The sequence below is a fragment of the Cupriavidus sp. OTU4054 genome (genome assembly GCF_038440175.1).
Classification (GTDB): domain Bacteria; phylum Pseudomonadota; class Gammaproteobacteria; order Burkholderiales; family Burkholderiaceae; genus Cupriavidus; species Cupriavidus pauculus_D.
Map to the genome: position 1 here is coordinate 1 of NZ_JASATF010000002.1, position 224446 is coordinate 224446.

Annotated in this window: 212 protein-coding genes and 2 pseudogenes (1 of these 214 cut by a window edge); 94 read left to right on the plus strand and 120 right to left on the minus strand. The window is 65.5% G+C overall.

What is annotated here, in order from left to right:
- Positions 1 to 43: 43 nt before the first annotated feature.
- A pseudogene (locus AAHB16_RS02825) lies at positions 44 to 205 on the minus strand (altronate dehydratase); the annotation flags it as partial.
- A 28-nt stretch (positions 206 to 233) separates the two neighbouring features.
- Positions 234 to 1259: a tripartite tricarboxylate transporter substrate binding protein gene (locus AAHB16_RS02830; protein ID WP_342050023.1), complete on the minus strand. Its 1026-nt coding sequence runs from the start codon at positions 1257 to 1259 to the stop codon at positions 234 to 236.
- A gap of 149 nt (positions 1260 to 1408) precedes the next feature.
- Here AAHB16_RS02830 and AAHB16_RS02835 point away from each other — a divergent pair, with 149 nt between their 5' ends.
- Entirely contained in the window at positions 1409 to 2392 is a 984-nt protein-coding gene (locus AAHB16_RS02835; protein WP_150374290.1) for a LysR substrate-binding domain-containing protein, read from the plus strand.
- A gap of 9 nt (positions 2393 to 2401) precedes the next feature.
- Here AAHB16_RS02835 and AAHB16_RS02840 read toward each other — a convergent pair whose 3' ends face one another.
- From AAHB16_RS02840 to AAHB16_RS02855, 4 genes are all read right to left on the minus strand, one after another.
- Entirely contained in the window at positions 2402 to 2821 is a 420-nt protein-coding gene (locus tag AAHB16_RS02840; RefSeq protein ID WP_342050024.1) for a putative quinol monooxygenase, read from the minus strand.
- 2 nt (positions 2822 to 2823) lie between these two features.
- Positions 2824 to 3234: a putative quinol monooxygenase gene (locus tag AAHB16_RS02845; protein WP_342050025.1), complete on the minus strand. Its 411-nt coding sequence runs from the start codon at positions 3232 to 3234 to the stop codon at positions 2824 to 2826.
- Positions 3235 to 3353: 119 nt separating this feature from the next.
- Positions 3354 to 5108: a biosynthetic-type acetolactate synthase large subunit gene (ilvB, locus tag AAHB16_RS02850; RefSeq protein ID WP_446718058.1), complete on the minus strand. Its 1755-nt coding sequence runs from the start codon at positions 5106 to 5108 to the stop codon at positions 3354 to 3356.
- 117 nt (positions 5109 to 5225) lie between these two features.
- Entirely contained in the window at positions 5226 to 6152 is a 927-nt protein-coding gene (locus AAHB16_RS02855; protein ID WP_150374294.1) for a LysR family transcriptional regulator, read from the minus strand.
- Between the two features lie 112 nt (positions 6153 to 6264).
- Here AAHB16_RS02855 and AAHB16_RS02860 point away from each other — a divergent pair, with 112 nt between their 5' ends.
- Positions 6265 to 7461, plus strand: a complete 1197-nt coding sequence (locus tag AAHB16_RS02860) for a M20 aminoacylase family protein (RefSeq protein ID WP_446718063.1) — start codon at positions 6265 to 6267, stop codon at positions 7459 to 7461.
- Between the two features lie 26 nt (positions 7462 to 7487).
- Positions 7488 to 8813 (plus strand): MFS transporter, encoded by a 1326-nt coding sequence (locus AAHB16_RS02865; protein WP_342050028.1) that lies wholly within the window; start codon positions 7488 to 7490, stop codon positions 8811 to 8813.
- On the opposite strand, the gene rclC is transcribed toward AAHB16_RS02865, so the two are convergent.
- Positions 8758 to 9333, minus strand: a complete 576-nt coding sequence (gene rclC, locus AAHB16_RS02870) for a reactive chlorine resistance membrane protein RclC (protein ID WP_150374297.1) — start codon at positions 9331 to 9333, stop codon at positions 8758 to 8760. The genes AAHB16_RS02865 and rclC overlap by 56 nt on opposite strands.
- A 211-nt stretch (positions 9334 to 9544) precedes the next feature.
- On the opposite strand from rclC, the gene AAHB16_RS02875 reads away from it, so the two are divergent.
- The 4 genes from AAHB16_RS02875 to AAHB16_RS02890 are packed head-to-tail and all read left to right on the plus strand — an operon-like array spanning position 9545 to position 13366.
- Positions 9545 to 10339, plus strand: a complete 795-nt coding sequence (locus AAHB16_RS02875) for a type 1 glutamine amidotransferase domain-containing protein (protein ID WP_150374298.1) — start codon at positions 9545 to 9547, stop codon at positions 10337 to 10339.
- A gap of 33 nt (positions 10340 to 10372) precedes the next feature.
- Positions 10373 to 10675 (plus strand): putative quinol monooxygenase, encoded by a 303-nt coding sequence (locus AAHB16_RS02880; protein WP_150374299.1) that lies wholly within the window; start codon positions 10373 to 10375, stop codon positions 10673 to 10675.
- Positions 10672 to 11283 (plus strand): glutathione S-transferase family protein, encoded by a 612-nt coding sequence (locus AAHB16_RS02885; RefSeq protein ID WP_150374300.1) that lies wholly within the window; start codon positions 10672 to 10674, stop codon positions 11281 to 11283. The genes AAHB16_RS02880 and AAHB16_RS02885 overlap by 4 nt, the downstream gene beginning before the upstream one ends.
- A 1-nt stretch (position 11284) precedes the next feature.
- Positions 11285 to 13366: a 2Fe-2S iron-sulfur cluster-binding protein gene (locus AAHB16_RS02890; RefSeq protein WP_342050029.1), complete on the plus strand. Its 2082-nt coding sequence runs from the start codon at positions 11285 to 11287 to the stop codon at positions 13364 to 13366.
- 6 nt (positions 13367 to 13372) lie between these two features.
- Here AAHB16_RS02890 and AAHB16_RS02895 read toward each other — a convergent pair whose 3' ends face one another.
- Entirely contained in the window at positions 13373 to 14161 is a 789-nt protein-coding gene (locus tag AAHB16_RS02895) for an IclR family transcriptional regulator (RefSeq protein WP_150374302.1), read from the minus strand.
- A gap of 179 nt (positions 14162 to 14340) precedes the next feature.
- Between AAHB16_RS02895 and AAHB16_RS02900 the strand changes: the two genes are divergently transcribed.
- The 5 genes from AAHB16_RS02900 to AAHB16_RS02920 all read left to right on the plus strand — a co-directional run bounded on the left by AAHB16_RS02900 (position 14341) and on the right by AAHB16_RS02920 (position 19321).
- Complete coding sequence (locus AAHB16_RS02900) at positions 14341 to 15111, plus strand: ABC transporter substrate-binding protein (RefSeq protein ID WP_150374303.1); 771 nt, start codon at positions 14341 to 14343, stop codon at positions 15109 to 15111.
- A 4-nt stretch (positions 15112 to 15115) separates the two neighbouring features.
- Positions 15116 to 15787, plus strand: coding sequence for an amino acid ABC transporter permease (locus AAHB16_RS02905; RefSeq protein WP_150374304.1), 672 nt, complete (start codon positions 15116 to 15118; stop codon positions 15785 to 15787).
- On the plus strand, positions 15784 to 16551 hold the full coding sequence (locus AAHB16_RS02910) for an amino acid ABC transporter ATP-binding protein (protein WP_342050030.1): 768 nt from the start codon (positions 15784 to 15786) through the stop codon (positions 16549 to 16551). Before AAHB16_RS02905 ends, AAHB16_RS02910 begins: the two co-directional genes overlap by 4 nt.
- Positions 16552 to 16565: 14 nt before the next feature.
- A complete protein-coding gene (locus AAHB16_RS02915) occupies positions 16566 to 17882 on the plus strand; it encodes an NAD(P)/FAD-dependent oxidoreductase (RefSeq protein ID WP_342050255.1) in 1317 nt (438 codons plus the stop codon).
- A gap of 122 nt (positions 17883 to 18004) precedes the next feature.
- Positions 18005 to 19321, plus strand: a complete 1317-nt coding sequence (locus tag AAHB16_RS02920) for a phospholipase D-like domain-containing protein (RefSeq protein ID WP_342050031.1) — start codon at positions 18005 to 18007, stop codon at positions 19319 to 19321.
- Here the strand turns inward: AAHB16_RS02920 and AAHB16_RS02925 are convergent.
- Positions 19239 to 20183 carry a YihY/virulence factor BrkB family protein gene (locus tag AAHB16_RS02925; protein ID WP_342050032.1) on the minus strand — a complete coding sequence of 315 codons (945 nt, stop codon included), beginning with the start codon at positions 20181 to 20183 and terminating at the stop codon, positions 19239 to 19241. The two genes, AAHB16_RS02920 and AAHB16_RS02925, sit on opposite strands and share 83 nt — an antisense overlap.
- Before the next feature lie 116 nt (positions 20184 to 20299).
- Entirely contained in the window at positions 20300 to 20662 is a 363-nt protein-coding gene (locus AAHB16_RS02930) for a DUF4279 domain-containing protein (RefSeq protein ID WP_342050033.1), read from the minus strand.
- Positions 20663 to 21086: 424 nt separating this feature from the next.
- Here AAHB16_RS02930 and AAHB16_RS02935 point away from each other — a divergent pair, with 424 nt between their 5' ends.
- The 7 genes from AAHB16_RS02935 to AAHB16_RS02965 all read left to right on the plus strand — a co-directional run bounded on the left by AAHB16_RS02935 (position 21087) and on the right by AAHB16_RS02965 (position 28115).
- Complete coding sequence (locus tag AAHB16_RS02935) at positions 21087 to 21857, plus strand: ABC transporter ATP-binding protein (protein WP_150374309.1); 771 nt, start codon at positions 21087 to 21089, stop codon at positions 21855 to 21857.
- 25 nt (positions 21858 to 21882) lie between these two features.
- Positions 21883 to 22752 (plus strand): ABC transporter permease, encoded by an 870-nt coding sequence (locus tag AAHB16_RS02940; protein ID WP_342050034.1) that lies wholly within the window; start codon positions 21883 to 21885, stop codon positions 22750 to 22752.
- Positions 22753 to 22799: 47 nt separating this feature from the next.
- Complete coding sequence (locus AAHB16_RS02945) at positions 22800 to 23795, plus strand: ABC transporter substrate-binding protein (protein ID WP_223851694.1); 996 nt, start codon at positions 22800 to 22802, stop codon at positions 23793 to 23795.
- A gap of 39 nt (positions 23796 to 23834) precedes the next feature.
- A complete protein-coding gene (locus AAHB16_RS02950; protein ID WP_150374310.1) occupies positions 23835 to 24875 on the plus strand; it encodes a carbon-nitrogen hydrolase family protein in 1041 nt (346 codons plus the stop codon).
- A gap of 91 nt (positions 24876 to 24966) precedes the next feature.
- Positions 24967 to 25983: an ABC transporter substrate-binding protein gene (locus tag AAHB16_RS02955; RefSeq protein ID WP_342050035.1), complete on the plus strand. Its 1017-nt coding sequence runs from the start codon at positions 24967 to 24969 to the stop codon at positions 25981 to 25983.
- The gene (locus tag AAHB16_RS02960; RefSeq protein ID WP_342050036.1) at positions 25980 to 27080 is read left to right on the plus strand and encodes an enolase C-terminal domain-like protein; all 1101 of its coding nucleotides are present in this window, start codon (positions 25980 to 25982) and stop codon (positions 27078 to 27080) included. The genes AAHB16_RS02955 and AAHB16_RS02960 overlap by 4 nt, the downstream gene beginning before the upstream one ends.
- 57 nt (positions 27081 to 27137) lie before the next feature.
- Positions 27138 to 28115, plus strand: coding sequence for a bile acid:sodium symporter family protein (locus AAHB16_RS02965; RefSeq protein WP_150374313.1), 978 nt, complete (start codon positions 27138 to 27140; stop codon positions 28113 to 28115).
- Positions 28116 to 28129: 14 nt separating this feature from the next.
- Here AAHB16_RS02965 and AAHB16_RS02970 read toward each other — a convergent pair whose 3' ends face one another.
- The 3 genes from AAHB16_RS02970 to AAHB16_RS02980 all read right to left on the minus strand — a co-directional run bounded on the left by AAHB16_RS02970 (position 28130) and on the right by AAHB16_RS02980 (position 30158).
- Positions 28130 to 29077: a LysR substrate-binding domain-containing protein gene (locus tag AAHB16_RS02970; RefSeq protein WP_150374314.1), complete on the minus strand. Its 948-nt coding sequence runs from the start codon at positions 29075 to 29077 to the stop codon at positions 28130 to 28132.
- Between the two features lie 88 nt (positions 29078 to 29165).
- Entirely contained in the window at positions 29166 to 29369 is a 204-nt protein-coding gene (locus AAHB16_RS02975; protein WP_109582846.1) for a cold-shock protein, read from the minus strand.
- 150 nt (positions 29370 to 29519) lie between these two features.
- Positions 29520 to 30158 (minus strand): uracil-DNA glycosylase family protein, encoded by a 639-nt coding sequence (locus AAHB16_RS02980; RefSeq protein WP_446718059.1) that lies wholly within the window; start codon positions 30156 to 30158, stop codon positions 29520 to 29522.
- A 128-nt stretch (positions 30159 to 30286) separates the two neighbouring features.
- Here AAHB16_RS02980 and AAHB16_RS02985 point away from each other — a divergent pair, with 128 nt between their 5' ends.
- Positions 30287 to 30739, plus strand: a complete 453-nt coding sequence (locus AAHB16_RS02985) for a cupin domain-containing protein (protein WP_150374316.1) — start codon at positions 30287 to 30289, stop codon at positions 30737 to 30739.
- Positions 30740 to 30905: 166 nt separating this feature from the next.
- Positions 30906 to 32093: a cysteine desulfurase family protein gene (locus AAHB16_RS02990; protein WP_342050037.1), complete on the plus strand. Its 1188-nt coding sequence runs from the start codon at positions 30906 to 30908 to the stop codon at positions 32091 to 32093.
- 131 nt (positions 32094 to 32224) lie between these two features.
- Here AAHB16_RS02990 and AAHB16_RS02995 read toward each other — a convergent pair whose 3' ends face one another.
- On the minus strand, positions 32225 to 32527 hold the full coding sequence (locus AAHB16_RS02995; RefSeq protein WP_342050038.1) for a hypothetical protein: 303 nt from the start codon (positions 32525 to 32527) through the stop codon (positions 32225 to 32227).
- On the opposite strand from AAHB16_RS02995, the gene AAHB16_RS03000 reads away from it, so the two are divergent.
- From AAHB16_RS03000 to AAHB16_RS03015, 4 genes are read left to right on the plus strand one after another with little or no spacing between them, the layout of a single operon-like run.
- Positions 32526 to 34907 carry an ATP-binding protein gene (locus AAHB16_RS03000; protein ID WP_342050039.1) on the plus strand — a complete coding sequence of 794 codons (2382 nt, stop codon included), beginning with the start codon at positions 32526 to 32528 and terminating at the stop codon, positions 34905 to 34907. The genes AAHB16_RS02995 and AAHB16_RS03000 overlap by 2 nt on opposite strands.
- A gap of 27 nt (positions 34908 to 34934) precedes the next feature.
- Positions 34935 to 35666 (plus strand): methyl-accepting chemotaxis protein, encoded by a 732-nt coding sequence (locus AAHB16_RS03005; protein WP_342050040.1) that lies wholly within the window; start codon positions 34935 to 34937, stop codon positions 35664 to 35666.
- Complete coding sequence (locus AAHB16_RS03010) at positions 35651 to 36274, plus strand: hypothetical protein (RefSeq protein ID WP_342050256.1); 624 nt, start codon at positions 35651 to 35653, stop codon at positions 36272 to 36274. Before AAHB16_RS03005 ends, AAHB16_RS03010 begins: the two co-directional genes overlap by 16 nt.
- Positions 36275 to 36293: 19 nt before the next feature.
- The gene (locus AAHB16_RS03015) at positions 36294 to 36659 is read left to right on the plus strand and encodes a response regulator (RefSeq protein WP_150374320.1); all 366 of its coding nucleotides are present in this window, start codon (positions 36294 to 36296) and stop codon (positions 36657 to 36659) included.
- Between the two features lie 10 nt (positions 36660 to 36669).
- Here AAHB16_RS03015 and AAHB16_RS03020 read toward each other — a convergent pair whose 3' ends face one another.
- Positions 36670 to 37908 carry an aminotransferase class V-fold PLP-dependent enzyme gene (locus AAHB16_RS03020; protein WP_342050041.1) on the minus strand — a complete coding sequence of 413 codons (1239 nt, stop codon included), beginning with the start codon at positions 37906 to 37908 and terminating at the stop codon, positions 36670 to 36672.
- 229 nt (positions 37909 to 38137) lie between these two features.
- Between AAHB16_RS03020 and AAHB16_RS03025 the strand changes: the two genes are divergently transcribed.
- The 6 genes from AAHB16_RS03025 to AAHB16_RS03050 all read left to right on the plus strand — a co-directional run bounded on the left by AAHB16_RS03025 (position 38138) and on the right by AAHB16_RS03050 (position 45280).
- The gene (locus tag AAHB16_RS03025; protein WP_342050257.1) at positions 38138 to 39706 is read left to right on the plus strand and encodes a methyl-accepting chemotaxis protein; all 1569 of its coding nucleotides are present in this window, start codon (positions 38138 to 38140) and stop codon (positions 39704 to 39706) included.
- A gap of 58 nt (positions 39707 to 39764) precedes the next feature.
- Positions 39765 to 39998, plus strand: coding sequence for a DUF2945 domain-containing protein (locus AAHB16_RS03030; RefSeq protein WP_150374322.1), 234 nt, complete (start codon positions 39765 to 39767; stop codon positions 39996 to 39998).
- A 78-nt stretch (positions 39999 to 40076) separates the two neighbouring features.
- Positions 40077 to 41309, plus strand: coding sequence for a putative DNA modification/repair radical SAM protein (locus AAHB16_RS03035; protein WP_150374323.1), 1233 nt, complete (start codon positions 40077 to 40079; stop codon positions 41307 to 41309).
- Between the two features lie 2 nt (positions 41310 to 41311).
- Positions 41312 to 42862, plus strand: coding sequence for a UdgX family uracil-DNA binding protein (locus AAHB16_RS03040; RefSeq protein WP_342050042.1), 1551 nt, complete (start codon positions 41312 to 41314; stop codon positions 42860 to 42862).
- 116 nt (positions 42863 to 42978) lie between these two features.
- Positions 42979 to 44355 (plus strand): aldehyde dehydrogenase family protein, encoded by a 1377-nt coding sequence (locus tag AAHB16_RS03045; protein WP_150374325.1) that lies wholly within the window; start codon positions 42979 to 42981, stop codon positions 44353 to 44355.
- Between the two features lie 31 nt (positions 44356 to 44386).
- Positions 44387 to 45280 (plus strand): glycine betaine ABC transporter substrate-binding protein, encoded by an 894-nt coding sequence (locus tag AAHB16_RS03050; protein ID WP_342050043.1) that lies wholly within the window; start codon positions 44387 to 44389, stop codon positions 45278 to 45280.
- Between the two features lie 14 nt (positions 45281 to 45294).
- On the opposite strand, the gene AAHB16_RS03055 is transcribed toward AAHB16_RS03050, so the two are convergent.
- The 8 genes from AAHB16_RS03055 to AAHB16_RS03090 are packed head-to-tail and all read right to left on the minus strand — an operon-like array spanning position 45295 to position 54651.
- Positions 45295 to 46239, minus strand: a complete 945-nt coding sequence (locus tag AAHB16_RS03055) for a LysR family transcriptional regulator (RefSeq protein WP_150374327.1) — start codon at positions 46237 to 46239, stop codon at positions 45295 to 45297.
- Between the two features lie 18 nt (positions 46240 to 46257).
- Positions 46258 to 47274, minus strand: a complete 1017-nt coding sequence (locus tag AAHB16_RS03060; RefSeq protein WP_342050044.1) for a branched-chain amino acid ABC transporter permease — start codon at positions 47272 to 47274, stop codon at positions 46258 to 46260.
- Between the two features lie 20 nt (positions 47275 to 47294).
- Entirely contained in the window at positions 47295 to 48179 is an 885-nt protein-coding gene (locus tag AAHB16_RS03065) for a branched-chain amino acid ABC transporter permease (protein WP_342050045.1), read from the minus strand.
- Positions 48180 to 48184: 5 nt separating this feature from the next.
- Positions 48185 to 48913 (minus strand): ABC transporter ATP-binding protein, encoded by a 729-nt coding sequence (locus tag AAHB16_RS03070; RefSeq protein WP_342050046.1) that lies wholly within the window; start codon positions 48911 to 48913, stop codon positions 48185 to 48187.
- A gap of 1 nt (position 48914) precedes the next feature.
- Entirely contained in the window at positions 48915 to 49691 is a 777-nt protein-coding gene (locus AAHB16_RS03075) for an ABC transporter ATP-binding protein (RefSeq protein WP_150374331.1), read from the minus strand.
- 24 nt (positions 49692 to 49715) lie between these two features.
- Positions 49716 to 50960 carry an ABC transporter substrate-binding protein gene (locus AAHB16_RS03080; RefSeq protein WP_223851695.1) on the minus strand — a complete coding sequence of 415 codons (1245 nt, stop codon included), beginning with the start codon at positions 50958 to 50960 and terminating at the stop codon, positions 49716 to 49718.
- Between the two features lie 32 nt (positions 50961 to 50992).
- Positions 50993 to 52627: a hydantoinase B/oxoprolinase family protein gene (locus AAHB16_RS03085; RefSeq protein ID WP_342050047.1), complete on the minus strand. Its 1635-nt coding sequence runs from the start codon at positions 52625 to 52627 to the stop codon at positions 50993 to 50995.
- A gap of 2 nt (positions 52628 to 52629) precedes the next feature.
- Positions 52630 to 54651: a hydantoinase/oxoprolinase family protein gene (locus AAHB16_RS03090; protein ID WP_342050048.1), complete on the minus strand. Its 2022-nt coding sequence runs from the start codon at positions 54649 to 54651 to the stop codon at positions 52630 to 52632.
- 245 nt (positions 54652 to 54896) lie between these two features.
- Between AAHB16_RS03090 and AAHB16_RS03095 the strand changes: the two genes are divergently transcribed.
- A complete protein-coding gene (locus AAHB16_RS03095; protein WP_342050049.1) occupies positions 54897 to 55679 on the plus strand; it encodes an IclR family transcriptional regulator in 783 nt (260 codons plus the stop codon).
- Between the two features lie 6 nt (positions 55680 to 55685).
- On the opposite strand, the gene AAHB16_RS03100 is transcribed toward AAHB16_RS03095, so the two are convergent.
- The 3 genes from AAHB16_RS03100 to AAHB16_RS03110 all read right to left on the minus strand — a co-directional run bounded on the left by AAHB16_RS03100 (position 55686) and on the right by AAHB16_RS03110 (position 59561).
- Positions 55686 to 56816, minus strand: coding sequence for an oxidoreductase (locus tag AAHB16_RS03100; protein WP_342050050.1), 1131 nt, complete (start codon positions 56814 to 56816; stop codon positions 55686 to 55688).
- A gap of 29 nt (positions 56817 to 56845) precedes the next feature.
- Positions 56846 to 58345: an ATP-binding protein gene (locus tag AAHB16_RS03105; RefSeq protein WP_342050051.1), complete on the minus strand. Its 1500-nt coding sequence runs from the start codon at positions 58343 to 58345 to the stop codon at positions 56846 to 56848.
- A gap of 196 nt (positions 58346 to 58541) precedes the next feature.
- Positions 58542 to 59561 carry an aldo/keto reductase gene (locus AAHB16_RS03110; protein WP_150374337.1) on the minus strand — a complete coding sequence of 340 codons (1020 nt, stop codon included), beginning with the start codon at positions 59559 to 59561 and terminating at the stop codon, positions 58542 to 58544.
- Between the two features lie 214 nt (positions 59562 to 59775).
- Here AAHB16_RS03110 and AAHB16_RS03115 point away from each other — a divergent pair, with 214 nt between their 5' ends.
- Positions 59776 to 60519: a response regulator transcription factor gene (locus AAHB16_RS03115; protein ID WP_317889554.1), complete on the plus strand. Its 744-nt coding sequence runs from the start codon at positions 59776 to 59778 to the stop codon at positions 60517 to 60519.
- On the opposite strand, the gene AAHB16_RS03120 is transcribed toward AAHB16_RS03115, so the two are convergent.
- Positions 60465 to 60893, minus strand: coding sequence for an SRPBCC family protein (locus AAHB16_RS03120; protein ID WP_342050052.1), 429 nt, complete (start codon positions 60891 to 60893; stop codon positions 60465 to 60467). The genes AAHB16_RS03115 and AAHB16_RS03120 overlap by 55 nt on opposite strands.
- Positions 60894 to 60975: 82 nt before the next feature.
- Complete coding sequence (locus AAHB16_RS03125; protein WP_342050053.1) at positions 60976 to 63882, minus strand: ATP-binding protein; 2907 nt, start codon at positions 63880 to 63882, stop codon at positions 60976 to 60978.
- A gap of 138 nt (positions 63883 to 64020) precedes the next feature.
- On the opposite strand from AAHB16_RS03125, the gene AAHB16_RS03130 reads away from it, so the two are divergent.
- Positions 64021 to 64932, plus strand: a complete 912-nt coding sequence (locus tag AAHB16_RS03130; RefSeq protein WP_342050054.1) for a VOC family protein — start codon at positions 64021 to 64023, stop codon at positions 64930 to 64932.
- 11 nt (positions 64933 to 64943) lie between these two features.
- Here AAHB16_RS03130 and AAHB16_RS03135 read toward each other — a convergent pair whose 3' ends face one another.
- The 5 genes from AAHB16_RS03135 to AAHB16_RS03155 all read right to left on the minus strand — a co-directional run bounded on the left by AAHB16_RS03135 (position 64944) and on the right by AAHB16_RS03155 (position 72406).
- A complete protein-coding gene (locus tag AAHB16_RS03135) occupies positions 64944 to 66647 on the minus strand; it encodes a hypothetical protein (protein WP_342050055.1) in 1704 nt (567 codons plus the stop codon).
- A 185-nt stretch (positions 66648 to 66832) separates the two neighbouring features.
- On the minus strand, positions 66833 to 68380 hold the full coding sequence (locus AAHB16_RS03140) for a DHA2 family efflux MFS transporter permease subunit (RefSeq protein ID WP_150374342.1): 1548 nt from the start codon (positions 68378 to 68380) through the stop codon (positions 66833 to 66835).
- Positions 68381 to 68403: 23 nt separating this feature from the next.
- Entirely contained in the window at positions 68404 to 69624 is a 1221-nt protein-coding gene (locus AAHB16_RS03145) for an HlyD family efflux transporter periplasmic adaptor subunit (protein ID WP_342050056.1), read from the minus strand.
- Positions 69621 to 71120 carry an efflux transporter outer membrane subunit gene (locus tag AAHB16_RS03150; protein ID WP_446718064.1) on the minus strand — a complete coding sequence of 500 codons (1500 nt, stop codon included), beginning with the start codon at positions 71118 to 71120 and terminating at the stop codon, positions 69621 to 69623. Before AAHB16_RS03150 ends, AAHB16_RS03145 begins: the two co-directional genes overlap by 4 nt.
- 422 nt (positions 71121 to 71542) lie before the next feature.
- Positions 71543 to 72406, minus strand: coding sequence for an IclR family transcriptional regulator (locus tag AAHB16_RS03155; protein WP_150374345.1), 864 nt, complete (start codon positions 72404 to 72406; stop codon positions 71543 to 71545).
- Positions 72407 to 72542: 136 nt separating this feature from the next.
- Here AAHB16_RS03155 and AAHB16_RS03160 point away from each other — a divergent pair, with 136 nt between their 5' ends.
- From AAHB16_RS03160 to AAHB16_RS03180, 5 genes are all read left to right on the plus strand, one after another.
- Entirely contained in the window at positions 72543 to 73331 is a 789-nt protein-coding gene (locus AAHB16_RS03160) for an enoyl-CoA hydratase/isomerase family protein (RefSeq protein ID WP_150374346.1), read from the plus strand.
- Positions 73332 to 73353: 22 nt separating this feature from the next.
- The gene (locus AAHB16_RS03165) at positions 73354 to 74541 is read left to right on the plus strand and encodes a CaiB/BaiF CoA transferase family protein (RefSeq protein WP_342050057.1); all 1188 of its coding nucleotides are present in this window, start codon (positions 73354 to 73356) and stop codon (positions 74539 to 74541) included.
- 13 nt (positions 74542 to 74554) lie between these two features.
- Positions 74555 to 75727 carry an acyl-CoA dehydrogenase family protein gene (locus tag AAHB16_RS03170; protein WP_342050058.1) on the plus strand — a complete coding sequence of 391 codons (1173 nt, stop codon included), beginning with the start codon at positions 74555 to 74557 and terminating at the stop codon, positions 75725 to 75727.
- A gap of 70 nt (positions 75728 to 75797) precedes the next feature.
- Positions 75798 to 76796, plus strand: a complete 999-nt coding sequence (locus AAHB16_RS03175; protein ID WP_446718060.1) for a Bug family tripartite tricarboxylate transporter substrate binding protein — start codon at positions 75798 to 75800, stop codon at positions 76794 to 76796.
- A 15-nt stretch (positions 76797 to 76811) separates the two neighbouring features.
- Positions 76812 to 77660 (plus strand): SDR family oxidoreductase, encoded by an 849-nt coding sequence (locus AAHB16_RS03180; RefSeq protein WP_342050059.1) that lies wholly within the window; start codon positions 76812 to 76814, stop codon positions 77658 to 77660.
- Here AAHB16_RS03180 and AAHB16_RS03185 read toward each other — a convergent pair whose 3' ends face one another.
- The 9 genes from AAHB16_RS03185 to AAHB16_RS03225 are packed head-to-tail and all read right to left on the minus strand — an operon-like array spanning position 77661 to position 86735.
- On the minus strand, positions 77661 to 79355 hold the full coding sequence (locus tag AAHB16_RS03185; RefSeq protein ID WP_342050060.1) for a GMC family oxidoreductase: 1695 nt from the start codon (positions 79353 to 79355) through the stop codon (positions 77661 to 77663).
- Positions 79339 to 79623 (minus strand): YciI family protein, encoded by a 285-nt coding sequence (locus AAHB16_RS03190; RefSeq protein WP_150374352.1) that lies wholly within the window; start codon positions 79621 to 79623, stop codon positions 79339 to 79341. Before AAHB16_RS03190 ends, AAHB16_RS03185 begins: the two co-directional genes overlap by 17 nt.
- Before the next feature lie 8 nt (positions 79624 to 79631).
- On the minus strand, positions 79632 to 79934 hold the full coding sequence (locus AAHB16_RS03195; protein ID WP_263364822.1) for a Dabb family protein: 303 nt from the start codon (positions 79932 to 79934) through the stop codon (positions 79632 to 79634).
- The gene (locus AAHB16_RS03200; RefSeq protein WP_150374353.1) at positions 79931 to 80806 is read right to left on the minus strand and encodes an intradiol ring-cleavage dioxygenase; all 876 of its coding nucleotides are present in this window, start codon (positions 80804 to 80806) and stop codon (positions 79931 to 79933) included. The genes AAHB16_RS03195 and AAHB16_RS03200 overlap by 4 nt, the downstream gene beginning before the upstream one ends.
- A gap of 31 nt (positions 80807 to 80837) precedes the next feature.
- Positions 80838 to 81803, minus strand: a complete 966-nt coding sequence (locus AAHB16_RS03205) for a sugar ABC transporter substrate-binding protein (protein WP_150374354.1) — start codon at positions 81801 to 81803, stop codon at positions 80838 to 80840.
- A 33-nt stretch (positions 81804 to 81836) separates the two neighbouring features.
- On the minus strand, positions 81837 to 82817 hold the full coding sequence (locus tag AAHB16_RS03210; RefSeq protein ID WP_342050061.1) for an ABC transporter permease: 981 nt from the start codon (positions 82815 to 82817) through the stop codon (positions 81837 to 81839).
- Complete coding sequence (locus tag AAHB16_RS03215) at positions 82814 to 83842, minus strand: ABC transporter permease (RefSeq protein WP_342050062.1); 1029 nt, start codon at positions 83840 to 83842, stop codon at positions 82814 to 82816. Before AAHB16_RS03215 ends, AAHB16_RS03210 begins: the two co-directional genes overlap by 4 nt.
- A gap of 1 nt (position 83843) precedes the next feature.
- Positions 83844 to 85376, minus strand: coding sequence for a sugar ABC transporter ATP-binding protein (locus tag AAHB16_RS03220; protein WP_150374356.1), 1533 nt, complete (start codon positions 85374 to 85376; stop codon positions 83844 to 83846).
- Positions 85377 to 85385: 9 nt separating this feature from the next.
- Entirely contained in the window at positions 85386 to 86735 is a 1350-nt protein-coding gene (locus AAHB16_RS03225; protein ID WP_342050063.1) for an amidohydrolase family protein, read from the minus strand.
- 138 nt (positions 86736 to 86873) lie between these two features.
- On the opposite strand from AAHB16_RS03225, the gene AAHB16_RS03230 reads away from it, so the two are divergent.
- On the plus strand, positions 86874 to 87800 hold the full coding sequence (locus tag AAHB16_RS03230; protein ID WP_342050064.1) for a LysR family transcriptional regulator: 927 nt from the start codon (positions 86874 to 86876) through the stop codon (positions 87798 to 87800).
- Positions 87801 to 87816: 16 nt separating this feature from the next.
- Here the strand turns inward: AAHB16_RS03230 and AAHB16_RS03235 are convergent, their stop codons facing one another.
- Both AAHB16_RS03235 and AAHB16_RS03240 read right to left on the minus strand, forming a co-directional pair.
- On the minus strand, positions 87817 to 88686 hold the full coding sequence (locus AAHB16_RS03235; protein ID WP_342050065.1) for an NAD(P)-dependent oxidoreductase: 870 nt from the start codon (positions 88684 to 88686) through the stop codon (positions 87817 to 87819).
- A gap of 23 nt (positions 88687 to 88709) precedes the next feature.
- Entirely contained in the window at positions 88710 to 89774 is a 1065-nt protein-coding gene (locus AAHB16_RS03240) for a maleylacetate reductase (protein WP_342050066.1), read from the minus strand.
- 197 nt (positions 89775 to 89971) lie between these two features.
- Between AAHB16_RS03240 and tehA the strand changes: the two genes are divergently transcribed.
- Both tehA and AAHB16_RS03250 read left to right on the plus strand, forming a co-directional pair.
- On the plus strand, positions 89972 to 90961 hold the full coding sequence (gene tehA / locus AAHB16_RS03245; RefSeq protein WP_342050067.1) for a dicarboxylate transporter/tellurite-resistance protein TehA: 990 nt from the start codon (positions 89972 to 89974) through the stop codon (positions 90959 to 90961).
- 127 nt (positions 90962 to 91088) lie between these two features.
- Positions 91089 to 92249: an AI-2E family transporter gene (locus AAHB16_RS03250; RefSeq protein ID WP_150374362.1), complete on the plus strand. Its 1161-nt coding sequence runs from the start codon at positions 91089 to 91091 to the stop codon at positions 92247 to 92249.
- 46 nt (positions 92250 to 92295) lie between these two features.
- Here AAHB16_RS03250 and AAHB16_RS03255 read toward each other — a convergent pair whose 3' ends face one another.
- A complete protein-coding gene (locus tag AAHB16_RS03255) occupies positions 92296 to 93201 on the minus strand; it encodes a LysR family transcriptional regulator (protein ID WP_150374363.1) in 906 nt (301 codons plus the stop codon).
- Positions 93202 to 93363: 162 nt separating this feature from the next.
- On the opposite strand from AAHB16_RS03255, the gene AAHB16_RS03260 reads away from it, so the two are divergent.
- Genes AAHB16_RS03260 through AAHB16_RS03270 form a run of 3 tightly spaced genes read left to right on the plus strand, consistent with a single transcriptional unit; the run spans position 93364 to position 96825 of the window.
- Positions 93364 to 94689 (plus strand): amidohydrolase family protein, encoded by a 1326-nt coding sequence (locus tag AAHB16_RS03260; protein ID WP_342050068.1) that lies wholly within the window; start codon positions 93364 to 93366, stop codon positions 94687 to 94689.
- A gap of 23 nt (positions 94690 to 94712) precedes the next feature.
- A complete protein-coding gene (locus tag AAHB16_RS03265; RefSeq protein ID WP_342050069.1) occupies positions 94713 to 96026 on the plus strand; it encodes an MFS transporter in 1314 nt (437 codons plus the stop codon).
- A 28-nt stretch (positions 96027 to 96054) separates the two neighbouring features.
- Entirely contained in the window at positions 96055 to 96825 is a 771-nt protein-coding gene (locus AAHB16_RS03270; protein ID WP_342050070.1) for an SDR family NAD(P)-dependent oxidoreductase, read from the plus strand.
- Positions 96826 to 96853: 28 nt separating this feature from the next.
- On the opposite strand, the gene AAHB16_RS03275 is transcribed toward AAHB16_RS03270, so the two are convergent.
- Positions 96854 to 97879: an extracellular catalytic domain type 2 short-chain-length polyhydroxyalkanoate depolymerase gene (locus AAHB16_RS03275; protein ID WP_342050071.1), complete on the minus strand. Its 1026-nt coding sequence runs from the start codon at positions 97877 to 97879 to the stop codon at positions 96854 to 96856.
- A 753-nt stretch (positions 97880 to 98632) separates the two neighbouring features.
- On the opposite strand from AAHB16_RS03275, the gene AAHB16_RS03280 reads away from it, so the two are divergent.
- The 9 genes from AAHB16_RS03280 (at position 98633) to AAHB16_RS03320 (ending at position 106819) form a co-directional block, all read left to right on the plus strand.
- Positions 98633 to 99073, plus strand: a complete 441-nt coding sequence (locus AAHB16_RS03280) for a hypothetical protein (protein WP_342050072.1) — start codon at positions 98633 to 98635, stop codon at positions 99071 to 99073.
- Entirely contained in the window at positions 99051 to 99350 is a 300-nt protein-coding gene (locus AAHB16_RS03285; RefSeq protein ID WP_342050073.1) for a hypothetical protein, read from the plus strand. Before AAHB16_RS03280 ends, AAHB16_RS03285 begins: the two co-directional genes overlap by 23 nt.
- Positions 99351 to 99491: 141 nt before the next feature.
- Positions 99492 to 100457 (plus strand): Bug family tripartite tricarboxylate transporter substrate binding protein, encoded by a 966-nt coding sequence (locus AAHB16_RS03290; protein ID WP_342050074.1) that lies wholly within the window; start codon positions 99492 to 99494, stop codon positions 100455 to 100457.
- A gap of 40 nt (positions 100458 to 100497) precedes the next feature.
- Entirely contained in the window at positions 100498 to 101454 is a 957-nt protein-coding gene (locus AAHB16_RS03295) for an NAD(P)H-dependent flavin oxidoreductase (protein ID WP_342050075.1), read from the plus strand.
- Between the two features lie 5 nt (positions 101455 to 101459).
- Complete coding sequence (locus AAHB16_RS03300; RefSeq protein WP_342050076.1) at positions 101460 to 102191, plus strand: enoyl-CoA hydratase/isomerase family protein; 732 nt, start codon at positions 101460 to 101462, stop codon at positions 102189 to 102191.
- 6 nt (positions 102192 to 102197) lie between these two features.
- The gene (locus AAHB16_RS03305) at positions 102198 to 103409 is read left to right on the plus strand and encodes a CaiB/BaiF CoA transferase family protein (RefSeq protein ID WP_342050077.1); all 1212 of its coding nucleotides are present in this window, start codon (positions 102198 to 102200) and stop codon (positions 103407 to 103409) included.
- Positions 103410 to 103421: 12 nt separating this feature from the next.
- Complete coding sequence (locus AAHB16_RS03310) at positions 103422 to 104216, plus strand: enoyl-CoA hydratase/isomerase family protein (RefSeq protein ID WP_342050078.1); 795 nt, start codon at positions 103422 to 103424, stop codon at positions 104214 to 104216.
- A complete protein-coding gene (locus tag AAHB16_RS03315; protein ID WP_342050079.1) occupies positions 104213 to 105826 on the plus strand; it encodes an AMP-binding protein in 1614 nt (537 codons plus the stop codon). The genes AAHB16_RS03310 and AAHB16_RS03315 overlap by 4 nt, the downstream gene beginning before the upstream one ends.
- 12 nt (positions 105827 to 105838) lie before the next feature.
- Positions 105839 to 106819 carry a hydroxymethylglutaryl-CoA lyase gene (locus tag AAHB16_RS03320; RefSeq protein ID WP_342050080.1) on the plus strand — a complete coding sequence of 327 codons (981 nt, stop codon included), beginning with the start codon at positions 105839 to 105841 and terminating at the stop codon, positions 106817 to 106819.
- Here AAHB16_RS03320 and AAHB16_RS03325 read toward each other — a convergent pair.
- Positions 106805 to 107503 carry a MarR family winged helix-turn-helix transcriptional regulator gene (locus AAHB16_RS03325; RefSeq protein ID WP_342050081.1) on the minus strand — a complete coding sequence of 233 codons (699 nt, stop codon included), beginning with the start codon at positions 107501 to 107503 and terminating at the stop codon, positions 106805 to 106807. The genes AAHB16_RS03320 and AAHB16_RS03325 overlap by 15 nt on opposite strands.
- A gap of 148 nt (positions 107504 to 107651) precedes the next feature.
- On the opposite strand from AAHB16_RS03325, the gene AAHB16_RS03330 reads away from it, so the two are divergent.
- Positions 107652 to 108791, plus strand: coding sequence for a porin (locus AAHB16_RS03330; RefSeq protein WP_342050082.1), 1140 nt, complete (start codon positions 107652 to 107654; stop codon positions 108789 to 108791).
- A gap of 17 nt (positions 108792 to 108808) precedes the next feature.
- On the opposite strand, the gene AAHB16_RS03335 is transcribed toward AAHB16_RS03330, so the two are convergent.
- Genes AAHB16_RS03335 through AAHB16_RS03345 form a run of 3 tightly spaced genes read right to left on the minus strand, consistent with a single transcriptional unit; the run spans position 108809 to position 111408 of the window.
- Positions 108809 to 108943, minus strand: a complete 135-nt coding sequence (locus AAHB16_RS03335) for a DUF2474 domain-containing protein (protein WP_342050083.1) — start codon at positions 108941 to 108943, stop codon at positions 108809 to 108811.
- A 14-nt stretch (positions 108944 to 108957) separates the two neighbouring features.
- Positions 108958 to 109965, minus strand: a complete 1008-nt coding sequence (cydB, locus tag AAHB16_RS03340; RefSeq protein ID WP_342050084.1) for a cytochrome d ubiquinol oxidase subunit II — start codon at positions 109963 to 109965, stop codon at positions 108958 to 108960.
- A gap of 3 nt (positions 109966 to 109968) precedes the next feature.
- Positions 109969 to 111408: a cytochrome ubiquinol oxidase subunit I gene (locus AAHB16_RS03345; RefSeq protein ID WP_342050085.1), complete on the minus strand. Its 1440-nt coding sequence runs from the start codon at positions 111406 to 111408 to the stop codon at positions 109969 to 109971.
- 242 nt (positions 111409 to 111650) lie between these two features.
- Here AAHB16_RS03345 and AAHB16_RS03350 point away from each other — a divergent pair, with 242 nt between their 5' ends.
- The 4 genes from AAHB16_RS03350 to AAHB16_RS03365 all read left to right on the plus strand — a co-directional run bounded on the left by AAHB16_RS03350 (position 111651) and on the right by AAHB16_RS03365 (position 116501).
- On the plus strand, positions 111651 to 112106 hold the full coding sequence (locus AAHB16_RS03350) for a (2Fe-2S)-binding protein (protein WP_150374389.1): 456 nt from the start codon (positions 111651 to 111653) through the stop codon (positions 112104 to 112106).
- Between the two features lies 1 nt (position 112107).
- On the plus strand, positions 112108 to 114354 hold the full coding sequence (locus AAHB16_RS03355) for a xanthine dehydrogenase family protein molybdopterin-binding subunit (RefSeq protein WP_342050086.1): 2247 nt from the start codon (positions 112108 to 112110) through the stop codon (positions 114352 to 114354).
- Between the two features lie 125 nt (positions 114355 to 114479).
- A complete protein-coding gene (locus AAHB16_RS03360; RefSeq protein ID WP_342050259.1) occupies positions 114480 to 115727 on the plus strand; it encodes a c-type cytochrome in 1248 nt (415 codons plus the stop codon).
- 207 nt (positions 115728 to 115934) lie between these two features.
- Positions 115935 to 116501, plus strand: coding sequence for a hypothetical protein (locus AAHB16_RS03365; protein ID WP_342050087.1), 567 nt, complete (start codon positions 115935 to 115937; stop codon positions 116499 to 116501).
- Here AAHB16_RS03365 and AAHB16_RS03370 read toward each other — a convergent pair.
- From AAHB16_RS03370 to AAHB16_RS03400, 7 genes are all read right to left on the minus strand, one after another.
- A complete protein-coding gene (locus AAHB16_RS03370; protein ID WP_342050088.1) occupies positions 116489 to 117424 on the minus strand; it encodes a LysR substrate-binding domain-containing protein in 936 nt (311 codons plus the stop codon). The two genes, AAHB16_RS03365 and AAHB16_RS03370, sit on opposite strands and share 13 nt — an antisense overlap.
- Before the next feature lie 84 nt (positions 117425 to 117508).
- Positions 117509 to 118591 (minus strand): Ldh family oxidoreductase, encoded by a 1083-nt coding sequence (locus AAHB16_RS03375; RefSeq protein ID WP_342050089.1) that lies wholly within the window; start codon positions 118589 to 118591, stop codon positions 117509 to 117511.
- A 25-nt stretch (positions 118592 to 118616) separates the two neighbouring features.
- On the minus strand, positions 118617 to 119615 hold the full coding sequence (locus AAHB16_RS03380; protein ID WP_150374395.1) for a Bug family tripartite tricarboxylate transporter substrate binding protein: 999 nt from the start codon (positions 119613 to 119615) through the stop codon (positions 118617 to 118619).
- Positions 119616 to 119735: 120 nt separating this feature from the next.
- Positions 119736 to 121958: a xanthine dehydrogenase family protein molybdopterin-binding subunit gene (locus AAHB16_RS03385; protein ID WP_342050090.1), complete on the minus strand. Its 2223-nt coding sequence runs from the start codon at positions 121956 to 121958 to the stop codon at positions 119736 to 119738.
- Positions 121955 to 122956, minus strand: a complete 1002-nt coding sequence (locus AAHB16_RS03390) for an FAD binding domain-containing protein (protein WP_342050091.1) — start codon at positions 122954 to 122956, stop codon at positions 121955 to 121957. The genes AAHB16_RS03385 and AAHB16_RS03390 overlap by 4 nt, the downstream gene beginning before the upstream one ends.
- The gene (locus AAHB16_RS03395) at positions 122956 to 123483 is read right to left on the minus strand and encodes a (2Fe-2S)-binding protein (protein ID WP_342050092.1); all 528 of its coding nucleotides are present in this window, start codon (positions 123481 to 123483) and stop codon (positions 122956 to 122958) included. Before AAHB16_RS03395 ends, AAHB16_RS03390 begins: the two co-directional genes overlap by 1 nt.
- A 310-nt stretch (positions 123484 to 123793) precedes the next feature.
- Positions 123794 to 125140, minus strand: a complete 1347-nt coding sequence (locus AAHB16_RS03400; protein WP_342050093.1) for an MFS transporter — start codon at positions 125138 to 125140, stop codon at positions 123794 to 123796.
- Positions 125141 to 125446: 306 nt separating this feature from the next.
- Here AAHB16_RS03400 and AAHB16_RS03405 point away from each other — a divergent pair, with 306 nt between their 5' ends.
- From AAHB16_RS03405 to AAHB16_RS03415, 3 genes are all read left to right on the plus strand, one after another.
- On the plus strand, positions 125447 to 126484 hold the full coding sequence (locus AAHB16_RS03405; protein ID WP_411859866.1) for a LacI family DNA-binding transcriptional regulator: 1038 nt from the start codon (positions 125447 to 125449) through the stop codon (positions 126482 to 126484).
- A gap of 152 nt (positions 126485 to 126636) precedes the next feature.
- On the plus strand, positions 126637 to 128418 hold the full coding sequence (locus AAHB16_RS03410; protein ID WP_150374401.1) for an IlvD/Edd family dehydratase: 1782 nt from the start codon (positions 126637 to 126639) through the stop codon (positions 128416 to 128418).
- Between the two features lie 40 nt (positions 128419 to 128458).
- Positions 128459 to 129643 carry a fumarylacetoacetate hydrolase family protein gene (locus AAHB16_RS03415; RefSeq protein WP_342050094.1) on the plus strand — a complete coding sequence of 395 codons (1185 nt, stop codon included), beginning with the start codon at positions 128459 to 128461 and terminating at the stop codon, positions 129641 to 129643.
- A gap of 10 nt (positions 129644 to 129653) precedes the next feature.
- Here the strand turns inward: AAHB16_RS03415 and AAHB16_RS03420 are convergent, their stop codons facing one another.
- From AAHB16_RS03420 to AAHB16_RS03440, 5 genes are read right to left on the minus strand one after another with little or no spacing between them, the layout of a single operon-like run.
- Positions 129654 to 131879 (minus strand): xanthine dehydrogenase family protein molybdopterin-binding subunit, encoded by a 2226-nt coding sequence (locus AAHB16_RS03420; RefSeq protein ID WP_342050095.1) that lies wholly within the window; start codon positions 131877 to 131879, stop codon positions 129654 to 129656.
- A gap of 13 nt (positions 131880 to 131892) precedes the next feature.
- Positions 131893 to 132351 (minus strand): (2Fe-2S)-binding protein, encoded by a 459-nt coding sequence (locus tag AAHB16_RS03425; protein ID WP_342050096.1) that lies wholly within the window; start codon positions 132349 to 132351, stop codon positions 131893 to 131895.
- Entirely contained in the window at positions 132348 to 133547 is a 1200-nt protein-coding gene (locus AAHB16_RS03430; protein ID WP_342050097.1) for an MFS transporter, read from the minus strand. Before AAHB16_RS03430 ends, AAHB16_RS03425 begins: the two co-directional genes overlap by 4 nt.
- Before the next feature lies 1 nt (position 133548).
- Complete coding sequence (locus AAHB16_RS03435; protein WP_342050098.1) at positions 133549 to 134307, minus strand: SDR family oxidoreductase; 759 nt, start codon at positions 134305 to 134307, stop codon at positions 133549 to 133551.
- Positions 134308 to 134340: 33 nt separating this feature from the next.
- Positions 134341 to 135150 carry an SDR family NAD(P)-dependent oxidoreductase gene (locus AAHB16_RS03440; protein ID WP_150374407.1) on the minus strand — a complete coding sequence of 270 codons (810 nt, stop codon included), beginning with the start codon at positions 135148 to 135150 and terminating at the stop codon, positions 134341 to 134343.
- A 211-nt stretch (positions 135151 to 135361) separates the two neighbouring features.
- On the opposite strand from AAHB16_RS03440, the gene AAHB16_RS03445 reads away from it, so the two are divergent.
- Positions 135362 to 136324 carry a GlxA family transcriptional regulator gene (locus AAHB16_RS03445; RefSeq protein ID WP_342050099.1) on the plus strand — a complete coding sequence of 321 codons (963 nt, stop codon included), beginning with the start codon at positions 135362 to 135364 and terminating at the stop codon, positions 136322 to 136324.
- Between the two features lie 81 nt (positions 136325 to 136405).
- On the plus strand, positions 136406 to 137212 hold the full coding sequence (locus AAHB16_RS03450) for an alpha/beta fold hydrolase (RefSeq protein WP_150374409.1): 807 nt from the start codon (positions 136406 to 136408) through the stop codon (positions 137210 to 137212).
- A gap of 10 nt (positions 137213 to 137222) precedes the next feature.
- Here the strand turns inward: AAHB16_RS03450 and AAHB16_RS03455 are convergent, their stop codons facing one another.
- A complete protein-coding gene (locus AAHB16_RS03455; RefSeq protein WP_342050100.1) occupies positions 137223 to 137969 on the minus strand; it encodes a GntR family transcriptional regulator in 747 nt (248 codons plus the stop codon).
- A 113-nt stretch (positions 137970 to 138082) separates the two neighbouring features.
- Between AAHB16_RS03455 and pcaB the strand changes: the two genes are divergently transcribed.
- The 3 genes from pcaB to AAHB16_RS03470 are packed head-to-tail and all read left to right on the plus strand — an operon-like array spanning position 138083 to position 141912.
- Complete coding sequence (gene pcaB, locus AAHB16_RS03460) at positions 138083 to 139456, plus strand: 3-carboxy-cis,cis-muconate cycloisomerase (RefSeq protein ID WP_342050101.1); 1374 nt, start codon at positions 138083 to 138085, stop codon at positions 139454 to 139456.
- Positions 139457 to 139487: 31 nt separating this feature from the next.
- Positions 139488 to 140885, plus strand: a complete 1398-nt coding sequence (locus AAHB16_RS03465; protein WP_150374412.1) for a cation:dicarboxylate symporter family transporter — start codon at positions 139488 to 139490, stop codon at positions 140883 to 140885.
- Positions 140886 to 140925: 40 nt separating this feature from the next.
- The gene (locus AAHB16_RS03470; RefSeq protein WP_342050102.1) at positions 140926 to 141912 is read left to right on the plus strand and encodes a tripartite tricarboxylate transporter substrate binding protein BugD; all 987 of its coding nucleotides are present in this window, start codon (positions 140926 to 140928) and stop codon (positions 141910 to 141912) included.
- Between the two features lie 7 nt (positions 141913 to 141919).
- On the opposite strand, the gene AAHB16_RS03475 is transcribed toward AAHB16_RS03470, so the two are convergent.
- Complete coding sequence (locus AAHB16_RS03475) at positions 141920 to 142669, minus strand: GAF domain-containing protein (protein ID WP_342050103.1); 750 nt, start codon at positions 142667 to 142669, stop codon at positions 141920 to 141922.
- 168 nt (positions 142670 to 142837) lie between these two features.
- Between AAHB16_RS03475 and AAHB16_RS03480 the strand changes: the two genes are divergently transcribed.
- Positions 142838 to 144382 (plus strand): GMC family oxidoreductase, encoded by a 1545-nt coding sequence (locus AAHB16_RS03480; RefSeq protein ID WP_150374415.1) that lies wholly within the window; start codon positions 142838 to 142840, stop codon positions 144380 to 144382.
- Here AAHB16_RS03480 and AAHB16_RS03485 read toward each other — a convergent pair.
- The gene (locus AAHB16_RS03485; protein WP_342050104.1) at positions 144379 to 144843 is read right to left on the minus strand and encodes a DoxX family protein; all 465 of its coding nucleotides are present in this window, start codon (positions 144841 to 144843) and stop codon (positions 144379 to 144381) included. The genes AAHB16_RS03480 and AAHB16_RS03485 overlap by 4 nt on opposite strands.
- A 251-nt stretch (positions 144844 to 145094) precedes the next feature.
- On the opposite strand from AAHB16_RS03485, the gene AAHB16_RS03490 reads away from it, so the two are divergent.
- Positions 145095 to 146069, plus strand: coding sequence for an alpha/beta fold hydrolase (locus AAHB16_RS03490; RefSeq protein ID WP_342050105.1), 975 nt, complete (start codon positions 145095 to 145097; stop codon positions 146067 to 146069).
- Positions 146070 to 146081: 12 nt separating this feature from the next.
- Here the strand turns inward: AAHB16_RS03490 and msrA are convergent, their stop codons facing one another.
- From msrA to msrB, 3 genes are read right to left on the minus strand one after another with little or no spacing between them, the layout of a single operon-like run.
- Positions 146082 to 146825 (minus strand): peptide-methionine (S)-S-oxide reductase MsrA, encoded by a 744-nt coding sequence (gene msrA / locus AAHB16_RS03495; RefSeq protein WP_342050106.1) that lies wholly within the window; start codon positions 146823 to 146825, stop codon positions 146082 to 146084.
- 28 nt (positions 146826 to 146853) lie between these two features.
- Entirely contained in the window at positions 146854 to 148653 is a 1800-nt protein-coding gene (locus AAHB16_RS03500; RefSeq protein WP_342050107.1) for a cytochrome c biogenesis protein DipZ, read from the minus strand.
- A gap of 14 nt (positions 148654 to 148667) precedes the next feature.
- Positions 148668 to 149198: a peptide-methionine (R)-S-oxide reductase MsrB gene (gene msrB / locus AAHB16_RS03505; protein WP_150374419.1), complete on the minus strand. Its 531-nt coding sequence runs from the start codon at positions 149196 to 149198 to the stop codon at positions 148668 to 148670.
- Between the two features lie 119 nt (positions 149199 to 149317).
- On the opposite strand from msrB, the gene AAHB16_RS03510 reads away from it, so the two are divergent.
- Both AAHB16_RS03510 and AAHB16_RS03515 read left to right on the plus strand, forming a co-directional pair.
- On the plus strand, positions 149318 to 150058 hold the full coding sequence (locus AAHB16_RS03510; protein WP_150374420.1) for a response regulator transcription factor: 741 nt from the start codon (positions 149318 to 149320) through the stop codon (positions 150056 to 150058).
- Entirely contained in the window at positions 150055 to 151506 is a 1452-nt protein-coding gene (locus AAHB16_RS03515) for a sensor histidine kinase (protein WP_150374421.1), read from the plus strand. The genes AAHB16_RS03510 and AAHB16_RS03515 overlap by 4 nt, the downstream gene beginning before the upstream one ends.
- A 13-nt stretch (positions 151507 to 151519) precedes the next feature.
- Here the strand turns inward: AAHB16_RS03515 and AAHB16_RS03520 are convergent, their stop codons facing one another.
- The 6 genes from AAHB16_RS03520 to AAHB16_RS03545 all read right to left on the minus strand — a co-directional run bounded on the left by AAHB16_RS03520 (position 151520) and on the right by AAHB16_RS03545 (position 157184).
- Positions 151520 to 152674, minus strand: a complete 1155-nt coding sequence (locus AAHB16_RS03520) for a hypothetical protein (protein WP_342050108.1) — start codon at positions 152672 to 152674, stop codon at positions 151520 to 151522.
- Positions 152675 to 152773: 99 nt separating this feature from the next.
- Positions 152774 to 153502: a GntR family transcriptional regulator gene (locus tag AAHB16_RS03525; RefSeq protein ID WP_223851701.1), complete on the minus strand. Its 729-nt coding sequence runs from the start codon at positions 153500 to 153502 to the stop codon at positions 152774 to 152776.
- 96 nt (positions 153503 to 153598) lie between these two features.
- Positions 153599 to 154162: a fumarate hydratase C-terminal domain-containing protein gene (locus tag AAHB16_RS03530; protein ID WP_342050109.1), complete on the minus strand. Its 564-nt coding sequence runs from the start codon at positions 154160 to 154162 to the stop codon at positions 153599 to 153601.
- Between the two features lie 11 nt (positions 154163 to 154173).
- Positions 154174 to 155016, minus strand: a complete 843-nt coding sequence (locus tag AAHB16_RS03535) for a fumarate hydratase (RefSeq protein WP_150374424.1) — start codon at positions 155014 to 155016, stop codon at positions 154174 to 154176.
- A gap of 5 nt (positions 155017 to 155021) precedes the next feature.
- Entirely contained in the window at positions 155022 to 156191 is a 1170-nt protein-coding gene (locus AAHB16_RS03540) for a mandelate racemase/muconate lactonizing enzyme family protein (RefSeq protein ID WP_342050110.1), read from the minus strand.
- Positions 156192 to 156200: 9 nt separating this feature from the next.
- Positions 156201 to 157184 (minus strand): Bug family tripartite tricarboxylate transporter substrate binding protein, encoded by a 984-nt coding sequence (locus AAHB16_RS03545; RefSeq protein WP_342050111.1) that lies wholly within the window; start codon positions 157182 to 157184, stop codon positions 156201 to 156203.
- 241 nt (positions 157185 to 157425) lie between these two features.
- Between AAHB16_RS03545 and AAHB16_RS03550 the strand changes: the two genes are divergently transcribed.
- Together AAHB16_RS03550 and AAHB16_RS03555 are read left to right on the plus strand one after the other, a co-directional pair.
- Positions 157426 to 158361 carry a Dyp-type peroxidase gene (locus tag AAHB16_RS03550; RefSeq protein WP_342050112.1) on the plus strand — a complete coding sequence of 312 codons (936 nt, stop codon included), beginning with the start codon at positions 157426 to 157428 and terminating at the stop codon, positions 158359 to 158361.
- Positions 158362 to 158594: 233 nt separating this feature from the next.
- A pseudogene (locus AAHB16_RS03555) lies at positions 158595 to 159098 on the plus strand (ISNCY family transposase); the annotation flags it as partial.
- A gap of 285 nt (positions 159099 to 159383) precedes the next feature.
- Here the strand turns inward: AAHB16_RS03555 and AAHB16_RS03560 are convergent.
- Positions 159384 to 159662, minus strand: a complete 279-nt coding sequence (locus AAHB16_RS03560) for a T6SS immunity protein Tdi1 domain-containing protein (RefSeq protein WP_342050113.1) — start codon at positions 159660 to 159662, stop codon at positions 159384 to 159386.
- Positions 159663 to 160214: 552 nt separating this feature from the next.
- The gene (locus AAHB16_RS03565) at positions 160215 to 160607 is read right to left on the minus strand and encodes a hypothetical protein (protein ID WP_146208467.1); all 393 of its coding nucleotides are present in this window, start codon (positions 160605 to 160607) and stop codon (positions 160215 to 160217) included.
- 389 nt (positions 160608 to 160996) lie between these two features.
- Between AAHB16_RS03565 and AAHB16_RS03570 the strand changes: the two genes are divergently transcribed.
- The 9 genes from AAHB16_RS03570 (at position 160997) to AAHB16_RS03610 (ending at position 168626) form a co-directional block, all read left to right on the plus strand.
- The gene (locus AAHB16_RS03570) at positions 160997 to 162256 is read left to right on the plus strand and encodes a hypothetical protein (protein WP_150374428.1); all 1260 of its coding nucleotides are present in this window, start codon (positions 160997 to 160999) and stop codon (positions 162254 to 162256) included.
- A gap of 272 nt (positions 162257 to 162528) precedes the next feature.
- Positions 162529 to 163215: an AbiV family abortive infection protein gene (locus AAHB16_RS03575; RefSeq protein ID WP_150374429.1), complete on the plus strand. Its 687-nt coding sequence runs from the start codon at positions 162529 to 162531 to the stop codon at positions 163213 to 163215.
- A 592-nt stretch (positions 163216 to 163807) separates the two neighbouring features.
- The gene (locus AAHB16_RS03580; RefSeq protein ID WP_223851703.1) at positions 163808 to 164185 is read left to right on the plus strand and encodes a DUF2513 domain-containing protein; all 378 of its coding nucleotides are present in this window, start codon (positions 163808 to 163810) and stop codon (positions 164183 to 164185) included.
- A 23-nt stretch (positions 164186 to 164208) separates the two neighbouring features.
- Entirely contained in the window at positions 164209 to 164901 is a 693-nt protein-coding gene (locus tag AAHB16_RS03585; RefSeq protein ID WP_150374430.1) for a hypothetical protein, read from the plus strand.
- Between the two features lie 316 nt (positions 164902 to 165217).
- Complete coding sequence (locus AAHB16_RS03590; RefSeq protein WP_342050114.1) at positions 165218 to 165616, plus strand: hypothetical protein; 399 nt, start codon at positions 165218 to 165220, stop codon at positions 165614 to 165616.
- Between the two features lie 133 nt (positions 165617 to 165749).
- Positions 165750 to 166148 (plus strand): Imm39 family immunity protein, encoded by a 399-nt coding sequence (locus tag AAHB16_RS03595; protein WP_342050115.1) that lies wholly within the window; start codon positions 165750 to 165752, stop codon positions 166146 to 166148.
- Between the two features lie 79 nt (positions 166149 to 166227).
- Positions 166228 to 166572 (plus strand): hypothetical protein, encoded by a 345-nt coding sequence (locus AAHB16_RS03600; RefSeq protein WP_342050116.1) that lies wholly within the window; start codon positions 166228 to 166230, stop codon positions 166570 to 166572.
- A 379-nt stretch (positions 166573 to 166951) separates the two neighbouring features.
- Complete coding sequence (locus AAHB16_RS03605; protein ID WP_342050117.1) at positions 166952 to 167578, plus strand: tyrosine-type recombinase/integrase; 627 nt, start codon at positions 166952 to 166954, stop codon at positions 167576 to 167578.
- Positions 167579 to 168116: 538 nt separating this feature from the next.
- Positions 168117 to 168626, plus strand: a complete 510-nt coding sequence (locus AAHB16_RS03610) for a hypothetical protein (protein ID WP_150374431.1) — start codon at positions 168117 to 168119, stop codon at positions 168624 to 168626.
- Between the two features lie 146 nt (positions 168627 to 168772).
- Here AAHB16_RS03610 and AAHB16_RS03615 read toward each other — a convergent pair whose 3' ends face one another.
- Positions 168773 to 169096, minus strand: a complete 324-nt coding sequence (locus AAHB16_RS03615; RefSeq protein WP_150374432.1) for a hypothetical protein — start codon at positions 169094 to 169096, stop codon at positions 168773 to 168775.
- A 224-nt stretch (positions 169097 to 169320) separates the two neighbouring features.
- Between AAHB16_RS03615 and AAHB16_RS03620 the strand changes: the two genes are divergently transcribed.
- A complete protein-coding gene (locus AAHB16_RS03620) occupies positions 169321 to 169722 on the plus strand; it encodes a CPBP family glutamic-type intramembrane protease (protein WP_150374433.1) in 402 nt (133 codons plus the stop codon).
- An 833-nt stretch (positions 169723 to 170555) separates the two neighbouring features.
- Here the strand turns inward: AAHB16_RS03620 and AAHB16_RS03625 are convergent.
- From AAHB16_RS03625 to AAHB16_RS03655, 7 genes are all read right to left on the minus strand, one after another.
- Entirely contained in the window at positions 170556 to 171551 is a 996-nt protein-coding gene (locus AAHB16_RS03625; RefSeq protein ID WP_342050118.1) for a Bug family tripartite tricarboxylate transporter substrate binding protein, read from the minus strand.
- 23 nt (positions 171552 to 171574) lie between these two features.
- Positions 171575 to 172420, minus strand: coding sequence for an amidohydrolase family protein (locus AAHB16_RS03630; protein ID WP_342050119.1), 846 nt, complete (start codon positions 172418 to 172420; stop codon positions 171575 to 171577).
- Positions 172417 to 173340: an SMP-30/gluconolactonase/LRE family protein gene (locus tag AAHB16_RS03635; protein ID WP_342050120.1), complete on the minus strand. Its 924-nt coding sequence runs from the start codon at positions 173338 to 173340 to the stop codon at positions 172417 to 172419. Before AAHB16_RS03635 ends, AAHB16_RS03630 begins: the two co-directional genes overlap by 4 nt.
- Before the next feature lie 11 nt (positions 173341 to 173351).
- Positions 173352 to 174299, minus strand: a complete 948-nt coding sequence (locus AAHB16_RS03640) for a Bug family tripartite tricarboxylate transporter substrate binding protein (RefSeq protein WP_150377273.1) — start codon at positions 174297 to 174299, stop codon at positions 173352 to 173354.
- Positions 174300 to 174407: 108 nt separating this feature from the next.
- Positions 174408 to 175352 carry a hydroxyacid dehydrogenase gene (locus tag AAHB16_RS03645; RefSeq protein WP_342050121.1) on the minus strand — a complete coding sequence of 315 codons (945 nt, stop codon included), beginning with the start codon at positions 175350 to 175352 and terminating at the stop codon, positions 174408 to 174410.
- Positions 175349 to 176047, minus strand: a complete 699-nt coding sequence (locus AAHB16_RS03650) for an RraA family protein (protein WP_150374437.1) — start codon at positions 176045 to 176047, stop codon at positions 175349 to 175351. The genes AAHB16_RS03645 and AAHB16_RS03650 overlap by 4 nt, the downstream gene beginning before the upstream one ends.
- Before the next feature lie 36 nt (positions 176048 to 176083).
- Positions 176084 to 177052 (minus strand): tripartite tricarboxylate transporter substrate binding protein, encoded by a 969-nt coding sequence (locus tag AAHB16_RS03655; protein ID WP_342050122.1) that lies wholly within the window; start codon positions 177050 to 177052, stop codon positions 176084 to 176086.
- Between the two features lie 166 nt (positions 177053 to 177218).
- Here AAHB16_RS03655 and AAHB16_RS03660 point away from each other — a divergent pair, with 166 nt between their 5' ends.
- The 4 genes from AAHB16_RS03660 (at position 177219) to AAHB16_RS03675 (ending at position 180853) form a co-directional block, all read left to right on the plus strand.
- A complete protein-coding gene (locus AAHB16_RS03660) occupies positions 177219 to 177956 on the plus strand; it encodes an IclR family transcriptional regulator (protein ID WP_150374439.1) in 738 nt (245 codons plus the stop codon).
- Positions 177957 to 178054: 98 nt separating this feature from the next.
- Entirely contained in the window at positions 178055 to 179044 is a 990-nt protein-coding gene (locus AAHB16_RS03665; protein WP_223851705.1) for a Bug family tripartite tricarboxylate transporter substrate binding protein, read from the plus strand.
- Between the two features lie 2 nt (positions 179045 to 179046).
- Entirely contained in the window at positions 179047 to 180081 is a 1035-nt protein-coding gene (locus AAHB16_RS03670) for an amidohydrolase family protein (protein WP_342050123.1), read from the plus strand.
- Positions 180082 to 180103: 22 nt separating this feature from the next.
- Complete coding sequence (locus AAHB16_RS03675; protein WP_342050124.1) at positions 180104 to 180853, plus strand: IclR family transcriptional regulator; 750 nt, start codon at positions 180104 to 180106, stop codon at positions 180851 to 180853.
- On the opposite strand, the gene AAHB16_RS03680 is transcribed toward AAHB16_RS03675, so the two are convergent.
- Entirely contained in the window at positions 180828 to 182114 is a 1287-nt protein-coding gene (locus AAHB16_RS03680; protein ID WP_342050125.1) for a lactonase family protein, read from the minus strand. The two genes, AAHB16_RS03675 and AAHB16_RS03680, sit on opposite strands and share 26 nt — an antisense overlap.
- Before the next feature lie 85 nt (positions 182115 to 182199).
- Between AAHB16_RS03680 and AAHB16_RS03685 the strand changes: the two genes are divergently transcribed.
- Both AAHB16_RS03685 and AAHB16_RS03690 read left to right on the plus strand, forming a co-directional pair.
- A complete protein-coding gene (locus AAHB16_RS03685; RefSeq protein WP_342050260.1) occupies positions 182200 to 183159 on the plus strand; it encodes a Bug family tripartite tricarboxylate transporter substrate binding protein in 960 nt (319 codons plus the stop codon).
- Between the two features lie 74 nt (positions 183160 to 183233).
- Entirely contained in the window at positions 183234 to 184205 is a 972-nt protein-coding gene (locus AAHB16_RS03690; protein ID WP_191002352.1) for a tripartite tricarboxylate transporter substrate binding protein, read from the plus strand.
- 21 nt (positions 184206 to 184226) lie between these two features.
- On the opposite strand, the gene AAHB16_RS03695 is transcribed toward AAHB16_RS03690, so the two are convergent.
- From AAHB16_RS03695 to AAHB16_RS03705, 3 genes are all read right to left on the minus strand, one after another.
- Positions 184227 to 185099 (minus strand): amidohydrolase family protein, encoded by an 873-nt coding sequence (locus tag AAHB16_RS03695; RefSeq protein WP_342050126.1) that lies wholly within the window; start codon positions 185097 to 185099, stop codon positions 184227 to 184229.
- Positions 185100 to 185129: 30 nt separating this feature from the next.
- A complete protein-coding gene (locus AAHB16_RS03700; protein WP_150377276.1) occupies positions 185130 to 186344 on the minus strand; it encodes an alpha-hydroxy acid oxidase in 1215 nt (404 codons plus the stop codon).
- Between the two features lie 122 nt (positions 186345 to 186466).
- On the minus strand, positions 186467 to 187162 hold the full coding sequence (locus AAHB16_RS03705; RefSeq protein ID WP_223851706.1) for an IclR family transcriptional regulator: 696 nt from the start codon (positions 187160 to 187162) through the stop codon (positions 186467 to 186469).
- A 238-nt stretch (positions 187163 to 187400) separates the two neighbouring features.
- On the opposite strand from AAHB16_RS03705, the gene AAHB16_RS03710 reads away from it, so the two are divergent.
- Positions 187401 to 187676, plus strand: a complete 276-nt coding sequence (locus AAHB16_RS03710) for a type II toxin-antitoxin system RelE/ParE family toxin (RefSeq protein WP_342050127.1) — start codon at positions 187401 to 187403, stop codon at positions 187674 to 187676.
- Between the two features lie 149 nt (positions 187677 to 187825).
- Here the strand turns inward: AAHB16_RS03710 and AAHB16_RS03715 are convergent, their stop codons facing one another.
- The 5 genes from AAHB16_RS03715 to AAHB16_RS03735 form a co-directional block, all read right to left on the minus strand.
- The gene (locus tag AAHB16_RS03715) at positions 187826 to 188383 is read right to left on the minus strand and encodes a hypothetical protein (RefSeq protein ID WP_150374447.1); all 558 of its coding nucleotides are present in this window, start codon (positions 188381 to 188383) and stop codon (positions 187826 to 187828) included.
- 127 nt (positions 188384 to 188510) lie between these two features.
- Positions 188511 to 189146 carry a GNAT family N-acetyltransferase gene (locus tag AAHB16_RS03720; RefSeq protein WP_342050128.1) on the minus strand — a complete coding sequence of 212 codons (636 nt, stop codon included), beginning with the start codon at positions 189144 to 189146 and terminating at the stop codon, positions 188511 to 188513.
- Complete coding sequence (locus AAHB16_RS03725; RefSeq protein WP_342050129.1) at positions 189112 to 189900, minus strand: HAD-IIB family hydrolase; 789 nt, start codon at positions 189898 to 189900, stop codon at positions 189112 to 189114. The genes AAHB16_RS03720 and AAHB16_RS03725 overlap by 35 nt, the downstream gene beginning before the upstream one ends.
- A 65-nt stretch (positions 189901 to 189965) precedes the next feature.
- Positions 189966 to 190280, minus strand: coding sequence for a glutathione S-transferase C-terminal domain-containing protein (locus AAHB16_RS03730; RefSeq protein WP_342050130.1), 315 nt, complete (start codon positions 190278 to 190280; stop codon positions 189966 to 189968).
- A 131-nt stretch (positions 190281 to 190411) separates the two neighbouring features.
- A complete protein-coding gene (locus AAHB16_RS03735; protein ID WP_342050131.1) occupies positions 190412 to 190927 on the minus strand; it encodes a hypothetical protein in 516 nt (171 codons plus the stop codon).
- A gap of 190 nt (positions 190928 to 191117) precedes the next feature.
- Here AAHB16_RS03735 and mgtA point away from each other — a divergent pair, with 190 nt between their 5' ends.
- A complete protein-coding gene (mgtA, locus tag AAHB16_RS03740) occupies positions 191118 to 193793 on the plus strand; it encodes a magnesium-translocating P-type ATPase (protein WP_342050132.1) in 2676 nt (891 codons plus the stop codon).
- A gap of 15 nt (positions 193794 to 193808) precedes the next feature.
- On the opposite strand, the gene AAHB16_RS03745 is transcribed toward mgtA, so the two are convergent.
- The 13 genes from AAHB16_RS03745 to AAHB16_RS03805 form a co-directional block, all read right to left on the minus strand.
- The gene (locus tag AAHB16_RS03745) at positions 193809 to 195194 is read right to left on the minus strand and encodes an MBL fold metallo-hydrolase (protein WP_342050261.1); all 1386 of its coding nucleotides are present in this window, start codon (positions 195192 to 195194) and stop codon (positions 193809 to 193811) included.
- Between the two features lie 29 nt (positions 195195 to 195223).
- Positions 195224 to 196060, minus strand: a complete 837-nt coding sequence (locus AAHB16_RS03750; protein ID WP_150374454.1) for a universal stress protein — start codon at positions 196058 to 196060, stop codon at positions 195224 to 195226.
- 118 nt (positions 196061 to 196178) lie between these two features.
- Positions 196179 to 197252, minus strand: a complete 1074-nt coding sequence (locus tag AAHB16_RS03755; RefSeq protein ID WP_342050133.1) for an NAD(P)-dependent alcohol dehydrogenase — start codon at positions 197250 to 197252, stop codon at positions 196179 to 196181.
- Between the two features lie 14 nt (positions 197253 to 197266).
- A complete protein-coding gene (locus tag AAHB16_RS03760; RefSeq protein WP_342050134.1) occupies positions 197267 to 199018 on the minus strand; it encodes a PHA/PHB synthase family protein in 1752 nt (583 codons plus the stop codon).
- Positions 199015 to 199761, minus strand: coding sequence for an acetoacetyl-CoA reductase (gene phbB, locus AAHB16_RS03765; RefSeq protein ID WP_115952078.1), 747 nt, complete (start codon positions 199759 to 199761; stop codon positions 199015 to 199017). The genes AAHB16_RS03760 and phbB overlap by 4 nt, the downstream gene beginning before the upstream one ends.
- A complete protein-coding gene (locus AAHB16_RS03770; RefSeq protein WP_342050135.1) occupies positions 199758 to 202433 on the minus strand; it encodes a bifunctional acetate--CoA ligase family protein/GNAT family N-acetyltransferase in 2676 nt (891 codons plus the stop codon). The genes phbB and AAHB16_RS03770 overlap by 4 nt, the downstream gene beginning before the upstream one ends.
- A gap of 158 nt (positions 202434 to 202591) precedes the next feature.
- Positions 202592 to 203233 carry a helix-turn-helix domain-containing protein gene (locus AAHB16_RS03775; protein ID WP_317889555.1) on the minus strand — a complete coding sequence of 214 codons (642 nt, stop codon included), beginning with the start codon at positions 203231 to 203233 and terminating at the stop codon, positions 202592 to 202594.
- 263 nt (positions 203234 to 203496) lie between these two features.
- Positions 203497 to 204522 (minus strand): zinc-dependent alcohol dehydrogenase family protein, encoded by a 1026-nt coding sequence (locus AAHB16_RS03780; RefSeq protein ID WP_342050262.1) that lies wholly within the window; start codon positions 204520 to 204522, stop codon positions 203497 to 203499.
- Between the two features lie 253 nt (positions 204523 to 204775).
- The gene (locus AAHB16_RS03785) at positions 204776 to 205174 is read right to left on the minus strand and encodes a hypothetical protein (RefSeq protein WP_342050136.1); all 399 of its coding nucleotides are present in this window, start codon (positions 205172 to 205174) and stop codon (positions 204776 to 204778) included.
- A complete protein-coding gene (locus tag AAHB16_RS03790) occupies positions 205161 to 205391 on the minus strand; it encodes a hypothetical protein (protein ID WP_342050137.1) in 231 nt (76 codons plus the stop codon). The genes AAHB16_RS03785 and AAHB16_RS03790 overlap by 14 nt, the downstream gene beginning before the upstream one ends.
- A gap of 41 nt (positions 205392 to 205432) precedes the next feature.
- Positions 205433 to 207673, minus strand: coding sequence for a TonB-dependent siderophore receptor (locus tag AAHB16_RS03795; RefSeq protein ID WP_342050138.1), 2241 nt, complete (start codon positions 207671 to 207673; stop codon positions 205433 to 205435).
- Between the two features lie 120 nt (positions 207674 to 207793).
- Positions 207794 to 208645 carry an AraC family transcriptional regulator gene (locus AAHB16_RS03800; protein ID WP_342050139.1) on the minus strand — a complete coding sequence of 284 codons (852 nt, stop codon included), beginning with the start codon at positions 208643 to 208645 and terminating at the stop codon, positions 207794 to 207796.
- A 508-nt stretch (positions 208646 to 209153) separates the two neighbouring features.
- Positions 209154 to 210005, minus strand: coding sequence for a universal stress protein (locus tag AAHB16_RS03805; protein WP_115952068.1), 852 nt, complete (start codon positions 210003 to 210005; stop codon positions 209154 to 209156).
- A gap of 175 nt (positions 210006 to 210180) precedes the next feature.
- Between AAHB16_RS03805 and AAHB16_RS03810 the strand changes: the two genes are divergently transcribed.
- Positions 210181 to 210666, plus strand: a complete 486-nt coding sequence (locus AAHB16_RS03810) for a universal stress protein (RefSeq protein ID WP_150374461.1) — start codon at positions 210181 to 210183, stop codon at positions 210664 to 210666.
- On the opposite strand, the gene AAHB16_RS03815 is transcribed toward AAHB16_RS03810, so the two are convergent.
- From AAHB16_RS03815 to AAHB16_RS03830, 4 genes are all read right to left on the minus strand, one after another.
- Positions 210663 to 211310 carry a response regulator gene (locus AAHB16_RS03815; RefSeq protein WP_150374462.1) on the minus strand — a complete coding sequence of 216 codons (648 nt, stop codon included), beginning with the start codon at positions 211308 to 211310 and terminating at the stop codon, positions 210663 to 210665. The genes AAHB16_RS03810 and AAHB16_RS03815 overlap by 4 nt on opposite strands.
- 17 nt (positions 211311 to 211327) lie before the next feature.
- A complete protein-coding gene (locus AAHB16_RS03820) occupies positions 211328 to 212455 on the minus strand; it encodes a PAS domain-containing sensor histidine kinase (protein ID WP_150374463.1) in 1128 nt (375 codons plus the stop codon).
- A gap of 110 nt (positions 212456 to 212565) precedes the next feature.
- On the minus strand, positions 212566 to 213276 hold the full coding sequence (locus tag AAHB16_RS03825) for a glycosyltransferase (protein WP_150374464.1): 711 nt from the start codon (positions 213274 to 213276) through the stop codon (positions 212566 to 212568).
- Positions 213277 to 213491: 215 nt separating this feature from the next.
- Positions 213492 to 214391 carry a LysR family transcriptional regulator gene (locus AAHB16_RS03830; RefSeq protein ID WP_342050140.1) on the minus strand — a complete coding sequence of 300 codons (900 nt, stop codon included), beginning with the start codon at positions 214389 to 214391 and terminating at the stop codon, positions 213492 to 213494.
- An 87-nt stretch (positions 214392 to 214478) separates the two neighbouring features.
- Between AAHB16_RS03830 and AAHB16_RS03835 the strand changes: the two genes are divergently transcribed.
- Positions 214479 to 215306, plus strand: coding sequence for a substrate-binding domain-containing protein (locus tag AAHB16_RS03835; protein WP_342050141.1), 828 nt, complete (start codon positions 214479 to 214481; stop codon positions 215304 to 215306).
- 173 nt (positions 215307 to 215479) lie between these two features.
- Here the strand turns inward: AAHB16_RS03835 and AAHB16_RS03840 are convergent, their stop codons facing one another.
- The 6 genes from AAHB16_RS03840 to AAHB16_RS03865 all read right to left on the minus strand — a co-directional run bounded on the left by AAHB16_RS03840 (position 215480) and on the right by AAHB16_RS03865 (position 219832).
- Complete coding sequence (locus AAHB16_RS03840) at positions 215480 to 215782, minus strand: putative quinol monooxygenase (RefSeq protein WP_342050142.1); 303 nt, start codon at positions 215780 to 215782, stop codon at positions 215480 to 215482.
- A 116-nt stretch (positions 215783 to 215898) separates the two neighbouring features.
- Positions 215899 to 217092, minus strand: coding sequence for a chromate transporter (locus AAHB16_RS03845; RefSeq protein ID WP_342050143.1), 1194 nt, complete (start codon positions 217090 to 217092; stop codon positions 215899 to 215901).
- A gap of 1 nt (position 217093) precedes the next feature.
- On the minus strand, positions 217094 to 218068 hold the full coding sequence (locus AAHB16_RS03850; protein ID WP_342050144.1) for a chromate resistance protein ChrB domain-containing protein: 975 nt from the start codon (positions 218066 to 218068) through the stop codon (positions 217094 to 217096).
- 113 nt (positions 218069 to 218181) lie between these two features.
- Complete coding sequence (locus tag AAHB16_RS03855; protein ID WP_342050145.1) at positions 218182 to 218319, minus strand: hypothetical protein; 138 nt, start codon at positions 218317 to 218319, stop codon at positions 218182 to 218184.
- The gene (locus AAHB16_RS03860; protein ID WP_342050146.1) at positions 218291 to 219013 is read right to left on the minus strand and encodes a hypothetical protein; all 723 of its coding nucleotides are present in this window, start codon (positions 219011 to 219013) and stop codon (positions 218291 to 218293) included. Before AAHB16_RS03860 ends, AAHB16_RS03855 begins: the two co-directional genes overlap by 29 nt.
- 66 nt (positions 219014 to 219079) lie before the next feature.
- Positions 219080 to 219832, minus strand: a complete 753-nt coding sequence (locus AAHB16_RS03865) for an SDR family oxidoreductase (RefSeq protein ID WP_342050147.1) — start codon at positions 219830 to 219832, stop codon at positions 219080 to 219082.
- 129 nt (positions 219833 to 219961) lie between these two features.
- Here AAHB16_RS03865 and AAHB16_RS03870 point away from each other — a divergent pair, with 129 nt between their 5' ends.
- Positions 219962 to 220885: a LysR family transcriptional regulator gene (locus AAHB16_RS03870; protein ID WP_342050148.1), complete on the plus strand. Its 924-nt coding sequence runs from the start codon at positions 219962 to 219964 to the stop codon at positions 220883 to 220885.
- Between the two features lie 27 nt (positions 220886 to 220912).
- On the opposite strand, the gene AAHB16_RS03875 is transcribed toward AAHB16_RS03870, so the two are convergent.
- From AAHB16_RS03875 to AAHB16_RS03890, 4 genes are all read right to left on the minus strand, one after another.
- Positions 220913 to 221848, minus strand: a complete 936-nt coding sequence (locus tag AAHB16_RS03875; RefSeq protein WP_342050149.1) for a LysR family transcriptional regulator — start codon at positions 221846 to 221848, stop codon at positions 220913 to 220915.
- Between the two features lie 105 nt (positions 221849 to 221953).
- Positions 221954 to 222622, minus strand: a complete 669-nt coding sequence (locus tag AAHB16_RS03880; protein WP_342050150.1) for a redoxin domain-containing protein — start codon at positions 222620 to 222622, stop codon at positions 221954 to 221956.
- 22 nt (positions 222623 to 222644) lie between these two features.
- Positions 222645 to 223784: an alkene reductase gene (locus tag AAHB16_RS03885; protein WP_342050263.1), complete on the minus strand. Its 1140-nt coding sequence runs from the start codon at positions 223782 to 223784 to the stop codon at positions 222645 to 222647.
- A 138-nt stretch (positions 223785 to 223922) separates the two neighbouring features.
- A protein-coding gene (locus AAHB16_RS03890) for a LysR substrate-binding domain-containing protein (RefSeq protein WP_342050151.1) crosses the window boundary here: on the minus strand, positions 223923 to 224446 show its 3' portion. Its footprint extends 400 nt past the window's final position; only the last 524 of its 924 coding nucleotides appear in the window; the start codon falls outside the window, past its right edge; its stop codon occupies positions 223923 to 223925.

Genomic DNA, 224446 nt, shown 5'->3' on the forward strand with positions numbered 1-224446 from the left:
CGCGACCCGCCCCGCCGATCAGGGTAGCTTACTCGCGACCGTGTTCGCCGCGCGCAAGCGCGCGCGCGGCAATCTTGTGGCCGGCGGGCACCTGCGCGCGCATGCGCACGCCCAGGGCCTCGAGGTGCTGGCCCAGCGTGAGGTCGCCACGGGCGATCAGCACGTTGTCGTTGGCATGCAGGCGGATGACGGGGTCTTGGGTCACGGTGGGTAATGGAATCGGGAATGGCGGATCAGCTCTGCGCGAGCATTTCCTTGAGTTTGAGGCGCTGGATCAGCTGCGTTTCCTGCTCGTAGACCTCGCCCACGTACTTGCGATAGTCGGGACCGTCGAGGTACATGATCGGTGCATCGAGACGCGCGGCCACGGTCTTGAACTCCGGGCTCGCCACCGCCGCGCGGAATGCCTCGCGCAGCGTCTTCTCGACATCCGGCGGCAGGCCCTTCGGCGCGCCGATGCCGTTGGGGGCCTCCACCACGACGTTGTAGCCGAGCTCCTTGAGCGTCGGCGCGTTGCTGAAACGCGGCGTGCGTTGCTCGCCCCAGGTCGCCAGCAGGCGCATCTTGCCGGCCTCGACGTGCGGCGCCCACGAGCTGGAGTCGGCAAGCAGGTCCACCTGACTGGCCAGCACGTCCTGCAACGCGGCGGAACCGCCCTTGTAGGCAATGGCGTTGAACCTGACGCCGGCCGCCAGTGCGAACTGTTCCATGCCGACGTGCGTGGCGCCGCCGATGCCCGCGTGCGCATAGGTGACGCGGCCCGGATGCGCCTTGGCTTCCGCCACCACATCGGCGAGCGTCTTGAAGCGCGAATTGTCCGGCACCGCGATGCCGAAGGTCTGGCCCGACGTGCGCGCGAGGTAGGTCAGTTCCTTGCGCGGGTCCAGTTGCAGCATGCCCAGTTGCGAAAAGCGCGCGACCGAGATCGGGATCTGGCCGATGGTGTAGCCGTCGGGCGTGGCGCGGGCCAGTGCCTTCGTGCCGATCATGCCCGATGCGCCCGCGCGGTTCTCGACGACGATCGACTGCCTGAGGATGCCCGAAGCCACCTGGCAGAGCGCGCGCATCGACTGGTCGGCGGTGCCGCCGACGGGCCACGGGCAGATAAACGTGATGGGTCGCTCGGGATACCCGGCGGCGGCGCGGGCGATGCGCGGGGCGAGCAGGCTGGCCGTGCCGGTGGCGGCAGCAGCGGTGGCGGCGGCGCTGCCCAGCAGCAGACGGCGGCGCATAAGGCTCGCGGGAAGGCGATCGGTCATGGGGAAGGTCTCCTTGTTCTTGTCGCCGCCGGTTCATGCCGGAGCGATCGTGCTGCGATTGTGGCCGGGCGAGGCATAACCATCCAATCAAAAATTGGCATGGCTTCATAACCTTTTCGTTACGTACCTTTGCGGGTAGACTCGCCGGCATGGCCCATATCGACCGCGCGTTCCGCTCCAATATCAAGCTGCGCCACCTGCAACTGCTGGTGGCGCTGGACGAGTTCCGGCATCTCGGCCGCACGGCCGAATTCCTTTCCGTGAGCCAGCCCGCGATTTCCAAGGTGCTGGCGGAAGTCGAGAAGATGCTCGGCATGACGCTGTTCACGCGGTCCACGCGCGGCACGGAACCGACGCCGGCTGGCGAAGCGCTGGTGCGCTTCGCGCGCTCGGTGCTCGCGCAGTACGACGTGACGCGCGACGAAATCGAGGCGGTGGCCAGCGGCGCGGCGGGCCGCGTGCGCGTGGGATCGATGGGCGCGGCGCTGCCGGTCCTTCTGGCCCACGCGGTGGCGCGGCTCAAGCAGCAGTCGCCGCGCGCGACGGTGCTGATCGAGGAGGGCGATCTCACGCATCTGCTGCCGCGCCTGCGGTTGTCGGAGCTCGACGTCGTGGTCGGCCGGCTCGAGCCTGCCTATGCGGCACCGGACCTCATCACGGAAGCGCTATACGAGGAACCGATGGTGGCGATCGTCGCGGCCGGGCATCCGCTGTCGCGCAAGGCGCGGCCAGACTGGGGCGACCTGTCGCGGCATCCGCTGGTTCTGCCGCCACCGTGGGCGTCGCTGCGCGTAAAGATCGAGCAGGCGTTCGTGCGGCATGGGCAGGACCTGCCCGCGGACCTGACCGAAACGTCGTCCTACTTCGCGGTGACGGCGTTCGTCTCGCAACGGCAGGCGGTGGGATTCGTCGCGCGTTCGGTCGGGCAGCAGATGCAGGCCGAGGGGCGCTTTCATGTATTGCCGATGCCCGTGGAGCTGGCGTTGCCGCCGATCGGCCTGATGATGCTGCGCGACCGGCGTCCCGCGCCGGGTGCGACGGCGTTGATGGCATGCCTGCGCGAGGAGGCGCGCGAGATTGCGCGCGCGGGCAAGTCGTCCCCCAGACCGCGGCGCGCGCGCACTACCGCGTGAAGCGTGGCATCACGGACGCGGTCCCAGAATCTGCAGCTTTGTCACCTTGACCGGCCCCTCGGCAAGTTCGGCGAGTCTGGCGAACCACGCCTTGACGTAAGGCGTCTCGTTATGGGCATTGAAGTCCTGCTCGTTCGCGAACACCTCGTAGAACACGAAGTGCCCGGGACGCGCGCGGTCCTCCTGCAGAAAATAGACGAGGTTCTTCGGATCGCCGCGCACGCCATCGACGAGCGGCCGGGTGATGGTCCGCAGCTCGTCGGCACGGCCGGGCCTGGCCTGGATCTCGGCCACCACGGAGAAGGCGCCGGCGGGCACGCGTGCGTAATCGACGGCGCCGGTACCGTCGTGCGCGAATGCATGGGCGGCACACAGGAATGCCGCCGCGGCGAGCAGCGTCGTCGCAATGCGTTGAGAGGTGGGCTGCATGGTCAGTAGGCCTTGAGCCGGGTGACGGTAATGCCGTTGACGGTGAGCGCCGGCAGCCGCTGCAGCCACTGCTGCACGTACACGGCCTTTACGTGCTCCTGAAACGCGCTCTCGTCGCGGAACACCTCGTAGAACACGAAGCGTCCGGGCGCATCGAGCTGCTCATGCAGGACGTAGGTGATCACGCCGGGCTCGGCGCGCGTGGCGGCGATCAGCGGCACGGTGGCCGCGCGGAGGTCGCCCTCCTTGCCGGGTTTGGCCTGCACGGTGGCGACGGTAACGAGGTGTCCCTCGGCACGCGTCCCTTTTTCCGCCGTGACTGGCGGCGAGGACGGGGATAACGCGGATGACGCGCAGGCGCCGAGCAGCAAGGCGCCCGCGAGCGGAAGAAACGATCGGCGAATGCGAAACACGGTGTGAGTCCCCTGTCCGTTGTGCGATGTACGCCCTCAACGTTAGTGCGGAGACTCACCCGGCATCGAGTTAAATGTGGTGAAGACGAGTGAAGCGCGCCGGTCGCCCCGGTCACGTTCTATCCGTCGATATCCCCCAGCATGATCGCGTCGAGCCCGGCGCCCGACCGCACCATCGGCCAGACCTTCTCGCCGCCATCCACCTGAAAGTCCACGAACACGGTGCGGTCCTTGAGGCGAAGCGCTTCGCGAATCGCCGGTTCCACGTCGGCCTCGCGCTCCACGCGCAGGCCAACGTGCCCATAGGCGCGCGCAAGAATCGTGAAGTCCGGCAGCGCGTGCATATACGACTCGGAGTAGCGCTGGCCGTAGTCCACATGCTGCAGTTGGCGGACCATCCCGAGGTAGCCGTTGTTGAGCGTGAAGATCTTCACCGGCAGGTTGTGCTGGGTGCAGGTGGACAGTTCCTGGATGCACATCTGGATCGATCCATCGCCGGTGATCACGCACACGTCGCTGTCCGGAAACGCGCGCTTGACGCCCATCGCATAAGGCAGGCCCACGCCCATCGTGCCGAGCCCGCCCGAGTTGATCCACTTGCGCGGCGACTGGAAGCGGTAATGCTGGGCGGCCCACATCTGATGCTGGCCCACGTCCGAGCAGATATAGGCGTTGTCGCCGGCAATCTCGCTGAGCTTCTCGATCACGTACTGCGGCTTGATGACGATGCCGTCGCGCTGGTAATCGAGGCAGCGCTGCGCGCGCCAGTCGGCCACGGAACGCCACCATCCCTCGCGCGCCGACGCGGGCACCGCCGGCTGCTCGCGCAGTGCGGCGTTCAGCTTCTGCAGCACGCGCCGCGCATCGCCGACGATCGGCACCGTTGGCTTTACGCGCTTGCCGATGCTCGCGGGATCGATATCGATATGGATGATCTGCCGCGGCACCGCGCAGAACGCATCCACCTTGCCGATCACGCGATCGTCGAAGCGCGCGCCGACGGCGATCAACACGTCGCACTCCTGCATCGCGCGGTTGGCCTCGTACGTGCCATGCATGCCGGGCATGCCGAGATAGCGCGGCTCGGTGGCCGGCACGAGGCCAAGCGCCATCAGCGTGGTCGTGATGGGCGCATCGACAAGCCGCGCGAGCTCGGCGACTTCGGAGCCCGCATCGGCCATCAACGCGCCGCCACCGACGTAAACATAGGGGCGCTGCGCATTGCGCAATGCCTGCACGGCCTGACGGATCTGGCCGTCATGCCCCTCGAGCTGCGGGCGATACGAACGGATATCGATGCGCTCGGGCCACTGGAACGTGCCCTCGGCCAGCGCGACGTCCTTCGGAATATCGACGAGCACCGGACCGGGCCGGCCCGTGCGTGCGATATGGAACGCCTTGCGCAGCGTGAGCGCCAGGTCGTTCACGTCGCGCACGAGGAAGTTGTGCTTGACCACGGGGCGCGTGATGCCGACCGCGTCGCACTCCTGAAAGGCGTCCTCGCCGATCATGCTCGTCGGCACGTTGCCGGAGATCACGACCATCGGGATCGAATCGAAGTACGCGGTGGCAATGCCCGTCACCGCATTGGTCACGCCCGGTCCGGACGTGACGAGCGCCACGCCGACCTTGCCCGTCGCGCGCGCATAACCATCGGCCGCATGCACGGCGGCCTGCTCGTGCCGCGTGAGCAAATGGCGCGGCGCCTCGTGTGCGGCCAGCGCGTCATAGATCGGCAGTACGGCGCCGCCCGGGTACCCCCAGATCTCCGCTACGCCTTCCCGCCGTAGTGCTTCCACGACCATCTCCGCCCCACGCATGGTGACGGCAGGGGCGGCGGCTTTGGCACGAAATTCGGCGATTGGCATGTTCACTGGAAATGCTCCGTTGGCTTGGGGGTTGGACAACGGATGCAGTCTAGGAGCAGATGCCCGGTACGTTCTGCCGAATCTACGCGTATTCGCGGGCGTGGCAGTGCAATGTTCCGTGGTTCAGGGATTTCGCGGCAGTAACTGCGGCATGCCTCGTGCCTGGGCGACGCACTGCCTCGTCAGCGCGATCAGCCGCTGCGCGATGGGCGAGCGATTGTCGCGCCGCCAGACGAGTTCGAGCGGCAGTTGCAGATCGAGGTCGTCGAGCTTGAGAAACCGCACGGACGCACTGGCGTGCGCGGCCGCCTGCTCGGGCAGGATCGCGCAGCCCATGCCGGCGGTGACGAGCGTCAGCAGCGAGTTGTTGTCCGTGCCTTCCATGACCACCTTCGGCATAAACCCCGCGCCGTGGAAATGCGCGATCAGCCGGTCGTGGTAGTAGGCCGTGACGCTGCGCGGAATCCAGAGGAAATCGCGCCCATTGAGGTCCGCGAGCCGGCGCGGCGGCTTGTCGGTCCACTGCGGTTCGTTGGGGACCGCCAGCGCCAGTTGCTGCGTGGAGATCAGCATGCCGTCGAGCGCGGGGTCGTCCATGGGACGGAAGTAGAGGAACCCGGCATCGAGTTCGCCCGAGCGGATCAGATCGACCTGCGGCCCCGAGATGACCTGCCTGACCGATACCGAGACATCGGGCGACTGCTCGCGAAACTGCCGCAGGATTTCGGCAACCACGGGTAATAGCTGGTGCAGGATCGTCAGGCCGATGGCCAGATTGCCAAGTCTGCCGCTCGCGGCCTCGACCGCGCGCTGTCTGGCCGCATCGAGGTCTTCGAGGGCCCGGGTCGTGTCGTACAGGAACTGCGCACCTGCCGCGGTGAGCGTCATGCCGCGCGACTGGCGTTCGAACAGCGTGACGCCGAGTTCTTCCTCCAGCCGCTGCAACTGCTTGGTCAGCGCCGGCTGCGCCAGGCCGTGCGCGCGTGCCGCCTTGTTGATCGACCCCTCGCGCGCGACGCTCGCGAAATACCGTAACTGCCGCAGCTCCATGGTTATTCCCGATAGTTATTACTTCGATCGCTTAAATATATATTCGGGAATAGCATGATTTCAAGCGTTTGCCTTTCCGCACATTCTTTGCCGCATCGAATCGCGTAAGGAAATAACGGAAATGTCGATCGTCAACAGTATCGAGGCCCGCCTGCCGGCATTGCGCCAGCTTCGGCAGACATTGCATGCGCATCCGGAGCTCGGTTTCGCCGAGCATCGCACCGGGGACCTGATCGCCGCCGAGCTCGAGCGGCTCGGCATTGCCTGCCACCGCGGCATTGGCAAGACCGGCCTCGTCGGCGTGATCGAGGGAAAGCGGCGGACGAGCGGGCGCGCGATCGGCCTGCGTGCCGACATGGACGCGCTGCCGCTGCACGAGCAGACGGCGTTGCCCTATGCCTCGTGCTGTCCCGGCCGGATGCATGCGTGCGGCCACGACGGGCACGTGACGATGCTGCTCGCGGCCGCTGGTTACCTGAGCGAAACGCGCGCGTTCGACGGCACGGTCTACCTCGTGTTCCAGCCCGGCGAAGAGGGTTACGCGGGCGCGCGGGAAATGGTCAACGACGGGCTGTTCGACCGCTTTCCGGTCGAGCAGGTCTACGCGCTGCACAACTGGCCCATGCTGCCGCTGGGCACGCTGTCGATCGCGCCCGGGCCGGCCATGGCAGCGACCGACCGCCTCGAAATCGAGATCTTCGGCGTGGGTGGGCATGGCGGTGTGTCGCCCCACAAGTGCGTGGACCCGGTGCTGGTTGCAGGGCACGTGATCACGGCGGTGCAGAGCATCGTCAGCCGCAATGTGCCGGCCCTCGATGCGGCGGTCATCAGCCTGTGCGCGATCCAGGGCGGGCAGATGGACGGCTTTGCGGTGATCCCCGACTCGGTGAAGATCGTCGGCACCGCGCGCTCGCTGACCGCCGAGATGCAGACGCTGCTCGAGCGCCGTCTGCATGAGGTGGTGCAGGGTGTGGCCTCGGCGTTCGGCGCGCGCGCGTCGGTCACGTACGAGCGGCTGTTCCCGATGACCGTCAACGATGCGGAGGCCGCGGCCTTCGCGACCGACGTGGCCGTCGAACTGTTCGGCCGCGAACAGGTCGTCGCGCGTCCGCAGCCGAGCCTCGGCGGCGAGGATTTCGCGTTCATGCTGCAGCGGCGTCCGGGTGCCTATGTGCACTTCGGCACGGGCTCGCCCGCAGGCGGCGACCACGGCCTGCACAGCCCCCATTTCGACTTCAACGATGCCGCCATCCCGCTGGGCGGCGCCTATCTCGCGCGGCTCGCCGAGCGCGCGCTTCCGGTGGCATAGCGCCACGCAACGCAGGAACCCTCACCATGTCCAAGTCCCCAACGCACCAGATCGCGGCCGCGGTCATCGGCAATGCCCTCGAGTGGTATGACTTCATCGTCTACGGGTTTATGACGGCGGTCATCTCCGCCGTGTTCTTTCCGGCGGAAAACGCGTATGCGTCGTTATTGCTGACCACGGCGAGTTTCGGTATCGGCTTTGTGCTTCGGCCCATTGGCGGCATCCTGATCGGTGCATATGCGGACCGCAAGGGCCGGCGCGCCGCGCTGCAACTGATCATCTTCCTGATGACGGTGGCCACGGCGATGATCGCGTTCGCGCCGCCTTATGCGGCCATCGGCGTGGCCAGTTCCGTGATGATCATCGTCGCGCGCATGCTGCAGGGGCTGGCGACCGGCGGCGAGTTCGCCAGCGCCACGGCATTCCTCGTGGAGATGGCGCCGCGCAACCGGCGCGGACTATATGGGTCGTGGCAGATGTTCGGGCAGGGGCTGGCCATGCTGCTGGGCGCGGGCGTCGCCGCGCTCGTCACGGGTTGGCTCCCGCGCGAGAGCCTGCATGCCTGGGGCTGGCGCGTTCCCTTTATCGTCGGCCTGCTGATTGCGCCGATCGGCATCTGGATTCGTCACCATCTGAGCGAGACCGTGGCGGTCTCACGCGATGACGATGCAGGCGTGGGACATGGGGTGGGACATGGGGTGGGACAGACGCTGGTGCAGCATCGCCGTGGACTGCTGGCCAGCTTTCTGCTGACCACGTCGGCGACCATCTCGTTCTACGTGCTCGTGATCTATCTGCCGACCTATGCGAGCAAGACGCTCGGCCTCGCGCTGGAGAGCGCATTCATCGCGCAGTGCATCGGCATCGTGGCGATGATCGTGGCCATCCCGTTGTTCGGGGCGCTGTCCGATCGCGTCGGCCGCCAGGTCGTGCTGCGCACCGCGCTCATCCTCTCGGTACTGCTGCTGTATCCGTGCTTTCAATGGCTGATTGCCGACCCGGACTTCTCGCGCTTCATGTGGATGCAGATCGTGCTGTGCGGCATCTTCGGCGCGTTCCTCGGGCCGTTCTCGTCGGCGGTGGCGGAGCAGTTCCCGAGGCGCATCCGTTCCACCGGCATGGCCGTGAGCTACAACGTGGCGGTCATGATCTTCGGCGGCTTCGCGCAGTTCATCCTGACCTGGCTGCTGCATGTCACCGGCTCCCCGATGACCCCCGCGTTCTACCTGCTGTTCGGCGCATGCGCGGGGTTGATCGGGAGCTTCATCATGGTGGCGACAGGGCCGGCGGCGAACCTCACTTACGCGCAAAATCCTGCTGCAGCACCCGCCGTGCGGAGTCGGCAATCATGACCACCGCGCCGGACAGCATCAGCACGTCCTTGAGCACGAGCCGGCCGGCCCCCGAGAGGTAGGGGAAGCCGTACTGGGCATCGCCGAGGTTGGCGACCCAGGCTTCCGGCGTGGTGATCAGGAAGGACAGCGTGACCACCGGTGTCAGGAACGCGAGGATCGAGCCGACGAGGCCGAGCCGATTCGAGAACAGGTACGACAGTACCAGCAGGCCGATTGCGATTTCCACGATGCCCAGACCGGTGGAGAACGAATAGGTGTGGTTGGCCACCTGCCATGCCCGCTGCACGAGGTCAAGCTGGCCCTCGTGCGTCAGGTGGGCGTGATAGGCCTCGGGGTGCGCGTAGAAGAACGACATAAAGGGGCTGTTGGCGACGAATGGCGTAATGCTGTCCGCCTCGTACGGCACGAACTTCAGGGCGCCGATCCAGAGGAAGACGATCGCCACGCCGAAGCGGATCATCGGGACGCCGAGGCGGTCCAGCCGGCTGGCGATGGTGAGGAGATTGCGTGCGTTCATGATGGTGACTCCTTGCTGAGACGGGAAGCGCGATGTGCGCTGGCTTGTCTCCATGCTATGCAGCCGCCGTGTGACGAGGACGACCGATCGGCTCAGGTTTTGTCTCGATCGTCTCAGTCTTCACCACGATTAACATCCGGACGCCGATCCCTTGAATAGGATGGAAGCGACGCGCGGCGTGGGGCTTCGCTATTCGCAGAAGGAGGTCGCAGTGAGCAAAGGCAAAGTGTTGATCGTTGGCTCGAATGCCAACCGGGTCGAGATACAGGGCGGCGGCTGGGGGGCAACCGGCCAGTATCTGAATGAAACCGTCGTGCCGGCCATGGCCATTATCGAGGCCGGCTACGAGGTGGTGCTCAGCACGCCGAACGGCACCAAGATGACGCTCGATGCGGCGTCGGACGCCCCGGCGCACTTCGGGGGCGACGAAGCTGCTTACAAGCGCGCGCGCCAGTTCTGGGACAGCGACCCGGTCATGACGAACGTGCGCACGCTCAAGTCCGTGATCGACGAGGGGCTCGACAACTACGCCGGCGTGTTCATCCCGGGCGGCCAGGCTCCCGTCGTCGATCTGATGCAGGACGCGGAGCTGCGGACGATCCTGCAGCACTTCCACGAGAAGTCCAAGCCGACCGCCATGCTGTGCCACGGCCCGATCTCGGCCGCGGCCGCGATGCCGCACGCGCGCGAGTTTCGCGCGGCACTGATCGCCGGCGACCCGCAGAAGGCAAAGGAGTGGGCCAAGGGGTGGCCGTACGCGGGCTACAAGATGACCGTGTTCTCCGCTACCGAGGAGAAGTACGTCGAGGAGAATATCCTGCACGCCAAGATCTACTTCGACATGCCTTACGCGTTGAAGACGGCCGGCGGCGAGGTCATCATCGAGCCGAAGGACTTCGCGCCGCACGTGGTCGAGGACCGCGAGCTCATCACGGGGCAGAATCCCGCATCGGATCACCCGATTGCGGCAAAGTTCGTGGCCGCGCTCGATCGCGCCACGGCCTGATTGCAAAAAAGCACGAACATCTGGAGGCCGACCATGGCGCATCTCAAGATCATGGCTATTCTGACTGCCAAGGACGGCAAGTCCGAGGATCTGATGGCATTGCTCGCGGCCATGGTCGCACCGTCCCGCGCCGAGCCCGGCAACCTGCGCTGGGACATCTGGCGTGATGTGTCGGATTCGAATCGCTTCGTGCTCGACGAACTCTATGCGGATGCCGCCGCGGTCGATCATCACCGCGCCACGCCGCATTTCCAGCACTACCTGTCGCGCGTCAACGATCTGGCGACGCGCGTCGCGGTAGTCGCCGAGCCTGTGCAGGTAGGGGGAACGCCATGAAGCTTTACTACCACCCGCTGTCCGGGCATTCGCATCGTGCCCGGCTCTATCTGTCCCTGATCGGGGAGCCATTCGAGCTCGTCGAGGTGGATCTGCCGTCCGGCGAGCACAAGAAGCCGGCCTTTCTCAAGCTCAATCCGCTCGGACAGGTGCCGGTGCTCGTCGATGGCGACACCGTCGTGCCCGATTCCAACGCGATCCTGATCTACGCAAGCAAACGGTTCGGCAAGACCGACTGGCTGCCGCAGACGCCTGCCGGCGCCGCGGCCGTCGAGCGCTGGCTGTCGATCGCGGCGGGCGACCTCGCATTCGGCGCCGCGGCCGCGCGGCTCGTCACGGTGTTTTCGGCCAAGCTCGATGCGGAGGCCGCCATCAAACGCGCGCACGGGCTGCTCCAGCGCATGGAGGACGTGCTGGCGGACCGCCCGTGGCTGGCCGGAGACAGCCCGACCATCGCCGATGTCGCGTTGTACAGCTATACCGCGCGCGCGCCGGAAGGGTTCGTCGATCTGAACGCCTATCCGAACGTACTGGCGTGGCTCGCGCGCATCGAGGCGCTGCCCGGTTTCGTGGAATTCCAGCGCACGCCGGTCGGCCTGGCCGCCTGATATGGCGCAGATGCCGTGGCACGCCGGGGAACTGGCACTGCAGGCACGCGTGGGCGTGCTCGCGAAGATGGACGACGTCGGGCGCCGCTTCGTGCGCGACTACATGCCGGACGAGCATCGCGACTTCTTCGCGCAGTTGCCGTTCATCGTGCTGGGCACGGTGGCGCCCGACGGGCGCGTCTGGGCCACGCTGCGCGCGGGTCCGCCGGGGTTCCTCGCATCGCCCGAATCGCACCGGCTCGACCTTGCCATCGCGCGCGAGCCGGCGGATCCGGCCGATGCCGGGCTCGCGGACGGCGATGCAATCGGGCTGCTCGGCATGGATCTGTCCAACCGGCGGCGCAATCGCATGAACGGCGTGCTGCGTCTGTCTTCCGATGGCAGCGCGCGTGCCGCGCATATCGACGTCGTGCACAGCTTTGGCAACTGTCCGCGTTATATCCAGCTGCGCACGCTGCGATACGTGCGCGAGGCGCTGCTACCCACGGCCGTGGCTCCACAGGCACTCGATGGACTCGATGACCGTGCGCGCGCGTTGATCGCCAGCGCCGATGCATTCTTCGTCGCCTCGTACGTGGATCTGCCGAACGCGGAGGGCGAAGGAACGACGCGTCAGGTCGATGTCTCCCATCGCGGCGGCAAGCCCGGCTTCGTGCGGCTGGATGCCGACGGCGGCATGACGATTCCCGACTTCGCGGGCAACCTGTTCTTCAACACGCTCGGCAACTTCCTTTCGAATCCGCTCGCGGGCGTCACGTTCGCCGATTTCGATACCGGCGAACTGCTGCAGATGAGCGGCCGCGCCGAGGTCATCGTCGATTCGCCCGAGATCGCGGCGTTCCAGGGCGCCGAGCGGCTCTGGCGTTTCATGCCCGAGCGCATCGTGCGCCGCGACGATGCCTTGCCCATCCGCTGGTCGTCCGTCGCCGATGGCGTGTCGCCGAGCTCGCAACTGACGGGCGACTGGGAGCAGGCCGCTAACCGGCTGCGCGCGGCCGCGATGAAGTGCCAGTGGCGGCCGTTTCGCGTGACGCGCATCGTCGATGAGAGCAGCGTCGTGCGCTCGTTCCATCTGGAGCCCGCCGACGGGGCGGGACGCATCGCGCATTGCGCGGGGCAGTTCCTGCCGATTCGCGTGACGCCGCCCGGCCACACGCAACCGCTGATCCGCACCTACACGCTGTCGGTCGCGCCATCGGACCCGGCGTACCGCATCAGCGTCAAGCGCGAGGGTGTGGTCTCGCAATACCTGCACGACACGCTCGCGGTGGGGGATACGCTCGAGACGCGCGCACCCGCTGGCGGCTTCACGATCGATGCGCTCGAGCGGCGGCCGGCCGTGCTGATGGCCGCGGGCATCGGGGTGACGCCGATGCTCGCGATGCTCCGGCATATCGTCTACGAGGGACAGCGCAAGCAGCGCGTGCGACCGACGTGGTTCTTCCACGCCGCGCGTACGCTCGCCGAGCGCGCCTTCAGCGACGAACTGGCGGCGCTCGCGGCACAGGGCAATGGGGCGATCCGCGTCGTGCGCGTACTTGGCCATCCGGACGGCGCGATCGTTGCGCAGGACTACGACGTTGCGGGCCGTATCGGCATGGACGTGCTGCGCGCGCATCTGCCGTTCGACGACTACGACTTCTATCTGTGTGGGCCATCGCCGTTCATGCAGGGGCTCTACGATGGGCTGCGGTGTCTCAATATCGCCGATGCGCGGATTCATGCCGAGGCATTCGGCGTATCGTCGCTGACGCGCAAGCCCGATGCCGCGATGGCCCCGCATGCGTCGGCGACATCGGCCGCGCGGCCCGCGACCGGATCGGTGCCCGTCCTGTTCACGGCATCGGCCAAGGAAGCGCGCTGGAACCCCGGCGACGGCTCGCTGCTGGAACTGGCCGAGCAGCGCGGCCTCTCGCCGGAGTTCGGCTGCCGCAACGGCAATTGCGGCACCTGCCTCGCGCATCTCGAACGCGGCGCCGTGGCCTATCTGCATCGGCCCGAGTACACACCCGGCGAGGGCGAGGTGCTGATCTGCTGCGCCGTGCCCGCGGAAGGCAGCACGGGGCTGAGCCTCGCGCTGTAGCGACGGTCAGCCCAGCGCGCGGACGGAGCTGCTGATGGCCCGCGCGCTCTGCAGCAGGGGCGGCCCCAGGCGCCGCTCGGTATCCTCGACGCTCCAGCGCGCGGTGGGGGCCACCACGTGGATCGCCCCGAGCGGCCGGCCCTTGCCGCCGACGATCGGCGAGGCGATGGTCATGTCGCCGAGAAACAGTTCTTCCGAATTCATCGCATAGCCGCGCACACGCGCCTTCTGCAGCTCGGCCATGACGGCATCGACGGACGTCAGCGTGAACGAGGTATGCGCCACGCGCGCCGACTGCTCGACGATCTCGCGCGCCTCGCCTTCCGGCAGCGCGCTCAGGTAGGCCCGGCCAGAGGCGGTGCAGTACATCGGGATGCGGCTGCCGATGGGCATATGCACGGGCACGAAATGCGCGCTGACGAAGCGCGCGAGGTAGACCATCTCGTCGCCATCGGGCTCCGTGAGGCAGGTCGTCTCGGCGGTGACCTTCGTCAGTTCGGAGAGGAACGGGTTGGCGACGTCGATCAGCGGATCCGCCGCCAGGTAGTTGTACCCGACCTTCATCACCTGCAGCGTCAGCTGGTAGCGCCGCGTCTGCGGATGCTTGCGCAGATACCCCAGTTGCTCGAGCGTGAAGACCATCCGCTGCGCCGAGCTCTTGTTGATGCCCGCCACCTCGGCGATCTCCGCGATGGTCATCGTGCGGCGCGACGCGCTGAACGCGGCCAGCACCGCCAGACCCTTTTCGAGCGACTGGTTGAAGAGCTGGCTGACTTCCGATTGAGAGGTTGACATCACATTGAGCTGTTTGCGGAGACATCGAAGAATCGCATATCGATTCATATGATGCAACTAATGGTTTTCGAGAATTAAAAGTCGATGGAAGTTCATCGACTATTGGCATGCAGGTTGCATAGCTCGCAGCACCGCGCTTCAAGGCGCGTCCTTCAGAACCCTTGCCAAGGAGTGTTCGCATGTCCATCGTCAATCGCGCCCGTCGCCACGCACTGCTTCTGTGCCTCGCCGGCACCGTTTCCTCTCTCGCATGGGCCCAAGGCAGTGCACCGGCCACCTTCAACGTCGGCGCCACCGCCACGGGCGTGCCGTTCACCTTCCTCGACGTCAAGACCAATACCATCCAGGGGATGATGGTCGATACGGTCACGGCGGTGGGCAAGGCCGGCGGCTTCCAGGTGAACGTGCAGCAGACCGCGTTCGCGGCGCTGATTCCCTCGCTGACCTCGAACAAGATCGACATCATCTCGGCGGCCATGCTGAAGACGCCCGCGCGCGAGCAGGTGGTGTCGTTCAGCGATCCGGTCTATTCGTATGGCGAAGGCCTGATGGTCAAGGCCGACGATGCCAGGGCCTACACCTCGCTCGACGACCTCAAGGGCGAGGTCGTCGGCGCGCAGGTTGGCACGGTGTTCCTCGACATGCTCAACAAGAAGGGCATCTTCAAGGAAGTGCGCAGCTACGATTCCATCGCCGACATGTCGCGCGATCTGTCGCTGGGCCGCATCAAGGCGGGCCTCGGCGATCAGCCGCTCATCGCCTATCAGATTCGCCAGAACGCGTTTCCGGGCGTGAAGCTCGTCGGCAGCTACAAGTCCGTCAACGTGGGCGACGTCTGCCTCGTCGTGCGCAAGGGCGATACCGAGACGCTGGCCCGCGTGAACAAGGCCATCGCGGCGATCAAGGCCGACGGCACGCTGGCGAAGATCGTCCAGAAGTGGGGCATGTAAGAGGATGGTAGTCGCGACCTTCCTCGAGAACGCGCGCGAGTTCCTGCCCATCCTGCTCAAGGGGGCGGTGGTCACGGTGGAGGTTACCGTGCTGTCGTTCCTGCTGAGCAGCGTGCTGGGGCTGGGCCTCGCGCTGATGAAACTGTCTCCGGTGCGCGCGCTGTCGGTCACCGGCTCGACGATCGTCAACGTGATTCGCGGGCTGCCGATCATCGTGCAGCTGTTCTATATCTACTTCGTGCTGCCCGATGCCGGCATTCATCTGACCGCGTTCCAGGCCGGCGTGATCGGCCTCGGCATCGCGTACTCGGCGTATCAGGCCGAGAACTTCCGCGCGGGAATCGAGGCCGTGGATCCCGGCCAGCGCGAGGCCGCGCAGGCCATGGGCATGCGCGGGCCGCTGATCCTGCGGCGGGTCATCCTGCCGCAGGCGTTCCGCATCGCGTTGCCGCCCTATGGCAATACGCTCGTCATGATGCTCAAGGACTCGTCGCTGGTGTCGACGATCACGGTGGCGGAGATGACGCGTGCCGGCCAGCTCATCGCGTCGTCGACATTCCAGAACATGACCGTCTACACGCTCGTGGCGTTGCTTTACCTGTTGATGAGCCTGCCGCTCGTGTACGCGCTGCGCCGCGTGGAACACCGCTTTGGCGCGGGAAGGAAGCGACCATGATCGATATCCAGAACCTTCAGAAGCGATTTGGCGACCATCAGGTGCTGCACGGCGTGGATCTCCACGTGGACAAGGGCGAGGTGGTATGCCTGATCGGCCCGTCGGGATCGGGCAAATCGACGGTCCTGCGCTGCATCAACGGCCTGGAGTCGTACGAGGGCGGCGAGATCCGCGCGTTCGGCGAGCGCGTGGACCGCGAGGGCCGCGACATTCACCGGCTGCGCAGCCGCATGGGCATGGTGTTCCAGCGCTTCAACCTGTTTCCGCATCGCACGGTGCTCGAGAACGTGATGGAAGGCCCCGTCTACGTGCGTGGCGAGCCGAAGGATGCCGCCCGCGCGCGCTCGATGGCGTTGCTCGACAAGGTAGGGCTGGCGGCGAAGGCGGACGCGCATCCGGCGCAGCTGTCGGGCGGCCAGCAGCAGCGCGTGGCTATCGCGCGCGCGCTGGCGATGCAGCCCGAAGCGATGCTGTTCGATGAACCGACGTCGGCACTGGACCCCGAACTCGTGGGCGATGTGCTCGAGGTCATGCGCAACCTTGCGAAGGAAGGCATGACGATGATCGTGGTGACGCACGAAATGGGTTTTGCGCGCGAGGTAGCGGATCGTGTCTGCTTTCTCCATGGCGGAAAGATCGTCGAGGAAGGACCCGCCGCGCAGGTGCTGGGCGCGCCGCGGCAGGCGCGCACGCAGGATTTCCTGCGGCGCGTATTGCAGAAGCCCGCGGGCGTTGCCAACGAGGCGTCGGGAGATGTCGCGTGACGACCGAGAATGCCATGAGCGGCCGCGCGCTGCCGCCGTCGCTGTGGGCCGCCACCGCGATCGATGCACCGCATACGCCGGCACTGACCGAATCCACGCGCGCCGATGTGCTGGTGATCGGCGCCGGCTTTACGGGGCTCTCCACGGCGCTGCATCTCGCGGAGCAGGGTGTGTCCGTCCGCGTCGTCGATAGCCATCAGCCCGGCTGGGGTGCGTCGGGCCGCAACGGCGGCCAGGTCAACCCGACGCTCAAGTACGATCCCGACGAGCTCGTGAAGAAGCTCGGCGCCGCGCGCGCGGAACCGCTGATCGCAGCGATCTCGGGCTCGGCGGATCTCGTATTCGACCTCATCGCGCGGCACGGTATCGATTGTCAGCCGGTCCGCGCGGGCTGGCTGCAGCTTGGGTATACCCAAAAGGCCGTGGACGGCATGCATGCGCGCGCGCGGCAGTGGGCGCGGCGCGGCGTCAATGTGGAGATGCTCGACCGCGATGCCGTGGCGCGGCGCGTCGGGACCGACGCGTTCGCGGGCGGCTGGCTCGACGGGCGTGCCGGTGCCATCCAGCCGTTGTCGTACACGCGTGGGCTGGCGGCGGCGGCGCAGCGCGCGGGCGCATCGATCCACGGCGACAGCGCTGTGGTCTCGCTTACGCGCGCGGCCTCGCAAGGGAAGGCCCGTTGGCAGGCGACGCTGGGCACGGGCGCGACGGTGGAGGCGGAGCATGTCGTCATCGCCACCAATGGCTATACGGGACCGCTATGGCCGGGCCTGTCGAGCACGATGCTCACGGCCAACAGCTTTATCGTGGCCACGCGCCGGCTGACGTCCGCCGCGGCCGATGCCATCCTCGAGCGGGGCGAAACCGCGTCGACGTCGCAGCGGCTGCTGCTGTACTTCCGCAAGGACAACGAGGGGCGGCTGCTGATGGGCGGGCGGGGCTTCTTCGCCGATCCGCGCGGGCCGGAGGATTTCGCGCATCTGGAACGCTCGCTGGAGCTGCTGTTCCCGCAGCTCGGTCCGCTCGACTATGCGTACCGCTGGAGCGGCCGCATCGCGGTCACGCGCGATTTCATGCCGCATGTCCATGAGCCGGCACCGGGCGTGACCGTGGCCGTGGGATGCAATGGACGCGGTATTGCGTTGTGCACGAGCTTTGGCAAGCATATCGCCGAACGGCTCGTGGGCGCGGGGATGGGCGCAGGCAGAAGCGCCGGCGACGCGTTCCCTTATCCGATCTCGCCGATCGTGCCGATTCCGATGCATGGGCTCCAGCGCTTCTATGTCGCGGCCGGCGTGGCCTGGTACAGCCTGCTGGATCGGTTCGGCTGAACGTTCTGGTGCAGCGCGGCATGGATGGAACGTCCGGGCGAGCCTGTAGGAGGGCCGCCGATGGCGTTCCGGGCGGCGGGCTGGGATGATGGGCGCCTCAGTCTCGCGTGAGCGATGGGCCCATGACCAAGTTCCTCCGTTACCAGTCCGGACGCGCCCCGCGCACGGCCATCTCGTTCGTCGCCCTCGTGGCGCTCGTGGTGTTGTCCGCCATCTGTGGGGCCATCGTCTGGAATATCGCGGGCGACGACCGGCATATCGAGCGGCGCATCGATCGGGTCTACAGCCTCGACGATCCGCAGTTCGCGCACGAACTCGGCGTGCTGCTCGGGCCGCCGGTGGTGGACGGCAATCGCTACCGCGTGCTGCGCAATGGCGACGAGATCTTTCCGGCGATGCTCGGTGCGATCCGGCAGGCGAAGAAGACCATCAACTTCGAGTCCTACATCTACTGGTCCGGCGATATCGGCATGGCATTCGCCGACGCGCTGAGCGAACGGGCGCGGGCGGGGGTCAAGGTGCAGGTGCTGCTCGATGCCGTGGGCAGTTCCAAGATCGAGCGATCGGTCCTGGAGACGATGAAGCGCGCGGGCGTCGATGTCCGGTTGTACCATCCGGTGCGGTGGTACACGCTGAGCAAGCTCAACAACCGCACGCACCGCAAGTTGCTGATCGTCGACGGCGTCATCGGCTATACGGGCGGCGTCGGCATTGCGCCCGAATGGACCGGCAACGCGCAGGACCCCGACCACTGGCGCGACACGCATTTCGAGGTGGAAGGCCCCGTGGTTGGGCAGATGCAGTCCGTGTTCGTCGATAACTGGATCAAGGTGGCGGGCCGCGTTTCGCACGGGCCCGAGTACTTCCCGATGCCGAAGCCGGCCGGCGAGGGTCGCGCGCAGATATTCAGCAGTTCCCCCACGGGCGGCAGCGAGAGCATGGCGCTGATGTATCAGCTGGCCATCACCGCCGCCAAGACCTCCATCGATCTGTCGGCCGCCTACTTCGTGCCGGACAAGGTCACCGAGTATGCGTTGCTGGAGGCCATCAAACGCGGGGTCCGCGTGCGCATCATCGTCCCCGGCGAGTACATCGACTCGGAAACCGTGCGCGCCGCGTCGCGCCAGCGCTGGGGCGGGCTGCTGCAAGCGGGTGCCCTGATCGCCGAATACCAGCCCACGATGTACCACTGCAAGGTCATGATCGTGGACGGCTTGCTGGTGTCGGTGGGCTCGACGAACTTCGACAACCGCTCGTTCCGGCTCAACGACGAAGCCACGCTGAATATCCTGGACGCGAAATTCGCGGCGGAGCAGACGGCCATCTTCGAGGACGACCTGAAGCGCTCCGCGCCGATTAGCTACGAGGCGTGGAAGCACCGCCCGCTGCGGCAGAAGATCGCGGATGCGCTGTCGTCGCTGATGGGGGCGCAGCTTTGAGCGACCCATACCGGTTCGCATACAGCCACGTGAACTCGGCGCCGAGCAGGAAGATCTGCGCGGAGTAGTAGACCCAGACGAGCACGATCACCAGCGAGCCGGCCGCCCCGTAGCCGGTGGCGACGCCGGTCTTGCCGATATAGAGGCCGATCAGCACCTTGCCGATGGTGAAGAGCCCGGCGGTCACCAGGGCGCCGAGCCAGACGTCCAGCCAACGGACGTTGGCGTGCGGCATGATCTTGTAGATCATGGCAAAGACGACCGTGGTCAGGCTGAAGCTCAGCAGCATATCGACGCCATGCGCCACGGCTTCCACTTCGCCCAGCGGCGTCCATGCGCGGCCCAGCGCGGAGACCGCCGCGCTGGCGACGAGGGAGACGATCAGCAGGAACCCGATACCGAGCACCATGCCGAACGAGAGCACACGCGTGCGCAGCAGTTCGACGATGCCGGATGCCTTCTTGCGTTCGGGCACGCGCCAGATGCGATCGAGCGCATCCTGCAGCTCGGCAAAGACCGTGGTGGCGCCGATGAACAGCGTGACCGCCCCGACGATCGCGGTGACCGTGCCGGCGCCCGGACGGTTCAGCGATACGAGCATCGCCTCGATGGCCGCCGCGCCATCGGTGCCGACGAGTCCGCCGAGTTGCTGCACCACGGCACCTCTCGCCGCGTCCGCGCCAAACACGAGACCGGCCACGCTAATGACGATGAGCAGCAGCGGCGCGACGGAGAAGATCGTGTAGTAGGCCAGTGCGGCGCCCATGCTGGGCGCATAGTCGTCGAGCCATGCGGAGACCGTGTCCCTGAGCAGAAGGAAGAAGTTTCTCGAATGCGAAAGTCCGATGCGCCAATTTTGCATGATGAGGGGGCGCCCGGCGCGCATGCGCGGTTCCGGAGGCGCCATACGAATCGATGCACAGGCAGGGCGCAATATCGATGCCAGCCGTCATTCGGTCTTTTCGCGCGGCCACGCGACTAGGCGCGGATGCAGACGGAAATCGACAGGTCGATGCCGAGCTCGCCAAGGCGCTTCAGCAGCCTTGCGTCCACGGTCTCGCTCGTGGTGCCGGCCGAGTACCAGACCACCGACAACTCGATCTCGCCGCCGTCCTTCCTCAGTTGCCGGAACGACTGCCGATGGGGCGTGAGGTCGCGGCATATCGATGCCACGGCCTCCTGAAGCTCCATGCCATGAAAGTCGAACGGTACGACGCAGTAGCCGTGGCCCGGACCATGACTCATCGGTACCTCGCACGGCCGAAGGTTCGCCGTGCGGCATAGCGCCGCGAGATCGGCATCGCGGCTGTAGAGCCGCAGCGATGCTTCGAACGTTCTCAACCCTGTTCTCCCGACGCGCGTTGATCGCATGTTGATCGCACGCTCATGTCGCTGCATGTCGCGGCATGTCGCTGCATGCCGCCGCGTGCGAACCGTGTGGCCAAGCTTAGCAACTCGCCCCGCGCGCAGCAATTTTCCTCGTCGCCGAAGCTGCCCTGCGTTAGTGCGCGCGGGTCGTCGATCGCTGCCCAACTTCGGCGCAGGGCGCGATAGTCCTCGCCATCGCGAAGGCGCACGAGGCGAGGCGGCACATGGCGGCACGCCCGCATGCACGATGGCAATGCCGCTCCCCACATTGATGCATTCTCAACGCGACCCCCTGCACATTGAGAAAAATTGCATCGTCGTGTTCACGTCTTTCAATTTGCGCGCAGGCATCTCTCCGCAATGATGAGGCCATACGCAACTCACGAAGGCGCCATCCATGAACACGCTACTGAGCCTCAAGGGCATCAAGAAATCGTTCCAGTCGAAGGGCCGGTCCGTCGATGTACTCGGCGGCCTGACGTTCGACGTCAACGAACAGGACTTCGTCAGCATCATCGGCCCGAGCGGCTGCGGCAAGACCACGGTGTTCAACATCATCGCGGGACTCATCGATCCGGACACGGGCGAGATCAGCTATCGCGGCCAGCAGGTGACCGGACTGCGCGGCAAGGTCGGCTACATGATGCAGCGCGACCTGCTGTTCCCCTGGCGCACGGTGCTCGAGAACGTGATGCTCGCGCCCGAACTGCAGAAGCTGCCGCTGCGCGAGGCGCGCGAGAACGCCATGGAGTACCTGAACACGTTCGGCCTCGCCGGTTTCGACAAGGCATACCCGAAGACGCTGTCGGGCGGCATGCGGCAGCGTGTGGCGCTGATCCGCACGCTGATCTCGGACCCCGACGTGCTGCTGCTCGACGAACCGTTCTCGGCGCTCGACTACCAGACGCGCCTGTATCTGGAGAGCGTGCTGCTGGACGCCGTGGACACGTTCAAGAAGACGGTCATCCTCGTCACGCATGACATCGACGAAGCGGTTGCGCTGTCGAAGCGCGTGGTCGTGCTGGCCGGCAAGCCGTCGCACGTGAAGCACGTCTACGACATCGACATCAACGAGAAGTCGCCGATCGGCGCGCGCAGCCACGCGAACTTCTCCGGCTACTTCCACCAGCTGTGCGCGGAACTGGATATCCAGACGCGCAAGCACTGATCACCCATCCATCGAGGACACCATCATGAGTCGCGTCATGACCAGCACGAGCCCGGGAGCCACGGCCGCCACCGCCCCCGCTCCGCGCAAGAACACCAAGACCCGCAGCCGTTTCGATAACCCGTGGGGCCGCTCGCTACTGCAACTGCTGATCGCGGCGCTCGTGCTGCGGGCGTGGCAGTTCGGCGTCGATGCCGGATGGATCTCCGCCTTCATGGTCGGATCGCCGGCCGAAATCTGGAAGTCCCTCGTGCGTGGCGCCGCCGACGGGCAACTGTGGACGGACAGCTACTACACGCTGTTCGAAGCGATCCTGGGCTTCGCCATCGGCACCGTGGCGGGGTCGGCTCTCGGCCTCGCGCTCTGGTACTCGCCGTTCGTCGCGCGCCTGACCGAGCCGTTCATCATCGCCATCAACAGCATCCCGAAGATCGCCTTCGGCCCGATCGTGATCCTGTGGTTCGGCACGGGGCTGATCTCCAAGGTCGCGCTGGCGGTCTCGCTCACGTCGATCGTCGCGCTGATCGCCGCGTATCAGGCGGCCAAGAACGCCGATCTCGATTTCCAGACGCTGCTCGTCACGCTGGGTGCCGACAAGAAGGAGATCTTCTTCAAGGTCATCGTGCCCTCGTCGCTGCCCGCGATCATCGCCACCTTCCACATCAATATCGGCTTCGGTCTCGTCGGCGCCGTGGTGGGCGAGTTCATCTCGTCGGAACACGGGCTCGGCCACATGATCTTCACCGCCTCGGGGCTGTACGACCTCAATACCGTCTGGGCCGGCCTGTTCATGCTGATGGTGATCGGCTTCAGCCTCTATTTCGTCGTGGACTACGTCGAACGCAAGCTGCTGCCGTGGAAGGAAGACACGCATCAGGCCACGCTCAACGTCTAAAGCAGCGTCTAACGCAGCGTTTGACATCAAATCATCGGGATCTCATCGTGAAACTATCGTTCAAGTCTATCGCGGTCGCCATCGGCTGCGCCACGGCGCTCGTCGCCGCCATGCCCGCCGCTGCCCAGGCGCCGGCGCCGAAGAAGGTGGTGGTATCGCAACTGTTCCAGTCGGTGATGTTCCTGCCGCTGTACGTCGCGCTCGACCAGGGGTTCTTCGACAAGCAGGGTCTCTCCGTCACCAAGCAGACCGCGGGCTCGCCCAATGCCGCGCTGTCGGCCGTGATCTCGGGCAGCGCGGACTTTTCGCTGCACGGCCCGGAGTGGACGGCCATCGCCGCGTCGAAAGGGGCGGACGTCCAGGTGGTCGCCGGCATCGTCAACCGCGCCGCGGTCTGGATTGCCGCCTCGCCGAAGCTCGACTACCGCGGCCCGAAGGACTTCGCGGGGCAGACGGTATCGACGGGGATGATGCCCATCGCCAGCACGTCGCTGTTCAACAAGCTGCTCAACGACAGCGAGATCGATCCCGCCGCCGCGAAGATCACGATCAAGCAGGTGCAGGCCGGTGCCGAACTCGGGCCGCTGCTGGCCGGCCAGGCCACTGTGGGTGTGTTCTACCAGCCCGCGCTGGAACAGGCCGTCGCCCGCGGCTTCAAGGTCGTGCACAGTTTTCCGAAGCAGTACGGACCGTATCTGCTCTCGGGCATCACCGCGCGCAAGACCGTGGACCCCGATACCGCCGAGCGCTTCGTCGCGGCGCTGGAACTCGCCATGCGCTTCATGTCGAGCCATCCGGCCGAGTCCGTCGCCATCGCCAGGAAGGAATTTCCGTCGGTAGAGCCGCAGGTCGTCGAGGCCGCGGTCAAGCGCATGCTCGACGAACAGGTCTACGCGACCACGGTCGCGATCTCGCCCGATGCACTGCGCGTCGCCATGGCCACGCAGATCGCGCTGGGCAACCTTAAGAGCCAGCCCGTCTACGACACGTTGATCGCGCGGTCGGTGATCGACCGTGCCATTACCCGCGCCGGCGCCCGCTGACGCTCCCGCTTCAACCACAACACCGAGAAGACAACTCCTATGAAGACCTATCCGAAGTTCAAGGCCGCCGCGTGCCATATCTCGTCCGTTTTCTTCGATCAGGACGCCTGCACCGACAAGGCCTGCGACTGGATCGCCGAGGCGGCCCGCAATGGCGCCGAACTGATCGTGTTCCCCGAGGCATTCATCTCCGCGTTCCCCGTCTGGGCGGGCGTCTGGGCGCCCGTGGACACGCACGAGTTCTTCGCGAAGTTCGCGGCATCGTCCATCACGATCGACGGCCCCGAGATGGCGCGCATCCGCCGCACCGCGCGCGAACACGGCGTGTTCGTGTCCATCGGCATCAATGAGGCCACGACGAACAGCGTGGGCTGCGTCTGGGACACCAACGTGCTGATCGGCGACGACGGCAGCATCCTCAACCGCCATCGCAAGCTCATGCCCACGCATTTCGAGAAGCTCGTGTGGACGATGGGCGACGGCAGCGGCCTGCGTGTGGTGGACACCCGCCTGGGCCGGCTGGGCGCGCTGATCTGTGGGGAGAACACCAATGCGCTGGCGCGCTTCGCGCTGATGTCGCAGGGGGAGAACGTGCATATCTCGAGCTTCTCGCCGCGCTTTCCGACGCATCCGGCGGGCCAGCCCGCGTATGACCTCGAAGCCTCGATCCGGCTGCGCGCCGGTGCCCATGCGTTCGAGGGCAAGCTGTTCAATATCGTCTCGTCGAGCTACCTGCAGCCCGACGTCATCGACATGCTGTCGCGCGGCAACGCGGCCGTGCATCGCAATATCGACGAGGCCTCGCGCAGCGTGTCGATGATCCTCGGTCCGGACGGCGCGCCCATCAGCGAGGTGATCCGCGACGAGGAAGGTATCGCCTATGCGGACATCGACGTCGCGAAGTGCGTGGTGCCGAAGCAGTTCCAGGACGTGGTCGGGTACTACAACCGCTTCGACGTCTTCTCGTTCGGCGTGAACCGCAACGCCCACAGCCCCGCCACGTTCAACAACGGCCCGGTGGAACCAGAGTACGGCGAGCCGCAGTGGAAGGGCGTGCCCGAACTCGAGATCGCCGGCTGAGCGCGATACCGCTCACGCCCCGACGGCCCGGCCTTGCAATGGCCGGGCCTTTCTGCCCGCACCTCACCCCGCGCCAACGCGTACCCATCCCATGCCGACCCCATCGATATCCCCGCCCATCGCCCGCCCACGGCGATTTTCCCTGCGCGGTCTCCTGCAATGCGCCGCGGCGCTGCTGATCGTCACGACGGCGCCCGCCGCGCTGGCGGACAGCAAGAAGGTCGTGCTCTCGCAGCTGTTCCAGTCGATCCAGCTGCTGCCCGTCTACGTGGCCATCGACGGCGGCTTCTTCGACAAGGAAGGCCTCGCCGTCACCAAGCAGACCGCCGGATCGGCCAATGCGGCGCTCTCCGCGCTGCTTTCCGGGACCGCCGATTTCTCGCTGCACGGGCCCGAGTGGAGCGCCATCGCGGCGGAGAAGGGCGCATCGGTGCAGGTCATCGCGAGCGTGGTCAGCCGCCCGTCGTTCTGGATCGCGGCCGCGCCCGATGCAAAGTTCGACACGGTGGGCGACCTCAGGGGGCAGACCGTGGCCACCGGGATGATGCCGACCACGAGCACGTCGATGTTCATGAAGCTGCTCAAGCAGAATGGACTCAAGGCCGGTGGCGACGTCAAGGTGACGCAGGTGCAGATCGGCTCCGAGCCGGGGCCGCTGCTGGCCGGGCAGACGAAATTCGCGGTGCTGTACCAGCCGGGGCTCGACCAGGCCGTGGCGCAGGGCATGAAGGTCGTCTACAGTTTTTCGAGCATGGCCGATGCGTACACCGTGGCGGCGATCAGCACGCGCCGCGACGTCGATCCCGATACCGCGGCGCGATTCGTCAAGGGGATCCAGGCCGCGCTCGTCTATATGCAGCGCGATGTGCCCGGTACCGTGGCCATCGCGCGGCGCCAGTTCCCGACGCTGGACCCGGCCGTGGTGGAGGCCGCGGTCAGGCGCATGGTCAGCGAGCGCATCTATTCCACCTCGGTCGATATCTCGCCGGAGGCCTTCAGGAACTCGATGGCGACGCAGGTCGAGCTCGGCAACCTCAAGAGCATGCCTGCATACGACACCATCGTTTCGCGCCGCTATATCCGCGCGGCGCTCGGAGACAAACCATGACCGAAAGACACAGCGTGCCGACGCTCGGCATCTCGCAGGTACGCCGGGCCATCGTGCCGTTCGAGCAGCCGCTGAGCACCGCGAGCGGCATGATGCAGGCCGCGCCGCTGGTGATCCTCGATATCCCCACCAGTGCCGGCGTCACGGGCCATGCCTATCTGTTCTGCTATACGCCGACGGTACTGGAAGCCGCGGCGCGACTGACGCACGACGTCACCAAGGCGCTGGCCGGGCAGCCGCTGGCACCGTACCAGGCGATGCAGAAGCTGCGCAGCCAGTTCAAGCTGCTGGGCACGGCGGGGCTGCTGGACATGGTGCTGTCGGCCATCGACATGGCGCTCTGGGACGCCTGGAGCCAGTTTCTCGGCCAGCCGCTTGCGGCCTTGCTCGGTGCCGACCTGACGCAGCCGCGCGAGATACCGGTCTATGCGAGCTTCGGCATGGAGAACGCTGACACGACGCGCCGCAATATCGAGCAGGCGCTCGGCGATGGGCACCGCCATATCAAGATCAAGATCGGACATCCGACGCTCGGCGCCGACCTGACCGTCGTGGAGGCGGCGCTGGAGACCATGCAGGGCAGGGCGTCGCTGCTGATCGATTACAACCAGGGCCTGACCGTGGCCGAGGCGCTCGTCCGGTGCAAGGCGCTCGACGCCTATGGCCTGACGTGGATCGAGGAGCCGACGAACTTCGACGACTTCGCGGGCCACGCGGAGATCGCGCGCCATGTCACCACCCCGATCCAGGCTGGCGAGAACCTCTGGGGGCCGACGCAGGTCGCCGCGAGTCTCGCGGCCGGCGCGTCGGACCTCATGATGCCCGACCTCGGCAAGGTCGGTGGCGTGTCGGGCTGGCTGCAGGCCAGCGCGGTCTGCGCGGCGCGACGGGTGCCGGTGTCGAACCATTTCTACCAGGAGACCAGCGCGCATCTGATGCTCGTGACGCCGGGCGCCCATCTGCTCGAGTACTTCCGGATGGCGGACCCGATTCTCGAACATCCGCTGCAGGTGAGCGAGGGGCGCGCGCGGGTTGCCGATCTGCCGGGCAGCGGCGTGGCATGGAGGGAGGATCGCCTGAAGCCGTTTCTGTTCTGACCGCCACCCCGGCCGCCTTCTCGTCTCCACCCTCAGCCATCTTCCGCAGTTCGCTTTATGTCCGCTTCCCGTTCGTTGTTCCTCCCCGACCGCTTCACGCTGATGCTGGTCGGGGCGCTTGTGCTCGCCCGTCTGTTTCCCGCCAGCGGCACCGCCGGCATCGTCGTCCAGCACCTCACCACGGCCGGCGTGGCCGCGATGTTCTTCCTGCATGGCGCGCGCCTGTCGCGTGACGCCATCCTGTCCGGCATCGGCCACTGGCGTCTGCATGGCATGGTGCTCGGCAGCACCTTCCTGCTGTTTCCGCTGCTCGGGCTGGTGTTCCAGCCGCTGCTTGCCCGATGGGTAGGGCCCGCGCTCTACGTTGGCGTGCTCTACATGTGCCTGCTGCCGTCCACGGTGCAATCGTCGATCGCGATGGTGTCGATGGCGCGCGGCAATATCCCGGCAGCGGTTTGCAGCGCGTCGGCTTCGACACTGCTCGGTATCGTCGTCACGCCGCTGCTCGTCGGCCTGCTGATGGCGCGTCCGGACGCGACCACGGCTGCCAGCAGCGTCGATGCGATCGGCCGCATCACGCTGCAACTGTTCGTGCCGTTCGCGGCCGGTCATCTGCTGCGCCCGTGGATCGGCACGTTCGTCACCGGCAACGCGCGCCTGCTCAAGGTGGTCGATCAGGGTTCGGTGCTGCTCGTGGTGTACGCCGCGTTCAGCGCGGCCGTGGTGGAGGGGCTCTGGCGGCAGGTCAGCTGGAACGAGCTCGCGGGGCTGATGGTCATCGATGCCGTGCTGCTGGCCGTGGCGCTGTCGCTGACGGTATGGTCCGCGCGCCGGCTCGGCTTCAGCAAGGAGGACGAGATCACGATCATGTTCTGCGGCTCGAAGAAGAGCCTGGCCAGCGGCGCGCCGATGGCGAACATCCTGTTTGCCGGCAGCGCGGTGGGCGTGATCCTGCTGCCCGTGATGCTGTTCCACCAGATCCAGCTGATGGTCTGCGCGGTGCTGGCCCAGCGCTACGCGCGCCGGCTCTCGTAGCGGGCTTCCGCGCGTCAGGCGACCGAGGCGCGCCGGACCGGCTTTCTCGGGAGCCTGTAGCGGCTCGACGGGTCGTACAGGGCGTCCTCGAGCCATCGGATGAACGTCTCCACCTCGGGGCGCTGGTACGACTCGGGCGCGCACGTCGCATAGTAGGCGTAATAGGGCGCCGCCATGATGCTCGGGAACAGCACGGCCAGCGTCCCGTTCTCGAGGTGCTCTCCGACCATGCTCGGCCGCACCAGTGCGATGCCGGCCTGATGGGCCGCGGCGTCCGCGAACAGGCCGACGTCGGAGAACGAGAAGTGGCTTTCCGGCTCCGACCAGTCGAGCCGGGCCGCCTGGAACCATGGCCGCCAGGGATCGATCGAGCAGCGCAGCAGGTACTCGGGACGCAGGTCGGAAACCTTCTTGAACGGACCGTGCCGGCGCGCGAACTCGGGATGGCAAACCGCCACGACCTTCTCGTCGAGCACCTTCACGACATTGCGGCCCGGATAGTTGCCGTCGCCAAACCGAAAATCGATATCGGCGGGCTCGGCCTTTGCGCCGATCAGCGGCACCGACAGCTGGATATCGACCTCGATCGACGGGAACTGCTCGCGAATCTGCTCGAGGCGCGGAATCAGCATGCGCGCGGCAAAGGTGGGCGGGGAACTGAGCCGGAGTTTCTGCTTGGGCCTGGCGGCACGGCCGCGCGTGGAAAAGTAGCTGAGCGCATAGAGCGCGCCGCGGACCGTTTCCAGATACGACTGCCCGTCGGGCGTCAGCACGATATTGCCGTTGACCTTGGTGAACAGGGTCAGGTTGGTGAAGTCCTCGAGCTGGCGGATGCGATGGCTGACCGCGCTCGGCGTGATATTGAGTTCCTTCGCGACGAGCACGCCGCTTTCAAGCCGCGCGCGGGCCTCGAAGGCCAGCAGGCAGTGGATCGGGGGCAGGCGGGAGGAGATGGCGGACATGGCGGGCGGACATGGGGGGCGAACACTGAGATCCCATAAAAAAAACCCCGCAGTGCGGGGTTTTTTTCACCATCAGGCGAGCAGCAGCTTAGATCGCTTCGATCTTCGTTGCAGCCGGGCCCTTTTGGCCAACGCCAGCGACGTAGCGAACCTTCTGGCCTTCGGCGAGCGACTTGAAGCCGCTGCCCTGGATCTCGGAGAAGTGCGCGAACAGGTCGTTACCACCTGCGTCCGGGGTGATGAAGCCGAAGCCCTTTGCGTCGTTGAACCACTTAACGGTACCGGTTTCCATGTTGGATTCCTTAAAGAGAGAGTTCTCGGGCAGCAGAAACGCCACCGAGGCATGACGATCAAGGAAGCAACATTGAAAGCAACAACTTGAGATCCTGCGAGGGCTGTTTATACAGAGGGTTGCTGTGCACGTCAATGACTTTCTTTCAAGTCAAGCCAGGCGGCGGCGTACGGCGGCACGCAACGCGGGCAGCAATTCGGCCTCGAACCAAGGCTGCTGGCGCATCCAGAGCACCACGCGCCATGACGGATGCGGCAGCGGAAACACATTCGGTCCGAACCGGCGGAAGTCGGCAATGCGCTCGGTCATCGAGCATTTGGACTGCGGCAGATACCTTGCCTGCGCATAGGTCCCCACGAGCAGCGTCAGGCGATCCTGCGGCAGGCAGTCCAGCACGCGTGCGTGCCACAACGGCGCACATTCCCGCCGCGGGGGCAGGTCGCCGCTGCCGCCCTTGCCCGGATAGCAGAACCCCATGGGCATCAGCGCGATGCGCGAGGCGTCGTAGAACGTGTCCTTGCCGATGCCGAGCCAGTCGCGCAGGCGATCGCCGCTGGCGTCGTCGAACGGCACGCCGCTCGCATGCACGCGGGAGCCGGGCGCCTGGCCGACGATGAGGATGCGCGAGGTGGCGCTGAACTGGACGATCGGGCGTGGCCCGGCCTGCAGGTGCGCGGCGCAATGCGTGCAGGCGGCGATATCGCGCTGCAGGGCGTGCGTTGCCGGGGGCCTGTCGGGGAGCTTATGGAGGAGCTTATCGGGGAGCGGGAGGGTTTCTGGGTCTGGCACGGCGCCATTCTACGCATCCGCGGTTGCCGATTCGCACGCCCGCGTCAGGAGGGCGCAGGGCACACACGCTCCAAGTGCGCCATACGCCCTTATGATGCCTTTCGTCCCATCTTTCTCCCATGCCCGTCATGTCCACACCTCTCCTTCGCGCCACGCTGGTGGCTGCCGCCATGTGCCTCGCCGGCATGGCGCACGCGGAAGTCGTCAAGCCCATCAAAACCACCCGCACGGAAGTTCGCGGCGCGATCTTCAAGGGGCCGAACGCAAAGAAGGAGCCGGGCGAGAACGGCACGGCGGCCATCGATGCCGTCACGTCCACGTCGCGGGATGGCGCGTTCCAGACCGGCATGTACAAGTCGGGCCCGATGCGCGAGGAAATCGCGGAGGCCCCGGGGTTTCCGTACGAGGAGTTCCTGTACTTTCTCTCCGGCAGCGTCAAGCTGACCTCGTCGGACGGCTCGTCGATGATCGTTCACGCGGGAGAATCGGTAACGATTCCCAAGGGCTGGAGCGGTGTTTTCGAGACCAAGGGCTACACGAAGATCTACGTGGTCTACGACCCTGCCGCAGTGAAGAAATAGGCCAGGAAGAAATAGGCCAGGAAAAATATTCCTCTTATCGAGCGACCGATAGCATAAGTTTTCATGCGGGTCGCCATCGCTGGCAGATCTTGGAACGCCGTTCCAGACGCTGCGTCGTAGCATGGTCGTTCTACTTTGGAACTCCCTCTTGGAACGATCGGCAACAATGAGCACCGACACCCAGCGCTACTTCGATTACGCCGCGACCACCCCCGCGGACACCCGCGTCATGGACGCAATGTTCGGCTGCATGGGCGCCGCCGGTGTCTTCGGCAACCCGGCGTCGAGCTCTCACACGGCGGGGCTCAAGGCGAAGCACCTCGTCGAGCAGGCCCGTGCCCAGGTGGCGGCGCTCATTGGCGCGGCGGCTTCGGAGATCGTCTGGACGTCCGGCGCCACCGAGTCCAACAACCTGGCGCTCAAGGGGTTCTTCGATCGCGAGCAGCACCGCCGTCATCTGGTGACCAGCAAGCTCGAGCACAAGGCGATTCTCGATACGGCGTCCCATCTCGAACGGCTTGGCGTCGCCGTGAGCTATCTTGCGCCGGACGCGTCAGGCGAGATCTCGCTGGCCGCCGTCGAAGCCGCGCTCACCGATACCACGGGACTCGTGTCGCTGATGATGGTGAACAACGAAATTGGCACGCTGACCAACATTGCCGAGATTTCCCGCGTGGTGCACGCCGCTGGCGCCTTGCTGCACGTGGATGCCGCGCAGGCCGCGGGCAAGGTCGAGATCGACGTCAAGGCAATGGGCATCGATCTGTTGTCGATGTCGGCACACAAGTTCTATGGCCCGAAGGGTATCGGCGCGCTCTACGTGAGCCGCGAGGTGGCGCCGCGTGTCGCCTGCCAGATGCACGGCGGTGGCCACGAGCAGGGCCTGCGGTCCGGCACGTTGCCCACGCACCAGATCGTCGGCATGGGCACGGCTAGCGAACTCGCGCGCACGGAGATGGCGGCCGACAACCAGCGTATCGCGCAACTGAGCGCGCGCCTGCTCGATGGTGTACGGGCTTCGGGTGTCGTCACGCGAAACGCGGGCAACGCGCCGTGCATTCCGCATACGCTCAGCCTGACGGTGGCGTTGGCCGGCTTCTTCCCGTTCATGCTGGCCGGGGACCTCGCTGTGTCGTCCACGTCCGCCTGCAATTCGGCGGCGGGCACGCCGTCGCATGTGTTGACGGGTATCGGGCTGGCAGCCGACGCCGCGGAGCGCACGGTGCGGCTGAGTCTCGGCCGCTTTACGACGGAGGCCGACGTGGAGATTGCCATCCAGAGTTTCCAGCGGGCCATTGCACAATGCCGGCCTGTCGCGACCGAGCGTTTGAAGGCAGCGGAGCCTTTGGCCTGATAAGGTCATTCCGACAAGGCCATTCCGACGCAACCCACAAAAAAAAACCCGCCGGGGAGCGGCGGGGAGCAGGGGGTGATTCGGGGGGTGATTCAGGATGGGTCAGATCCTGAGATCCAATGTAGTCCCCGCTAGCAGGCCGCGATGTCGGTGTCTGTCTGATAACGCACGCTCAATACTTTTGTCAGATTTAAGCAAAGCTGGAACTCTTGGTAAAAAATTCCAATCGCCCGGTCCAGCATGTCGTGCATCGGAATTTTCTGCACCCTAAGCGCCCCCACGTTCGAGGGGATGGCGGTTTCATGACATGTCATCGCGGGGTCATGAGTCCGTTCGCATAATCCAGGTAAATCGATTCGCTGCCTCGCATAGAACGAGGCGGATTGCCTTCGCCTGAAGGGTTTGACATTCGTATTGCCGGGGAGCTTTGCCATGACCATTCGTCAGCGCATCGTGCTGCTGATCGTCCTGATGTGTCTGGCGTTGACCGCCATTGGCGGTTACGCCGTCCTGCAGACACGTGCCAGTGCATCCGAAGTGAAACGCGTGACCGAGGGCGTCGTGCCCAGCGCGCTGGCGTCCGCCGACGTGGTGTCGCTGGTCAAGGACGTGCAGCTGGCCACCATGGCGCTCGTCTACGCGCCCGACGCCAACCTGTTGGGCCAGGCGCAGGAAGACCTGAAGACCCGGCAGGCGGCGCTGCGCGAGGCGCTGGCCCGGCAGTCGGCCAATGCCGCGACCCATGCGCAGAAGGGGTTGATGACGCAGGCCGGCGAAAGCCTCGCCAATTATTTCGACGCCATTCGCGAAACCGCGGAGATGAAGGCCGCGGGCCGAGACGAGATCGCGCAGGCCTTCCTGTTCGCCAACGTCGCGCGGTATCGCGACGAGATGGAAAAGATCGTCGATACGCTGCGCGTGGAGAAGAATCGCGAGAAGGACGATGCGATTGCCTCGCTCAACGGCCAGCTGGACAGCGCCGCCGGCACCATCGGCCTGGTCAGCGCGGCGGCCGTGCTGCTGCTGTCGCTGGTCGGCTGGCTGCTCCACCGCCAGATCGCGCGGCCGCTCACGCGCATGCAGACCACGATGAGCGAGATTGCGGCGAGCCAGGATTTTACGCGCCGCATCGAAGTCGGTCGCATGGACGAGATTGGCCATTCGATCGCCGCGTTCAACCAGATGATCGAGCGGATCCAGGAGAGCGCGTCGCAGTTGCGACAGAAGACCACCGATATCCAGGCGATCCTGCAGAACATGCAGCAGGGCATCCTGACCGTGGTCGATGGCGGCATCGTGCACCCCGAGTATTCGGCGTACCTCGAACAGATCTTCGACACGCGCGACATTGCCGGCCGCAACGTCATGGAACTGGTCTTCGCCGATGCCGGGCTCGGCGCCGACGCGCTGTCGCAGACCGAAGCCGCCATCGACGCGTGCCTCGGCCAGGACGGCATCAACTTCGTATTCAACGAGCACCTGCTGCCGACCGAGGTCGAGAAGCGCATGGCCGACGGGGAGGTCAAGGTGCTCGACCTGAGCTGGTCCGCCATTACCGACGATGCCGATACGATCGTCCGCCTGATGCTATGCGTGCGCGACGTGACGCAACTGCGCGAACTGGCCGCCGAGGCCAGCGAGCAGCGACGCAGCCTCGAGATGATCGGCGAGATTCTCGCGGTGGGCGAAGAGAAGTTCCATCGCTTTATGGAGACCGCGCACGGCTTCGTCCACGAGAACGAGCACATCATCCGCCAGTCAACGGAAGCCGACGACGCCGCCATTGCCGCACTGTTCCGCAATATGCATACGATCAAGGGCAATGCGCGCACCTACAAGCTCCTGCATCTGACGGACGTCGTGCACGAGGCCGAGCAGCGGCTGGAGCTGCTGCGCAGCCTAGAGCGCGAGGCCAATGCGTGGAACCCCGATGCGCTGCTCAGCGACGTGGCGCGCGTGCGCGACACACTGGCGCGCTATCGCGAGATCAACGAGGACAAGCTCGGCCGCAAGCGCGCACGCGGTGGCGCGCCCGAGCGGAACGTGGCGCCTCAGGACGATACCGCGGGCCATGTGCGCGAGAGCCTGCGCCTGCTGGAAGGCGTACGGACCGATAGCCTTGCCGAACTGGTGTCGATGCGCGCGGCCGTGCACCGCATCCTGCGCGTGCTCGACGCCTCGAGCCTCGGCGAGGTACTGGCGCCGGTGGTGGAAGCCTTGCCGTCCCTGGCCGCCGAGCTCGGCAAGGCGGCGCCGGAGGTCATCATCCAGGACAACGGCTACCGGCTGCGCGCGGAAGTCGCGGGGATGCTCGAGAACGTATTCACGCATCTGCTGCGCAACGCGATCGACCATGGCATCGAGCCCGTGCAGGCGCGCATGGCGGCCGGCAAGCCCGTGGCGGGCCGGATTCGCATCGACGCGGGCGTCGATGGCCAGACGCTCCAGATCACCGTGGCCGACGACGGCCGCGGCCTCGCGCTGGCCCGGATCCGCGCGACCGCCGCCGAACGGGGCTGGGTCGCGGACGACGCGGTGCTGAGCGACGAAGCCATCGCGCAGTTCATCTTCCATCCCGGATTCTCCACGGCCGAGTCGATCACGACGGTCTCCGGACGCGGCGTGGGCATGGATGCGGTGCGCGAATTCCTGAGCCGCTCGGGCGGCACCATCGAACTGCGCTTTACCGATAACCATGCGGGCGCGTCGTTCCGGCAGTTCCAGACCGTGGTGAGCCTGCCGGGGAAGTTTGCCGTGGATAGCGTGGCCGCGCTGGCGGAGGCGCCTGCGTCGATGACACTGCAGGCGCCCTGATTCACGGTGACGGAAGGAGTACGCGGTATGGTCGAGTTTGGAATGGGCGCGCTGACCGGGGCGGCAGCCATCGCGGCGGTAGCGGGCATGGCGTGGCGCGCTCGCGCGCGGACCGCGGCAACGCACGCGAGAATCGAGCGGGACGGCGCGGTGACACTGCTGGAGCAGGCCAACGCCACGCTGCGGGGCGAGCTCGATGTCTGCGAGCAGGACCTGCAGACGCTGCATGCGGAACTGGAGCGCGTGGAAGCGGCGGCCGCGGAACAGGCGGCGCTGCTGGCCCAACGCGATGCCGAGCTGGCGGAAAGCCGGCGGCAGCAGGCCGACGCACAGGAACAGGCGCAGCGCATTGCCGGGGAAATCCAGCGGCTGCGCGGGCTCGCGCATACGTTCGAGCGGTGGCACGAGCAGATGATCTCGCTGATGGCCCGCAACCAGTCGATGCACGCGCAGAACATGGAACTGTCGTCGATCGTCCGGCACGTGGTCATCGTTTCGCTCAACGCGTCCATCGAAGCCGCCCGCGCCGGCGCGGCGGGCCGTGGCTTCGGCGTGGTGGCCGGCGAGGTGCGCGCGCTGGCGGCCCGCTCCGAGGCGCTGTCGAAGAGCTATGGCGACAGCCTGCATCAGAGCGATCTGACGACGACGGCGACGTTCCAGGATATCCAGGCCGGCGGCAAGATGGTCACGGCCTCGCTGGCCAGCGTTGCGATGCTGGCCGAGCGGCTCGAGGAGGCTTGCCAGTGCAAGGCGGCATGATCGGGACGCAGGCACGGCAAAGCCTCGAACACGTGCTCGAGCGCGCGGTGCGCTCGCGCCTCGTATTGCAGCCCGGCGACACCTGCACGATCGACCGCGTGACGATACCCGCCGCCGACAGCGATGGGCGCGTCGATGGGCGCGTCGAGGGCCGCATCGATGGCAGTGTCGATGGCAACGACCCGGTCGTGGCGCTCACGATCTCCGCCATGGGCTTCCGCTACATGCTGTTCCTGCGCTTCCGCAACGATGCGGCCACGGCGGCCTACTACGCGCGGGACAACGCGGGCGAACTGCGGGACACGCTGCTGGAGCTCGGCAACCTGTGCTGCGGCGCGATCAACCAGGAACTGGTCCGGCATTTCCCCGACCTCGGGATGTCCACGCCCTATGCACTGGGTGGCCATAGCCTGCGCCATATCGATAGCCTGAAGCCCGACTACCGCGCGGACGTGTGCGTCGCCATCGCGGACGGCGTGGTCATCGATGCGACGACATGCCTGTTCACGCGCGTGCCCATCGATTTCCATATCGATGCAGGCGCCGAGGAAGCGACGAGCAACGCGACGAGCAACGCGACGAGCGACGGCGAACTCGAACTGTTCTGATTTTTAGCAGGAGAATACCTTGGCAAAGATTCTGGTAGTGGACGATTCGAGCGCCGTGCGCGACGAAGTGGCGGGCTTTCTGCGCGGCAGCGGACTCGACGTGCAGATTGCCGTGGACGGCAAGGATGGCCTGTCGCGGCTCAAGGCGGACCCCGGCATCCGCCTGATCATCAGCGACGTCAACATGCCCAATATGGACGGCCTGACGATGGTCGAGAAGATCCGCGGCGAGCTCGGCAACAAGAGCGTGAACGTGGTGATGCTGACCACGGAAAGCAGCCCCGCGATGAAGGATCGGGGCAAGGCGGCCGGCGTGAAGGGCTGGATCGTCAAGCCCTTCAAGGGCGCCGCCGTGCTGGAAGGGCTGAAGAAGCTGGCCGTGTAAGTCGGCGAGGTTACTGGCGCCGGTACTGCGCCAGCGCCGCGGCCAGCGCGGCAATCTCGTCGTCGCTCGTGTAGTAATGCGGCGTCAGCCGCAACAGCGCGCGCGCATCGGGCGATCGAAAGGCCCACGGCGTGTGCTGGAGCCCAACGGCCGCCGTGTGGATCTCCTGCGCGCGCAGCGCATCGCTCAGTGCCTCGGCGCCCGGCAGGTACGCGGGCAATGCATAGGTGATCAGCGCGCTGTTATCGGCATCGGCCGCCTCGCGCGGCAGCCAGCCGCAGGCGGCTTCAATGGCCGTCACGATACGGCCACGCACCTGAGCGATGGTTCCCGCGATGCGATCGAGCCCGACTGCCTGCGCGTAATCGCTGGCCGCCCGAAACGCGAGCTTGAGCCCCGGATGCATTTCGCTCGGTTCGAAGCGGATCGCGCCTTCCCGCACATGCATGTCGTCCGCGGACCAGTACGCACCCCGGACATCGAGCCCATCGGGCAGATCGAGCAGCCGCAGCGCGCGCTCGGAATAATGCGCGGCCGCCATGCCGCGCGGACCGCGCAGCCATTTGCGGGGCGGAAACAGCAGTACGTCGGCGCCGCTGGCGCGTACGTCGAAGGGACGCTGGCCGATCAGGTGACTGGCATCGAGCAAGAACAGCCCATCGCGCGCATGCACGAGTTCGCCGATGCCATCGAGCGGCAACACGGTGCCGAACGTTGCCGACACGGCAGGCAGCGAGACCACGGGCATCGCGCCGGGCGCCATATCGCGCAGTGCCTGCCGCACCTGTTCCAGCAACGGCGTATCGGCATCGGCCGGCAGCACGGTCAGCGCGATTCGCCCCTTGCGCAGGGCCACGCGCAGATACGCGGCATTGGCTGCGTACTCGGACGCGGCACTGATCACGTGCACCGGACGGGAGGACTGCAATGCGCCGCTGAGCGCCGTCGCCCATGCCGCGCTGGCCGAAGGCGCAAGCGCAATGGAGTGGGCCGGAACGCCGAGCAGGCGCCCGATGCTCGCATGCACGTCCCCGAGGGTCTCCGCATGCTCGGCCAGCGCGCGATGCGGCCCCACGGCACGCTCGCGCCCGATCCAGCCCGACAATGCGTCGAGCACCGCAGCCGGCGCCAGACTCGCCGAACCGTTATTGAAATGCGCCGTGGCGCCGTGCGCCGGCGTCTCGCGCCGAATGCGTGCCAGCGCCTCGTGATCGAGCGCGCGCCATGTCGGATGTCCCGGTATTTCCATGCATTCCCCTGCGGAAACCGGCGCGTTCGCGCCGTGCATCGCGCATGGTACATGAGCCGAAAAAGTGGTGCAGAGGACGTGGTGCAGAGCGGTTACGCGAAGATTCCCCTTCGGGTTTAACGAGCGCTGCCGATATACGGGCAGCGCTGGCACGACTGGCGTCCACAGGTCCGTCAGAGACCTCGCAGTGCACTCGTCAAACAAGCTAGAGAACGGGGAGTTCTTCATGATGTTCAGCAAATCCTGGACCGTCCGGGGCAAGCTGCGCGCGAGTTATGGCGCGCTGGTGGCCATTGTCCTGATCGTGTCGGCACTGTCGATCTATGCGCTCGGCGACGCCAATCGCCGCTTTGCCGGATTTATCGACGGCATCAACGGCCGGGCGCTGCTTGCGCACGACATCCGCACGGCCGTCGATCGACGTGCCATCGCGGCGCGCAATCTCGTGCTGGTCACTACCGACGCGGACCGCAAGCTCGAGTACGCCGAAGTCCAGCGCGCCCACGAGGAAGTCATGCACAAGCTGGAAACGCTGCAGTCGCGCATTGCGAGCGCGCCGGACGCGAGCGACACCGCGCGCAGGCTGGTGGCGGATATCGCGCGCGTGGAGTCGCGCTATGGGCCCGTCGCGCTCGATATCGTGCGTCTGGCGATGGCCGGCGAGCGCGAGCAGGCCGTCACCAAGATCAACGTCGAATGCCGGCCGCTGCTGGCCGCGCTGGTACAGGCAACGGACGCCTACCAGCAATACACGGCTGGCCGCGCCGAACAGAGCGTGAGCGACGCCGAAGCGCGCGCCGTGACCCTGCGCAACACGGTGCTGGGCATCAGCCTCCTCGCGCTGGCGGCGGCCATCGGATTCGGGCTGCTGATCACGCGCGGGCTGCTGCGCGCGCTCGGTGCCGAACCGTCGGTCCTGAGCGCGGCGACGCAACGCGTGGCGTCGGGCGACCTGAGCCCGATCGACGGTGCGGACGCCGCCTACGCAGGCAGCGTGCTGGCGTCCATGGGCGTGATGCAGAACGGGCTGGTGCACCTCATCGGCAAGGTCCGCCATGCGTCCGACGCGATTGCTTCCGGTTCGGCCGAGATCGCCTCCGGCACCGACGACCTGTCGTCGCGCACCACGCAGCAGGCCGCATCGCTCGAAGAAACCGCGGCGAGCATGGAAGAGCTGACCACCACGGTGCGCCAGACGGCCGAGCACGCGACGCGCGCCAACGATCTGGCGTCCGATGCCTCCGATGTGGCGCGGCGCGGCGGCGGCCACGTCGGTAACGTGGTGCGCACGATGCACGATATCAACGAGAGCTCGGCGCGCATCGAGGACATCGTCGGGATCATCGAGGGCATTGCGTTCCAGACCAATATCCTCGCGCTCAATGCGGCCGTGGAAGCCGCGCGTGCCGGGGAGCAGGGGCGTGGCTTCGCGGTGGTGGCGGGCGAGGTCCGGACGCTGGCGCAGCGTTCCTCGACGGCGGCCAAGGAGATCAAGACGCTGATCCATGCGTCGCTGGAAAAGATCCGCAATGGGTCGGGCGTAGCGGAAGAAGCGGGCAAGACCATGTCCGAGGTCATGCACGCGGTGGAGCGCGTGACGCAGATCATCGCCAAGATCACGAGCGCGGCCGGCGAGCAGAGCCGTGGCATCGGCCAGATCAATCAGGCGATCGTGCAGATGGACGAGGTGACGCAGCGCAACGCCGCGCTCGTGGAGCAGGCGGCTGCCGCTTCGCGCTCGCTCGAAGACCAGGGGCGCGAACTCGATCGCGCGGTGGCGTACTTCCGGGCGGCGTGATCGGGCAAGGCACGGTCCTTGCGCGCCCCGGTGTATCGATCATCCACCGGAGCGCGGCATGACCAAGGTATCGAAGGGCGTCTCGAAGGGCGTCTCGAAGGGGGACAAGGTCCGTTGGCAGACCTCGCAAGGCCCCACCGAAGGCACGGTCACCCGCAAGGTGACCGCTACCGCCAAGGCCGGCGGCCATACGGCCAAGGCCACGCCGGCCGACCCGCAATATGAGGTAAAGAGCGCACGCAGCGGGAAAAAAGCGATTCACAAGGCGGATGCGCTGAAGAAGATCGGCTGAGTCCGGTGCACGCACCTTGCATGTCGGAGGCAGATGCGTAGAATACTGTATATCCATACAGTATCGGCGCCCGCCCCCATGGAACTGCTCACCAAACTCGAGATTCTGGCGGATGCCGCCAAGTACGACGCCTCCTGCGCCAGCAGTGGTGCGCCCAGGCGCGACTCGCGCGGGCGAGAGGGGCTGGGTGCCAGCACGGGCGCCGGCATCTGCCACAGCTTTACGCCGGATGGCCGCTGCGTCTCGCTGCTCAAGATCCTGCTGACCAATTTCTGCCAGTACGATTGCCAATATTGCGTGAACCGGCGGTCCAGCAATGTGCCCCGGGCGCGGTTTCTGCCGAGCGAGGTCGTGGACCTGACGCTCGATTTTTACCGCCGCAACTATATCGACGGGCTGTTCCTGAGCTCGGGCATCATCCGCAGCGCCGACTACACGATGGAGCAGCTGGTCGAGGTGGCGCGATCGCTGCGCGAGGACCATCGGTTCCGCGGCTATATCCACCTGAAGACGATTCCGGATGCCGATCCGAAACTGATCGACGCGGCCGGACGTCATGCGGACCGGCTCAGCGTCAACATCGAATTGCCGACCGACGGCGGCCTGCAGCGGCTGGCGCCCGAGAAGAGCGTGCATACGATCAAGCGCGCGATGGGGACCATCCGGCTGGCGCAGGAAGAGGCCGAGCACGAAAAGCGGGCGCCGCATCATGCGCCAGCCAAGGCGCCGGCCGGACAGAGCACGCAGATGATCGTCGGCGCCGATGACGCCGATGACCGCACGATTCTCCAGACCGCGCAGACGCTCTATGGCGCGTACAAGCTCAAGCGCGTCTATTACTCGGCGTTCAGCCCGATCCCCGACAGTCCCGGCGGGTTGCCGGCCAAGGCGCCCCCGCTGTTGCGCGAGCATCGGCTCTATCAGGCGGACTTTCTGTTGCGCGGCTACGGGTTCGGCGCGGAGGAGCTGTTCCAGAACGATGGCGACCTGCCGCTCGATATCGATCCCAAGCTGGCCTGGGCGCTGGCACACCGCGAGTCGTTTCCCGTCGATCTGAATCGCGCGCCGCAGCGGATGATTGCGCGTGTGCCGGGCATCGGCATGCGCAATGCCAAACGGATCGCCGAGTTGCGGCGGTTGCGCGCGGTGCGGTACCAGGACCTCGTGCGGCTGCGGTGTGCGATGGATACGGTCAAGCCGTTCGTCGTCGTGCAGGACTATCGGCCCGCGCTCGCGGATCCGACGTCCGAGCAACTGCGGCGCGCCTTGTCACCGCTGCAGCCGATGCAGCAGCAACTCGCCTTGTTATGAGCATGGCCGCGCGCACGCTTACCGTCGAGTGCGCGGTCGGCGGCGGTTATGCCGCGTGGCGCGAGCAGGCATTGCGCGCGCTGGCCGCGCAGTGGGCGCCGGAAACGGTGACATGGCTCGAACGCGGCCCGGGGCGGGCGACGGCGATGGAGCAACTGGCGCTGGACGCCGCACCCGTCCCGGATGCATTCCCCGAGGCCGCTGCATCGCCGGCACTTGCATCGCCGTCACCTCCCCAGGTCCGCATTTCCAAAGCGCTTTCCCAGTTGCTGCGCGACGCCGCGCGATTCCGCTCGCCCGAACGCTGGGCATTCCTCTACCGCGTGCTCTGGCGCTGGCAGCAGGGCGACCGCGCCGTCGCCTCCGCCGCCGACGAGGACGGCGCGCGCCTGCATGCCATGGCGAAATCGGTCCGCCGCGCGATGCACGACATGATCGCCTACGTGCGCTTTCGCGAATGCGGCGGGCCGCCGCCCGGCCCCGAGGCCGACGCCATCGCCGCCGGCGAAGTGGCCGGCGATCTGCCGCAGTTCGTCGCATGGTACGAACCGGACCACGACGTGCTCGAAGAAGCGGCCGAGCATTTTGCCAAACGCATGGGCACGGCATCGTGGTGGATCGGCACGCCGCAGGGCGCGGCGCTCTGGAACGGCCAGACGATGCAGTTGTCGGCGGCACCGGACGACGCCGATGCGTCCGGCGCGGCGGCATTGCACAACGCCGCCGCCGGCGACCGCGCCGAACCGCTATGGCTCGCGTACTACCGCAGCACGTTCAATCCGGCGCGCATCAACGAGGGCGCGCTGCACCAGCACATGCCGGTGCGCTTCTGGAAAGGCCTGCCCGAAGGCGCGCTGATTCCCGGCATGGTCGCCGAAGCGCGCAATGGCGCGCGCCGCGTGGCGCAGGCAGGCACCGTGGGCGCGATGCGCGGCAAGCAGGTGGCCGTGGAGGCCGAACAGGCGTTGCCGCAGCGCGCGGCCCCGACGTCGCTCGACCAATGCCGCCGCTGCGAACTCTGGCAGCACGCGACGCAGGCGGTCGCGGGCCACGGCCCGGACGCCGCGCGCATCATGCTCGTGGGCGAGCAGCCCGGCGATCAGGAAGATCTGGCCGGACGGCCGTTCGTGGGTCCCGCCGGCAAGGTGCTGAACGATGCGATGCGCCGCGCCGGCGTGGCACCGGACACGGTCTTCATGACCAATGCGGTCAAACATTTCAAATGGATCGCAAGCGGAAAGCGGCGCCTGCACAAGACCCCCGCGCAACGCGAGGTGGAGGCCTGCGCCCACTGGCTGGAACAGGAGCGCGCGACGGTGCGGCCCATGGTCATCGTCACGCTCGGTGCCACGGCCCTGCGCGCGATCCTCGGGCACAAGGCCGAGTTGCGCGATTATCTGGACACCCCCGTTCGTACCGACGACGGCACGTGGCTCGTCGCGACATGGCATCCGTCGTACGCGTTGCGCGCGCGCGAACCGGGCGCGCCGCAGAAGATCGCGGCTGCCATCGAAGCGGCCATGGCCTGCGCGAGACGGCTCGCCGACAGCTAAGAAGATTCGTGCACACGCAAGCGTCGTCGGCGTTACATTTTCACAGCGTTTAACCACGCACTATCGTGCGGACTGCTAGTTTCCAGGGTGATCACCGATGAACGAGGAGTCCTGCCATGATCGAAGTTGTCCAGGCGTTCGACCGCAAGCCGATTGCCGATATCGAGAGCGACGACGCCGCGGCGCTGGAGCGCAAGCTCGTCACGGCCCGGCGGCTGTTCCGCGACCGGTCCACATGGATTCCCGTTCATGAGCGCATGGCCATCCTGCAACGGCTGGCCGCGCTCATGGAGGCCGAACGCGATGCGCTCGGCATGCAGATCGCGCGCGAGGGCGGCAAGCCGCTGACCGATGCGCTGATCGAGACCGATCGCGCGATCGATGGCGTGCGCAATGGCATCGACGTGCTGCGCACGAAGGCCGGGCGTGAGATTCCGATGGGCCTTACGCGCGCGAGCGACGCGCGGCGCGCGTTCACGATCGTCGAGCCGATCGGCGTCGTGGCGGCCATCTCGGCATTCAATCATCCGCTGAATCTCGTCGTGCACCAGATCGTGCCGGCCATCGTCGCGGGCTGTCCGGTCATCATCAAGCCCGCGGGGCCGACGCCGCTGTCCTGCCTGCGGTTCGCCGAACTCGTGCGGGAGGCGGGATTGCCCGATGGCTGGTGCCAGACCTTCGTGCCTGAATCGACCGACCTCGCCGAGAAGCTCGTCACCGATCCGCGCACGGCATTCCTGAGCTTTATCGGCTCCGCGCGCGTGGGCTGGCATCTGCGTTCGAAGCTCGCGCCGGGCGCGCGCTGCGCGCTCGAGCACGGCGGCGTGGCACCGGCCATCATCGACCGCTCCGCCGATCTCGACAAGATCGTCGAGCCGCTGGTCAAGGGCGGGTACTACCACGCGGGGCAGGTCTGCGTTTCCACGCAGCGCATCTACGTGCATGCCGATCTTGCCGACGCGTTCACCGAGCGCTTTGCCGCGCGCGTGGCGCAACTGAAGGTGGGCGATCCCACGCTGGCGGAAACGGAAGTGGGGCCGCTGATCTCGCCGAAGGAGGCCGCGCGCGTGCAGAGCTGGATCGACGAGGCCGTGACCGGCGGCGCGCGGCTGATCGGCGGCGGCCGTCTGAGCGACACCACGCTCAAGCCGTCGGTGCTGGTCGAACCGCCGCGCGATGCCAAGGTCTCCACGCTGGAAGTCTTCGGTCCGCTTACCTGCATCTATCGCTACACCGATATCGACGAGGCGATCGAATCGGCCAATTCGCTGCCGGTCGCATTCCAGGCGAGCGTGTTCACCGAGAACCTGCGCGTGGCGCTCGACGCGGCGGAGCGCCTCGATGCCTCGGCGGTCATGATCAACGACCACACCGCGTTCCGTACGGACTGGATGCCCTTTGCGGGCCGCCGCGAATCGGGTTACGGCATCGGCGGCATTCCGTGGACCGTCGATGAGATGACCGAAGAGAAGATGATCGTCTTCAAGTCATGACCCATTTTTTACCACCCTCGGAGAGGAATCGATGTTGAAGCATGTCGTGCGAACGCTGGCCGCGGTGGCCGTGAGCCTGGGAATGGTGGGAGTCGCGGGAGTCGTGACACCTGCCCGCGCGCAGAGTGCGCCCCCCGTGACGATGGGCCAGATCAACCTGACCTTCTACGTCGCCACCGGCGCGGTGGTGCAGGCCGTGCTCGAAGATCTGGGCCACAAGGTCACCGTGTCCGAAGGCAATCACCCGACCATCTACGACCGTCTTGGCAAGGGGGAGGTCGATATGCTCGTCGCCTCGTGGCTGCCGAATGCGCATGGCAAGCTGCAGGCGCCGCTCGCCAGCCAGCTTGTCGAGGCGACCACGCTCTACGAGGGCGCGAAGCTCTACTGGGCCGTGCCCGCGCATGTGCCCGAATCGGCGGTGCGTTCGGTGGATGACCTGCGCAAGCCCGACGTGGCCGCGCGCATGGACAAGGACATCATCGGCGTCGGGCCCGGGTCGGGATTGATGGTGGGTTCCGGCGAGATCATGAAGCGCTACGGGCTCGAAGCGGCCGGCTACAAGCTCGGCATCGCGCCGGCGCCGGAATGGGCCAGGCGCCTCGCCGACGCGACCGCATCGGGCAAGTGGATGGTCATGCCGCTCTGGCAGCCGCAGTACCTGAACGCGGTATATCCGGTGCGCGCGCTCGAGGAACCGCAGGGCGTGTTCGGTACCGATCGGGCGGTGGTGGTGGTACGCAAGGCGATATGGGAGACATGGCCCGCGCGCACGCGCACGGTGCTGTCGCGCGTGCAGCTGGGCATTCCCGTCGTGACCGAGCTCGAACGGCAGATCGTCGTGGACAAGAAGCCGTCGGCGCAGGTCGCGCGCGACTGGATGCGCGCGAACCCCGACATCGTCAAGGCATGGTTCGCGCAGTAATGCGGGGCTAGTCTTCAGGCGGCGCTGGCAATGGCCGCCTCGAGCGCCTCGGTGGCCGCGGCCCTGGCGCTGCTTACATCGAGCAGCGTCTTGCGGAACGACTCCACGAGCGGGCGCAGATTCACACGATGCCATGCCGCCCACAGCGGCGTGCGATATGCGAACCACGGCAGTTCGTGCAGCACCACGCCATCGGGCGCCTGGTGACGCAGGCTCTGCTGGATCGTCGTCACCCCGAGCCCGGCCGCCACGAGTCCCAGCGCGGCCAGCGGCTCCGTCGCTTCCATCTTGATCGTCGGCGTAAAGCCGGCCCGCGCGCACGCGGCGATGAACGTATCGTGGCGCAGCACGCTTTCCTTGTGCATCACGCCGATCCACTCCTGCGCGGCCAGGTCGTCGGGCGTGAACTGCGTGGCGTTGGCGAGCGGATGCGAGGCGGGCAGCACGAGCAGCATCGGATCGTTGAGCACCTGCGCCGCGTCGAGATCGGGATCGTCGGCCGGAGGGGGCTCGCAGACCAGCGCGATATCGAGGCTGCGCTGGCGCAGGCCTTCGAGTTGCGCGGCCGATTGCTGGTTGTAGAGCGCGATATGCACGGCGGGGCGCGTCTCGCGCAGCTGCCGCAACGCATTGGGCAGCACGCCCGAATGCATCGCGTACTCGAGGTAGCCGATGCACAGGCCGCCTTCGTCGCCGCTGCCGAGCCGTCGCGCGAGCGATTCAAGCCGGCTGGCGTGCGTGAGGAACGCGCGCGCCTCGGCAAGAAACACCCGGCCATCGCGCGTGAGGCGAATGCGTTGCTGCGCGCGCTCGAACAGCACGAGGCCGAGTTTTTCCTCGAGCTGGGCGATCTGCCGGCTCAGCGGAGACTGGGAAATATGCAGCCGTTCGGCGGCACGGCCGACGTGCTCGTCCTCGGCGACCGCCACGAAATAGTGCAGTTGGCGGATATCCAGCATGCGGGTACTCCTGATGTTTCAAGTCTCCTGCATTTTGTCCCGAGCCGCGACGCGCCGCAACTGCATGGCGCGCTTCGTACGCGCGATGGGCGCCAGTGCGCAGATCAGGCCACCGCGCAGGAACATCACCGTGCCCACGAACAACAGTCCGCTGACGATCGTGACCGATTCGCCGAGCGCGTTGAGTGCAGGAATGCCGGTCAGCGATGCGAGCGAGGCGCCGATATCGCCGATGCGCGTCTCCAGCGTGACGATGACGAGCGCACCGAGCACGGGGCCCCAGCGCGTGCCGATGCCGCCCAGCAGCGCCATCAGGATCACGGTGCCCGACATCGACCAGTGCACGTCGGTCAGCGTCTCGAAACCGAGCACGAGCACCTTGAGCGAGCCGGCAAGCCCGGAGATCGCGGCCGACAGCACGAACGCGAGCAGCTTGAAGCGGTCCGCGTCATAGCCGAGCGAGACGGCGCGCGGCTCATGCTCCTTGATCGCGGCCAGCACGGACCCGAACGGCGAGGCGACGATACGGCCGAGCAGCACGAATGCGGCGGCGACGATCGCCACGACCACGTAATAGAGCACGCGATCGTCCTCCAGCGACAGCAGGCCGAACAGGTTGCCGCGCGGCACACCCTGCAGGCCGTCCTCGCCCCCCGTGAACGGCGCCTGCAGGCAGGCGAAGTACAGCATCTGCGCGAGGGCGAGCGTGATCATCGAGAAGTAGATGCCCTGGCGGCGAATGGCCAGCGCACCCATGCCCGCGCCGAGTAACGCACCGGTCAGCGTGCCCACGAGCAGGGCCAGCTCGGGCGTGATGCCCCAGTGCTTGAGCGCATGGCCCGCGATATAGCCGGCGCCGCCGAAGAGTGCCGCGTGGCCGAACGACAGCAGGCCCGCGTAGCCGATTAGCAGGTTGAACGCGCAGGCGAACAGCGCGAAGCACAGCACCTTCAGCACGAACAGCGGATAGACGCCCGCAAATGGCGCGACGAGGATGACGACGAGAACGAGCAGGGGGAGTATTTTCTTGTCCACGGCAGGAATCCTCAGGGGTTCTATTTGTCTTTGCCGAACAGGCCGGCGGGACGAATCAGCAGCACGATGGCCATGATCGCGAACACGACCGTGGCGGAGGCCTCGGGATAGAACACCTTGGTCAGGCCCTCGATGACGCCGAGGCCCAGGCCCGTGAGAATCGAGCCCATGATCGAACCCATGCCGCCGATCACGACCACCGCGAACACGACGATGATCAGGTTCTGGCCCATGAGCGGCGAGATCTGGATGACGGGCGCCGCGAGCACGCCCGCGAACGCGGCCAGCGCCACGCCGAAGCCATACGTCAGCGTGACCATGAGCGGCACGTTGATGCCGAACGCCTCGACCATCTTCGGGTTTTCGGTGCCGGCACGCAGATAGGCGCCGAGCTTGGTCTTCTCGATCACGTACCACGTGGCGATACAGACGACGAGCGAGGCCACCACGACCCAGCCGCGATAGTTCGGCAGGATCATGAAGCCGAGGTCGGTCGCGCCCTGCAGCGCTTCTGGCGGCGAGTACGGCAGGCCCGACACGCCGTAGATGGAGCGGAGCACGCCCTCGATCACGAGCGTGATGCCGAGCGTCAGCAGCAGGCCGTAGATGTGATCGAGCTTGTAGATCCACCGCAGCATGGTCTTCTCGATGATCACGCCGAGCGCGCCGACAACGAGCGGCGAGAGTGCGAGCATCACCCAGTAGTTGAGGCCCGCATACTCCATGCCGGCCCACGCGAGCACGGCGCCGAGCATGAACAGCGCACCGTGCGCGAAATTGATCACGTTGAGCAGGCCGAAGATCACGGCCAGCCCCAGACTCAGCATCGCGTAGAACGCGCCATTGACGAGGCCCAGCAGCAGCTGGGACAGCAGCGCCGGCAGCGGATAGCCGAAGATATCCATCGTGTTCAGACTCCCAGCAATTCGTTGAGGACGGGCATCTTCTTCTGGAGCTCGTTGGCCGCGAAGCGTTCGACGATGTTGCCGTGTTCCATGACGTAGAAGCGGTCCGCGAGCGGCGCGGCGAAGCGGAAGTTCTGCTCCACCATCACCACCGTGTAGCCCTTCTTCTTGAGCGTGAGGATCATGCGCGCGAGCGCCTGCACGATGACGGGCGCCAGCCCTTCCGAGATCTCGTCGAGCAGCAGCAGGTTCGCGCCCGTGCGCAGGATGCGGCCGACGGCCAGCATCTGCTGCTCGCCGCCCGAGAGGCGTGTGCCCTGACTCTGCCGGCGTTCGGCGAGGTTCGGGAACATCTCGTAGATCTCGGCCTCGCTCATGGCCTCCTTCATGCCCGCCCGTTGGTGCTTCAGTGGGGGTGGCAGCCGCAGGTTCTCTTCGCACGAGAGGCTCGAGAAGATGGCCCGCTCTTCCGGGCAGTAGCCGATGCCGTAGTGCGCGATCTTGTGCGTGGGCAGGCCGATGGTCTCGTGCCCGTTCACCTGGATCGAGCCCTTGCGCGTGCCCGTGAGGCCCATGATCGCGCGCAGCGTCGTGGTGCGGCCCGCGCCGTTGCGGCCCAGCAGCGTGACCACTTCACCGTGGTTCACGGTGAGGTTCACGCCGTGCAGGATGTGCGATTCGCCATACCAGGCGTGCAGGCCCTCGATCTCGAGGGCAGGGATGGTGGATGTCATCTCAGTGCGCCCCCTGCAGTTCGGCATCGACGGTGCCCATGTACGCTTCCATCACGCGCGGGTCCTTCGACACCTCCGCGTACGAACCTTCGGCGAGAATCGCGCCACGCTGCAGGACGGTGATCTTGTCGGCGATCGACGAGACCACGTTCATGTTGTGCTCGACCATCAGGATCGTGCGGCCCGCGGAGACCTTCCTGATCAACTGCGTCACGCGGTCCACATCCTCGTGGCCCATGCCCTGCGTGGGCTCGTCCAGCAGCATGAGTTCCGGTTCCATCGCGAGCGTGGTGGCGATCTCGAGCGCGCGCTTGCGGCCGTACGGCAGGTTCACCGTGACGGTCTCCGCGAACTCGGTCAGGCCGACCTGCTCCAGCAGCGCCATCGCGCGATCGTTCAGCACGTCGAGCGAACGCTCGCTGCGCCAGAACTGGAACGCGGTGCCGAGCTGGCGTTGCAGACCGATGCGAACGTTTTCCCGCACCGTGAGGTGCGGGAAAACGGCCGAGATCTGAAACGAGCGGATCACGCCGCGGCGCGCGATCTGCGCGGGCTTGTCGCGCGTGATGTCGATACCGTTGAACAGGATCGTGCCCGTCGTCGGTTCGAGGAACTTCGTCAGCAGGTTGAAACATGTGGTCTTGCCGGCCCCGTTGGGGCCGATCAAGGCATGAATCGAACCACGCTTCACGCGCAGGTTCACGTCGCTGACCGCGGTAAAACCCTTGAACGTCTTGGTCAGCGCGTGCGTCTCGAGTATCAGATCGTCTGGAGTCATGCCGTGTACGAGCCTGGGGCCGGGCTACTTCGAGGCGTTCTTGAAGACCCGGCACTGGCTGTTGCCGACCGGCAGGAATACGTCGTCGCCGGGCAGCGTTTTCTCCAGTGCGTACAGATCCCACGGCCCCTTCGACTCCTCGGGGTTCTTCACGCGGAAGTAGTAGTAGTCATGCACCATGCGGCCGTCGGGGCGTAGCTTGGGATTGCGTACCACGTCGTCCTGGATGGGAAGCTGGTGCATGGTGCGGATGGCCACCTGGGCGTCATCGGACTTGCTGGATGCCACGGCCTTCAGGTAGTGCAGCACGGACGAGTAGACACCGGCGTGCGTCAGCGACGGCGGTCCCTTCTTGTAGATGTCCATGAAGCGCTTGCTGAAGCGGCGCGTGCCGTCGTCGATGTCCCAGTAGAAGCTCTCCGGAAAGCGCAGCCCCTTGGCCTGGTCGAGACCGATGCCCTTGATCTCGTAGACCGTCGGGAAGAACGCCGCCTGCATCTTCTTGGCGCCGAGCTTGAACTGGCTCGCGGTCTTGATGGCATTGGCCGAGTCCGCGCCCGAGTTGACGTACGCGATCACGTCCGCGTTGGACTGCTGCGCGGCGATGATCTGCGACGACATGTCGCTGCTGTTGAGCGGGTGCTTGGTCTCGCCGACGGTCTGCGCGCCAAGCGCCTCCAGCTGCTTGCGCGCCTCGGCGGCCGCCGCGTTGCCGTACGCGTAGTCCACCGTGATGAAGTACCAGCGTTGCTTCGCCTGCGCGATGCCCTTGATGGCCGCGGCGGTCTGCGAGTAGGTGTCCCACATCCACTGCACGACGTACTCGGGCTGGCAGTCCTCGTTGGTAATGCGCACGGGACCGCCGGCGAACAGCGCGGCCTTCTTCTTCTGCACGGCCAGGCTCTCCATGGCGAGCGCCACCGCGGAGTTGACCATGTCAGCGTAGGCATCCACCTTGTTGACGTCGGCCCACTCGCGGGCCTTGGCCAGCGCGATATCGGTCTTGTTCTGATGGTCGGCGGTCAGCAGCTCGATCTTCAGTCCCTTGCACTCTCTGGCGAGACAGTCATCGATGGCCATCTGGGCGGCCACGACCGACCCCTGGCCGGAGAACTGCGAGAACGCGCCCGACATGTCGGTCAGCAGACCGATGCGGACCACGCCGTCGGAGATCTCGGCCTGCGCGCCAGCGGCGCCAAGCAGCAGCGCCGACGCCGCGATCGACTTCACAAACGATTGGGACAGCACACCACTGAAACGATGCTTCATGATTTCTATTCCCCCAAAGAGTGCCGCACGGTCTAGCGCGCGCTGGCTACCATGCCATCACAGATATCGGCTTCCACCAGTTCCGGGGTGCGCTCGCTCGCATCGCCGTAACCGCCCCCGCCGCCCATGAACACCTTGACACGGTCGCCCTTGTTCAGCGTGACCATCGACTTCGACGCCAGGCGTTCGGTGACGCCGTTGCGCGTGATTTCGCAATAGCCGCGCTTGCCTTCCTCGCCGCCGAAGAGCCCGCGTGGTGCATAACGGTGACGGTCCGCGTAGATTGCAAATACCACGCCATCCTTGAGCACCGAGTATTCGCGGCTGAAACCGGCACCGCCACGGTGCTTGCCCGTGCCGAAGGAGTCCGCTTCCAGCGCGTAACGCTCCAGACGGAAGAAGTCGTACTCCATGTCGAGCGCTTCCGCTGGCGTGTTCGCGCAATTGGAGAGCGGCGAGTCCACCGCATCGCAACCGTCGCCGTGCTGCGAGCCACCGTAGCCGCCGCCGAAGATTTCAAGATAGACGCTGTAGCTCTCGTCGCGCTGGATGGAGAAGCATGCGGCGGTCAGCGTGTCGAAGCCCGTGGCGATGACCTTCTCGGGCACCACCGTGGACAGCGCGCGCATGACGGCGTTGTAGATCCGGTAGTTGGCCTCCAGGCGCGCGCGCACCGGCGACGGCGGCGCCGGGTTCAGGATCGACCCGTACGGCGCCGAGATGCGGACCGCGCGCAGAATGCCGTCGTTAAACGGGATATCCGGCGAGGTGAGGATCGACTTGACCACCGTGACCGCGGCGGACACCGTGCACGAGTACGGCGAGTTGAGGTTGCGGCGTACCTGCGGGCTGCTGCCGTCGAAGTCGATGTCGATCGAGTCGCCGGCCACGGTGACCTTGGCCTTGATCAGCAGCGGTTCGTCGCTGACACCGTCGTCGTCGATCACATCTTCGCCGTAGTACACGCCATCGGGCACCTGCTGGATGGCGGCGCGGAAGCGGCGCTCCGAGTAGTTGACCATTTCGGCCATGACTTCGGTGACCGTCGCTTCGCCGTACTTGTCGCAGAGCTGCGTGACGCGCGCATTGGCAATGGCATTGGCCGCGAACATCGCGTTCATGTCGCCGATGGTCAGGTCCGGCACGCGGATATTGGCGCGCACGAGCTGCTCGAACGGACCGCCGTCCCAGTCCTTGCTCTTCGACCACTTGGTCAGCGGCAGGCGCAGGCCTTCCTGATAGATGTCGCTGGCACCGGGGTCCAGGCCCGGGGCGCCGCCGCCAAAATCGATCTGGTGCGCCACGCTGGCCGCGAAGCCGATGAGCTTTCCGCTGTAGAAGATCGGGCAGAAGATATAGACGTCGGGCAAGTGCTGGCCACCCGAGTACGGATCGTTCGTGATCATGAAGTCGTCCGGCGTGATCGTCTCCGCCGGATGCTTCTTGAGCAGCGCCTTCAGCGTCATGCCGATGGGACCCAGCTGGATGGGAATCAGCTCGGCCTGGGCGACGATGTCGCCATGCACGTTGGCAATCGCGGCGGAGCCGTCGCTGGCCTCGCGCAGGATGGTGGTATACGCGGAGCGAATCAGCTTGACGCCCATCTCGCGGGCGGCCGCGAGCATGCTCTGGCTGATGATCGCGTTGTCGAACGGATTGACCGGCATGCTCAGGCCTCCTTGGAGAGAATCAGGTTGGATTGCGAATCGACGGCGGCTTTCCAGCCGGCGGGCACGAGCACCGTCGTGGTGTAGTCCTCGAGCACGGCGGGGCCCTGCACCGACTGGTTGGTCGTGGCGAGGCCCGTCACGGTGCGGCGCGCGCACGGTGCCCAGGCGTTGCCGTCGTACAGCGCCGGTTCGCCCGCGGCGGCCGTGGCGCTGCCCGTGTTCTGCGAGGTGGCGGCCAGCGGCGGTGCGGCGAGCGTGGCGCCTACGCGCAGCGCGACCACTTCCATCGGGCGGCCCGACTTGTCGCTATGGAAATAGATACGGTGATGCGCGTCGATGAACGCGGCCTCGAGGCCGGCGCGGTCGAGTTTCGCCAGCGCGTCGGCGTCCAGCTCCAGCGGCACTTCGAAGGCCTGGCCCACGTAACGCATCTCGAGCGTGTAGCCGAACGTCAGCGGCTGGTCGAACGACATACGCTGGAACTGCGCCTCGAGGTCCTGCTTCATCGCGGCAAAGCGCGTGCGGAGCTCGCCGCAGGTGTCGTCGCTGACCTGCACGCGGTGCGTCGTCGTCTCGTACTTGATGAAGTCGGAGGCGAGCAGGCCGTGGGCCGAGGTCACGCCGGGGTTCGGCGGTGCCACCACGGTGTCGATACCGAGTTCCTCGGCGATCTGCGCGGCCTGCATCGGACCGGCGCCACCGAACGGCACGAGCACGTAGTCGCGCGGGTCGCGGCCGCGCTCGGTCGAGACCAGCTGGATCGCGCGGACGATGTTTGCATTGGACAGGCGCACGGCGTTATAGGCCACGGCTTCCACGGGCAGCTTGAAGTGCGCGGCCAGCGCATCGAATGCGCGGTGCGCGGCGGCCACGTCGAGCGACATCTGGCCGCCGAGGAACGCTTCCGGCCGCACGGTGCCGAGCACGACGTGCGCATCGGTGATCGTCGGCAGCGTGCCGCCCTTGCCGTAGCAGGCTGGGCCAGGCTGCGCGCCGGCGCTTTCCGGGCCCACGCGCAGCATGCCGCCGTCGTCGATCCAGATCAGGCTGCCGCCACCGGCGCCCACCGACACGATATCGAGTACGGGCGTGCGCACGGGCAGGCCGTCGATCTCGGTTTCCGGAGCCAGCGTCGGCTTGCCGTCCTGCACGAGGCACACGTCGGAGCTTGTGCCGCCCATGTCGAACGTGATGATATTGCGGTGGCCGGAACGCACGACCTGGCGCACCGCGCCGACCACGCCGGCGGCGGGGCCGGAGAAGAGGGCGCTGATCGCGTTCTCGCGCATGGCCTCGGCCGGCAGGCGGCCGCCGTTGGACTGCATGACCGAGAAGCGGCCGCGGAACCCTTCGCGCGTCAGCGTCTCCGTCAGGCGGCCCAGGTAGCCCGCGATGACGGGCTGCACGAAGGCCGACAGCGTGGCCGTGCTGGCGCGTTCGTATTCGCGGAATTCGCAGGCGACCTGGTGCGAGCAGGTCACGACGATGCCCGGCAGCGCGTCGCGGATCAGCTGCGCGAGGCGCAGCTCATGATCGGGGTTGCGGTAGGCGTTGAGCAGGCAGATGGCCACCGCGTCGTAGGCGCCGGCTTCGAGCAGCGGCAGCACCTCGAGGCGGAAGCGGCGCTCGTCGAGGGCGCGCTCGACGGAGCCATCGGTCAGGATGCGTTCGTGCGCTTCGAAGCAGGCACGGCGTGGCAGCGGCGGCGCGGGCTTCTTGTAGAACAGGTCATAGATCTGACGGCGATCGTGACGCTGCAAGAAGAGAATGTCGCGGAATCCCTCGGTGGCGACGAACGCCACCTTGCCGCCCTTGCGTTCGAGGACGGCATTCGTCGCCACGGTGGAGCCGTGCGCGAAGTCCTCGATCTGCGAAAAGTCGATGCCCGCGGCGCGCAACGCATTGACGACGCCGATGTCCGGCGACGAAGGCGTGCTGGGCACCTTGATGACACGAACCTGGCCGCCGCTATGGGCGACGAGATCCGTGAACGTTCCTCCCACTTCCACTCCGACTTTCATTGCGTTTCCTCATTCCTTTCGGATCGATTGACGGTGCGAACGGTCGCCGTTGTCTTGGTGCGACTTTGGTGCGGATAACGGCGCCGTTCTGGTGCGCTTGCACAAAAAAGTGCGTCACGTTAATCGCTATGCGATATACTGTGTCTGTGCAGCGATTACGGAAAGTCTACGAAGAAGTCGGCGTTCGGTAAACGCTTATGTGCGTTCGCATATCGATTAATTTGTTACGGAAAAAGGGTTGCCACATGGACAGCGATCAGAAGGATTCGCCGATGTTCAACCAGTCGGTCGAGAAGGGCCTCGCCGTGCTGGCGGCCTTTGGCGCCCGCAACCGGCATATGAGCCTGGGGCAGATCGCGGAAACGGTCGGCATTACGCGTAGTTCCGCGCAGCGCATCGTGTTCACGCTGGAGGCGCTGGGCTACGTCACCAAGGACCCGCATACGCGGCGCTATGAGCTGGCGAACAAGGTCATGGAGATCGGCTGCAACTACGTCGCCTCCAATACGCTGATCGACAGCGCCAATCCGTTCCTGTCCGCGATGAACAGCAACTGCGACGAGACGGTGTCGCTTACCGAGCCGTGCGGGCTCAACATGGTCTACGTGGCCTCGTTTACGAGCCGCAAGCCGATCGTCGCGCATCAGGCCATCGGTAGCCGCATGCCGATGTATTGCACGGCGGCGGGGCGCGCCTATCTGGCGGGACTGCCCGATGCGGAGATCCACGCGCTGCTGCGCGATATGGATATCAAGCCGCTGACGTCGCACACGAACCTCGATCGCGAGCAGATCTTCAAGGCGGTCGTCGAAGGCCGGGCGCGTGGTTACTCGATCAACTTCGAGGAGTACTACATCGGACATCTCAATGTTGGCGCGCCCGTCTACAACAAGGACGGACGCGCGGTGGCGGCCGTGCATGTCGTGGCGCCGGGAAGCCGATGGACCGCCGACGAAGTGCTGGGCAAGCTCGGGCCGATGGTGCGCGAATGCGCGGGCGCCATCACGAATGCCGTGCGCGCCCACTGACGCGCGTCATTCCCACTCGTGCGGCATGGCGCGCGGGCGCCATTGCGCCCACGGCGCGCCAGGCGAGGGCATCGTCTCGCCGGGCGCCGGGCCGCACAACCGTAACGCGGCATGCCGCGGCCACTGCGGATTCTCGATGATCGCGTGGCCGATCGCGATCACGTCCGCATCGCCATTGCACACGATCGCCTCGGCCTGCTCGAAGCCCATGATCCAGCCCGCCGCGATGACGGGCACGCCTGTCTCGTGGCGAAGCGCGCGCGCGAACGGCACCTGATAGCCGGGGGCCGCCGGGATGCCTGCATCGTCGAGCAGTCCGCCTCCGGCGATATGGATCGCATCGCAGCCATGCCGCGCGAGTTCGTGGGCGAATGCCGTGGCCTGTGCGAGATCCCAGCCGCCGTCGAGCCAGTCCGTCGCGGGCATGCGTACCGTGACCGTGCATCGCTCCGCCGACATCACGCACACTTCGTCGCGAATCGCATCCAGTACTTCGAGCGGAAAGCGCATGCGGTTGGCAAGCGAGCCGCCGTATTCGTCGGTGCGCTGATTGGAGAGCGGCGACAGGAACTGGTGAAGCAGGTGGCCGCTGGCCGCCTGCAGCTGGATCGCATCGATACCGATGTTCGCGGCGCGCCGCGCGGCGGCCGTAAAGCCGTCGCGTATACGCTTGATGTCGCGGCGGTCGAGCGCGCGCGGAGAGATATCGCCCTGTCGGCGGGCCAGTGCCGACGGGGCGCGGGTCTGCCAGCCGTGCCCGTCCCCGGGCGGCATCTGCGCGCCGCCGCGTGACGGCACTTCCACCGAGGCGCGGCGCCCGGCATGGCTCAGCTGCACCGCGAGCGGCATGTCCGACCAGCGACGGATGCTTTCGATCGTCAGGCCCATCGCGGCTTCGTTCTGCACGTTCCAGAGGCCGACGTCGGCATGGCTCGTGCGGCCCTCGGGCAGCACGGCGGTGGTCTCGATCGTCAGCAAGGCCGCGCCCGACAGCGCGAGCTGACCCAGCTGGATCAGGTGCCAGTCGTTCATGCATCCATCCTCGGCCGCATACTGGCATATGGGCGCGATCGCGATGCGGTTGGCAAGATCGAGTGTGCCGATACGCACAGGCTCGAACAGGACGGGGCGAAGCACGGCGCCTCCTCCGGCCCTCTCACGCACTGCTAGGACGGCAGCGGGCTCGCCATCAGCCGCTGCAGGCCCGGCAACAGCGGCGGTGCGATCGCGAGCACGGGTTGCGCGGCGGCGATCGTCTCGTTCATGCGGGTCGCCTCGGCGAGCCGCATCGCCGCATAGGTGCGCATCGTGTCCAGCAGCCGCAGCCGCGTCCGACCGTCCACCGTATTGACGGCGACCAGCGACTTGTCGATCAGGTCGCCGATCGATTCCGCAGCCTCCGCGGTGGTGCACAGGTCATCCGCCGCGACCGCTACCGCCGCGTCGAGCGAGAACTCGCCCGTGAATACGCTCAGCCGGTACAACACCATTCGGTCCCGCGCCGGCAGCAGGTTGCAGCTCCAGTCGAGCATCGCCTCCACCGTCCGGTGCCGCGGCGCCGCGTCGCGCCGGCCCCGCCAGCGCAGCGCAAGCTGGTTGCCGAGCAGGTCCGCCACGCCCTGGATGCCGTACCGCCCAACCCGGCTGGCCACGAGTTCGATGGCGAGCGGGTTACCGTCGAGCCGCCGGCAGATGCCCGCGACCACCGCCGCGTGCTCGTTGCTCAGCGGCGGATGATGTCCGCCTTCCTGGGCGCGTTCCATGAACAGCTGCACCGCCGGCCACGCGAGTGCCTGCCGTGCCGTCAGTCGCCCCGTATGCGGCGGCGACCCCAGCGGGCGCAGCAGATAGACCGACTCGCCATGCACGCGCAAGGCTTCGCGGCTCGTAACGAGCAGGCGGGTATGGGGCGCGTGCGCGACCAGCTGTTCGACCAGCGATGCCACCGATTCGATCAGATGCTCGCAGTTGTCGAGGACGATCAGCATCCGCCGCTCGGCCAGGAACGCCAGCAATTCGTCTAGCCGATTGACGTCTAGCCGATTGCCCCCCGTCACATGCAACCCCACCGCTGCGATCACATGATCGAGCACGAGCACGCCATGCTCGACCATGCCGAGATCGACGAAGCACGTCGCGTCCGCGTACTGATGCATCGCATGCGCGACGAGCACGGACAGCGTGGTCTTTCCCACACCGCCGGGCCCCACGACCGTGACGAAGCCACGGCTGGCAATCATGTCGGAAAGCTCGACGATCTGCTCGCCGCGGCCGAGCGCGCGCTCGAGCGGCGGCGGAAGCGGGCGCGGCACGCCGACGCGCCGGAGGGGCGACAGCGATTTCTCGGCGGCAAAGCATTGCAAGGGCGCGACAAAGCAGTAACCCCGCCCCGCGATACTCGCGATATAGCGCACCCCTTCGCTGCCGCAACCGAGCTTGCGCCGCAGATTGGCCATCTGCACGCGCACGTTGGAATCCTCGACGACCAGATCCGGCCAGGCAATTGCCATCAGGTCCCGGTGCGACAGGACATCGCCGGCGCGATCGACCATCGCGACGAGCATGTCGAACGCGCGACTACCCAGCTGGACGTCCGTGCCGTCGCGTTGCAGCACACGTGCCTGCGGGTAGAGTCGATAGGGCCCGAATACGAAAATGTCGCTCATGATGGGAGTCTCTCGCGACCGTGAGTCGGCTGAGGGCGAGGCGGCTTCGTGTGACGAGTGCATGTAATCCGTTTTACCGGACCGGTCGCTCGTCTGCGGTTAAGTCGGGTAAATCGAGGTAAATCCTTCTCGATGTCTCCGCCTCTGGCCCGCTGTTCCCGCCGCCTCGCGCACTTGCTGCGCGGATCGGAGCCAATCAGCCGCGATCGATCGGCAGCGGCGCGTTCGCGGCGACCAGCCGCTCCGCGCGCAGTTCGCGCCAGAAGTCGGCCGGAATGACCTCGGCCAGCGCGGCCACGTCCTCGGCGATGCGTTCGGGCTTGCTGGCACCGGGGATCACCGCGGCGACCGCCGGATTGGCCAGCGCGAACTGCAGCGCGGCGGCCTTCACGCTCACGCCGTGGCGCTGGGCGACGGACTTGATGCGTTCCACCTTGGCGATGATGTCGGCCGGCGCCTTCTGGTATTCGAAGTGCGCGCCACCCGCCAGGATGCCCGAGCTGTACGGACCGCCGACGACGATCTCGGTCTGGCGCTCGGCCGCCTTGGGCATCACGCGCTGCAGCGCCCGTTCGTGGTCGAGCAGCGAGTAGCGGCCCGCGAGCAGGAAGCCGTCGGGCTGTGCCTCGCCCAGATCGAGCGTCAGTTCGATGGGCTCGACCTTGTTCACGCCGAGGCCCCAGCCCTTGATGACGCCTTCGTCGCGCAGACGGGTCAGCGCGCGGAACGCACCCTTGCGCGCGGCTTCGAAGTACGAGAGCCATTCGTCGCCATAGAAATCCTGTGCAATATCGTGAATCCAGACGATATCGAGCCGATCGGTCTTCATGCGCTCGAGGCTGTCCTCGATCGACCGCAGCGTGGCGTCTGCCGAGTAGTCGTTGACGATCTTGTTCGGGCGGCCCGCGGCGAATACGCCGCTCTTCTCGCCCAGCGAGCGCGCGCTGGCATCCTCTACCTCGTCGAGGATGATGCGGCCGACCTTCGTGCTGAGCACGTACTCGTCGCGCTTGTACTGATCGAGCACTTCGCCCAGGCGAATCTCGGCGAGGCCGGCGCCGTAGAACGGTGCCGTATCGAAGTAACGGACGCCCTGGTTCCAGGCCGCCTCGACGGTGGCTTTCGCCTCTGCCTCGGGAATGGCGCGGAACATGTTGCCCAGCGGGGCGGTGCCGAAGCCGAGCACGTGGCCGGCCAGTGTGTCGCGGATGCTCATGATGATCTCGTTTCTCGAAAAGAAGTGGATGAAGGGCAGTCTAGGTGGCGGACTTAAGCCTGTCCAAGACGGAATGTGGATGAGTTGAGTCGCCTTCGGTCTCAACCACATTCCTGTTGCGCCCACTTCACGACGATTAACCCCGCATTCACGCATCGCCCCGCGGTATCGGCCTAGTATGGCCGTATCGATGGAATAGACAGAGGGGTCCCCCGTGAAAAGTCCAGCCTTGGCGAGCCATCCTTCCCTCGACGTCATGTCCATCGACGATGCGACCGTGCTGATCGTCGATGACGATGCGGGCGTGCGCATCGCGCTGTCGAACCTGCTGCGGTCGGTCGGCTTGCGGTACCAGCTGTTCGCGTCCGCCGAGGAAGCCCTGGCCGTGACGCCGCCCGAAAGCCCCGCCTGCATGGTCCTGGACGTTCGCCTGCGGGGCCTCAGCGGCCTGTCGCTGCAGACGAAGCTCGCGCGCACGGAACGCGCGCTGCCGATCGTCTTCATCTCTGGCTACGCGGACTTCACGATGGGCGTTGCCGCGATGAAGGAGGGCGCCATCGATTTCATCGCCAAGCCGTTTCGCGACCAGGACCTGCTCGACGCGGTCTATCGTGGCCTCGATGTCGATCGCGAGCGCTATCGGTCGATCTGTCATACGGCGAGCCTCCGCGCGCGATTCGATTCGCTGACGCCGCGCGAGCGCGAGGTCATGGTCCTGGCGACGCACGGGCTGCTCAACAAGCAGGTAGCCGAGCGCATCGGCATCAGCGAGGCGACGGTCAAGATGCATCGCAGCCAGGCCATGCGCAAGATGCAGGCGGCATCGTTCGCGGAGCTCGTGCGCATGGTCGATCTTCTCGATATCGGTGTGCCAGAGCCGGTCGAAGAAGAGCGCGAGGTGGTTCAGGAGCGCTTTGCCGCGTACGCGTCGGCCAGCGCCTTCAGGCCGTCTTCGTAGATGCCGAGGAACAGCTGCGAAGCCTCCTCGTTGCCGACGCCCGGGGCCGGCGTGAATTGCCCCGACCATTCGACGCGGCAGGCGTGGCCGCCGTCGCGTTCCACCACGCGCAGCGTGGACAGATAGCCGGTCACCGGAAACGGCGCCTCGAGAATCGCATAGCTGTAGCTGCGCCCGGCCTCGTCGAACGACATCAGCCGCTCGACGATCGGATCGCCGTTCGGGTTGGCGAGCCGGCGCACGCGGCCGCCGTCGTCGAGTTCGCTCTTGGGGATATAGGGCAGCCAGTCGGGCAGCGAATCGAATCCGCCGATCAGGCCCCATACCTCGCCGGGCGGCACCGCGAGATCGATACTGGCAGATGCCTGCGCCATGGCGGTTCTCCGATAAAAGTGAAAGGGGTCGGTGCCTCTGACACTTTTGCACGTTCGGCGCGCGGGCGTGCGTTAAGGCTGGTTAAACGTGGTGAAGGTGCATGGTCGCCAGCAATGCGCGCGCGGCGAGGTAGTCCGCGGTACGAAAGCCCTCGGTGAACTTTGCCTGCACGGGCGCGAGCAGCGCAAGCGCCTCCGCCGCGCGATTCCGGGCGGCCAATAGCTTTGCGAGATCGAAGGCGGCGCGCAATTCCCACGACAAGGCACGTTGGTGGCGCGCAAGATCCACGGCCTGCCGAAGATGCGCGGCCGCCGCCTCGAGATCGCCATCGCCCTCGCGGATCAGCCCGCCCTTGATGCGCAGGAGCTCCGGCAGGCACCAGCGTTCGCCGGTGCGCGCGGACCACGACAGCGCCTCGTCGATCGCGGCATGGGCTTCCGTGAACTGCCCGGCCGCGCCCATGCCGTCGGCCAGCACGCCCAGATAGGCAGGATAGCGTAGCCGGAAGCCGCTGCTCTCGAGCGCATCGAGTCCCCCGCGCATGACGCAAATCCCCGTGAAATCGTGCTGGCGCAGGCGCAGCATGCCGTCGACGACGGTAGACAAGGCGTTCCAGAACGTGACGGGCTGGCGCGCGAGATGCTGCGCCAGCATGGCATGCGCGTGCCGCGCGGTCTCGATATCGCCGACGAGCAGCGCGATCGGGCACACGGCATTGACCAGCGCGTTGGAGACGGACAGCGCATGGTGCGTGCCGCGCGCGTCGTCGAGGGCGCGGCGCGCGGACGCCATCGCCTGGTCGGGAAAGCCCTGCAGCCACTGCACACTGGACAGCGTACCGAGCGCGGCGGCGCGCTGGTCGAGCTGGAAGCGTGCAATATGCGAGCGATGCACGGGCGACACGTACTGGCCGAGCATGCGGTCCAGATAGCGTCGCGCCTGATCCTGTTCGCCAAGATAGCGCAGCGCCGTGGCGCTCATGCGATCGATGCTGAGCTGCGCGGCGCGATCTCCCTGGCCGGCGGCCACCTCGCGGAACCGCGCGGCCAGGTCCAGCGCGATGCGATGTTCGCCGACGTACGTGTGATAGACCGACAGTCCCCACAACGCGCGCAACTGGTATTCGCCATCGCTAAGCTGCTCCGCGAGCGCGAGCGCGCGGCTCCAGACGCGGCCGGTCTGCACGGTCGGGCCCTGCGCATAGAGCAGTGCCGCGCCCAGTGCCGCATTGAGCTTCATTTCGTCGCGGCGGTCCTGCGTGCCGTCGCTGGCCCGCTCGGCCGCGACGGCCAGCGCGCCCTCGGCGGCCTGCCGGCATTCCTCGAACAGCGCCAGATGCATCCACAGCGGAATGGCCGCCACCGTGAGCGAAATGCCGAGCTCGACATCTCCGGCAGGGGAGAACGCCCAGCGCAGCGCCGCGCGCACGTCGTCGATCTTGCCGCCGTAATCCGCCAGCCATGCGGCAGTGGGGCGCGCTTCCCATTCCGCCGCGGCGCGGGTAAGCAGGTCGCGATGATGCTCCGCATGCCGGCGCACGCAATGTGCGTACTCGCCGAGCGCGATCAGCTTGTGCTGGCCGTAGGCCCGCGTGGTGTCGAGCAGGCGGTAGTACACGAAATGGCCCGTCACATCGGCCACGAGCAGGGACTTGGCGACGAGGTTCGCCATGGCTTCGACGACTTCGGCGGGCTCGCTATCGAGTGCCCCGAGCGCGGCAGCCGTTTCGCGCGTAAAGGGGCCGATGCAGACCGAAAGGCGCCGCAGCAGCGTCTGCTCGCGGACCGGCAGGTATTCGTAGCTCCAGTCGAGCGCGGCGGCCAGCGTGCGATGGCGCGGCAGCGTGCCGCGGCGGTCCTGGTACAGCAGCCGCAGCCGGTCCTCGAGCAGGATCGACAGGTCGTGGATGCTGAACGCGTCCAGGCGCGTGGCCGCCAGTTCGATGGCCAGCGCGATGCCGTCGAGCTTGCGGCAGATCTCGGCGACGACCGGCGCATCGGCATCGCGCAGTTCGAATCCATCCACGCATTCGGCTGCGCGTTCGACGAACAGCTGCACGGCGGGAGACGCCAGCGCTTCCCTGGCCGTGAGCGTCGCCGAGTCCGGCGGCAGGTCGAGCGGCGCCAGGCGGTAGATGACCTCGCCGCGCACACGCAGCGATTCGCGGCTCGTGGCCAGGATGCGTACGTCGGGCGCGCCCGAGACGATCTGCTCGGCGAACGCCGCGGCGGCATCGATCACATGTTCGCAGCTGTCGAGCACGATGAGCATGGGCCGCTCGCGCAGGCAGGCGACAACGGCGGGCAGCGCATCGCTGCCCTGTACCGAAAGACCGAGCGCGGCCGCGATGGTGCCGCCCACGAAGTGGCTGTCGGACAACGGCGCGAGGTCGACGAATCGAACCTCGGACGGCACTTCGCGCGCGCTGCCGGCAATGACGGCGTCCGCCACGGCGAGCGCGACCGTGGTCTTGCCGATCCCGCCCGGGCCCACGACGGTGACGAACCGCCGCTCCCGCAGTTGTGACAGCAGCGTGTCGATAGCGTCGCCGCGACCGATGACGCGCGTCGTCAGCGCGGGCAGGTTGTGCGGCGGTGACGCGAGTTCCGCCGGTTGCAACGAGGAGGTCGTGGAGGACACGGGCGCCACGAAGCGATAACCGCGGCCGATCACGGTCGCGATATAGCGCTGCCCCGGCTGGCCGTCGCCCAGCGCGCGCCGCAGCGCTGCCATGTGGACCTTGAGATTGCTGTCCTCGACGACCGTGTTCGGCCACGCGCGCGCCATGAGCTCTGCCTTGCTGACGAGATCGCCGGGCCGTTCGACCAGCGCCGCCAGAATCTCGAGCGCGCGCCCGCCGATGCGGACCGGGGTCTCCCCGTCGAGCAACAGCTGCCGGCCCGGAATCAGGCGAAAGCGTCCGAACCCGAACCCATTGCCGTCCGCGTTGGCCGAACCTTCTGGAGGAGTCGTCTGCGCTTCAGTCACCTTGTCTCTTCAAACCGAAGAAGCCGCGATGATAGCGGATACCTCACCCGCTTTGGGGTTCACCGGATTTGACTACGCTTAACGAGAAGTCCACTGCCGTAGCCGATAGCATCGATTTCTACCAATGTGGGAGAAAACATGTCTGAGGATAATATCGATCGCAGCGACAAGCTCGTCAACGACGCGGCGCGCGCGCTGCCCAACGTCGGACGGCGCGATCTGCTGATGGCCGCGGGCCTCGCTTCCGTGGGCGGCATTGCGGGCGCGCTGGCGGCAGCCCCGACGACGGCCATGGCACAGTCGTTTCCATCGGCACCATCGGCACCATCGGCATCACGCGCGGGTGCCGGGGCGTCCCTCGGCGCCCGGCTGCGCGGTGTCCAGCACTTCGGGCTGACGGTCCAGAACATGGATCGCGCGTTCGAGTTCTACACCCAGGTGCTCGGCGGCACCGAGATCCTGCGCGATGGCAATTTCAGCGGGGAGAAGATCCAGAACACGCTGCTGCTGACCGAGGAGATCCGCGCGCGGCAGGAGCACGTGAATCCGCGCGCGATCGGCGTGCCCGATCTTCGCAGCGGTGCCCAGCGGCTGGATGTGCGGTTCGTCCAGTTCGACAACGTGGTGCTGGAGCTGTTGCAGTATCGCGACCGCGATCAGCCGCAGGGGACCGGCGATAGCTATGCGCCGCCGCACAACCTGACGAGCCCGGCGTACCCGCGCTCGATGCACATCTGCTTCTATATTCGCGACGATGTGGATTTCAACCAGTTCGTGCACGACCTGGAAGCCGAGTCCGCGCGCCGTGGCATGACCAATGTGAAGGCCAACCGCATCGTAACCGCGCGGACCGATCAGGAGCGCCTCGCGCTGCCCGTCGATACCAATACGAATCGCATCACGGAAGGGCCGTCCGACGGCTGGTCGCTGATCTACTGCAAGGGCCCCGAGGGCGAACAGCTCGAGTTCGTGCAGGTACTCGGTCGCGCCAAGCAGGCGTTCGGCAGCGCGTACGAGACGCGCCGCCGCGCGGTGGGCGATCGGACCTGATCGCCACGCGCCTACGCGTGGCCCGCGTCGTCGGGGTCCGTGACCTCGACGATGCGGGCCGGTTCTTGCGTCGGCGCCTCGGCTAGCGCATGAGCCGGCGCCGCCATGATCGCTTCGCCGATCTCCGCGAGCTGCCGGCCCGCGCCGTCGCGGTCGCCGCGGCTCAATAGCCGGAACACCAGCGATACCGCATCGGCCATCGTGGTCCCGAGCGGCGTCGCCACCGTCGTATTCGCGATCGACAGACCCGTGATGAACTTGCCCCACGCCTTGTCGTCCTTCGCGATGGGATCGTTGAGCGCGGCATTCGTGCCATAGCAGAACGCCATCACGCCGCTGAAGCCGACCCACTGCGAGAACGCATCGTGCGATTCCTGCACGCTCGCCCCCGGGTTGCGGAGGATGGCGCCCATATGGAACATCGTGAATGCATAGTCGATCAGCAGATCGACGAGCGGGATGGTTTCCAGCTTCGGCTTGATGCCGGCGCCCGTGACGGGGATGATCGGCGCGAACAGGACCGCCGCGCTGATCCCGAACATGATGCCCTTGCCGACCTTGTCCTCGTTGCGGCTGGCCCGCGCGGCCGGCTGCGGGACGCCCGCGAGCCGCAGCATATCGTTCTCGAGGTTCTGCAATCCGCCGAGGATATGGCTGACGTGTCCGTCGGCGGTGTTGGTGAGCCGCTGGCCGCTCGCCTTGAAGTCGGCGCGCGCACGTTGCAGTGCGCCATATTGCGCCGCCGTGCCCGTGGCCATGTCCCCCAGAAATGCGCGCGATTCCGGCGACAACTGGGCCGTGAACGCGCCGAGCGAGCCCGGCGTGGCGGCACCGTGACGATAGCGGTCGATCTGCGCTTTCGCGGCATTCGCGCCGTAGAAGGCCGCCATGAGCGCCACAAAGCCCGCCACGCCCACGACGAGGTTGTAGGCAAGGTTCTCGGACACGGCCTCCGCCTGCTTCGTCGGGACGATATTCGCGATCAGCAGTACGGCCTGCAGGCTGTTGGCAAGGTCGCGATTGAGCACGTGCTGCCCGACGACACGGCCGTTGGCCGTCGGGTTCATGAACAGCCCCGCCGCGATCAGCCATGTCTTGCACAGCGAGGCGACGATCAGCGCCACGCCGTTGCGTTGCTGTTCGTGCGACAGCAATGGCAGCAGCAACGGCAATGGCGTCAGCGCCAGCCGTGTCGCCACGAGGCCGATGCTGGCGGCCTTGCTCTTATCCTCGGTCAGGCCGTTCAGCGCGGCCTCGATGCTGGCGATATCGCGCAGCAGCCGGTTGCGGGCGGGAGCGGGGAGGTCGTACCGGTATCCGCCTTCGGTGCCCTGGCCCTCGAGAATCTCGTCGCGAATCGTGTTCAGGTGCTCGCGTAGCTGCACGGCAAGCGCGGCGCCATCGTCACCGCCGGTGCCGCCGATCTGTGTCCGGAATGCGCGATCCTGGCGCGGCGCGAGCGCGTTGACGATATCGACCTGATGGAACTTCTCCACGGCATAGTCCTTGAGCGCACGCGCGATCGGGCGGCGGCCTTCGTTTACCGGGACAGTGCGCGCGGGCGTGGCCGATGCCAGTTGTGCAGGCACCTGCGCGGAGGCCCGGCGCCGCCGGGATGATGTGGGCGAGGGCGACTGCCGCTCGGGGGGCACGAGACCGGCGTCGGCCTCGTGCGTGGCAAGTTGGGACCGGTCCCGCAGTTCGATGCTTTGCATGGTGTACTACCTCTTGGTTCGGCGATAGGAGCGCCAAGGGTAGGTGTCAGGGCCGGTGCGCGCGGCCGGGCGCACCGAAGCGATCGGTGCCGATGCGAAGCCGGGCTTCGAAGCATTTCGGCTAAGCAAATCCGGTGCTGACGAGCATGCAAGCTACAAAAATGTGCGAGGCGGTGAGCCATGCTTCAGTGGGCTGCTGCCGACATGCCTCCGCCTCCGCGTGCGGGACGTGTGATCCAGATCAGCGGAATGATCACGATCATCGCGATGGCGGCGCCGTAGAAGATATCGTTGAGCGCCATCATCGCGGCCTGCGACTGCACGGTGAGGTCGAACAGCGCATAGCCGGCGTCGTGGCTCAGCCCCAGCGTCGCATGATAGCGATCGAGCTGGCCCGTGAATACCGGGTTGTTGGCGCTGGCCTGCTCGGTCAGCACCTGGTGATGCAGGATGGTCCGGTTGTTCCACAGCACGTTGGCCACGGACGTGCCGACGCCGCCGAAGAACATCCGCGCGAAGGTCGACAGGCCCGCGGCGGCAGGCACCTTCTCGGGCGGCTGGCCCGCGAGGATGATCGTCGTGAGCGGCGCGAAGAACAGCGCCATCGGAATGCCCTGCAGCAGCGTGGGCACGATGATGTGCCACTCGTCGATGCCCACGTAGAAGTTCGTGCGCATGTAGTACACCGCGGCAAAGCCGGCGAACGCGAGCGTGCCGATGACGCGCGCATCGGTCTTCGGCAGGAGCCGGCCCATGATCGGCGCGCCGATCACCGCGAAGAAGCCCAGCGGCGCGGTGGCGAGCCCGGAGTCGAGCGCGCGGTAGCCGAGGTACTCCTGCATCCATTGCGGCAGCAGCACGAGCGTGCCGAAAAAGATGCCATAGGCGATGGAGATGGCCACCGTGCCGCCGAGGAAGTTGCGCTGCCTGAACAGCGTCAGATCGACGATCGGGTTCTTGTCCGTGAGCTCCCATACCACGAACAGCGCGAACGCTATCACCGCGACCACGGTCAGTACCACGATGGTGGTGGACGAGAACCAGTCGAGGTCCTTGCCCTTGTCGAGCATGATCTGGAGCGCGGCTACCCAGATGACCAGCAGCGCGAGCCCCACGGTGTCGATAGGCAGCTTGCGCGCGGGTGTCTCCCGCTTGCGATACAGCGACCAGACCAGCGTGGCCGACAGCAAGCCCACGGGCACGTTGATAAAGAAGATCCACGACCAGCTATAGCTGTCGGTGACCCAGCCGCCGAGCGATGGGCCCACGATCGGGCCCGTGACGACGATCATCGAGAACAACGACAGCGCAAGCGACGCTTTCTGTTTCGGCCACGAACTCAGTAGCAGCGCCTGCGAGAGCGGAATCAGCGGGCCGGCAACCGCGCCCTGCAGCGCCCGCGCCGCCAGCAGCAGCGGCAGCGACGGTGCGATGCCGCAGAGGAAGGACGCCAGCACGAACAGCACGATCGACGTCACGAACAGCTTGACCTGTCCGAAGCGCTGGGTCAGCCAGCCGGTCAGCGGAATGGCGACCGAATTTGCGGCGGCGAAAACGGTGATGACCCATGTCCCTTCATCGACGGACACGCCGAGATTGCCCGAGATGGTCGGAATCGCGACGTTGGCGATGGACGAATCCAGCACGGTCATGAAGCCGGCCAGCCCGATGCCGAGCGAGCCGAGCACCATGCGGGCGCCGGTCAGCGGCGGAAGATCGGTCTGGGCGGTCATCGTACTCTCCGGGCCTGTCGTGCTTAGCGTGCGTTTGCCGCGACGATGCGCGCGATCTCCGCGTCGGCCTCGTCGCCGTACCGCGCGAAGACATCGGTCTGGTCGTCCGCGAACGACGTCGCCATCAGCGCCCTGGTCTGCGCGACGGCCTTCGCATCCTGCGGGCCGGCGGTATCGCGAATATCGATATCGACATTCATCGACAGCCCCACGCGCAGCGGATGGGCGCGCAGTTCCTCCACCGGAATCGCGATGCGGACCGGCAGGCGTTGCACGACCTTGATCCAGTTGCCGGTGGCATTCTGCGCGGGCAGCAACGCGAGCGCCGAGCCGGTGCCGGGGGCGAGGCCGACCACGCGGCCGTGGTAGGTGACCGTGTCGCCGTAGACATCGGCCGTGATGGTCGCAGGCTGGCCCACGCGGATGCTGCGGAGCTGCCATTCCTTGAAATTGGCATCGACCCACGCCTGTTCGAGCGGGACCAGCGACATCAGCGGCGTGCCGGGCGCCACGCGCTGGCCCACCTGCACGTTGCGCTGCGTCACGTAGCCGGTGACGGGCGCGGGCATCGTGGTGCGCGCGTAGGCCAGATAGGCGTCGCGGACGCGCGCGGCGGCGGCCTGCACGTCGGGATGCTGCGCTACGGACGTATCGTCGGTCATCGCGCGGTTCTCGCGCAGGGCCTGCTGCGCGGCGTTCAGTGCGGCGCGGGCCGTGGCCACGGCGTCCTGCGCGTGCGAGATGTCCTCGGTGGAGACCGCGCCGGCCGCGCCCGTGGCCAGCCGGCGCTGAAGGTCGCCCTGCGCGCGTGCAAGGTCGGTCTGCCGCTGCACGACGTCCGCACGGAGCTTGTCGTCGCCGACGAAGACTGCATGCACGCGGCGCACGGTCTGGCCGAGGTCCGCCTCGGCCTTTTGCAGCGCGATACGGGCGTCGGCGGGATCGATGCGTACCAGCGGCTTGCCTTTCTCGACGATCTGCGTGTTGTTGGCATCGACCGCGATGACGGTGCCCGTGATCTGCGGCGTGATCGGCACGATATTGCCGTTGACGTAGGCGTCGTCGGTGTCGATATGGAAGCGCGCCACGCGTTCGTAATAGACGCCGTAACCGATGCCGGCGGCCACGACGACCACGCCGATGACGGAGAGCCAGCGTTTGCGCGCGCGGGTCTTGCCGTCGGGGGCGGGGGCGGCCGCGGGCGGCGGCAGGCTGACGTCGGCGGCGGAGGCAGGTGCGTTCATGGAGCACTCCTGAGAGCTTGGGTATCGTTGTCCGTGTGGCTATCGAAGCCCCCGCCGAGCGCGTGGATCAATGCGATCTGCATGTCGCGACGATCCATCTCGAGGTTCACGACGGCGGTCTCGGCGGCCAGGCGGTTGTCGTCGGCGCGCAGCAGCGTCAGTTGTTCGATCAGGCCCGCGCGATAGCGAATCAGCGCGAGCCGGTAAGCGGTGGTCTGCGCATCGAGGGCCTGCCGCGCATCGACGAGCTGCCTGTCGGCCGCACGGATACGCGCGACCTGGCTCGCCACGTCGGAGAGTGCGTCGATCAACGTGCGGTCGTAGTGGGCGACGGACGCATCGACGTCGGCGTAGTTGCCCTTGAGCTGCGAGCGCAACGCGCCGGCGTCGAAGATCGGCAGGTGAATGGCGGGGCCCGCGATCAGCTGTCGCGACGAGGTCTGCAGGAATCGTCCCCAGCCGAGCGCGCTCAGGCCGGCATCGACCGACAGGTTGATATCGGGGTAGAACTCGGCCTTCGTCACCTTGACGCCGTGCAGCGCGGCATCCACCTGCCAGTACGCGGCGACGATATCGGGACGGCGCGACACGAGGTCGGCGGGCAGGTTGTCGGGCAGGGTCATGACGGGTGTGCCGGTATCGAGGCCAGCGAAGGTCGGCCGCGCGATCCGCTGACCGCGATCCGGTCCCGCGCCAAGCAACGCGGCGAGCTGGTAGCGCACGGCCAGGATCTGGCCATCGAGTCCGCTGACCGTCGATTGCGTGGTCGAGGCCTCGCCATGGGCGGTCTGGCGCTCGACGTCCGTGTCGAGTCCCGCGCGCACGCGGCGTTCGGTCACGTCGCCGATATCCTGCCGGTTGTCCACCTCGCGCGCCTGGATGTCATGCAGCGCGTAGAGGCGCGCGAGCTGGTTGTAGGCGCTGGCGACCGAGGCGGCGAGCGCGATGCGCACGGCCTCGGCTTCCGCTTCCGTCGCTTTTTCCTGCGACACGGCCTGCCGGAATCCTTCGCGCTGCTTGCCCCATAGATCGAGGTCCCACGACGCGTGCGCGAATGCGTTGTTGAGGTTCTGCCACGATCCGCCGTACGGCGGCGGCACGAGCGAGTTGTCCGAGAGCCGCGCGCGCGTCCACGAGTATGAGCCGCTGACATTGGGATATCGCGCGGCATCGGCTTCGCCGACATACGCACGCGCCTTCGCAATGCGCGCCATTGCCGCGTCGATGGTCGGACTGCCGCGCAGCGCTTCGTCGATCAGCGCCGGCAGTTGCGGATCGCCGAACTGTTGCGCCCACGCGAGGGTCGGCCACCGCCCGTGCTCGTCGGGCAGGCTCTGCCTGGCCTCGAACTGCGCGGGCGTCGCGATATGCCGGTCGTCATGGATGCCCGCATAGTTGACGCAACCGGTCAGGTCCGTCACCACGGCCATTGCCACGACCACGAGCAATACGCCCCTGGCGATCCACACCGGCTTACGCTTCCTGAAATCTGGCATGCGCATGACATTCCCCTCCTGCGATATAGCCAGAATGCTAGGGGGCGGGATTGTCGGCGCCTATTGACGCGTGGTGTATCCGGGGTCGACCGATGGTATGAGTGACCCTGCTGCCGGGCGGTGACCCGTACGCGACGAAGGTGTCGGAGGGCGGGGTCTTTGTGACGCGCTCACCGCTCGCGCGGATGGTCGCGTCCCTGCAGATCGGCCAGCGGAGGGTGCTATGGGGAGACCCGCGCGATCCGGCACAGGCGTCCGAGGTCCACGGCCGTTGGCGGCGCGTCGGATATCGCGGGCCTGGGCATGGGACGAGATCGCGCAGCCGGCGGCGGACGCGGGCGATGTCTCTCTTCCTCGAGCAACGCGCGATAGCGCATCGGCAGACGAAGCGTCCCGCAGTGCTAGACCCTAGACCCTAGACCCTAGACCGCGGCCTGCGGCGCGAGCGAGACCGCCGCCAGTTCCATGCGGCCGGCGAGGGCCAGCAGCATGCCGCCGTAGCGGAGGCTGTCCTCGCGGCCATGGCCCGTGCGCTGGGGGTAGCTGATATTCAGGCCATAGACCTGCCCGTCGATCCCCGTGAATGCGGTGCCGACCGCTGCCAGATGACCGTACTGGTAGGGCGCGGCGCAATACCCCTGCCGCTGCGCCTGCGCGATGCGGCGCAGGACGCCGCTCCCTTCGCGTGCCCAGCGCTCGCCCGCGCGGGCCGCGATGCGCGCGAGCAGTTCGTCGCGCACGGCGGGTGCCTGCATGGCCAGCCACGCGAGCCCGATCGTGGCGCTGTCCATGGGCACGCGCGTGCCCGGTGCCACGCGCCGGGTGCGGGAAACGCTGTCGCCGCTATGGCGAATCGATACCACGTAGACCATTTCGGTCTGGTCACCGATGGCCAGGCCGACGTTGACGCGTTCCGCCTCCGCAAGGTCCTGCATGGCCAGCAACGCCTGGCGCGGCACGGGCGTCGATTGCACGAACGCATCGGCGAGGCTCAGGACCACGGGCGCCAGCCGATAGGCGCGCGTGGTCAGGTCGTAGCGCAGAAAGCCCGCGGCGACGAGCGAATGCGTGAGGCGGCTCACGGTCGGCCGCGGCAGGCCCGTGCGCGCCGCGAGTTCCGCATTGCTGAGGAAGGTGGTCCCGGCGCGGAACGCGCGCAGCAGCAGAAGCCCGCGTTCGAGCGTCTGGCTGCCGGCATTGTCGCGCGTGAAGCGGCCGGTGTCCTGCGTGCGGCGTCGGCTGGAGGTGCCTTCGGCCGATGGCGTCGATACGGTGGACGAGCGCATTGCACCAATTTCAATCATTGAAATTGCAGTGTAGGCGCGCGCTGGCCTTTGTTGAATACTGAAAAACCACAAGGCCCGCGCGCTGGATGGAACGCGGGTGTGGCCTTGCATGACGAGACAAGGAGACAACCGCCAAATGACGACCGAAGCCAATGCCATGTCGGACGCCGTGGTTCGCCACGCCACGGAAGCGCACGTCGCGCTGATCGAACTCACACGCCCGCCGCACAATTTCGTCAATGCCGACGTCATGCGCGCGCTCGCCGATGCGTTCGACGACTGCGACGCCGATGACGAGTGCCGCGCGGTCGTGCTCGCCTCGGGCCTGCGCACGTTTTGCGCGGGCGCCGATTTCAGCGGCAGCGAACGCGGCGCGGTCCATGCGGATCCGGCGCCGTTCTATGCGCAGGCACTGCGGCTGTTCCGCAATCGCAAGCCCGTCGTGGCCGCCATTCAGGGACCGGCGGTCGGCGCGGGCCTCGGCATCGCGCTCGCGGCGGACTTCCGCGTGACCTGCCAGGAGGCGCGCTTCTCGGCCAATTTCAATCGGCTCGGCTTCCATCCCGGTTTCGGTCTCAGCGTGACGCTGCCGAGGCTCGTCGGCCAGCAGCATGCGGCGCGACTGTTCTACACCGGCGCCCGCATCGGTGGCGAAGAGGCCGTGGCCATCGGTCTGGCCGACGAACTCGTGCCTGAGGACGAAGTCCGCTTTCGCGCGCTCGCGCTGGCTGGCGAGATCGCGCTTTCCGCGCCGCTCGCGGTCGAAAGCACGCGCCAGACGCTGCGCATGGGGCTCGCCGACCAGATCGTCGCGGTCAACCAGCGCGAACTGGCCGAGCAACGCGTGCAGTTTGCCACCGCGGATTTCCGCGAGGGCGTCGCCGCGATGGCCGAGCGGCGCGAACCCAATTTCCAGCGCCGCTGATCGTACGTCAGGGAGACATCGCATGAAGCAGGACGACAGGGTCGGCCGGCCCGCGCTCGCCGGTCCGCTGGACGGCATTCGCGTGCTGGACCTGACATCGGTGGTACTCGGACCGATGGCCACGCAGATTCTCGGCGACCTCGGCGCCGATGTGATCAAGATCGAGGGGCCGGAGGGCGACCTGATGCGCAGCAACGGCGTATCGCGGCATCCGGGCCTGAGCTCGATTTACCTCGCCCTGAACCGCAACAAGCGCTCGGTCGTGCTGGACCTGAAGACCGAAGACGGCAAGGCCGGCCTGCGCGCGTTGATCGCCGATGCCGATGTGCTCGTGCACAACATGCGCGTCTCGGCCATCGAACGGCTCGGGTTCGGCTACGCGGCCGCCGCCGCGATCAATCCGCGACTGGTCTATTGCGTGGCCACGGGCTTCGGCCAGGACGGTCCCGATCGCGACAAGCCCGCCTTCGACGACATCATCCAGGCGGCCTGCGGCCTCGTGGGGCTGCTCACGCCCGAGGGCGAGCGGCCCGAGTATGTGCCGAGCCTGATCGCCGACAAGACCGTCGGCATGGCCCTCGCCAACGCCGTGCTCGCGGCGCTGCTCCATCGCGAGCGTCGCGGCGAAGGCCAGCAGGTCGAGGTCCCGATGCTCGAGACGATGGCGAGCTTCATCATGGCCGAGCACCTCGGCGGGCTGACCTTCGCGCCGCCCACGGGCGGAGCGGGATACGCGCGGCTGTTGCAGGGCGGCCGCCGTCCCGCGCGCACGCGCGATGGCTGGATTTGCGCGCTGCCTTACACGGACCGCCACTGGCGCGCGTTCTTCGAGTCGGCGGGACGCGGGCATCTGCTCGATCAGTTCGATATTTCGGACCGCGCGCAGCGGAACGCCAATATCCGGATGTTGTACGCGCAGATGGCCGAGATCACCGTGGAACGGACGACGGCCGAATGGCTCGCGCTGTTCGCGGAACTCGATATCCCCGCGACCCCGATCCTCGCGCTCGACGATGTGCCGCAGCACCCGCATCTTCAGGCGGTGGGACTGTTTCAGGAAACGACGCATCCCGCGGCCGGCCCGCTGCGCGAGATGCGTCCCGCCGCGCGGTTCTCGGCCACGCCGCTGTCGTTGCGCCGGCACGCGCCGACGCTGGGCGAGCACACGGAAGAAGTGCTGTCGGCGGCCGGCATCAAGACCGCGCCATAACCACGGAGACCCCATGCAATTCGAGATCGATCACGAACACCGGATGGTGAAGGACCTCGTCGCACGCTTCGTGCGCGAGCACATGATGCCGCTGGAGCCCGCGGTACTCGCACGCGAGGCCGAAGGCGGCCACCTGTCGCTGTTGCCTGCGGAAAAGGCGAAGCTCGACGCGATGTCGCGCGAACTGGGCCTCTGGGGGCTCGACGCGCCCGAATCGATGGGCGGGTCGGACCTCCCCGTGGTCGCGATGGTCGGCGTCAACGAGGAAATGGGCCGCACGATCGTCCCGTACTCGCTGCCGCCCGATACGCCGAACCTGCGCATGCTGCTGGAGGCCGCCAACGCGGCCCAGCGCGAGCGCTATCTGGATCCGTACGCGCGCGGCGAGACCGTGTCCGCGATTGCGATCTCGGAGCCCGGCGCGGGCGGCGATCCCGCGATGATGACCACGCGCGCGGAGCGCGATGGCGATGGATGGGTGCTCAACGGCCGCAAGATCTGGATCAGCCGCGCGGAGCAGGCCGACTGGACCATCGTCATGGCCGTGACGGCGCGTGTTCCGGGCAAGCGGCCAGCGATCTCGGCCTTTATCGTCGAGCGCGGCACGCCCGGGTTCAAGATCGAACGGCGCATCCCGATGATCGGCGGCCACTCTACGTACGAGATCGTGCTCGAGGACTGCCGCGTCGCGGGCAGCCAGTTGCTCGGCGTGGAGGGCGAGGGTTTCGCACCGATGCAGACGCGCCTGTCGTCGCGCCGCGTCCAGATGGCCGCATGGTGCATCGGCCGCGCGCAGCGGGCGCTCGACATGATCTGCGAGTACGCGCCGCAGCGTCGTACATTCGGCAGCACGCTGGCGGAGCGGCAGGCCATCCAGTGGTGGGTCGCCGACGCAGCCACGCGCATCCATGCGTGCCGGCTCATGACGTACGACGCGGCCGCGCGCATCGATGCGGGGCAGCAGGCGCGCACGCAGGTATCGATGATCAAGGTCTTCGCCACGGAAATGGCATGGGACGTGATCGACCGCGCGATGCAGACATTCGGCGCGATGGGCATGACCAAGGAGATGCCGTTGCAGATGATGGCGAACGAGACGCGGCTGATGCGGATTTACGAGGGGCCCTCGGAGGTGCATCGCTGGGTGATTGCGCGCGATCTGCTGGGGCTCAAGCGGCAGCAGTAGGCACCGCTTCCCTCCATGGCGACCGCCGGCACAGGCGGCGCCTTCCCAATCCGACATGGCAGGAGACACCATGCAGACGTTGACCCGCATTTTTCATGCAGTACGCAAGCCAGCCGCGCTGGCACTGGCCCTCATCATGCCGTGGGCGGCCGCGCCGGCCTCGGCGTCCGACGGCGATTATCCGTCGCGGCCCATCCGCTTCGTGGTGCCGTTCCCGCCCGGCAGCGGCACCGATTCCACCGCGCGGATCTTCGCGAAGAAGATCACGGACCTGACCGGGCAGGGCGTGGTCGTCGAGAACAAGCCCGGCGGCAACGGGTTTATCGGCGTGCAGACGGTGCTCGGCGCGCCGGCCGACGGGTATACGGTGTTCGTCGGCAGCAATTCGACGCTCTCCACGAATGCCGCGGCCTTTCGCAAGCTGCCCTACGATCCGATCGAGGATTTCGCACCCGTGTCGCTGCTGACGCGCGGTCCGTGCCTCGTGCTCGTGCCGCAGAACTCGCGCTACACGACGCTCAAGGCACTGATCGATGCCGCGCACGAGAAGCCCGGCGCGCTCAATTACGGATCGGGCTCGGTGTCGTATACGTTGTATAGCGAATGGCTCAACGAGCTGGCCAATATGAAGACCACCAACGTGCCGTACAAGGGCGCGGGCGATGCCATCAACGCCGTGGTCGCGGGCAATGTGGACTTCGCGGTGGTCGATGCATCGGGCGCGATCGAGCTGGCCAAGGCCGGCAAGGCGCGCGCGCTGGCGTATACGGCGCCGCGCCGGACGCCGCTGCTGCCCGACGTGCCGACCTCGGCGGAGGCGGGCGTGCCGGACTTCCAGTGCTTCAACTGGGTGGCCGCGGCGCTGCCGGTCAAGACGCCGCCGGCGGTGGTGCAGCGGGTGATTGCCTTGTTCGCCAAGGCCGGTGCGGCGCCCGAGGTGCAGGACTATTACCGGCAGCAATCGAACCAGTTGATCCTTTCCACGCCCGCGGAACTGCGCAGGTACCAGACCGAGGAGATCGCGCGCTGGAAGCGGCTGATTCAGGTGACCAAGCTCGAACTGCAATAACGAAGGGGGTGTCCGATGTTCGTGTCTGATCTGTTTGCAGGGCGGCGCGTGCTGATTACGGGCGGCGGGACCGGTATCGGCGCGAGCATCGGGCGGCGGCTCGTTTCGCTCGGGGCGCAACTGGTGGTCTGCGGCCGGCGGGAGGCTGTGCTTGGCGAGTTTGCCGAGGACGTTCAGCGCGCATTCGGCGCTACGGTCGAGACCCATGTGTGCGACGTGCGCGATCCCGAGGCCGTGGACCGGATGCTTTCGTCGATCTGGGAGACCGGGCCGCTCGACGCGCTGGTCAACAATGCGGCCGCCAGCTTCATCGCGCGCACGGAGCAGCTCTCGGCCCGCGCGGCGGATGCGATCCTGGGCGTCACGATGCATGGCGCGCTGTATTGCACGCTTGGGGTGGGGCGGCGATGGATCGATGCGCGGCGGGGCGGGACGGTGCTGAGCATCCTGTCGACGTCGGTTCGCACGGGGCGGGCATTCACGGTGCCGTCGGCGATGGCGAAGTCCGCTGTCCAGGCGATGACGCGCAGCCTTGCGGTCGAATGGGGGCCGCATGGCATCCGCACCGTGGGCATCGCACCGGGTCCGTTCCCGACCGCGGGCGCGGGGGCCGGGCTCGACCCGACGGGCAGCCGCGCGGCCGTCGATCCGGCGCGCACGAACCCGCTCGGGCGCGTGGGCGAGCATGGGGAACTGGCCAACCTGGCGGCTTATCTCTTGTCCGATCATGCGGGCTATATCAACGGCGAGGTCATCGCCATCGACGGCGGGCAGCATCTGCGCACGTCGGGGGCCGAAGACCTGCTGCAATGGACCGAGGCCCAGTGGCAACAGGCCTCGGCCCGACGCGGCAGCCGGGGCTGATTACGCCCGCATCCGAATCAGATCCGCCGCCTTCTCCGCAAGCATGATCGTCGGCAGGTTCGTGTTGGCGCTCGGCACGGACGGCATGACCGACGCATCGGCCACGCGCAGGCCATCGATGCCGATCACCCGGCAACGGGCATCGACCACGGCCTGGCGATCGTCTGCCCGCCCCATGCGGCAAGTGGACGTCGGATGGCCCATCGGCGCGACGGCGCCGAGGATCTCCTCGTCGGTCAGTCGCTGCTGGCCGATCCAGCGCCCCGGTTTCAACGCGTTGGCCATCACCCGGCGCGACACCCGTGCCGGCGCATTGAGCGCGAGCTTCGCCCCCACCGCCACGAGCGTGCCCGCGAGGCCCGGCCGGTTGAACTGATTCGCGGCCATCACGGGCGGCAGGATAAACGCGTCGTGATAGCTGCGCCGCATCGCGGGCGAGGCCAACAACGCCTCCACCATCCGCGCGGCCAGCACCATGCGCGGCGCATCGCGTGGGTCGTCGAGCAACCGGAAATCGATCGACGGCGGCGCATCTGCGTCGGGCGACGTCACGCGCACCGATCCACGCGAGTAGGGCGCATACAGGGCCGCGCTCACCATCGCGAGATCGGTGCCAAAACTGCGGGGCCCCACGCGCCCGAGCAACGACAGGATCAGGTCGCCCTCGGGGCAATCCGGCTGCCCGGAAGAATGCCGCACCCCCGCGCAGGCAAACGTGCGCACCGCGGACGACTGCCGCGCATGCCGCGGCAACGTGAGCGCGAATTGCAGATAGGGGTGGTTCTGAAGCTGACGCCCCACACCGGGCAGGTGCCAGCGCGGCACGATGCCCGCCGCACGCAAGGCGTCGCTGTCGCCGATGCCCGACCGCAGCAGGATGGCTGGCGAATGCACGCCGCCCGCGCACAGCACGACTTCATCCGCGTCGAGCCGAATCGCCGCATCGCCCCCGGTCTCGCCCCGCCGGTACGTGACACCAGTCGCCCGCCGAACGCCCGCATCGTCCGAGACCTCCACCCGCAGCACCGTGGCATCCGTCACGATCGTCAGGTTCGGCCGCGCGCGCACCGCGGCCGTCAGATAGCACGACACCCCGGACGAGCGGCGACCGTCGCGCGCCGCATAGGGCATGGCGAAGAAACCGCATCCGGGCCGCTCGTTGATATCGTCGATCGTCGCCAGCCCGCGCGCATGCGCCGCCGCCTCGATCGCACTCGCGATACCGGGCCACTCCGCGCGCGGCGCCCGCCGCACGGCGAACGGCCCATCGCTGCCGGGCCTGCCATCGCGTCCGGCATCACCCTCCGCGCGCTCGAAATAGGGCCGCACATCGTCCCACCCCCAGCCACCCGCGCCGGCATCGACCCAGCGCTCGTAGTCGGACGGCAGCCCGCGCAGCGTCCACATACCGTTGATGCTCGACCCGCCGCCCAGAATGCGCGCCTGCGGATACGGAAACTCGTCGCCACCGACGCGCCGCCGCGCCCGCAGTCCCGGCCAGAAATACGACGGGTTCAGCGACGCGCTCGGAAACGCATCGTCGATATCGGCCGGAATCGCATCGGGCCGCACATCGGCGCCGGCCTCGAGCAGCACCACCGTCGCGGCCGGATCCTCCGACAGCCGCGCGGCCAGCACCGCGCCCGCCGTGCCGCCGCCGACGATCAGATACCGCGTCCTAGCGATTGTCGACACGCTTGTTGAACGGGTGGATATTGACCTGCTGCCAGAGGCCCGCATGCGCGAACGGATCGTTGGCGTTGAACGCCACGACATCCTCCTTGCGGTCGGCCTCGACGAGGAAGAACGAACCGATCATCGTTTCGCCATCGTCGGCCAGCAGCGGGCCGGAGACAAGCGTGCGCAGCGTGGCCTGGGACAGATAGGCCTTGTGCGCTTCGTAGTTGGCCAGCCGCACAGACACCGCGTTGGGCTTGTCCAGCGCGTGGATCACGTAGAACATGGTTTCTCCTAGGGTTGATAGTCGACCTGATACCGGGCAATGCGCAGATCGCCGAGCTCGCGCTTCACGCGCTGGTGTTCGGGGTGCACCGCGTACTGTTCCAGCGCGCCCTGCGAGTCGAACTCGGAGTAGAGCACCACGTCGCAGGCATAGTCGACGCGGCTGGAATCCACACCGATCTCGAGGTGCAGCAGCCCTGGAATCTTGCCGCGCAGGCTCTCGAACGCGGCCTTCAGTTGCGCGACGGCCGACAGCTTGTCGCTCTCGCTCTCGCCGCGCAGGTTCCACATCACGATGTGCTTGACGGTCACGCGATTGCCTCCCTGGTCACCGGATTGAGAATAAAGTCGAAGTCGAGCGTGTAGAACGGCGTCGCCGACTCGCTGCCGTCGGGCGCGCGCCCCGGCCGATGCTCGACCCAGTCCGCGATCAGCGACGAGCGCACGCCGAACACCGCATCGGAGTCGAGATACTGGCACCCCTCGCGGAACACATGCGTGACGAGTGTCTCGTAGCCCGGCGCCGACACCATGAAGTGCAGATGCGCGGGCCGCCACGGATGGCGCCCCATGGCGTCGAGCATGCGCCCGACCGGCCCGTCGTGCGGAATCGGATAGCTTTCCGCGACGATCGACTTGAAGTGGAAGCGGCCCTCGGGATCGGCCAGCAGCGTGCCACGGCCCTGCGCGGGCCCGCCGTCGCGCTGGACGTCGTAGAAGCCCTCGGCGTCCGCCTGCCAGACCTCGAGCTTGGCACCGGGGACGATCTCGCCGGTGATGCTGCGCACCTGGCCGCTCACGAAGCACGGTTCCCCGGCCATGCCGTTGCCGACGTCCGCGCCCAGCGCGTAGTCGGGCGCGTCATCGACGTAGAACGGCCCGAAGACCGTGGCCTCCGTGCAGCCCTGCGGCTTGCGATGATTCTGCGCGGTCACGAGCGTGGACAGGCCGAGCGTGTCCGACAGCAGGATGAACTCCTGCCGCGTCGGCGTGCACGTCTGGCCTACCTCGGTCAGGAACTGGATGCCGGCGGCCCATTCCTCCTCGGTCAGCCGGGTTTCCCGGGCAAACGCGTGGAGATGCTGGACCAGGCTCGTCATGATCTCCTTGAGCCGGCTGTCCTTCATGTCGTGGTTGCGCGCCAGTACCGCCTGGGTAATGGTCTCCTCATTGAGGTTGCGCATGATGGTCGCTCCTGATGAAAGAAAGGGTTGGTTACGCCTTGTCGACGTCTTCCCAGCGCGGGCAGGTACGCTTGTCCGCGGGGATGTCCACCGACTGGTAGTTGGTCTTGTCGATCACGGTGGCCGGCAGCACGATCTCGGTCTTCACCGGCAGGTTGCGCAGCTTGCGGATCGCGGTCATCGTGCCGAGGCAGCCCTGGATAAAGCCGTTGTAGTCGCCCGTGGCGAGCAGCGTGCCTGCCTTGATTGCATCGACCGCCTCCTTGGTGCCGTTGATGCCGGACACCAGCGCCTTGCGGTTGGCGCCCTGCAGCGCTTCGATCGCGCCGATCGCCATGGCGTCGTTGGCCGCGAACACCGCGTCGATCTGCGGGTACGACTGCATCAGGTTCTCCATCACCTGCAGGGCCTGCAGGCGCTGGTAGTTGGCCGGCTGCGAGGCCACGAGCTTGATGTTCGGGAACGCCTTCAGCGCGTCGCGCACGCCGCGCGTGCGGTCGATACTGGTGGCCGAACCCTTCACGCCTTCCAGCAGAATCAGGTTGCCCTTGCCGCCCATCGCCTTGAACAGGTGCGTCGCGGTCTTCAGACCCAGCTCGTAGTCGCTGGCGCCGACGAACGCGACGAAGTTACCCACTTCGCTGCGATCGGTCACGTTCACCACCGGGATATTCGCGGCGTTGATCTTCTTGACGCCGGGGCCCATCGCCTTGTAGTCCACGGGCACGAACACCACCGCATCGGCCTTCTTGATGATCACATCCTCGATCTGGCTCATCTGCTCGGGAATGCTGTCCGGCTTGGTCGGGATGTAGTGCGTGACCTTGGCGTTGAGATCCTTCGCGGCCGCATCGGCGCCCTGGCGCAGCGCCTGAAAATACGGGTTGGTCTGGTTCTTCGTGAACACCGCGATTTTCTCGCCGTCCGCATGCGCGGCGGACATCGCGAGCAGCGACATCGCAAGGGCACCGGTCAGCGTGAGGATATGCTTGGGCATGTCAGTCTCCGTTTTACGTATGGTTGTGTGAAATCAGCGCGTTCCGCTTCTGCGGCGGGACAGCGTGTCGAAGAACACCGCGAGCACGACGATGACGCCCGTGACCAGCGGCTGCCAGTTCGCGCTGATGGTCAGCAGGTTCATGCCGTTGAGCACGAGCGTGAGGATGATCGCGCCGATCAGCGTGCCCGAGACACGGCCGACGCCGCCGAACAGCGAGGTGCCGCCGATCAGCACGGCCGCGATCGCGGGCAGCGTCAGCGCCTCGCCGATATCGCCTTCGGCCGAATTCAGCCGCGCGAGGAAGACGAGGCTTGCGAGTCCGGCCATGGCGCCGCTGATCACGTAGACGAGAATCAGCCGGCGGCTCACCGGCACGCCCGAGAGGCGCGCGGCCACGGGGTTGGCGCCGATGGCGTAGATCTCCTGCCCGAACGTGGTCTTTTGCGCCACGGCGATGCCGACGAACAGGAATGCGAGCATCAGGAACACCGGGATCGGCACGCCCCACAGGTAGCCACTGCCGATGGCGCGGAACTCGGGCGGAAATCCATGGATCGTTTCACCGGCCATGAACCAGTAGGTCAGGCCGTGCAGCACCCACAACATGCCGTAGTTCGCGATAAACGGCGGTATGCGCAGCTTGGCCACGAGCAGGCCATTGGCCAGCCCGATGAGCGTGCCGCAGCCGAGGCCGACGGCCACGCCGAGCAGCGGGGAACCCGTGCCCTTGATCACGCTCGCGGCCAGGCAGGCGGACATCGCCACATTGGCCCCGACGGACAGATCGAGCCCGCCGGTCAGGATCACGAGCGTCAGCCCGGACGCGAGCAGGAACAGCAGGCTTGCCTGCCGCAACACGTTGATCAGGTTGCCGGTGGTGAGGAACGCGTCCGAGGCGACGGCCAGCAGTGCGCAAAGCACGCCGAGCGCGGCCAGCCGGTACACGAGCGATCGCGCATCGGACGACAGGGACAGCGGCGCGGCGCCGCCAGCGGTGGTGGTCGTGGTCATGCGCGCTCCTTCGTGTTCTTGAACGATTCGATCAGCAGCACGAGCAGCACCAGCAGACCGATGGCCGCCACCTGCACCGCGGATGGCACGCCCAGCAGGTTCAGGCCATTGCGCAGCACGCCGACGGCCAGCACGCCGAGCACGGTGCCGGGCAGCCAGCCGTTGCCGCGATCGAACGTGGTACCGCCCACGGCCACCGCGGCAATCGCGTCGAACTCCATGCCCATGGCGGCCGTCGGATGCCCGGCGTTCATGCGCGCGGTCAGCAGCAGCGCGGCAATCCCGGCCATGACGCCGCCGAGCACGTACACGGCAATCAGGTAACGATGGATGCTGACGCCCGCGAACTTCAGCGCCTCGCGGTTGCCGCCGAGTGCGAATACGTAGGTGCCGAAGCGCGTGCGGTAGAGCAGCCAGTGGAACAGCGCATAGCTGGCGGCCGCGATATAGATCGGAATCGGCACGCCGAGCCATTCGCCCGCGTAGAGGTCCGGAATCGCGTCCGAGATGCCGACCACGCTCTGGCCATCGGTCAGCACGAGCGCGAGGCCTTGCGCGGCGCCGAGCGTCCCCAGCGTGGCCACGAACGGCGGAATGCCGAGACCGGTGACCAGGCCGCCGTTGACGAGCCCGAACGCGACGCCGACGCCCAGCGCGGCGAGCAGCGCCAGCGATACCGAGCCCGTGGAGATGTTGACCATGGCCAGCACCACGCCGCACAGCGTCAGTACCGCCCCGATCGACAGATCGAGACCTTCGGTCATGATGATCAGCGTCATCGGCAATGCAATCAGCAGCAGGATGGTCGATTGCGTGCCGACGTTGAGCAGGTTGGCCACGCTGAGGAATCCCGAACCGAATACGCTGAAGGCGGCGATCAGCAATAGCAGCACCCATGCGGCGCCGGGAATGCGGCCCGCAAGGCCGGCGGTGGGCACGAGAGCGGCAGCGCGTGGGGTGGCGGGTGTCAGCGACATGGCATCGGGATGCAGGATGGCTTGTGGAGCAGGGCGGGTATCAGGCATGTCAGGCATCGTTCATCCCCAGTTGCAGAACGCTTTCCTCTGTCATTTGCGTGTAGTCGAGTTCGCCGGCGATCCGGCCCTCGCGCATCACGTACGTGCGATCGCAGACGTTGACGATCTCGGGCAGCTCGGAACTGATCAGCAGCACCGCGGCGCCGTCCTTCACGAGCCCATCGATCAGCGCGAAGATCTCGGCCTTGGCGCCCACGTCGATACCGCGCGTCGGCTCGTCGAAGATGAACAGCTTCGATTCCGCGAGCAGCCATTTGCCGATGACGATCTTCTGCTGGTTGCCGCCCGACAGGTTCTGCGCGAGCTGGTCGCCATTCGGCGTGGCGATGCGCAGCCGTTCGATCTCGCGGCTGGACATCACGTCGGCCTTGCGGCCGCTGTACCAGCGCGCCGGAAACGCGCGGCCCAGGCCGGCCAGCATCAGGTTGTCGCGCACGGTGCGGATCAGCGCGAGGCCCTCGGTCTTGCGGCTCTCGGGGATCAGCGCGGCGCCCAGCGCGCGCGCCTTCTCGGGGCCGCCCGTCATCGGCTTGCCGAAGATGCGGATCTCGCCCTCGCGGATCGCATCGGCGCCAAAGATCGCGCGCGCCACCTCGCTGCGGCCCGACCCGACAAGGCCGGCCAGCCCGACGATTTCACCGGCGCGCACATTCAGGTTGATGCCCTCGATACCGTTGGCGGCACTCACGCCGCGCACCTCCAGCGCGAGGTCGCCGGTGGGCCCGCCGCGCGTGCGCTGATAGGTCATGTCCACCTTGCGGCCGACCATGCGCGCGACCAGCTCGTCGGGCGTGGCATCGCCGGGCAGGTAGCTGCCGACCTTGCGGCCGTCGCGCATCACCGTGATGCGGTCGCCGAGCGCGAAGACCTCGGCCATGCGATGCGAGATATAGATCAGGGAGACGCCGTCGGCCTTCAGGCGGCCGATGACCTCGAACAGCTTTTCCGTTTCGCGGTCGGAGAGCGCCGCGGTCGGCTCGTCGAGCACGAGGATGCGCGCCTTCTGGGACAGCGCCTTCGCAATCTCGATCATCTGCTGCTGCGCCACGCCGAGCTCGTGCACGAGCGTGTGCGTGGACAGATCCATGCCCAGCATGTCGAGCAGCCGGCGGGCCTCCGCATGCATGGCCTTGTGATCGACCGATCCCGGCAGCCAGCCGCGCGGCTCGCGGCCGAGAAAGATGTTCTGCGCGATGTTCAGGTATGGCACCAGCGAGAATTCCTGGAAGATCACGGCGATGCCAAGGCGCATCGTGTCCGAGGGGCTTGCCACGCTCACGGGCTGGCCCTCGTGATAGAACGCGCCGGCATCGGCCACATAGACGCCGCACAGCACCTTCATCAGCGACGATTTGCCCGCGCCATTCTCGCCGAGCAGCATATGGACTTCGCCCGGATAAACCGAGAATGACACGTCGTCGAGCGCCTTGACGCCCGGAAAGGTCTTCGAGATGCCGCGCATCTCGAGTAAGGGCGCGCGCGGCGGCGTGGCCGACGGCGGCGCGTCGCAGATTGCGTTCATGGTCTCCTCCTACTTATGGGTATGGCGCTGCAGCAGCCGTTCGCCCGATGCGCGCAGCGTCGCCAGGGCGGAGGGCAGTCCGTCCGCGAGCAACTGGCCGTTACGCTTGCGGGCAACCCCGCCGACGAACACGCTGTCGATATTGGCGAGGCTCGCCTGCATCACGACCGCGCTGACGGGGTCGTGCACGGGGAACATGTTCATGCGCCGCGCGTCGATCATCACGAGGTCCGCCTGCCTGCCCGGCGCGAGCGAGCCGATGCGGTCGGACATGCCGAGCATCCGCGCGCCTTCCACGGTGATCCATGCCAGCGCGTCGGCACAGCTCACATCGTGCTGGGCGGCAATGCCATCGTGCGCCCGGCGATATGCCGCATGATCGAGCGCGCGCTGCACGCCGAGCGCGATCCGCGCGGTCACGAACATCTCGCCCGACAGGCCGGACTCCAGGTCCACGCCAAGCGACGGCGCCGCGCCGAGCGTGCGCAGGCGCCCCGTGATCGGAAACCCGTGCCCCTGCGTGAGCTCGTTCTCGGGCGTCACCGAGAAGCTCATGCCGGCCGCGACGAAGCGCGCCAGCTGCGCGTCCGTGAGGTTGTTGCCGTGCACGATATTGATCTGGGGCCCGAGCAGGCCGGCGGCTTCCAGGCGGTCCCAGCCTTCGGGCGTGCGGGCCGCGCCGCCGCCCTGATGCATGCTCGCGATCAGGCCAAACTCCTTCGCCAGCGCGAAGTCGTGCAGCGCCACGTCCATGGTCGAGTAATGCGGGCCCAGGATCGCCAGGCCGAGACTCACGCGGGCATCGCCTTGCAGCCGGCGCGCGATGTGCTCGACCTCGGCACGCGGATGGGGCGTTTCCCAGAACGGCGCGACGCCAGGTTTCGGATCGGGCTTGGGCGAACCGTGAAAGAACGCGGCGCGGATGCCGGATGCCTGCAGCGCATCGATGGCGGCGTCGCTATGCGCGGGCGTCGGGTTGTTGTGGCACCAGTCGACGAGCGTCGTCGTGCCGCAATCGAGCTGGTTCCAGGCACCGACGAGCGTGGCGATATGGATGTCCTCGGGCGTGAAGCGCGTGGCCAGTCCCGCATGCATCTGCCGGAAGTACTCGGTCAGCGTCCAGCCTGCCGCGACGCCGCGCAGGGCGGTCTGCCACGTATGCATATGGGCGTTGATAAAGCCGGGCGTGACGATGAATCCTTCGGCATCGATCGCGGGAGCTTCCGCGTCGAGATGCTTGCCGATGGCCGCGATGCGGTCGCCGTCGATCAGCAGATCGCCGGTCGTCACGCCGCACGGGTTGCCAGGTTCGGCCTCCATCGTGACGAGCGTCGCCCCGCGTATGAGCGTTCGCGTCATCGTTCTTGTCTCCTCGTCCGGCATCGTGATCGGCCGGTTGAAAGCAGTCTATACTCCGCCAAATCGAAAAAAAACGATGCCAGAGGAAATCTTTCTTCCGCCTGGCGAGAAAATGGCGGCAAAGGTGGAGACCACATCATGGATCGTTGGACCGAGATCGAATTGTTCGTACAGACGGCCGAACTGGGCAGCCTGACCCGGGCCGCCGAGAATCTCGAAATGTCGAATGCCGCGGCCAGCCGGTATCTGAACTCGCTGGAGCGCCGGTTATCGGCGCGGCTGATCGAGCGCAGCACCAGGCGGCTCTATCTGACGCAGGTCGGGGAACAGTTCTTCCGGCGCTGCAAGGAATTGCTCGCGGAAATGAAGGAGGCGGAGGCGGACGTCAGCGCGAACGTGCTCGAGCCCGGCGGCACGCTGACGGTCACAGCCTCGCTGTCGTTCTCGATGATCCATATCGCGCCGATCCTGCCCGAGTTCACGGCGCGCTATCCGAAGGTCAGCGTCAATATCATTGCCGCCAACCGCTACTACGACATCATGGACAGCGGGATCGACCTCGCGATTCGCACGCGCGAGTTCGAGCCCGATTCGAACCTGACGGTTCGCCGGCTGGCGCAGACGCGGCGGATCCTCGCGGCCTCGCCCAAGTACCTCGACCAGCGCGGCACGCCGCGCACGGTGGAAGACCTCGCCCATCATGCGATGCTGATCTATTCGTATGCCAACCGGCCCAACGAGCTGATCTTTACGCGCGGTGGCGAGGACGATGGGGAAAAACGCGTGATCAATGTCCGCAGCACATTCGAGTCGAACGACGGGCAGGTGCTGCGCGCGGCCGCGCTCAAGGGCATGGGCATTCTCGTGCAGCCCAAGTACATCATCTACGACGATATCGTCGCGGGCCGGCTGGTGCCGGTGCTCGATGAGTGGGATCTACCACGCCTGACCGTGAACATCGCGTTCCAGAACCGCGCGCACCTGCCCGCGCGGATCCGGCTGTTCATCGAGTTTCTGGTCGATAACTTCCGCCGGATGGATTACGAGCGGAAGTGGACCAGCTGAGCGCTGTCCGGCGCGCCTAGTCCGGCAGGCCCGCGGCGCGACCCGCCGATTTGATCACCGCCGCATAGTCGTCCCCGGCAAAGCCCTGCGCCGCGGCACCCTGCAGCATCTGGCCGAGCAGGGCGGTGAGCCCCATCGGCACGCGCAGGTCCGCGCCGGCGTCGAGGATCAGGCCGACGTCCTTGAGCATCTGGTCCACCGTGAACGTCGGCGTGTAGTCGTGCACCGACAGTTGCGCCGACTTTGCCTTGACGATCGGGGACGCCACCGCGCTCGCGCCAATCACGTCCCACATCGCCTGCCAGTCGAGGCCGCCCTTCTTCCCGAGCGTCAGCGCTTCCGCGAGCATGCCCGAGGTCAGCCCGATCAGCAGGTTGATCACGAGCTTCATCAGCCGGGCCTGTTCGCCATCGCCCAGATAGAACTGCGTCGGGCCGAACAGTGCGAGCAGCGGCTGCACGCGTTCGTAGGCGCGCGCGGGGCCGGACACCATCGAGGTCAGCTTGGCCGCCTCGGCCATATGGTTGTTGCCGGACACCGTTACGCGCAGATAGCCGATATCGCGCGCGGCCAGCGTTTCGGCGGCCGCCGCGGAGGCGGCGGGCGAAATCGTGCTGGTATCTATATAGAGGGTGCCCGGCCTGGCAGCGGCCGCGACCTGGCCCGAGACCGCCGCAAAGGCCGCGTCGTGCGGCATCGAACTGAATGTGGCGTCGGCGCCGCCGGCCGCTTCGGCCAGCGAGGCCGCGACGGTCAGGCGCGCGGCGCGGGCCGCGTCGGCCTGCGCGGGGGCGATATCGAATACCACGACGTCGTGGCCGCCATGGGCGAGGTGTCGGGCCATCGGGAGGCCCATCTTGCCGGTGCCAACGAATGCAATCTTCATTTGTCTCGCTCCTGGTTATGTTGTCAGTCGGGTCGCGTCCCGGCGTATGCGGCCTGAATCAGCGCCCGCAGCGGCTCGCGCTCGATCTGGCGCGGATTCCAGTACGGATTCGCGAGCGCGCGTTCCAGTGCGACCTCGATATCGGCCTCGCGCATGCCGATATCGCGCAGGGCAGTGGGCACGCCGTGTCGCGCCGCCATATCGAACAGCCTTCCCGGGACGCCCGCGGCGTCGCCGCCGATGGCGCGGGCAATGCGGGCGATGGCGTCCGGCACCGCCACGGCGTTGTAGGCGAGCGCATGGGGCAGCACGATCGTATGCGTTTCGGCGTGCGGCAGGTCGAAGCTGCCGCCGATCGTGTGGCACAGCTTGTGGTGGAGCGCCATGCCGACATTGCCGAGCACGGTGCCGCAGAGCCATGCCCCGTACAGGCATTGCGCGCGGCCTTCGGCATCGCGCGGATTGGCGACCACGGCGGGGATGCCTGCGAACAGTGCACGGATGCCTTCCTCGGCCATCAGCGACATGACGGGGTTGGCATCGCGCGCGTAGAGCCCTTCCGCCGCGTGGGCGATCGCGTTCAGGCCGCTGGTCACGGTCAGCTGGGCGGGGAGGTCGTACGTCAGTTCGGGGTCGTAGATCACGGTGCGCGCGAGCACGCGAAGGTCGCGGCCCGTGCGCTTCTGACCGCCTTCGGTCAGGCCATAGATCGGGGTCATTTCCGAGCCGGCATAGCTGGTCGGGATGGCGATATAGGGAAGGCCGGTCTCGAGCGCGATGGCCTTGGCGAGCCCGGTCGTGGAACCGCCACCGATGGCCACCATGCAGTCCGCGCCGACCGCGTTGGCACGTTCGACGGCTTGCCGGGCGATGTCGATGGGGACGTGCATGACGGCGCTGGCATGGACGCCGGCACTGCGGGTACCCAGCTGCGCGGCGACGCTTTCGGCCGCATTGGCCTGGTTGGGTGTGCTCAGGACCAGCGCCCGGGTGCAGCCGAGGCGGTCGACTTCCTCACCGACCTGCCGGACGGTACCGGCTCCGAAGACGACGCGTGCCGCGTGGGCTTCGTACGTAAAGCTTTGCATTGTGCGTATCCGTTCTATTTGTCTCCGGCTTAGACCTTATATTTCCTGCCGGTGGAAGGAAACACCGCTTGCGAAAAACAGTCTTCAGCCTGGTGGAAAAATCGGGCAGGCCGGTATTGTCACTATCCGACCGGATAATTGGCATCGTGCCGGTCCGCGCCTAAGCTTGCCGCTGCCCGCCGCCAACATAAGATCGCATGACCACCACCAACACGTCCGTCCCCGTCGCCCCCGCCACCACCGGGTTCGCCATCCCCGCCTCCGCGCTAGGCATCGTCCTCGGCATGTCCGGCCTGGCCAACTGCTGGAAAGTCGCCCATAGCCTCTGGGGCGCGAGCCTGGTCGTCCACGATGCGATTTTCGTCGTCACCACGCTGATCTGGGCGGTTCTGGTCCTGTCGTTCGCCGCCAAGTGGGTCTGGCACCGCGAAGAAGCGCTGAACGAAGCGCGCCACCCGGTGGCCTGCTGCTTTATCGGGCTGATTCCCGTCGCCACGCTGCTGGTTGCCGTCTGGGTCCATGGCTACGTGCCAGCGCTCGGCTCGGCGCTGGTGGTCGTGGGCGCGCTTGGCCAGCTCGGCTTCTCCACATACCGCAGCGGCGGCATGATGCGCGGCGGGCGCAAGCTCGGCGATACCACCGCGGTCATGTACCTGCCGACTGTGGCCGGCAACTTCGTGTCCGCCATTGCCATGAGCGCGCTCGGCTGGACCGATCTTGCCAGGCTGTTCTTCGGCGCGGGTCTGTTCTCGTGGCTGGCGATCGAATCGATTCTCACATACCGCCTCTATCTTGGCGATGAACTCCCGCCCGCCATCCGGCCGACGCTCGGCATCCAGCTGGCCCCGCCCGTGGTGGGGGCCGTCGCCTACCTGTCGGTGACCGGTGGCAGCCTGGACTGGCCGTTCTATGCGATGTTCGGCTATGGCATCCTCCAGTTCCTGTTTCTCGCGCGGCTGGCGGGATGGTTCTCCGCCTCGGGCACCACGCCGGCGTTCTGGGCCTTCAGCTTCGGCGTGACCGCGCTGGGCCTCGCCTGCCTGCGCGCCGCGACGATTGCGCCGAACTCGCTGTTCGCGAGCCTGGCGCTGCCGCTGTTCATTTTCGTCAACGTCTTTATCGGGGCGCTGTTCCTGATGACGCTGCGGCTGCTGTGGCAGGGGCGCCTGTTCCGCCGCACGGCTTGAACACACGGTCAAAACCCTGTCGGACGGGGACCGATGGCGGCCACGCCCCGGAAGCGTGCACAATGCGCAATGCGCGCCGGCTGCCGTCCGGCGCGCCCATCCAAATCCGGTAGCGCAAGGGGTATTCATGGCCGAACCGACGGGCTCCACGGGCCTGCATCACAAGACGTTCCTGTTACTGCTGGCTGCCGTCACGATCGCATTTTTCTGGATCCTGCTGCCGTTCTATGGCGCGGTATTCTGGGGCGCCGTGCTGGCGATCATCTTCGCGCCGCTGCAACGGCGGCTCGTGGCCGCGCTGCATGGGCGGGCCAATATCGCCTCGCTGCTGACGCTGCTTCTGGTCTTGCTGCTGGTGATCCTGCCGCTGACGCTCATCGCGATCTCGCTCGTCAACGAGGGCATGAACCTCTACGAGAGCATCAAATCGGGACAGATCAACTTCGGCGTCTATTTCCAGCGCGCGGTCGATGCGCTGCCGCCTTACTTCCGTGACCTGCTGTCGCGCTTCGACGTGCAGAGCCTGTCCGACCTGCAGCAGAAGCTCAGCGCCAGCGCGATGCAGACCAGCCAGTTCCTGGCCACGCGCGCGCTCAGCATCGGCCAGAACACCGCGCATTTGCTGATCGGCTTCGGCATCATGATGTATCTGCTGTTCTTCCTGCTGCGCGACGGCCCGCAACTGTCGCGGCGCGTGCGCATCGCGGTGCCGCTGAGCGCGTCGCACAAGCAGCATCTGATCAAGAAGTTCACGATGGTCGTGCGCGCGACGGTCAAGGGCAATATCGCGGTGGCGGTCGTGCAGGGCTCGCTCGGGGGCGTGATCTTCGCGATCCTGGGCATCCAGGGCTCGATGCTCTGGGGCGCGATCATGGCGTTCCTGTCGCTGCTGCCCGCGGTCGGCGCGGCGCTGATCTGGCTGCCGGTGGCCGTGTATTTCCTGCTGACCGGCGACCTCGTCAAGGGCTTCGTGCTGATCGGCTTCGGCACACTCGTCATCGGCATGGTCGATAACGTGCTGCGCCCGATTCTGGTGGGCAAGGACACGCAGATGCCGGACTACGTCGTGCTGATCTCGACGCTGGGCGGTATGGCGCTGTTCGGTCTCAACGGGTTCGTGATCGGGCCGCTCGTGGCGGCCCTGTTTATCGCCTGCTGGGATCTGCACAGCATCGGTGAAGGCGCGCCGCCCGAGACGCTGCGCGAGGAAGCGCAGGGCGGGCCCGCGCGGGCGGAGGCGCAGGAAGCTCGCTTGCGCGCCGAAAAAGACCGCGCCACGGCCGACTGAGCGTGCCGGGCGCGCCGAAGTTCACGCCTCTGCGAGGTTGGCGCCCCTAGGTCCGCGCGCATAACTCGAGGCAGAATTCGAGAAATGCCTCCACCGCAGCCGGCGGCAACCGGCGGGACGGCCGCACGATATAGAGCGGAAACGTTTCGCCGGGCCAGTCGGGAAACAGATCCACGAGCGCGCCGCTGGCCATCAGCGGCTCCACGCTGAGCGCCAGCACCTGCGCGATACCCGCGCCGGCAAGGCAGGCGCCGATCAGCGTATCGCCGTCGGACAACGTCAGCCGGCCCTTCGTCTCCACCGTGATGGTTTCCTTGCCGCGCATAAACAGCCATTCGAACGGCTTGCCGCGCTGCGGATCGATAAACTGGATGCAGTCGTGCTCGACCAGCTTGCGCGGCGTCTTCGGCTGGCCGTACTGCCGCAGATAGGCGGGGGATGCCACGGTCAGCACGCGAGTATCCAGCAGCTTGCGCGAGGTCATGCCCGACGAGCGTGGCTGGCCGAAGCGCACCGCCATATCGACACCGGCCGCGACGAGGTCCGATGAGTCGGGCAACGTCACCGTGGTCAGTTCCACTTCCGGATAGCGCTGCGTAAACCTGCCCAGCGCGGACGCCAGCACATGCCGCGCGAATATCGGGTTCAGGCTCACGCGCAGGGCGCCGCGCACGTTCGTGGCCGCGCCCGATACCGCGTTCGCGGCTTCCTCGATGCCCGACAGATGCGGCGCGGCCAGTTCGTAGAGCCGCGCGCCTTCGCTCGTCAGGTGCAGGGCGCGCGTGGTCCGGTCGAGCAGCCGGACGCCGATCCGTTCCTCGAGCCGCGATACGGCGCGGCTCACGCCCGACGCCGAGAGCCCGAGCACGTCGCCCGCCCGGGTAAAACTGCCGCTCTCGACCACCGCGGCCAATACGCTCATCCCCGACAACAGCCTGCCATCGAAGCTCATGGGGTTGCCTCCGTGCGCGGATTCATGACTTTAAGCAAAGATGATTTGAGAGCCCCTATCTTAATCAAAAATCGTCTGGCCCCTAATCTTGGCTCCAACGACGCCGCACCGGTCGTCGCCGACTTGTTCGAAACGCTTTCCAAACCTTCGCTGGAGCCCACCATGCCTCAAATTCAACGCACGCTGTTCAAGGGCGGCACCGTCGTCACGATGGATGCCAATGTTCCCAACCTCGCCGTCGGCGATGTCCTCGTGGAGGACGACCGCATTGCCATGATCGGCGAAGAGATCGTCGCCGCCGACGCGAAGGTCATCGACGCCCGGGGCACGATCGTGATGCCGGGGCTGATCGATGCCCACCATCACGCGTGGCTGGGCGTCATGCGCCGCCTGATGCCGAACGTGGACGACCTGTTTGCCTATATCGACGTCGTGGCGGAGACGCTCGGCGCGCACTACCGCCCGCAGGACATGTACGCGAGCACGCGGCTGACCGCGGTGGCGTCGCTCGACGCCGGCATTACGACGATCATCGATGCGTGCCATAGCTCGCGCAGCCCGCTCCACACCGATGCCGCGCTGGAAGCGTTGGAGGAATCGGGTATTCGCGCCTTGCATATGGTCGGCGCGGCGATGGACAAGCGCGCCTCCAATGCGCATTTGCCGCACGATCTGGCGCGGCTGGCCAAGCGTTGGAACGGTGCCGGCAGCCGCGTGCAGGTGGGCCTGTTCGGCCAGTTCAACCTCGAATGGTGGCAGGCCGCGCGCCGGCTCGACATGCAGATCCTCACCGAATTCATCGGCGATCTGGCCAAGCTTGGGCCTGAGTTCGCGGCACCGGGCGTGCTCGGCGCGCACAACATCTTCAACCACTGCACGCGGCTGCCCGAGGAAACGTGGAAGCTGCTGGCCGGGGCCGGTGTCAACGTGACGATCAATCCGCGGTCCGATGCGCTCTTCGGCTTCGACGACGATCGTTTTGCGTGGCAGCAGGCCGTCGATCATGGACTTAGCCCGGCCATCGGTATCGACCTCGACACCGCGTTCGGCAGCGATCTGTTCGGGGAGATGCATGCACTGTTCGGCCAGCAGCGCTCGGCCATGCGGTATCGGCGTTTCCGCGGAGAGGCCGACGTGCCCGCGCCGATCTCGGTGCAGGCGGTGCTCGAATCCGCCACGGTCAACGGCGCACGGGCGGCGGGGCTCTCGCATGCCATCGGCACGCTGACGCCGGGCAAGCAGGCCGACATCATCATGGTGCGGACCGATGACGTGGCGGTGTTTCCGGTGACCGACGCGGTCGGCACGATCGTGCAGGCGGTCGAGCGGTCGGATGTCGATACGGTGATGGTGGCGGGCAAGTTGCGGAAGCAGGGCGGCACGCTGATCGGTGTCGATGTCGGCAAGCTGCAGGCCGAGGCGGTGGCGTCGCGCGATTATCTGCTGGAGGCCAGCGGCTATCGCACGGCGCTGTTCGCCAGCGCCTGACTGGCGGCTATCGGGAGCGCATCATGTCTATAACGTCCATGGCATCCACACGTAACGAAGCCGCTGGCGCCGACCACGTGGCGACCGGAGCCGCCGGTGGGCCGGCGGGCGTCGGCGGCGAGCCGCGGCCCCTGGCCGAGCAGCGGCCGGCCGGTGCGTCATCTGGTGCGGCGCATCTCGCCCGGCCCTCGCTACCCGTCATCGCCGCGCTATTCGCAGGCTATCTCGCGGTCGGCCTGCCGTTGCCCGTCATGCCCCTGTTCGTCCACGACAAGCTCGGCTTCAGCAACGTGATCGTCGGCCTCGTCATCGGCATCCAGTTCCTGGCCACGGTGCTGACACGCGGCTACGCCGGCGCGGTCACGGACAGGCAGGGCGGCCGGCGTGCCGCGCTGCAGGGCGCCGCGTTCTGCGCCGTCGGCGGCCTGCTGTACGCACTGGCGGCGCTCCCGATGCTCTCGCCCACGGCAAGTCTCGCGACCATCGTGGCAGGCCGGCTCGCCGCGGGTCTCGGCGAAAGCCAGTTCGTGACCGGCTGCGTGTCATGGTCGATCGCCTCGGTCGGCCCGCAGCGCGCGGGCATGTCGATGTCGTGGACCGGCATCGCGATGTTCGCCGCGCTCGCAATCGGCGCGCCCGCCGGCATGGCGCTGTACCAGCAGTGGGGCTTCCAGGCCGCCATGCAGGCCTGCGTCGCCGCACCGGTGACGGCCGCCGTCATCGCATTCGGCGCGAAGGCCTATGTGTCGCCCGGCGGCCAGCGCCTGCCGTTCCACCGCGTGATTGCGCAGATCTGGCGCGAAGGACTGGGTTTGATGCTGCAGGGCGTCGGCCTGGCCGGCCTCACCGCGTTCGCCTCGCTGTATTTCGCGGCGCGTCACTGGGGCCACGCCGGGCTGGTCATGACCGCATTCGGCATCGGCTTTATCTTCGTGCGCCTGGTCTTCGGCCATCTGCCCGACAGGATCGGCGGCTATCGCGTCGCGCTGTATTCGCTCGGCGTCGAAGCCATCGGCCAGATGATGGTATGGGCCGCGACGCATGAAGCGGTGGCACTGGCCGGTGCGCTGGTGACAGGACTCGGCTGCGCGCTGATCTTCCCCGCACTGGGCGTGGAAGCGCTCAAGCGGGTACCGCCCGCGAACCGTGGCAGCGCGATGGGCGCATTCGTCGCGTTCCTCGATATCGCCTACGGCATCTCGGGCCCGCTAGCCGGTGCGATTGCCGCGCAGGCCGGCTATGCGGCCGTCTATATCTTCGGCGCGATCTGCGCGTTGCTGGGTGGCGCACTCGTGCTTGCCGCCAGCCGTCCACCGCGCCAGTCACGCCAATCGTGACTATCCTTTTGTTTTGCAGGAGTTCATCATGTCTCGCATCTTTATCTCCGGCTCGTCCACGGGCCTCGGCCTGATGGCCGCCGAAAAACTGATCGCCGACGGCCACCGCGTCGTGCTCCATGCACGCAATGCGGCGCGCGCCCACGACGCCATGACCGCATTGCCCGCGGCGGAGGCCATCGTTACCGGCGATCTGGAAACCATCGACGGCGCGAAGGACGTTGCCGCCCAGGTCAATGCGCTAGGCCCGTTCGACGCGGTCATCCACAACGCCGCGGTTGGCTACCGCGAGTCGTATCGCGAAACGTCCGACGGCCTGCCACACCTGTTCGCGATCAACACGCTATCGGCCTATATCCTGACCGCGCTGATCGATCGTCCGTCACGGCTCGTCTATCTGAGCTCCGGCATGCATCACGACGCCGACGCCAATCTCGGCGACATCCGCTGGCAACAACGTCGCTGGAATGGCGCTACGGCGTACGCGGAAAGCAAGCTGCACGACACGCTGCTGGCGTTCGCCATCGCCAGGCGCTGGCCCGACGTCCTGTCGAACGCGCTGGAACCGGGTTGGGTCCCGACCCGCATGGGCGGTGCCGGCGCGCCCGACGACATGCAGCAGGCCCATCTGACACAGGCCTGGCTGGCGACCAGCGACGACCCGCGCGCCCGCGTCACCGGTGAGTACTTCTATCACCTCAAGCGCATGACCGCGAACCCGCAGGCGCGAGATCCGGTGCTGCAGCGGCGGCTGCTGGAGACTTGCGCGGAGTTGTCGGGGGTGGACATGCCGGCGTGAGGCACAGCCGCCCTCGTTCATGGCGGCTTTATTGCGGCTTGATGGCGAGCAATCGGTCAACCATCGCGTTGACCGCCCGCATCTGCGCGCCGGATTTCACGGCATAGTCCATGCCGGTATAGCCGAACCAATCCCAGCAGCCTTGCGGGTTGAAGGGCACGGTGGATGCGTTCACCTGCGGATACAGCACGAGGATATCGTTCGTATCGGCCCAGTTGTTGTAATGCGTGCGCGCGTAGAAATCATTGCCCACCACAGCGGCCGATTGCTTGCAGCCGTGGAACGCGACGTGGACCTTGCACGCGGCACCTGTATCGCACGACTTCGGCACATAGAGGAAGCCAGTATCCGCCATGCTGGTCTCGGCCCCCGCGAACTCGCGCTGATCGAACGGCACGATCCTGCCGGTCAGCGTCGTGGCCGGCTGCTGCAACGGGCCGTAGATCTGCTGCAGCAACGCGCCGGCCTGATCGTACGCCTGCCGGTCCACGGTGCAGTGACTGATATAGGGCGACGCATTGTCGGCGCACACGTTACCGAACGCCGGCGTGATAAACGCATGGCCGGCCGCCACGCTGTTCACATATTGCAGGTTCGATGCGGGAACGCCGGCCTCCTTGAAGAACGACACCGTGGCATCGACGGCCTGCTGGTAGACCACGGTGTCTTTCGTGCCGCTGAACACGTAGATATTGGCCTTCTGCAGGTTGGAGAGCGGATCGATCTGCCCCAGCGAAGCAAATCCCGTCGCGGCCGCGACCATCAACGCCGGATTCGGCGGCACGAACGGCACCTGTCCCATGCAGACCGTGGCGTTCAGAATATTCCCAGCCGCACAGTAGTACGGCCCACCGGCCACCACGCCGGCACCGATCACCGAGCCCGAGTAGGCGACCTGATACTGCACGGCCATAAAGGCGCCCGAGGACAGGCCCGATACCGACGTCTTCGTTGGATTGCCACCATAGGCGGGCAGGGCGCTGGCCGCCCGTGCGGCATGGGTGAAGGTCGAGAGTGCAAAGGCGGCAGCGGCAAGCGTGCAAAGGGCTTTCATGGCGTAGCTCCTGTGACGTCGGAAAGGGAGCAAGAATGAAACGCCTTTGCGGTTCAAGCCTTGATTTCAGTCAAGCCTTGGGCGCCGCGGATTTAAGGATTATTCGAGGTCGGCGGACTGATAAATCTAGCTGCTTGAGAGCGGGCCTACCAGGGCAAGATTGGCGACGAAAAATCTCTTATATATCTTCCCCGCTCATGCGAATTTTTCATCTTTTCTCCCACCGCGGGCCACGTTATGCAATGGATGGCTCAGCATTTTTGTCTTTCATAATGGGGCTAGCAAAGATAGAATCAAATAAATGGCAACTATGCTGGCTGCCGGCAAGAAAACGTACAGCATACTTTCACGTTCATCCACCTGAATCGCATGGATAGCCTCCGCCATTCGAGTGGCCGTCGCGCAAGATATTATTAAAAAAGTCTTAATAAATGAAATGCATCATTAAAAACGGAAATCTTAGTGGACTGGCGATTGTGGCGCTCATAATTGTCGGTTTGGTTCTGGTGTATGCCTGTATCTACTGGATAGACAGTTATATGGGGCGATTCGCCGCTTTCACGATCGGTCTTACATGTGTGGCAGCGTCAGGATTTGCTGGGCGAGCCAAAGCACTAGGATTGCGGCCATTTGGTGAGTCATCGTGGCGCCATGCGAAAAAAACCTATAGCAAAGACGATACGAAATCTTCCGTTTAGTCGCCATCCGCGGCCAGTTCACGAACGACCGTCTGGACGACCAAGGAGATACGATATGGAGAGAGATGGAAGCCGCCCTGTTTCTGGATACGAGCTGGCAACACTTCGCAGCCTCCTCTCGAAAAGCGGTGTCCTGCAGCACTCCGTTGTCAGGCAACGATCCTGGATCGTGGGCGAGATTGATGATAAATCGCTCTTTGGTAGCGACGCAGAAAATATCGGGTCCGCATTCCGGGTAGCGGGGATTTCAACATTTCTTGTGGTTAGTGTTACCGAACTGCTTTCGACTCGAAGCACTGTGTTGGCGCATGAATTCATGGCGGACAAGATCGGAATTGAAGCATTTCAAAGCCCAGATTGGTATGCGCTGAATTTGGATGATTGTGTCCTCTTTACGCTGCCAATGACGGGGATAGTTGTTCGCCCTGGCGAAGTGGATACGACTTACATCGCTGGGCCTGAGCCGTTTGTTAATGCAGTACTCGGTCGATGCTAGTTTTACCCCAACGGCGAAAAATGGGGCAGGTAGATTGATTCTCTTTCCAAAAAAAGAAGAACTATATCTTGGCCTGGCAGGCATGATTCTTTTTGCGCTGGGATTTTCGCTGGCCCAAGGTGCAAGCTGGCGGCCGGTCATTGTCGGAGCCCCGGTCTATCTGACATTCTTCCTCGGTCTCACGTACTCCTTCATCAAGGAGATCCGCGCGCAAGGGCGGAAAGAGCGCGGCAAGCCGGAGCCGCCGCCACGGAAGAGTCCGTGGGAAGAAGAGTAGCCTCGTCCTGCTGGCGCGCCCGCCACCCTAGCTGATCCATCCACGTACCCCCCGGTCTTCTGGTCTTCTAATAGTGGACAAACACAACAATATCCAATACAGTGTCCACCAACAACAAGCAGTACAGACCAAGGAGACAAGATGTTGCGCGTGATGAGGGGCATGCTGTGCGTGGCCGCCTTGCTGGCCTTCGGGTCGGCGAAGGCGGCGTTTCCGGAGAAGCCGATCGTTCTGATCGTGCCGTTCGCCGCCGGTGGCCCGGCCGATGTGATGGCGCGGACGCTGGCGAAGTCGATGGGCACGAAGCTCGGGCAGACCATTGTGGTCGAGAACCGCCCCGGCGCCGGGGGCCTCGTGGGCATCTCGGGTGTCACGCGCGCCGCGCCGGACGGCTATACGCTCGGCATGGCCGGCACCGGTGCGATGGTCTATGCGCCGTTTATCTCGCCCAAGATGCCGTTCGACCCGCTCAAGGACGTCACCTACCTGACCACCATGGTCTCGACGCCCAATCTGCTCGTCGTCAGCGCGAACTCCCCCTTCAAGACCGCCGCCGACCTCATGGCCGCCGCGAAGCGCGAGCCGGATAAGTACACCGTCGCCTCCGCCGGCGTGGGTAGCAGCACCCATGTGGTCGGCGCGCTGTTTCAGCGCGAGGCCGGCATCAAGCTGCGTCACGTGCCGTACAAGGGCGGTGCGCCCGCCGTGCAGGACCTGATCGGCGGCCAGGTGGACATGTTTATCGCCGAAGTCCCCGCCGTGGCGCATCTGATCAAGGCCGGCAAGCTGCGCGGCTTGATGGTCACCGACAGCAAGCGGCTGGCCGCGCTGCCCGAGGTGCCGACCGCGGCCGACGTGGGCCTGCCCAAGGTGCTCGCCGCCGGCGCGTACGGCATCGTGGCGCCGCACGGCCTGCCCAACGATATCGCCGCGAAGATCGTGGACGCGGCCACCGCCGCGCTGCGGACGCCCGATGTCGTGGAGAAATTCGCGGAGCAGGGCGGCATCGCGCAGTCCAGCACGCCCGATGCGTATCGCAATCAGGTCAAGGCCGAACAGGGGCGTTGGGGTCCGATCATCAAGGCGGCCGGCATCACCGCGGAATAGCGTCACACGTTTCTACACGGGAATCGAGAGGAACCGATACATGAGCTTCAAGACGCGCATCACCGAACTGCTCGGGATCCGCTACCCCATCATCCAGGCTGGCATGAGCTGGGCCTCCTCCAGTTCCCGCCTCGCCGGCGAGGTATCCAGGGCCGGCGGCCTCGGCGTGATCGCCGCGGGACCGATGCGTCCCGACGACCTGCGTCGCGCGATCCGCGAAGTGCGCGAGATCACCGACGCGCCGTTCGCGGTCAACGTCGCGCTATACAACAAGCGCGCGGCCGAGCATCTGCAGATCGTGCTCGACGAACACGTGCCCGTGCTGATCGCCTCGCAGGGCAGCCCGCGCGAGCATATCGCGCGCTTTCAGGCCGCAGGCGTCAAGTGGCTGCATGTCGTCGCCCACCCCGACCACGCACGCAAGGCCGCCGACGCGGGGGTCGATGGCCTCGTGGTGGTCGGGGGCGAAGCCGGCGGCCACCCGCCGCCGAGCGGCACCAGCACGCTCGTACTCGTGCGCCTGATCGCACGGGCGGTGAACCTGCCGATCGTCGCGGGCGGCGGGATTGCCGACGGCGCGGGTGTCGCGGCCGTACTGTGCCTCGGGGCCGATGCGGCGCAGCTGGGCACGCGCTTCTTGCTGACGCCCGAGGCCTCGCTGCACGATGCCTACAAGGACAAGGTGCTCGGCGCCGGCGTCGGCGACACCACGCTCGTGGGCTGGCGCGGCCTGCCCATCCGCGCCGTGCGTAACGCGTTCACAGCCGAATACGAGGCCGCCGAGCGCGAAGGACAACCGCGTGAAGCGCTCGAGGCGCTGTTCGGCAGCCGCTCGCTGCGCATGGCCGCCGTCGATGGCGACGTGGAACAGGGCAAGGTCGAAGCCGGCCAAAGCGCGGCGCTGATCGACGAACTGGTGCCGGCGGCGACGCTGGTCGAACGCATCGTGGCGGAGACGCGCGAGGCGATGGCGAACATTGCAGGATTATCGAGGTAATCACCATGAACGAACTGCTGATCGAAGACGTGGGTCAGGTCCGCGTGCTGCGCATGAACCGGCCCGAGAAGCGCAATGCGCTCAACAACGCGCTGACCCGCGCGCTCGTCGATGCGCTGGCCGCTGCCGAAGCCGCCGACACCGTGCACGTGGTGGTGCTTACCGGCAACGGCGCCGCATTCTGCGCGGGCGCCGATATCACCGAGTTCAAGGACCTGACGCCCGACCAGATGTCGCGCGTGGAAGAGCGCGCGGAACTCACGATGCAATTGCACCTGAGCGTATCGCGCATGAGCAAGCCCGTTATCGCGGCGATCAACGGCTTCGCAATGGGCGGCGGCGCGGGGCTGGCCATCGCCTGCGATCTCGCCATCGCGGGCCGCTCGGCGCGCCTCGGCTATCCGGAAGTCAAGCACGGGATCGTCGCGGCCATCGTGCTGCCGAACCTCACGCGCCAGATCGGCCGCAAGGCGGCGTTCCACCTCGTGGCGACGGGCGAGACCATCGATGCGGAACGCGCGGTGGAACTGGGCATGGTCAACGCGGTCCACGACGACGCGGTGCTGATGGACGAAGCGATGGCCATGGCCAGCCGGATGGCCGCGGTCAGCCGCGCCGCGATGGCCACCACCAAGAAAACGTTCCACGAGGTCGTCGATCTGCCGCTCGCGCAGGGGCTCGAAGTGGGCCGCGAAGCGAACAAGCGCATGCGCAGTTTCGTGCGGACGGAACGGTAACGCGCCATGGCCAGGCCACTCGAGCACATCACGATCCTCGACCTGTCGCGGGTCCTCGCCTGTCCGTTCGCCTCGATGATTCTCGCCGAGCTCGGCGCGAACGTCATCAAGGTGGAGCAGCCCGGCACCGGGGACGAGACGCGCAGCTTCGAGCCGCGCGTGGAAGGGAAGGACGCCGGCCATCGCGGCAGCGAGAGCGCGTACTACATGGCGTTCAACCGCAGCAAGCAGTCGATTACCGTCAATCTGCGCAGCGAGCAGGGCCAGCAGATCGTGCGCGATCTCGCCGCCGGCGTGGATGTGGTCATCGAGAACTTTCCGGTCGGCACGCTCAAACGGTACGGCCTCGACGCGGACAGGCTGCGCGAGATCAACCCGAAACTGGTCTACCTGTCATGCACAGGGTTCGGCCAGACCGGGCCGTATGCCTCGCGCAAGGGCTACGACACGGTGTTCCAGGCGATGGGCGGCATCATGAGCCTGACCGGCGAGCGCGATGGCGGACCGGTCAAGCCGGGCCTGCCCGTCGCGGATCTGACGTCGGGGCTGTGGGCCGCCATCGCGCTGCTGTCGGCGCTGGAGGGGCGCAGCGCGACGGGGCAGGGGTGCCATATCGATCTGTCCATGTTCGACGCGCAGGTCAGCCTGCTCACGCTGGCGGCCGCGCGCTGGTTCGCGCTGAACGAGGTACCGCCGCGCCTGGGCACCGAGCATCCGGGCCGCGTGCCGTCGGCAAGCTTCCAGGCGGAAGGCGGCCGCTGGCTCCATATCACCGCGAGCGACCAGCACTGGACGCCGTTGTGCGGCGTGCTGGGGATCGATGCATGGGGTGCCGATCCGGCATTGCAGACCAATGCGGGCCGCGTGGAGAACCGCGACGAAGTCATGCGGCATCTGACCAAGGCCATCGCCACGTGGGACCGCGACGCCTTGTGCGATGCGATGGAGGCGGCCGGCGTCCCGGCGGGCCCGATCAACGCGGTGGACGAAGTCCTCGCCGATCCGCACGTGCGGGCGCGCGGCATGGTCGCGCATTTCGATCACCCGGAGATTGGCACGTTTCCGGCCCTGCCCGTGCCGCTGCGGTTCGACGGCTGGGACGACCCCCTCGTCGGCCGGCCACCGCTGCTGGGCGAGCATACGGAAACCGTGCTGCGCGAGCGGCTGGGCATGGACGCGGAACGCGTGCGCGCGCTGCGCGAGGCGAAGGCAATCTGAGCAGGACATATCATGACCGACACCACCTTATCCGCCGCTGAAGCGCCGGCCGTGCTGTATGCCGTCGATGCCGGCATCGCCACCATCACGCTGAACCGGCCCGAAAGCCGCAATGCATTGAACCTAGCCATGTGCGAAGGCCTCCAGCGCGCCGCCGCCACCGCGGCAGCCGACCCCGACGTACGTGTCGTGCTCGTGCGCGGCGCCGGCCCCGCATTCTGCGCGGGCGCGGACCTCAAGGAACGCAAGACGATGGACGAGGCGCAGGTGCTCGCCCGCCGCATGCGCGGCTTCTTCGCGTATGACGCGCTGGAAGCCCTGCCGATGCCCACGATCGCCGTGGTCGAAGGCGCTGCGGCCGGATCGGGCGTGGAGATCACCGCTGCCTGCGACGTTGCCATCGCCACGCCGGATGCCGCGTTCTGGACGCCGGAGGCGCAATGGGGCACCGTGGGCGCGACGCAGCGGCTTGCGCGCATCGTCGGCAAGCGGCTGGCCAAGGACATGATGTTCACGGGCCGCCGGCTGACCGCCGCGGACGCACTGGAAGCGGGCCTCGTCACGCGCATCGTCGCGCGCGACGGTATCGACGCGGAGGTGGCAAGCATGGCCGCCTCCATCGCCAAGGCGCCGCCGCTGGGCATGCGGCTGGCCAAGCGTTGCATCGACCGTGGCATCGAGCTCGGTCCGCGCGGCGCGCTGGCCGAGGAGCTGCTGGCCATCGAAGAGAATCTGTCGCGCTCCGACTGGCGCTCGGGCATCAGCGGATTCAGCCGTACCGGTCAGTCGCAGGGAGGCGAAGCATGAGCTGGGAACCCCGTACCCTGTCCGCCGTGCTGGCATTGCAGGCCAGCCAGCGCGGCACGCAGCGCGCGCTCGTCACGCCCGCCGGCGCGACCATGTGGCGCCAGCTGGAGATCCAGGCCCGTCGCGTGGCCCGCGCGTTGCTCGCACGCGGCATTCGGCGCGGCGACTTCGTCGGGCTGCTGTGCGGCAATGACGATCATTGGGTCGCCAGCTTCTATGGCGCGGCGATGATCGGCGCGGTCACGGTGCCCGTCAACACGCGCTTCAAGGCCGACGAGATCGCCTATTGCCTGCGGCAATCGGATGTGCGGCTGCTGATTCTGGCCGATCGCTTTCTCAAGATCGACTTCATGGCGTACCTCCGCGAGGCCGAGCCCGCCGTCGATCGCGCGCTGCCGGGCCAGTCGCTGCCGCTGCTGGGCCATGTGGTGGCGATCGGCGACGACGTGCCGCGCGCGGGCCTCGGGTGGGAGGCGTTCCTGGCCGATGGCGACGTGGTTTCCGACGACGAACTCGATGCCGCGATGCAGGCCGTGGTTCCCGACGATCTGCTGCTGATCCAGTTCACCTCGGGTACCACCGCGCATCCGAAGGGCGTGATGCTCACGCACGACAATATGCTGCGCAACGCGACCGCGGTAGGCCAGCGCCTCGGCATCGGTCCTGCCGACTGCTATTTCAACTGCCGCCCGTTCTTTCATGTGGCGGGCTCCACGCTGTCGCTGCTATGTGCGCTCTGCGCGGGCGCGAGCATCGCCACGCTGCCCACGTTCGAGGCGGGCGCCGCGCTGCGGATGCTCGATCAGGAGCGCTGCACGTTTATCTCGGGCAACGAGACGCTGTTCCAGCTGCTGATCTCGCACGAGACCTTCGACCGCTCGCGCCTGCATCTGCGCGGCGGCTGGGCCGCGGCAGGTCCCGATACGATGCGGAAGATCATCGACGAGATGGGCATCGCGCGCATTTGCTGGGCCTATGGGCTGTCCGAAGCGTCGCCCAACGTCGTGCTCAACGACTGGCGCGACGACGAAGCATTGCGCGTGGGCGGTTTCGCGCTGCCGCACGACGGGGTGGGCGTGCGCATCGTCGATGACGCCACCGGGGCCGTCTGTGCCACGGACGAGGTGGGCGAGATTCAGGTGAACGGCTGGGGCGTGATGCGCGGCTACTACAAGCAGCCCGAGGCGAATGCCAGGGTGTTTACCGCCGACGGCTGGCTGCGCACCGGCGACCTGGGCGCGCTGCGTGCCGACGGGCGCCTGCGTCTGGTCGGACGGCTCAAGGATGTGTTTCGCGTCGGCGGGGAGAACGTCGCGCCGGCCGAGGTGGAGCAGGTGTTGCTGTCGCATCCGGCCGTCGCGTCGGCACAGGTCGTCGGCGTGCCGGACGCGCGCCTCGGCGAAGTGCCGGCCGCATTTGTCACGCTCAAGCCGGGCATGACGCTCGATGCGGAGGCATTGCTGGGCTGGTGCCAGCCGCGCATGGCCAATTTCCGGACGCCGCGCTATGCCGATGTCGTAGTGGACTTCGAGCGCATCGGCATGACCGCGAGCGGCAAGGTACAGAAGAACAAGCTGCGCGAGCATGCGATCGCGCGCTTTGGACTTTGATTCCAATACCCCATGACAAATGACCCCCATCTCGACAACGTCCCCGATGTCGCCAACGCTGAAGTCGTCCTCTGCGAATGCTTCGCCCGCGACGGACTGCAGCACGAGCCCGACTTCGTGCCGACCGATACCAAGGCCGCGCTGATCGACCGCTTCGCCGCAATCGGGTTTCCGCGCGTGGAAGCCACGTCGTATTCGAACCCCAAGGTCGTGCCGCAGTTCGGTGACGCGACGGCGCTGCTCCGCGCGCTGCCGCGCCGCGACGGCGTCATGTACAAGGCTACCTGCGCCAACGGCCATGCGGTGTCCCGCGCGCTGGCCGACCGCGCGGACGGTATCGGCGCGAACGAGGTGAGCCTGCTCGTCTCGGCCTCGTCCTCGCACTCCGAGCGCAACCTCAAGCGCAGCCGCGACGATCAATGGGAGAACGTTCGCGCGATGGCCGAGGCCGCGCGCGGCAACTTCCGCATGGTCGGCACCATCTCGGTGGCGTTCGGCTGCCCCTTCGAGGGCGCGGTGGACCCGCAGCAGGTGCTACGCGATGTAGGCCGCTTCCGCGATCTCGGCGTGACGCTGGTCACGCTCGGCGATACCACGGGCATGGCTACCCCGCAGACGGTGCGCGCGCTGTTTCGCAAGATGCGGAGGGACTTTCCGGACGTCACGCCGATCGCGCATTTCCACGACACGCGCGCGACGGGGCTCGTCAACTATGTGGCGGCGCTGGAGGCGGGCGTGACCCACTTCGATTGCGCGATGGGCGGCGTGGGCGGCCATCCGGCCAAGGTGCAATACGGCGGCGGCCATACGGGCAATGTCTGCACCGAGGACTGGGTCGCGCTGCTCGATGCGATGGGCGTGCGGACCGGCATCGACCTCGACGGGATGCTCGAGGCCGGGCGCGCGTGCGAGGCCGTGCTTGGCCGTCAGCTCCACAGTCGAGTGCTGCGCAGCGGGTTCAATCCGCTGCGCGCGGCGTTACAGGCTGCCTGATCCGCCCGGCTCGCCCACGAGCCGGTTCAGCCGCGACACCAGCGAGCGGATCTCGGCAAGATCGAGGTCCGTGCCGCCGCCCGTTTCCACCGGCGTGGTGCCGGCCACGGGACCCTGCGGATCGCCTTCGTCATCCTCGTCGGTGGCGTCGCCGGCCGCCGCACGCCGCTCTTCGTCGAGCACATCGCGCGCGCTCGTGGTCAGCACCGCCAGCATTTCCATCAGCATCTTCCTCTGCTCGGGGCTTAGCGGCCGCAGCAGCCGTTCGTTGCGCGCATTCGCGTCGACGATCACCTTGCGATATAGCGCGTCTCCGGCCTTGGTCAGGCTCAGCAGCACCGCGCGCGCATCGGTATCGCTGCGCGCGCTGACGATCAATCCGCGTTCGATCAACGCCGACACGGTACGGCTCGCATAGCTCTTGTCGAGCGCGGCACGGCGCGCGAGCTCCTTCAGCGACAACGGCGCGTACGCGCCCAGCATGCCGATCGACCGCCATTCCAGCAGCGTCAGGCCGAACTTGCGTTGCACGCGCAGCGACGCACTGGCCGCCGAGAGCCCGGCGAGGTTGTGCAGGCGCGAGGAGAGCAGGTCCGTGATGATGCGCGGGGCAGCGACCGGGGCCGGGGCTGCGGCGGTCTTGCTCGCGGACTTGGCGGTCTTCGCGGACTTCGTTGCGCTCATGGGGTACGGCTCCGAATGGTTGTCACTGTCAACGATTCTAACGCCATTGTCGCCGCCGAGACACATGGCTAACCCGAAGCTGCAACCATATAGTTTACTGTGTCCATCATGTGGTTTACATTCGAAACCAATTTACAAGGAGGAGACAATGAAGAAGGTTTCGACGCTGGGCATCGTGCTGACGATGGCGGGGGCCGCGCAGGCGCAATCCCTGATTCCGCAAAGTTCGGTCCAGCTTTACGGGTTGATCGATACGGCCATCGCTTTCCAGACCAACCAGATCGCGGCGACCAACGCCGCGGGCCGCGCCACGCGCAGCGGCAGCGCGGTCGGCATCGTGCCGGGCTTTTTCAACGGTTCGCGCTGGGGCCTGCTCGGTAGCGAGGATCTTGGCGGCGGTACGACGGCGGTGTTCCGGCTGGAGGCCGGCTTCAGTCCCGATACGGGGGTGTCGCTACAGGGCGGCCGCCTGTTCGGCCGCCAGGCATGGGTCGGGCTCAACGCCGACTATGGCCAGATCACGTTCGGCCGCCAGTACAGCGTGCCGTTCGATATCCTGCTGCCGTTCGACACGATCGGCTGGGGCAACACGGGCGCGAGCGATGTCTGGGTGCAGTTGCTGGAAGGCTCGCGCATGGACAACTCGCTCAAGTACCAGCAGAACGTCGGACCGCTCAAGATCGAAGCCGCGTACACATTCGGCGAGTTCGCGGGCGGGGCGTCGGCGGGGTCGATCTACTCGGCGGGCCTGAACTACACGAGCGGCCCGCTCGTGCTCGGCGCGGTGGGCCAGCAGGCGCGCGACCCGAACCGCAACAAGCAGACCAACGCGGGCGTGGGCGCGGCGTACGCGATCGGCCCGGTCACGCTGCACGGCTATTACCTGTACACGCGCCGCGACGGCGCATTCGCCCCGTCGACAAGCCAGGACTTTCTGCCGACGTACGGGACCAATGCGCAGTACTACGCCAATCCGGGCATGACCGGCACGGGCAGCAGCACCGCACCGCGGACCGACCACGTGTTCCAGTTCGGCACCACGTACCAGGCCACGCAGGCATGGGTGCTCAAGGCCGCCGTGATCTACGACGCGGCGCGCGACGTCAACCCCGCGGGCCAGAGCGGCAACAAGCTGTCGGCGTTCCTGATCGGCGACTACTTCTTCTCGAAGCGCACCGATACCTATCTGGCCACGTCCTACAATCGCGTGGGTTCAGCGTTGAGCGGCGCCTATGCGGGCCGCAATGACAGCATCGGCGTGTTCCTCGGCATGCGTCACCGGTTCTGACGATCGGGCCGTCCCCCTCAATGGCTGCGCATGCCGGCCGCTTCCATCAGAAGCCGGATCAGCATGGCGGCCACGCCGAGGCTGGCCACGCCACCGGCCCAGATGGCGATGAGCCAGCCAACCTGCCGCAGGCGAAGTCGAGTGCGTTCCATGGCGAGGGTTCCCGTCAGTGGTAGCCCTCGCCGAGCCTGACCTTGCCGCGGAAGACGTAGTAGGACCAGGTCGTGTAGACGAGGATGAACGGAATCACGAACAGCGCGCCGACCAGCGCGAAGCCCTGGCTTTGCGGTGGCGCGGCCGCGGTCCAGATGGAGATGGACGGCGGAATGATATTGGGCCAGGTGCTGATCGCCAGCCCCGTGTAGCCGAGGAAGATCAGCCCCAGCGTGTAGAGGAACGGCTGCGAATGGACCTCGCCGCGCAGCGACCGCAGCAGCAGCACCGTGCCGAGCACCACGAGGATCGGCACCGGCGAGAACCAGAGCAGGTTCGGGAATGTAAACCAGCGTTCGGAGATCCGCGCGTGGGCCAGCGGCGTCCATATGCTGACGGCGACGATGGATGCGAGCATGATCCAGACCAGCGGCCGGGTCACCTGCACCATGCGCGCGTGCAGTGCGCCTTCCGTCTTCATGATCAGCCACGTCGTGCCCAGCAGCATATAGGCGAGGAGCACGCCGACGCCGCAGAACAGCGGAAACGGCGCGAACCAGCTGAACGCGCCACCGGCATACGCGCCGTCGCGCACGGGCAGGCCGTCGATGAACGCGCCGAGCGCCACGCCCTGGCAGAACGCGGCAACCACGGATCCGCCCGCGAACGCGAGGTCCCAGACCGGCCGCTCGCGATCGTTGGCCTTGAAGCGGAATTCGAACGCCACGCCACGGAAGATCAGGCCCAGCAGCATCAGGATCAGCGGCAGGTACAGCGCGGACAGCAGGACCGAGTAGGCGAGCGGAAACGCGGCAAGCAGGCCCGCGCCGCCGAGCACGAGCCATGTCTCGTTGCCGTCCCAGACCGGCGCCACCGTGTTCATCATTACATCGCGGTCGTGCCGGTCAGGTACGAACGGGAAAAGGATGCCGATACCGAGGTCGAAGCCATCCATCACGACGTACATCATCACGCCGAAGAAAATGATCACGATCCAGATTAGCGAGAGATCGATGCCCATGGGTCAGCTCCCTTTGTGATCGGCGGCGACGACGGCCTGGCCGTCGGGAATCGCGGAGAGGGGGCGCGCGGGCTTCTGGTGCGCGGCGGGTTCCGGCGGCTCGATATCGTAGGCATCGCCTTCGTTCATCTGGGGTCCCTTGCGCACGAGGCGCAGCATGTAGGCCACGCCGACGCCGAACACGAAGAAGTACGTGACGACGAACAGCGCAAGCGAAATCGTGAGTTGCCCGACGCTGTGGGGGGATACCGCGTCCGCGGTGCGCATCAGCCCGTAGACGACCCATGGCTGGCGGCCGATCTCGGTGGTGAACCAGCCGGCCAGCAGGGCGACCAGCCCCGCGGGACCCATCAGCAGCGCCATGCGCAGGAACCCGCGATGCGCGAAGATCCGGTCCCGCCGTCGTAACAGCAGCCCCAGCAGGCCCAGCAGGATCATGAGCATGCCGAGGGAAACCATGACGCGGAACGTCCAGAACAGGATCGTCGCGTTCGGCCGGTCCTGCGGCGGGAAGGCCTTCAGGCCCTTGATCGATCCGTCGAACGTATGGGTCAGGATCAGGCTGCCGAGCCGTGGAATGGCGAGGGCGAAGCGGGTTTCCTCGCGCTCCATGTCGGGCCAGCCGAAGACGAGCAGCGGCAGCGGGCCCGGGGCGTCGGCTTCCCAGTGGCCCTCCACCGCGGCGATCTTCGCGGGCTGGTGCTCGAGCGTGTTCAGCCCGTGCGCGTCGCCGACCACGGCCTGGATCGGCGCGACGATCAGGATCATCCACATCGCCATCGACAGCATCTTGCGGATGGCCGGATTGTCGTTGCCCCGCAGCAGATGCCACGCGGCCGACGAGCCGACGAACAGCGCCGTGGACAGGAACGCGGCAATCACCATATGGGTGAGCCGGTACGGGAACGACGGGTTGAAGATCACGGCCAGCCAGTCGGTCGGCACCACGCGGCCATCGATGATCTCGTACCCCTGCGGCGTGTGCATCCAGCTATTGGACGCCAGGATCCACGTGGAGGAGATCAGCGTGCCGATGCAGACCATGGCCGTGGCAAACATGTGCAGGCCCGGGCCGACCTTCTTCCACCCGAAGAGCATCACGCCCAGAAAGCCGGCTTCGAGGAAGAACGCCGTGAGCACCTCGTAGGCGAGCAGCGGGCCCGTGACCCCGCCCGCGAACTCGGAGAAGAAGCTCCAGTTGGTCCCGAACTGGTAGGCCATGACGATGCCGGAGACCACCCCCATGCCGAAGTTCAGGGCGAAGACCTTCGACCAGAAATGGTAGAGGTCGCGGTAGACCTTGTTGCGGGTGCGCAGCCAGCAGGCCTCCAGCACGGCGAGATAGGCCGCCATGCCGATGGTGATGGCCGGGAAGATGATATGCACCGAGACAGTGAAGGCGAACTGGAACCGCGCGAGATCGAGGGCTTCTATGTTTGGCATCGACGTCTCTTTTCGTGGCTGGGCGTGCGCGTGGGATGACACTTTCGTGCCGAGCATGGTGCGATGCTAGGCGCATGCGCGCGCCTGCGCGAAGTCTCTTTGGTGCGAACGAAACCATACGATGGTTGTGGTGACAACGTATGCACCGGCGCGTATATCGATACTGGGACAGGACGTTCCCACGCGCGCAATGCGCCTCGGGCGCCCCTGGCTTTGCGGTTGAACCTAATGCGGAAACTGACATGGCAAGCCTGAATATCAATGGTGAGACGCGCAATGTCTCGGTCCCCGACGACATGCCGCTGCTTTGGGTACTGCGGGATGTAATGGGGCTGACAGGCACGAAGTTCGGTTGCGGCATTGCGCAATGCGGCGCGTGCACGGTGCAGATCGACGGGGTGGCCACGCGGTCCTGCGTGCTGCCGGTGGCGGCGGTGCAGGGGCGCAAGATCACGACGATCGAGGCCGTGGGCGCGACGCCCGCCGGCCGCAAGATCCAGAATGCCTGGCAGATGCTCGATGTGGTGCAGTGCGGCTACTGCCAGTCGGGACAGGTCGTCGCGGCGGCCGCGCTGCTGACGGCGAACCCGAATCCCTCGGACGAGGATATCGACGCGGCCATGGCGGGGAATATCTGCCGGTGCGGCACCTATGTCCGCATTCGCGCGGCGATCAAGCAGGCTGCCAACGAGGGCTGACATGTCGCCGAACCACAACAACACGTCCCCCGCCTCCCCAGAATCCATCAACCCTTCGCGCCGCACCTTCCTCAAAGCGGGCGTGATGCTGACCGCCGGTGCGGGCGGCGGCCTGCTGCTCGGCTTCAGCCTCCCGGCGACGGGCGGCCCGCCGCTGCGTGCCGGCGTCACGGACGAGCTCGTCAACGTCGCCTCGCCGCAGGGCGTGTTCGCGCCGAACGCGTTTATCCAGATCGGGACGGACGGCCAGGTCACGCTGATCATGCCCAAGGTCGAGATGGGGCAGGGCGTCTATACCGCGATTCCGATGCTGCTGGCCGAGGAACTCGAGGTGCCGCTGTCCCGCGTCGTGCTCGCCCACGCGCCCCCCGACGAGAAGCGCTTCTTCGATCCGCTGCTCGGTGGGCAGCTTACGGGCGGCTCCACCTCCATCCGCTATGCCTGGGATCCGATGCGGCAGGCTGGCGCGGTCGCGCGCACGCTGCTCGTCAACACGGCCGCCGCGCGCTGGCAGGTGGACCCTTCCACGTGCAAGGCCGAAGACGGCACGGTCGTGCATGCCGCCTCGAGCCGGCGCGTCGGGTATGGCGACCTGGTCGCCGACGCCGCGAAGCAGCCCGTGCCCAAGGAGGTCAAGCTCAAGAGCCCCGACCAGTTCCGCGTGATCGGCAAACCGCTGAAGCGGCTGGACGGGGTGCCCAAGGGCAACGGCACCGCGATTTTCGGTATCGACGTCATGCTGCCGGACATGCAGTACGCGATGATCGTCAACTGCCCGGTGTTCGGCGGCAAGGTCGCCAGCGTGGACGATTCCGTGGCGAAGCAGGTGCCGGGCGTCAAACAGGTGGTGGTGCTCGACGATATCGTGGCCGTGGTCGGCGAACATACGTGGGCGGCCAGGCGCGGCGCCTCGGCGCTCAAGATCCGCTGGAACGACGGCCCCAACGGCAAGGTGAGCACGCGCGACCTGTTCAACGACATGAAGCGCGCGGCCAAGAAGCAGGGGGCGGTGGCAAAGTCGGTCGGCAATATCCGCGACGGCCTGGACAAGGCGGCCTCGCGCTTCAACGCCGAATACGAGCAGCCGTTCCTCGCCCACGCACCGATGGAGCCCGTCAACTGCACGCTGCACGTCAAGGCGGACAGCTGCGAGGTCTGGACCGGCACGCAGGTGCCGACCCGCGCCGTCGATGAGGTCAACCGGGCCACCGGGGTCCCCAAGGACAAGATCGTGCTGTACAACCATCTGCTCGGCGGCGGCTTCGGCCGGCGGCTGGAGGCGGACATGGTCTACAAGGCCGCGGCCGTGGCCAAGCGCGTGAACGGGCCGGTCAAGGTCATCTGGTCGCGCGAAGAGGACGTCCAGCACGATATCTATCGGCCGTGCTACTACGACGAGGTCGTCGTGGGCCTCGACGGCAAGGGCAAGCCCGTCGCCTGGTATCACAAGGTCATCGGCTCCTCGATCCTCGCGCGCTTCGCGCCCCCGCTCTTCAAGGACGGGATCGACGCGGATGCCGTGGAGGTGGTCACCGATCTGCCTTATGCGATCCCCACCCAGCAGATCGAATACATCCGCGAGGAGCCGCGGCATATCCCCACGGGATGGTGGCGAGGGGTCGGTCCCACGCGCGCGACGTTCGTGGTGGAAAGCCTGATCGACGAACTGGCCATCCGCGCCAACGCCGATCCGGTGCAATACCGCCAGAGCCTGCTGGGGCAGACGCCGCGCGCGAAGAACGTGCTCGATATCGCGGCCAAGATGGCCAACTGGGGCAGCGCGCTGCCCAAGGGCTCGGGCCGCGGCGTCTCCGTGCTGCATGCATTCGGCAGCTTTATGTGCATGGTCGCGGAGGTCACGGTGGACAAGGCCAACGACGTGGCCGTCAAGCGCGTGGTCTGCGCCGTGGATGCGGGCATGCTCGTGAACCCCGAAACCGTGGAGGCACAGATGCAGGGCGGCATCATCTTCGGCATCACCGGTGCGTTGTGGGGCGAGATCACGATCGCCGACGGCAGGGTGCAGCAGACCAACTTCGCCGACTACCGCATGCTGCGCATCAACGAGACGCCGAAGATCGAGGTGCACCTCGTCAAGAGCACGGAGGCGCCCGGGGGAATCGGTGAGCCCGGCACCTCCGCCATCGGCGCGGCGCTGGCCAACGCGGTCTACGCCGCCACGGGCAAGCGCCTCCGGGCGCTGCCGCTGGTCCGGCAGTTGAAGACCCCGGCCAACAAGACCGCATAAGGGAGCCCGCCATGAACCGACTCCCTGTCTTCACCAAAGCGCGCGTACGCGATGCGGCCGTGACCGTCGCCCTGCATGTGGCGCCCGTTGCGGCCTTGTTTGCCGGCGCGCTGCTGACCGCGTCGATGGCGTTCGCGCAGACCGCCGCCCCAGCCGCGCAGGCCAACGCGGATCCCGCCATGATCAAGCGTGGCGAATACCTCGCCAAGGCCGGCGACTGCATCGCCTGCCATACCGCGCCGGGCGGCAAGCCGTTCGCCGGCGGCTTCAAGATGGTCACGCCCATGGGCGCGATCTACGCGACCAATATCACGCCGGACCCGGAAACCGGCATCGGCAAGTACACGGAGAAGGACTTCGACCGTGCGGTCCGCGAGGGCGTGGCCAAGGAGGGCCACACGCTGTATCCGGCCATGCCGTTCCCGTCCTATGCCAAGGTGCGGCAGGAGGACATCCAGGCCATGTATGCGTACTTCATGCATGGCGTGGCGCCCGTCAGGCAGCCTAATCTCAAGTCCGAGATCCCCTGGCCCCTGAACATGCGCTGGCCGCTCAAGTTCTGGAACATGGTCTTCCTCGACAAGACGGTGTACAAGGACGACCCCCAGAAGGATGCGGTCTGGAACCGCGGCGCCTACCTCGTGCAGGGGCTCGGCCACTGCGGGGCGTGCCATACCCCGCGTGGCGTCGGCTTCCAGGAAAAGGCGCTCAGCGAGAAGGGCAAGCCGTATCTGACCGGCGCCGTGGTCGAGCACTGGTTCGCATCGAACCTGACCGGCGACCCCAACGTCGGGCTGGGCCGGTGGTCGGAGCAGGATATCGTCCAGTTCATGGGCACGGGCGCGAACAAGCATGCGAGCGCGTTCGGCGGCATGGTCAGCGTGATCAACCACAGCCTGCAGGAGATGACGCCGCAAGACCTGACGGCGATGGCGCGATACCTCAAGTCGCTGCCGGGCGTGGGCGGCAACGGTTCGCCGCCGTATGCGTACGATCCCGCCATTACCCAGACCTCGTTGCGCAAGCCGGCCGGCAACGCGGGGGCCAAGGTGTATGCGACGTACTGCATGTACTGCCATGGCGCCGACGGACGCGCGTTCTCGCCCTTGCTGTCGCCGCTGGCGGGCAATCCCAACGTGCTCGAGGGCAATCCGGTCTCGCTGATCAACGTCACGCTAAACGGGTCGGACGAGCTGATCATCAAGGGGATGCCGGCGCCTTATCCGATGCCGAAGTTCGCCGACGTGCTCAGCGATCGCGACATTGCCGATGTGCTGACGTTTATCCGGCAAGGCTGGAACAACAAGGCGGGGGCGGTTTCGGAGGCCGATGTGGCGAAGATCCGCAAGGCGACCGGGCAGGAGGCGGATTGACGTTGTTACCCGTGCCGCAAACGTTACGTAACGCGTAACGCCCCCGGCATGGGTTCGTCCGCTCTCGCCTGGGTTGGTTGAGAGGAAATGCCAGAACTTGCCTGTGCGTTGCATGGGGTTGGCGATATTTGACGAGGCGGGTCTGGCTGGCACGCGGGTTGCGCTCATGGCATGGGAACCCTCCCATGACATGAACCCGCAGCCACCATGACCCTCCGCCTCGACGACTCCCGCCCCCGCCGCGCCGTGATCACCTACGGCACGTTCGACCGGTTCGATCTGGCCCAGGCCCGGCAGCTCGAGCATATCTGCGAGATGGGGACCACGATCATCGTCGGCGTCTCCACCGACGAGCTGGCCGCGCGCAAGGGCGAGCGGCCGATCGCGCGCTATGCTGAACGCGCGGCGATGGTCCGCCATTTTCCCGGTGTGGACACGGTGATTCCCGAGACGGGCTGGGAGCAGCGCGTCATGGATCTGCTGGCCTACGACATCGACCTGCTCGTGGTCGGGTTCGGCTGCCGCTCGCGGTGCGATCATCTGGCCGATCTGTGCGAGGTCCGGTATCTCGACGGGAACGCCCGGGCGGTGGGCAACCGCGCGGGGGTCCCGTCCTGTCGGGAGGAGGCGGTGTCGATGGCGCTGCCAGTGCCGATGATGCTGACCACGTGGGAACCCTCGGACGCACTGCTCGCGCAATCGACGTCCAAGGCCGCCGCCAACCAGCCGCGCCTCGTCACGCGCGAGCGACTGGCCGCCGCCTACGCGGTCTGATCCGACCGATCGGTCTGCACTCCCCGAGCCGCGCGCGCTTCCGAGCTCCGCAAATGCGTGTACAGCAACGCCGCCACCGGCGTCAGCGGATGGCCCACGCGCGTCGCCAATAGCAGTTCACGCGTGGCCCACGTCTCGGCCAGCGGTCGTGCCGTAACGGTTTTCGCTTTCAGGAACGGTGTCACGCTGCCCTCCGGCAGCAGGCTCAGCCCGATGCCGGCCGCCACCATCAACACGAGCCCCTCGTAACTGCGCGCCTGAATTCGCAGCTTGAGCGGGCGGTCGAGCTTGCGCGCTTCCTCCACGAGCATTTCGCAGAGCGCCGAATCGCGGGGGAGGCCCACGTGGTCGTAGGCCAGCACATCGGCAAACCGTACCGGGTCCCGCGCGGACAGCGGATGTTCCCGCGGCATGACCGCGACCAGCCGGTCGCACCGAAAATGCTCGAGATTCAGCCCGTCGATCGCATGGGGCGACACCAGGATGCCCAGATCCGCGAGCCCCGCCAGCAGTGTGCGCTGGGTCTCGTCGCTCGTGCGTTCCTCGAGGTCGAGCTTGACGGTCGGATGCGCGGCGATAAAGCTCGCGAAATCCTGCGGCAGGAACTGGACGATGGAAGACGTATTGGCCAGGAGCCGGACCTGCCCGCGCGCGCCGCTTCCGAAATCGCTGAGTGTGGTGTCGAGCCGGTCGAGCTCGGCCATCACGCGCCGCGCGTGGTCGAGCAGTTCGACGCCGGCTGGCGTCAGCGAGATGCCGCGGCGATGCCGGTCGATCAGGCTCACGCCGCATGCCTGTTCCATTTCCGAGATGCGCTTGCTCACGGCGGATGCGACGGTCGCCTCGCGCGCGGCGCCTGCCGCGATGGAGCCTTCCTCGGCCACTGCCACGAAGGCGCGAAGCGTTTGAATGTCGTAGCGCATGCGAGTGCCGGGACGGGGTCGGGTTGAGGGCGGGAAGCCCAGTATGCCGCAGGGCTCCGCTGCGTCACCATCGGGGAAGACCAGCTATCGGGCCGCAGGGAGCTCGGGCATCCGCACGCCCAGCCGCTCGCCGAGCACGATGATCTCCTCGACGACCTCCGATGGCATGTCGATGCCATCCCGCATCTGCCGGCGGTAGTGACGCGCTTCCATCTCGCCCGGCACGAAGATCTCTTCGACGCCCGGTGCGCGTCGCGACGACTTGAGGTATTCGATCTGCATGTCCATATTGCGCTTGAACTCGTCCGGGTCGATCAGGAAGTCGAGCCGGATGGCGCAGAACGAATGCCCCTTGTTCAGCGGTGTGAAGTCCTCGTAGACATCCTTCAGCGTCGGGCCGATGGCCGCGCCAGCGATCATCGAGGACAGCATGCCGATGACCACCGACAGGCCCGACCCCTTGTAGTCGCCCATGGTCCGCAGAAATCCCTGCGTCGCGGCGATCGGGTCCGTGGTGGGCACGCCATTGGCGTCGAGCGCCCATTCGGGCGGGATCGGCGACCCGGTCTTGGCCGCCATCATGATCTTGCCCTTGGCGACGACGCTCTGCGCCATGTCGAGCACCACGGGCTCGTGCGTGAGCGCGGGAAACGCGATGCTGAACGGGTTGTTGCCGATGCGCCGTTCCGCGCCGCCGTGCACGGGCATGAGGTTGCCGCCGCCGATGGACGAGCTGAAGCCGACCATATCCTTCGGCAGCGCCATCATCGAGTAGAACGCCGACGCGCCATAGTGGTTGCTGCCGCGCGCCGTGACGAAGGAAATACCATGCTCGCCCGCGAGATCGATGGCTTTGTCCATGGCCATTCTGGAGACGACCTGCCCGGCGGCGTTACGGCCGTCGAGCAGCGCCATCGCGCCCCGCTCGCGGATGAATTCGGGGCGGCCACGCGGATCGACCGCCTGTTTCTCTATCCGGTTGACATACAGCGGCACGCGCAGGCACCCGTGCGAATGCACGCCCCGCGCGTCCGCGACGACAAGCGTGTGCGCGGTGAAGTCGGCGTCGGCGGCCGACATGCCGACCGCCTCGAAAACCTGCGCCACCCAGTTCTGCAGCGTTTGCGGCGCAAGGTTGACGGTCTCGTTGAAGAAATAGTGTCCCAAGGGTGTGCTTCCGGATGCGGGGTGGTTACTCGGGTTTGATGCCGGCCTCGCGCAGCAGCCTGGCCCAGTGCGCGGCATCCGCCTTCTGGAACGCGGCAAACTGGTCGGCGGTGCCACCGAGCACGTCGCCGCCCATGCTCTGGATCTTCTCGGCAACCTCGGGCCTGGCCAGAATCGCGTTGATATCGCGATTGAGCATCTCCACCTGCGCGCGCTGCATCTTCGCGGGACCCATGACGCCGAACCACTGGCTCATCTCGAACTTCGGCAGACCGGACTCGTCCATCGTGGGAACGTCGGGCAGCAGCGGGGAGCGCTTGAGGCTGGTAATGGCAATGCCGTGCAGCTTGCCGGCCTTGATGTGCTGGAGCACGTTGGGCGGCGATTCGAAGTTCAGGTCCACGCGGCCGCCGAGCAGGTCGGTCATGCCCTGGCTGCTGCCCTTGTACGGGACGTGGACCATCTCGGTATCGGTGGCGCGCATGAACTGCACGGCGGCCAGATGCTGGGCGGTGCCGATACCCGACGACGCGTAGGTGACCTTGCCCGGATGCTTGCGCAGATATTCGATCAGGTCCTTGAGCGTACGCGCCTGAATCGACGGTCCAACGGTCAGTATCACGGGGGTGGAGGCCACGCGCGCGATCGGCGTCAGGTCGCGGATCGGATCGTACGAGAGCCTGGCCATCATCGCCGGCGCGACCGATACCCCCGCGAAATGCCCCATCAGCAGCGTGTAGCCATCGGGCTCGGCCTTGGTGACGATCTGCGTGCCGATGGTCGTGGAGGCGCCCGCGCGGTTGTCGATGACCACGGGCTGGCCAAGTTTCTCCGACAACTGCTGGCCGACGAGGCGCCCGAGCACGTCGGTAAACCCGCCCGGGGCCGAGCCGACGACCATGGTGACCGGCTTGTCCGGATACTTCTGCGCGAATGCGCGCGGGGCGGGCAGGGCGGTCAGGGCGGTCAGCGCCACGGCCGGTACCAGCCCGGCCAGCGCCCGTCGCGAAGCCGAGAACGTCATGAGGTGTGTCTCCGTCTAGTTTTGATAAACCGTCGGAGGCACTCTATCGACCGTGGGCTAACGCCAGTAGTGGTCTTTGGGGAGTGTGCCATCGCCATTGGCGATGGCTGAGCCGCGGACTCACGGCTCCATCAGCTTCTCCTTGACGATCGGCAGCTCGCGAATCCGCACCCCCGTCGCGTGATACACGGCGTTGGCAACGGCCGCGGCCAGGCCAGTAATGCCGATCTCCCCGATGCCGCGCGCGCCGAACTCGTTGAATTCGAGATCGGGGTAATCGAGCAGGATCACGTTGATATCGGGCTGGTCCGCATGCACGGGCACCGCATACTCGGCGTAGTTGTTGTTACCCGGCATGCCATTGCGTTCGTCGTATTCGGTGGCCTCGAACAGCGCCATGCCGATGCCCATGACGATCGCACCCTCGACCTGATTTCGCGCGGTCACGGGATGGATCACGCGCCCCACGTCGATCACGCTGACCACGCGCGACACGTGCAGCCGCGAGATGCCCGGGTCCCAGCGCACCTCGACGAAATGCGCGCCGAAGGACATGAACGCCACCTTGTCGGTCGGCGTGCCGCCCGTGTGCGCAAAGCCCTCGGCGCTCGCGTAGCGCCGCCCCGTAAGGATCTCGCCATGGTCGGCGGAGCGCTTGCCATCGGTCAGCTTGCCGTCCTGCATGCGCAGCGCCTCGGGTTTGGCGCCCGCGAACGGCGCGCCTTCCTCGGTGGCGTACTTGCAGAGCTCGCCGATCGCCTGCCGCGTGGCCTCGGCCACGGCCGGCAGCACGCTCGCGGTGGCCCACGAGCCGCCGGCCACCGGGGCGGCCGGTGCCGACGAATCGCCGATGCGCACATCGATCTTGTCGAAGGGGAGGCCCGTCAGTTCGCTGATGGTCTGCGCGACGATCGTATACATGCCCGTGCCGATATCCTGGACCGCGCACGACACCAGTGCCGTGCCATCGTTGCGCAGCAGGACGCGCGCCTCGGCCGGCGTGCGCCACGCATCCCAGTTGCAGCCCGCCATGCCGTAGCCGATGTATTCGGTGCCCTCGCGCATCGAACCGGGACGCGGATCGCGCGCGGCCCAGCCGAACTCGCGCGCGCCCGTCTCGATGGCTTCGCGCAGATGGTTGCTGGACCAGGGCAGGTCCTGGCTCTCGTCGCGCGTGGAGATATTGAGCAGCCGGAACTGCACCGGATCCATCTTGCAGGCCAGCGCGAGCTCGTCGACAGCCGATTCGAGCGCGAACAGTCCCGGCGCCGCGCCCGGCGCCCGCATCGACGTCGGTGCCCCGCGATGGACGTTGGTCGTATGGTGCGTCACCGTGACATTGGCGCAGCCGTAGGCGCTCTGCGTCATGCTTCCGCATGTCTCCACGTACTGGTCGACGAACGACGTGGTGTTGACCGATTCGTGCCGCATCGACGTGAGCTTGCCGTCCTTGCCCGCCGACAGCCGCAAATGCTGGCGCGTTTCGGGGCGTTGGCCGGTGGTGGAGAACATCGCCATGCGCGGCACGACGAGCTTGACCGGACGGCCCGTCACCTGCGCTGCCGCGCTGGCGGCAACGGAATGCGGCCACAGGAACAGCTTGGAGCCGAATCCCGAACCGAGAAACGCGCAATCCACGGTGACCTGCTCCGGCAGCAGCCCGAAGATCTGGGCGAGCGTGTTGCGATGGCCGGTGGCGCCTTGCGTGGCTTCATGGACGTACAGGTGGCCGTCGTCCCACCACGCCACCGTCGCGTGCAGTTCCATCGGGTTGTGCGCTTCGACGGGCGTGCGGTACACCTCGTCGATGCGCACCGGCGAGGCGTCGAAGGCCGCCGCCGCATCGCCGCGCGTGTGGCCCGCGCCGGCATCCCGCAGCCCGTTGTTCTCGACGCCATGCTCGAGGTCGAACACCGCCGTTGCGGTTTCATAGGTGGCGCGCACGCGGTAGGCCGCCTCGCGGGCATGCTCGAACGTGTCGGCCACGACGAGCGCGATCATCTGCACGCCGTAATGGATCGTTTCATCCTCGAAAGGCAGGCGGTGCTCGTCGGTAATGGCCGAGGTCAGGATCGTCGCCACGGAAATCGGGACCTTCGGTGCGCGGTACAGGCGCGGAAAGTTGCCGTGATGCAGGATGTCGACCACGCCGGGCACGCGCCGGGCGTCGTCGAGGTCCAGCCCGGCAAGGCGGCCGGCGGCCACCGTGCTGTACACGCCGTGGGCATGCAGCATGCCGGGCCTTGCATGGTCGGCGGTGTAGCGCGCGGCACCGGTCAGCTTGAGCCGTCCATCGATGCGCCGCGGGGAGGTGCCGATGGCAGTGGGGTTCACGCTGGTCATGATGGGCTCCCGAGCAGCTTCGACAGGTTGCGCATGACGGCCTGCTGCCCGAGCCGGATCTTGAAGCCGTTCTGCCCATAGGACTTCGCGCCCGTCATCGCGGCCGCGGCGGCCTTCGACAGCAGCGCCTCGGAGACAGGCTGTCCGCGGAGCGCGGCTTCCGCCTCGGGCGCGCGCCATGGCCGCGTGGAGACGCCGCCGAGCGCGATGCGCGCTTCCCGCACGGTATTGCCATCCATCGCCACGATGACCGCGCTCGATGCCAGCGAGAACTGGTAGGACGTGCGGTCGCGCAGCTTGAGGTAGGCCGACCGGCTGCCGGCTATCGGTGCATCGAGCGTGACGTGCGTGATCAGCTCGTTCGCGTCCAGCGCGGTTTCCTTCCAGGGCGTATCGCCGGGCAGCAGGTGGAAGCCTTCGAAGGGCAGGTCGCGCTTGCCGTTCGGCCCCTGTGCATGGATGGTCGCGCCGATGGCGATCATGGCCACGCACATGTCCGACGGATGCGTCGCGATGCAATGCTCGCTGCCGCCCAGCACCGCGTGCACATTGCGATTGAGCCCGTCGACGGCGGAACAGCCCGCGCCGGGCTCGCGCTTGTTGCAAGGCGATACGCCATCGCGGAAGTAACCGCAGCGCACGCGCTGCATGATGTTGCCCGCCGTCGTGGCCTTGTTGCGCAGCTGCGTGCTGGCGCCGGACAAGATCGCCTGGGACAGCGACGGATAGTGCTCGACGATATGCGGATGCCGTGCGAGCTCGGTATTGGTGACCATCGCGCCGATGCGCACGCGGCCGTCGTCGAGGACCTCGACGCGGTCGAGCCCGACGCGGTGGATGTCGATGACCTGCACGGGCCGCATGACATCGAGTTTCATCAGGTCCAGCAGCATGGTGCCGCCGGCGAGGAAGACGGTTTCGACCGAATTGGCGCTCTGGGCGCGCAAGGCGATGGCCTGGTCGATATCGGCCGCGCGCGTGTATTGGAAGTTTCGCATCAGGCCTGGCTCCCGGGCTCGGTGGCGCACTGCGCGCGCGCGTCCTGGATGGCCGCCACGATGTTCTTGTAGGTGCCGCAGCGGCAGATGTTCCCGCTCATGGCCTCGCGCACGGACGCGTCGTCGGCGGGAATGCGCGCGTCGCGCAGGATGCAGACTGCGCTCATCATCTGCCCGGCCGTACAGTAACCGCACTGGTAGGCATCGTGATTCCAGAAGGCTTCCTGCACGGGGTGCAGCGCACCATCCGCTGCCGCCAGCCCTTCGACGGTGGTGATGCGGTCGCCGTCGTGCATCACGGACAACGACAGGCACGCGTTGACCGACACGCCGTTGACGTGGATCGTGCAGGCGCCGCACTGCCCGTGGTCGCAACCTTTCTTGGTGCCCGTCAGCCGGAGCTCGTCGCGCAACGTGTCGAGCAGGATCGCATTGGCCGGAACGGTCAGGCGATGGGTGACACCGTTGACGGTGAGTGCAATGGACATGCCGTCACCCGCCGCTCCGGTGGTGGTGGAGTGGGTCATCTTCCCTCCTGCTAAAGGTGGGGAAACGCTATGCGTGGGAACAGATCTATGTTGGTGTCATCTGCGATGGCGCGCGGTTGGCGCGCAGTGCCCGGTGTTCGTGAGGGGTGCCCGGTTCTTCTGCCGTCGCGCTATAACTGTTGGTCAGAAATCCGAGTTTGGCAAGAAACGCACGAAAGATCGCGCGCGAGAGAGGTGACGAAAAAGGAGCGGTGCCCGGTCGGTGGCAGGCGTTGCCGCTGCCACCGTCACCAGAACCACGAGATTTTTCTTGTCGTATTCGCCCGGTTTTTGCCACCGGGGTCTAAGCCTATCGGTCGGCCGGCGGATGGAGAATGGCCTTCGGAATCAGCGCGATCAGCACGCAACTGACCAGCAGGCACGCGCCGAGCGCATAGGTACCGTTATTGATGTTCCCCGTCATTTCCTTGGCCACGCCGGTGATCATCGAACCGGTGAAGCCGGACAGGTTACCCACCGAGTTGATCAGCGCGATGCCGGCCGCTGCGGCGGTACCCGACAGGATCTGGCCCGGGAACGTCCAGTAGATCGGCATCAGCGACAGGATGCCGCAAGTAGCGATGGTCAGCAGCACAATCGACAGCGCCACATGCTGTGCGAACGCCGCGCTCAGGATCAGTCCGACGCCCCCGATGAACGCGGGTACGGCGGCGTGCCAGCGGCGCTCTCCGGTCTTGCGCGAGTGCGATGCGTTCCAGACCATCGCAAAGATCGCGGTCAGGTAGGGAATGGCGGTCAGCAGCCCGATATGCATGGGGCTCTGGACGCCCGATGCGCGGATGATCGACGGCAGCCAGAATGCGAGGCCGTAGAAGCCGGTGTTGAACGTCAGCAGGATGAACGTCAGCAGCCAGACGCGCGGGCTGCGCAGCGCAGCGCTCACGCTGTGCGACTTGTGCGCGGCCTCGCGCTCCAGATTGCGCGAGAGCACGGCCTTTTCATGAGCGGAGAGCCAGTTGGCCTTCTGCGGACCGTCTCCCATGAAGGCCAGCACGATGAACGCGACGACCACGGAAGGCAGGCCTTCGAGCAGCAGCATCCATTGCCAGCCGCTCATGCCGGACAGGCCGTGCGTCTGTTCCATCAGCCAGCCCGAGACCACGCTGCCCAACGTCAGGCTCAGCGGAATCGCGACCAGGAAGCCGGACATGGCCACACTCTGGCGGCGCGCCGGGAACCAGTAGTTCATGTACAGGATCACGCCGGGGAAGAAGCCGGCTTCGCAGATGCCCAGCAGAAAGCGCAGCGCGTAGAACATCGTTGATGTCTGCACGTGGAAGAACCCGGCCAGCGGCTGGACAAAGGCCATCGACGACGACACGATGCCCCACGTGATCATGATCCGTGCGATCCAGAAGCGCGCGCCATAGCGATGCAGCAGCAGGTTGCTGGGCATCTCGAACAGGAAGTAGCCCCAGAAGAAGATGCTTGCGCCGAGCGCGTAGACGCTGTCGCTCAGATGCAGGTCGTCCAGCATCTGCAGCTTCGCGAAGCCCACGTTGACGCGGTCGAGGTAGGCAACCACGTAGCACAGCAGCAGTAGCGGGAGGATGCGCCGCATGACCTTGCGGTAGAGCGCGTCCTCCGACGCGTCCGCCGCGGCCGGCACGGCGGCGGTCTGGGTGATGGTTGGCATCGGTGTCTCCTTTTTCGTTATGTCTTTTGTGTGCGGCGGGATTCTACGGCCGAATTCGGTTGCCGTAGTTACCGATAACATTTCGGTATCCAAAAAAACGCCGACGGGGCGGCGAGGCAACCGGTTATGACCAGACAAATTTAGTTACCGGTAACAAAAACTAAGGTAGCACGCGGGGTCGCTGCGCTTCAAGCCCCTTTATCCAAGGAGTTTCCCTAGTGCCGGCCCGCCGTTCCCCCACAGGCCGCGCGGGCAGGGCGGGGCGGTATCATGTGGGCTTTACCGCCTTCCCCGCTCGCGAACCCGATGACCAGCTCCAACGCATCCCGGCATGCCGGCCCCCCTCGCATGTCCGACGTCGCCCGTGTGGCGGGGGTGTCCAAGATGACGGTATCCCGCGTGCTGGCGGGGCACCGCGTCGCCGACAAGACGCGCGAGCGGGTTCGCCAGGCCATCGACAAGCTTGGCTACGTGGCCGATGCCGCGGCGGGCGCGCTGTCGTCGGGACGTTCGGAGTTCGTCGCCGTGCTCGTGCCGTCGCTGTCCAGTTCCAACTTCTCCGATACCGTGCGCGGACTCACGACAGTGCTGGAACCCCACGGGCTGCAACTGCTGCTTGGGGACACCGACTACGAACTCGACCGGGAAGAGCGGCTCGTGCGTTCGTTGCTGCGCCATCAGCCCCGCTGCATCGCACTGACGGGGGCGCAACACACGGACGCCACGCGCAAGCTGCTCGAACGGTCGGGTATCCCGGTGGTGGAGATGTGGGATCTGCCGACGAATCCGATCGATACCGCGGTGGGCTTTTCCAACGTCCGCGCGGCGCGCGCGATGGTCCGTCACCTCGCCGAGCGCGGCTATCAGCGTATCGGATTCCTCGGCGGCGCCAGCGCGCTGGACACGCGCGGGCTGGACCGCCTCAAGGGCTACCGCGCGGAGATCAAGGCCCTGGGACTGGGCGAGCCACGCGTCGTGCGCCTCGGCGATTCGCCCATTACCATGAGCCACGGCGCGCCCGCCATGGCGGCACTGCTCGCGCAGTGGCCCGACACCGACGCCGTCATGTGCGTCAGCGATATGTCGGCCTTCGGCGCGATCATGGAGTGCCACCGTCGCGGCCTGTCCGTGCCTGGCGACATGGCCGTGGCGGGCTTCGGCAACTTCGAGGTGGCCGAGTGCTGCCATCCGCGCATTACGTCGGTCTCGGTCGATCCCTACGGCATCGGCCTGCGCACGGGCGAGGCGCTGCTCGCCGCGCTCGAGGCCCGCGACGCGGGTACGGAGGCGGCGTCGCAGAGCATTCGCATCGAGTTCGAGATCGTGGCACGCGAGAGCGCCTGATCACTCGCCGGCCCGTCTCCGCGTTACCGATAACAAGTTTTGCTTTCCCACGCGGAAATCTCCGTGCTACCATCCGAAAAAATTGTTACCGGTAACTATTCCGAATGCGGAATCGGCCGGAACGCACGAGATATCAGTCAGGAGACAGCAACATGCCGGACACCCCACGCCGCCTGCGCAGCCAGGAATGGTTCGACGACCCGTCGCATGCGGACATGACCGCGCTATACGTCGAACGCTTCATGAACTACGGCCTGACGCGCGAGGAACTGCAATCGGGCAGGCCCATCATCGGCATCGCGCAAACGGGCAGCGACCTCGCGCCGTGCAACCGTCACCATATCGAGCTGGCCGAGCGCACCAAGGCCGGCATTCGCGACGCGGGCGGTATTCCGATGGAATTTCCGGTCCACCCGCTGGCGGAGCAGAGCCGTCGCCCGACCGCCGCGCTCGACCGCAATCTCGCCTATCTCGGACTCGTGGAAGTGCTGCACGGCTTCCCGCTCGATGGCGTGGTGCTGACCACGGGCTGCGACAAGACGACCCCCGCATGCCTGATGGCCGCCGCTACGGTCGATATGCCCGCCATCGTGCTGTCCGGCGGACCCATGCTCGATGGATGGCACGAAGGCAAGCGCGTCGGCTCGGGCACGGTCATCTGGCACGCGCGCAACCTGCTCGCCGCGGGCGATATCGACTACGAAGGGTTCATGGCGCTGACCACGGCGTCGTCGCCGTCCATCGGCCATTGCAATACCATGGGCACGGCGCTATCGATGAACAGCCTCGCGGAGGCGCTCGGCATGTCGTTGCCCGGCTGCGCGAGCATTCCGGCTGCCTATCGCGAGCGTGGGCAAATGGCGTACGCCACGGGCAAGCGCGCCGTCGATCTCGTGCGCGAGGACTTGCGGCCGTCCAAGATCATGACGCGCGCCGCGTTCGAGAATGCCATCGCGGTCGCCTCCGCGCTCGGCGCATCGAGCAACTGCCCGCCGCACCTGATCGCGATCGCACGGCATATGGGCGTGGAACTGAGTCTCGAGGACTGGCAGCGTTTCGGAGAGAAGGTACCGCTACTGGTCAACTGCATGCCGGCCGGCGAGTATCTGGGCGAGAGCTTCCACCGCGCGGGCGGCGTGCCGGCCGTGCTGCGCCAGCTCGATGCGGCCGGTCTGCTGCGCCGCAACTGCATGACGGTGTCGGGCCAGCGTCTCGGCGATATCGCGGACAAGGCGCCCGAGGCCGACCGCGACGTCATTCGCACGGCCGAGGAACCGCTCAAGCACGGCGCGGGATTCATCGTGCTGTCGGGCAACTTCTTCGACAGCGCGATCATGAAGATGTCGGTCGTGGGCGAAGCGTTCCGCAGCACGTACCTGAGCGAGCCTGGGGCAGAGAACACTTTCGAGGCCCGCGCCATCGTGTTCGATGGCCCCGAGGACTACCATGCGCGCATCAACGATCCCGCGCTCGCGATCGACGAGCGATGCATCCTCGTGATTCGCGGCTGCGGCACGGTGGGATATCCGGGCAGCTCCGAAGTCGTCAATATGGCGCCACCGGCCGAGCTCGTGCGGCAGGGGATTACCTCGCTGCCCTGCATGGGCGACGGCCGCCAAAGCGGCACGTCGGCCAGCCCGTCCATTCTCAATATGTCGCCGGAAGCCGCCGTCGGCGGCGGTCTGGCCCTGCTGCGTACGAACGACCGGATCCGGGTCAACCTCAACGATCGCAGCGTCAACGTGCTCGTGGATGCGGACGAACTGGAACGCCGCCGCGAGACCGCGACCTTCACGGTGCCGCCGGCGCAGACGCCATGGCAGGAGCTCTATCGGCAGACGGTGGGCCAGCTGTCCACGGGCGGATGCCTCGAGCCCGCCACGCTGTACCTGAAGGTGATCGAGCAACGCGGCAACCCGCGCCACTCGCATTGATGCGGACCGTCAACCCCTAATCGATCTGACCGAGCTGACCATGGATACCCTCAACGTTTCTGACTGCCTGCCACAGGATCTCGCCCAGGCGCTGCTTGTCGGCCGCGTCTGGCGCGACGACGTTGCGCACCCCGGGCCCAGCGTCGTTGCCGTGCGCAACGGCGAAGTCTTCGATATCACGCGCGAAGCCCCGACCACCGCCGATCTGTTCGATCGTCCCGATGCCGTCGCCATCGCCCGCCATGCGCCCGGCGAATCGCTCGGCCGCGTGGAGGCGCTGCTCCAGCATGCGCTGGACGGCGGCAAGGCACGCCACGCGCTGCTGGCCCCCTGCGATGTGCAGGCCATCAAGGCGTGCGGCGTGACGTTCGCGGTCAGCCTGATCGAGCGGGTCATCGAGGAGCAGGCCGGCGGCGATCCGGCCAGGGCGCGGGACGTGCGCGAGACGATCGCCGCCACCATCGGCACGGATCTGTCGAAGATCGTCCCGGGTTCGGAGCCGGCGCAGCGTCTGAAGGCGGAACTGGAACGGCGCGGCGCGTGGTCGCAGTACATGGAGGTTGGCATCGGTCCCGACGCCGAGGTGTTCTCGAAATCGCAACCGATGTCGTCCGTCGGCTTCGGTGCCGATGTCGGGCTGCTACCCGTCTCCGTCTGGAACAACCCCGAGCCGGAGATCGTGCTCGCGGTCAACAGCGCCGGCGCGATCGTGGGCGCGACGCTGGGCAACGATGTCAACCTGCGCGATATCGAGGGCCGTTCCGCGTTGCTGTTGGGCAAGTGCAAGGACAACAATGCCTCCTGCGCGATCGGTCCGTTCGTGCGGCTGTTCGACGACGCCTTTTCGCTCGACAGCGTGCGCGCGGCCAGCCTGTCGCTGCGCGTGGAGGGCGACGACGATGGCTTCGTGCTGGACGGCATCAGCCATATGCGCGAGATCAGCCGCGATCCGGCCGATCTCGTCGGGCAGACCTTTGGCGCGCACCATCAGTATCCGGACGGCTTCATGCTCTTCCTCGGCACGATGTTCTCGCCAATCCAGGATCGCGACGCGCCGGGCGCGGGCTTTACCCACCATCTGGGTGACCGCGTCACCATTGCGACGGCGTTGCTCGGCGCGCTGGTGAACACGGTCCGCCTGTGCACGGAAATCGCGCCATGGACGTACGGCGTGCGGGCGCTCTACGGCAATCTCGCGGCGCGCGGGCTGCTGGGCGGCGAGTGAATCGACAACGTCAGGCCAGCACGAACGGCGTTTGCCGCTGCCGTTTTCCGGTGAGCCGGAATACCGCGTTGGCGACCGCCGGTGCCAGCGGTGGCACGCCGGGTTCGCCGAGGCCGGCCGGCGGATCCTCCGACGGCACGAAGATGACGTCGATCGGGGGCGCGTCCGGCATGCGGGGCGGCGGGTAGTCCGGGAAGTTGCTGTTCTTCACGACGCCGTTCTCCATCTCGATGGCGAATCCGGGGCGGATCATCGATAGCCCGAAGATGCACGCACCCTGTACCTGCGCTTCGGCGGTCAACGGGTTGACCACGCGATTGCAGTGCACGCCAGCCGTGACGCGGTGCACGCGTGCTTCGCCCTTGACCACGGATACGTCGACCACATAGGCCACCACCGTGCCGAACGATTCGTGCACGGCCACCCCCCACGCATGCCCCTTGGGCAGCTTGCGCTTGCCATAACCGGACCGGTCCACGGCCAGCTGCAGCGCGTCCCGATGGCGCGCGTGATGGGTGGGGTCGAGTCTCGCCATGCGCCACGCCACGGGATCCTGATTCGCGGCGGTGGCCATTTCGTCGATCAGCGTCTCCTTGACGAACGCGGTATGCGTATTGCCCACGGAGCGCCACCAGAGGACGGCCACATCGGTCTTCGGGTGATGGGCGCTGACCTGCATCGGCAGCCCATACTCGTTCTCGACGATGCCTTCGGTCATGGTCGAATCGACGCCGTTCTTCACCAGAAACGGTTCGAAGGGCGTGCCGATGATGATGGACTGGCCCACGATCGCATGCTGCCAGCCCAAGACCCGGCCCTTTGCATCGAAACCGATCCGCGCGCGATGCACGTGCAGGGGGCGGTAGTAACCGCCCTTGATATCGTCCTCGCGGCTCCACATGACCTTGAGCGGTTCCGCATGGCCCCTGGCGATCCATGCCCGCAGCACGCCGGCCGACTCCACCAGATAGTCGGACGTGGGTACCGCGCGGCGTCCGAAGCCGCCACCCGCCATCATCGTGTACAGCGTGACCTTCTCGGTCGGGAGCGCTAGTGTCCGGGCGATGGCGGCCTGATCGACGGTCTGGAACTGGGAGCCGACCCAGACCTTGACGCCGGTTGCCTTGTTGCCGCTGATTTCCGCCTGCATCGTGCAGTTGAGCGGCTCCATCGGGGCGTGCGCCAGATAGGGCAGCCGGTATTCGGCGTCGATGACCCGGCTCGCCCCCTTGATGGCGGCGTCGATATCGCCGTGCGCCGATGCCAGCGCCACCATCCCCGGCTGCGTGGCAAGCTTGCCGTACTCCTCGTACAGCGCCTTCGTGCTGGCGCGCGAGCCCGCATCTTCCCAGTCGATCTGCAACGCATCGCGGCCTTGCTTCGCGGGCCAGTAACCGTCGGCAACGACGGCGATGCCGGTGCCGTCACGGTCCACGGGCACCAGCATCACCTCGCGCACGCCCTTGATGGCCAGCGCCTTGTCGGCGTTGAAGGTCTTCACCTTGCCACCGAAGCGCGGCGGATGCGCGACGACCGCCACCACCATGTCCTTGAGCCGCGTATCGATGCCGAACACGGGGTCGCCATGCAGTTTCGATGCGGCGTCGAGTCGCGGCGTGGGCTTGCCGATGATGCGGAACTGCGACGGGTCCTTCAGGGTCACCGTCGCGGGGATGGGCAGCGCCATCGCGGCGTGGGCAAGCTCGCCATACGTGGCCCGCTGCGATCCCGCCGTGACTACGCCTTGCTGCGCCGTGCATGCGGACGGGTCCACGTTCCACTGCTTCGCGGCAGCCGCCACGAGCATTGCGCGCGCGCGGGCGCCGAGTTCGCGGTACTGACCGAACGAGTTCCTGAGCGCCGTCGACCCGCCCGTCATCTGAATGCCGAAACCCGGATCGCGATAGGCATCGCCGGCCGGCGCCAGCACGGACCGCACGCTCGTCCAGGGCACGTCGAGTTCGTCGGCAAGCACCATCGGCAGCGCCGTATGCACGCCTTGCCCGAACTCCAGACGGTTGACCGCGATCGTGACGGTGTTGTCCGGCGCGATGACGACGAAGGCCTGAGGAGGCGAGGGCGCTTTCGGGGCACCCCCGTTGTCCGCGTTGGCCATCTCCGGCAATCCGGCGAGGCCGAGCGCGAAGCCGCCGCCCGCCAGGCCGGCGATCTTGAGAAAGCGCCGTCGCGAGAGCGGCGCGACGCCGGCCGTCGCCTCGAATCCTTGTAGACGCATGATCGGCTTCTCCTCAGGCGACGGTGCGCGCGGCATCCTTGATGGCCGCGCGTATACGTTGATAGGTGCCGCAGCGGCAGATGTTGCCTGCCATGGCCTGGTCGATATCGGCATCCGTCGGCCGGGGCTTGGTCCGCAGCAGCCCGACGGCACTCATGACCTGTCCGTTCTGGCAGTAGCCGCACTGGGCCACGTCATGGCGAATCCACGCATCGAGCACGGCGCGCCCGATCCGGTCGTCGCCCATGCTTTCGATGGTATTGACGTTGATGCCGGCCACCGCCGAAATCGGCATCACGCAGCTGCGCGTGGCCGTGCCGTTGATATGGACGGTACAGGCGCCGCAGGCAGCCATGCCGCAGCCGAACTTGGTGCCGGTCATGCCCAGCGTGTCGCGCAGCGCCCAGAGCAGTGGCGTCGATGGATCGGCATCGACGTCGACCGTCTTGCCGTTGATGTTGAGGGTCGTCATGGGGACGTTTTCCTGTTGTGATCGAGAAACAGCGCGACGAACTGGCAGGCGCCCGCCAGCAGTCCGATGCCCCAGATGGCATGGCGGCCGAGAATGACCGCGCCGAGCGCGCTGCCGATGGAGAAGCCGAGGTACATCGTCGAGGTATTGAGGGCCAGCGCCAGCGACGCCTGAGACGCGCTTCCCGCGGCCATCAGCCGGGCCATCTGCGCCGGGAAGAACGACCAGACGGTAAAGCCCCAGACGACGACGGCGAGGAGGACCGGCACCATCGCCAGATGCGGCGACAAGGCGGCCGCCGCCATCGACAAGGCCCAGAACGCGAGCCCGAGAACCAGCAGGGACAGGCGCGCGACGCGGCTGGAGCCGTAACGGTCATTCAACGCGCCGCCGGTGGTGACGCCGAACGCCGCGGCGAGACCCCATAGCGAAACCGTGGCGTTGATCCCCGCCGACTGGAAGCCGAGCACCTGCGTCAGGTAGGGGGCGATATACGGATAAGCCGCATACGCGCCGATCGACCAGAACAGGCTGACGGACAGCAGTTGCAGGACCGCGGGCTGGCGCACCACCGCCAGGCGCTGCGAGAGCGTGGCGACGGGAATGCCGGCACCGGCATCGCGGGCGACGCCGGCGAGGATGCCGACGATTGCCGTCAGGCTCATCGCGCCCACGGCCAGGAACGTCATCCGCCAGCCGAATGCGTTGCCGACCAGTCCGCCGAGCGGTAGTCCCAGCGCAATGGCCAGCGTCATGCCGCCGCTCACCACCGCCAGCGCGCGGCCGCGCCTGGCGGGGCTCACGATGGCGCCGGCCAGCGCATTCGCATTGGGCACGTAGAGACCCGAGGCCACGGCCATCATGACCCGCGCGGCCATCAGGACCCCGAAACCCGGCGACCATGCCGCCAGCAGGTTGCCGGCCGTGAACACTGTCATGGCACACAGTAGCGTGCCCCGGCGGCTCCACGATGCGGTGAGCGTCGTCGCGATCGGCGAGGTGATCGCCATCGTCAGCGTGAATACGACGACGAGCAGCGCGACATGGGGCACGCTGAGGCCGAAGTCCGCGGCCATCGTCGATAGCAGCGGCGCGATCATGAAGCCTTCCGTGCCGATGGCAAAGGTGCCGAGCGCCAGGAAGACCGCCGGCGTCAGCGAATCGGCACGGTCGGGCGCAAGCGTGGAGACTGCCATGTCAGACCGGGATGGGGTTCTCGGCAATGCTCTGGTTGAACGCATGCACGAGCTCGTGCTCGCCCAGCCCCGGATTGTTGCGCATCGCGCGAATGCCCTCGACGAAGACTTCGGGCGCTTCCGTGGCGAGCCCGCGCATGGTCTCCTCGATAAAGGCATCCAGCGGCATCGCGCGCGGGTCGCCGCTCTTCTTGACGAGGTCGGTATCGACCCAGGGGGGCGCGATCTCCTGCACCGTCACGTTGGTCTCCCGCAGCATGAAGCGTTGCGACAGCGCGTACGAATGCAACGCGGCCTTGGAGGCCGAGTACACCGCGTTGGTGGCAATCGGCACGTACGCCAGCACGGAGCTGTTGTAGAGGATGGTCGCGCGCGGCTGCGCCTTCAGATGCTCGACCAGTGCCGAGGTCATGCGCACGGCGCCGAGGAAATTCGTATCGAGAATGCGGCGCGAACCTGTGTCGTCGACGACAGTGGAGGGGTCGTCGAACGGCATGACACCCGCGTTGTTGACCAGCACGTTGAGCGCGGGGTACTCGGCGACCAGCTTTGCCGCGACGCGGGCGATGTCATCGGCATCGGCAATGTCGAGCTCCACACCGTCGATGCCCGGATGGTCGGCCGAGATTTGCGCCAGCAGCGCCTTGCGGCGCCCGGCGACGATGACCTTGTTGCCCAGCTTGTGAAACGCCTTCGCGAGCGCGAGCCCGATACCGGAGGTTCCGCCCGTGATGAAGATGGTGTTGCCCGTGAGTTGCATGGTCTTGTCCGTTGTCGTTGCCAGAGGGGGCGATCAACCTTCGTGGGCATCCGCCGATTCGTAGCGCGGTGCCGCCATGCGCGACGAGAGATTCGGCATCATGACTTCGCGGGCGGCTTCCCATGCCTGCCATTGCGTCTCGTCCTGCAGCGAGGGAATCGACGCGAACACGCCCGCGTCGAGGTCGAGCAGCGCGGCGTCGACGAGCGTCTGGGGCGTCATGACCCAGCTCTCCGGCAGATTCGACGATGGCAGTCCGGCGATATCCCAGAACTCGGTGCCCGTCGCACCGGGCAGCACCACCTGCACACGCACCCCTTTCTCCGCCAGTTCCTTGTGCAGCGACCGGCTGAATGCCAGCACGAACGCCTTGGTCCCGCCGTAGACGCCATTCAGCACCTCGGGCGCGATGGCCGCGATCGAGGCGATATTGACGAGGGTGCCGGCGCCGCGCGATGCGAACGCGGGGGCGGCCGCATAGGCGAGCCGCATCACGGCGGTCACGTTGACGCCGATCATCCGTTCCATATCGTCCACCGACGATTGCGCCAGCGTGCCCGCGCCCCCGAAACCCGCGTTGTTGACCAGCATGCCGATGCGTGCGTCGGTGGCCAGCCGCGCCTCGACCTTGCGCAGGTCCGCGGGATCGTTCAGATCCGCGACGAGGATGTCGACGGTGACGCCGTACTGGCTCGACAGCTTCTGTGCCTGCGCGCGCAGACGCGCTTCATTGCGCGCGACGAGCAGCAGATCGTGACCGCGCGCGGCAAGGCGATCGGCATAGACGGCGCCGATGCCCGACGACGCACCGGTGATCAAAGCAGTGACAGATTGCGATGGCATTTCCTATCCTTGTTGTCGTGTCGAGGCACAGTGATGCGAAGGATAGTGATAGCGGCGTGCGTCGGGATGACGTATTCGCGGTGATTTCGGACATCCTTGCGCAAACCGGGGCTCGCGCGGCCTTGTGGTCTTGACGACGCCAGGCGTCGCGAATAAATTGCCCCGGAGCCTGGACAATCGTCGTCACGGCTGACGTAGCGGAAAGAATGTCATGCGGCAAATCGGTTTGATCCTCGAGGACGGGTTCCAGGTCATTGGCCTCTCCGCGCTATCGGCGTTCGAGCTCGCCAACGCGGAACTGGGCAGCGATGGATATCGCATGGCCATCCTCAGCGAACACGGTGGCCTCGTGCGCTCGACGGTCGGGCTTGGCATCGAGACCGTGCCACTGAGCGCGATGCCCGACACGCTGATGGTGGCTGGCATCCGCATCCCGGGCCCGTTGCCGACGGGCCTCAAGCGTTTTATCCAGCGGGCGGGCAACGAGGCGCGCCGTGTCGCGGGCATCTGCACGGGCGCCTTCGCACTGGCCGAAGCCGGCCTGCTGGAAGGCCGCGTGGCCACGACGCACTGGCTGTACGCGAGGCGGCTGCAGGAGCGTTTTCCGCGCGTGAACGTCGATGAAGATCGCATCTTCGTGCAGGATGGCAACGTGTGGACCTCGGCCGGCATGTCCGCGGCCATGGACCTCGCACTCGCGCTGATCGAGAACGATCACGGCCCGGCGTTGGCCCGCAACGTGGCCCGCAGGCTGGTGGTCTACTATCGCCGCCCGGGCGGACAGTCGCAGTTCTCCACGCTGCTCGAACTCGAGCCGCGCAGCGATCGCGTCAAGCGCGCGCTGATCTATGCCAAGGAACATCTGCGCAATGCGCTGACGGTGGAAGAGCTGGCCGATGCGGCGAGGCTGTCGCCACGGCAGTTCAGCCGCCTTTTTCGCGAAGAAACCGGGCAGTCGCCGGCGAAGGCCGTGGAAATGCTGCGGCTCGAGGCCGCGCGCGCGATGCTGGAAAGCGGCCGGCATGCGATGGAAACCGTGGCGCGCGACACGGGCTTTGCGGACCGCGACCGCATGCGCCGCGCCTTCGTGCGCGCGTACGGGCTGCCGCCAAGCAGTCTCCGGCGCAATGACGCGATACCGGAGTCATTGGGCGTGTTCGACGTCGCAGAATGACCGAAAAGCCAGCGTTTTTGTCATGCGGCGCCGCGTGGGACCCCATACGCTTGAGGCATTCCCATAACAAGAAGAACACTCATGGCGCGATCCTTCGACCTCGAGACACCCCACGGCCGCCTCGCCCTGCGCGAGACGGGGCCTGACGGCGGCATTCCGCTGGTGCTGCTGCAACGCTTTCGCGGCACGATGGACGACTGGGACCCCGCGTTTATCGACGCGATCTCGGCCGAGCGCCGCGTGGTCTGGTTCGATAGCGCGGGCATCGGCCGCTCGGCGGGCAGGGTGCCGGACACCATCGCGGGCATGGCAGCCGTCGCCGGCACGGTCATCGGCGCATTAGGCTTTGCACAGGCCGATGTTCTGGGATGGTCGCTCGGTGGCGTGGTCGCGCAGCAGCTGGCGCTCGACGCGCCCCATCTCGTACGGAGGTTGATCGTCGCGGGTTCGAGCCCGGGCGGCATCACCGATGGTCCGCAGCCGCATCCGCGCGTGCCGCAGGTGATGACGCACGCGATCAACGATATCGACGACTTCCTGTTCCTGTTCTATCCGGAGTCGGAGTCCGCCGTCGCGGCGGGAAGGACATCGCTCACGCGCATCGAAGCGCAGCCGGATCGCGGCCCGCGTGTCACGGCCGAGGCGTTCATGGCGCAGGTCAAGGCCATTTCGTCCTGGCAGGGGGTATTGCATCGCGCGGCCGAACTGCGGCTGCCGATCCTCGTGGCCAACGGCGCGCACGACGTGATGCTGCCCGCGTACCGGTCCTACGTGCTGTCGCAGCAGGCGCCGTACGCCAAGCTCGTGCTGTATCCCGATGCGGGCCACGCGTTCCTGTTCCAGGAGATCGAGGACTTCGTGGCCGAGGTCGATCGCTTTCTTGCGTAGCGAATCGCGGCTATCGGGTGTTGCGGCGCATGCGCGTCGTCACGGACACGGTTTCGGCCGGGTGGATCGTCACCGATAGCTCGAACGTCTTGCCGTCCGCGTCGATATAACGGCGGACGACCTTCAGCACCGCCGCGCCCGTCTCGAGGCCCAGTGCCTCGGCGATCCGCGCGTCCCGCAACGTGGACGCGCGGATATCCTGCTCGATCTCGGCAATCTGCCGCCCATAGCGTGACTCGATCAGCGAGCTGACCAGCACGTCGGGGGTGTCGCGCACGATTTGCCCGAGGTCCGCGTAGTCCGCGTCGATATAGACGTCGGTCCAGGCGATCGGCGACTCATTTTGCCCCTGGCCGCGTGCCGCATCGAGCCGCACGCTCGAAATCCGCAACACCTCCCCACGCGCGCCCCCATCCAGCACGGCGGCAACATCGTCGGGGGCATTCACCGTTTCCACCGACTGCACCACGCGCCGGTGCTGGCCGCCAAACTGCATCAGGTCCTCGACCGAGGCCAGCGTCGGCCGGAACACCGTCTTGGGCTGCGAGGCCTCCACACGCGTGCCCACGTTCTTGCGGCGCGAGACCAACCCCTTTTCCTGCAGGTCCTGCAATACCGCGCGGATCGTATAGCGGCTCGCCCCGAACTGCTCGCACATCTCGAGTTCGGTCGGCAGCAGCGCGCCGACCGGGAAACGTCCCGTCGTAATGCCTTGCAGCAACTGGCTGCTGATCTCGGCGAAGTTCATCTTGCTCATGATTGCCAAGGGTTAACACTAATTTCGAGAATATGTTCGAACATATTTAATGGCGAATAAGTTCGAACATATACCAGTTCACGCCCGAATACCAGATCGCTCACGCACACCACATGACCGCCTATACCATTCCCGCCGCCAGCACCGTCGTCGATTCCGCCTTGTTCCGCGATGCCTTCGGCACGCAGAAGATGCGCCAGATCTTTTCCGACGGCGCGCTCGTGCAACGCTATATCGATGTGGAAATCGCGCTGGCCAAAGCCGAAGCGCGCGTTGGCGTCATTCCCGCCGACGCCGCCGAGGCCATCGCCCGCGAGTCGCGTATCGAACGTATCGACTTCGATCACATGCGCGAGGAAACCGACATTGTCGGGTATCCGATCCTTCCGCTGGTCCACCAGATGGTGAAGATGTGCGGAGAGGCGGGCCGCTACGTGCACTGGGGCGCCACCACGCAGGACATCATGGACACGGCCGTGGCGCTGCAGGTGCGCGATGCGCTCGACAGCGTGGCCGCCGACATCCGCGAACTGCGCGGCATTCTCGCTGACCTCAGCATCAAGCACCGCGACACGCCGATGGCGGGCCGCACCCATCTGCAGCAGGCGCTGCCCGTGACGTTCGGCTACAAGACGGCCATCTGGCTCGCGATGTTCGACCGCCATCAGGAACGCCTCGCCGAACTGCGCCCGCGCGTCGCCGTGGTCGAGTTCGCCGGCGCGGCCGGCACGCTGGCCTCGCTGGGCGACAAGGGCTTCGAGGTGCAGCGCGCGCTCGCGCAGGAACTGGATCTGGGCGTGCCCGCCACCACGTGGCACGTGGCGCGCGACGGCTTTGCCGAAGCCGTGAACCTGCTGGCCCTGGTGACGGGCTCGCTCGGCAAGATCGCGCTGGACATCATGATCATGGCCTCGACCGAGTTCGCGGAGGTCTACGAACCGTTCGTCAAGGGCCGCGGCGCCAGCAGCACCATGCCGCAGAAGCGGAATCCGATCTCGAGCGAACTGATGCTGGCCGCGTCCAAGGCCGTGCGCCAGCACGCGGGCCTGATGGTCGATGCGATGGTGCAGGACTTCGAGCGCGCCACGGGGCCGTGGCACGCCGAGTGGATCGCCATTCCCGAGAGTTTCATCCTCACGTCGGGCGCGTTGCATCAGGCCAAGTTCGCGCTCGGCGGGCTGATCGTCGATACCGCGCGCATGGCGCACAACCTCGGCATCTCGAAGGGCCTCATCGTCGCGGAAGCCGTGATGATGCGCATGGCCCCGCATATCGGCCGCCAGGAAGCCCACGATGTGGTCTACGACGCCTGCCGCACCGTCAACGAGCAGGGCGGCACGCTGGCCGAAGCACTGCTGGCGCTGCCGGCCGTCACGAAGCATTTCGATCGCGCGGCCATCGACCAGATGGTCGATCCGGCCAACTATCTGGGCCTCGCGCCGCAGATGGTGGACCGCGCCATCGCGCTGTCGAAGGAAGTCGCCTGAGCGCACGCCGCTCTGGCCGAAGGAGACATAGATGAGCAGTACAACCACCCAAACGCCCACGCCATCCGCACCCAAACGGCTGCCCTGGTACCGCCGCCTCGGCATGCAGGTACTGGTCTCGCTGATTCTCGGTATCGCGGTGGGGTTCGTCTTTCCGCAGTTCGCGGCCAAGCTTAAGCTGCTCGGCGACATGTTCCTGTCGCTGATCAAGGCTGGCGTGGCACCGCTGGTGTTCCTGACCATCGTGCACGGCATTGCGTCCGCCGGCGATGTGCGGAGCGCGGGACGCGTGGGCTGGCGGTCGATCCTCTATTTCGAGGTGGTGTCCACCGTGGCACTCATCCTCGGCATGGTCGCGGGCAATCTGCTCGAGATCGGCAAGGGCATGGCCAGCGTGGGCGCGGCGTCGGCCGCGCCGGTCGCCAAGGCGGCTGCCCCGCAGGGCTTCCTCGAGTTCATGGCGCATATCGTGCCGGACAATTTCGTGGGCGCGTTCGCCAAGGGGGAACTGCTGCAGGTGGTGGTGCTCGCGGTCATGGTCGGCATCGGCATTCTCGCGATTCCCGAGACGCGCCGCGTCAGGATCAACGAGGGTCTCGACACGATTTCCGAGGTGCTGTTCTCGTTTATCAACCTCGTGATGAAGCTCGCGCCCATCGGCACCTTCGGCGCGGTGGCGTACTCGGTGGGCAGCAACGGCACCGCCGTGCTGCTCGCGCTGGCCGAGTTCGTGCTGAGCTTCTACGCGGTGGTCATCATCTTCCTCCTCGGCGCGCTGGGGCTCGTGGCGCGGCTGGCCGGGTTCAGCCTGTGGCGCTTCCTGCGATATATCAAGGATGAGATCCTGATCGTGCTGGGCACGGCGTCGTCCGAGAGCGCGCTGCCGCGTCTGCTGATCAAGCTCCAGCGGCTGGGCTGCGCCAAGCAGACGGTCGGCCTGGTGCTGCCCACGGGCTATGCGTTCAACCTCGACGGCACCTCGATCTTCATGGCGATGGGCGTGATGTTCATCTCCCATGCCTATGGCGTGCCGCTGTCGCTCGAGCATCAGTTCGGCATCCTGCTGCTGATGCTGCTGACGTCGAAGGGCGCGGCGACGGTGTCGGGCGGGTCGTTCGTGGTCTTTGCCGCCACCGTGAGTTCCACGGGCATCCTGCCGGTGGAAGGGCTGGCCGTGATCTTCGGCGTGTACCGCTTCCTGTCGATGGCCATCTCGACCTGCAACACCATCGGCAACAGCGTGGCCACCGTGGTCGTCGCGAAATGGTCGGGCACGTTCGATGCCGAGCGCGCGCGCCGCCATCTGTATCCCGAACTCTATCCGGACGCCGCGCATGCGGATGCGGCGCTCGATGACGGCAACCTGCTGGAAGAGGACGCCGACGATCGCCGATCGCACACGGCCGGCATTCAGGTCAAGCGCGCATAAGACGCGCTGGCCGCATCCCATCAAACAGAGGAGACAACCCATGCAACGAGTCGGAACGCTGGCGCGCCTCGCCATGGCAACCGTGGCGATCGTCACGGGTGCCACGGCACACGCGCAGAACTATCCCACCAAGCCCATCACCTGGATCGTGCCCTTCGCGGCCGGCGGCCCCACGGACGCACTCGCCCGCAGCATCGCCGAACGCGTCTCGCGCGAGGTCGGCCAGTCGATCGTCATCGACAACTCGCCGGGCGCCGGCGGCACCGTCGGCGCGACCAAGGCGGCCCGCGCCAACAATGACGGCTACACGATGCTGGTCGGGCATATGGGCTACATGGGCGCGGCGCCCGCGCTCTACAAGAAGCTGTCGTACGACCCGGTCAAGGACTTCGCGCCGGTGTTCCGCTTTCCCGATACACCGATGGTGCTGATGGTGCGCAAGGACCATCCGGCCAGGGATGTGAAGGCGTTCGTCGAGTACGGCAAGCAGAACCCGGGCAAGCTGAACATCAGCAATGCGGGCATGGGATCGACCTCTCACCTGATCGCGGCAATGTTCGCGTCGGCGGCGGGCATGAAAGTGTCGCTGGTCCCGTACAAGGGCGCCGGCCCGGCGCTGATCGACGTCATCGGCGGGCAGGTCGATGGGATGTTCGACCAGACCAACACGGCGCTGCCGCAGATCACGGAGTCGAAGGTCCGCGCACTGGCGGTCACGTCCGCGACACGCGTCGCCCAGATCAAGGACGTGCCGACCCTCGCGGAAACGGTGATCCCGGGCTTCGAGGCGGCCACGTGGTATGGCATCTACGCGCCCAGGGGTACGCCGCAGGCCGCGATCGACAAGATGCAGGCCGCCTATCTGAAGGTCATGAGCGACAAGTCCTTCACGGACCGCCTGACGGCACAGGCCATCCAGACGCTACCCACGGAGAAGTACACGGCGGCCGCGCTGGGCAAGCATACGGAATCGGAAGTCGCGCGCTGGAAGGTGCTGGCCGCCAAGGCCAATATCTCGCTGGATTGAGACGGTCTTACCGAGCCGCGCGCGCCTGCAGCTGCATGAGCGCGCGGTCGGTCTGCGCCAGGCGGATCTCGCTCGACGCGAACGCCGCAAGGGCCTCGAGGGTCTGGGTCTGCGTGGCATCGAGCGTGCGCGGCGCGTAATCCATCACGCAGATGGAACCGAGCGCATAGCCCTCGGGGTCCAGCACCGGCGCGCCCGCATAGAACCGGAAATGCGGCGCGCCCGCGACAGCCGGGTTCGATGCGAATGAAAGGTGCGTCGACAGATCGTTCACGACAAAGACCTGCCGTTGCAGGACCGTGTGATTGCAGAACGCCCAGCTGCGCGGAGACTCGGTCATGTCCAGTCCCTGCCGGGATTTGAACCACTGGCGCGTGGGCGTCAGGATCGTCATCAAGGCCACCGGCGCCGAGAGCGTTTGTGCCGCCAGCCACGTAATGCGGTCGAAAGCGGTCTCTGGGGCCGTATCGACCAGACCGGAACGCTCGACCGCAAGCAGACGGCGCGATTCATCGGCGGCAACGGGATAGGCGCCCGCGGCATCCACCGCGGGCAGGGTGGCGCTCGCCGTGTCCTGCGGCAAGGCCGGCCGTTCGCGCGCCATCAACGCCTGCACTTCCGACCGGAACACGCGGCGATGCCCGCCCGGCGTCTTCCACGACGTCAGCGTCCCACCCTCGATCAGCAACTGTGCGGTGCGTACCGAGATCCCCAGCATTTTGGCGACCTGCGTGGTGGTCAGAACGTTGTCTTCCATGAGATTCATGCGTTTGCGTGCGGTCCGTAGTGTACCGGCGCGGCCGGCTTCCCGCCCTGGCCTGCATCCCGTCGTGCGAACTCGCAATTTAAATTATACAAAATTGATAGTTTCGATGGAATTGAATTAGACTCCGGCTCATCGCAACTCCCCCCTGAAAGGAACACGATGGTCCCGAGCGAAGCATTTGATTTCATCGTCTGCGGTGCGGGCACGGCCGGATCGGTCGTTGCCGCGCGCCTGGCGGAGAACCCCGACGTCCGCGTGCTGCTGATCGAGGCGGGTGGCAGCGACGACGTGCCAGAGGTGATGAGCCCTGCACAATGGTCGATGAACCTTGGCGGCGTGCGCGACTGGAACTTCATGGCCCAGCCGAATCGCCACGTGAATGGCCGCGCCATTCCGCTGAACATGGGCAAGGTGCTCGGCGGCGGTTCCAGCATCAACGTCATGGTGTGGGCCCGCGGGCATCGCAACGACTGGGAGGACTTCGCGGAGGCGACGGGCGACCCCGGCTGGGGTTACGAATCGGTGCTCAAGATCTATCAGCGCGTGGAGAACTACCAGGGCACGCCCGATCCGCTGCGGCGCGGCGTGAACGGCCCCGTGTACGTCAGCCCGGCGCGCCAGGCGCAGCCGATTGCCCACGCGATGGTCGATGCCGCGCGCGAGCTCGGCATTCCAAGCTACGACAACCCGAACGGCGCCATGATGGAAGGGCGTGGCGGTGCCGCGATCAGCGACCTGATCGTTCGCGACGGCAAGCGGTCGTCGATCTATCGCGCCTATGTGCATCCGCGCATCGGGCAGCCCAATCTCACCGTATTGCCCCATACGCTCGTGTCGCGCCTTGTCCTGCGCGGCACGACCGTCGTCGGCGTGGAAGCGATCCATCACGGCGAGCGTCATATCTTCCGTGCGAACCGTGAGGTCATCCTGTCGATGGGCGCGATCAATACGCCGAAGGTACTGATGCAGTCCGGCATCGGCGACGAGGACGAACTGCGCCGGCACGGCCTGCCCGTCGTGCAGCACCTGCCCGGCGTGGGGGCCAATCACCAGGACCACGTGTCGTTCGGCGTCATCTTCGAATACCGCGAGCCGCAGGCCATCGGCCACGGCGGCTCGGAGGCCACGTTGTACTGGTCGAGCGAGCCGGGCATGCATCTGCCCGACATGTTCCACTGCCAGACCGAGATGCCGGTGCCGAGCGCGGAGACCATGGCGATGGACGTTCCGCTGCATGGCTGGACCATGTTCGCGGGCCTTGCGCATCCGGAAAGCCGCGGACGCGTGCGGCTGTCGGGCCCCGATGTGCGCGATGCGCCGATCATCGAGGCGAACACGCTCTCGCATCCCAACGATATGAAGACCGCGCTCGCCAATATCGCGCTCGTGCGCGAGCTCGGCGCCAGGCCCTGCTTCGACAGGCTCGTCACGCGTGAAGCGCTGCCCGGCAAGCTGCGCGGCAAGGAGCTGGAAGACTACGCGCGCAATGCGGCGGTCACATACTGGCACCAGTGCTGCACGGCGAAGATGGGGCGCGATGCGATGTCGGTGGTCGATGGCCGCCTGAAGGTCTATGGCATCGAAGGGCTGCGCATCGCCGATGCATCCGTGTTGCCGCACGTCACGAGCGGGAACACGATGGCGCCCTGCGTGGTCGTCGGCGAGCGCGCCGCGGAGCAGATCCGCACGGCCTACGGCATCTAGCGCAGCGAGGCGGGGGCGGCCACCATGCGGCGGGCGATCAGCGTGTCCACCGCATAGGCGCCGCCGCCGCGCGCGACCATATACAGCGCCAGAAAGCCCATGAGCACGGGGAACTCGATGCCCCGGTCGATCCACGGCCACGTGGGCCCCAGCGCGTAGCTGATGGCCAGCATCTCCAGGACGACGAGGCCCGCGATCCATCGCGTGCCAAGCCCGAGCAGGAGCATGAGCGCGCCACCCGTCTCCAGCAGCATGACGAGAAACGCGAGCTGCGGGGCAAACGGCAAACCCATCACGTCGCCGATCAGGCGGATCGATCCCGCCATGGGATCGGCCATCGACCCATGCGAGGTGCCGAGCGCCTTGGGCAGGCCGTGGGTGAACAGCACCGCGCCAAAGACGACGCGGAGCAGGGCATAGCAAGCGGGTTCATGGCGGGAGGCATGCGAGAGGCGGGTCATGGGTCGCTCGTTCGAGGGAGACGTCCGCGCATTGTTTACGGGTATGGCCGTCAGATATACGGGCCAAACCTGTCAGGTCCTTCCGGGAATCGCCAACAATCAAACGGCGATGATCGAGCCCGCAGTGTTAACCGCCGACAGGACCTGTGCGAATCCGACCGGCTCTGCTTCACGGGATTTAATGTGAATTGTCTTGCCGCGGGTCGTACGGTATCTAGACGACGCAGGGTCTACCGCCGGGAGAATTCGACATGACGTGCCGCTTGCTGAATACGCTGTGGATGGCTGGGCTGCTCGCTGCCTTCCAACCCGCACTGGCCGCGTGCCCCAAACCGGCCCGCGCCGGCACCGCGCAGGCCGTCGCCGTCGTGCACTACCGAACGGCGTCGATCGATGGCGTCGATGTCTTCTACCGCGAGGCGGGTCCCGCCAACGGACCGGTCGTGCTGCTGCTGCACGGGTTCCCGACGTCGTCGCATATGTTCCGTAACCTCATCCCGCTCCTCGCGGACCGGTACCACGTGATCGCGCCCGACTACCCCGGGTTCGGGCAGAGCGGCATGCCGGACCGGGCAAATTTCGCGTACACCTTCGCGCATTACGCGGACATCATCGACAAGCTCACGGTCAAGCTTGGCGCGGCGCGGTACAGCATGTACGTCATGGACTACGGCGCGCCCGTCGGGTACCGGCTCGCCATTGCCCACCCCGAACGCGTGCAGGCGCTGATCGTGCAGAACGGCAACGCGTATACGGAAGGGCTGGGCGCATTCTGGGACCCCATCAAGGCGTACTGGGCGGAAGACACGCCGGCACGCCGGAATGCGCTGGCGGGCCTCGTCACGCTGGATACGACGAAATTCCAGTACACCGACGGCATGAGCGATCTCTCGCGCATCAGCCCCGACAACTGGGTCATCGACCAGGCGTTGCTGGATCGGCCCGGCAACCGGGATATCCAGCTCGATCTGTTCCGCGACTATGGAACGAACGTCCCGCTCTACCCGAAATTCCAGGCCTTCTTCCGCGAACGCAAACCCCCGACCCTGATCGTCTGGGGCAAGAACGACAAGATCTTCCCGGAGCCGGGCGCGCATCCCTACAAGCGCGACCTGCCCGACGCCGAGCTCCATCTGCTCGACACCGGACATTTCGCGCTCGAGGACAAACTCGATGTCATGGCGCCGATGATCCGCGGATTCCTGGACCGAAAGCTCTGCCGGTGACCGGCCGTCCCATCACATCGCCCGCTTCGACACCAGCACCGCATCGTCGCGATAGATGTCCGGGAACATCGCCTTCAGATTGGCGACCTTCGGCAGGTCGTTGATCACGATATACGGATGGTTCGGGTTCTTGACCAGAAAGTCCTGATGGTAGTCCTCGGCGGCGTAGAAGCCCTTGTTGGGCTCGATGCGCGTCACGATCGGGGCGCCGAAGGATTTGGCGCCGCCAAGCTGGGCGATGTAGTTCTGCGCGATCGTCTGCTGTTCGGGCGTGGTCGGGAAGATGGCCGAGCGGTACTGCGTGCCGTGGTCGGGACCCTGGTAGTTCAGTTGCGTCGGGTTATGCGCGACCGAGAAAAAGATCTGCAGCAGCTTGCCGTAGCTGACCTGCGTCGGGTCGTAGCGGATTTCCACGGCCTCGGCATGGCCGGTCGTGCCCGTGCCCACGCGCTCGTACTGCGCGGTGTTCGCCGCGCCGCCGGCATAGCCCGAGGTCACGCGCGTCACGCCCTTGACGTGTTCGAACACGCCCTGCACGCCCCAGAAGCAGCCGCCCGCGAAGACGGCGGTCTGGGTGCGGCCCGGGCCCGATGCGCCCGGTTTCTCGTCGGCCACCGGCGCGGGAATCTTGACCGCGGGTTCGCTCGATAGCACCGGTCTGGCGACGCCGCCGAACAAGGCGGCCAGAATTGCCAGTCCGGCGAGCCGGGCAGGGGTAGGACGCAGCCGGCGTTGCAGTGTGGCGATGACGTTCATGATCTGACTCTCTGAAGAAGGGAATACATTAGCCGAACGTAAAGGCATACGCCTTCACCCCGGGATCGAGAAATTCGATGGCAAACGTCCTGTCGTGGACGTCGCCGCTCTGCCGGACCAGTTGATAGAGCCGCTGGTCCGTCACCGTGCCGCCGCCATCGGCCGCCACATCGGTGCCATGCGAGGCCCCGGGCGCCTTGCCGTCGATCGTCACACGGAATCGCACGGGCTTGCCAGCGGCCGAAGGACCGAGCACGAGGTGCAGATCGCGCGCATGGAAGCGATAGACGATGCCGCCCGCGTGACGCCCGAGCGTCGCGTCTTCCTCGCCGACCTTCCAGTTGCCGGTCAGGCCCCACTGATTGAGCGCGAGATCGGCGGGCGTACGGTAGTCCTTCGGCTGGTCTTCCTTCGCCCCGCCGTCCGACACGAAATTCTCGGCACGCGCGTAGCCGACGTAGGTTTCCGGCGACCGCATCGCATCCTTGTCGGGGGCCATTTCCACGCCCATTTCGACGCCCATTTCCACGCCAGTTGCCGCGACCTTTCTTGCACTCGTGGGCGCGTCCGCTCCGGCGACGTCCGCATGGCCGGCCTCCGCGAGCAACTGGCGAATGACCGCCTCCGATTTCTCGTACTCGCCTTCCCCGAAATGGTGGAAGCGAATGCGTCCCTGCGCATCGATAAAGTAGTGCGCGGGCCAGTAGTTGTTGCCGAACGCGCGCCAGATCGCATAGTTGTTGTCGATGGCGATGGGGTAGGTCACGCCCAGGTCGCGCGCGGCCTTGCGGACATTGTCGATATTGCGCTCGAACGCAAACTCGGGCGCATGCACGCCGATCACGACAAGCCCCTTGTCCCGATACTTCTCTGCCCAGGCTTTCACATAGGGCAGGGTGCGCAGGCAATTGATGCAGGAGTAGGTCCAGAAATCGACGAGCACGACCTTGCCGCGCAGTGCTTCGGCGCTGAGCGGCGGCGAGTTCAGCCATTGCTCGGCGCCGTCGAGGCCCGGGAACCTGCCTTCGACCGGCAGCGCGGCGTCGGTGTTGGCGGTGCGCATCATCATCATCGAGCCGCCGTTATTGACGCCTTGCGCCGGCTTCGGGGACAGCTTGTTCACGAGCTGCTGCTCCAGCCCACCGGTCGCGACGGTCGAGATGCGCGTCAGCAGGCCGGTATCCAGTCCCAGCGCAATCGCCCCCACACCCACGAGCATCGCCGCCCCGATGCCGCGGCGAATCCATTCCCCGACCCCGAGCGAGCGCTTCATGGCCGCGAACACGCGGCCGCCGATCAGCAGCGCGATGGCCAGCGACGTGGCCGCGCCGGCCGCATAGGCCAGCAGCAACAGCGTGGTGCCGATGCTCGCCCCCTGCAGGGCCGCGCCCGTCAGCACCAGGCCGAGAATCGGGCCCGCGCACGGCGCCCAGACGAGCCCCGTGGCGATGCCGAGCACAAACGAGGCCGAGGCGCTGTTCTTGCCGCCACCGCTCTCGGCAAGGTTCGAGAGCCGGCTGCCCGCCCCGACCAGCGGATGCATGAGTCGTTCCGCCAGCCGCGGCAGCAGCAGCGCCAGCCCGAACGCGGCCAGCAGCGCGATGGCCAGCCAGCGCCCGAACTCGTTGGCCTGCGCCACCCAGCCCCCGCCCACGGCGGCCAGCGTCGCCACCGCGGCAAACGTCACGCCCATGCCCGCGAGCAGCGGCAAGCCGCTACGGACGAAGGGCTGATCGGCGCGTGCGAAGACGAATGGCAGCACCGGCAGGATGCAGGGGCTCAGGATCGTGAGCACCCCGCCAAGGAAAGACAGCACGAGGAGCAGCATGGCAAGGGCTCCGGTCAGGCAGCGGCCGCGCGGAACGTCATGGCCACGCCGTTCATGCAGTAGCGCAGGCCGGTCGGCTTCGGTCCATCGTTGAACACGTGTCCGAGATGGCCGCCGCAGCGGCTGCAATGCACGGCGCTGCGCACCATGCCGAAGCTCCGGTCGTCCTCGGTGCCCACGGCGTTCTCGAGGGGCGCCCAGAAGCTGGGCCAGCCGGTACGGCTATCGAACTTGGTGGTGGAAGAGAACAGCGGCTGGTCGCATCCCGCGCAGGCAAAGATGCCCTTGCGATGCTCGTCGTTGAGCGGGCTGCTGTACGGGCGCTCGGTCCCTTCCTTCCGCAGTACCGCGTACTGGTTCGCGCTGAGTTTTGCGCGCCACTCGGCGTCGGATAGCTGGAACGGGAAGCCGCCGGCCGGCGTCGGGGAGGGCGTGCCGGCTTCGCCGGGCCGCGGCGCGGCATTCAGCACGCGCCAGCCGCCCATGGCGGCCACGGCGGCGGCGAGGGTGCCGCCCGATAGGAGAATGCGTCTCGACATGCCCATGGTCAACTCCAGAGTGGCTGCGGGTATTCGCAGATTAGGTGCGCTTCCGTCGCCAAGTCCTCGCCAAACCTTAAACATTCTGTGATAACTGCGCCGGCGGTTTTCTGCACAATAGCGCCATGGACCCTACCAAACGCATTCTCCTCGTGGAGGACGACGTCGGCATCGCCAACGTCCTTGCCCTGCATCTGCGCGACGAGCGCTATGACGTCGTGCATACCGCAGACGGCACGGAAGGCCTGCGGCTGCTCGAGCAGGGCGGGTGGGATGCGCTGGTTCTGGACCTCATGCTGCCAGGTGTGGATGGGCTGGAGATCTGCCGCCGCGCGCGGGCCATGACGCGCTATACGCCGATCATCATCATTAGCGCGCGGTCCAGCGAGGTCCATCGCGTGCTGGGGCTCGAGATCGGTGCCGACGACTATCTCGCCAAGCCGTTCTCGATGCTCGAGCTAGTGGCGCGGGTCAAGGCGCTGCTGCGCCGCGTCGACGCGCTGGCGCGGGACGTGCGCGCCAATCTCGGCAGCATCGACCATGCGGGCCTGAGCGTCGATCCGCTCGCGCATGAAGCGTCGATCGATGGCAGGCGGCTCGACCTGACGCCGCGCGAGTTCGATCTGCTGTACTTCTTCGCGCGCCATCCGGGCAAGGTGTTCTCGCGCATGGACCTGCTCAACGAAGTCTGGGGCTATCAGCACGAAGGTTACGAACATACGGTGAACACCCATATCAATCGCCTGCGTACCAAGATCGAGGTCGATCCCGCGCAACCGCGGCGAATCCTGACGGTCTGGCGCAGGGGGTATCGCTTCGTCGCCGATCCCGCGGCGGGCGATGCCTCGCCGGGAGCGCCGTCTTGAAGCGCCTTCAGCTGTCACTGAGCCAGAAGCTCGCCGGCGTCTTCGCGGCGTTGCTGCTCGCCTGCTGCGGGGCGTCCGCGTGGCTGCAGGTGCGGGCCAATGCGATGCACGAGACCGAGGTCGTGCAGGATATTTCGCGGGGACTCGCGGCCTATATCGGGCGCACGGCGCTGCGCGAGGACCAGAGCGAGCTGGAGCCGGCCGCGCTGCGCCGCCTGTTCGGCCAGCTGATGGTGGTCAATCCGAGCGTCGAGGTCTATCTGCTCGACGATCAGGGCCGGATTCGCGGCCATGACGCGCCGGAGGGGCACCTGATCCGCGATCGTGTCGATCTCGCGCCCATCAGAAAGCTGATCGACGGCGGCGCGCTGCCGATCTTCGGCGACGATCCGCGCAGCGCGTCCGCGCGCAAGGTCTTCAGCGCCGCGCCATTGCGGCAGGGCGGATATATCTACGTCGTATTGCAGGGCGAAGCGCACGACAAGCTGGCGGCGCAGGCATCGCGCACGGCGGTCATGCGGACGACGTTGTGGTCCATGGCGCTGGTGACCACGCTGGGGCTGGCCGCGGGTCTTGCCGCGTTCGCGCTTATCACGCGCCCGCTCCGCCGCCTGACCGTGAAGATCAGCCAGTTCGACTCGACCGGTGGCCACGCGGTCCGCACCGAACGCCCGCCTGCGCCCGCGGCCCGCGACGAGATTACCGCGCTGGAAACCGCGTTCTCCCAGATGGCTAGCCGTATCGACGCGCAATGGCGCGAACTGGCCCAGCAGGATCAGGAACGGCGCGACATGGTCGCCAATATCTCGCACGACCTGCGCACGCCGCTAACCTCCCTGCACGGGTACCTGGAAGCGCTGTCGCTGAAGGCCGATGTGCTGAGCCGGGAGGAGCGCCAGCGGTACCTGGACATCGCCCTGGCCCAGAGCGCCAAGGTCGGCGGCCTGGCGCAGGCGCTGTTCGAACTCGCCCGGCTGGAGCACGGCATGGTGCAGGCCACGCCGGAAGCGTTCTCGATGGTGGATCTCGCGCAGGACGTGCTCGAGAAGTTCGCGCTCCCCGCCGAAGCCAAGCAGCTGCACCTTCGCGCGGGTGTCCCGCCCATGCTGCCCGCCGTCAGGGCCGACCTCGGGATGATCGAGCGCGTGCTGACGAACCTGCTCGACAACGCCATTCGCCACACCCCGGCCGGCGGGACGGTCGAAGTGGACCTCGCCGCCGAAGATGGCAAGGTCGCCGTCACGGTCAGCGATTCGGGCCCGGGCATTCCCGCCGCGTTGCGGGAGTCCATCTTCAATCGGCCGTTCCCGTCCGGTGGCGCGCATCGCGGGGGCGGGCTGGGATTGCTGATCGTGCAGCGGATGCTGCAACTCAACGGCAGCCAGATCCGCCTTGTCGATACACCGGTCGGGGCGACGCTGCGGTTCGCGCTGCCGGTGTCACGCTAGGGCCGGCGTCACGTCAAGGCTTCAGCGTTCGCAGCCAGTTCAGCCACGACTGATCCTCGATCTCGTAGGTGCCGCGCGATTCCTTCCACAGGATCTCGCGCTCGCGCAGCGCGTCGATGGCGTTCTGTACCGTGGCGTTGTTCACCGTCGTGTCGGCCGGAAGGAAGCCTTTGTACGCGCGCATGGCAGCCTCGCCGAACGGCGAGAACTGGCCCTGCTTCATGGCCATCACGCGGATCACGGCCTGTTGCAATGGCGAGAGCGACGCGAACTCGCTTTCGACTTCGTTCCACAGGCGCTCCTGCACGAGTCCCGCATCGTCCCGCAGCCGCTGACTGAGGTAGGGGGACTCGTTTGCAATCGCGATGGTGGAGATCAGATGGCGAAGCAGCTCGGGGCGGTGTCCGACCATCTCGAACGCTTCGTAGACGGCATCGGGCTCGAACTGGTTGCCCGATGCGAGGGCCGTGTTCACGCTGGCCGTGTATTCGTCCGTGAACTTGCGGTCCAGTAACGGGAACGGGGTCACCAGCGAGCCGAAGAACGGCATGCGCGCGTTCATGACGAGATGCGCGAGCTTGTCCCGGCTGGAGCCGGTAAAGACCAGCATCAGGTCTGGCGCCTTGCCGGACGCGTTCATCGCATCGCGCGCGGCCTTGAGGCCGAACATTGCCTCCAGGCCTTTTTCGGTCGTCAGGGCGTGCTGGGCTTCGTCCACGATCAGCAGCACCGGACGTTTCGCGGCCTTGTGGAGGGTCGTGAGCGCCTGGGTCAGCGTCACCCCCGGCGGCAGTCCGGTCGATGTCAGATCCAGCCCCAGGGTGCCCATCACGGTGACCTTGGTGAGTCCGACGGCCTTCGCGGCCTTGCCGACGATGCCCGCGTATTCCGCGATCTCGTGCTTGATTGCATCGGCGATCAGTTCGCCCGGGTCGTGCGCCTTGTTCGACCAGAGGTCCACGTACACCGTCGCCCACCCGCGCTCCTGGGCGGCGGGGACGAGGTCCTCGCGCAGGAAGGTCGATTTGCCGACGCGGCGCGGGGCGGCCAGAAACAGCCCCGAGCGCGCGTCCAGCAGGCCGTCGCCGCTGAGCGCCGCGCAGAAGCTCGCGGCTAACGCCGGACGGCGGAAGGTATATCGGGTCGAGGCGGGTGTGGGCTGGGTCATCGCAACATACGGCTATTTATCGCGAATTATTCTACGTCGATAAATTATCTCTGGCAAATAATTGACGATAAATGCCCCCTGAGGCACTTGCTCCGGGTATCAGGCCGACGTCGGCGTCCGGTGCATCCAGAACGTGAAGCGGAACTTGTCGGCAGGGTAGGTGTTGACCGTAATCAGAAACGCCTGCTTGGCGTCGTCCAGATAGGTCCGCGTGATCTCGAGTCCGGCCGTGCCCGGATCGACGAGCAGCCGCCGTGCCATGTCGCCCGCGATGGTCGTCGCGCCGATCGTCTGCTTGATATCGGCCACCGTCACGCCGACGGTCTGCTCGATGATCTGGCTCAGCAGCCCGGTGCCGTTGGGCACCAGCGGCGCCACGCGCCGGCCGATCTTCGGTTCCAGGTAGGCATCGTTCCAGCACAGCGGCGTGCCGTCGCCATCCATCTCCGTACGCAGCATGCGGATGCGCATCCACCGCGTGCCCGGCTTGCATTCGAGCGCGGCCGCGAGGGCTTCGTCGGCCACGACGTTCGATACCCCGAGCACCTCGCGTTCCGTATGGCTCGCGTAGTTGACGAGGTCCTCGATCGTGTTGACGGACTTGGTGTAGGTGTTCGTGGTCGTCTTCGAGCAGACGATCGTGCCGGCCCGCCGGCGGCGCGTGATCAGGCCAAGGCCTTCCACGATGTCGAGCGCGGCGCGGACCGTGGTGCGGCTGACGTCGTACTGGTCCGCCAGCGCCAGCTCGCTGGGCAGTTGTTGGCCGATGGCAAACGTGCCTTCGGTAATGCCCTTGACAAGGGAGTTTGCCAGTTCTGTGTAACGCACTGTTCCATCGGTCCGGATGTTGATCGGTCGGCCGGGCATCCGCCCGGCCTGCGACAGGCGCTATCGTACACAAAGTCCGCCGGTCCGCCGCGCGGGTCAGCTGTTCAGCAGCTTCCTGTAGCGCGCGACTTCTTCCTCGTACATGTCGCGGCCCTGCGCGTCGTTGGTGACCAGCAGCGGAAAATCCTCGATGACGAGGCGCTGCACCGCCTCCGTCTTGAGGTCCTCGTAGGCGATGACCTCCGCGGACTTGATGCAGGAGAACAGCGTCGCGGAAATCCCGCCGATCGCGGAGAAGCAGACCGCCGTGTTCTGCTTGCACGACGCCCGGATCGCATCGCCGCGGTCGCCCTTGCCGATGGCGCCCTTGACGCCGTAGTCGAACAGCACCGTGGCATAGGGGTCCATTCGATAGGCCGACGTGGGCGCGACCACGCCGATCGCATGGCCGGGCTTGGTCGGGCCGGGGCCGCCATAGAACACGACCTGTCCCTTCAGGTCCACGGGCAGGTCTCCGCCCCGCGCGAGCGTATCGACAAAGCGCTTGTGCGCGGCATCGCGCGCCATATAGATCGTGCCGGAGAGCAGCACCTCGTCGCCGATGTTCAACTGCCGGATGGCCTCGTCGGTCAGCGGCGTGGTCAGTCGATGTGTCGTCATGATGCGCCTCCTCAGATCACCGCCGTGGCACGACGGCCCGCGTGGCACTGGATATTGACCGCCACCGGCAATGCGGTGATATGGCAGGCATAGGTTTCGACGGACACCCAGAGCGCCGTATTGATGCCGCCATAGCCCTGCGGACCGATGCCGGTCTTGTTGATCGCTTCCAGCAGTTCGGCTTCCAGCTGTGCGATGTGCGGTTCCTTGTGATGCTCGCCGATATCCCGCAGGATCGCCTTCTTGGCGATGGCCGTGACCTTGTCGAAGCTGCCGCCGATGCCCACGCCGACCGTGAGCGGCGGGCAGGCGGCACCGCCCGCGGCCTCGATGGCCGACAGCACGAACTTCTTGACGCCCTCGGCGCCTTCGCCGGGGAGCAGGAATTTCATTGTGCTCCAGTTCTCGCTGCCGCCGCCCTTGGGCACCACCGTGACCTCGATGTTGTCGCCGGGAACGATCTCCGTGTGGACCACGGCGGGGGTGTTGTCGTTGCTGTTCACACGCAGCAGCGGATCGGACACCACGGACTTGCGCATATAGCCTTCGGCATAGCCCTTGCGCACGCCCGCCTGCACGGCCTCTTCATAGTGGCCGCCGACGAGGTGGACATCCTGTCCGACCTCGACGAACACGATGGCGAGCCCCGTGTCGTGGCAATAGGAGACATCGTTCTCGCGCGCGATGCGATCGTTGTCGATCAGCTTCATCAGCACGGACTTGCCCAGCGGCGACACTTCCTTCTCGGCCGCCTTGTGGAAGCTCTGCACGAGGTTGTCCGGCAGGCGGTGGCAGGCGTCGATGCACAGCTGCGCGACCGCATCGGTCAGGGTATCTACGTGAATCTCTCTCATGATGGTCAGGGTTTGAGTGCAGTCAGTTCTTGCCACAGTTCGGTCTTGCCTTCGAAGCCGAAGCCCGGGAGCGACGGCAGCGCGACATGGCCGTCCTCCACGCGCGCGTCGTCGCCGAAGCCACCGAGTGGCTGGAAAATATCGGGATAGACTTCGCAGCCGCCGAGCCCGAGGCCGGCCACCACATGCAGGGCCAGCAGTTGCCCGCCGTGCGGAAACGCGGCGCGGCGCGAGAAGCCTCGCGTTTCCATCTCGTGCAGCATGCGCAGATAGCCGGTCACGCCATAGGACAGGCCCGAATCCATCTGGAAGATGTCGAGGCCAGGACGCATGCCGCCAAAGAGTACGAGGTTCCGGACGTCCTGCGCGGAGAACAGGTTTTCGCCGGTGGCCAGCGCGCCGCGATAGTGCTTCGCCAGTTCGCTGTTGCTCGCGTAGTCGAGCGGATCGCACGGCTCCTCGTACCACATGAGCGGTAACCCGGACATGGCGCGGCCATAGGCGATGGCCTGATCGAGATCGAAGCGCCCATTGGCGTCCACGGCAACGCGCGCGCCGTCGCCAAGCGTCGCGGCCGTATCGACAGCCGTCTGCGCGCGTTCCAGATCCTGTCCCAGCGGCGCGCCGCCGATCTTGATCTTGAAGCGCGTAAAGCCCCGTTCGATATGGCGTTCGACTTCGCGGCGCAGGCCGGCCACATCCTCGCCCGGGTAGTAGTAGCCGCCGGCCGCGTAGACGCCGATGCGCGTGTCGGCCTCGCGTCCGCACTGGCGTGCGATGGCCACCGCGGCGGGAACGTCATCGAGCTTGGCGATCAGATCCCACGCGGCGAGCTCCAGTGCGGCCGCCGCATGCGCGCGATCGCCGTGGCCGCCGGGCTTCTCGTTCTGCATCGCCGTTTGCAGGACCCTGGCCGGCGACAGCTTGCCGGCCTCGTCGAGCAGCGCGTCGGGCAACGCCTTGAGCAGGCGCGGGATCATCCGGCCATTGAGAATCCCTTCCTGATCGTAGCGGCCGATCGAGTCGAACGCATAGCCGATGACCGGCCGCCCATTGCGGACCTGGTCGGAGACCATCGCGACCAGCGAGACCGTGTGCTCCGAGAAATTGACGAGCGCGTTGGCGATATTGCTCCGCAGCGGCAGCCGCTTGTGGAGGATGTTGACGATGCGCATGGCGTGATCTCAGTAGTCTTCGACCTTGACGTTCGAGTCCTGGACGATCTTCTTCCAGCGCGTGACTTCTTCCGTCAGGTAGGCGGTGAACTGTTCGGGAGACTTCTCCACCGCGGGCGTCATCGCGAGCTCCTTCATCTTCTGCTGGAAATCGGGCGTACGCGCGATCTCCATCAGGTTCTTGTTGAGGACGGCCACGACATCCTTCGGCGTGTTCTTCGGGGCCACCAGCCCGAAGAAGGCGACCGTGGACAGGGCAGGGAAGCCGGATTCCGCAAGCGTGGGAACGTCCGGCAGATAGGCCGAGCGCTGCTTGTCGACGACCGCGATCGCCTTCATCTGGCCGGCCTTGATGTTCGTGTAGATGGCGGGCAGCGAGTCCGAGGTCACCGGGATCATCCCGCTCATGACCTGGGTCTTCGATTCGGAACTACCCTTGAACGGCACGTGCACGAGCGGGAAATTCAGTTCCTTCTTCAGGAGCTCCATCGTCAGATGCTGGGTCGAGCCATTGCCGGCCGAGCCGTACGACAGATCGCTCTTTTGCGCTTGCTTGACGAGGTCCGCAAAGGTGTTGATCCCCGATTTCGGCGAGACCGCGATGATCTGCGGGGTGGTGGCCACCTCGGCGATGCCCGTGAAGTCGCGCACGGGGTCGTATTGCATCGTGCGCGGATACAGCGCCGGTGCGATGGCGTAGGGGCCCGTGCTCGTCAGCAGCAGCGTGTAGCCATCGGCCTTGGCCTTGGCGACATACGCGGTGCCGATGCGCCCGCCGCCGCCGCCCCGGTTGTCGACCACGAAGGGCTGCTTCAGGCGTTCGGCCAGTTCCTTGCCGATCAGGCGGGCAATGATGTCGCCGGTCTGTCCCGCGGCAAACGGCACCACGATCGTCACGGGCGCCGAAGGGTAGCCCCCCGAAGCGTAGGCAGCGGGCACGGCTGCGCCCATCCATGCCGCGGCCGCGGCGAGAAGCAGATGTCGCTTCTTCATGTGTCTCCTCCTTGAGGGAATCTAATAGTTACTACTTTTTATTGGTACGGACCAATAGTAGTGAGCGGGATCACGGCGGTCAAGCGGTGCGGCGATCAGGCATCAGCGGACCATGCGGCTCTCGATCGTCGAAGGGGCTGATCGAGGCGCTGATCGGCGCGGCAGGGTAGCCCGACGGAACGGGAAGTCGTATGCTTTCACGCGAGCGGCCTCCCCACGCTCGCCACCACCCAACGACAAGATGAAGAACACGCCCACACCCCAAGCCGTTTGCAATCCCATCACCCGTTCGGCCATTTTTATCGTCGCCACCATTGCCGAGGGCAGTGAGCAGGGCGACAAGGTCAAGGCACTGTGCGGCGACATTGCCGCGCTGGTGCGCTCGGTCGGCAAGCGCCAGCCGCAGGCTTACCTGTCATGCGTCTGCGGTTTCGGATCGGCGGCGTGGGACCGTTTGTTCGGCACGCCACGCCCGGCGGAACTGCATCCTTTCCGGGAATTCGGCGAAGGCAAACGGCACGCGATCGCCACGCCCGGGGACATGCTCCTGCATATCCGGGCGGACCAGATGGACCTGTGCTTCGAGTTCGCGACGCAGGTCATGAAGCGCCTGGGCGACGCCGTATCGGTCGTGGACGAAGTCCATGGATTCCGATACTTCGACATGCGCAGCATGGTGGGCTTCGTCGATGGCACGGAGAACCCCGAAGACAACGAGATGGCCGAGTTCACGATCATCGGAGACGAAGACCCGACGTTCGCCGGCGGCAGCTATGTCATCGCGCAGAAGTACCTGCATGACATGGGGGCATGGAACGACCTGACCGTGGAAGCCCAGGAACGCGTGATCGGCCGCACGAAGCTGGACGACATCGAACTGGACGAGTCGGTCAAACCATCGAACTCGCACAGCGCGCTGACGACCATCGAAAAGGATGGCAAGGAGATCAAGATCCTGCGCGACAACATGCCGTTCGGCCAACCGGGCAAGGGCGAGTTCGGCACGTTCTTCATCGGCTACGCGAGATCACCGGCACCGATCGAGGAAATGCTGGAAAACATGTTCGTAGGAAAGCCACCGGGCAACTATGACCGCCTGCTGGACTTCAGCCAGGCGAAAACAGGCGGGCTGTTCTTCGTGCCACCGGCGGGATTCCTGGAAGGGTTGGGGGACTGAGGGCGAGGTACCGACTGTGCGCAAAGGCTGCCGCACAGTTGGATATCTTATTTAACATAAGATGGATTATACGAGAATCCGGTTGGGGCCAAATCAGAATGTCCGCTTCCCGGACCTATACCTCACCACCCGGCAGGTCCGCCGTCTGGTCGAGCGCTGGCGCATGGACGGCCCGATGGGCCTGGTGTCGCATCAGCGCGGCCAGCCCGGGCACCGCCAGCTGCCGCGGCTGCAATACGAGCCAGGCCAAGGGCCGCGTGGAGCGGATGAACGGCACGCTGCAGGACCGGCTGGTGAAGGAGCTGCGCCTGCGCGGCATCAGCTCGATGGCCGACGCCAACGCGTATGCGCCCGCCTTCATCGCCGACTTCAACGCCCGGTTCGCTAAGGTTCCACGCAGCGATTTCAACGCGCACCGGCCGATACACAACCATGAGGTCTTACGGCGCATCTTTTGCTGGCGCGAATGGCGCAAGGTCACCCACAGCCTGAGCCTCCAGTACGACAAGACGTTGTACCTGCTCGAGGATCTTCCGGAGCACCGGCAGCTGATCCACCATTACATCGAAGTGGCCGAGTATCCGGACGGTGCGATCGAGCTATGGGCGGACGACACCTCCCTGCCCTACACCACCCACTATCGCTATCCAGACGTCGACCAAGCCGCGATCGTCGAGAACAAGCGGCTGGGCCATGTACTGGGGATTGCGCAGAAGGTGCAGGCGCTACGCGACAATCCCCTTAGCGGACTGCCGCGTTTCTCAGTAACGGACGTTGCCATGCTTGGCGTCACCGCGAAAGTGCCACATCAGTCCACGTCAGGGGTGGAACGCTTCCGGATAAAGACGTCGCGCTTCTGCTTTATCAATTACGTCAGCAAAGTGCTCATGCTGCTCCCAATACATTCCACAGACTGAGCAACGATGCAATCGTGAGTGCACGTAAGACTAACAGCCAATCCGGCAGACCGCTGGCCCGATTCCCACTGTTTCCTACACGTCGGGCATGCCACGCATACTCGCTTAGCCTAATTGCGCGCCGATGGTTTTCCCTGTGAGACTGAGATAAACATCTAAATCACCTCGTTGGTAGGATTCTAGATCTCCGTCCCCGCCTAGGATCTGCCAAGGACAGGCTATATAACACTCACCATATTTAAGTCCTTCCCCCTTGGATCTAATTTTTTCGAAATCATCCGATCGAAGAACTTGATTAATGATATTTTCAGCAGTCAAAAATTCTTCAAAAAACATCGCAATATTGTTTCCAACGCGAATTGTCTCACCCTGCTGAACTTCCAAATAATAAATTGCTAAATCATTTTCCGACCAAAAAAAACGTCGCCAAATGCTGTCGAAGCGAGCGCCACTGTGCTCACCCCAAGGATCTGGCTACAATCCGACAGGACTGAAATCGACAGATTTTTATCCAAAATGCTTATGAGGCCGTGGGCGTACATCCCTGCCGCTACGCCCAAAACTCCCCGAAATAGAGTTTGGTTCTGCATCGAGAGGAATTGCTAGAGAGAAACGTTCGAGAAATTTCAATTTAAGCTTTCGAAAGTAGATGCCGGCGTCAATCAAATCACTGCGACCGGTGTCTCGGGTGCGGCCATTTACTAAGATCGTGAATAATTTACGTGGGGCCGCATTTGACCTACCAGCCCTTCGGTGGCTTCAACGGCCATCCTGCAGATATTTTGGCAGAGGGACTCGATGGTTGTATCCATGAATCCCGCCCCTGTCTTATTCGTGCTGGTTTGTATCGATTGTCGATGCTTTGGCTCCTGAGGCCGACTGGCCGCTTCTGGCCGACCGCGGACTTCGTCGCTAGATTGAATCACTGATCTCGAGCTAAACACGGAAGCTCCAGAAGCGCGCGAAGTAGCCAAGGGCAAGCCCCGACGCTATCGCAACAATATAGCCGAGTGTTCCCACTCCAATATTGTCTGCAACAAGAACGCAGCCGAGCACTGCGAGGGTCATTTGCCAAAGCCGTGGAAATCGAAACAGTCGTGGGTATATTTCCGGCGCCCCAATAGCACCTATAAGGGCTCCGGCCGAGCCAAGAACAACAACATTCTGAAGGGAATATCCGAACACAAATCCCCAACACAGTATGAAGATAACCGCGAACATGAACGTCCACAGCGAGACGACTAACGCGAAGTTCTTCTGGTCGACCATGTTATTCAGGGTTCGGCGTGCATTGGGGAGCGGCGGCAAGGCGGCGTGGACCAAAGACATTCACTCTGCAGTGACGCGCCCATCGCGGGTGAGCTTAAAGGCAATGTGCGGAGCAGGACAAGCGCAACGACGGGGGGTATCCGGAGCCTGGGTAAGCGTGGCAAACGGCGGCCTCGGCCGTGAAGCTGGTGGTTGCTTTCCGTGAATCTCCATCTTTGGTCCCTTCATCGAGTGGCGGCTCTTGGCCGATCTGGGACATCCACGGACGGGGTATGCTCACGGTACGCCGCCGCTAGCCCGCCGGCAGCAATCGGCCAGAAGCGGCCACTCGACTTGCCGCTCTAAATTGAACACAATCTCAAAGGTCACTGCGGTGCGATAGTGTCCGCCCCCGTGTACGACAAGCGACGAAATACATACCGGCAAAGCAGATTCTAGAAGGAACCACTGTGAGCGAGATTGACGGTCTGAAGCGACTCCGGCTTCAGGAAGAAAAGAAATTCATCAACAATGAGTTCACCGAGGCGCTCGCTCAGCAGCTAATCGACAGCCTCGTTGGCTGGGCCAATAAGAAGATTTTCGCTCCTCGTGGCGGGGAGCTGAAATTCGACATGACGATGGGCCCGCCCAACGCTGGCGTATTCGTCTCCCCAAGTCGTCCGTTCCACCCCCGCATGGAGTTCCGTACATCGCTCGTCTCCGATATCTACGCTGACGCGTTCGCATTTCCCATCGTCTGCCGCCGCCTCGCGACGGAAACTGATGTGTTGAGCAACTTCAACAGCATGGAGATGTTTCTCGATTGCCCGGTTCGTTTCACTGATCCGCTTCCGCCTTTGCATGCTTCGAATGTGAGCGACCTGTTTAGGCCCATATGCGAGGCTTTCGTCGAGCGCATCTCAGAGCAAAAGGATGAACGGCAACCTCGTCCTGACGAAGTTCGGTGCAGATTCATCATGTTTGAGTTAATGCTCGTGTGGACGTTTTTTCATGAGTTAGGGCACGTCGTGCAGGGACACCACACGTTGCGCGCGAGGACAGCTTCACGTATCCATGATGATGCCTTCTGGGAAATGGAGGAGGACTCGGTAGTTCAGAGTGATTCCGCCTCTCAAGATACTAGCAAGTCGCTCCCCTCCGACCTTCCGGCACAGGCACGAGAGCTTCTGGCCGACGCTGAGGCGACAGATCTAACGTTGAAATACCTTGTGGAGCAGCGCAGACTCAACTTCAACGTCTGGTACCTATTGCTCTGCTCCACGGGTTGCATGTTTCAGCGCTTCTATTCCAACTATCCAGAGAACTTAGACTTGTCGCCTGCGCGCCATCCTCACCCGTTAATCCGCGACGAGGCTAGCCAGGTGCTTAGTAACCATTGGGTGGCTGACTTCCTTGTTGCCAGCAAGATCATTAGGAGCCGGCAGGAAGCGGCTATGCCAATCGCGTATCTTAATGTTCGGGCCTCGCTTATGACGGGCTTATTCCGTGCTCATCGAATGGAAAAACGCGAAGGTCCCGAACGGCTTCCCTCATATATGGACCTGTCATTTCGTGACGGCGGGTCGGCGCGGCGCACGTACCTCAAGGCACTTTTACCGGAGATCGAGTGGCAGTTGCCGCTCATCTTGAAAGACCATTTAATCGAACTTCATTCTCTCGAGTACTGGCTCCAACATGTAAGAGACCTCGTTGAACCAGAGGCTCGGTAATGCTCAAGCCAGGCGTCCGTAGCCGGACGCCTGGCCCACCGGGCGCCGGCGGTTGCGGATTCACCGACTGATCGACGGCTGTGTCCGCCATGACCGGACGGACGACGTTGCTTCGAAACGGCCTAGAATAGGCGTTACCCAAGTTGAGCCCGAGGCTCTCCCCCTTTTTACTGGAACGTCAAAGGGCTGGCCCCAGGCACGAACGAGACATGCACTAATGCCGCAGGACGAGACTTCCAGACGCGGCTCTCTCCCATAGCACGTTAGAACCCATGTCTTCGAAGAAGCTGAACACATATCGAGGGCCGTTATCCGCAGCGGAAGTCGCCGCTGGAATGAACGCCGCCAATGCGAATGCTCAACGTCTCGCAGACGATGCTGAAGCGCTACTTGCTGCTGGGCGAATTCCGACTGCTGCTTCGCTTGCAGCTCTATCGATCGAAGAATCTGGAAAAGTATCGATCCTTCGGCAACTCGCCACCTCGAATTCCAAAGAAGAAGTCGCTGCCGCTTGGAAGAGTTATCGATCTCACAGTCGAAAAAACGTTAATTGGCTACTCCCTGAACTTGCAGTCAAGGGTGCACGGAAGCTAGAGGATTTTCGACCGCTTTTTGAGGAAGATGCTGAACATCCGTTCGTTCTCGACAAAGTAAAACAACTCGGGTTTTACACAGATTGCCTGGGCAATCGTCACTGGTCGGTTCCCACTAACGCGATCGATGAAGCGCTCGCTGGTAGCCTTATTCAGATCGCCAAGCTTCTTGTGGGCAAGCGCGAGATCAGCGTCAAAGAAATCGAGCTCTGGATCCACCACGTGGGTTCAGCGCCAAAGAACGACTTCTCCGCAATGAAGAGGGCTTTGGCCAGTTGGTACTCCGCCATGCAGGAAGCTGGTCTTCGGCCGCTCGGAAACAACGAGATGGAGCGCTTCATCAATGAAGGCGTGCCCTTCCCATAGGTCTGCCTCATCCATCGAGGACCCGCCTTCGACGGGACGTTTTGCGTCGAACGTTGAACGGCTGCTACTTTGGGCCGATTCTCGCGACGCCGAAGACCGCTCGCGCTGGAAGCCCTCCTGAGTCGCCCTGGCTGCCGCCATCCGGAGGCCAGCGAACTGCAGTCCGCGGGGCGGCTTGTTCAGCGGGGACCGAGTCGACTACAGCCGGCTGGCCTCGGCCCAACAGATCTCGCAGTCGATCGGGTGCTTACCGGCCAGTCTCCGCCATCGCCTATTTCGTCGGCGAGCATCTGCTGAGCAGTCGGAAACTGACATTGACCCAGGCTGGGCATTGAACCTGTGCGCTGGTGCGCGAAATGTGCCGCTGAAGGTAGGCAGTAGCTGATGATCAACCGGATCGCTCTGTCATACTTCAGTCGAGGCGCCCGCCCAAGCCCCACGAGGTCGAGATTCTCAGTGCCGTTCATGGGTACAAGCTGTGCGCCTTCTGAGGGGTTCTGAAAAGTTGCCGGTGGAGCGAATTCCCGGGGATGCGCAACCATCCCCATAACCTCCATATAATCAGCACGAGCCAACATTGTATGGAGCGAGCGTGGAACCGACGATGAAGCGGGACTGGGACCTGGTCCGGGAAATCTTGACACGCCTCGAGGGGCTGAATCCGAACCACGAGGGGTTGTCCTCAAGTCAGTTCGACGGCTATGACCCTACAATGGTCGCTTATCACTTCCAGATGCTCAACGAAGCGGGCCTGATCATTGCCAGGACCATAGGCAGTATGTCGGAGCGTTACGCGGGAGCGTTCGCCTTGCGGTTGACGTGGGATGGCCAGGAATTTCTCAGCAAGATCCGCAGCGATACGGTGTGGTCCAAGGTTAAGAAGATGATCACCGACAAGGGCATCGCTCTTGGCTTCGACGTGATCAAGGTCGCGGCGACGCACTACATCAAGTCGCAGTTCCGAGATTAGACCATAGCTCTCGGGAGTCCTGCATGCCAACTCAGATTCTGCATCTGAGCGAACTCGGAGGAGCCCAATGGGTTCTTCCCGTTTATGCGAAGGCCAATGCATGGCATAGCCAGCATGGCCAGCCCCCTCTGCCGACTGTAGTAACGCAACTCGGCTTGCATATTTCCATACGTCTGAATCTGCTCCATTGGGCCACCATCCGACTGAATGGGAACCTGAAAGCACTAAAATCTAAGGCCAGCGCTGCGAAGCTACCTCAGCACGTGTTCTTCCCTGGCAAGCCTGGCGTCGCTTTGCCGATTGATAATGAACTGAAGTACCTAGTAATCGCTGACATGCATCTGTTCATAACGGAACTGGATGCCTGCATCGACCACCTAAAGGTCTTCATGCATGAGATTCACGCGTACGTGGGCAAGCCGATCGATGATGCAATGCGGATAGCCATCATCAATGGTTGGATGCAGAAGCGCGGGATCGATCCTAGGTGGTTTGGGCGACTCGCCCATTGCAGAAACTTCGTTGCGCACAAAGGTGCCCTCTACTTGGCGTTTGATATCACGCGACCGGATTGGGACCTGCTCCTGCTCAAGGAGAACGTACAGATTCCAACACCGGCGCAGTGCTTCCGCCTGTCAGCGCTGGTCCAAATCCACAAGGACTTCGCCGCCTGCAAGCAAGCCCTCCAAGACCATCTCGTAGACCTTCTGGCCTAGCGGGCCACAGCAATAGACCCTTTCGACGCGGCAGTACGCAAGGCTAGCTCACCGCTGGATCGCTTCGATCGGGCGCGACGATTCTGCCTACTCCCCTAAACATTCGCGGCCTAAACTGTGGGCGACCTTTCAATGAGCCGCCGGACCAGCCTAAGCCCTCAGCGTCCTTAAGGACCAACTTCCTCAAACGGCCAGGAGCAGCCGCTCGACATGCTTGCCTATCTGCCACTCGCCCCTCGTTGGAGTGATGTTCTTCTTCATAAGCTTTGCTAGGCTGGCACGAGATTAGTGATGGGAAGACCTCTCAGGCGAACACATGACTATTGTCAGAACCTATGCGGGGCTTTATTTCTACTCGGACGATCTCGTGCCAGAACGATTGGCAAGGGTCTTGAAGCTCGATGACTACCGTCAGGTTATCAAAGGAGCCCCCTTAGCCCTCGATAACGTCGCAGGCACGACCATGTTGGGATTTACGTCGCAGCACGAAATCGCCTCGCTCATTCCAGATGAACATGTTGGCTGGTGTTTATCGCAAATTCGCGGGATGCACACCGCGATCCGGCAAGAGCTTGGCACAAGCGGGCGAATTCGGTGCGCCGTACTTGCAGAAGCAGATGTCCCCAATGCCGGCGTCACAATTGGGGCCGCTAGTCTGGCTGAGCTTGCCATGCTGAATGGCGAACTCATGATCGACGCATGGGGACCGGCGTAGGCGTAATGACAGGTGGTTAAGATCGGCCAGAAGCGGACGGTCGCCGTCACCGTCCGAACTCCGGTTTCTGATCGGAACATGGCACCCGTGACTTCTGACAGAATACGGGATCATCGTTCGAAATCCTTTGCGCATGCAAACAGAGAGAGCCTTACTCGTTGGTGCAGTGTCGCTCGTCAAACACCGCTTTCGCGGTGAAGGACAGATGGTGCTTGCTGTGCGCGACGAGATTGATGCTGCGATGAAGGAGAATGGCTTTCTAACGGGGGCTCCGTTCAGGACAGTAAGTGTGATTATCAGATATGCCGACCAGGACAACATGCGTACTGAGGTTGGTCGAATTAACCAAAGAAACGCCGTCATCCCCGTAGCGGTCCAGGTCAACATAACGCGCTTGAGTGCAATGGGTGCGGTGGAGTTGCAACAGGCATTTCGCAAGCTGCTGATCGAGGTTTTGTGCGACGTGGCGGCGAACTTCGACTTGCCATACGCGTTCCTCGATGCAATGCGAGCCAATCCGGCACCTGCATAAACAATTCGACGCGTGTCTTTTTGTACATTTGAGCGTGAACTGATAACCGGCTCTGCAATCCGGCATAACGGAGACAACGGTGACAATTCCGGAATCTGAGCAAATCGAAGCAATACTCTCCGGCCAAGTGTGGAATCTGGTCCATCGATACTGTGAAGGCGCATGGAGCCGCTTGCCAATGTGTTGGACGGCATCTTTTGCCGCAATAATTAGCGAGGCGCGGCGCCGAGGCCTTGAGTGTTTCGTAACTGCGAAGCCAAAGGCCGAAGGCTATTGGCTCATTCAAACTGAGACTGGCTACGCCACAGTTTACTGGGAGCGAGGTATCAGCATGTATCGCAAGGAGTTTAGCCAACTTGAGCAAGCCTTTGATGCATGGCTTGAGCAGGAAATGAGTTCGCAACAACTCCCAATCAGGCGCTGACTGCGTCGAAATCGAGCGGTTAGGCGCGTAGACTAACTCGCTTTACGAACGTCTGCTTCGGAGCTATCCGACAGGCCGCTATGGGTCGGACAGCGTCCATCGGCAGCGACGCAGTCGAGCACCGGGCAGCAAAGAAAGAAACCGCCGCGCGCACGTAAGCGCGCACGGCGCTCAAAGTACTGCAGGGATGTCGTGATCAGCTTCAATCCCCGCGCCTCCGGTTTCAATTCGAAGCTGACGCACCAGAATCTCACCCGCGGTGCAGCGCTCGGCAACTCCGCCTAGTCGCACCACGGAGCGGGAGAAGGCCTCACACACGCTTCAGGAAGAGTCGCCGCCGGCGCAAACGTAATCTCCCTTCATTTGAACGGAGACCATCATGGACACGCCGAACTCTCAATCGAACCATCATGTTCCCTGGAACAAGGGGAAGCTCACCGGGCAGAAGCCGCCGCTCAAGCTTTGCGAGGTCTGGGCGATTCGCACGAGACTGCAGATATCGTCGAACCTACGCGAGCTAGCGCTGTTCAACCTCGCGATCGACAGCAAACTCCGGGCGTGCGATCTCACTAGGTTGCTCGTACGCGATGTCTGCCACGGTAGCCGCATCAGTGCTCGGGCAACAGTCGTCCAACAGAAGACTCATAGACCGGTCCAGTTTGAGATCACAGAACAGACGAGGGCGAGCCTTGAAGCATGGATAGCTGCCCGAGGATTGAGCTCGTCGGATGCGCTATTCCCGAGTCGCATACAGACTTCGGCCCACCTTTCTACCCGGCAGTACGCCCGATTGGTACACAGATGGGTCGCCTCGATTGGCCTAGATGACACCACCTATGGCACGCACACCATGCGTCGAGGCAAAGCATCGTTGATCTACCGTCGAACCAAGAACCTCCGCGCCGCACAACTACTGCTCGGCCACACGAAGCTCGAAAGTACTGTCCGCTACCTTGGCATAGAAGTCGGCGATGCGCTGGAGATGGCCGAGCAAACTGAAGTCTAGTAGGTTCCATGGCCGGCGAGGGTCACTCACCGGCCAGGAGCGGCCGTTCAATCGCCCAATGAAAATGGCAAGTGTGTGTTGTTTGCGCGACACCCCTCGTCAGCATAGGGGGAGCGGCGTGGCGGTTTTGCTAAATTCCCTGCCACGTGAGCCAGCGACACATTCCTCCGCGGGACCAAGCAACAAAAAACTCGATCATCTCCCCCTGATGTATATCAACCTTCCAATCAAGAGCGAGGTTCCGCTCGTAGCGCCCGCTGATTCGTGCTGCAACTGCGGATCCATATCGAAGGTCAGCCCGATGGCTACGGACCTGCGCCGCATGCCTTTGATGGGACTGGCCGGCACCGAGATTACGGTGGTGCTTCCGTTCCCCTATTGCGACGTGTGTGCCGTTACAGCGCGCCGGCGGAGGCCATCTCCGCTCGGGGTCATCAATAGCAGTCGCCCGGTACACCTCTGCCCGAGGTGCAACGCTCGCCAACCAAGCGAACGGTATCTTTTCCCTGTCTTTCGAACAGAGGTTTAGGAGTGGGATATGAAATTCAGTTACTCGTTTACGATTACGCCCCCGCCCGCACCGCCAAAAAAATCACCGGAGAAGCTCATTGAGTATTCTTACAGTGAATTCCTTCTTGATCTGCCTGAGCATTGGGAGCAGATGGGCACATCCGAAGATGCCTCCCTGACTTGGCAATCTGACGTTGACGGTGCGGCAATTACTGTAAGTTGCGATTTTTACGAAGTGCCAAACGAAAAATTTTCTAAATTGGCTGAAGTATGCCTGCATGCACGGCATGAAGCCATGGAAGTGCAAGCACCAGGTCAAGTAACGGTGCTGTCCCGAAGTGTCAAGCCATACTCTGGAGGCGGCGGGCTGGAGATGAGCTACTCGGCTCAGATTCCCGGCAGCACCTATCTTTACTTGGGCTATGTAACATTGAGAAAGGTCTTCAACTTTGCTCTTACCTATGGCCCGGACAAGTTTGCCGCGGCTAACCTGTACAACCTCATCATGAAAGAACGTCTGCGCGTCAAGATTCCTTGATGTCCAAAGCCGGATGCGAATCTGTCCAAGAGCGGCCGGGAGCAGCCGCTCGGTATGCTCACCTAGATGGCACACAATTCGTCGCTAGCCCGAACATTTCAGTCGCGCCATGCAACACATGTCCTATAGGCTTCTTGAATCGCCGCTCATCTGCGCCTAACACTACCCGACATAGACGTAGCGGACTCGCCCACCGACCCACAATCGATGTTTCCGGACATCGTTTCCACGGAATTCGTTACGCCACCACACCGGACGTTCCCCGACATGGTTCTAATGGTGCCGACAGTTCCGCTGACATGGATCGAGTCACAGGCTGAAACATCAATCGAATTGATGTCCCCTTGAACTTGGATCGTGATCACTTTGCTGTGCGGCGTCATTTCCTGTCCGTCCACAAAAATTTTGCCATTATTCACCCGAATCGAAGTGCCCGAAACCGACATGCCGTTCACTGTGATGGTCGCCATTGGTGCGCTCTCTCTGGTGAGTGAGTACGGTTATCATCTCTCATTTGATGATTGTCGTCGAGCGGCGCACGCCTGTTCGATTAAGGCTCATGACTGTGGGCTCTTACGCGCAAAGACAAAAAAATAAGAGGAGCTACAACTTGCGATCTTGGGCAGAGTTCCGAGCATTCATTATCGCTAGCGGGAATTCCAGGTGGGGATTGATCGTCGCAGGAGCCGCACTCATGTTCGCAGGGCAGATCTTGCTGATCCTGACGAGTTGGTGGATCCTGGGTACAGGGGACGCACAGGAAAGGCCGTTCGAAAATCGTTCTATAGAGTTCAAACTGCTGGTTATCGTGGTTGTGATGCCGTACGTTGAAACGCTGATTGGGCAATGGGCTCCCATACGGTTGCTAGCGGGAGTGCTCCGTCAACCTTGGTGGCGCGCGTGGCTCGGTTCAACCATCGTGTTCACATGTTTGCATGGCTCTACAGATCGAAATGTCCTAAGTATTTTCCTCGGGGCAATGGTACTTGCTGGCGTGTTTGTCATAGAGGCACGGAGGCGCGGCCGACCGGTGCTATGTGCTTATCTGACCCATGCACTGGCGAACGCCATGGTGCTCTCGCTCCAACTTCTATAGTCTGCCTAGATGGAGCAGTTCGACCAGAAGCGGACGTTCAGCAAGCATCGCAAGTTTGCCAGGATCAGGGCCCGTGATCATCTCGAATGCGGGCTTGAGCAGAAGTTGACGCGCCGTTGACACTTTGTCTTGTGCCAAGGCGTCGAATGAGCGCTATCGGCAAGACCGACAGACCGCTATGGGTCGTTTTGCGCCGGTCGAGCCTTCGGACAACTCCGGTGCCCGCTCACCCCACCGGGAATTGTTGCGACCAGCTCTCCCGCGGCGGAGGCGCTGCGAAGCCGATCTGCGTGCGCCCCACCCTGCCCGTCGGCCCAGCCGCTGCCGGCCAGCGACACCGCCCGATCAAAGGCCCAACGAAGCCTTCAACCCCGCACTAACCGCACGCTCGTGCCGACATTTAAATTCAGCGGGCACCACGACATCTGAGAACGCCCTAGACATTGTTGGCCGTTTTTTCTGATGTCGTACTTGAGACGAATTCAAGTGTCGCATCCCTAGGGTTCCCGATCCTGCCATGCGCATGGGCGACCGAACGCGCCGAGAGGTTGTCGATAAATGGTCGCCAGTCCGGCGACGTGTCAGGTCGACAGCGGCACGCGGAAGGCGCCGGAGGAGCTGTCGACACGAAATCGACGCGCAGCCCGACGATCCCGCCATTCTTCAGCCGGCGCAGCTTGGCCTCGGCACGGGCGGCTCGTCGCCTTCCGAGTACGGTGCCGACTGCCGCGACGCTGCGCGCGCAAGCGGTACCGCGCCAGCCAACGCGATGGCCGTCATCACAAACCGGCGGCGCGAGGGACGCCGAGGTGCACCTTGCTGTCGATCATCGCTTACTCCAGCGTGATGTTGGCCGCCTTGCCGACGCGGCTCCATTTGGCGATATCGGCCTTCTGGATCTCGGTCAGTCGCTCCGGCGCGCCACCGGCGATCTTGATGCCGAGCTTGTCAAGCTGCGCCTTGACCTCCGGGTCTTGCAGCGCGCGATTGATCTCGGCATTGAGCCGCTGCACGATGGCGGGCGGCGTGCCGGCCGGCGCGAAGATGCCCTGCCATTGCTCGGCTTCGAACCCCGGCACCCCGGCTTCGGCCATCGTCGGCACATTCGGCAGACTCGGCACGCGAGCGGCCGTGGCGACGGCGAGCGCGCGCAGCTTGCCGGCCTGCACATGCGGCAGGATCGGCGCGGTCGGCGCGAACATGAAGTCCACATGGCCCGCTATCACGTCCTGGATCGCCGGCACATCGCCCTTGTAGGGCACGTGGGTCATCCGCACGTTCTCGTGCTGCTGCAGCAGCTCGGAGGACATTTGCAGGATGGTGCCGTTACCGCCCGAGGCAAAGGTCACCGCGCCGGGCTTGGCCTTCGCGGCAGCGAGCAGATCCTTGACGGTCTTGTGCGAGCTGTTGGGCCCGACAATGAGCACGCTCGGAATGGTGCCGAGCAACGCCACCGGCGCGAACGACTTGACCGCGTCATACGGCAGCTTCGGGTTCAGCGCGGGATTGATCGCGTGCGAAGCGGTGGACGCGCCCAGCAGCGTGTAGCCATCGGGCGCGGCGCGCGCGACGAAGGCCGAGCCGATCGCACCGGTCGCGCCGGGACGATTCTCCACCACGATGGTCGTATGAAGGGCCTGTCCGACTTTCATCGCCACCAGGCGCGCGAGGATGTCGGTGGTACCGCCGGCCGGGTACGGCACGATGTAGTTGATGGGCTTGCCCGGCCATTCGGGTTGCGCCTGAGCCGTGCCCATTGCGAGCGCTGCCGCGCCCATGCAGGCGACAACGCCGAGCTTGCGCAGCGAAACAGAGGAAAACTGGAACATCGATGTCTCCGAGAATATTTGTTCTACGTGCGTGACGCGTAAAGCGTCTGCGGATTGCGCACCAGCACCTGCTCCGCCAATGCCGCGGCGCCGCACCACTCGATAAACGTGCGCAACGTGGCCGCGTCGTCGACCGGTTCGCCACCGCGGGCCTGCACCGTCGGGTGCGGCCAGTCGGAGCCCCACACCATGCGCTCGGGCGCCAGCGCGAGATACCGTGTCGCCAGCGGCTGGACGTCCGCGTAATCCGGCGCACCGGTACGCGATTCGATATACGGCCCCGACAGCTTGACCCACGCCTTGCCTGCCTCCAGCAGCGCGGCAATGGTGCGGAACGCGGGCTCCGCCTGCGCGCCCTCGAGCGGCAGGTGCCCGTAGTGATCGAACACCATTGGCACCGGCAACGCGGCGAGCATGGCCGCCGCGTCGGGCAGCCACGCCGGCGGCAGGTTCAGTTGCACGTGCCAGCCGAGTGCCGCGATGCGGCGCGCGAGCGTGGGGATATCGGCGAGCGTCACCGGCGCGGGCAGCGTCAGATTGAAGCGAATACCGCGAATGCCCCTGCGATGCAGCCGCGCCAGCTCGGCGTCCGTGACATCGGGCCCCACCACCGCCACGCCGAGCGCCCCGGTGCCGAGTGCGGCAATGGCGTCCACCGTGATGCGGTTGTCGGTGCCGTACGTCGAAGGTGTCACCACCACCACGCGCCGCGTGCCGAGCGCGCGCTGGACCCGCCGATAGTCGTCGACCGACGCATCCGCTGGCCGCAGCGTCGCGCCGGCCGCGACGGGATAGCGGCGATCGTAGACGTGCATATGGCAATCGCAGGCGTCGGCCAGCTCGACAACGGGCAAGGCCTCACCGCTCATGCCACGCGTCCGCCGTGCACGGTGGCCCCACCCTCGGGCATCCCGGCACTCAGGATCGAGCCCGTGGTGGACTCGGTCATCAGCAGCGTCTTGCCATCGGCACCGCCGAAACAGAGGTTGGTCAGCGAGGCGCCCACGGGGGTGCGGATGACCTCGACCGGTTCGGCGCGATGATTCAGCACCCACACATAGCCGAGGCCGGGATTGGCCACCAGCAGATAGCCATCGGCCCGCATCGCCAGACCATCGGGGCCGCTGGGGCCGTAGGACGTGAAGAACTGGCCGACCTTGCTCACCGAGCCATCGGCCTGCAACGGCACGCGCCACACGCAATTGCCGCGCGTCATGGCCACGTACAACACTTTCTCGTCGGGCGACAACACGATGCCATTGGGGCTCGGCGCGTTCGCCAGCAGCAGGTCCAGCCGGCCGTCGGGGGACAGCCGGTACACGCGCCCGGTCGGATCCTGCAGGCCCGTCTGGCCCTGATCGGTGAAGTAGAGATTGCCGGCGCTGTCGAACGTCAGGTCGTTGACGCCGCGAAAGCGTTCCGAGTTGCGGCGTTCGAGGAACGGCTTCACCGTGCCGGTCTTCGTATCGAGACGCATCAGGCCATGGCGATAGTCCGTGATCAGGAAATCGCCGTTGGCCATCCGCTTCATGCCGTTCGGCTCGCCGTCGTATTCGGTGACCAGCTCCCAATCGCCGCGCAGCGAGACCCGAAACACGCGGCCGTAGGGAACGTCGGTCACCCATAGGTGATCGTCGGCCCAGACCGGGCCTTCGAGAAACGAGTCGACGATCGCGCCGCCGCGATTGGCGATGGACCAGGCGTTGTCGCGATCGTGCCGCCGCAACGATTCGGGTAGCCGCGTGAGTACCGTCGCATCGCGCACGGCCGGTTGCTGCAGGAAGAACATGTCGGCTCCCGTTACTGCTTTTCGATATTGGCTTTCTGCGCAACGGTCGCCCATTGCGAAGTCTCGCGCTGAATCAGCTGCGCGAACGCGGCGCTGTCGAGACTGCCCGGCTGCGAGCCCATCTGCGCGAGGAATTCCTTCATGTCCGCGGACTGCAGCGCTTTCTGGATCTCTGCCTGCAGCCGCTTGATCACCTCTTCCGGGGTGCCCTTCGGCGCGGCCAGTCCCGACCAGTTGAACAGGCCGAACGTGGGCAGCCCTGCTTCAGCGAAAGTCGGCACATTCGGGAACACCGCCACGCGCTGCTTGCCGCTGATGCCGAGCAGACGCATCTGATTGCCCTTGACCGGCGCCAGCGCGGTCGGCGTGGACACCACCAGCAGGTCGACGCTGCCACCCAGCAACCCTACGGTGGCCTCGCCCGCGCCCTTGTAGGGGACGTGCATCAGCTTGATGCCGGCAGCCTGCTGGAACGCTTCCGCCGAGAAATGCGGCGAGCTGCCGGGGCCGCCCGTGCCGAAGGTCACCTCGCCGGGATGGGCCTTGGCATACGCGATCAACGACGCCAGATCCTTGAAGCGCGAATCGGCCTTGACCGCTATCACGACCGGAGAAAACGCGAACGGCGCGATCGGCACCAACGCCGATTGGTGGTCCCAGTTGAGCTTCTTGAACACGTACGGCAGCGTCGTGTACGAGTTGTCGTTGGCCAGCAGCGTGTAGCCATCGGCTGCGGCATTGACTACCTGCATGGTGCCGATGGTGCCCGACGCACCGGGCTTGTTCTCGACCACAAAGCTCTGGCCCAGCTGTACGGTGAGCTTCTGCGCAACCTTGCGCGTCACGACGTCCACCGCGCCGCCGGGCGGATTCGGTACCACGATACGGACGGGCTTGTCGGGATAGGCGGCGAACGCGCCGGAGGTGCCGACAGACGCGCCGACAGTCACCGCGAGCATGGCGGCTACAGAGAGGATTCGTTGCAACATCGTTGTCTCCTGACACCAGCGACGGGGTCCCGCGCATGGCACGGAATCCGTCGTGATGCCTGTTTCTATTGGTCTGACTCAGACCGCCGCAGCGGTGTCCTGCAGGACGGCCAACACGTTCTTCGCCGCGCCCAGTCCCATGTTTACGTAGGCCGCATCGCTCACGCCGCCGATATGCGGCGACAGGATGAGGTTCGGGATTTGCTGGAACGGATGCGGTACGGTCATCGGCTCCACGGCAAAGCTGTCCAGCCCGGCCGCGTAGAGCTTGCCGCCGGTCAGCGCGTCGACGAGTGCCGGCTCGTCGATCAGGCCGCCGCGAGCCGTGTTGACCAGAATCGCGCCGTCCTTGAACTGCGCCAGGGTCTCGCGGTTCAGCATGCCGCGGTTCTCTTCCGTCAGCGGGCAATGCAGCGAGACCACGTCGGACTCGCGATAGAGCTGCGGCAGGTTGTCCACCAGCGTCACGCCCACCGGCACCACCTTGGCGTACGGGTCGAACGCCACGACGTTCATCCCCATCGCCACACCGATCACTGCCGCGCGACGGCCGATTTCGCCAAGACCCACGACGCCCAGCGTACGACCGTTGAGTTCGATGGTCTTGTGGATCGACTTGTCCCAGTGCCCCGCGTGCATGCGATCGTTCAGGTGCGGCACCGCCTTGGCGCAGGCGAGGATCAGCGCCCACGCATGCTCGGCGACTGCCGCGGCATTCGCGCCCACCGCGGCTTTCACCGCAATGCCGCGTTCCGCGGCCGCCTTCTGGTCGATCACGTCGATACCGCTGCCGTGCTTGGAAATGACCTTCAGCGACGGCGCGGCGTCCATCACGGCCGCGCCGACCTTGCCGTACCGCACGATGATCGCGACCGGGTCCTTCTCTTTTGCCAGCGCGATGACCGCCTCTTCCGGGCACTGCTTACCCGCGAAGACCACCTCGAAGTCCTGCAGCAGTGCGAGCGCCTGCGGCGCCAGGTCATTGCCCGTGACCAGCAAAGCGGGTTTCTTCACGCTGCTCACAGCGACTCCCCCTCGGCCAGCACGCCAGCGGTACGCAGTTCCTTGTCGAGCCAGCCCGGACGCAGCTCGCCGGCCTTGATGGCAGCGATACGCTTGGCTTCGGCATCCACCTTCTTCTGCGCAAGCTCGAGGATGACGGGCACGTCTTCGCGCGGGATCACCACCACGCCGTCGGCATCGCCCACGACCAGGTCGCCCGGGTTCACGGCCACGCCCGCCACGGAGGCCGGCCAGTTCACCAGACCGCCGATGGCCTTGGTGGGACCGCACGGATTGGTCCCCGCGGAGAACACCGGGAACCGACCGTGGCCGAGTTCATGCGAATCGCGCACGGCGGCGTCGATCACGAAGCCCGCGACGCCGGAAGCCTGCGCCTGCGTCGCCATGATCTCGCCGATCAGCGCCGCGGTCTGGTCACCCTTGCCATCCACCACGATGACGTCGCCCGGCCTGGCGATCGCCAGTGCCACGTGAACCATGAGGTTGTCGCCCGGACGGACTTCGACGGTCAGTGCCGGCCCGCACACCTTCATCGTGGGCGACAGACCTTGCACGCGCGCGTTGAGCGTACCGCGACGGCCAACCACGTCGGCCAGGATCGCGGCCTGGAACTTCGAGGCACGCTCCACCAGCTCGGGGGAAACGCGCTCATATTCGCGACGGATCGCGGGGGATGCCTTGGCCTGGGTGCTCATGTACAACTCCTATGATGTAACGGACTAACGTCAAACTTACTTTGTGGAAGCGATCTTCCACAGGCTCTCGAACTTGCCGCGCTGCGTGACCATGTGCTGGGTCCACGCCGCGCCGGACAGATAGGAAATGCCGCGCGCCTCGTTGACGGCGCGCGTCAGAAACTCGGGATCTTTCACAGTCGCTTCGATCGCGCTTTGCAGGCGGCTGGCGATCTCCGGCGGCAGACCTCGCGGCGCGGCGAAACCACGCTCCGAAGAGACGGTGATATCGAGCTTCTGCTCGCGTGCGGTCGGCACATCGGCCACCACGCCCTGACGACGCTCGGTGCCCAGTTGCGCCAGCACCTTGACGTCCCTGGACGCGCGGTCGGCTTCCGTGAATTCGGTGGTGCTCATCGCCATCACGTCGATGTGATGGCCAAGCAGGCTGGTCTTGGTCTGCGACGTGCCCGAGAACGGCACGTGATTGACCTTGGCGCCGGTCGCCTGCTGCAGCGCCAGTGCAGCCATATGGCCGTTGGTGCCGATGCCATTGCTGCCCATCGACAGGCCTTCGGGATTTGCCTTCAGCTGCTGGACCAGATCGGCCATGGAGCCGAGCTTGCTGTCGCCGGCGACGACGAACATGGTCGGATCGTCGATCACGCGCGCCAGCGGCACGATCGCGGCGGGGTCGTACTTGGGCTTGCGCTGGATGGGAATCGTCAGGAACGAGGGCGTCGAGATGATGCCGATCGTGTAGCCGTCCGGCGCCGCGCGCGACAGCGACACATATGCGATCTCGCCGGACGCGCCGGGCTTGTTCACCACGACGATGCGCGCCTTGCCGCCCAGATGCTTCTGCAGATACGGGGCCATGGCACGCGCCAGCAGATCCGTGCCGCCGCCGGCGGCGAAGCCGACATACACCTCGATCGGCCGGTCGTCCGGCCATGCGGCGTGCGCCGACGTACCGGTCAGGATCAAAGCCGCAACAACGAGAGCGCGGGTTCGGATAGCACGCATTGGATGGTCTCCGTTCGCTTGGTTGTACTGTGTACAACTGCGTTTCATTTAGTATGGAAGGCATAATAGTCGCTCCCCGCCATCCGTCCATTAGGCGTTTACCCAAGTACGCTTCAAAATGGCGTTGTACCTAGTACAATTCGACAAACACTGCGTCGGGGAAGACATGAGCAATCACGGGGTAACGGCGGTTGAACGGGCACTCAGCCTGCTGGACTGTTTTCGGTTGGGATCCGAAGTGCTGACCCTTGCGCAGCTCTCCACCGCCTCGGGCATGCACAAGACCACGGTGTTTCGTCTGCTCAATTCGCTCGAACGCATGAGCTACGTGGTCCGCACGGCCGATGGCCGCTACGCGCTCGGCCCGCGCCTGCTCTACCTCGGCAAGCTCTACGAGCAATCGTTCCAGCTCGGCACCGTCATCGAACCGGTGCTGCAGGAGCTTGCGCTGGCAACGCGCGAGAGTGCGTCGTACTACGTGCTGCATGGTGACGAGCAGCGCATGTGTCTCTATCGCGCCGAACCCAGCGAAGGCCTGCGCGAGACCCGGCTCCCCGGCACGATCCTGCCGCTCGACGACACGGCGATTGCGTCGGTGCTCAAGTACTGGGGCAAGGGCGACGCATCGGTCAAACGGGAAGAACCGTTGCCCTGGTTCACCTCTGGCGTCCGCGACGTTTACACAGCAGCATTTGCCACCCCGCTCTTCGGCGCGGGCGACAAATTCCTCGCTGCGCTCACGCTCTCGGGCCCGGCCTCGCGTCTTCAGGCCGCCGAGTCCTCGGAGATCGCACGCGTTCAGCTCGTCGCCGCAACGAAGCTCTCGCGCCTGCTCGGCGCCAGTGCGGCGTGGTGCGAGAAGATCTACGCGACCCACCCACCCTCGCCCTCCGCGCGCGCCTGACCGTTTCACCTGTCGAAACGCTGCAAGGAACCGTCGCCGTCCGCCATAGAATTGCCCGCGACAACAACCGCCGGCGATGACCGGCCCGGAGACAATTCATGCGCAACGCCCTATTCGTTCGTCTTGCCGTTCGCCCTACGCTTGGCTGCCTCGCCGCCCTGCTTGGCACATACGCGATGGCGCAGCCTGGCGCCTATCCGAACAAGCCCGTCAAGATGGTTGTGCCGTTTGCCGCGGGCGGCCCCGCCGACGTCGTCGCGCGTGAAGTGGGCGTGGCGCTCGGCAAGGAGCTCGGTCAGTCTTTCGTCGTGGACAACCTCGGTGGCGGCGCTGGCCTGCCGGCGATGAATGCCGTGAGCCGCGCCAATCCCGATGGCTACACGCTGCTGTTCGCGGCATCGGGCAATATCGTGATTCAGCCGCTGCTGACGAAGAGCGTTGCCGATGCGGCAAAGAATCTGATGCCCGTGGGCATGGTCACCACGAGCCCGCACGTGCTGGTGGTCAGCGCCAAGCTCCCCGTGCACAACGCGCAGGAACTGATTGCCTATGCGAAGGCGAATCCGGGCAAGGTGAATTTCGGTTCCGCCGGTGTCGGCGGCCTCGCGCACCTGGGCATGGAGCAGTTCAAAGCTACCGCGAAGATCGATATCAACCACGTGCCATACAAGGGCACCTCGCTGGTCGTGAACGATCTCGTATCCGGCGAGATTCAAGGTCTGTTCAGCAGCTTTCCCTCGCTGAAGGGGATGATCGACAAAGGTGCGATTCGCGCGATCGGCCTGACCGCGCCGTCCACATCGCCCAGCCTGAGCAAGATTCCCGTGATTTCGGCATCTGGCTTGCCGGGCTTTCAATACACGACCTGGTACGGCATATACGCAACGTCGGGCACGCCGGCCGACGTCGTCGCGCGCCTCAATGCCGCGCTGGTGAAGATCGGCAACGACAAGGGCCTGCGCGAGCGTCTGGATGTGCAGGGCGTGGACCTCCATGTCACCTCGGCCGACGAGCTTGGCAAGCAGGCGCGTCAGGAAGCCGTACAGTGGGACCGTGTCATCCGCAGTGCCAATATCACGCTGAACTGACCATGATCATCGATTGTCACGGGCACTACACCACGGCCCCCAAAGCGCTCGACAACTATCGCGCCAGACAGACCGCCAGACTGCTCGAGCCCGGCGCACCGGCGCTGGCACCGGATTTTCATATCGGCGACGACGAGATTCGCGACAGTCTCGAACGCAACCAGCTGCGCCTGCAGCGGGAACGCGGCGTCGATATGACCATCCTGTCGCCCAAGGCGAGTGCCATGGCGCACCATGTGGGCAATCCGACCACGAGCCTGCACTGGGCGCAGGCCTGCAACGATCTGATTCATCGCGTGGCAACGCTGTATCCGCGGCAATTCACCGCCGTCTGTCAGTTGCCGCAATCGCCCGGGCACGGTCTCGAGGCCTGCGTCGCGGAGCTCGAGCGATGCGTCAGCACGCTAGGATTCATCGGCTGCAACCTCAACCCGGATCCGTCGGACGGGCATTGGAGCGGCCCCCCGCTCACCGATCGCTACTGGTACCCGCTGTACGAAAAAATGGTCGAGCTCGACGTGCCGGCCATGATTCATGTGAGTTGTTCGTGCAATCCGAACTTCCATCACACCGGTGCGCACTACCTCAATGCCGATACGGCGGCGTTCATGCAGCTTCTGCTGTCGGACGTATTCGTGGACTTTCCCACGCTGCGCCTGATCATTCCGCATGGCGGCGGCGCAGTGCCGTATCACTGGGGACGTTACCGCGGACTGGCGCAGCAGATGGGGCGGCCACCGTTGAGTCAGCTCATGCGCAACGTCTACTTCGATACCTGCGTCTACCATCAGCCCGGCATCGACCTGTTGCTGAAGGTCGTGGCGCCGGAGAACATTCTGTTTGCCTCCGAGGCGTTCGGTGCGGTCCAGGGCGTAGATCCCGAAACGGGATTCAACTTCGACGACACACGGCGGTATATCGACGCCGCGGCGGAGCTGCCGGACGCCGCGCGCGAGCAGATTTATTTTCGCAACGCGCTTCGCGTGTATCCGCGCCTGAGCACCTGGGCCAGGCAATTTCCGGCCGCTTCCGCCTGAGGCCGTTGCAAGCGAAGGCGCGATGGAACGCAGCAACCGACCCCCCGAAACGTCGGCACCGGGCACCGTCCAGGCGGTCACACGCGCGCTCTCGTTGCTGACATGTTTCTGGGGGGACGAGGTGTACGTGCCGTTGCATGTGCTGGCGAAACGATCGGGTATGCCAAAACCCACCACGCTCCGGCTGGCGCGAACGCTGGCGGCATCGCGGTTCCTCGTGCAGCGCGAAGACGGCGCATGGCGCCTCGGCCCAGCCGCGGCACTGATCGGCTCCCGCTACCAGGCACAGTTCGACGCGCATGCCGTGATCGAGCCCGTGCTGCAGGAGCTCGCGACAGCGTCGGGCGAGAGCGCGTCATTCTTCATTTATGAAGAGGACATTCGCTCCTGCCTCATGCGTTGCGAAGGACCGCAGGGACTGCGCCGTCATGTGCGGCTTGGCGAACTGCTGCCGCTCGACCGGGGGTCGGCCGGCAAGGTCATTCTGGCCGCGCTGGGGCGCCCGGGCGTGGTGTACGAGAACATTCGCGAGCGCGGGTTCTGCGTGACGCGCGGCGAGCGCAGTCCGGACGCCGCCAGCATATCCGCAGCGGTGACGGGTGCCAGAGGCACCGTACTCGGATCCGTCAGTATTTCCGGTCCCGCCCTGCGGCTGACGACGGCGCGTTTGCAGAAGTTCTCGCCACACGTCGTCCGCGCGGCGGCGAAGCTCAGTTATTCGCTGAGCGGCATGCCTGCGGCGTCGATCAGGTCGACGTGGCATCCGGCATAGCGCCCGCCCAGAAGATCTGGTGGCCCGCCACATCGATCGGATGATGGCGCAGCAGCGATAGCCGGCCATCTGCGGCCACGCGGAACACGCTCAATCCGGCCGGACAGGATTCGATGCCGTGCCCGACGCGGCGCGCGCTGGGCTGGCGTATCGCTGCCACAAGCAAATGACCGCCGTGGGCCAGGTCGATGCAGCGCGCATGCAAACCGGCGAGCGGTGCATGCTGCAACAACTGCGGCGCGCCGGTCTCGATGTCCAGACCGAAGACCGCGATGCTGTTTTCCGCGCCCGCCCAGACGAACTGGTCGCCGTCCGGCACCACGGCATGCGAGCGATTCACGGCATAGGCGAAACGTCCGCTTGGATGCATCGCCAGCGCACCGCCGAGTTGCGGGCGCACCAGCGACTCCGGGCGTTCCAGCAACGTGACGGTCCCCCGCAGTTCCGGCGCGATGCCGTCCGGGCGAAGCCGGAACCACGCGAGCCCATTCTGTCGCTCCAGCACGGCATATAGCCACGGCGCGGTGGGATGGAAGCCGCAGTTGCGCGGTCCGAAGCCCAGTCCGCCGCGCGGTGCCACCACCTGCACGAGTGTCGCGTCCCGAGGCTGCGAACGAGAAACGCGGAGCACGCGCAACGAGCCCGGATTCTCGGGACGGTCCGCGGTGGCGTCGTCCCCGCGGCAGGTCAGCAGCATGGCGTCCGTGCCGGGCATGGGCAAGACCTGATGCGGAAACCAGCCGACAAGGTCCTGTCCCTCCGCGGCCGCCACAAATTCGCTGACCCTACCGGCGTCGTCGAGCGCATGCACCGTGACAGCCGCCGGGAGGTTGTATGCGACAAGCAGCTGATGCCCGGCCCGATCGAGCGCGACGTGAATGGGTCGATAGCGCAACGCGACGGACTCTCCCACCAGGCGCATGGCGGCATCGCGCACGGCAACCGTCATCAGCCAGTGCGTATCGCCGCGACTCGCCACGCCGCCGTTGCTGCAGACCACGTAGAGCAGACCGCGCGCCGCATCGGCGCACGCGTACTGGATATTGCAGGGCATGTCGAGGCTGTCGACTTCCCGCATTGCACCATCGGGCGCCAGATCCAGCCGGCACAACCTGTTGCCAAGCGACAAGAAAAACTGCTGCACCACGGTTCGCTCCGTTTGCTGAATGAGACTGACGCCGATGATCCACGACCGCTTGCCGCATGCCAAGCCATTACGCACAACATAACGCCAGCGACCGTTACGCACCGCGTAACGCATTGCGAGCCACGCCGGTCGGCGTTTCAATGCCGGATCGGACCCACCGACATAACTAGAAAAGACAGGAGACACGTTGACCAAGCCTATCGAAGCCCTCGTTCGCACGGCGCTCGCGGCATGCGCCATCGCGTGGAGCTGCGCGACGCACGCCGCGTGGCCGGAGCGGCCCATCACCATCGTCGTCCCCTACGCTCCCGGCGGCGCGGCCGACGCGCTCTCGCGCGTGGTGGCCAACAAGATGGGCGCAAAGCTCGGCACCAGCGTGATCGTGGACAACCGCGCAGGCGCCAGCGGCACGATTGGCGCGGGATTCGTCGCCAAGGCCGATCCCGATGGCTACACGGTGCTGTACGACGCCACGCCGTATTCGATCAATCCTCAGCTGTTCGCGCGCATGCCCTATGCGCCCGGTTCGCTGCAGCCGCTGGCACTGGTCTCGCTCGCCCCGAACATCCTGATCGTCCGGGCCGATTCGCCGGTCAAGACCGTGCAGGGCCTGATCGACAAGGCCAAGGCCAAGCCGGGCACGATCAACTTCGCCTCGGGCGGTAGCGGTACGGTGCAACGCCTGGCCGCGGAACTGTTCCGGCAGCGGCTTGGGCTGGACATGGTGCATGTGCCGTACAAGAGCGGCGGCCCGGCCATCACCGACGTGATGGCGGGTCAGGTGGACTTCATGTTCAGCACGGTGGCCGCCTCGCAGCCGCTCGTGACCAGCGGCAAGCTGCGCGCGCTCGCGATCTCTTCACCGCAGCGCTCGCCGCGCATGCCCGATGTGCCCACGGTGGCGGAGACGGTCATTCCCGGCTTTGAAGTCTACGAGTGGAACGGGATGTTCGTGCCGCGCGGCACGCCCGCCGCGATCGCGGACAAGCTGCATCAGGCATTGGTCGATGCGTTGCGGGACCCGGAGGTACAGCGACGCTTCGGCGATGTGGGCGCGCGCCCCGTGGGCTCCTCGCCGGCGGAGTTTGCGGAGTACCTCGCGAAGGAAGACGCCAAATGGGCCGAGGTGATCCGCAAGGGCGCGATCAAGGCCGACTGATGCATACGCACACCGGCCCCTGACACCATCACCATCGATTCGACATTCAGGAGACTTAGACAATGAGTATTGCCATGACCCGCCGCACAGCACTGGCCGCGGTCCTCGCCACCGCCATCGCACCCACGCTCGCCTGGGCGCAGACGGGCGGCTATCCGACCCGGCCGGTCAAGGTGATCGTGCCCTTCGTTCCGGGCGGCAATGCCGACAGCACCGCGCGTATCTTCGCGGAAGCGTACGGCCAGCGACTGGGACAGCCGTTCGTGATCGACAACCGCGGCGGTGCGGGTGGCATGATCGGCGCCGCCGCCATGGTGCGTTCGGACGCGGACGGATACACCCTTCTCGTCGGGACGACCGGGCCCATCGTGGCGAGCTGGCAGCTCGCGGGCAAGGCCGCGAACTATAGCCTCAAGGACATGCGTCCGGTCGCGCTACTCTCGCTCGTGCCGGGCGTACTCGTCGTCAACGCCGCGTCGCCGGTCAAGACCTACGAGGATTTTGCGAAGACCGCAAAAGCGCAAGGCGGCGCGCGGATCGGTCATCCGGGCAATGGCACGGCCGGCCATGTGAACATCCTGCAGATGCAGAAAGCCCTGGGCACGAAATTCGTCATCGCGGGATACAAGGGCGCCGGCCCGGCGGTGCAGGATCTGCTGGGCCAGCAACTCGATGCCGTCGCGACGGACCTGCCCTCTGCGCTGCAACTGATCAAGGGCGGCAAGCTCCGCGCGCTGGCAGTGGTGTTCCCGCAACGCGTGCCGCTGCTCCCCGACGTCCCGACCATGGCCGAAGCGAAGCAGCCGGAAGTCGATATCGCCCCCTTCACGGCCGTGATGGGCCCGCGCGGGCTGCCGCAGGCAGTCGTCGACAAGCTCGTGCAGACCAACGACGCCGTGCTCGCGGACCCCGCCACGCGCAAGCGCGTCGAGGACATTGGCGGCGTGCCCACTCACATGACGCCGGCGGACTTCGAGAAGCTGCTGGCGCGGCAGACGTCGACCTATGCCGGACTGATCAAGTCCGGCGTACTCACTGCCGAGTGACATCGATTGCGCGGCGCGCGCTCAGAAGCCGTACAACGCCGCGGCATTCCGCGTCAGCACACGGTCCATGAGCGCGTCCGAGCCACACCACTCGCGCAGCAGGTCCACGAGATCGGCGTCGTTGACGCCATCTCCGGCCCCGGTGGTATGCGGCCAGTCGCTGCCCCACACCATACGCTCCGGCGCCGCCGCGGCAAGCGCGCGGCCGATCGGCACGGTGTCCCGATAACCGGGCGCACCCGATGCCGAGCACATATACGCGCCCGACAGTTTCATCCAGGTGTTGCCGCCATCGAGCAGGCGCCGGATCACGGCATACGCGTCGGACGCCGTTCCCGTCGTGGGTTCGATCTTGCCGAGGTGATCGATGACGAGCGGCACGGGCAGGCGCTCGAGATGCGGCGCAAGTTCGACGATCTGCGCCGCATGGGCAAAGATCTGGATATGCCATCCCAGCCGTTGCACCTTGCCGGCCAGCGTGTTCAGCATCTCGGGCGTCGTTCGGCCCCAACTCTGCGGCGTCAGGAAGTTGACCCGCAGACCGCACACGCGTTCACGCGCCAGCGCATCCAGTTCGTCATCGGCAACCTCCGCGGCGACGACCGCGACGCCACGCGCCTGCTCCCCCAGCTGGCGCAGTGCATCCACCGTACAGGCGTTGTCGGTGCCGTAGGTGGAAGGCGTGACCACCACGGCGCGCGAGGTGCCGATACGCGCCTGCAACTGGCGGTAGGCCGCGACCGGCGCTACGGGCGGCGTGCGGGTCCAATGCGCGGAAGGCGCGAAACGCGGGTCGAAGATATGCATGTGCGCATCGCATGCATCGGGCGGAAGTTGCCGGGATGGCCGGTTCGTTCCCAGGGAATGCGGCACGGCCGCTGCGGAGTGATCCATGGCGTAGGTCCTCGTTGGCATGATGCCGGGCTACCGCGGCACCAGCCGGTCCGGACCGAGTTCGTCCAGGCGGTTGACGCCGAGTAGCGCCATATCGCGGTGCACTTCGTCCTTGAGCAGCTGGATCGCATGCGCAACGCCTGCTTGCCCCTGGATCGCCGCGGCATAGACCATGGGGCGCCCCACGAAGACGTGATCGGCGCCGAGGCTCAGTGCCTTGATCACATCGGTGCCGCGGCGCACGCCGCTGTCGAGCATCAATGCCATGGCACCCTTGGCAGCCACGGCGGCGGGCAATGCCGCAAGGGGCGCGATCGTGCCGTCGAGCTGGCGTCCGCCATGGTTCGACAGAATCACGCCATCGGCACCGTGCTGCTCGGCGCGCCTGACGTCGTCCGCTGCGGTAATGCCCTTCACGACCAGGCGGCCTTTCCAGAGGCGGCGCATCAGCGCCAGGTGATCCCAGGACAAATGGTCGCGCAGACCGAACTGCCGCACCACGCTGCCCGAGATGATCGGCACGCCGCGCTTGGCGCCCGCGTTCTCGAAATGCGGCATCCCCTTTGTCAGCAGCGTGCGCGCCAGTGTGCCAAGCAACCAGTGCGGCCTCACGATGCCATCCCAGGCGAGCCGCAGGCTCGGACGGAGCGGCGTCGAGAACCCGACGCGTACATTACCTTCCCGGTTGGCCAGCGTCGCGGTATCCACCGTGAGCACGAGCGTCCTGAAGCCCGCCGCGGACACGCGCGCGACCAGTGCCTCGATGTGAGCGGGTTCTCCGGGAATATAGGCCTGGAACCAGCCGCATGTCGGTGCGGCCGCCGCAACCTCTTCCATGCGCGTCAGCGATGCGCCGCTGAGGACGTACGGAATGCCCGCCGCCTCCGCCGCCCGCGCCATGACCACATCGCCGTCGAAGGCCGACAGTGCGCAGATGCCCATTGGCGCGATACCGAAAGGTGCCTGATAGGACTGGCCCATCAGCGTGGTCGCTTGCGTGCGCATGGAGACGTTGACCAGGACATTCGTGCGGAACATCCATTTCGAGAACGCCGCGCGATTCTCGGCGACGGACACGTTGTCTTCAACGCCGCCCCGGATATAGCCGAAGATCGGGCGCGGCAGATGCCTCTGTGCCGCGGCCTCGAAGTCGTCGAGACACAGCACGTTGCGCAGGCGGCGCGGCAGGTGCTTGCGGGCGTTAGGGGCAGGGCCGACCTGCTGGCGGGCCGGTGCCTGGGGCATTGTCGTCATGGTGTCTCGCATTGCTCGTGCCCGGCGAAAATTGCCGTAGCCTCTGGCTTTGCGGCGACTTTACGAAGCGACCGGTCTCTGCGCAATGCGTTACGCTGTGCGTAACACCCACATCAGGTCGGATGCCACGTGGCACGCAACGCGGTGGCCGGCATGGCGCCGAGACTGACGCCAAGTTCCTTTGCGGCGGCGATGGTCGCAGGCGCCAGTTCCTTCAGCCGCTCCTCCGTCAATCGCTCGATCGGGCCCGAGGTACTGATGGCGCCAAGTACCGCGCCGTGCTCGCCCCTGACAGCCGCCGCCACGCTGGAGACACCGGCCGCGCGCTCCCCTCGCGTCAGGTGATAGCCGTTGCGGCGAATTCTTTCATAGAGGGTGCCGGGCTCGCCGAGCGCCGCGAGAATGACGCGTCCCGGTGCGCCGCGGTGCAGCGTGAGCACTTCTCCGGAACGGACATGATCGGGGATCGCCGCAGGTCCGTCGCAACGCATCAGACAGCTGCGCAGATCGCCTTCATACACGTAGAACGACGCACTCTCGCGCGTGGTCTGAGACAGGCGCCGCAGGATCGGTTCGATCGCGAAGTTCAGGTCGAACTGCGCCTGATAGTTCGACCCAATCAACCCCGCCGCAGGCCCAAGGCGCCAGGCACCATCGTCGCGCCTGACCAGAAAGCGCGACGTCACGAGCGTCCGCGCCAGCCTCAGCACGGTGGGCTTGTGCATGCCGGTGCGACGCGCGAGCTCGGCCAGACTGAGATAGATCTCCGCGCCCGTGAACGCCGTAAGCACCGACAGCGCACGCGTCACCGCATGAACCTGGGAGCGATCCTCCGACGGTAACGGTTTGGCAGGCGTCAGCAATACAGCGAGCGCTGCATTGCTGTCTTGTTGCGAAACCTGTTTTTTCGAAGCGGCTGGCATTTCGGGGCGATTGACCTCAAGCGTTACGCACAGCGTAACACGGTATCAGCGCGGGTCGTTTTGCGACGGCCGCGACGCCGCTATGTAGCGCCGACCCGAAGGCGGCCCTGCGGTTGACAAGCGTGTGCGTCGGTATGTCATGGATGCGTTCGGTATGGCGATCTGGGAAGAGTCGTATGCTCAGATTCAGGCGTCTATCCAACGCTTCCGCGAGTTTCCTGAATGCGGTCCGGTAGTCGATGAATTGAGCACCCTGACCGCGGAAAGATTTCGCGAAGTACAGAGCGGGAAGAATCGAATCATCTATGAGGTCCGGGACGACACTACCTACGTGCAACTGATCGTGGACCGGCGCCGTGATCTGACGAGTGTGTTGCAAAGAATCCTCTTGCACGTATGAGTCGTTGAGTTCGGCTCTCAGCGGCACCCGTCGTTCTCGGTGCCAGCCGGGGTCGCGCTGCGGCAGATCGCCTCGTCGGCGCGCGGTTGCTTCCGGTCAGCCCTCTGAACGGATCTCCACGCATTGCAACTGCACGACAAATCCGCCTACTAGCCTTGTCGATCGAGAAACGGATTGAGGTGCATCGCGGTGATGAAGGAAACAAGGTTGGTCAGGAGAAGATCGACAGCTAGCAGAGCGGCCATTGCGTGCTCAAGTGCGTCTGCGTCAATGAGCATCTGAAGAATTTTCTTCAACGCCAAGCACCATTGGCTGACCCACTCGGTAGCCTCCGTATCACGCATACCGAGCTTTCCGACACCTCGCGTAAGTGCCGCAACTACGGTCTTTGGGAGAGCTTCGTACATCGAAGCCACGCTACAATCCGCAGGCCATGAGACGTGCATGATGTAGGTGGAGTCTTCGCTTCGACTGCTTGAAAGCCCTGACCCGAGAATGACGAAAAGATCGTTCTCAACGCTGCTCAATAGATCATATAAAACTTGCCCGTCGTCAGGGCCCGCTTTTATTCGATCCATGACTTCCCCAACATAGCTAAGTCGGCGGCACAGTGAAGTTATGTGGCTGTCTGTTCGATCAAGCGCCGGTGAAAGCAAGTACTCAATGAGTACTGCAGGCAAAGGGAACAAATCGTCCATATTCGTCATGTCAATACAGTATCGGTACGTCTCGGTTTGCTTGATACGCCCACTCTGGAAGTTACAGCGGCCAGGCGACACCGTAGCGTTTCACACGGCTGATAGACCAAGCCTCTCTGCGGAGACGGACAGAGGTTTATCGATTCGATTGGGCAAACTCCAGTGAATTGATTGTTTGCCATTCACTGTTGAGCATCGCGTACCGATGCTCGTCATGCCACACACCGTGTACGAGCATGCTTTCTCGCGTCGTCCCTTCGCGACGCATGCCCAAGCGTTCCATCAAGCGGATGGATTCCATATTCTGCGTGCTGGCGTTCGAGGTCAGGCGATGCAACCGACGTGCTCCGAAAGCGTAGTCGATTAGCCATCTTGCTGCTTCGGTCGCATAACCCTGACCCCAGAAATCCCGATTGAGCGACCATCCGATATCACCGGTCTGCCTGTGGTCGGCTTCGATATACATGCCGACCTCTCCGATCATGCCCCTGCGCTCTCTCAGTTCTATCGCGAACATAAGCCAGCAGTTGTCGGCATCAGAGGTCAGCTCGGCCTGCTTCGCCAGAAACGCCTGCGCCTCGGCGTGCGGCATACGCTCGATCGGCTGCAGGCGCATGTTCTCGTGGGCGTTCCGATAGGCCAGGAAAGCGTGCAGATCCTCCTGGCTGGGGCGGCGAATGACAAGCCGATCTGTGTACGCAGGAATCATCTTCTCTTGATTCGATCTTGAACTGTCTTCATGCGTGGCTCGATCCTGACTGGAGAATCGCATCCGCGAATTCCACAAAGCCTGCGCCCCCTGGTCCGTGCGTGACCCAACGAGGAGGAACTGGCAATTGAGGAAGGTAATCGATCACCGTGCTCACGCCCGCCGTATGCTTGAAGAACGCGAACATTGGTGCGTCGTTGGTGGAGTCGCCGGAATAGGCAACCGACTCGCTGGCCGCTTCCGTGTCCACGCCATACGTCTTGGCGAGCACCCGTAACGACATGGTCAACTTGTCGTAGTCGCCAACCCAGCCAAGGACCCAGAGGTTATTCACCGTCGCGGTCGCTCCTGCCCGTGTGAGAGCATCGACGATGCGTCCATCGAGGTCGGTTCCTGTGCGGCGATAGGCGAGACTCGTCAGCCGGAACACTTGATCATCCGCCTCTTGTGCCTCCGGCACCGATTCTTCGACGCCGCGGGCGATGGACCTCAACTGTTCGCGGACCTGCTCCAGTCTGTCGGGCGAATGCCAGTAATGCCGTTCGACGCTGTGCCCGTCTGAACTCCGACGCAGGAACAGTCCGCCGTTTTCGGCTATGACGCCGTCGACGGGCCACATGCGGGCCATCTGGTCGCACCAGCCGGCGGGCGCCGCGGTGACCGGTATCACGCGAATGCCGCCGGCTTGCAGCCGTGCCAGCGCAGTGTACGTCTCGGCAGGCAAGCGGCCTTGATAGGTCAACGTCTCGTCCATGTCCGTAAGGACGAACCGGACTTTCGAGAATTCATTCGCTGCTGCCTCGGATAGCGATCGCATGGTGACGGGTTGGCAAAGGACAGCGGCAAATTATGAACGACAATCAGGAAGCCGTCTCTGGCGGCCTACGCCGTCGCGCTGGATCGCGATGAAACCACCGCGTACCAGCGCTTCACTGCGGAGCGCCCCTCCGGAATCGGCATGGAAAACGCCTTCGTCGCAAAGTCGACGGTAGCAAGAGCTGTGATATCCGCCGCGGAGAACCGATCGCCCGCGACGTAGGCCGAGCGTCCTAGCTGGGCTTCCAGGTCGTCGTAGAAATTCGCGACCCGTTGCTTGCTGCGGTCGATGAGGTCGGGAATCTGTTCGTACTCGTGGAGACCGGAAATCGCTCGCCCCTTGAGCCACCGTTGACGCGCAGCGTCTTCCCGGTGATTCATCGCGCCCGCTCTCTGTTCACTAATGAGAATGAGGGTACTAATCTAGAAGTTTTGAGCGCACTGGAAACAGACTTTGTAAGCTGGCGGGCATGCCTGTCAGGCATGACAAGCATGGAATGCTCGTGGCAACTTCACCTGCCCTCCCCTGCATCCGGCGGGCCCCGCCTTCCGTTCGGCTGCGCCGCGGCCGGCATCGATCCCGCCAGCGCCGACGACATCTTTCCAAGCTGGTCGTAGAAGCTTCCCCATGCGGCCGAAAGTCCGTTCATGCCGGCGGGATCCGTCGATGCCGCGCCCGGACGCGCCGATGCCGGCCATGAGACGTTGAGCGCCTGGCACTGCGTGAGCCACGCCGACCATACGTCGGCGAACGCCTTGGCATACTCGCGCGACAATGCCGCCTGATGCTCCATCCGGTCCGTGAGCAGTTGCGCGACGGACGCCTGCAAGGTCGCAGGCTCGCTCGATGCTTCGATGCGCTGTAGCAGCCGTTTGGCGCTACGTACCTCGTCCTCCACCGCCTTCATGTGGGCCTTCAGGATGGTGTGCCTTGCATCCTGTACCGCAATGTACGCCCGGCACGCTTCCGCAAGCGCCACGCGCTGCATCGTTGCGCCATAGTCGGCGGGAACTTGTGTTTCGCTCATGGCAGTCTCCTGGTTGATACGGTTCACGATAGTCGGCCCGACGTCGGGAGTGTTGACGCATGTCAAGCTCGACGTGCGTGGCTGCACTAGGCTTCAGTCGTCATCGATTACCCATGCACCGCTTATGGCGGGACGGCACGGTTATCTCCACATGAGGCCTGATCCCGCGAGTCGGAACTGCTTTCCCCATATGTCGCGGCATTCCGGCAATCCGCCGGCCACGTCCACGACATTGCTATCGGCCGCCACGCTGCCGCCGTCCGCGTTACTCTCGGCGCTCGGGAGCTCACGTATCGGGTTGACGGACGCCGACGCCCGTCAGCGTTTGAAGGAGGTGGGCCCGAACGAGGTACTGCCCGACGAGCGCCCCCGACTGACCATCGAGCTCCTGAAAAGGTTGTCCAGCCCGCTCAGCGTGATGCTGCTCGTGCTCTCTTCCGTATCGCTGGCCATCGGCGAGGTCAACTCGGCCGCCATCACTGCCGCGATGGTTCTGTTGAGCGTGGGCATTGCCACCTGGCAGGAACAACGTTCGGTGACGGCCGCCAAGGCTCTGCGTGCGCTCGTCCACACCACAGCGACTGTGCAGCGGCGTGCAACGTCCGATGCCGAATCGACCCTGGCGGAGATCCAGATCGCGCAGCTGGTGCCCGGCGACATCGTGCACATCGGGGCCGGTGACATCGTTCCAGGCGATCTGCGTCTGCTTGCGGCCAAGGACCTGTTTCTGAATCAATCCGCAATGACGGGCGAGTCGGTGCCGGTCGAAAAATGGGCGCGGGACACATTGGACGCACCCGAGGCAACGGCGCTCACGCCGGGCGACCTGCCAAATGTCGCCCTGATGGGCACCACGGTCGTGAGCGGCACCGGTACTGCGGTGATCGTCTCCACCGGTGTGCGCACGGTGTTCGGCAATATCTCCCACCTCGCGTCCCAGACGGCTGCGCCAAGCGCCTTCGACACGGGCATCCGGCACGTGGCGAACCTGATGCTCGCGCTCATATGCGCGATGACGCCACTGGTATTCGCCATCAACTACCTGACCAAAGGCGATATGTTCGAGGCGCTGTTGTTCTCGCTGGCCGTTGCGGTCGGCCTGACGCCCGAGATGCTGCCGATGCTGACGACTGTCACCCTATCCAAGGGCGCCCTGGCGATGGCGCGCCGGAAAGTGATCGTCAAGCAGCTGAGCGCGATCCAGAACCTCGGGGCCATGGATGTCCTGTGCACGGACAAGACCGGTACGTTGACACAGGACTGCGTCATTCTCCATCGCCACATCGATATCGACGAGACCGAATCCGATCACGTCTTTGCCCTCACCTATCTGAACAGCCGTTTCCAGACCGGCCTGCGCAACCTGCTGGACAAGGCCGTGTTGCTGCACGATCCGGCCGTCGTGACCAGCATGGGGCTCGACCAGCGCTATCGGCCGATTGACGAGGTACCCTTCGACTTCGCACGCCGGCGCATGTCCGTCATCGTCGAATCCGACACCGAACAGCTGCTGGTCTGCAAAGGCGCCGTGGAGGAAATTCTGTCGGTTTGCACGACTTGCGAACGGGCGGGCGCCGTCGTGCCGCTAACGGCGCCGGTCATGGACGAGGCCAAGGCGCTCGCCGCCCGGCTCAACCGCGCGGGGTTCAGGCTGCTGGCTGTCGCGTTCCGCAGCGTGGCAAAAACGGACGCTCGCGCCTATGCCGTGGCGGACGAAAGCGGCCTGACCCTGGCGGGCTTTGTCGCCTTCATCGATCCGCCGAAAGAAACGGCAGCGGCGGCATTGCGTGCCATCAGGGGACGCGGCATCGGCATCAAGGTCCTGACGGGAGACAGCCCGGACATCGCACGGCATGTCTGCGGGCTTGTCGGCATCGATTCCCTCGAGATCGTGACGGGGCGGCAGCTGGACGGTCTGGAGGAGACCGCCGTCGCCGACCTCGCCGAACGGTTCACGGTATTTGCCAAGCTGACCCCGGAACACAAGGCCATGCTGGTCCGCGCGCTGCGTTCCCGCGGGCATGTGGTGGGCGTGCTCGGCGACGGCATCAACGACAGCCCCGCGTTGCGTGCCGCGGACGTCGGTATCTCGGTGGATACCGGCACCGATATCGCAAAGGAGGCGGCCACCATCATCCTGCTGGAGAAGAGCCTGCTGGTGCTGCATGACGGCATCGTCGAGGGGCGGCGAGTGTTTGCCAATCTGCTCAAATACATCCGGATGGCGTCCAGCTCCAACTTCGGCAATGTGTTCAGCGTGCTGGGTGCCAGTCTCTGGCTGCCGTTTCTGCCGATGGCACCGATTCAGCTGCTGACCTGCAACCTGCTCTACGATATCTCGCAGACTGCCATTCCCACCGATCGCGTCGATGACGATGCGCTGGCACAGCCAAGCTCCTGGGATACGCGGGTGCTGTGGCGCTATATCGCGATCATGGGACCGCTGAGTTCCGCCGTCGACTTCCTGACCTTCCTGCTGCTCTATTTCGTGCTGGACCTTCGCTCGATGGCGTCCGAGGCAGCGTTCCATTCGTCGTGGTTCGTGGAGTCGATACTGTCTCAGATGCTTGTTATCTACGTCATTCGTACACGAAGGATTCCGTTCGTCCAGAGCCGCCCCAGCGCGGCACTCGTCGCTGCCACGATAGCGATCGTCACACTCGCGCTGTGGCTGCCGTTCTCTCCGTTTGCGCCCGCCCTGAGGCTGGTGCCCCCGCCGTCGGCGTTCTGGTTATACCTTCCGCTGCTGCTGGCCGTGTATCTGAGCGGTGCCTTCCTGGCCCGTGGGGCGCTGTACGCCGAGCCGAGGCTAGACGCTCGGACCGGACCGGCCAGCGCGTTGCGGCAGATCAAGGAACGGGCCTGAGCAGTTTCAGGATCGTCACCGCTTCGGCCCCTCAGGTGCCGACTCCCGAAGCCTGTAGGTCTCGCGATACTCGGGCATGGTCACCGCCCATCCAAGTTCGCGCTCGATGCGCAGTCGCAGTGCATCGCTGGCCTGCGGCTCGCCGTGCACGATGAAGGTCTGCCGCGGCGGCTGATGGAAACCCTTCAGCCAGGCTAGCAGGTCGGCCGCATCGGCATGCGCCGATAGCGTGTCGAGGCGTGCCACTTCCGCGCGGATCGGAATGTCCTTGCCGTGCAGCCTGACCAGGCGCCCGCCGGATCCCAGCGTCGCGCCACGTGTGCCGCCCGCCTGAAACCCGCACAGAAGGATCGTGTTGGAAGGGTCCTGGCCGAAGCTCTCGAGGTGATGCACGACGCGTCCCCCCGTGAGCATCCCGCTTCCGGCCAGGATGATCTTCGGGCGGGTGTCGCCATTGAGCCGAACGGAATCCTCGGCGCGCTGCACGGGTTCGGCCATATCGCAGGCGGCCGCGCAGGCTTCGCGATCGATGCGCAGTTCTTCCGGGTGCAGCGAAAAGATCCGGGTCGCGGCGATCGCCATCGGGCTGTTGAGGAAAATCGGCACATCCGGCAGTTTCCCCGCCTGCTTCAGGCGGTAGAGGCAATACAAGAGCGACTGCGCGCGGCCCACTGCGAAGGTGGGGACCACCAGCGTGCCGCCGCGCCCAATGGTCCGATTCACGATATCGCCCAGGGTTTCGATGGGATCCTCGGCAGGATGAAGCCGATCCCCGTACGTCGACTCCACGAGCAGCCAGTCTGCCGCGCTCACCGGCTCTGGCGCTCGCATGACGGGATCCGACTGGCGGCCAAGGTCGCCCGAGAACACGAGCCGGACGCCGTCGAAATGCAACGTGACCGTCGACGCGCCGATGATATGCCCGGCGCGATGAAACTCGGCCTCCATTCCTGGGGCGACGGTCCAGCGTTTCGCATACGGCACCACCTCCAGGCGCCGCAGCGCGCGGGCGGCATCCGTGCCCGAGTACAGGGGAATGGCCGGGTGGTGCCGCGAGAACCCTTTGCGATTGGCGTAGCTGGCATCTTCCTCCGCCAGCGCGGCGGCGTCGGGCAACAGGATCTCGCAGAGCTGCGCGGTCCCCAGCGTGCAGTACACGCTGCCACGAAAACCGTTGCGGACAAGCAGCGGCAGATAGCCGCTATGGTCGATGTGCGCGTGCGTCAGCACGACCGCATGCAGGCTCGCCGGATCCACCGGCAATGGCGCCCAGTTGCGCAAGCGGAGCTGCTTGAACCCCTGAAACAGCCCACAATCGACCAGAATTCGGCACCTGCCCGCCTCCACCAGATACTTCGAACCCGTTACGGTGCCCGTCGCACCCAGAAATGTCAGTTTCATCGCGTGTGCATGCCTGAGAGGTGGGCCGGTCAATGTGCCAGCAGTACCGGCACCGTCATCGATGCCAGGATGGTGCGCGTCACTCCGCCGAGCGTGATCTCGCGCAGACGGCTGTGGCCATAGGCGCCCATGACGATGAGATCGGCCCCGATATCCGCCGCCCGCGACAGAATCAGCTCCCCGATAAGCAGATCGTTGGCCTCCGCCATGTACTCCATCTCCACCTCGGCACCGACGTCCCGCAGCAGCCGCAGTGCGTTCGCCGCCGGTGTCGCATCCGCACGCAGGCTGCGCATCGCCGCATTGGCGTGCAACAGATGGACACGACTGCCCGCCAGTAGCGGCAAGGCATCGTGCAGCGCGCGGGCGCTTTCCCGGCCGCCATCCCATGCGATCAGCACACGTGTTCCCAGCGTGGGAAAGTCCCCTGCATACGGAATGACCAGCGTGGGACGACCGGACTCGAGCACGATCGATTCCAGATACTGGGGCGCGATATAACCGTCGTCGTTGGATTCGTCGGTCTGGCCAAGCACGACAAGGCCTGCCTCCCTCACCTCTCTCAGGGTGCTCGCCACCGGTTCGCCTTCCGCCACACGCCACTCCGCCGTCATGCCGTGCTCCCAGATCGCGGACTCGAAGCGACGCCGCAGGGTTTCATGAGTATGGTGCCGGCGTTCGCGATCCTCCTGCAGGCACTCGGCCGCATGATGCATGCGATAGAACCAGGGCTGCGGGGCATAGGTGACGCAGAGGCCGGTCATGCGGCATTGCTGCGCGAAGGCAATGCGCGCGGCCAGCGCGATGCGCGACTTGACCCGCGCCTCGGCGCCGACGTGAACGAATACGCTGGAATAGCCAAGCATCTCGGACTCCTGTTTCCCATTCGATCGTCAGAGGCCGCCAACAGGCGCGCGCCTCGCACGATTCAGTCTAGGAGTCGCATAAGGGTGGACTTTGACGTGGGTCAAGCCGAGCAAGCGCTCAAGGCGAGATCGCCACCTTCAACACCCCGTCGCGCTGATGCGATAACAACTCGTAAGCGTCTTCGATCCGCGCGAGCGGGAAACGATGGGTGACCAACGCGCCCAGATCCACGCGGCCGCTTTCGATCATGGCCATCAGCCGCCGCATGCGCGCCTTGCCGCCGGGGCACAAGGACGTGACGATGCGATGGTCGCCGAGCCCCGCGGCAAATGCCCCCAGCGGAATGCGCAGATCCTCGGCATAGACGCCGAGGCTCGACAGCGTCCCGCCGGGCCGGAGCACGCGCAATGCCGCCTCGAAGGTGCCTTGCGTGCCCAGGGCCTCGATTGCCGCGTCGACGCCCCGGCCGCCCGTCAGGCGCATGATCTCGGAGACCACGTCCACCTGGCGGTAGTCGAGCGTGATATCCGCACCGAGCTGGCGGGCGACGGCGAGCCGGCCTTCGATGCCGTCCACGGCAATGACGACCGCGGCGCCACGCAGCCTGGCTCCCGCGGTCGCGCACAGTCCGATCGGGCCCTGTGCGAACACCGCAACGACGTCTCCCAGGCGGATATCGGCATGTTCGGCGCCGGCAAAGCCCGTCGACATGATGTCCGGGCACATCAACACCTGCTCGTCGGTGAGCCCATCCGGCACCGGAGAGAGGTTGGCCTGGGCATCCGGCACGAGCAGATACTCTGCCTGGGCACCGTCGATGGTGTTGCCGAACCGCCAGCCTCCCGCGGCCTTGTAGCCGTGCGCGACGCCCTCCCCGTCCTGCGCCGGCCAGCCATCCTGGCAGGCGTAGGAGTGAAAGCCCGGGCAGATCGCCCCGGCAATCGCACGTTGCCCTTCTTCATAGCCAGTGACGCTGCTGCCGAGCTGTGCGATCACGCCCACGGGCTCGTGGCCTACCGTCAATCCCGGTGGCACGGGGTACTCGCCCTTGAGGATATGGACGTCGGTCCCGCAGATCGTCGTGGTCGTGATGCGCAGCAGCGCATCGTTGGGACCTACCTCGGGTACCGTCTTCTCCCGCAGTTCGATCTTGCCGGGTCCGACGAACACTGCTGCTGCCATGGATGTCATGATCGTTTGCTCCTTCAGGGTTCCAGCACGTAGGTTCCCGGTGCGTCGGCCAGCGCGTCCGCGGGCAACGCTCGCGCCTCCCGCTGCCCGCTCGCGTGCCCGGCCAGCCAGTCGAACCAGCACGGCCACCACGAGCCTTCATGCAGCGTGGCTTCGGCGAGATACCGGTCGGGATCGCGATAACGTGCGCCGGGTACACGCGTGGCCACGCGATACCTGCGGCGCGGGTGCCCGGGCTCCGACACGATGCCGGCGTTGTGGCCGCCGGAGGTCAGTACAAAGGTGAGTTCGCCGCGCGTGAGCAGATGAAGCTTGTAGGCCGAACGCCATGGCGTGACGTGATCGTGCTCGGTACCCACCATGAAGAGCGGCGCGGCGATGTCGGCCAGCGCGATGGGCTCGCCCCCGACGCAATACCGGCCCTCGGCCAGATCGTTGCGGAGGAAGAGCGAACGGAGCGTGTCGGCGTGCAACCGGTGCGGCAGCCGCGTGGTGTCGCGATTCCACGCGATCAGGTCGTTGGGCCTCGCGCGGTTGCCTAGCAGGTATTCCCCCAGCATGCGCGACCACACCAGGTCGCGCGCGTGCAGCATCTGGAATGCCGTCGTCATCTGGGGACCGTCCAGATAGCCCTGCCTGCGCATGAGCGCATCGATCGTCGCGAAGGCGCTGTCGTCGATGAAAAGGCCCAGTTCCCCCGGCACTTCGAAGTCGGTGCCCGTGGCGAACAGGGTCACGCCGGACAGGTCGTCGCGATGCTCCCGCGCCAGCCATGCGGCCGCGATGGCGAGCAGCGTGCCGCCGAGGCAATACCCGGCCGCCTGCACGCGCGCGTCGCCGCATTGCTGGCGCACGACCCGCAGCGCTTCCAGCAAGCCGTCGCGCAGATAGTCGTGCAAGCCCACATCGCGGGCTTCGTCCCCGGGGTTCTTCCACGACACCATGAATACCGTGTTGCCGCGGGCCACCGCATGCCGTACGAGCGAGTCGGCGGGTTGCAGGTCGAGGATGTAGTACTTCATGATCCACGACGGGACGATCAGCAGCGGCTCCGTCGCCACGCTTGCGGTCGTCGGCGCGTACTGGATCAGCTCCATGCGGTCGTTACGGAAGATCACCTTGCCCGGCGTGATGGCGACATTCCTGCCCACCACGAAATCCGGATTGCGGCGCTGTGCGGGAAGGTGGCACACCTGCGCGACGGCATCCTCGACGTCTTCGAGCCAGTGACTTGCACCCTGCACGAAGTTGCCGCCGAACGTATTCGCGGTGGCCGCCAACACGGCTGGGTTTAGCCACCAAAGGTTACTCGGCGAGGCCAGGTCCAGCCACTGGCGCGCGCAGAAGGACGCCAGCCGCTGATGATGAGGCGATACGCCGTCGAGTTCGGACGTCAACGCCTGCCAGAACGTCTCCTGGCGGAGGAACGCGTCCCGCCAGACGCACCATGGCCACTGTTGCCATGCCGGTCCCGCAAAACGGGGATCGCCCGCGATGGCTTTGCGCTCAGCGAATGGCGGCTGCGCCCAGTCGTCAAGCGTACCCGCGCACCATTGCCCTGCCACCTTCCCCTGTCGGCCCGGAGAGACGATCAGGTGCAACGCCCAGTCGGCCCAGGCCAATGCCAGCGAGGCGATGGAGATGCCGCCCGTCGTCGCCGCGAGCGCGGCCCGTATGTCCTGGTCCCAGCGCGCGTAGGCGTCGGGGAGCACGGGCGCCTGACAGGTGGCGGGAAGAGACACGGCGGGGAGTGGTTCGCGTTTCATTGCATGTGCTGCCCACCGTTGATGGCCAGGTTCGCGCCGGTCACGAATGCGCCATCGTCGGAACAGAGGTAGGAGATCAGGGCCGCCACTTCCGACGGCTTGCCGAGCCGGCCGACCGGTATCTGCGGAAGAATTTTCTTCTCGAGGATGTCCGCCGGAACCGCCCGTACCATGCTGGTGTCCAGATAGCCCGGCGATACGGTGTTGACCGTGACGCCGTGCGATGCCATCTCCAGCGCCAGCGCCTTGGTGAATCCATGCATGCCGGCCTTCGCGGCGGCATAGTTGGCCTGCCCGAAGGCGCCGCGGGACGCATTGACGGACGAGATATTGACGATGCGTCCCCATCCAAGGCTTGCCATGCTTTCGCACAGCGGCCGTGTCATGTTGAACACCGAATCGAGGTCGGTGCGGAGCACGGTGGCCCAGTCTTCCTGCCGCATCTTTCGCAGCTGGGCGTCGCGGGTAAGCCCTGCATTGTTGATCAGGACCGAGACCGGTCCGATCTCGGCCACGACGCGTGCCACGCACTCCTGGCACGACGCGAAATCGGCCACATCCACAGCCACCGCGGCGAACGCGCGGCCGCCCTCACGATGCGCGGCGAGCCAGGTGGCCACGTGGTCGTTGGCGATGGAATGCGTGACGACCACACGCAGGCCATCGTCGTGGAGACGCGTGGCAATCGCTTCGCCCAGTCCGCCCATGCCGCCGGTCACCAGGGCAATACGTTCCGGATTCATGCGGTACCTCCTTCTGGGCTGTTTGCCGGCCGCAGCCGGCGCAGCAGACGGGTCACGTCCGCATCGGGTGCGGTCTCGAAGCCAAGAGAGCGAGCCAGCCCCAGCATCGGCTCGTTCGCGCGAGAGGTCATGCCGTAGAGGGTGCCCGTACCGTGCGCCCGGCTATAGGCAATCATCGCGGTCAGCAGGAGCCTGCCTAGACCCTGGCCCTTGCAATCGGTGCGCACGCACACCGCGAACTCCGCGCGCTCGTTGTCCGGATCGGCCATCGCGCGGCACTCGCCCAGCAGTTCGGCGGGCCTGCCTCCGCGCGCGGGGCGCTCGATCACGAAGCACATCTCGCGCGCGTAATCGATCTGGGTCATCCGCGCGAGCTGGCTGTGCACAGGATGGCGCAACATGCAGAAGTACCGCGCGTGCATGTCCGCGGGACTGAGCGCTTCGAGGAAGGTGCGATACGCACGCTCGTCGTCCGGTCGCACGGGCCGCAGCCGCAGGGTTTCTCCGTGCCACGTCAGGTCGCGTGCCAGATGTGCCGGATATGGCAGGATCGCGAGCCGCGCGGTCGGATCGCCTCCCGCATGCCGGATCACGATACGGGCATCGAGTGCCATGACCCCCTCCGCGCTTGCCACGAGCGGGTTGATGTCGAGCTCGGCGATGCCATCCAGCTCGCACGCCATGCGCGAGACGGCCATCAGCACGTCTTCGAGCGCGGCGCTATCGATGCCCGGGACGTCGCGGTAGCCCGGCAACAAGCGTGCGATCCGGGTACGCGAAACGAGGTCGGCTGCCAGCAGCCGATTGAGCGGCGGCAGCGCGACGGCGCGATCCGCGATCCGTTCGACCGCCGTGCCGCCATGTCCGAAGAGCACGACCGGTCCGAACACCGGATCCGACGCGATGCCCACGATCAGCTCGAAGGCGTGGGTGCCGTGCGCCATGCGCTGAACGGTGAAGCCATCGACGCGCGCGGCCGGTGCCAGCCGCGCCACGGTCGCACGCATCGCCAGCGCCGCCTCCCGTATCTGCTCGGCCGACCGTAGCCCAAGCGCCACCCCGCCCACATCCGACTTGTGCGAGATATCGGGCGATGCAATCTTCAACGCCACAGGAAAGCCGATCGCCTCCGCCACCACCGCCGCTTCGCGCTCGTCGCGCGCGCTTCGCGTCGTGGCCACGGGGATCCCGTAGGCCTCGAGCACGCGCGCCGCGATGTCGGCCGGCAGTTGCCGGTGTCCCGCCGCCACCGCGTCGGCAATCCATCCCCTGGCGGCGACCCGATCGGGTGCGAGTTCAGGCGCGGCGGGTGGCGTCTGCATCAGAAGCTGGCGATGTCGTGCCTGCGTGACGACTTGAAGAAACCCACGCACGGCCTGCTCGGGCGTGCCGTATTCCGGCACACCGGCGTCGCGGCACATGCGGCGCGCCTCGCGTACGGCGTCCGCGCCGAGCCAGGAAGTCAGGACTGGAAGACGCCCCGCCGCACTGTCCACGACGGCGCGTGCGATGGCGTCGCTGGCCACGATTGCCGTCGGTGCATGCAGCATCAGGACGGCATCGACCTCCGCGGCGTCCTGCAGGATACGTAACGTATCCGCGTAACGCTGGACCGGCGCGTCGCCGATGATATCGATGGGATTGGCGCGTGGCCACGTCGCCGGCAGCACGGCATCCAGCCGCGCCACGGTGTCGGCGCCAAGCAACGCGAGTTGCCCGCCCGCGCGTACGAGCGCGTCGGTGGCCATGACGCCCGGGCCACCCCCATTGGTCACGATCGCCAGTCTTTCTCCGGCTGGCTGCCGCGCGCGCGCCAGGGTCTCCACGGCATCGAACAGTGCCTCCGTGCTCTCGACCCGCAGCATGCCGGCCCGCTGGAACACCGCGTCATAGACGTCATCCGTGGCGGCCAGCGCGCCGGTATGGGACGCCGCCGCATGGGCCGACGCCTCGGTGCGTCCGGCCTTGATCACGATCACGGGCTTGTTGCGGGCGGCGGCGCGAGCCGCCGACATGAACTTGCGGCCGGCACGCACCGCCTCGATGTACAGCAGGATCGCCGATGTGTCGGGGGCGGCGGCGAGGTAGTCGATGACGTCGCCCACGTCCACATCGGCGCTCTCCCCGAGCGAGACGACATGCGAAAAGCCGATGCCCTGCGCGTTGGCCCAGTCGACGACGGCAGTAAACAACGCGCCTGACTGCGACACGAATGCCAGTCTTCCCGGCAAAGCCTCCGTATGGGCAAAGCTGGCATTCATGTGGAGGCGCGGCACCATGAGGCCCAGGCAATTGGGGCCGAGGACGCGCAGCAGGCCCGGTTTGGCCGCGTCCAGCATGGCCTGCCGGTTCGCCGCATCGAGTCCGGCTGTCAACACGGCCGCCGCCTTGCATCCGCGTTCCCGCAGCTCGGCGATGAGTCGTGGAACGGTCGAAGGCGGTGTGCAGATGATGGCCAGATCCGGACAGGCCGGAAGTTGCCCGACGCGCGCATGACAGGGCATGCCGTCGAGACGATCGAGGCGCGGGTTGACGGCATGGAGCGCTCCCGCAAAGCCGCCATGCCGCAGGTTGTTCCACACCGTCGTCCCCACGCGGCCCGGGCGGTCGCTTGCGCCAATGACGGCGATGGAGGCCGGCTGGAAGAGATGGTCGAGGTTGCGGATCGTCATGAGCGAACTCGGGAGGGTGCGGGGTATGCCATCCAGCATAGAAAGCCCGCGTCGCGCGTCATTGATCCAGCGCAATGCCCGGTGACAGGCGCCTGCCACTATGAAACTGCGGGCGGCGTCTGGCCGTCCCTTTTGACCGAGGAGCTTCCTATGAGCAGCTACACGAGCGCCAATGCCTCCACGTCGAACAGTTCCACGCGTTTGCCGTCGACGTGGAGCAACCCCTCGCGCTGGAACCGCGAGAATGCGCGGCTGACCGTTTCCAGCTTGATGCCAAGGTAATTGCCGATCTCCTCGCGTGTCATGCGTAACGTCAGGCTGCGTGGCGAATAGCCGCGTTGTTGCAGACGCCGCGAGAGGTCCACGAGGAAGGCGGCGACGCGCCGCTCCGCGGACATACCGGAGAGCAGCGTCATCTGGCGCGATTCCCTGACGATCTCGGTGCTGAGCAGGCGATGGAACTGGTGCTGCAACGGCTTGAGCTCCCGGCACAATGCCTCCATCGGCCCGAATGGAATCACGCAGACCGAACTGTCTTCGAGCGCGATCGCATCGCAGTCGTATGCGTCGGTGCTGATCGCCCCCAGACCGAGCGTTTCGCCGGCCATGAAGAAGCCCGTCACGTGCTCGCCGCCGCAGGTATCGCTGGTGACAGTCTTGACGCTACCGGATCGCAGCGCGTAAAGACTCCGGAAATGATCGCCGGCGCGAAACAACCGCTCGCCGCGATGAACCATCCGCCAGTGGCTCACGACGGCCTCAAGGCGTCCCACATGATCGTCGTCGAGACAACTTGCCATACATAGGTTCCGTAGCCCGCAGCCCGAGCAGTGCGCCTTCGATACCTGCTCGCGTACGGGTACCTCGCATACCTGAAGCATCGCCTACCCCTTCTTATCAAGGGCCATGTGTTGCCATGGCTCCCGGCGCCGCGCGCCTGCCCACCAACCATGCGGGAAGTATGGTCCGAGGATACAGGCCCGGAAATCAGGCTTTGCTGAGCCGCACGTCGGGCACATGGAAGGGTTTTGTCAGGGGAACCTGACACGCCGTGCCGACAACGTCACGGCGCTGGCGGAGCACCCCGGCTTGACATGCCGTCCCCGCTGACCCGCAGTACGGCGGCGCCCGCGATGCGACCGGCGCGGAGATCCGCAAGCGCGACATTCGCGTCCTCGAGCGGATAGGGTGTGGCATGGACATGGAGGCGCGTCCTGGTTGCCGCGCGCATGAGCCCGATGCCGTCCGCCCGCGTCAGGTTCGCCACGGACACAAGGCGCCGCTCTTCCCAGAGTAGCCGGTAAGGAAACGCGGGGATGTCACTCATATGGATCCCGCCGCAGATCACGATGCCGCCCTTGTCCACCGACTCGAGCGCGCGGGGGACCAGATAGCCGGCCGGCGCAAAGATCAGCGCGGCATCGAGGCGTTCCGGCGCGGGATCGTCGCTGCTTCCCGCCCATTCGGCACCGACATCCCGAGCCAGCTGGCGGGCACGGTCATCGTCGGCCCGCGTGAACGCGAACACGCGGCGCCCTTCCGACACGGCGATCTGCGTGACGATATGGGCGGCGGCACCGAAGCCATAGATGCCCACGCGCCTCGCCGCGCCCGCCATCCTGAGCGACCGGTAGCCGATCAGCCCCGCGCACATGAGGGGTGCCGCCTCCACGTCGTCGTAGGCATCCGGAATACGGAAGCAGTACGCGCTCTCCGCCACCACATAGTCCGCGTAGCCGCCATCGCGTGTATAGCCGTGAAAGGCGGCGGCATCGCACAGATTCTCGTGCCCATCGAGGCAATACCGGCAGTGGCCGCAGGTGTGACCGAGCCAGGGCACGCCGACCCGCATCCCCAGGCGCAAGTCCCTGACGCCGGCACCCAGCGCATCCACGTAACCAATGATTTCGTGTCCGGGAATGAGCGCCGGCTTCGGTGTCGGCAGTTCCCCGTCAATGACGTGCAGATCGGTGCGACAGACGCCGCATGCGGCGACAGCGATCCGCACCGCACCGGGGCCAGGCTCGGGAATCGGCATCCGTCGCAGCGACAGGCACGGATCGTGGCCGTCGAATACCGCTGCCCGCATTGTCCGGGACTGTTCGGTGGAAGATGCCATGTCGCGCTCCTGCCCGAAGCATATGCGCCGTTATCGCACTGGACGCCAGCGCCGTCAACGCGCCGGCCCCTGCAATGTTCGTGACCTTTGACCTGCCTCAACCTGCATGTCGCGCAGCATCCTAGAGTCAAACCACCTTCCCGCACCGAGGCAGACATGGACATCGCCAGCCTGGTCGTTTGTCTCGACGACCGTCCCACGATTTTGGCTCCCGCCCTATTGGCTATGTGGACTCCCCTTTTTTCGAGAGCAATTCTCTGGCCATCTGTATTGCCTGCTCACGTGAAGCAGCAAGAAGCAGCGGGTAGCCCCAGAACTTGGCGAAGACGACCGAAAATGCTTTGAAGCCCAGACGTTTTGCCTGGTTGGTTTCGATCAGGATCATGCCCAGCACAAGGCTTTGCAATTCGGCCTTGTGCTTCTTCATCCAGAGCGCGGTGCGCTTCCTTTCTTCCGGCGGGTGCTCATGGTTTTCCGCAGGCGCCGTATCGGTCAGGAGAACGAATGGCTGCCCGCGCCGCAGATTCGCTTCGAACTCTGCAAAGTCCTTTTCGTGGTCGTGTCCGGGTTCTTGCGTCAGACTCATCCAGACCAGAGGGAAGTCGGTACTATTCATCGACATGGCTGTTTCCTTTATTTTTGATGCGACGCCAGGCTGCCGCAATGGCGAACACTCCGGGCAACGTAATCGCCGTTGTCGTGCCATGCGCTCTCACAAAGTCATTGACGTAGAAGAACAATTGAAAGGTGACAAAGAGTGCGGCACCGGCGGCTGTCGTCAACCAGGACAAGGCGACCTTGTCTGGGCTGGCGGAAGGTAGAGAGGGGGGAAGGGTCATAGGCGCTCGTCCTGATCGTCATGGCTTTTTGCGTCGGGCAGTCAATATCTGAAGTTCAGCATCGCCATCACGTTGCGTGGCGCGCCATAATTCACGGTATCGAAGTCGCCCTTCTGAAGCGCGTACTTTTTGTTGAGCAAATTGTTGAGGTTGACTGTCACGTTGGCCTTCTTTGTGAACGCGTAACGCGCCATGAGCGACACCAGCGCATAGGCTCCCTGTTCCCCGCCGAGCGAACTCGTGCCGGTATTGGGCGCCTGGTAGAAGCGGCTTTGCCATTTGACGCCGCCGCCCAGCGTCAGCTTGTTCCAGTCCCCGGGCAGCTGGTGGGTGATGAAAAGCCGGGCCGTGGTGCGCGGTATTTGCGAATTCAGGCGGACGCCGTCGCTATCCCGCGCCGTGAAATGGGCGAGGCCTGCGTAGATGTTCCAGCCGCGCGCCAGCTCGCCCTGCAAGTCCAGTTCGATTCCGCGCGACTTCGTTCCATCGGCGGTCTTGTAGGCCTGCGCGCCGCCCGGCGTATAGATTCCGGAGACCATCTGTGCCGCGTTATCCAGATTGGTCTCGAACACGGCCATCGACGCATGCAGACGCCCGTCCATATAGGCGCCTTTGAGCCCGACTTCCTTGGTCTTCCCCTTTGCGGGCGTGAGCACATTGCCGCTGCTGTCCCGATAGTCGGTTTGCGGATTGAATATCCCCGTGTAGCTGACGTAGGCCGAATAGATCTTGTTGATGTCGTAGATCAAGCCGGCATACGGCGTGAACTCACTGCTCTTCTTGTAGTGCAACGATGAGCCGCCGACGGTGTCGTCGATTTCGTAGCTGCTCAGGCGGCCGCCGACGACAAGTTTCAGAGGATCGGCCAGCGAGAACCGGGCGGCGCTATAGAGGCCGCTCTGCCTGATTCGGGTGCGGGTCGGCACCGAAGCCATGGCATCGAAGTCGGGACGGGGAAACGCTGGGCTCAGCGTATAGATATCGACCGGGAAAACGCTCGCGTAGAACGGTGGGATATCCTCCTGGCTGGCCTTGCGACGCGAAGTCATCGCCCCCACCACCAGTTCATGTTGGCGGCCGAGCAGGTCGAAGGGGCCGCTTGCCATCACGTCGAAGGTGTTTTGACGGCTGCGGCCGTCGGAAGCCAACGCCACCGGATAAGCGCCGGAGGGAAAGACGCCCAGTCCGGTGGTGCGATCGGGGCGGCCGACCAGGCCGAGGAGTTCGGCATCGTAGTCGGTGCGGTACTGATTGGCGAGTGCCCGGAATCTCCAGCCGTTTCCGAAGCGGTGCTCGACCTCGGCGAACGCCGTCTTGACGGTGTTGTCCCAATAGCTCCAGTCCTGCGCGTAATTCCTGGAGCGTGGATACGACGCCTGCGTGCCGTCGCTGAACCATAACGGCAACCCGCCCCAGGTGGAGCCCTTCGGCGTGATGTCCTGAAAGTCATAGCCCAGGCTCACCGTCGTGTTTCGTGTGAGATCGGCTTCCACGATGCCGTAGAACGACTTCCTCTGCGGCTTGTAGCCGTCAATGTACGAGTGCCCATCCTGGTACGTCCCGACGATGCGCGCGCGAATGCGACCATCCCGGGTTAGCGGCGTCGAGATGTCGGCCATGCCCCGGTAGGTGTCCCAACTGCCGACGCCAAGCGAGGCGGCCGCCGAGAATTCTCGCGTCGGCCGCTTGCGCACCAGGTTGATGGCGGCAGAAGGATTGCCGGTGCCGGTCAGCAGGCCGGAGCCGCCGCGCACGACTTCGACCCGGTCATAAAAAGCGGTATCGAGCGAACCGATGCCGCTCCCGTTGACGATGTCGCCGACGACGGTGGGTATGCCGTCGTACTGAATGTTGTTGATCAGGAAGCCACGCGAATAGAAACTCGTCCGCTCGCTGTCGGACTGGTACGCCGAGATGCCCGTGGTGTTCTCCAGCACGTCCTGCACCGAATTCAACTGCTGGTCGTCCATGCGCTGGCGCGTGATCACCGTCACCGCCTGTGGCGTTTCCTTCAGGGACAGCGGCAACCGCGTCGCCGCCGCCGTCTCGCCCGTGGTGTAGGAACCAGTACCTTCGGTGGTCGCCATATCCAATTGGCCCGTGACGGTGACGGCCGGCAAGCCTATCGCCTCCCGGTGCGTTTCCACTGCCGTGCTTTGGACTGGGGCCGACTCGGCCAATGCGCTTTGCGCGCTAATGAGAGCTGCCGCGGCGATGACGGCTGGCGCCGTGCCGGTCTCGATTACCCACCGGAGATTTCCGGTAGTGGTGCAGGTAGACATCAATAATACTCATTCGCATTTAGATGCCGTATTTAACAATGGCAACGCGCGAGCACGATGTCGAAACCAGGCCAGATTGTTATTCAGTTAGGCCAAAAGCAGGAAAGGACCGCGGACGGGTCAGGGAGAGGTTTCACCAGGAAGCATGATGCAGGGTACGGCAGCCAACGCCGTGCCGCTTATCCGGTCCGAGAGGTAACGCGCCGGCGGCTTGCCCACCGCCTTGCGGAACATGGTGACGAACCCGCTGGCGTTTTCATACCCGAGCTCCATCGCCACCGTTTGCACGCTTTCACCCTTGGTCAAACGCTGAATCGCGAGAATCACGTGCAACTGCCGGCGCCAGCGCCCGAAGCTCATTCCGGCTTCGTGCAGCAGAAGACGGCTCATGCTGCGTTCGCTCATGCCGATGCGGGTCGCCCAATCGGCCTTCGAGGTCTTGTCCGTGGGGTCGGCCAGCATCATTGCCGCAAGGCGCCGTAATCGGGAATCGCGCGGCATGGGCAGATGCAGGTCTTCCACCGGTGCGGCCACCAGCTCGTCGAGCAATGCGGCAATCAGCCGGTCTTCCCGTCCGCCCAGCGGATACGACTCGGGAAATCCGGCCGCCTTCAGAAGCAACTCGCGCAGCAATGGCGATACCAGAATCGTGCAACAGGTTTTCGGAAGCTCGGGCGCGGCGTCTGGCTCGACGAATAGGCAATAGCATTCCGTTTCCCCCGCCCCCCGCGAAGCGTGCGGCAAGTCGCCCGGTATCCATATCGCGCACTGAGGCGGCACGATCCAGACGCCCTCTTCGATCTCGCAGTTCAGGGTACCGCGTACGGAGTAGATTAGCTGCGCCTTGCGGTGCTGATGCCTGGCCTTTTCCCAGTCCTTGGTTACCGATGTAGCACTCAAGGCCACCACTGGTCGCGGGATGCTGTCGACGTCCGTCGGCGCGGTCAACTCCCTAACTTCAATGGTCGACATATTGGGCTGTAGAACCGTGGGACAAGACGAAGTGTTGGCCGAATTGGAGAATATTATGGATGACTTGCTCAATGGCGTCCAGCCGGTCGATTGCGCGCCAATCTCCCAGCTTTACGCTGAGGGTCTCGATTTCTCATATCCTCGAGAGTTATCTCCGTCAGTGCCCTGGGCTCGCCGCCGTCCGCCAAAGGTCGCGCGATAACGATAGCGTCATCATCCAGCCTAATTTCCAACGATTCTTTTTTCATCTTTTCCCTCCTAATAGACCTTCACACAAACGACAACATCTATCGCGCTCTATCTGCGCCTAGACGAAGTGAATTATTTTTATCGTTTTTATATTATCGGAATTATTGAAGCTTCGATAACTGATGCTTCGGTGGCCGAGCAAGGCTATTCGCGGCACGCAGCCGGTTGACGGTTCAGGGGCACGACGCGCAGCCTGCTGCAGCAGGTCGCCGCCCCCTGCCGATGTCGCACTGACGTGTGAATGGCTGCGTTGCGTGGCTCAGTGTGCCAGCAACGTGGCAACTTGCGTGTGGCGGAGAAGCGTATCCGTGACGCCGCCAAGGATGTCCTCCCGGAGTCTCCCCTGCCCGTATGCGCCGCAGACAATCAGATCCGCGCCGCGGCGATGCGCGAAGTCCAGGAGCAACGCGCCGACGTCCGCGGACGCCTCCGCGACGAGTTCCGTCAGCGCGGCGTGAATGCCGTGCCTCGACAGCCATGCCACCGCATAACTGCCCGGAGACGCCTCGAACCGCTGGTGCCTTCGGGCTTGCAGCACCTGCACCACATCCACCGACTCCGCGCGGGTGAGCCAGGGCAAGGCATCGTGGAGCGCACGCGCGGACTCGCGGGAACCATTCCAGCCGACCACCACGCGCGTGCCATTCGTGCTCACGCGCGCATCGCGAGGCAGGACCAGCACGGGCCGTCCCGCGCCGAGGATCACCGACGCGACAAAGCGGCGCTGCGCGCGAAACATCATGCCGCTATCTTCCCGAATGGCGCGCGGCTGCCCGACGATCAACAGATCGGCAAGGCGTCCCTCGCAGAGCATGGCCTCCTCCGGCGCGCCTTCACCCACGCGCCAGTCGACCGGGAACGTCGCGGTCTCGGTCGCTGTGTCGAACGAATGGCGCGCCTGCTCGCACGCCTCCGCCACGCTGCGCTCCGGCACCTGCCGCTCGCGCCGCCCGTCCGCGTGCCGATACACCCAGGCGGATTCGTTCGCGTCGACCGACAGCAGGCCGATCAGCGCCGCATGAAAGCCCTCCGCAAGCGCCACGGCCTGAGTCAGGCGGGCTGACGTTCCCTCCGCCTCGTCTACATGGACGAGCATGGCGGCAAAGCTCATCTTGCACCTCCGGTGATGCGACGTACTGCCGGTAGTGACCACTGTAGTTGCGGCGCGATACGCACGCTTGAGGGAGATCAACGATCCGATTGATACAGCGCAAGAATCGCGGCGATTCACCGAGTACGCTGTGATCAGGCGTACTGTGGACAGACGGACATCGAAGGAGCGCGCGATGTATGAACGGATTCTGGTAGCGATAGACGGCGGCCCCTCGTCCGCGCTGGCGCTATCGCAAGCGATTGCCGTGGCGAAGCTCGCCGCCGCGGAGGTCAAGGTGTTGTTCGTGGTGGACGACAGCGAACTATTCTTCGAATCCAGCTATCCCGAGTCGGAGGATATGATGCGCGCGATCGCGAACGTCGGCACGACCGCGCTCGCACGCGCATCGACACGCCTCGAATCCGCTGGCGTGCGCTTTCTGACCGAGCTGATCGAGCGGCCGATCACGCCCGGGCAGATCTCGGCGACCATCGTCGAGCGCGCCGACCGCTGGCCTGCCGATCTGATCGTGATGGGAACGCACGGACGCCGCGGGTTGCGCAGGCTGATCATGGGCAGCGTATCGGAAGGCGTGATCGCGCAGACATGCAAACCGGTGCTGCTGATCCGTGGGGAAGCCTCCCCCGTGCGGCGCCCTGCCCGCGTTGGCGCCTCCTAGAGACTCGTGTCGTCGTCGAACAGCTTTGCCTCGATCGCATAGCGCACGAGGGCCGCATCGCTGCGGAGCTTGAGCTTGTCGAGCAGACGCATCTTGTACGTGCTGACCGTTTTTGCGCTGACGCACAATGCGCTGGCGATATCCGTGAGCGACTCGCCCGCCACGATTCGCCGGAACACTTCCAGTTCGCGGTCCGAAAGACTTGCGTGCGGGGCGTCGGCCATGTGCGTCTGGAGTCCAAGCGCCAGTTTCTCGGCCATGGCGGGACTGATATAGGTGCCGCCTGCCGCCACTCTTCTCAGCGCTTCCACGAGCTCCGTGCCGGCGCTTTCCTTGGTGAGGTAGCCCGAAGCGCCCGCGCGGAAGGCTCGCACGATGTATTGCTCCTCGGCATGCATGGTCAACACGAGTATGCGCAGCCTCGGATGCTCCGCGCGGAGCAGGCAGATCAGTTCGAGGCCGCTGCGTCCGGGCATGGAGAGATCCAGGATTATCACGTCGCCGGGGTGATCGCGGACGAGGCGAGGCACTTCCGCGCCATTGGCGGCTTCGCCCGTCACCACGAATCCGGCGGCCCGCTCCAGGATGTGCCGCAGGCCGTTGCGCATGACGGCGTGATCGTCGGCGATCAACACGCGGATCATCGAGCGGGCTCCTTCCGTCAGGGATGGTCGGGAATTCTGACAGCGAGCTCGAAGCCCTCGCCGGGAGCGTGCCGCATGGAAACGGTGCCCCCGAGCAACCTCGCGCGCTCCCTGATGCCCAGCAAGCCAAATGAGCGTCGATGCTCCCGGCTCGCTTTCCCGTCCCACCCGCGACCGTCGTCGCGCACCGTCAGCACGTACGCGTCATCGACGTGCGCGAGGTCCACCCATGCCCGGCGTGCGTCCGCATGCTGGATGACGTTGTTGAGGGCTTCCTGGACGATACGAAAGGCGGCCGTCGCCACCTGCTCTCCCACGTCCGGGCTGTCCACCGCGTGCACGACGACGTCGATGGCATAGCGGCGGCCGAAATCCTTGGCCAGCCAGTCCAGCCCGGCCGCCAGCCCCAGTTCGTCCAGCAGCGCCGGCCGCAGATCGGACGCGATGCGTCGCACGGCGTTGACGGTCGTGTCGATGACACCGTGCATCGCCGTGACCTGCGCCAGAATGCGGTCCGGCAAGCGGGCGTCTCGCAGATCGCCCTCCAGCATGACCAGATCCATCTTCAATGCGCTGAGCTGCTGGCCAAGCTCGTCGTGGAGCTCTCGCGCGACGCGGCGCTTTTCCTCTTCGCGTCCGGAAAGAATGCTGTCGGACAACGCTTGCAGTTCTTCTCGCGAGCGACGCAATGCCGCCTCCGCCTGGACGCGCTCGGTGATGTCGCGCAGCATGACGGTGAACAGCTTTCGCCCGGGCTCTTCGAACGTCTGTGAAATGGATGCCTCGATCGGGAACTCCGTGCCATCCCGGCGTAACGCAAAGAGCGTACGCTGCTGTCCCATCTGCCGGTCCGAAACGCCCGTCACGCCGAATCTGGCCACGTGCGCCGAATGTGCGGCGCGAAAGCGTTCAGGGATGAAGTCGCCGAGTTGCCTGCCGATGGCCGTCTCCGCCGGACAGCCGAAGAGGCGCTCGGCCATGGGATTGAACAGCACGATCCGTTGCGCCTCGTCCACGGAGATGATGGCCTCCATGGCGGAACGGATGACGCCTGCCAACCGGGACTCGCCCAGCGCAACGATTTCGGTAACCGGACCCGGCCGCGTCCGGTCCGGTGCCGCTTCGGATTGTGTGGTTGCAACCATCTCGGTCTTCCCCGCAGGCGTATCGGACGTCTCCCGATGGACTGGTGTCCACTGTAGCCTGCATGGCGCCGGATGTCATCTCCACTGCCTGGCCGCCCTGCCCTTGCGCTTCAGAGCAGATCGACAGCGGCCAGCACCGATGCCGCCAGGGCGAACATCAGCCCCGGCAATCCGAAGCGCTCATAGACGATGCCGAATTTCTCCTTCCGTTTGGCACCCGGGAACCTCGCGCTGAGACCGCTTTCCTCGATGATCGACAGTGGCTCGGCCACATGACGGAATGCCTTCGACTTGAAACGCTTGTAGTACTGCAGCACGAAGTCGAGGTCGCTGTAGATACGCCATCTTTCGTCGTAGCGCAGGTCGCAGACACGAAATGCCATGGCCTGGTGGCAAGCGTGGATTACCCCCGCGCGCAGCTTGTATAGCGGTGCGGCGGGCTCCAGCCCGCGTGGGCTGATGTTGTCGCCATAGATGAGCCAGGTGCCCCCTCGTTCGCAGGCGGTGCGCGCAATGGTCGAGAGGGCTTGCGGGCCGGCGAAGCAGTCGCCGGAATTCATGAACACGACCCATTCGCCGGTCACCCGGTTGAGCCCCTTGTTCATTGCCGCATAGATCCCATCGTCGGGCTCGCTGACAAATACGTCGATATCTTCGGCGCGACTCCGGGCAAGCTCGACGGAACCGTCTGTCGATCCTCCATCGATCACGACATATTGCAGCGCGCACACGTCGGTGTCCTGCTGCACCACGCTATCCATGGTCCGTTGCAGACCATCGCGGTTGTTGTAGTTGATCGTCACAACTGAAATCAGGGTCATATCCGGCTCCCACGTCGGTGATTCATGTGACCCGGAAAGCGGCAATGATCGATGCAAAACCGCTGCGTGTTGTTTTTCCCTTCATGCCCTGCTCACGCGCTTGTGAGCTTGACATCAATGGCACACGCCTTATGTTGGGTACCGCACGTATCCAGTTCAGGGCAATGCGGTCGCGGCGGGTTGCCGTGGCGACGATGAACGCCCGCTTACCACCATCACGTGGCCGTCATTTCCAGTCTGATCGTTTCATATAACGCCTCCGCGGCAGGCCGTAATGGCCTGTCTCGGCGGCGGATCAGGGCCAGCACGCGGTCCACGTCAGGTTCGATCAAAGGGACGGCGCGCAGCCGGGAATGGTCGTGCGGCACCGCCATGCCTGGCAGCACGGCCACGCCCAGACCGGCGTCAACCAGCGCCAGTACGCCGACGACGTGGTTGGCTTCGTAATGGATCGTGGGTTGCCGCTCGAGGTGGGCAATCGCGCTTTCGATCAGGGCGCGATTGCCGCTTTGCCTGGACACGCTGACCATCCGTTGTCCGGCGAGCTCCTCCCAGGATACGCAGTCCCGCCCGGCCCACTCATGGTCTTGCCGCAACACCAATCGATAGGGCTCGGCGCGGACCGCATGGAATTCGATGCTTGGCTCCAGCGCGCCCATGAAGTTGAGCCCGAAATCGGACTCGCCCGACATCACGCTCGTCAGCACGGCGTTCGCGCTTTCGTCGATAACACGCACGCGTACGCCCGGATGCCGTTGGGCAAACGCGTGGATCGCATGGGGGAGTAAATGCAGCGCGACGGACGGTATGGCCGCCACCGTCACCAGGCCACGGCGAAGCGTGGTCTCGTCGCCGAGCCGAAATACCGCGTTATCGAGGATATCCAGTGCGGCTCGCGCTTCTTCGAGGAACTGCCGGCCGACATTCGTCGTCTCCACGCGACGCGTCGTCCGGTCCAGCAGGCGGGAGCCGAGCGTCTTTTCCAACTTTTCGATCCGGCGGCTGAGCGCTGGCTGTGAAATGTGAAGGGCCTCCGCGGCGATACGGAAGCTGCCCTTTTCGGCCGTCGCGACGAATGCCTGCAGGTCTTCGAGCGCAAAATTGATGTGTGACATGCATCGAATCATCAGAATATTGCAATTCACAGATTAGTCGCTCGAGAATAAGCTTGCAATGCCTGCCTGGAAGACCTACCTCGAATCATGCCGATCGTTACATCCTTGCCGAACCTTTCCCGTATTGCCGACCGTTCCGCCGCCCGCGCTGCCGCCACGGCGGTCGCCTCACTTGCCCTGCTGCTGCCCGGCCTCGGACACGCGAGCGACCTCGTTGCCGTGACGTCTGGCGGAACCGCAGAGGCGGCCAAGCAGCTGACGAGTCTCTATAACAAAGAACACCCTTCCGCCCCTGTCACCCTCACTTTCGGGCCGTCCATGGGCAAGACAGAGAATGCGATCCCGGCCCGTCTGGCCCGTCAGGAACCGATCGACGTGGTCATCATGGTCGGTGGCGCGCTAGATCAGCTTATGGCTAGCGGCAAGCTGGAACCCGGCAGCAAGGTCGTTCTCGCCAATTCGAAGATCGCCTGTGCCGTGCCCGCCGGCAGACCCCATCCGGACTTGCGCACCACGGCAGCGGTGCGTCAGGCCTTTCTCGATGCGCCCTCCATTGCATGGTCCGATAGCGCGAGCGGCGAGTACATCCAGGGCGAGCTACTGGCTCGCCTCGGCATCGAGGCGGAGGTGAAAAAGAAAGGCAAGCAGATCCCGGCAACGCCCGTCGGCGAGGTGCTGGCGAAAGGCGAGGCGGCATTCGGATGCCAGCAGCACAGTGAGCTGCAGCCCGTGCACGGTATCGACATCGTGGCCGAACTGCCGGACGAATTGCAGCGCGTCACGCCGTACGCGGCCGCCATCGTGAAAGGCAGCGCCCATCGCGCGGCCGCCAAGGCGTACATCCAGTATCTGGCGGCGCCGCCGAGCGGCAAGGTTATCAAGGCAACCGGATTGACGCCGCTCAGCGAAAAATAAAGCAGACGTTGGCGGCGCGGTCGGGTATGGCCGCTATCGACGTCGACCGGCGGTCGCGCGCCGCCAGCCTCGAATAGCCCGGTCCCTGCGTAGCGAGTCCGGGCCTATTTTCTTTTCGATTTCTGCCTGGTTATGACACGATCCTGCTGTCTGCAGGTCTCGTGCCGTTGGTATCAGCCCGGCAGCTTCGCTGCAAGCACGTCGACCTTCTCGATCGACGGTGGCTCGGCGAATAATTCGTCCGCTTTCTCCATCAGCGCGGCTGCGACCTTGCCGGAAAGGTGCGCTTGCCGTCCGGCCTCGTCCGGAAATGCGTCGAAGATGCCGAACGTCGACGGCCCCAGACGGATGCCGAACCAGGCCGTAGTCGCCGGTTCTGCCTCCACAAGGGGAAGACCACTCAACAGAAAGCTCTCAACGTCCTTCTCCTTTCCTGGCTTCGCTTCCAGACGAACGAACAACGCGACATTGACCATGACATATCTCCTGTTCTGAAACAGACGCCGCGCACCAAGACTCGTGGCGAAGCCACTTGCCTGGCGCGGCTGGATTCAGTCTAGTCAATGGGACGGGGCGACTCGGCCCAGGCTGATCATCGATGCAGAAGCGGATAGGCGATCAGGCCGACCAACGCTGCCCCTGCGACGATCATCGGCTCGCTCAGCTTTTTGAACTTCAGCAGCAAGGCAACGGTGACGAGCGCCAGCAGCACTGTCGGCAAGTCGACGATCGAACGCTTCGCCAGCACGATCACGGCGCCGGTAATCGCACCGATGGCGGCCGCGGTGACACCATCCACGAATGCGACGATCGCGGGTAACTTGCCATACTTCTTGAAGTACGGCGCCGGCAGGACGGTGAACAGGTAGCACGGCAGGAACGTCGCAGCCGCGGCGACCCAGGCACCAGGCAGTCCTGCCACGAGATAACCGATGAAACCCACGGTAATGACCACCGGACCGGGCGTGATCATGGCCACGGCGACCGCATCGACAAACTGTTTGTCGTTCAGCCAGTGGTGCTCCGTCACGACACCGCCGTACAGGAACGGCACGATGGCGAGTCCCGATCCGAAGACGAACGCGCCCGCCTTGGCAAAGAACACACCGAGCTGCGACAGAAGCGGCCAGTCGATCGTGCTCATCATGCCGCTTGCCGCGGGCAGCGGCGTTGCCGCCAACGCATTCAGTTTGCCCTGGTGCAGCCATTTCGGCGGTGCGCGCCGCAACCAGACAAGCACGCCGGCCGCGATGAACAACCATGCCACTTCCGACTCGGTGATGACCGTGACGGCCACAAGCACCAGATAGATGAACCACAGCAGTTTGTCCTTGCCGACGCTCTTTCTGGTCAGCTTGTACGCGCTGATCGCAATGATGCCGATCACCGCCGCACCCACGCCGTAGAACACTGACTGCATCCACGTCAGGCCGCCAAAACGCACGTAGGCCCAGCCGAGTGCGATGACCATCAAAAACGAAGGCAGCACGAAGGCGATGCCGACGAGGGTCGCGCCCACGATGCGGTAATGAACGTATCCCAGGTAGATCGCAAGCTGCGCGGCCAGCGGCCCCGGCGCGAGTTGCGCGAGCGCCAGGCCCTCCTTGTAATCCGCATCGGTGATCCACTGCCGCGCGTCGACGAGATCGCGGTGCATATAGCCGGCGAGCGCGACCGGGCCGCCGAAGCCGAACGTGCCGAGCCTCAGGAAATACAAGACCATCTGGCGCAGCGAATATGTGGGGTCACCGGCCGCGGCGGTGGTGGGTAGCTGGGACGAGGTCATGCTAACGCCTGCGCGCAGTGGAGAAATGGGTGTACAGCGAGTCGAGGACGTGACTGACGTCATCGAGCAGTGCGTCGTCGCTGGGCAAGCGCTCGCGAGCGCCCGCCAGTACCGCCTCGAAACCGCTCGCTTCCGCAACCGGTGTGCCGCCGATATCCAGTACATGGATCATCTGGCCGAGACGGGCGAGTCCTTTGTCCTCGTCGAGTCCGAAGCTGGCGAGCAGCACCTCGAACGACACGCGGTCACCGATGTGAGAGAACGTCGCGCCATCGAAGTCAAACCCCAGTGCGGCGTCCGGGCACTGTCGGATGTCGTCGAGCCAGAGAAACGTGGCGTGAGGATCGATGAACCGCCGGATCAACCAGGCGCAGGCGACGCGGTCCACCCATAGATTCCGGCGGGTCGCCCACTGGCGTCCCTGATATTGCGCAGGATCGCGCCTTGGGATGTTGCCGGCCACGCCCCGCGGCTCGCCGGGCGAAAGCATGACGTCGATCGCCGCATTGAAGTCGCGCCACTGGGCTTCGGCACGCGCGGATGCCTCGTCGGGAAAGAAGTCGATCCTGCGAATCGCGTCGAATCCCCGGCCATGTCTGCGTGCCAGTCGCAGCAGCCCTGCTTCGTCCATCTCCGACAACGTCGAGCGCGCGGCGGAAAGCTCGGTGATCCAGGCCGCGTACTCGCTGGCGCGGGCGAACAGGGCGCGATACTCCGCATCCTGCTGTGCGCCGGTGGCCTGAACCGACAGCACCCAGACCTTGCCGTCTTCGCTGGCCGCGTCGGTGGCCAACGCCTGCAGCGACGCGCCGAGGCCCGGCAGATTGGGGAGAAGGTAGGCGCCATCCCGCAGCGCCGCCGCGCCAAGCGCCTTGATCCCGCGCCATAAGCGCATCCGGGCGGTGGACGCGGAGGTCGGCAGGCTGACGACGAGCAGAAGCCAGGCAGTCTCGGGGAGCGCGGAGGTCGCATTCATGCAGCCAGATTAGCGGGGTGTTTCGACTATTTCAATATTGTAGAGATCTCTACACTGCGCCCGAGAGGGTTCGCGTCGTCGAGAATCACTTCCAGATGAAATAGCAGGCTCGCTTACCGCTTTCTGAACACCGCCGCGATGGCATAGACCGCGAGGAAAGCAGTACCCGTGGCGAGATTGCCGATCGCGATACCGATGACGCGGTGATAGGCCGTGATCGTGTCATCGGAAAGCCAGCTGTGATCGTGCACGAATGCCAGAATCGCGACGGCGCCCAATTGCGTGCCGAGGTAGGAGATATCGGGATGCCCGAGGCGCAGGTGGCAGGACACCGCCACCAACACGGCCAGCGCGAGCAGGCAGTACAGGTCGCTGCCGGCCGTCAGCATGGTCGCCCCCGCGCAGCCGCGCCACGCCGCTGGCGAGCGCCGTGACAAGCAGATACGCCCCCGTGCCGATCAGCGCATTGATCCACAGGGCCACGGCAAGCGGCCTCGCGTCCGCCGCGCCATGGATCAACAGCAACGACACCATATAGACGAACAGTGCCGCGGACAGGATCCACAGGAAACTCGCGGCGCGCCGCACGGCAATGGAGAGGCATGCGGTCGCGAACAGTGTGCTGAGCGCGACGAATGCGGCGGGGCCATCCAATGCCAGCGGTGCCAGCCAGACGCCCATGACGGTGCCGGCGAACGTGCCGGCAATCTGCTGCACGCCGAGCCCGAGCGCGGGGCGCAGTGCGCTACCGGTCAATGCGAACGCGCAAATGGCGGCCCACCAGGCTTCCGGCTGACGGCACGCCAGGGATATGGCGGCGGCGAGCGTCACCGCGATGACCGCCTGTAGACAGCGCGCGCTGCGTGCCAGGAGCGCGGAGACGTCCAGCTCGGCGCGGAACGCCACCTGGGTGTTGCGCAACGCGAGCCGTAGCACCTCCCACATGGCTGGCCTCCCCCCCGAACCCGGACCGTTATTGTCGCGTAGTGTAGTCGCGGGGCCGCTTCGGCATCAGCCGTTGAGTGTGCGACCGCCGTCAACGATCATTTCGGAGCCGACGGTCCACCGGGATTCGTCGGACGCCAGATACAGCACCGCCTTGGCAACCTCCTCCGGCCTGCCAAAACGACCCATTGGAATCGTCGCGACGATGTCCCTGGCAACCTGTTCGCGATAGGCATCGGGGATGCCGAGCTTGTCGTACAGCGGCGTCTCGACCGGTCCCGGGCTGACCGCGTTGACGCGGATACCGCGGTCGAGCAGTTCGCTCGAAAGCGTCTTCGCCATGTTCAGCAACGCTGCTTTGGTGGCGGCATAAACCGATGAACGGGCGGCGCCGACATGCGCGTTGATGGACGTATTGAGGACCACCGACGCCGGCCTCGCAAAGCAGGACAACAGCGACTGAACGAGGAAATAGGGTCCTTTGACGTTGATGGCGAACGAGCGATCGAACATTTCCTCCGACCATTCCTCCATTGGCACCCATACCGAGACGCCGGCGTTGAGGAATGCGATGTCGAGCTCGCCGTAATGGGCGCTGACGGCCAGTGCCAGTTCCTTCTGCGCGGCGACGCTGGCCGAGTCGGCGCGCACGATCAGGACTTCCGGGCCAAGTTCCGTCCTGGCGTGCGCGATGGAATCGGGATTGACGCCGGTCACCATGACACGTGCGCCTTCTGCCAGAAATTGCTTGGCGGTTTCGAGACCGATACCACTGGTGCCGCCGGTAATGAGGGTGCGTTTGCCTTGCAAACGGGACATAATGTGCTCCTGAGTTGACTCGACGCCAGCGAGACAAGATTGCTGGGTGAGCGCGAAGCATGGGGCCATATCCGAAACGCGATAAGATCCCCGCCGGACATATAATCCATGCCGTCAGCGCATAAATAAATGGAGGCGCGTCTGGATCGGTTTCTGCAAATGACCTGCTTTGCCCGCGCGGTGGAAACAGGCAGTTTCTCCGCGGCGGCGCGCGATCTGGGTCTTGGGCAACCCAATGTCAGCCGATACGTCGCCTCGCTCGAGGAGCATCTGAAGACTCGGCTGCTACACCGAACCACGCGCCAACTCGCGCTGACGCCCGAGGGCGAGCGGTATTACGCGGAGGTCAGACGGATACTCGATGCGGTCGGGGAAGCGGAGTCCTCGCTGCGCGACGAAGCCGAACCAACGGGACTGTTACGCGTTGCCTGCCCGACAGCATTCGCGCATGCGTTCGTTCTGCCGTTGGTGCCCGCCTTCCTCGCGCGCTACCCTGCCCTCGCGCTCGATCTGCAGATAGGCGACCGATACGTAAACCTCGTGGATGAGGGCGCCGAACTCGCCATACGGATCGGACATCTCGAGGACAGCGCATTGCGCGCCCGCCGCATCGGGCAGTTTCAGCGGGTGTGCGTGGCCAGCACCGCTTATCTTGCCCGTCGAGGTGTACCGCGCGAGCCCGCCAGCCTCCGCGACCATGATTGCATTGTCTACACGCTGCTTTCCTCTGGCAGTGCGTGGCGGTTTCGCGATGGCGAGGTAGCGGTTTCCGGCCGGTTGCGCGTCAATTCACCTCAGGCAGTCCAGGAAGCCGCGAACGCGGGTCTGGGCATCGCGAACGGGCCGAAGTGGCTGTTCGACGCGGGATTGAACAATGGCACCTTGAAGCTTGTGCTGTCGGGCTACGAGGCACCGTCGGTACCGGTCCAGATCGTGTACGGGGCCCACCGCCTGGTGTCCAGGCGCGCGATTGCATTTATGGATTTCATCGGCGAAGCGTTTCACGGCATCGACGCGCTCGGCGCGTTGCCCCACGGCAAGCCCAACGACTGAAGTCACCTTCGGCCCCCTGACGGCCAGCTAGGCCACCCTTTGCCGCCCCGGCCTGCCGAGCAACGCCGGCGCAAATTCGGGCGCCAGGCATTCCTCGACGAACGCCGCGAACTGCCTTGCCTTGCTGCTGGCCATGCGCCCGGTGGGATAAAGCGCCGACAACGGAACGGATGGCAGCATCCAATCGTCGAGGACCGATACGACTTCGCCCGAGCGAAGCTCCGGCGAGAATGCCCATTCCGATGCGACCGCGAGCCCCATGCCGGACAACACGGCGGCCCGCAGTCCTTCGGTGGCCGATATCGCGACCCGCCCCTCGAGCTTGACCGATTGGTCGATGGTGTCCTTGCGGAATGTCCAGTTTTCGCCGCCACCCAGATCGCGCGAGTAGATGACGGCCCGATGGGAAAGCAGATCCGATGGGGCCTTGGGCGCGCGATGCCTTTCGAAGTACGCGGGCGTCGCCACCACCCGGCGTCTTGCCTCGCCAATCCACTTTGCCGTCATGTTGGAGTCGATCAGCTCCCCCATGCGCAGCGCAAGGTCGATGCCCTCCTCCACCAGGTCGATGTTCCGATCGTCGAGGATGAGCTCCAGATCGAGCCCCGGATGCTTCTCCATGAACGCCGGCAGCCGCGGCACGATATGAAGCCTGGCGAAACAGACTGCCGCCGACACCCTGAGCTTGCCCGTGAGCCCCACGGCAGTCCCGCGCGCGGCGAGCACGGCCTCGTCGGCCTCCTCGACCGCACGCCGCGCGCGGACATAGAAGCTTTGCCCCGCTTCGGTCGGCGTCAATGCTCGCGTCGAGCGCAGCAATAATTTCACGCCGAGCCAGTCTTCCAGTTGGGCGACCGCCTTCGACACGGCGGGCTGCCCAATGTCGAAGTGCCTTGCCGCCGCCGAGAAGGAGCCTGTATCGACGACGCGAATGTAGATTTCGATCGCGGCAAGGCGGTCCATCGAGACTCTCCCATGGTGCGGACACTGAAGGTCCTGTCGTTACGCGGCGCGTTGCCGGGCAAGCGGCGACAACAGGTTACCTGATTTCGATGGGAATTCGCCCGCTCAACCATCGCGCCCAAAGCGCCTTTTTCCGCCAGGTCGTCTGGCCGCCTTCTCGCGCGCCATCGAGCGAGCCCGCAGCGCCTGCAGGGCGCTCAGCAGCGCTTCGTTTTGCGGGTGGTGCCGATAGTCGGGGTCGATATGCGCGAGCACGATCATGCCCGCCTGGTCGATGAGATAGGTCGCCGGAATCGGCACCAGGAAAGTATTCGCGCGCCGCGTTCTGGGGGGCACGTAGCCGAGATCCAGATATTGCTGCCTGAGTTCGGCGGGCAGTTCGAATGCGAGCCCGAACGAACGCGCGACCTTCATGTCCACGTCCACCAGTTCGGGGATGGGAAGTCGCCTGTCGGCCGAGGTGCGCGCGGTGGGAGGCGCGATCGCCAATGCGGCCGCGGCCGCGTTGGCGATCAGGCTATAAGTCGCGGCGAGCCGTGCCAGGCTCTCTTCGCCGAACGCACACCATGCCCCTCGGAAGAAATTCAGAACGACGGGGCCCGCCATCAGTAACTGGTCGAGGGAAACGGGATTGCCACGGGTGTCCCGCAGCTGGAATCCCGGCACCCGGGTGCCGGCGCGCAGCGCCCCCGACACAGCCTCCGCGGCCGCGGCCATCGCCACCTCGACGGCACGGTCAGCCTCGGCGTGCGGCACGGGGAACGCTTGACGCATGCCCATTCTCGCTAGTCGGAGATCAAGCCGCGGCAACGGTGTTCGCTTCATCCTGTGCGGGCCGCGCTACCGCCTCCCCATACGCGGGGAAGTCCGAGTAGTTCGTTTCGTTCCCGCCCCAGAATGCCGCGCGGACATAGGGCGTCAGCGGCAAATTGTGTTGCAGCCGGTAGGGCAAATCGGGATTGGACGAAAAGTGCCGCCCAAAGGCGATCAGATCGGCGTCTCCCTTCTCGACCGTCGCAATGGCATCTTCGCGATCGAAGCCGCCCGCCGCGATGATCGGACCGGAAAAATGTGGCCGCAAGTAGGACGCCGCAACGACCGGATGACCCGCGTGCAGCGTGTCGTCGCCCTTGATACGCGGCTCGATGACGTGCAGGTACGCGATCCCGTAGCCGTCCAGCACCTTCGCGACGTGGCTGAACGTCCCCTGGGGATCGCTGTCCGAAATCCCGCCCCACTCGCTCGAGGGAGAGATTCGCACGCCGACGCGGTCGGCACCGAATACCGAGATCAGCGCCTCCAGCGCTTCACGCATGAATCGCACGCGGTTCTCGACCGGGCCACCATAGGCATCCGTGCGCTTGTTGGTGCCATCCTGAATAAACTGATCGACGAGGTAGCCGTTGGCCGCGTGCAGCTCGACGCCGTCGAAGCCGGCCTTTTTCGCCCGTTCCGCGGCAACGCGGAAGTCTTCGACGATGCCCGGGATCTCCTCGATTCGCAGCGCGCGATGTGGAGATACGGGGACGAAGCCATCCTTGGTCAGTGCCACGCCCTCGAACGGCACCTCCGAAGGCGCCACGGGGGTGGCCCCACCGGCGACATCGACATGGCTTTGGCGACCGCCGTGGATCAGTTGCAGGAACGCATATCCGCCCTTTGCATGGACGGCGTCCGCGATGGCCTTCCAGCCTTCGTGCTGACCGTCGTGAAAGATGCTTGCCGCGCCGAGGTACGAACGCGCCTGGGCGGAAACGCTCGCTGCCTCGATCACCAGCAGCCCGCCTTTCGACGCACGCTGACCATAGAAGTCCGCCATCATCGGGCTGGGAATGTCGCCCGGCTGGATCGTCCGGACGCGCGTCATTGGCGCGAGCGCGACGCGATGGTTGAGTTGGAATGCACCGACTTTCGCGGAGGTGAAAAGCTTTGCCATGATGGAACCTGTCAATGTCTGGGAACTGCCGGGAAGCTCCGGCATGCACACTTCGTTGGGCTGAAATGTAGGACCTTGAACAGGCGTCAGATAGCCCTCCGGCGGGATAGGGGCCATTCCGGATACGGATAAATCCCGCTATCGATCCTCCCTCTTTTTCTCCCTCTCTTTCTCCCTCTCTTTCTCCCCTTGCTGGGCCAGCCACTCCACAAACGCGCGCAGATGCAGGGGCTTGTCCGCGTCGCGCGGTACCAGCGCGTGATAGGTGTTGCCCGGGGCCCGGATGTCGCCGAACGGCGTGGCAATGCGGCCGGCGAGCCGGTCTGTGGAAAGCGTCGGAAACGTGCCGATGGCCAGGCCCAGGCTGTCCACCACGGCCTGGAGCGTGACGAAGAAATGATCGAAGCGCAGCGTGCGCACTGGCCGCAACGATGCATGGCCAGCCTGCTGCAGCCATGACTCCCAGCTGCCCGGCCGCGTCTCGGTGTACAGCAGCACGGCGTCGGCGAGATCCGCTACGTCTCGCACCGGCGCCTGTGCCAGCAGGGCCGGACTGGCGATCACGGTCTGATACTCGGTAAAGACCGGCACGCATTCGAACTGCTCGCCACGTTCCAGCGTGCGCCGGATCGCCACGTCGAATGTCCCGGGGAATCCCGCTT

What these genes read in the sequence shown, in the direction of transcription:
- AAHB16_RS02830 (WP_342050023.1), bottom strand. Translation starts at nt 1,259, where the DNA reads ATGACCGATCGCCTTCCCGCGAGCCTTATGCGCCGCCGTCTGCTGCTG.
- AAHB16_RS02835 (WP_150374290.1), top strand. Translation starts at nt 1,409, where the DNA reads ATGGCCCATATCGACCGCGCGTTCCGCTCCAATATCAAGCTGCGCCAC.
- AAHB16_RS02840 (WP_342050024.1), bottom strand. Translation starts at nt 2,821, where the DNA reads ATGCAGCCCACCTCTCAACGCATTGCGACGACGCTGCTCGCCGCGGCG.
- AAHB16_RS02855 (WP_150374294.1), bottom strand. Translation starts at nt 6,152, where the DNA reads ATGGAGCTGCGGCAGTTACGGTATTTCGCGAGCGTCGCGCGCGAGGGG.
- AAHB16_RS02865 (WP_342050028.1), top strand. Translation starts at nt 7,488, where the DNA reads ATGTCCAAGTCCCCAACGCACCAGATCGCGGCCGCGGTCATCGGCAAT.
- rclC (WP_150374297.1), bottom strand. Translation starts at nt 9,333, where the DNA reads ATGAACGCACGCAATCTCCTCACCATCGCCAGCCGGCTGGACCGCCTC.
- AAHB16_RS02880 (WP_150374299.1), top strand. Translation starts at nt 10,373, where the DNA reads ATGGCGCATCTCAAGATCATGGCTATTCTGACTGCCAAGGACGGCAAG.
- AAHB16_RS02885 (WP_150374300.1), top strand. Translation starts at nt 10,672, where the DNA reads ATGAAGCTTTACTACCACCCGCTGTCCGGGCATTCGCATCGTGCCCGG.
- AAHB16_RS02890 (WP_342050029.1), top strand. Translation starts at nt 11,285, where the DNA reads ATGGCGCAGATGCCGTGGCACGCCGGGGAACTGGCACTGCAGGCACGC.
- AAHB16_RS02895 (WP_150374302.1), bottom strand. Translation starts at nt 14,161, where the DNA reads ATGTCAACCTCTCAATCGGAAGTCAGCCAGCTCTTCAACCAGTCGCTC.
- AAHB16_RS02900 (WP_150374303.1), top strand. Translation starts at nt 14,341, where the DNA reads ATGTCCATCGTCAATCGCGCCCGTCGCCACGCACTGCTTCTGTGCCTC.
- AAHB16_RS02905 (WP_150374304.1), top strand. Translation starts at nt 15,116, where the DNA reads ATGGTAGTCGCGACCTTCCTCGAGAACGCGCGCGAGTTCCTGCCCATC.
- AAHB16_RS02910 (WP_342050030.1), top strand. Translation starts at nt 15,784, where the DNA reads ATGATCGATATCCAGAACCTTCAGAAGCGATTTGGCGACCATCAGGTG.
- AAHB16_RS02915 (WP_342050255.1), top strand. Translation starts at nt 16,566, where the DNA reads ATGAGCGGCCGCGCGCTGCCGCCGTCGCTGTGGGCCGCCACCGCGATC.
- AAHB16_RS02920 (WP_342050031.1), top strand. Translation starts at nt 18,005, where the DNA reads ATGACCAAGTTCCTCCGTTACCAGTCCGGACGCGCCCCGCGCACGGCC.
- AAHB16_RS02925 (WP_342050032.1), bottom strand. Translation starts at nt 20,183, where the DNA reads ATGCAAAATTGGCGCATCGGACTTTCGCATTCGAGAAACTTCTTCCTT.
- AAHB16_RS02935 (WP_150374309.1), top strand. Translation starts at nt 21,087, where the DNA reads ATGAACACGCTACTGAGCCTCAAGGGCATCAAGAAATCGTTCCAGTCG.
- AAHB16_RS02940 (WP_342050034.1), top strand. Translation starts at nt 21,883, where the DNA reads ATGAGTCGCGTCATGACCAGCACGAGCCCGGGAGCCACGGCCGCCACC.
- AAHB16_RS02950 (WP_150374310.1), top strand. Translation starts at nt 23,835, where the DNA reads ATGAAGACCTATCCGAAGTTCAAGGCCGCCGCGTGCCATATCTCGTCC.
- AAHB16_RS02955 (WP_342050035.1), top strand. Translation starts at nt 24,967, where the DNA reads ATGCCGACCCCATCGATATCCCCGCCCATCGCCCGCCCACGGCGATTT.
- AAHB16_RS02960 (WP_342050036.1), top strand. Translation starts at nt 25,980, where the DNA reads ATGACCGAAAGACACAGCGTGCCGACGCTCGGCATCTCGCAGGTACGC.
- AAHB16_RS02965 (WP_150374313.1), top strand. Translation starts at nt 27,138, where the DNA reads ATGTCCGCTTCCCGTTCGTTGTTCCTCCCCGACCGCTTCACGCTGATG.
- AAHB16_RS02970 (WP_150374314.1), bottom strand. Translation starts at nt 29,077, where the DNA reads ATGTCCGCCATCTCCTCCCGCCTGCCCCCGATCCACTGCCTGCTGGCC.
- AAHB16_RS02975 (WP_109582846.1), bottom strand. Translation starts at nt 29,369, where the DNA reads ATGGAAACCGGTACCGTTAAGTGGTTCAACGACGCAAAGGGCTTCGGC.
- AAHB16_RS02985 (WP_150374316.1), top strand. Translation starts at nt 30,287, where the DNA reads ATGTCCACACCTCTCCTTCGCGCCACGCTGGTGGCTGCCGCCATGTGC.
- AAHB16_RS02990 (WP_342050037.1), top strand. Translation starts at nt 30,906, where the DNA reads ATGAGCACCGACACCCAGCGCTACTTCGATTACGCCGCGACCACCCCC.
- AAHB16_RS03000 (WP_342050039.1), top strand. Translation starts at nt 32,526, where the DNA reads ATGACCATTCGTCAGCGCATCGTGCTGCTGATCGTCCTGATGTGTCTG.
- AAHB16_RS02995 (WP_342050038.1), bottom strand. Translation starts at nt 32,527, where the DNA reads ATGGCAAAGCTCCCCGGCAATACGAATGTCAAACCCTTCAGGCGAAGG.
- AAHB16_RS03005 (WP_342050040.1), top strand. Translation starts at nt 34,935, where the DNA reads ATGGTCGAGTTTGGAATGGGCGCGCTGACCGGGGCGGCAGCCATCGCG.
- AAHB16_RS03020 (WP_342050041.1), bottom strand. Translation starts at nt 37,908, where the DNA reads ATGGAAATACCGGGACATCCGACATGGCGCGCGCTCGATCACGAGGCG.
- AAHB16_RS03025 (WP_342050257.1), top strand. Translation starts at nt 38,138, where the DNA reads ATGTTCAGCAAATCCTGGACCGTCCGGGGCAAGCTGCGCGCGAGTTAT.
- AAHB16_RS03030 (WP_150374322.1), top strand. Translation starts at nt 39,765, where the DNA reads ATGACCAAGGTATCGAAGGGCGTCTCGAAGGGCGTCTCGAAGGGGGAC.
- AAHB16_RS03035 (WP_150374323.1), top strand. Translation starts at nt 40,077, where the DNA reads ATGGAACTGCTCACCAAACTCGAGATTCTGGCGGATGCCGCCAAGTAC.
- AAHB16_RS03040 (WP_342050042.1), top strand. Translation starts at nt 41,312, where the DNA reads ATGGCCGCGCGCACGCTTACCGTCGAGTGCGCGGTCGGCGGCGGTTAT.
- AAHB16_RS03045 (WP_150374325.1), top strand. Translation starts at nt 42,979, where the DNA reads ATGATCGAAGTTGTCCAGGCGTTCGACCGCAAGCCGATTGCCGATATC.
- AAHB16_RS03050 (WP_342050043.1), top strand. Translation starts at nt 44,387, where the DNA reads ATGTTGAAGCATGTCGTGCGAACGCTGGCCGCGGTGGCCGTGAGCCTG.
- AAHB16_RS03055 (WP_150374327.1), bottom strand. Translation starts at nt 46,239, where the DNA reads ATGCTGGATATCCGCCAACTGCACTATTTCGTGGCGGTCGCCGAGGAC.
- AAHB16_RS03065 (WP_342050045.1), bottom strand. Translation starts at nt 48,179, where the DNA reads ATGGATATCTTCGGCTATCCGCTGCCGGCGCTGCTGTCCCAGCTGCTG.
- AAHB16_RS03070 (WP_342050046.1), bottom strand. Translation starts at nt 48,913, where the DNA reads ATGACATCCACCATCCCTGCCCTCGAGATCGAGGGCCTGCACGCCTGG.
- AAHB16_RS03075 (WP_150374331.1), bottom strand. Translation starts at nt 49,691, where the DNA reads ATGACTCCAGACGATCTGATACTCGAGACGCACGCGCTGACCAAGACG.
- AAHB16_RS03080 (WP_223851695.1), bottom strand. Translation starts at nt 50,960, where the DNA reads ATGAAGCATCGTTTCAGTGGTGTGCTGTCCCAATCGTTTGTGAAGTCG.
- AAHB16_RS03085 (WP_342050047.1), bottom strand. Translation starts at nt 52,627, where the DNA reads ATGCCGGTCAATCCGTTCGACAACGCGATCATCAGCCAGAGCATGCTC.
- AAHB16_RS03090 (WP_342050048.1), bottom strand. Translation starts at nt 54,651, where the DNA reads ATGAAAGTCGGAGTGGAAGTGGGAGGAACGTTCACGGATCTCGTCGCC.
- AAHB16_RS03095 (WP_342050049.1), top strand. Translation starts at nt 54,897, where the DNA reads ATGGACAGCGATCAGAAGGATTCGCCGATGTTCAACCAGTCGGTCGAG.
- AAHB16_RS03105 (WP_342050051.1), bottom strand. Translation starts at nt 58,345, where the DNA reads ATGAGCGACATTTTCGTATTCGGGCCCTATCGACTCTACCCGCAGGCA.
- AAHB16_RS03110 (WP_150374337.1), bottom strand. Translation starts at nt 59,561, where the DNA reads ATGAGCATCCGCGACACACTGGCCGGCCACGTGCTCGGCTTCGGCACC.
- AAHB16_RS03120 (WP_342050052.1), bottom strand. Translation starts at nt 60,893, where the DNA reads ATGGCGCAGGCATCTGCCAGTATCGATCTCGCGGTGCCGCCCGGCGAG.
- AAHB16_RS03130 (WP_342050054.1), top strand. Translation starts at nt 64,021, where the DNA reads ATGTCTGAGGATAATATCGATCGCAGCGACAAGCTCGTCAACGACGCG.
- AAHB16_RS03135 (WP_342050055.1), bottom strand. Translation starts at nt 66,647, where the DNA reads ATGCAAAGCATCGAACTGCGGGACCGGTCCCAACTTGCCACGCACGAG.
- AAHB16_RS03140 (WP_150374342.1), bottom strand. Translation starts at nt 68,380, where the DNA reads ATGACCGCCCAGACCGATCTTCCGCCGCTGACCGGCGCCCGCATGGTG.
- AAHB16_RS03145 (WP_342050056.1), bottom strand. Translation starts at nt 69,624, where the DNA reads ATGAACGCACCTGCCTCCGCCGCCGACGTCAGCCTGCCGCCGCCCGCG.
- AAHB16_RS03150 (WP_446718064.1), bottom strand. Translation starts at nt 71,120, where the DNA reads ATGCCAGATTTCAGGAAGCGTAAGCCGGTGTGGATCGCCAGGGGCGTA.
- AAHB16_RS03155 (WP_150374345.1), bottom strand. Translation starts at nt 72,406, where the DNA reads ATGCGCTCGTCCACCGTATCGACGCCATCGGCCGAAGGCACCTCCAGC.
- AAHB16_RS03160 (WP_150374346.1), top strand. Translation starts at nt 72,543, where the DNA reads ATGACGACCGAAGCCAATGCCATGTCGGACGCCGTGGTTCGCCACGCC.
- AAHB16_RS03165 (WP_342050057.1), top strand. Translation starts at nt 73,354, where the DNA reads ATGAAGCAGGACGACAGGGTCGGCCGGCCCGCGCTCGCCGGTCCGCTG.
- AAHB16_RS03170 (WP_342050058.1), top strand. Translation starts at nt 74,555, where the DNA reads ATGCAATTCGAGATCGATCACGAACACCGGATGGTGAAGGACCTCGTC.
- AAHB16_RS03175 (WP_446718060.1), top strand. Translation starts at nt 75,798, where the DNA reads ATGCAGACGTTGACCCGCATTTTTCATGCAGTACGCAAGCCAGCCGCG.
- AAHB16_RS03180 (WP_342050059.1), top strand. Translation starts at nt 76,812, where the DNA reads ATGTTCGTGTCTGATCTGTTTGCAGGGCGGCGCGTGCTGATTACGGGC.
- AAHB16_RS03190 (WP_150374352.1), bottom strand. Translation starts at nt 79,623, where the DNA reads ATGTTCTACGTGATCCACGCGCTGGACAAGCCCAACGCGGTGTCTGTG.
- AAHB16_RS03200 (WP_150374353.1), bottom strand. Translation starts at nt 80,806, where the DNA reads ATGCGCAACCTCAATGAGGAGACCATTACCCAGGCGGTACTGGCGCGC.
- AAHB16_RS03205 (WP_150374354.1), bottom strand. Translation starts at nt 81,803, where the DNA reads ATGCCCAAGCATATCCTCACGCTGACCGGTGCCCTTGCGATGTCGCTG.
- AAHB16_RS03210 (WP_342050061.1), bottom strand. Translation starts at nt 82,817, where the DNA reads ATGACCACGACCACCACCGCTGGCGGCGCCGCGCCGCTGTCCCTGTCG.
- AAHB16_RS03215 (WP_342050062.1), bottom strand. Translation starts at nt 83,842, where the DNA reads ATGCCTGATACCCGCCCTGCTCCACAAGCCATCCTGCATCCCGATGCC.
- AAHB16_RS03220 (WP_150374356.1), bottom strand. Translation starts at nt 85,376, where the DNA reads ATGAACGCAATCTGCGACGCGCCGCCGTCGGCCACGCCGCCGCGCGCG.
- AAHB16_RS03225 (WP_342050063.1), bottom strand. Translation starts at nt 86,735, where the DNA reads ATGACGCGAACGCTCATACGCGGGGCGACGCTCGTCACGATGGAGGCC.
- AAHB16_RS03230 (WP_342050064.1), top strand. Translation starts at nt 86,874, where the DNA reads ATGGATCGTTGGACCGAGATCGAATTGTTCGTACAGACGGCCGAACTG.
- AAHB16_RS03235 (WP_342050065.1), bottom strand. Translation starts at nt 88,686, where the DNA reads ATGAAGATTGCATTCGTTGGCACCGGCAAGATGGGCCTCCCGATGGCC.
- AAHB16_RS03240 (WP_342050066.1), bottom strand. Translation starts at nt 89,774, where the DNA reads ATGCAAAGCTTTACGTACGAAGCCCACGCGGCACGCGTCGTCTTCGGA.
- tehA (WP_342050067.1), top strand. Translation starts at nt 89,972, where the DNA reads ATGACCACCACCAACACGTCCGTCCCCGTCGCCCCCGCCACCACCGGG.
- AAHB16_RS03250 (WP_150374362.1), top strand. Translation starts at nt 91,089, where the DNA reads ATGGCCGAACCGACGGGCTCCACGGGCCTGCATCACAAGACGTTCCTG.
- AAHB16_RS03255 (WP_150374363.1), bottom strand. Translation starts at nt 93,201, where the DNA reads ATGAGCTTCGATGGCAGGCTGTTGTCGGGGATGAGCGTATTGGCCGCG.
- AAHB16_RS03260 (WP_342050068.1), top strand. Translation starts at nt 93,364, where the DNA reads ATGCCTCAAATTCAACGCACGCTGTTCAAGGGCGGCACCGTCGTCACG.
- AAHB16_RS03265 (WP_342050069.1), top strand. Translation starts at nt 94,713, where the DNA reads ATGTCTATAACGTCCATGGCATCCACACGTAACGAAGCCGCTGGCGCC.
- AAHB16_RS03270 (WP_342050070.1), top strand. Translation starts at nt 96,055, where the DNA reads ATGTCTCGCATCTTTATCTCCGGCTCGTCCACGGGCCTCGGCCTGATG.
- AAHB16_RS03275 (WP_342050071.1), bottom strand. Translation starts at nt 97,879, where the DNA reads ATGAAAGCCCTTTGCACGCTTGCCGCTGCCGCCTTTGCACTCTCGACC.
- AAHB16_RS03280 (WP_342050072.1), top strand. Translation starts at nt 98,633, where the DNA reads ATGGAGAGAGATGGAAGCCGCCCTGTTTCTGGATACGAGCTGGCAACA.
- AAHB16_RS03285 (WP_342050073.1), top strand. Translation starts at nt 99,051, where the DNA reads ATGCAGTACTCGGTCGATGCTAGTTTTACCCCAACGGCGAAAAATGGG.
- AAHB16_RS03290 (WP_342050074.1), top strand. Translation starts at nt 99,492, where the DNA reads ATGTTGCGCGTGATGAGGGGCATGCTGTGCGTGGCCGCCTTGCTGGCC.
- AAHB16_RS03295 (WP_342050075.1), top strand. Translation starts at nt 100,498, where the DNA reads ATGAGCTTCAAGACGCGCATCACCGAACTGCTCGGGATCCGCTACCCC.
- AAHB16_RS03300 (WP_342050076.1), top strand. Translation starts at nt 101,460, where the DNA reads ATGAACGAACTGCTGATCGAAGACGTGGGTCAGGTCCGCGTGCTGCGC.
- AAHB16_RS03305 (WP_342050077.1), top strand. Translation starts at nt 102,198, where the DNA reads ATGGCCAGGCCACTCGAGCACATCACGATCCTCGACCTGTCGCGGGTC.
- AAHB16_RS03310 (WP_342050078.1), top strand. Translation starts at nt 103,422, where the DNA reads ATGACCGACACCACCTTATCCGCCGCTGAAGCGCCGGCCGTGCTGTAT.
- AAHB16_RS03315 (WP_342050079.1), top strand. Translation starts at nt 104,213, where the DNA reads ATGAGCTGGGAACCCCGTACCCTGTCCGCCGTGCTGGCATTGCAGGCC.
- AAHB16_RS03320 (WP_342050080.1), top strand. Translation starts at nt 105,839, where the DNA reads ATGACAAATGACCCCCATCTCGACAACGTCCCCGATGTCGCCAACGCT.
- AAHB16_RS03325 (WP_342050081.1), bottom strand. Translation starts at nt 107,503, where the DNA reads ATGAGCGCAACGAAGTCCGCGAAGACCGCCAAGTCCGCGAGCAAGACC.
- AAHB16_RS03330 (WP_342050082.1), top strand. Translation starts at nt 107,652, where the DNA reads ATGAAGAAGGTTTCGACGCTGGGCATCGTGCTGACGATGGCGGGGGCC.
- AAHB16_RS03335 (WP_342050083.1), bottom strand. Translation starts at nt 108,943, where the DNA reads ATGGAACGCACTCGACTTCGCCTGCGGCAGGTTGGCTGGCTCATCGCC.
- cydB (WP_342050084.1), bottom strand. Translation starts at nt 109,965, where the DNA reads ATGGGCATCGATCTCTCGCTAATCTGGATCGTGATCATTTTCTTCGGC.
- AAHB16_RS03345 (WP_342050085.1), bottom strand. Translation starts at nt 111,408, where the DNA reads ATGCCAAACATAGAAGCCCTCGATCTCGCGCGGTTCCAGTTCGCCTTC.
- AAHB16_RS03350 (WP_150374389.1), top strand. Translation starts at nt 111,651, where the DNA reads ATGGCAAGCCTGAATATCAATGGTGAGACGCGCAATGTCTCGGTCCCC.
- AAHB16_RS03355 (WP_342050086.1), top strand. Translation starts at nt 112,108, where the DNA reads ATGTCGCCGAACCACAACAACACGTCCCCCGCCTCCCCAGAATCCATC.
- AAHB16_RS03360 (WP_342050259.1), top strand. Translation starts at nt 114,480, where the DNA reads ATGGCGTTCGCGCAGACCGCCGCCCCAGCCGCGCAGGCCAACGCGGAT.
- AAHB16_RS03365 (WP_342050087.1), top strand. Translation starts at nt 115,935, where the DNA reads ATGACCCTCCGCCTCGACGACTCCCGCCCCCGCCGCGCCGTGATCACC.
- AAHB16_RS03370 (WP_342050088.1), bottom strand. Translation starts at nt 117,424, where the DNA reads ATGCGCTACGACATTCAAACGCTTCGCGCCTTCGTGGCAGTGGCCGAG.
- AAHB16_RS03380 (WP_150374395.1), bottom strand. Translation starts at nt 119,615, where the DNA reads ATGACGTTCTCGGCTTCGCGACGGGCGCTGGCCGGGCTGGTACCGGCC.
- AAHB16_RS03385 (WP_342050090.1), bottom strand. Translation starts at nt 121,958, where the DNA reads ATGACCAGCGTGAACCCCACTGCCATCGGCACCTCCCCGCGGCGCATC.
- AAHB16_RS03390 (WP_342050091.1), bottom strand. Translation starts at nt 122,956, where the DNA reads ATGCGAAACTTCCAATACACGCGCGCGGCCGATATCGACCAGGCCATC.
- AAHB16_RS03395 (WP_342050092.1), bottom strand. Translation starts at nt 123,483, where the DNA reads ATGACCCACTCCACCACCACCGGAGCGGCGGGTGACGGCATGTCCATT.
- AAHB16_RS03400 (WP_342050093.1), bottom strand. Translation starts at nt 125,140, where the DNA reads ATGCCAACCATCACCCAGACCGCCGCCGTGCCGGCCGCGGCGGACGCG.
- AAHB16_RS03405 (WP_411859866.1), top strand. Translation starts at nt 125,447, where the DNA reads ATGACCAGCTCCAACGCATCCCGGCATGCCGGCCCCCCTCGCATGTCC.
- AAHB16_RS03410 (WP_150374401.1), top strand. Translation starts at nt 126,637, where the DNA reads ATGCCGGACACCCCACGCCGCCTGCGCAGCCAGGAATGGTTCGACGAC.
- AAHB16_RS03415 (WP_342050094.1), top strand. Translation starts at nt 128,459, where the DNA reads ATGGATACCCTCAACGTTTCTGACTGCCTGCCACAGGATCTCGCCCAG.
- AAHB16_RS03420 (WP_342050095.1), bottom strand. Translation starts at nt 131,879, where the DNA reads ATGCGTCTACAAGGATTCGAGGCGACGGCCGGCGTCGCGCCGCTCTCG.
- AAHB16_RS03425 (WP_342050096.1), bottom strand. Translation starts at nt 132,351, where the DNA reads ATGACGACCCTCAACATCAACGGCAAGACGGTCGACGTCGATGCCGAT.
- AAHB16_RS03430 (WP_342050097.1), bottom strand. Translation starts at nt 133,547, where the DNA reads ATGGCAGTCTCCACGCTTGCGCCCGACCGTGCCGATTCGCTGACGCCG.
- AAHB16_RS03435 (WP_342050098.1), bottom strand. Translation starts at nt 134,307, where the DNA reads ATGCAACTCACGGGCAACACCATCTTCATCACGGGCGGAACCTCCGGT.
- AAHB16_RS03440 (WP_150374407.1), bottom strand. Translation starts at nt 135,150, where the DNA reads ATGCCATCGCAATCTGTCACTGCTTTGATCACCGGTGCGTCGTCGGGC.
- AAHB16_RS03445 (WP_342050099.1), top strand. Translation starts at nt 135,362, where the DNA reads ATGCGGCAAATCGGTTTGATCCTCGAGGACGGGTTCCAGGTCATTGGC.
- AAHB16_RS03450 (WP_150374409.1), top strand. Translation starts at nt 136,406, where the DNA reads ATGGCGCGATCCTTCGACCTCGAGACACCCCACGGCCGCCTCGCCCTG.
- AAHB16_RS03455 (WP_342050100.1), bottom strand. Translation starts at nt 137,969, where the DNA reads ATGAGCAAGATGAACTTCGCCGAGATCAGCAGCCAGTTGCTGCAAGGC.
- pcaB (WP_342050101.1), top strand. Translation starts at nt 138,083, where the DNA reads ATGACCGCCTATACCATTCCCGCCGCCAGCACCGTCGTCGATTCCGCC.
- AAHB16_RS03465 (WP_150374412.1), top strand. Translation starts at nt 139,488, where the DNA reads ATGAGCAGTACAACCACCCAAACGCCCACGCCATCCGCACCCAAACGG.
- AAHB16_RS03470 (WP_342050102.1), top strand. Translation starts at nt 140,926, where the DNA reads ATGCAACGAGTCGGAACGCTGGCGCGCCTCGCCATGGCAACCGTGGCG.
- AAHB16_RS03475 (WP_342050103.1), bottom strand. Translation starts at nt 142,669, where the DNA reads ATGGAAGACAACGTTCTGACCACCACGCAGGTCGCCAAAATGCTGGGG.
- AAHB16_RS03480 (WP_150374415.1), top strand. Translation starts at nt 142,838, where the DNA reads ATGGTCCCGAGCGAAGCATTTGATTTCATCGTCTGCGGTGCGGGCACG.
- AAHB16_RS03485 (WP_342050104.1), bottom strand. Translation starts at nt 144,843, where the DNA reads ATGACCCGCCTCTCGCATGCCTCCCGCCATGAACCCGCTTGCTATGCC.
- AAHB16_RS03490 (WP_342050105.1), top strand. Translation starts at nt 145,095, where the DNA reads ATGACGTGCCGCTTGCTGAATACGCTGTGGATGGCTGGGCTGCTCGCT.
- msrA (WP_342050106.1), bottom strand. Translation starts at nt 146,825, where the DNA reads ATGAACGTCATCGCCACACTGCAACGCCGGCTGCGTCCTACCCCTGCC.
- AAHB16_RS03500 (WP_342050107.1), bottom strand. Translation starts at nt 148,653, where the DNA reads ATGCTGCTCCTCGTGCTGTCTTTCCTTGGCGGGGTGCTCACGATCCTG.
- msrB (WP_150374419.1), bottom strand. Translation starts at nt 149,198, where the DNA reads ATGGGCATGTCGAGACGCATTCTCCTATCGGGCGGCACCCTCGCCGCC.
- AAHB16_RS03510 (WP_150374420.1), top strand. Translation starts at nt 149,318, where the DNA reads ATGGACCCTACCAAACGCATTCTCCTCGTGGAGGACGACGTCGGCATC.
- AAHB16_RS03520 (WP_342050108.1), bottom strand. Translation starts at nt 152,674, where the DNA reads ATGACCCAGCCCACACCCGCCTCGACCCGATATACCTTCCGCCGTCCG.
- AAHB16_RS03530 (WP_342050109.1), bottom strand. Translation starts at nt 154,162, where the DNA reads ATGACGACACATCGACTGACCACGCCGCTGACCGACGAGGCCATCCGG.
- AAHB16_RS03535 (WP_150374424.1), bottom strand. Translation starts at nt 155,016, where the DNA reads ATGAGAGAGATTCACGTAGATACCCTGACCGATGCGGTCGCGCAGCTG.
- AAHB16_RS03540 (WP_342050110.1), bottom strand. Translation starts at nt 156,191, where the DNA reads ATGCGCATCGTCAACATCCTCCACAAGCGGCTGCCGCTGCGGAGCAAT.
- AAHB16_RS03545 (WP_342050111.1), bottom strand. Translation starts at nt 157,184, where the DNA reads ATGAAGAAGCGACATCTGCTTCTCGCCGCGGCCGCGGCATGGATGGGC.
- AAHB16_RS03550 (WP_342050112.1), top strand. Translation starts at nt 157,426, where the DNA reads ATGAAGAACACGCCCACACCCCAAGCCGTTTGCAATCCCATCACCCGT.
- AAHB16_RS03565 (WP_146208467.1), bottom strand. Translation starts at nt 160,607, where the DNA reads ATGTCTTTGGTCCACGCCGCCTTGCCGCCGCTCCCCAATGCACGCCGA.
- AAHB16_RS03575 (WP_150374429.1), top strand. Translation starts at nt 162,529, where the DNA reads ATGTCTTCGAAGAAGCTGAACACATATCGAGGGCCGTTATCCGCAGCG.
- AAHB16_RS03585 (WP_150374430.1), top strand. Translation starts at nt 164,209, where the DNA reads ATGCCAACTCAGATTCTGCATCTGAGCGAACTCGGAGGAGCCCAATGG.
- AAHB16_RS03590 (WP_342050114.1), top strand. Translation starts at nt 165,218, where the DNA reads ATGACTATTGTCAGAACCTATGCGGGGCTTTATTTCTACTCGGACGAT.
- AAHB16_RS03595 (WP_342050115.1), top strand. Translation starts at nt 165,750, where the DNA reads ATGCAAACAGAGAGAGCCTTACTCGTTGGTGCAGTGTCGCTCGTCAAA.
- AAHB16_RS03605 (WP_342050117.1), top strand. Translation starts at nt 166,952, where the DNA reads ATGGACACGCCGAACTCTCAATCGAACCATCATGTTCCCTGGAACAAG.
- AAHB16_RS03610 (WP_150374431.1), top strand. Translation starts at nt 168,117, where the DNA reads ATGAAATTCAGTTACTCGTTTACGATTACGCCCCCGCCCGCACCGCCA.
- AAHB16_RS03615 (WP_150374432.1), bottom strand. Translation starts at nt 169,096, where the DNA reads ATGGCGACCATCACAGTGAACGGCATGTCGGTTTCGGGCACTTCGATT.
- AAHB16_RS03620 (WP_150374433.1), top strand. Translation starts at nt 169,321, where the DNA reads ATGTTCGCAGGGCAGATCTTGCTGATCCTGACGAGTTGGTGGATCCTG.
- AAHB16_RS03625 (WP_342050118.1), bottom strand. Translation starts at nt 171,551, where the DNA reads ATGTTCCAGTTTTCCTCTGTTTCGCTGCGCAAGCTCGGCGTTGTCGCC.
- AAHB16_RS03630 (WP_342050119.1), bottom strand. Translation starts at nt 172,420, where the DNA reads ATGAGCGGTGAGGCCTTGCCCGTTGTCGAGCTGGCCGACGCCTGCGAT.
- AAHB16_RS03635 (WP_342050120.1), bottom strand. Translation starts at nt 173,340, where the DNA reads ATGTTCTTCCTGCAGCAACCGGCCGTGCGCGATGCGACGGTACTCACG.
- AAHB16_RS03640 (WP_150377273.1), bottom strand. Translation starts at nt 174,299, where the DNA reads ATGCTCGCGGTGACTGTCGGCGCGTCTGTCGGCACCTCCGGCGCGTTC.
- AAHB16_RS03650 (WP_150374437.1), bottom strand. Translation starts at nt 176,047, where the DNA reads ATGAGCACCCAGGCCAAGGCATCCCCCGCGATCCGTCGCGAATATGAG.
- AAHB16_RS03655 (WP_342050122.1), bottom strand. Translation starts at nt 177,052, where the DNA reads ATGCGTGCTATCCGAACCCGCGCTCTCGTTGTTGCGGCTTTGATCCTG.
- AAHB16_RS03660 (WP_150374439.1), top strand. Translation starts at nt 177,219, where the DNA reads ATGAGCAATCACGGGGTAACGGCGGTTGAACGGGCACTCAGCCTGCTG.
- AAHB16_RS03665 (WP_223851705.1), top strand. Translation starts at nt 178,055, where the DNA reads ATGCGCAACGCCCTATTCGTTCGTCTTGCCGTTCGCCCTACGCTTGGC.
- AAHB16_RS03670 (WP_342050123.1), top strand. Translation starts at nt 179,047, where the DNA reads ATGATCATCGATTGTCACGGGCACTACACCACGGCCCCCAAAGCGCTC.
- AAHB16_RS03675 (WP_342050124.1), top strand. Translation starts at nt 180,104, where the DNA reads ATGGAACGCAGCAACCGACCCCCCGAAACGTCGGCACCGGGCACCGTC.
- AAHB16_RS03680 (WP_342050125.1), bottom strand. Translation starts at nt 182,114, where the DNA reads ATGCGTTACGCGGTGCGTAACGGTCGCTGGCGTTATGTTGTGCGTAAT.
- AAHB16_RS03690 (WP_191002352.1), top strand. Translation starts at nt 183,234, where the DNA reads ATGACCCGCCGCACAGCACTGGCCGCGGTCCTCGCCACCGCCATCGCA.
- AAHB16_RS03695 (WP_342050126.1), bottom strand. Translation starts at nt 185,099, where the DNA reads ATGGATCACTCCGCAGCGGCCGTGCCGCATTCCCTGGGAACGAACCGG.
- AAHB16_RS03700 (WP_150377276.1), bottom strand. Translation starts at nt 186,344, where the DNA reads ATGCCCCAGGCACCGGCCCGCCAGCAGGTCGGCCCTGCCCCTAACGCC.
- AAHB16_RS03715 (WP_150374447.1), bottom strand. Translation starts at nt 188,383, where the DNA reads ATGACGAATATGGACGATTTGTTCCCTTTGCCTGCAGTACTCATTGAG.
- AAHB16_RS03720 (WP_342050128.1), bottom strand. Translation starts at nt 189,146, where the DNA reads ATGCGATTCTCCAGTCAGGATCGAGCCACGCATGAAGACAGTTCAAGA.
- AAHB16_RS03725 (WP_342050129.1), bottom strand. Translation starts at nt 189,900, where the DNA reads ATGCGATCGCTATCCGAGGCAGCAGCGAATGAATTCTCGAAAGTCCGG.
- AAHB16_RS03730 (WP_342050130.1), bottom strand. Translation starts at nt 190,280, where the DNA reads ATGAATCACCGGGAAGACGCTGCGCGTCAACGGTGGCTCAAGGGGCGA.
- AAHB16_RS03735 (WP_342050131.1), bottom strand. Translation starts at nt 190,927, where the DNA reads ATGAGCGAAACACAAGTTCCCGCCGACTATGGCGCAACGATGCAGCGC.
- mgtA (WP_342050132.1), top strand. Translation starts at nt 191,118, where the DNA reads ATGTCGCGGCATTCCGGCAATCCGCCGGCCACGTCCACGACATTGCTA.
- AAHB16_RS03745 (WP_342050261.1), bottom strand. Translation starts at nt 195,194, where the DNA reads ATGAAACTGACATTTCTGGGTGCGACGGGCACCGTAACGGGTTCGAAG.
- AAHB16_RS03750 (WP_150374454.1), bottom strand. Translation starts at nt 196,060, where the DNA reads ATGCTTGGCTATTCCAGCGTATTCGTTCACGTCGGCGCCGAGGCGCGG.
- AAHB16_RS03755 (WP_342050133.1), bottom strand. Translation starts at nt 197,252, where the DNA reads ATGACATCCATGGCAGCAGCAGTGTTCGTCGGACCCGGCAAGATCGAA.
- AAHB16_RS03760 (WP_342050134.1), bottom strand. Translation starts at nt 199,018, where the DNA reads ATGAAACGCGAACCACTCCCCGCCGTGTCTCTTCCCGCCACCTGTCAG.
- phbB (WP_115952078.1), bottom strand. Translation starts at nt 199,761, where the DNA reads ATGAATCCGGAACGTATTGCCCTGGTGACCGGCGGCATGGGCGGACTG.
- AAHB16_RS03770 (WP_342050135.1), bottom strand. Translation starts at nt 202,433, where the DNA reads ATGACGATCCGCAACCTCGACCATCTCTTCCAGCCGGCCTCCATCGCC.
- AAHB16_RS03775 (WP_317889555.1), bottom strand. Translation starts at nt 203,233, where the DNA reads ATGGCAAGTTGTCTCGACGACGATCATGTGGGACGCCTTGAGGCCGTC.
- AAHB16_RS03780 (WP_342050262.1), bottom strand. Translation starts at nt 204,522, where the DNA reads ATGCGGGCAGCGGTATTCGACGGCCACGATCCGTGCCTGTCGCTGCGA.
- AAHB16_RS03785 (WP_342050136.1), bottom strand. Translation starts at nt 205,174, where the DNA reads ATGTCGATGAATAGTACCGACTTCCCTCTGGTCTGGATGAGTCTGACG.
- AAHB16_RS03790 (WP_342050137.1), bottom strand. Translation starts at nt 205,391, where the DNA reads ATGACCCTTCCCCCCTCTCTACCTTCCGCCAGCCCAGACAAGGTCGCC.
- AAHB16_RS03795 (WP_342050138.1), bottom strand. Translation starts at nt 207,673, where the DNA reads ATGTCTACCTGCACCACTACCGGAAATCTCCGGTGGGTAATCGAGACC.
- AAHB16_RS03800 (WP_342050139.1), bottom strand. Translation starts at nt 208,645, where the DNA reads ATGTCGACCATTGAAGTTAGGGAGTTGACCGCGCCGACGGACGTCGAC.
- AAHB16_RS03805 (WP_115952068.1), bottom strand. Translation starts at nt 210,005, where the DNA reads ATGAGCTTTGCCGCCATGCTCGTCCATGTAGACGAGGCGGAGGGAACG.
- AAHB16_RS03810 (WP_150374461.1), top strand. Translation starts at nt 210,181, where the DNA reads ATGTATGAACGGATTCTGGTAGCGATAGACGGCGGCCCCTCGTCCGCG.
- AAHB16_RS03815 (WP_150374462.1), bottom strand. Translation starts at nt 211,310, where the DNA reads ATGATCCGCGTGTTGATCGCCGACGATCACGCCGTCATGCGCAACGGC.
- AAHB16_RS03820 (WP_150374463.1), bottom strand. Translation starts at nt 212,455, where the DNA reads ATGGTTGCAACCACACAATCCGAAGCGGCACCGGACCGGACGCGGCCG.
- AAHB16_RS03825 (WP_150374464.1), bottom strand. Translation starts at nt 213,276, where the DNA reads ATGACCCTGATTTCAGTTGTGACGATCAACTACAACAACCGCGATGGT.
- AAHB16_RS03830 (WP_342050140.1), bottom strand. Translation starts at nt 214,391, where the DNA reads ATGTCACACATCAATTTTGCGCTCGAAGACCTGCAGGCATTCGTCGCG.
- AAHB16_RS03835 (WP_342050141.1), top strand. Translation starts at nt 214,479, where the DNA reads ATGCCGATCGTTACATCCTTGCCGAACCTTTCCCGTATTGCCGACCGT.
- AAHB16_RS03840 (WP_342050142.1), bottom strand. Translation starts at nt 215,782, where the DNA reads ATGGTCAATGTCGCGTTGTTCGTTCGTCTGGAAGCGAAGCCAGGAAAG.
- AAHB16_RS03845 (WP_342050143.1), bottom strand. Translation starts at nt 217,092, where the DNA reads ATGACCTCGTCCCAGCTACCCACCACCGCCGCGGCCGGTGACCCCACA.
- AAHB16_RS03850 (WP_342050144.1), bottom strand. Translation starts at nt 218,068, where the DNA reads ATGAATGCGACCTCCGCGCTCCCCGAGACTGCCTGGCTTCTGCTCGTC.
- AAHB16_RS03860 (WP_342050146.1), bottom strand. Translation starts at nt 219,013, where the DNA reads ATGTGGGAGGTGCTACGGCTCGCGTTGCGCAACACCCAGGTGGCGTTC.
- AAHB16_RS03865 (WP_342050147.1), bottom strand. Translation starts at nt 219,832, where the DNA reads ATGTCCCGTTTGCAAGGCAAACGCACCCTCATTACCGGCGGCACCAGT.
- AAHB16_RS03870 (WP_342050148.1), top strand. Translation starts at nt 219,962, where the DNA reads ATGGAGGCGCGTCTGGATCGGTTTCTGCAAATGACCTGCTTTGCCCGC.
- AAHB16_RS03875 (WP_342050149.1), bottom strand. Translation starts at nt 221,848, where the DNA reads ATGGACCGCCTTGCCGCGATCGAAATCTACATTCGCGTCGTCGATACA.
- AAHB16_RS03880 (WP_342050150.1), bottom strand. Translation starts at nt 222,622, where the DNA reads ATGCGTCAAGCGTTCCCCGTGCCGCACGCCGAGGCTGACCGTGCCGTC.
- AAHB16_RS03885 (WP_342050263.1), bottom strand. Translation starts at nt 223,784, where the DNA reads ATGGCAAAGCTTTTCACCTCCGCGAAAGTCGGTGCATTCCAACTCAAC.